Origin of the sequence: Chimaeribacter coloradensis, assembly GCF_002858715.1 — a bacterium.
GTDB lineage: Bacteria > Pseudomonadota > Gammaproteobacteria > Enterobacterales > Enterobacteriaceae > Chimaeribacter > Chimaeribacter coloradensis.
Genome location: NZ_PJZH01000002.1, coordinates 282824 through 458251 on the forward strand (window position 1 = coordinate 282824; position 175428 = coordinate 458251).

General features: G+C 59.7%; 161 protein-coding genes, 11 tRNA genes and 1 riboswitch (1 of these 173 running past the window's edge). Of the genes, 79 read left to right on the plus strand and 93 right to left on the minus strand.

Translation table 11 applies throughout. The annotated features are described in order from the left end of the window. Window positions 1-136, minus strand: the 5' portion of a protein-coding gene (locus CYR32_RS03585) for an efflux RND transporter periplasmic adaptor subunit (RefSeq protein ID WP_101822652.1). It extends 1076 nt beyond the left edge of the window; only the first 136 of its 1212 coding nucleotides appear in the window; it begins with the start codon at window positions 134-136; its stop codon lies off the left edge, out of view. Between the two features lie 142 nt (window positions 137-278). Here CYR32_RS03585 and acrR point away from each other — a divergent pair, with 142 nt between their 5' ends. After that, window positions 279-962 carry a multidrug efflux transporter transcriptional repressor AcrR gene (gene acrR / locus CYR32_RS03590; RefSeq protein ID WP_101822654.1) on the plus strand — a complete coding sequence of 228 codons (684 nt, stop codon included), beginning with the start codon at window positions 279-281 and terminating at the stop codon, window positions 960-962. Between the two features lie 162 nt (window positions 963-1124). Here acrR and rsmS read toward each other — a convergent pair whose 3' ends face one another. The 3 genes from rsmS to priC form a co-directional block, all read right to left on the minus strand. Further along, window positions 1125-1292 carry a pleiotropic regulatory protein RsmS gene (gene rsmS / locus CYR32_RS03595; protein ID WP_101822656.1) on the minus strand — a complete coding sequence of 56 codons (168 nt, stop codon included), beginning with the start codon at window positions 1290-1292 and terminating at the stop codon, window positions 1125-1127. Window positions 1293-1301: 9 nt separating this feature from the next. Beyond that, on the minus strand, window positions 1302-1550 hold the full coding sequence (locus CYR32_RS03600; protein ID WP_101822658.1) for a GlsB/YeaQ/YmgE family stress response membrane protein: 249 nt from the start codon (window positions 1548-1550) through the stop codon (window positions 1302-1304). Window positions 1551-1634: 84 nt separating this feature from the next. Then, complete coding sequence (gene priC, locus CYR32_RS03605; RefSeq protein ID WP_101822660.1) at window positions 1635-2174, minus strand: primosomal replication protein PriC; 540 nt, start codon at window positions 2172-2174, stop codon at window positions 1635-1637. 144 nt (window positions 2175-2318) lie between these two features. Here priC and CYR32_RS03610 point away from each other — a divergent pair, with 144 nt between their 5' ends. The 9 genes from CYR32_RS03610 to CYR32_RS03650 all read left to right on the plus strand — a co-directional run bounded on the left by CYR32_RS03610 (window position 2319) and on the right by CYR32_RS03650 (window position 12066). Next, on the plus strand, window positions 2319-2687 hold the full coding sequence (locus CYR32_RS03610) for a DUF454 family protein (protein WP_101822977.1): 369 nt from the start codon (window positions 2319-2321) through the stop codon (window positions 2685-2687). A 196-nt stretch (window positions 2688-2883) separates the two neighbouring features. Continuing rightward, window positions 2884-3435, plus strand: a complete 552-nt coding sequence (apt, locus tag CYR32_RS03615; protein WP_101822663.1) for an adenine phosphoribosyltransferase — start codon at window positions 2884-2886, stop codon at window positions 3433-3435. Between the two features lie 77 nt (window positions 3436-3512). Further along, window positions 3513-5594 carry a DNA polymerase III subunit gamma/tau gene (dnaX, locus tag CYR32_RS03620; RefSeq protein ID WP_101822665.1) on the plus strand — a complete coding sequence of 694 codons (2082 nt, stop codon included), beginning with the start codon at window positions 3513-3515 and terminating at the stop codon, window positions 5592-5594. A 50-nt stretch (window positions 5595-5644) separates the two neighbouring features. Beyond that, on the plus strand, window positions 5645-5974 hold the full coding sequence (locus CYR32_RS03625; protein WP_101815662.1) for a YbaB/EbfC family nucleoid-associated protein: 330 nt from the start codon (window positions 5645-5647) through the stop codon (window positions 5972-5974). Then, on the plus strand, window positions 5974-6579 hold the full coding sequence (gene recR / locus CYR32_RS03630; protein WP_072926449.1) for a recombination mediator RecR: 606 nt from the start codon (window positions 5974-5976) through the stop codon (window positions 6577-6579). The genes CYR32_RS03625 and recR overlap by 1 nt, the downstream gene beginning before the upstream one ends. Window positions 6580-6744: 165 nt before the next feature. Beyond that, complete coding sequence (htpG, locus tag CYR32_RS03635) at window positions 6745-8625, plus strand: molecular chaperone HtpG (protein WP_175578797.1); 1881 nt, start codon at window positions 6745-6747, stop codon at window positions 8623-8625. A 188-nt stretch (window positions 8626-8813) separates the two neighbouring features. Next, window positions 8814-9458, plus strand: a complete 645-nt coding sequence (gene adk, locus CYR32_RS03640; RefSeq protein WP_101822669.1) for an adenylate kinase — start codon at window positions 8814-8816, stop codon at window positions 9456-9458. A 200-nt stretch (window positions 9459-9658) separates the two neighbouring features. Further along, window positions 9659-10621, plus strand: a complete 963-nt coding sequence (gene hemH / locus CYR32_RS03645) for a ferrochelatase (RefSeq protein WP_101822671.1) — start codon at window positions 9659-9661, stop codon at window positions 10619-10621. Between the two features lie 140 nt (window positions 10622-10761). Continuing rightward, window positions 10762-12066, plus strand: a complete 1305-nt coding sequence (locus CYR32_RS03650) for an inosine/guanosine kinase (RefSeq protein WP_101822673.1) — start codon at window positions 10762-10764, stop codon at window positions 12064-12066. A 73-nt stretch (window positions 12067-12139) separates the two neighbouring features. Here the strand turns inward: CYR32_RS03650 and ybaL are convergent, their stop codons facing one another. Together ybaL and CYR32_RS03660 are read right to left on the minus strand one after the other, a co-directional pair. Further along, window positions 12140-13831 (minus strand): YbaL family putative K(+) efflux transporter, encoded by a 1692-nt coding sequence (gene ybaL / locus CYR32_RS03655; RefSeq protein WP_101822675.1) that lies wholly within the window; start codon window positions 13829-13831, stop codon window positions 12140-12142. Between the two features lie 213 nt (window positions 13832-14044). After that, window positions 14045-15259 (minus strand): MFS transporter, encoded by a 1215-nt coding sequence (locus tag CYR32_RS03660; RefSeq protein ID WP_101822677.1) that lies wholly within the window; start codon window positions 15257-15259, stop codon window positions 14045-14047. 238 nt (window positions 15260-15497) lie between these two features. On the opposite strand from CYR32_RS03660, the gene ushA reads away from it, so the two are divergent. Continuing rightward, window positions 15498-17150 (plus strand): bifunctional UDP-sugar hydrolase/5'-nucleotidase UshA, encoded by a 1653-nt coding sequence (gene ushA, locus CYR32_RS03665; protein WP_101822679.1) that lies wholly within the window; start codon window positions 15498-15500, stop codon window positions 17148-17150. 41 nt (window positions 17151-17191) lie between these two features. Here the strand turns inward: ushA and ybaK are convergent, their stop codons facing one another. The 3 genes from ybaK to copA form a co-directional block, all read right to left on the minus strand. Next, window positions 17192-17674, minus strand: coding sequence for a Cys-tRNA(Pro)/Cys-tRNA(Cys) deacylase YbaK (gene ybaK, locus CYR32_RS03670; RefSeq protein ID WP_101822681.1), 483 nt, complete (start codon window positions 17672-17674; stop codon window positions 17192-17194). 267 nt (window positions 17675-17941) lie between these two features. Continuing rightward, window positions 17942-18757 carry a TraB/GumN family protein gene (locus CYR32_RS03675; protein ID WP_101822683.1) on the minus strand — a complete coding sequence of 272 codons (816 nt, stop codon included), beginning with the start codon at window positions 18755-18757 and terminating at the stop codon, window positions 17942-17944. Window positions 18758-18869: 112 nt separating this feature from the next. After that, complete coding sequence (gene copA / locus CYR32_RS03680; RefSeq protein ID WP_101822685.1) at window positions 18870-21614, minus strand: copper-exporting P-type ATPase CopA; 2745 nt, start codon at window positions 21612-21614, stop codon at window positions 18870-18872. 105 nt (window positions 21615-21719) lie between these two features. Between copA and cueR the strand changes: the two genes are divergently transcribed. After that, window positions 21720-22130: a Cu(I)-responsive transcriptional regulator gene (gene cueR, locus CYR32_RS03685; RefSeq protein WP_101822687.1), complete on the plus strand. Its 411-nt coding sequence runs from the start codon at window positions 21720-21722 to the stop codon at window positions 22128-22130. A gap of 29 nt (window positions 22131-22159) precedes the next feature. Here cueR and CYR32_RS03690 read toward each other — a convergent pair whose 3' ends face one another. From CYR32_RS03690 to tesA, 5 genes are all read right to left on the minus strand, one after another. Next, on the minus strand, window positions 22160-22615 hold the full coding sequence (locus tag CYR32_RS03690) for an NfeD family protein (protein WP_101822689.1): 456 nt from the start codon (window positions 22613-22615) through the stop codon (window positions 22160-22162). A 2-nt stretch (window positions 22616-22617) separates the two neighbouring features. Continuing rightward, window positions 22618-23523 (minus strand): SPFH domain-containing protein, encoded by a 906-nt coding sequence (locus CYR32_RS03695; RefSeq protein WP_101822691.1) that lies wholly within the window; start codon window positions 23521-23523, stop codon window positions 22618-22620. 200 nt (window positions 23524-23723) lie between these two features. Then, a complete protein-coding gene (locus CYR32_RS03700) occupies window positions 23724-24581 on the minus strand; it encodes a co-chaperone YbbN (protein ID WP_101822693.1) in 858 nt (285 codons plus the stop codon). A 72-nt stretch (window positions 24582-24653) separates the two neighbouring features. Continuing rightward, window positions 24654-25433, minus strand: a complete 780-nt coding sequence (locus CYR32_RS03705; protein WP_101822696.1) for an SDR family oxidoreductase — start codon at window positions 25431-25433, stop codon at window positions 24654-24656. A 28-nt stretch (window positions 25434-25461) separates the two neighbouring features. Then, a complete protein-coding gene (gene tesA, locus CYR32_RS03710) occupies window positions 25462-26097 on the minus strand; it encodes a multifunctional acyl-CoA thioesterase I/protease I/lysophospholipase L1 (RefSeq protein ID WP_165698177.1) in 636 nt (211 codons plus the stop codon). Between tesA and ybbA the strand changes: the two genes are divergently transcribed. Both ybbA and ybbP read left to right on the plus strand, forming a co-directional pair. Next, complete coding sequence (gene ybbA, locus CYR32_RS03715; protein ID WP_101822700.1) at window positions 26068-26754, plus strand: putative ABC transporter ATP-binding protein YbbA; 687 nt, start codon at window positions 26068-26070, stop codon at window positions 26752-26754. The two genes, tesA and ybbA, sit on opposite strands and share 30 nt — an antisense overlap. Next, the gene (gene ybbP, locus CYR32_RS03720) at window positions 26751-29183 is read left to right on the plus strand and encodes a putative ABC transporter permease subunit YbbP (protein WP_101822702.1); all 2433 of its coding nucleotides are present in this window, start codon (window positions 26751-26753) and stop codon (window positions 29181-29183) included. The genes ybbA and ybbP overlap by 4 nt, the downstream gene beginning before the upstream one ends. Window positions 29184-29242: 59 nt before the next feature. On the opposite strand, the gene purK is transcribed toward ybbP, so the two are convergent. Both purK and purE read right to left on the minus strand, forming a co-directional pair. After that, complete coding sequence (gene purK, locus CYR32_RS03725) at window positions 29243-30307, minus strand: 5-(carboxyamino)imidazole ribonucleotide synthase (RefSeq protein WP_101822704.1); 1065 nt, start codon at window positions 30305-30307, stop codon at window positions 29243-29245. Further along, entirely contained in the window at window positions 30304-30813 is a 510-nt protein-coding gene (gene purE / locus CYR32_RS03730) for a 5-(carboxyamino)imidazole ribonucleotide mutase (RefSeq protein WP_101822706.1), read from the minus strand. Before purE ends, purK begins: the two co-directional genes overlap by 4 nt. Before the next feature lie 177 nt (window positions 30814-30990). Between purE and CYR32_RS03735 the strand changes: the two genes are divergently transcribed. Then, window positions 30991-31602 (plus strand): MiaE family protein, encoded by a 612-nt coding sequence (locus tag CYR32_RS03735; RefSeq protein WP_101822708.1) that lies wholly within the window; start codon window positions 30991-30993, stop codon window positions 31600-31602. Window position 31603: 1 nt separating this feature from the next. Here CYR32_RS03735 and lpxH read toward each other — a convergent pair whose 3' ends face one another. After that, a complete protein-coding gene (gene lpxH / locus CYR32_RS03740) occupies window positions 31604-32326 on the minus strand; it encodes a UDP-2,3-diacylglucosamine diphosphatase (protein WP_101822710.1) in 723 nt (240 codons plus the stop codon). Window positions 32327-32341: 15 nt separating this feature from the next. Next, window positions 32342-32836, minus strand: a complete 495-nt coding sequence (ppiB, locus tag CYR32_RS03745) for a peptidylprolyl isomerase B (RefSeq protein ID WP_101815686.1) — start codon at window positions 32834-32836, stop codon at window positions 32342-32344. A 254-nt stretch (window positions 32837-33090) separates the two neighbouring features. On the opposite strand from ppiB, the gene cysS reads away from it, so the two are divergent. Continuing rightward, window positions 33091-34476 carry a cysteine--tRNA ligase gene (gene cysS / locus CYR32_RS03750; protein WP_101822712.1) on the plus strand — a complete coding sequence of 462 codons (1386 nt, stop codon included), beginning with the start codon at window positions 33091-33093 and terminating at the stop codon, window positions 34474-34476. Window positions 34477-34556: 80 nt separating this feature from the next. Here the strand turns inward: cysS and ybcJ are convergent, their stop codons facing one another. Beyond that, on the minus strand, window positions 34557-34769 hold the full coding sequence (gene ybcJ, locus CYR32_RS03755; RefSeq protein ID WP_101822714.1) for a ribosome-associated protein YbcJ: 213 nt from the start codon (window positions 34767-34769) through the stop codon (window positions 34557-34559). Between the two features lie 74 nt (window positions 34770-34843). Beyond that, complete coding sequence (gene folD / locus CYR32_RS03760) at window positions 34844-35710, minus strand: bifunctional methylenetetrahydrofolate dehydrogenase/methenyltetrahydrofolate cyclohydrolase FolD (RefSeq protein ID WP_101822716.1); 867 nt, start codon at window positions 35708-35710, stop codon at window positions 34844-34846. A 256-nt stretch (window positions 35711-35966) separates the two neighbouring features. Between folD and CYR32_RS03765 the strand changes: the two genes are divergently transcribed. Continuing rightward, window positions 35967-36043, plus strand: a tRNA-Arg gene (locus CYR32_RS03765). A gap of 233 nt (window positions 36044-36276) precedes the next feature. On the opposite strand, the gene CYR32_RS03770 is transcribed toward CYR32_RS03765, so the two are convergent. Further along, on the minus strand, window positions 36277-37719 hold the full coding sequence (locus tag CYR32_RS03770; RefSeq protein ID WP_101822718.1) for a glucosyltransferase domain-containing protein: 1443 nt from the start codon (window positions 37717-37719) through the stop codon (window positions 36277-36279). 941 nt (window positions 37720-38660) lie between these two features. Here CYR32_RS03770 and CYR32_RS03775 point away from each other — a divergent pair. After that, window positions 38661-39197, plus strand: a complete 537-nt coding sequence (locus CYR32_RS03775; RefSeq protein WP_241523743.1) for a sterol desaturase family protein — start codon at window positions 38661-38663, stop codon at window positions 39195-39197. On the opposite strand, the gene crtB is transcribed toward CYR32_RS03775, so the two are convergent. From crtB to CYR32_RS03805, 6 genes are all read right to left on the minus strand, one after another. Next, window positions 39130-40059: a 15-cis-phytoene synthase CrtB gene (gene crtB / locus CYR32_RS03780; RefSeq protein ID WP_101822720.1), complete on the minus strand. Its 930-nt coding sequence runs from the start codon at window positions 40057-40059 to the stop codon at window positions 39130-39132. The genes CYR32_RS03775 and crtB overlap by 68 nt on opposite strands. After that, a complete protein-coding gene (locus CYR32_RS03785) occupies window positions 40056-41537 on the minus strand; it encodes a phytoene desaturase (RefSeq protein ID WP_101822722.1) in 1482 nt (493 codons plus the stop codon). The genes crtB and CYR32_RS03785 overlap by 4 nt, the downstream gene beginning before the upstream one ends. Then, window positions 41537-42703 (minus strand): lycopene beta-cyclase CrtY, encoded by a 1167-nt coding sequence (gene crtY / locus CYR32_RS03790; protein ID WP_101822724.1) that lies wholly within the window; start codon window positions 42701-42703, stop codon window positions 41537-41539. Before crtY ends, CYR32_RS03785 begins: the two co-directional genes overlap by 1 nt. Next, the gene (locus CYR32_RS03795) at window positions 42700-43977 is read right to left on the minus strand and encodes a glycosyltransferase (RefSeq protein ID WP_101822726.1); all 1278 of its coding nucleotides are present in this window, start codon (window positions 43975-43977) and stop codon (window positions 42700-42702) included. Before CYR32_RS03795 ends, crtY begins: the two co-directional genes overlap by 4 nt. Beyond that, window positions 43974-45017, minus strand: coding sequence for a type 2 isopentenyl-diphosphate Delta-isomerase (gene fni / locus CYR32_RS03800; protein WP_101822728.1), 1044 nt, complete (start codon window positions 45015-45017; stop codon window positions 43974-43976). Before fni ends, CYR32_RS03795 begins: the two co-directional genes overlap by 4 nt. 87 nt (window positions 45018-45104) lie before the next feature. Then, window positions 45105-46010 (minus strand): polyprenyl synthetase family protein, encoded by a 906-nt coding sequence (locus tag CYR32_RS03805; RefSeq protein WP_101822730.1) that lies wholly within the window; start codon window positions 46008-46010, stop codon window positions 45105-45107. A gap of 124 nt (window positions 46011-46134) precedes the next feature. Here CYR32_RS03805 and CYR32_RS21635 point away from each other — a divergent pair, with 124 nt between their 5' ends. Beyond that, window positions 46135-46296, plus strand: coding sequence for a hypothetical protein (locus CYR32_RS21635; protein WP_165698172.1), 162 nt, complete (start codon window positions 46135-46137; stop codon window positions 46294-46296). A gap of 2 nt (window positions 46297-46298) precedes the next feature. Here CYR32_RS21635 and CYR32_RS03810 read toward each other — a convergent pair whose 3' ends face one another. Beyond that, window positions 46299-46862: a YtfJ family protein gene (locus CYR32_RS03810; RefSeq protein WP_101822732.1), complete on the minus strand. Its 564-nt coding sequence runs from the start codon at window positions 46860-46862 to the stop codon at window positions 46299-46301. 307 nt (window positions 46863-47169) lie between these two features. Here CYR32_RS03810 and manD point away from each other — a divergent pair, with 307 nt between their 5' ends. The 3 genes from manD (at window position 47170) to CYR32_RS03825 (ending at window position 50813) form a co-directional block, all read left to right on the plus strand. Then, a complete protein-coding gene (gene manD / locus CYR32_RS03815; protein WP_101822734.1) occupies window positions 47170-48384 on the plus strand; it encodes a D-mannonate dehydratase ManD in 1215 nt (404 codons plus the stop codon). A gap of 14 nt (window positions 48385-48398) precedes the next feature. Next, a complete protein-coding gene (locus CYR32_RS03820; RefSeq protein WP_101822979.1) occupies window positions 48399-49418 on the plus strand; it encodes a Zn-dependent oxidoreductase in 1020 nt (339 codons plus the stop codon). Between the two features lie 108 nt (window positions 49419-49526). Then, complete coding sequence (locus CYR32_RS03825) at window positions 49527-50813, plus strand: MFS transporter (RefSeq protein ID WP_101822736.1); 1287 nt, start codon at window positions 49527-49529, stop codon at window positions 50811-50813. A gap of 94 nt (window positions 50814-50907) precedes the next feature. Here CYR32_RS03825 and CYR32_RS03830 read toward each other — a convergent pair whose 3' ends face one another. The 11 genes from CYR32_RS03830 to gatZ all read right to left on the minus strand — a co-directional run bounded on the left by CYR32_RS03830 (window position 50908) and on the right by gatZ (window position 62102). Then, a complete protein-coding gene (locus CYR32_RS03830; protein ID WP_101822738.1) occupies window positions 50908-52005 on the minus strand; it encodes an NADH:flavin oxidoreductase/NADH oxidase in 1098 nt (365 codons plus the stop codon). A 204-nt stretch (window positions 52006-52209) separates the two neighbouring features. Then, window positions 52210-52362, minus strand: coding sequence for a DUF2474 domain-containing protein (locus tag CYR32_RS03835; RefSeq protein WP_101822740.1), 153 nt, complete (start codon window positions 52360-52362; stop codon window positions 52210-52212). Between the two features lie 35 nt (window positions 52363-52397). Next, window positions 52398-53405 carry a cytochrome d ubiquinol oxidase subunit II gene (gene cydB, locus CYR32_RS03840; protein WP_101822742.1) on the minus strand — a complete coding sequence of 336 codons (1008 nt, stop codon included), beginning with the start codon at window positions 53403-53405 and terminating at the stop codon, window positions 52398-52400. Between the two features lies 1 nt (window position 53406). Beyond that, window positions 53407-54831 (minus strand): cytochrome ubiquinol oxidase subunit I, encoded by a 1425-nt coding sequence (locus CYR32_RS03845; RefSeq protein WP_101822744.1) that lies wholly within the window; start codon window positions 54829-54831, stop codon window positions 53407-53409. A 417-nt stretch (window positions 54832-55248) separates the two neighbouring features. Then, window positions 55249-56127, minus strand: a complete 879-nt coding sequence (locus CYR32_RS03850) for a LysR family transcriptional regulator (RefSeq protein WP_101822746.1) — start codon at window positions 56125-56127, stop codon at window positions 55249-55251. Window positions 56128-56647: 520 nt separating this feature from the next. Next, window positions 56648-57502, minus strand: a complete 855-nt coding sequence (locus CYR32_RS03855; protein WP_101822748.1) for a tagatose bisphosphate family class II aldolase — start codon at window positions 57500-57502, stop codon at window positions 56648-56650. Between the two features lie 61 nt (window positions 57503-57563). Then, on the minus strand, window positions 57564-58613 hold the full coding sequence (gene gatD / locus CYR32_RS03860; RefSeq protein ID WP_101822751.1) for a galactitol-1-phosphate 5-dehydrogenase: 1050 nt from the start codon (window positions 58611-58613) through the stop codon (window positions 57564-57566). A 37-nt stretch (window positions 58614-58650) separates the two neighbouring features. Then, a complete protein-coding gene (locus CYR32_RS03865) occupies window positions 58651-60027 on the minus strand; it encodes a PTS galactitol transporter subunit IIC (protein WP_101822753.1) in 1377 nt (458 codons plus the stop codon). A 5-nt stretch (window positions 60028-60032) separates the two neighbouring features. Beyond that, window positions 60033-60317 carry a PTS galactitol transporter subunit IIB gene (gene gatB, locus CYR32_RS03870; RefSeq protein ID WP_101822755.1) on the minus strand — a complete coding sequence of 95 codons (285 nt, stop codon included), beginning with the start codon at window positions 60315-60317 and terminating at the stop codon, window positions 60033-60035. Next, the gene (gene gatA, locus CYR32_RS03875) at window positions 60314-60814 is read right to left on the minus strand and encodes a PTS galactitol transporter subunit IIA (protein WP_101822757.1); all 501 of its coding nucleotides are present in this window, start codon (window positions 60812-60814) and stop codon (window positions 60314-60316) included. Before gatA ends, gatB begins: the two co-directional genes overlap by 4 nt. Beyond that, on the minus strand, window positions 60801-62102 hold the full coding sequence (gene gatZ / locus CYR32_RS03880) for a tagatose-bisphosphate aldolase subunit GatZ (protein ID WP_101822759.1): 1302 nt from the start codon (window positions 62100-62102) through the stop codon (window positions 60801-60803). Before gatZ ends, gatA begins: the two co-directional genes overlap by 14 nt. A gap of 372 nt (window positions 62103-62474) precedes the next feature. Between gatZ and CYR32_RS03885 the strand changes: the two genes are divergently transcribed. Beyond that, the gene (locus tag CYR32_RS03885) at window positions 62475-63266 is read left to right on the plus strand and encodes a DeoR/GlpR family DNA-binding transcription regulator (protein ID WP_101822761.1); all 792 of its coding nucleotides are present in this window, start codon (window positions 62475-62477) and stop codon (window positions 63264-63266) included. A 39-nt stretch (window positions 63267-63305) separates the two neighbouring features. On the opposite strand, the gene CYR32_RS03890 is transcribed toward CYR32_RS03885, so the two are convergent. After that, on the minus strand, window positions 63306-63644 hold the full coding sequence (locus CYR32_RS03890; protein ID WP_101822763.1) for a hypothetical protein: 339 nt from the start codon (window positions 63642-63644) through the stop codon (window positions 63306-63308). 250 nt (window positions 63645-63894) lie between these two features. Between CYR32_RS03890 and CYR32_RS03895 the strand changes: the two genes are divergently transcribed. After that, window positions 63895-64236 (plus strand): hypothetical protein, encoded by a 342-nt coding sequence (locus CYR32_RS03895; RefSeq protein ID WP_101822765.1) that lies wholly within the window; start codon window positions 63895-63897, stop codon window positions 64234-64236. A gap of 765 nt (window positions 64237-65001) precedes the next feature. Further along, complete coding sequence (gene cspE / locus CYR32_RS03900) at window positions 65002-65211, plus strand: transcription antiterminator/RNA stability regulator CspE (protein WP_139300255.1); 210 nt, start codon at window positions 65002-65004, stop codon at window positions 65209-65211. Window positions 65212-65276: 65 nt separating this feature from the next. On the opposite strand, the gene CYR32_RS03905 is transcribed toward cspE, so the two are convergent. The 3 genes from CYR32_RS03905 to crcB form a co-directional block, all read right to left on the minus strand. Then, window positions 65277-66467: a multidrug effflux MFS transporter gene (locus CYR32_RS03905; RefSeq protein WP_101822766.1), complete on the minus strand. Its 1191-nt coding sequence runs from the start codon at window positions 66465-66467 to the stop codon at window positions 65277-65279. Beyond that, window positions 66464-67066, minus strand: coding sequence for a TetR/AcrR family transcriptional regulator (locus tag CYR32_RS03910; RefSeq protein ID WP_101822768.1), 603 nt, complete (start codon window positions 67064-67066; stop codon window positions 66464-66466). The genes CYR32_RS03905 and CYR32_RS03910 overlap by 4 nt, the downstream gene beginning before the upstream one ends. A gap of 394 nt (window positions 67067-67460) precedes the next feature. Then, window positions 67461-67844: a fluoride efflux transporter CrcB gene (gene crcB / locus CYR32_RS03915; RefSeq protein ID WP_101822770.1), complete on the minus strand. Its 384-nt coding sequence runs from the start codon at window positions 67842-67844 to the stop codon at window positions 67461-67463. A gap of 64 nt (window positions 67845-67908) precedes the next feature. Next, a riboswitch (Fluoride riboswitch) is annotated at window positions 67909-67970 on the minus strand. A 207-nt stretch (window positions 67971-68177) separates the two neighbouring features. Here crcB and CYR32_RS03920 point away from each other — a divergent pair. Continuing rightward, entirely contained in the window at window positions 68178-68981 is an 804-nt protein-coding gene (locus CYR32_RS03920) for a deaminated glutathione amidase (RefSeq protein WP_101822772.1), read from the plus strand. Window positions 68982-69096: 115 nt separating this feature from the next. Then, a complete protein-coding gene (gene tatE / locus CYR32_RS03925) occupies window positions 69097-69300 on the plus strand; it encodes a twin-arginine translocase subunit TatE (protein WP_101822774.1) in 204 nt (67 codons plus the stop codon). Between the two features lie 133 nt (window positions 69301-69433). On the opposite strand, the gene lipA is transcribed toward tatE, so the two are convergent. The 14 genes from lipA to leuS form a co-directional block, all read right to left on the minus strand. Continuing rightward, window positions 69434-70399, minus strand: coding sequence for a lipoyl synthase (lipA, locus tag CYR32_RS03930; protein WP_101822776.1), 966 nt, complete (start codon window positions 70397-70399; stop codon window positions 69434-69436). Between the two features lie 333 nt (window positions 70400-70732). Further along, a complete protein-coding gene (locus tag CYR32_RS03935) occupies window positions 70733-71692 on the minus strand; it encodes a YbeF family transcriptional regulator (protein WP_101822778.1) in 960 nt (319 codons plus the stop codon). 183 nt (window positions 71693-71875) lie between these two features. Further along, window positions 71876-72544: a lipoyl(octanoyl) transferase LipB gene (lipB, locus tag CYR32_RS03940; protein WP_165698178.1), complete on the minus strand. Its 669-nt coding sequence runs from the start codon at window positions 72542-72544 to the stop codon at window positions 71876-71878. A gap of 83 nt (window positions 72545-72627) precedes the next feature. Beyond that, window positions 72628-72891, minus strand: a complete 264-nt coding sequence (gene ybeD / locus CYR32_RS03945; protein WP_072926340.1) for a DUF493 family protein YbeD — start codon at window positions 72889-72891, stop codon at window positions 72628-72630. A 104-nt stretch (window positions 72892-72995) separates the two neighbouring features. Then, window positions 72996-74207, minus strand: coding sequence for a D-alanyl-D-alanine carboxypeptidase DacA (dacA, locus tag CYR32_RS03950; RefSeq protein ID WP_101822780.1), 1212 nt, complete (start codon window positions 74205-74207; stop codon window positions 72996-72998). 164 nt (window positions 74208-74371) lie between these two features. Next, window positions 74372-75475, minus strand: coding sequence for an endolytic peptidoglycan transglycosylase RlpA (gene rlpA, locus CYR32_RS03955; protein ID WP_101822783.1), 1104 nt, complete (start codon window positions 75473-75475; stop codon window positions 74372-74374). A gap of 10 nt (window positions 75476-75485) precedes the next feature. Beyond that, window positions 75486-76598 carry a peptidoglycan glycosyltransferase MrdB gene (gene mrdB / locus CYR32_RS03960; protein WP_101822785.1) on the minus strand — a complete coding sequence of 371 codons (1113 nt, stop codon included), beginning with the start codon at window positions 76596-76598 and terminating at the stop codon, window positions 75486-75488. An 8-nt stretch (window positions 76599-76606) separates the two neighbouring features. Beyond that, window positions 76607-78511: a peptidoglycan DD-transpeptidase MrdA gene (gene mrdA, locus CYR32_RS03965; RefSeq protein WP_101822787.1), complete on the minus strand. Its 1905-nt coding sequence runs from the start codon at window positions 78509-78511 to the stop codon at window positions 76607-76609. Between the two features lie 41 nt (window positions 78512-78552). Further along, the gene (rlmH, locus tag CYR32_RS03970) at window positions 78553-79023 is read right to left on the minus strand and encodes a 23S rRNA (pseudouridine(1915)-N(3))-methyltransferase RlmH (protein ID WP_101822789.1); all 471 of its coding nucleotides are present in this window, start codon (window positions 79021-79023) and stop codon (window positions 78553-78555) included. A 3-nt stretch (window positions 79024-79026) separates the two neighbouring features. Beyond that, on the minus strand, window positions 79027-79344 hold the full coding sequence (gene rsfS, locus CYR32_RS03975) for a ribosome silencing factor (RefSeq protein ID WP_101822791.1): 318 nt from the start codon (window positions 79342-79344) through the stop codon (window positions 79027-79029). A 207-nt stretch (window positions 79345-79551) separates the two neighbouring features. Next, entirely contained in the window at window positions 79552-80223 is a 672-nt protein-coding gene (gene nadD, locus CYR32_RS03980) for a nicotinate-nucleotide adenylyltransferase (RefSeq protein WP_175578799.1), read from the minus strand. A 43-nt stretch (window positions 80224-80266) separates the two neighbouring features. Next, window positions 80267-81292, minus strand: a complete 1026-nt coding sequence (gene holA / locus CYR32_RS03985) for a DNA polymerase III subunit delta (RefSeq protein WP_101822795.1) — start codon at window positions 81290-81292, stop codon at window positions 80267-80269. Beyond that, window positions 81289-81891 carry an LPS assembly lipoprotein LptE gene (gene lptE / locus CYR32_RS03990; protein ID WP_101822797.1) on the minus strand — a complete coding sequence of 201 codons (603 nt, stop codon included), beginning with the start codon at window positions 81889-81891 and terminating at the stop codon, window positions 81289-81291. Before lptE ends, holA begins: the two co-directional genes overlap by 4 nt. Before the next feature lie 14 nt (window positions 81892-81905). Beyond that, window positions 81906-84488, minus strand: coding sequence for a leucine--tRNA ligase (gene leuS, locus CYR32_RS03995; RefSeq protein WP_101822799.1), 2583 nt, complete (start codon window positions 84486-84488; stop codon window positions 81906-81908). 302 nt (window positions 84489-84790) lie between these two features. On the opposite strand from leuS, the gene CYR32_RS04000 reads away from it, so the two are divergent. Beyond that, window positions 84791-85270 (plus strand): zinc ribbon-containing protein, encoded by a 480-nt coding sequence (locus CYR32_RS04000; RefSeq protein WP_101822801.1) that lies wholly within the window; start codon window positions 84791-84793, stop codon window positions 85268-85270. A gap of 41 nt (window positions 85271-85311) precedes the next feature. Here the strand turns inward: CYR32_RS04000 and CYR32_RS04005 are convergent, their stop codons facing one another. The 9 genes from CYR32_RS04005 to miaB all read right to left on the minus strand — a co-directional run bounded on the left by CYR32_RS04005 (window position 85312) and on the right by miaB (window position 94703). Beyond that, a complete protein-coding gene (locus CYR32_RS04005; RefSeq protein ID WP_101822804.1) occupies window positions 85312-86037 on the minus strand; it encodes an amino acid ABC transporter ATP-binding protein in 726 nt (241 codons plus the stop codon). Then, window positions 86034-86711, minus strand: a complete 678-nt coding sequence (gene gltK, locus CYR32_RS04010) for a glutamate/aspartate ABC transporter permease GltK (protein ID WP_101822806.1) — start codon at window positions 86709-86711, stop codon at window positions 86034-86036. Before gltK ends, CYR32_RS04005 begins: the two co-directional genes overlap by 4 nt. Continuing rightward, a complete protein-coding gene (locus CYR32_RS04015) occupies window positions 86711-87451 on the minus strand; it encodes an amino acid ABC transporter permease (protein ID WP_101822808.1) in 741 nt (246 codons plus the stop codon). The genes gltK and CYR32_RS04015 overlap by 1 nt, the downstream gene beginning before the upstream one ends. 147 nt (window positions 87452-87598) lie before the next feature. Next, window positions 87599-88519 carry an amino acid ABC transporter substrate-binding protein gene (locus CYR32_RS04020; protein ID WP_101822810.1) on the minus strand — a complete coding sequence of 307 codons (921 nt, stop codon included), beginning with the start codon at window positions 88517-88519 and terminating at the stop codon, window positions 87599-87601. Between the two features lie 356 nt (window positions 88520-88875). Continuing rightward, on the minus strand, window positions 88876-90414 hold the full coding sequence (lnt, locus tag CYR32_RS04025; protein WP_101822812.1) for an apolipoprotein N-acyltransferase: 1539 nt from the start codon (window positions 90412-90414) through the stop codon (window positions 88876-88878). A gap of 7 nt (window positions 90415-90421) precedes the next feature. Further along, a complete protein-coding gene (gene corC / locus CYR32_RS04030; RefSeq protein WP_101822814.1) occupies window positions 90422-91306 on the minus strand; it encodes a CNNM family magnesium/cobalt transport protein CorC in 885 nt (294 codons plus the stop codon). 122 nt (window positions 91307-91428) lie between these two features. Beyond that, a complete protein-coding gene (gene ybeY / locus CYR32_RS04035; RefSeq protein ID WP_101822816.1) occupies window positions 91429-91902 on the minus strand; it encodes an rRNA maturation RNase YbeY in 474 nt (157 codons plus the stop codon). Further along, window positions 91899-92981 carry a PhoH family protein gene (locus CYR32_RS04040; RefSeq protein ID WP_175578802.1) on the minus strand — a complete coding sequence of 361 codons (1083 nt, stop codon included), beginning with the start codon at window positions 92979-92981 and terminating at the stop codon, window positions 91899-91901. Before CYR32_RS04040 ends, ybeY begins: the two co-directional genes overlap by 4 nt. 297 nt (window positions 92982-93278) lie before the next feature. Further along, a complete protein-coding gene (miaB, locus tag CYR32_RS04045) occupies window positions 93279-94703 on the minus strand; it encodes a tRNA (N6-isopentenyl adenosine(37)-C2)-methylthiotransferase MiaB (protein ID WP_101822819.1) in 1425 nt (474 codons plus the stop codon). A 180-nt stretch (window positions 94704-94883) separates the two neighbouring features. Between miaB and ubiF the strand changes: the two genes are divergently transcribed. Further along, window positions 94884-96065, plus strand: a complete 1182-nt coding sequence (gene ubiF / locus CYR32_RS04050; RefSeq protein WP_101822821.1) for a 3-demethoxyubiquinol 3-hydroxylase — start codon at window positions 94884-94886, stop codon at window positions 96063-96065. A 129-nt stretch (window positions 96066-96194) separates the two neighbouring features. Here the strand turns inward: ubiF and CYR32_RS04055 are convergent. The 11 genes from CYR32_RS04055 to nagB all read right to left on the minus strand — a co-directional run bounded on the left by CYR32_RS04055 (window position 96195) and on the right by nagB (window position 103215). Then, window positions 96195-96269 (minus strand) — tRNA-Gln (locus CYR32_RS04055). 6 nt (window positions 96270-96275) lie between these two features. Next, window positions 96276-96352, minus strand: a tRNA-Met gene (locus CYR32_RS04060). A gap of 123 nt (window positions 96353-96475) precedes the next feature. Continuing rightward, a tRNA-Gln gene (locus CYR32_RS04065) sits at window positions 96476-96550 on the minus strand. A gap of 81 nt (window positions 96551-96631) precedes the next feature. Next, window positions 96632-96706 (minus strand) — tRNA-Gln (locus CYR32_RS04070). A 24-nt stretch (window positions 96707-96730) separates the two neighbouring features. Beyond that, window positions 96731-96815 (minus strand) — tRNA-Leu (locus CYR32_RS04075). A gap of 8 nt (window positions 96816-96823) precedes the next feature. Then, window positions 96824-96900: transfer RNA gene (locus tag CYR32_RS04080), tRNA-Met, on the minus strand. A 227-nt stretch (window positions 96901-97127) separates the two neighbouring features. Continuing rightward, complete coding sequence (asnB, locus tag CYR32_RS04085) at window positions 97128-98789, minus strand: asparagine synthase B (RefSeq protein ID WP_101822823.1); 1662 nt, start codon at window positions 98787-98789, stop codon at window positions 97128-97130. Window positions 98790-99095: 306 nt separating this feature from the next. After that, window positions 99096-99848 (minus strand): HAD-IIA family hydrolase, encoded by a 753-nt coding sequence (locus tag CYR32_RS04090; protein WP_101822825.1) that lies wholly within the window; start codon window positions 99846-99848, stop codon window positions 99096-99098. 102 nt (window positions 99849-99950) lie between these two features. Next, window positions 99951-101171: a DNA-binding transcriptional regulator NagC gene (gene nagC / locus CYR32_RS04095; protein WP_101822827.1), complete on the minus strand. Its 1221-nt coding sequence runs from the start codon at window positions 101169-101171 to the stop codon at window positions 99951-99953. A 21-nt stretch (window positions 101172-101192) separates the two neighbouring features. Beyond that, the gene (nagA, locus tag CYR32_RS04100; RefSeq protein ID WP_101822829.1) at window positions 101193-102332 is read right to left on the minus strand and encodes an N-acetylglucosamine-6-phosphate deacetylase; all 1140 of its coding nucleotides are present in this window, start codon (window positions 102330-102332) and stop codon (window positions 101193-101195) included. 82 nt (window positions 102333-102414) lie between these two features. Further along, the gene (nagB, locus tag CYR32_RS04105; RefSeq protein ID WP_101822831.1) at window positions 102415-103215 is read right to left on the minus strand and encodes a glucosamine-6-phosphate deaminase; all 801 of its coding nucleotides are present in this window, start codon (window positions 103213-103215) and stop codon (window positions 102415-102417) included. A gap of 324 nt (window positions 103216-103539) precedes the next feature. Here nagB and nagE point away from each other — a divergent pair, with 324 nt between their 5' ends. The 4 genes from nagE to CYR32_RS04125 all read left to right on the plus strand — a co-directional run bounded on the left by nagE (window position 103540) and on the right by CYR32_RS04125 (window position 111901). Then, on the plus strand, window positions 103540-105495 hold the full coding sequence (gene nagE, locus CYR32_RS04110; protein ID WP_101822985.1) for a PTS N-acetyl glucosamine transporter subunit IIABC: 1956 nt from the start codon (window positions 103540-103542) through the stop codon (window positions 105493-105495). A gap of 168 nt (window positions 105496-105663) precedes the next feature. After that, window positions 105664-107334, plus strand: a complete 1671-nt coding sequence (gene glnS, locus CYR32_RS04115; protein WP_101822833.1) for a glutamine--tRNA ligase — start codon at window positions 105664-105666, stop codon at window positions 107332-107334. A gap of 390 nt (window positions 107335-107724) precedes the next feature. Continuing rightward, on the plus strand, window positions 107725-109170 hold the full coding sequence (chiP, locus tag CYR32_RS04120; protein ID WP_101822835.1) for a chitoporin ChiP: 1446 nt from the start codon (window positions 107725-107727) through the stop codon (window positions 109168-109170). A gap of 64 nt (window positions 109171-109234) precedes the next feature. Then, window positions 109235-111901: a beta-N-acetylhexosaminidase gene (locus CYR32_RS04125; RefSeq protein ID WP_101822837.1), complete on the plus strand. Its 2667-nt coding sequence runs from the start codon at window positions 109235-109237 to the stop codon at window positions 111899-111901. Between the two features lie 184 nt (window positions 111902-112085). Here CYR32_RS04125 and fur read toward each other — a convergent pair whose 3' ends face one another. Next, window positions 112086-112529 carry a ferric iron uptake transcriptional regulator gene (gene fur / locus CYR32_RS04130; RefSeq protein ID WP_072926289.1) on the minus strand — a complete coding sequence of 148 codons (444 nt, stop codon included), beginning with the start codon at window positions 112527-112529 and terminating at the stop codon, window positions 112086-112088. A gap of 308 nt (window positions 112530-112837) precedes the next feature. Further along, window positions 112838-113365, minus strand: coding sequence for a flavodoxin FldA (fldA, locus tag CYR32_RS04135; protein ID WP_101822839.1), 528 nt, complete (start codon window positions 113363-113365; stop codon window positions 112838-112840). A 453-nt stretch (window positions 113366-113818) separates the two neighbouring features. Here fldA and CYR32_RS04140 point away from each other — a divergent pair, with 453 nt between their 5' ends. Continuing rightward, window positions 113819-115471, plus strand: coding sequence for a methyl-accepting chemotaxis protein (locus CYR32_RS04140; RefSeq protein WP_101822841.1), 1653 nt, complete (start codon window positions 113819-113821; stop codon window positions 115469-115471). A 91-nt stretch (window positions 115472-115562) separates the two neighbouring features. Here the strand turns inward: CYR32_RS04140 and ybfE are convergent, their stop codons facing one another. Beyond that, window positions 115563-115850: a LexA regulated protein gene (gene ybfE / locus CYR32_RS04145; protein ID WP_072926284.1), complete on the minus strand. Its 288-nt coding sequence runs from the start codon at window positions 115848-115850 to the stop codon at window positions 115563-115565. Window positions 115851-116211: 361 nt separating this feature from the next. On the opposite strand from ybfE, the gene CYR32_RS04150 reads away from it, so the two are divergent. Continuing rightward, window positions 116212-116763 carry a lipid-binding SYLF domain-containing protein gene (locus tag CYR32_RS04150; protein ID WP_146000665.1) on the plus strand — a complete coding sequence of 184 codons (552 nt, stop codon included), beginning with the start codon at window positions 116212-116214 and terminating at the stop codon, window positions 116761-116763. Window positions 116764-116766: 3 nt separating this feature from the next. Here the strand turns inward: CYR32_RS04150 and ybfF are convergent, their stop codons facing one another. After that, window positions 116767-117546 (minus strand): esterase, encoded by a 780-nt coding sequence (ybfF, locus tag CYR32_RS04155; protein WP_101822845.1) that lies wholly within the window; start codon window positions 117544-117546, stop codon window positions 116767-116769. 203 nt (window positions 117547-117749) lie between these two features. Here ybfF and seqA point away from each other — a divergent pair, with 203 nt between their 5' ends. The 4 genes from seqA to CYR32_RS04175 all read left to right on the plus strand — a co-directional run bounded on the left by seqA (window position 117750) and on the right by CYR32_RS04175 (window position 121251). Continuing rightward, entirely contained in the window at window positions 117750-118334 is a 585-nt protein-coding gene (seqA, locus tag CYR32_RS04160) for a replication initiation negative regulator SeqA (RefSeq protein ID WP_101822847.1), read from the plus strand. A gap of 23 nt (window positions 118335-118357) precedes the next feature. Continuing rightward, window positions 118358-120001 (plus strand): phosphoglucomutase (alpha-D-glucose-1,6-bisphosphate-dependent), encoded by a 1644-nt coding sequence (gene pgm, locus CYR32_RS04165; protein ID WP_101822988.1) that lies wholly within the window; start codon window positions 118358-118360, stop codon window positions 119999-120001. Between the two features lie 172 nt (window positions 120002-120173). Next, on the plus strand, window positions 120174-120794 hold the full coding sequence (locus CYR32_RS04170) for a PadR family transcriptional regulator (protein ID WP_165698173.1): 621 nt from the start codon (window positions 120174-120176) through the stop codon (window positions 120792-120794). A gap of 250 nt (window positions 120795-121044) precedes the next feature. Further along, window positions 121045-121251 (plus strand): DUF2517 family protein, encoded by a 207-nt coding sequence (locus tag CYR32_RS04175; RefSeq protein WP_101822849.1) that lies wholly within the window; start codon window positions 121045-121047, stop codon window positions 121249-121251. Between the two features lie 21 nt (window positions 121252-121272). On the opposite strand, the gene kdpE is transcribed toward CYR32_RS04175, so the two are convergent. From kdpE to kdpF, 6 genes are read right to left on the minus strand one after another with little or no spacing between them, the layout of a single operon-like run. Continuing rightward, window positions 121273-121980 (minus strand): two-component system response regulator KdpE, encoded by a 708-nt coding sequence (gene kdpE / locus CYR32_RS04180; protein WP_101822851.1) that lies wholly within the window; start codon window positions 121978-121980, stop codon window positions 121273-121275. Next, window positions 121925-124642, minus strand: coding sequence for a two-component system sensor histidine kinase KdpD (gene kdpD, locus CYR32_RS04185; protein WP_101822853.1), 2718 nt, complete (start codon window positions 124640-124642; stop codon window positions 121925-121927). The genes kdpE and kdpD overlap by 56 nt, the downstream gene beginning before the upstream one ends. Before the next feature lie 3 nt (window positions 124643-124645). Further along, complete coding sequence (gene kdpC / locus CYR32_RS04190) at window positions 124646-125221, minus strand: potassium-transporting ATPase subunit KdpC (RefSeq protein WP_101822855.1); 576 nt, start codon at window positions 125219-125221, stop codon at window positions 124646-124648. A gap of 16 nt (window positions 125222-125237) precedes the next feature. Continuing rightward, entirely contained in the window at window positions 125238-127316 is a 2079-nt protein-coding gene (gene kdpB, locus CYR32_RS04195) for a potassium-transporting ATPase subunit KdpB (protein WP_101822857.1), read from the minus strand. 17 nt (window positions 127317-127333) lie between these two features. Beyond that, the gene (gene kdpA / locus CYR32_RS04200) at window positions 127334-129043 is read right to left on the minus strand and encodes a potassium-transporting ATPase subunit KdpA (RefSeq protein WP_101822859.1); all 1710 of its coding nucleotides are present in this window, start codon (window positions 129041-129043) and stop codon (window positions 127334-127336) included. Then, the gene (gene kdpF, locus CYR32_RS04205; RefSeq protein ID WP_101822861.1) at window positions 129043-129132 is read right to left on the minus strand and encodes a K(+)-transporting ATPase subunit F; all 90 of its coding nucleotides are present in this window, start codon (window positions 129130-129132) and stop codon (window positions 129043-129045) included. Before kdpF ends, kdpA begins: the two co-directional genes overlap by 1 nt. Before the next feature lie 387 nt (window positions 129133-129519). Here kdpF and CYR32_RS04210 point away from each other — a divergent pair, with 387 nt between their 5' ends. From CYR32_RS04210 to CYR32_RS04260, 11 genes are all read left to right on the plus strand, one after another. After that, window positions 129520-130113, plus strand: coding sequence for a fimbrial protein (locus tag CYR32_RS04210; RefSeq protein WP_101822863.1), 594 nt, complete (start codon window positions 129520-129522; stop codon window positions 130111-130113). 66 nt (window positions 130114-130179) lie between these two features. After that, on the plus strand, window positions 130180-130914 hold the full coding sequence (locus tag CYR32_RS04215) for a fimbrial chaperone (protein WP_101822865.1): 735 nt from the start codon (window positions 130180-130182) through the stop codon (window positions 130912-130914). A 45-nt stretch (window positions 130915-130959) separates the two neighbouring features. Next, the gene (locus CYR32_RS04220) at window positions 130960-133566 is read left to right on the plus strand and encodes an outer membrane usher protein (protein WP_241523744.1); all 2607 of its coding nucleotides are present in this window, start codon (window positions 130960-130962) and stop codon (window positions 133564-133566) included. Between the two features lie 50 nt (window positions 133567-133616). Then, window positions 133617-134195, plus strand: coding sequence for a fimbrial protein (locus CYR32_RS04225; protein ID WP_241523745.1), 579 nt, complete (start codon window positions 133617-133619; stop codon window positions 134193-134195). A gap of 16 nt (window positions 134196-134211) precedes the next feature. Further along, window positions 134212-134757 (plus strand): fimbrial protein, encoded by a 546-nt coding sequence (locus CYR32_RS04230; RefSeq protein ID WP_101822869.1) that lies wholly within the window; start codon window positions 134212-134214, stop codon window positions 134755-134757. A 30-nt stretch (window positions 134758-134787) separates the two neighbouring features. Beyond that, complete coding sequence (locus CYR32_RS04235; protein WP_165698174.1) at window positions 134788-135369, plus strand: fimbrial-like protein; 582 nt, start codon at window positions 134788-134790, stop codon at window positions 135367-135369. Between the two features lie 13 nt (window positions 135370-135382). Further along, the gene (locus CYR32_RS04240) at window positions 135383-136441 is read left to right on the plus strand and encodes a fimbrial protein (RefSeq protein WP_165698175.1); all 1059 of its coding nucleotides are present in this window, start codon (window positions 135383-135385) and stop codon (window positions 136439-136441) included. Between the two features lie 168 nt (window positions 136442-136609). Then, the gene (locus tag CYR32_RS04245) at window positions 136610-137563 is read left to right on the plus strand and encodes a YbgA family protein (RefSeq protein ID WP_101822875.1); all 954 of its coding nucleotides are present in this window, start codon (window positions 136610-136612) and stop codon (window positions 137561-137563) included. Window positions 137564-137615: 52 nt separating this feature from the next. Further along, window positions 137616-139070, plus strand: a complete 1455-nt coding sequence (gene phrB, locus CYR32_RS04250) for a deoxyribodipyrimidine photo-lyase (protein WP_101822878.1) — start codon at window positions 137616-137618, stop codon at window positions 139068-139070. A gap of 18 nt (window positions 139071-139088) precedes the next feature. Next, complete coding sequence (locus tag CYR32_RS04255; protein ID WP_101822880.1) at window positions 139089-140072, plus strand: MBL fold metallo-hydrolase; 984 nt, start codon at window positions 139089-139091, stop codon at window positions 140070-140072. Window positions 140073-140104: 32 nt separating this feature from the next. Continuing rightward, window positions 140105-140848 carry a type 2 GTP cyclohydrolase I gene (locus CYR32_RS04260; protein WP_101822882.1) on the plus strand — a complete coding sequence of 248 codons (744 nt, stop codon included), beginning with the start codon at window positions 140105-140107 and terminating at the stop codon, window positions 140846-140848. Between the two features lie 45 nt (window positions 140849-140893). Here the strand turns inward: CYR32_RS04260 and CYR32_RS04265 are convergent, their stop codons facing one another. The 3 genes from CYR32_RS04265 to tssD are packed head-to-tail and all read right to left on the minus strand — an operon-like array spanning window position 140894 to window position 142255. After that, entirely contained in the window at window positions 140894-141385 is a 492-nt protein-coding gene (locus CYR32_RS04265; RefSeq protein WP_146000666.1) for a hypothetical protein, read from the minus strand. Next, a complete protein-coding gene (locus CYR32_RS04270; protein WP_101822886.1) occupies window positions 141382-141753 on the minus strand; it encodes a tlde1 domain-containing protein in 372 nt (123 codons plus the stop codon). The genes CYR32_RS04265 and CYR32_RS04270 overlap by 4 nt, the downstream gene beginning before the upstream one ends. Before the next feature lie 10 nt (window positions 141754-141763). Further along, on the minus strand, window positions 141764-142255 hold the full coding sequence (gene tssD, locus CYR32_RS04275; protein WP_101822889.1) for a type VI secretion system tube protein TssD: 492 nt from the start codon (window positions 142253-142255) through the stop codon (window positions 141764-141766). A gap of 251 nt (window positions 142256-142506) precedes the next feature. On the opposite strand from tssD, the gene pxpB reads away from it, so the two are divergent. The 7 genes from pxpB to nei all read left to right on the plus strand — a co-directional run bounded on the left by pxpB (window position 142507) and on the right by nei (window position 148240). After that, complete coding sequence (gene pxpB / locus CYR32_RS04280) at window positions 142507-143163, plus strand: 5-oxoprolinase subunit PxpB (RefSeq protein ID WP_101822890.1); 657 nt, start codon at window positions 142507-142509, stop codon at window positions 143161-143163. After that, window positions 143157-144086 carry a 5-oxoprolinase subunit PxpC gene (gene pxpC / locus CYR32_RS04285; protein WP_101822893.1) on the plus strand — a complete coding sequence of 310 codons (930 nt, stop codon included), beginning with the start codon at window positions 143157-143159 and terminating at the stop codon, window positions 144084-144086. Before pxpB ends, pxpC begins: the two co-directional genes overlap by 7 nt. Next, a complete protein-coding gene (gene pxpA, locus CYR32_RS04290; RefSeq protein WP_101822895.1) occupies window positions 144076-144813 on the plus strand; it encodes a 5-oxoprolinase subunit PxpA in 738 nt (245 codons plus the stop codon). Before pxpC ends, pxpA begins: the two co-directional genes overlap by 11 nt. Before the next feature lie 80 nt (window positions 144814-144893). Beyond that, window positions 144894-145622, plus strand: coding sequence for a DUF969 domain-containing protein (locus tag CYR32_RS04295; RefSeq protein WP_101822897.1), 729 nt, complete (start codon window positions 144894-144896; stop codon window positions 145620-145622). Next, window positions 145619-146632: a DUF979 domain-containing protein gene (locus tag CYR32_RS04300; protein WP_101822899.1), complete on the plus strand. Its 1014-nt coding sequence runs from the start codon at window positions 145619-145621 to the stop codon at window positions 146630-146632. Before CYR32_RS04295 ends, CYR32_RS04300 begins: the two co-directional genes overlap by 4 nt. A 44-nt stretch (window positions 146633-146676) precedes the next feature. Next, window positions 146677-147327 (plus strand): pyroglutamyl-peptidase I, encoded by a 651-nt coding sequence (gene pcp / locus CYR32_RS04305; protein WP_101822901.1) that lies wholly within the window; start codon window positions 146677-146679, stop codon window positions 147325-147327. Between the two features lie 121 nt (window positions 147328-147448). Continuing rightward, complete coding sequence (gene nei, locus CYR32_RS04310; RefSeq protein WP_101822904.1) at window positions 147449-148240, plus strand: endonuclease VIII; 792 nt, start codon at window positions 147449-147451, stop codon at window positions 148238-148240. Between the two features lie 15 nt (window positions 148241-148255). Here nei and CYR32_RS04315 read toward each other — a convergent pair whose 3' ends face one another. Together CYR32_RS04315 and CYR32_RS04320 are read right to left on the minus strand one after the other, a co-directional pair. Then, window positions 148256-151222, minus strand: coding sequence for an autotransporter family protein (locus tag CYR32_RS04315; RefSeq protein ID WP_101822906.1), 2967 nt, complete (start codon window positions 151220-151222; stop codon window positions 148256-148258). Window positions 151223-151541: 319 nt separating this feature from the next. Continuing rightward, the gene (locus CYR32_RS04320) at window positions 151542-152825 is read right to left on the minus strand and encodes a citrate synthase (RefSeq protein ID WP_101822908.1); all 1284 of its coding nucleotides are present in this window, start codon (window positions 152823-152825) and stop codon (window positions 151542-151544) included. Window positions 152826-153606: 781 nt separating this feature from the next. Here CYR32_RS04320 and sdhC point away from each other — a divergent pair. From sdhC to sucD, 8 genes are all read left to right on the plus strand, one after another. Further along, window positions 153607-153984 (plus strand): succinate dehydrogenase cytochrome b556 subunit, encoded by a 378-nt coding sequence (gene sdhC / locus CYR32_RS04325; RefSeq protein ID WP_072926221.1) that lies wholly within the window; start codon window positions 153607-153609, stop codon window positions 153982-153984. Further along, window positions 153978-154325 (plus strand): succinate dehydrogenase membrane anchor subunit, encoded by a 348-nt coding sequence (gene sdhD / locus CYR32_RS04330; RefSeq protein WP_101822910.1) that lies wholly within the window; start codon window positions 153978-153980, stop codon window positions 154323-154325. Before sdhC ends, sdhD begins: the two co-directional genes overlap by 7 nt. Continuing rightward, window positions 154326-156092 (plus strand): succinate dehydrogenase flavoprotein subunit, encoded by a 1767-nt coding sequence (gene sdhA, locus CYR32_RS04335; protein ID WP_101822912.1) that lies wholly within the window; start codon window positions 154326-154328, stop codon window positions 156090-156092. A 28-nt stretch (window positions 156093-156120) separates the two neighbouring features. Further along, the gene (locus CYR32_RS04340; RefSeq protein WP_101822914.1) at window positions 156121-156837 is read left to right on the plus strand and encodes a succinate dehydrogenase iron-sulfur subunit; all 717 of its coding nucleotides are present in this window, start codon (window positions 156121-156123) and stop codon (window positions 156835-156837) included. 229 nt (window positions 156838-157066) lie between these two features. Next, complete coding sequence (gene sucA, locus CYR32_RS04345) at window positions 157067-159874, plus strand: 2-oxoglutarate dehydrogenase E1 component (RefSeq protein WP_101822916.1); 2808 nt, start codon at window positions 157067-157069, stop codon at window positions 159872-159874. 16 nt (window positions 159875-159890) lie between these two features. Continuing rightward, window positions 159891-161120 (plus strand): 2-oxoglutarate dehydrogenase complex dihydrolipoyllysine-residue succinyltransferase, encoded by a 1230-nt coding sequence (gene odhB / locus CYR32_RS04350; protein ID WP_101822918.1) that lies wholly within the window; start codon window positions 159891-159893, stop codon window positions 161118-161120. A gap of 128 nt (window positions 161121-161248) precedes the next feature. After that, window positions 161249-162415, plus strand: coding sequence for an ADP-forming succinate--CoA ligase subunit beta (gene sucC / locus CYR32_RS04355; RefSeq protein WP_101822920.1), 1167 nt, complete (start codon window positions 161249-161251; stop codon window positions 162413-162415). Further along, window positions 162415-163287 carry a succinate--CoA ligase subunit alpha gene (gene sucD, locus CYR32_RS04360; RefSeq protein WP_101818046.1) on the plus strand — a complete coding sequence of 291 codons (873 nt, stop codon included), beginning with the start codon at window positions 162415-162417 and terminating at the stop codon, window positions 163285-163287. The genes sucC and sucD overlap by 1 nt, the downstream gene beginning before the upstream one ends. Before the next feature lie 162 nt (window positions 163288-163449). Here the strand turns inward: sucD and CYR32_RS04365 are convergent, their stop codons facing one another. After that, window positions 163450-165087 (minus strand): phosphatidylinositol-specific phospholipase C domain-containing protein, encoded by a 1638-nt coding sequence (locus CYR32_RS04365; RefSeq protein ID WP_101822922.1) that lies wholly within the window; start codon window positions 165085-165087, stop codon window positions 163450-163452. A 718-nt stretch (window positions 165088-165805) separates the two neighbouring features. Here CYR32_RS04365 and cydA point away from each other — a divergent pair. From cydA to CYR32_RS04435, 14 genes are all read left to right on the plus strand, one after another. Continuing rightward, the gene (gene cydA / locus CYR32_RS04370; RefSeq protein WP_101822924.1) at window positions 165806-167401 is read left to right on the plus strand and encodes a cytochrome ubiquinol oxidase subunit I; all 1596 of its coding nucleotides are present in this window, start codon (window positions 165806-165808) and stop codon (window positions 167399-167401) included. A 12-nt stretch (window positions 167402-167413) separates the two neighbouring features. After that, a complete protein-coding gene (gene cydB, locus CYR32_RS04375) occupies window positions 167414-168553 on the plus strand; it encodes a cytochrome d ubiquinol oxidase subunit II (RefSeq protein WP_101822926.1) in 1140 nt (379 codons plus the stop codon). A gap of 11 nt (window positions 168554-168564) precedes the next feature. Beyond that, entirely contained in the window at window positions 168565-168678 is a 114-nt protein-coding gene (gene cydX / locus CYR32_RS04380) for a cytochrome bd-I oxidase subunit CydX (protein WP_101822928.1), read from the plus strand. Between the two features lie 225 nt (window positions 168679-168903). After that, window positions 168904-169308 (plus strand): tol-pal system-associated acyl-CoA thioesterase, encoded by a 405-nt coding sequence (ybgC, locus tag CYR32_RS04385; RefSeq protein ID WP_101822930.1) that lies wholly within the window; start codon window positions 168904-168906, stop codon window positions 169306-169308. Then, on the plus strand, window positions 169305-169991 hold the full coding sequence (gene tolQ / locus CYR32_RS04390) for a Tol-Pal system protein TolQ (RefSeq protein WP_101822932.1): 687 nt from the start codon (window positions 169305-169307) through the stop codon (window positions 169989-169991). The genes ybgC and tolQ overlap by 4 nt, the downstream gene beginning before the upstream one ends. 14 nt (window positions 169992-170005) lie before the next feature. After that, the gene (tolR, locus tag CYR32_RS04395; protein ID WP_101818040.1) at window positions 170006-170431 is read left to right on the plus strand and encodes a colicin uptake protein TolR; all 426 of its coding nucleotides are present in this window, start codon (window positions 170006-170008) and stop codon (window positions 170429-170431) included. Window positions 170432-170537: 106 nt separating this feature from the next. After that, window positions 170538-171899 carry a cell envelope integrity protein TolA gene (tolA, locus tag CYR32_RS04400; protein WP_101822994.1) on the plus strand — a complete coding sequence of 454 codons (1362 nt, stop codon included), beginning with the start codon at window positions 170538-170540 and terminating at the stop codon, window positions 171897-171899. Between the two features lie 129 nt (window positions 171900-172028). After that, on the plus strand, window positions 172029-173321 hold the full coding sequence (tolB, locus tag CYR32_RS04405; protein WP_101822933.1) for a Tol-Pal system beta propeller repeat protein TolB: 1293 nt from the start codon (window positions 172029-172031) through the stop codon (window positions 173319-173321). A gap of 44 nt (window positions 173322-173365) precedes the next feature. Further along, window positions 173366-173890 carry a peptidoglycan-associated lipoprotein Pal gene (pal, locus tag CYR32_RS04410; protein ID WP_101822934.1) on the plus strand — a complete coding sequence of 175 codons (525 nt, stop codon included), beginning with the start codon at window positions 173366-173368 and terminating at the stop codon, window positions 173888-173890. 9 nt (window positions 173891-173899) lie between these two features. Then, a complete protein-coding gene (gene cpoB / locus CYR32_RS04415) occupies window positions 173900-174688 on the plus strand; it encodes a cell division protein CpoB (RefSeq protein ID WP_101822936.1) in 789 nt (262 codons plus the stop codon). Between the two features lie 171 nt (window positions 174689-174859). Further along, window positions 174860-174935, plus strand: a tRNA-Lys gene (locus tag CYR32_RS04420). Between the two features lie 153 nt (window positions 174936-175088). After that, window positions 175089-175164 (plus strand) — tRNA-Lys (locus CYR32_RS04425). Window positions 175165-175235: 71 nt separating this feature from the next. Beyond that, window positions 175236-175311 (plus strand) — tRNA-Lys (locus CYR32_RS04430). Window positions 175312-175354: 43 nt separating this feature from the next. Further along, window positions 175355-175427 (plus strand) — tRNA-Lys (locus CYR32_RS04435). The last annotated feature ends 1 nt before the right edge of the window (window position 175428 follow it).

Genomic DNA, 175428 nt, shown 5'->3' on the forward strand with positions numbered 1-175428 from the left:
TCACGATGCCCACTTCCGGTGCCTGCTGTTGCTGGGCTCCCTGTGAGGACTCCTTATCATTACATCCTGCGAGAACTAAGCTGCCTGAAAGCATCAGAACGGCCGCCAGAGGCGTTAACCCTCTGTTTTTGTTCATAGATAAACCTCAAGTGTCCGATTTCAAATTGATCAATGGATCACAAGCCATAAAACCCATTGCTGCATTTTAGATATGTGCGTACCATCGTACATACATACGCGAATGTATGTAAGACATCTCTTTGTGAAAACCAATTGCCATGGCACGAAAAACCAAACAACAAGCACTTGAAACCCGCCAACAAATTCTGGACGCCGCGGTGAGGGAATTTTCAGAACGTGGAGTGTCTGCGACGTCACTGACGGATATTGCCACCGCGGCCGGCGTAACGCGGGGTGCTATCTATTGGCACTTCAAAAACAAGGTAGACCTGTTTAACGAAGTCTGGGCCATCTCTGAGTCAAAAATAGACGATCTCGAAATAGAGTATCAGGCAAAGTACCCCAATAATCCACTGCGCGTCCTGCGTGAAATCCTTATCTATGTGCTCTGCGCCACGGTAGACGATCCACGCCGCCGTGCCTTGATGGAGATCATTTTTCATAAGTGTGAGTTTGTGGGGGAGCTGATGTCCCTGCAGCAGGCGCACAAGATTCTGTATCTGGAAAGTTACGAGAAAATAGAAACTGTTTTAAAAAACTGTGTCGATCGCAAGTTATTGCCTGCCGACCTCCATACCCGCCGCGCCGCCGTGGTGCTGCGCTCTTATATCAGCGGGCTGATGGAGAACTGGCTGTTTATGCCGGAAGGGTTTGATCTCAAAGGGCAGGCGGCGAATTACGCCGATATTTATATCGATATGTTAACCCTCAGCCCGCATTTGCGGCGGGAGGGCGCGGCACCGGAAGGGGAAAGCCAGGGGCCACTCCCGGGGAAGAACTGACCTCATCTCTGCGCGATGCCGCTTGTCAGGCGCCTGTCCCGCTAACGGCACCGGCCCGTATAACAGCCGGCCCGGTACAATAGCCGACCCGAAAAACAGCCGACCCGGAAAACAGCGGGGCTGGCTGAACGGCCCCGCTGTTTTCCGGGCGATAACGCCTTCTCAGGCGCTGAGCGGGTTGTCTCCCCCCAGCCGCAACTTTTCCCGGTAGTCACGCGCGACAATCTCCAGGGCCGCCAGCGCGATATCCGGCGCAATTTCATTGCATTCCAGCAGGTAGATCAGATCGACCGCCAACTGCAGTTCCGGTGAGGCATTTTCAACTGACATAAGGCCAACTCAATAGGTGCGTTTGCGATAAACAAACAGAATCAGGATTGCGCCCGTCAGTGCGATAAGCAAGCTTCTGAAACTGAACCCGGCGAGCGAACCTGACTCCAGATAGGTGCTGATATACCCGCCCACCAGCGCGCCGCTGATGGCCAGCACTACCCATAAAATCACGCTGCCGCCTTCTTTGCCCGGCAAGAACACTTTTGCCAGCAGCCCGACTGCCAGCCCCAGAATGATCCATGAAATCAGGCCCATAATGTTCTCCCGCCAGGACATCCCTATAGTATAGATAATTGTTAATGCTGTAAGGCCGGCGCTTTAAAAAATTGTGATAAACATTCAAAAACCGTTTTCTTTTCGCTCCACCGCCCGTTCAATCCGCGCCAGGGCCTGGCGGCAACGTTGCAGCCGCCCCTCCAGTGCCGCCAGCTCCTGCTGGATTTTGCGCTGCTGCGCCAGCGACTCCTGACGGCCAAGCAGGCTTTCGCGATCGCGGATCATGGCGATAAGCCGGCGCTCGAAATCCTGGTGCTGGGCCAGCCGGTGGTAAATATCCTCTTTGCTCTCACCCTGTGGGCGGGAATGCTGTTTGCGCAGCGCCTGGGTCGCCAGCTCCCGCTGTAACGCACCAATCTGCATCACCAGCCGGTCAGCCACAAAGGCGACCTGCACCGTGCGCCGCTCCGCCACCACCAGCCGGAGCTGCGCCAGGTTCTGCCGCACTTCGGCCAGGTAATCACGCAGCCGGGTACCGTGGGTATGGAACAGCCCGGCGTCAAAACGCGCCTGTTGCGCCGGCACATGGCCGATTGGCTCGATCTCGGCGGCCAGCGCATTAATCTGCTGCTCCAGCGTCTGTAAAACTTTTTGCGTTGTCACATTGTCTCTCCGGCGGGTCTCCCCGGTAGCTTGCCGCTGAAACGCCGGGCTGACAAGCCGGTTTCATTGTGTCAGACCGGGATTGAAGGCTACTATGGCGCCCTGGCAGGGCGGAGAGAGGAGCAGGGAAGAATGAAAAGCGCGCTGTGGCGCTGGGTACTGATCGTGATGGGCTGGCTCTCTGTGGTGCTGGCGGCACTGGGCGCGGTGCTGCCGCTGCTGCCGACCACCCCGTTCCTGTTGCTGGCCGCCTGGTGTTTCTCCCAATCTTCGCCGCGTTTCCACCACTGGCTGCTCCACCGCTCCTGGTTTGGCAGTTACCTGCGCCACTGGCAGGCGCACCGGGCGCTGCCGCCGAACACCAAATGGAAAGCGATGCTGTTTATCGTGTTTTCCCTCAGCATCTCGCTCTTTTTTATCAAGATTTTATGGCTGAGGGTGATGCTGTTTATCCTGATGCTGGTGCTGCTCGCCATCATGTGGCGTCTGCCGGTCGTTGACCGGACGCAATAAAATAGGCCCCAGCGGCGGGCTTCGGTTGCAATTTCACTGGAGTTTGCATAAATTTGGGCGTTTTCGTGCGTGGGTCATCTCCTCTTTCCCCTTATCGTCCTTCTCCTAAAGGCATATGCACGTCACTGCGGTGGCGGGGCAGGGGTATCAGACGGCCTGCGTTTAAGTCAGAACACCGCTTTTTCAGGCACACATTATGATCGCTACTGCACAGCAGCTTCAGTTAATTAAAGACAGTATCAAGACCATCCCCGACTACCCGAAGCCGGGCATACTGTTCCGTGACGTCACCAGCCTGCTGGAAGATCCGAAAGCCTATGCCGCCAGTATTGAGATGCTGGCCAGCCGCTACCGTGATAAAGGCGTTACCAAAGTGGTCGGGACTGAAGCCCGAGGTTTCCTGTTTGGCGCACCGGTTGCGCTGGTGCTGGGCGTGGGCTTTGTGCCGGTGCGCAAGCCCGGCAAACTGCCGCGTGCCACCCTCAGCGAAAGCTACGAGCTGGAATACGGCACCGACAAACTCGAAATCCACACCGATGCCATCCAGCCGGGTGACAAAGTGCTGGTGATCGATGACCTGCTGGCCACCGGCGGCACCATTGAAGCCACGGTGAAGCTGATCCGCGCCCTGGGCGGCGAGGTCAGCGATGCGGCCTTCATCATCGATCTGCCGGAGCTGGGCGGCGAACAGCGCCTGACCCGCCAGGGCATCAACTGCTTCAGCCTGGTCTCTTTCGGCGGCCACTGACAGCAGCATTCAGCCTCGCCGCTCTGGCGAGGCTGTGTTAGCATTACCCTCCAGATTTCCCAACTTCTCCGGTATTAATGAGCTATCAGGTTCTTGCCCGTAAGTGGCGCCCGCAAACCTTCGCTGATGTTGTCGGCCAGGAACATGTCCTGACCGCGCTGGCCAATGGCCTCTCACTGGGGCGGATTCACCATGCCTACCTGTTTTCCGGTACGCGCGGCGTGGGGAAAACCACCATTGCCCGCCTGCTGGCGAAAGGGCTGAACTGCGAAACCGGGATCACCGCCACCCCGTGCGGCAAGTGCGACAACTGCCGGGAGATTGAGCAGGGGCGCTTTGTCGATCTGATCGAGATTGACGCCGCCTCGCGCACCAAAGTGGAAGACACGCGTGAACTGCTGGACAACGTCCAATACGCCCCGGCGCGCGGCCGCTTCAAGGTCTACCTGATCGACGAAGTGCACATGCTCTCCCGCCACAGCTTCAATGCCCTGCTGAAAACGCTGGAGGAGCCGCCGTCGCATGTGAAATTCCTGCTGGCGACCACCGATCCGCAGAAATTGCCGGTCACGATTCTGTCGCGCTGCCTGCAATTCCACCTGAAAGCGCTTGACCCTGAGCAGATCCGCCAGCAACTGGAAACGGTGCTCCACGCCGAGCAGATTGCGGCAGAGCCGCGGGCGTTGCAGCTGCTGGCCCGCGCCGCGGACGGCAGTATGCGTGATGCCCTGAGCCTGGCCGATCAGGCGATCGCCATGGGGCAGGGGGAGGTCGGCACTGACACCGTGAGCCGGATGCTCGGCACGCTGGATGATGAACAGCCCCTGGCAATCATTGAAGCGCTGGTGAGCGCCGACGGTGAGCGGGTGATGGCCCAGGTAGAACAGGCTGCGTCCCGCGGCGTGGACTGGGAAGCGCTGCTGGTGGAGACCCTGACGCTGCTGCACCGCATCGCGATGCTGCAACTGCTGCCGGGCGCGCTGGATGACCACTACGCGGTGGTGGAACAGCGCTTGCGCGAACTGGCGCGGGCTGTGCCGCCCACCGACGTGCAGCTTTATTACCAGACGCTGCTGATTGGCCGCAAAGAGCTGGCGTTCGCGCCCGATCGCCGCATGGGCGTGGAGATGACGCTGCTGCGCGCGCTGGCTTTCCACCCGAAAGCGGTGATTGCCGAGCCGGTTATGCCGACCCAGCAGGTGGCTCCGGTTCAGCCTCAGCCTCAGGTTCAGGCCGCGCCGCCGCGTATGCCGTCTCACGCGCCGGCCATGGCGGCTGCGCCGCAACCGCAACCCGCCGCCCCTGTGCAGCCGCAGCCCGTAGCCCCTGTGCAGCCGCAGCCCGCTGCGCCTGCGCGGCCGCAATCTGCCATGCCGCAGGCCGCGCCGCCCCAGGCGCCGGCACCCCAGCCGGAACCGGCCGCCGCGGCACCGGGCGGCATTTCCGATACCGCGAAACTCCTCCAGGCACGTACCCAGCTGCTGCGGCAACAGGGGAACCACAGCCCAAAAAAAGCTGAGCCGGCGGCGCCTGGTGCGCGGCCGGCCACCTCAGCGCTGGAGCGGCTCGCTTCAGTGACCGAGCGTACCCAGCAGCGGCTGGCCGCGCGCCCGGCGGTGCCGGAAGCCCCGGCCAAACCGGAGGCGTACCGCTGGAAAGCGCAAACCCAGCCGGATGCCGCCGAACAGGCCCCGCTGGCGACGCCAAAAGCGCTGCGTTCGGCGCTGGAACATGAGAAAACCCCGGAATTGTCAGCTAAGCTGGCTGAAGAGGCGCTGGAACGTGATGACTGGGCTGCCTATGTGCAGCAGTTGCCGCTGCCGAAGCTGGTGCAGCAGCTGGCACTGAACGCCTTCCGTGAAGTGGTGGGGCCGTCAGAGCTGCGGCTGCACCTGCGCCCGGCGCAGCGCCACCTGAATTCACCGTCAGCCCAGAAGGCGCTGGCCGAGGCGATCTCCGCCTGTGAAGGGCATCCGGTTGAATTGACAGTGATTGAAGACGATAATCCGGCGGTGCGAACGCCGCTGGAGTGGCGTCAGGCAATTTATGAAGAAAAACTGGCGCAGGCGCGTCAGTCGATTGTCGCGGATAATAATATCCAGACCCTGCGCCGCTTCTTCGACGCGGATCTGGATGAAGACAGTATCCGCCCCCTTTAACTGCCGCGGTGCATAATGCAAAACGCGGCCCAGCGCAAAGAGAGATGACTATGTTTGGTAAAGGCGGTCTGGGTAACTTGATGAAACAAGCCCAGCAGATGCAAGAAAAGATGCAGCAGATGCAGGAAGAAGTCGCCAAGATGGAAGTAACCGGCGAATCCGGCGCTGGCCTGGTTAAAGTCACCATCAACGGCGCGCACAACTGCCGCCGTATCGAGATCGATCCGAGCCTGATGGAAGATGACAAGGACATGCTGGAAGATCTGGTCGCGGCTGCGTTCAACGATGCGGCCCGCCGTATTGACGAAGCGTCCAAAGAGAAAATGTCCTCGGTTTCCAGCGGCATGCAACTGCCGCCGGGCTTTAAGATGCCGTTCTGATGCAGACCAGTCCGCTTCTCGAAACCCTGATGGAGGCGCTGCGCTGCCTGCCGGGCGTTGGCCCGAAATCGGCCCAGCGCATGGCATTCCAGCTGCTGCAGCGTGACCGCAGCGGCGGGATGCGTCTGGCGCAGGCGCTGACCCGCGCCATGTCTGAAATCGGCCACTGTGCCGATTGCCGCACCTTTACCGAGCAGGAGATCTGCACCATCTGCGCGAACCCGCGTCGCCGCCAGAATGGCCAGATCTGCGTGGTGGAGAGCCCGGCGGACATTCATGCCATTGAACAGACCGGGCAGTTCTCCGGCCGTTACTTTGTGCTGATGGGCCACCTCTCGCCGCTGGACGGTATCGGGCCGGACGACATCGGCCTCGACCGTCTCGAGGAGCGGCTGGCCTCAGAGACGATCCAGGAGCTGATCCTGGCGACCAACCCCACGGTAGAGGGGGAGGCGACCGCCAACTACATCGGTGCCATGTGCGGGCAGTATGGCGTAGCCGCCAGCCGCATCGCGCACGGTGTACCGGTGGGCGGCGAGCTGGAGATGGTGGACGGCACCACGCTGTCCCACTCTCTGGCCGGGCGGCACCCGATCAAGTTCTGAGACCAAAAGGCGCGGGCAACCGCGCCTTTGTTCGTTTTAACGCCACTCGTGCATTTTTCCTGTTGAATTTTTCCTGCCCTGTCCCCATCTCCTCACCATTGCCGGGTTCATCCCGCCCCATTCAGCCCAAACACTGTTTTTTTAGGATTGAGGTAGAACATGAGTATGAAAGGTCAAGAAACCCGCGGGTTCCAGTCTGAAGTGAAACAACTGCTTCACCTGATGATCCACTCGCTCTATTCGAATAAGGAAATTTTCCTGCGTGAGCTGATCTCCAACGCCTCCGATGCCGCCGACAAGCTGCGCTTCCGCGCCCTGTCTGCCCCGGAGCTGTATGAGGGCGACGGCGAACTGCGCGTGCGCCTCTCCAGCGACAAAGAGAAGCGCACCTTGACCCTCAGCGATAACGGCATCGGTATGCGCCGCGACGAGGTGATTGATAACCTCGGCACCATCGCCAAATCCGGCACCAAATCTTTCCTGGAGTCCCTGGGTTCTGACCAGGCCAAAGACAGCCAGCTGATCGGCCAGTTCGGCGTCGGCTTCTACTCCGCGTTCATCGTGGCGGACAAAGTCACCGTACGCACCCGCGCGGCCGGCGCTTCCGCCGACGAAGGCGTATTCTGGGAGTCCGCTGGTGAAGGCGACTACACCATCGCGGACATTACCAAAGCGGAGCGCGGCACCGAAATTACCCTGCATCTGCGCGAAGGCGAAGATGAGTTCCTCGACGACTGGCGTCTGCGTTCGATCATCGGCAAATACTCCGACCATATCGCGCTGCCGGTTGAGATCCTGAGCCGCACCGAAGGGGAAGGCGACGAAGGCAGCACCGAGAGCTGGGAGAAGATCAACAAGGCGCAGGCCCTGTGGACCCGCAGCAAATCCGAGGTGACCGAGGACGAGTATAAAGCGTTCTACAAACACATCGCCCATGACTTCACCGACCCGCTGACCTGGAGCCACAACCGCGTTGAGGGCAAGCAGGAGTACACCAGCCTGCTCTACATCCCGGCACAGGCACCGTGGGACATGTGGAACCGCGATCACAAGCACGGCCTGAAGCTCTATGTGCAGCGCGTCTTCATCATGGACGACGCCGAGCAGTTCATGCCGAACTACCTGCGCTTCGTGCGCGGCCTGATCGACTCCAACGACCTGCCGCTGAACGTTTCCCGTGAGATCCTGCAGGACAGCCGCATCACCCAGAACCTGCGCGGCGCGCTGACCAAGCGTGTGCTGCAGATGCTGGAGAAACTGGCGAAAGATGACGCCGAGGCCTACCAGACATTCTGGCAGCAGTTCGGCCTGGTGCTGAAAGAGGGCCCGGCGGAAGACAGCGCGAACAAAGAGAGCATCGCCAAACTGCTGCGCTTCGCCACCACCCAGAGCGACAGCGCCGCCCAGACGGTCTCGCTGGAAGAGTACGTCAGCCGCATGGTGGAAGGGCAGGAGAAGATCTACTACATCACCGCTGACAGCTACGCCGCCGCGAAGAGCAGCCCACACCTGGAGCTGTTCCGCAAAAAAGGCATCGAAGTGCTGCTGCTCTCCGACCGTATCGACGAGTGGATGATGAGCTACCTGACCGAGTTTGACGGCAAGCCGCTGCAATCCGTCAGCAAAGCAGATGAAGCGCTGGACAAGCTGGCCGACGAAGAGAACGAACAGCAGAAAGAGGCCGAAAAGGCGCTGGAGCCGTTCGTGGATCGCGTCAAAACCCTGCTGGGTGACCGCGTGAAAGAAGTCCGCCTGACCCACCGCCTCACCGACACCCCGGCGATTGTCACCACCGGTGCCGATGAGATGACCACCCAGATGGCGAAACTGTTCGCCGCGGCCGGCCAGCAGGCACCGGAAGTGAAATACATCTTCGAGCTGAACCCGGATCACTCTCTGGTCAAACGCGCCTCCGCCGTGAGCGAAGACGAACATTTTGCCGAGTGGGTCGAGTTGCTGCTTGATCAGGCCTTGCTGGCCGAGCGCGGTACGCTGGAAGATCCGAACCAGTTTATCCGCCGCATGAACCAGCTGCTGCTGGCCTGATTGCCGCACTGACCTTAAAAGCCTGTATTGCCTGTGCAATACAGGCTTTTTTATGGATAAAAGCGCCGCCGCCCCGGCTGGGCAAAAGTCTGCTATTGCCGCCGCTTCCTTGAGCCGCGGGGCCTGCGATGGTATGGTTGAGCGTTTTCGCCATTTTATAAAAACTACATAGCAAGGGGATTTACGCAATGCGTATCATTCTGCTGGGCGCTCCGGGCGCTGGTAAAGGTACTCAGGCTCAATTCATCATGGAGAAGTACGGGATTCCGCAAATTTCCACGGGTGACATGTTGCGCGCCGCTGTCAAAGCGGGCTCAGAGCTGGGCAAAAAAGCCAAAGAGATTATGGACGCCGGCAAGCTGGTCACCGATGAGCTGGTGATCGCGCTGGTGAAGGAGCGCATTGCGCAGGAAGACTGCCGCAACGGTTTCCTGCTGGACGGCTTCCCACGCACCATTCCGCAGGCTGACGCCATGAAAGAGGCGGGCATCAAGGTGGATTGCGTACTGGAGTTTGACGTGCCGGACGAGCTGATCGTTGACCGCATCGTCGGCCGCCGCGTGCACCCGGGCTCCGGCCGCGTCTACCACGTCAAATTCAACCCGCCGCAGCAGGAAGACAAAGACGACGTGACCGGCGAAGCGCTGATCACCCGTAAAGACGATCAGGAAGAGACCGTGCGCAAGCGCCTGGTCGAGTACCATACCCTGACCGAGCCGCTGATCGCTTATTACCGTAACGAAGCGGACGCGGGCAACACCCAGTACCACAAAATCGACGGCACCCGCAGCGTGGCGGAAGTGCGTCAGGAGCTGGCTTCCCTGCTCGGGTAAGCGCGCTGCTGAATGTCAGGCCGGGCATCTGCCCGGCTTTTTTTTACCCTTATTCTCCCTGGCGGTATGCGTAGCCGCTGCCTGTTGCTGCTATCGGTGCCGGGACGTCCCATTTTGGTTACAATACTCAGCAAATTTTTAACCTGTTCCCCTGACGCTATCGCGGCATCACAGGGGCGGTTTTACAGAAGGAAAGGTTCATGGGGCAAGAAAAAGTAGGGGTTCTGATGGTGAACCTCGGTACGCCTGAGGCACCGACCCCGCAGGCGGTGAAACGTTATCTGGCCGAGTTCCTCGGTGACCGCCGGGTGGTGGACACCGCGCGCTGGCTCTGGTGGCCGATCCTTAACGGGGCGATCCTGCCGTTCCGTTCGCCGCGCGTGGCCAAACTCTACCAGTCCGTCTGGATGGAAGAGGGCTCGCCGCTGATGGTCTTCAGCCGCCGCCAGGAAAAAGCGCTGGCCGCCCGCCTGCCGGGGGTGCCGGTAGAGCTGGGCATGAGCTACGGCAAGCCGAGCCTGCCGGACGCCATTGAGAAACTGCTGGCGCAGGGCGTGACCCGGCTGGTGCTGCTGCCGCTCTACCCGCAGTACTCCTGCTCCACCAGCGCCGCGGTGTTTGACGCCGTGGCCCGTCACCTGACGCAATACCGCCGCCTGCCGTCGCTGCACTTTATCCGCGACTACGCGGAGCATCCGCAATATATCGCGGCGCTGAAACAGACGGTGGAGCGCTCCTTTGCCCTGCACGGCATGCCGGACCGGCTGCTGCTGTCGTTCCACGGCATCCCGCAGCGCTACGCCGACCAGGGCGACGACTACCGCATACGCTGTGAAGATACCGCCCGCGCGCTGTTTGCCGCGCTGGATCTGCCGCCGGGCGTCGGCATGATGACCTTCCAGTCCCGCTTTGGCCGGGAGCCGTGGCTGACCCCATACACCGACGAAACCATGAAAGGGTTGCCGTCGCAGGGCGTGAAGCATGTGCAGCTGATCTGCCCCGGCTTTGCCGCGGACTGCCTCGAAACCCTGGAAGAGATCAAAGAGCAGAACCGGGAAATCTTCATGGAGGCGGGCGGTGAGAAGTTCGAATACATCGACTGCCTGAATGATGAACCGGCCCATATTGACCTGCTCGAGCAACTGGTGAAAACCTACGCCTGATCCCGCGCCGTTTCCGGCCGCCGCCCGGTGGCCGGATGCCAACGCGGCGGTAGGCGGCGGCAAGATGTTACGCAGAAAGTTTTTCAGCGTGAAAGTTATGCTACTATCGCCCGCCTGTTTCCCAAGCTGTGCCAATCCCGATGAAATTCCCAGGCAAACGTAAATCCAAACACTATTTTCCCGTCAATGCGCGTGACCCGCTGCTGCAACCGGCGCAAACCGAAAGTGAAACTGCCCGTTCCTACGTGGTAGGCATCGATCAGACGCTGGTGGACATTGAAGCTAAAGTGGATGATGACTTTATCCAGCGTTATGGGCTGAGCGTCGGCCACTCGCTGGTGATTGAGGATGATGTCGCGGATGCGATGTATCAGGAGCTGATGAGCGGCAACCTGATTACCCACCAGTTTGCCGGCGGCACCATCGGCAATACCCTGCATAACTACTCGGTGCTGGCGGATGACCGCTCCGTGCTGCTGGGCGTGATGTGCAACAACGTGCAGATCGGTGGCTACGCCTACCGCTACCTCTGCAACACCTCCAGCCGTACCGACCTTAACTATTTGCAGGGCGTGGACGGCGCGATTGGCCGCTGCTTCACCCTGATCGGCGAGCATGGCGAGCGTACCTTTGCCATCAGCCCGGGCCAGATGAATCAGCTCCGCCCGGAGAGCATCCCGGAAGCGGTGATCGCCGGGGCCTCCGCGCTGGTGCTGACCGCCTACCTGGTGCGCTGCAAGCCGGGCGAGCCGATGCCGGACGCCACCATGCAGGCGATCGCCTACGCCAAAAAGCATGAAGTGCCGGTGGTGCTGACGCTCGGTACCAAGTATGTGATTGCCGACAACCCGGAAGGGTGGCGCGAGTTCCTGCGTGACCATGTCTCAATTCTGGCGATGAACGAAGAAGAGGCTGAAGCGCTGACGGGCCTGAGCGATCCGCTGCTCGCCTCCGACATGGCTCTGGAGTGGGTCGATCTGGTGCTCTGCACCGCCGGGCCGAACGGCCTCTACATGGCGGGCTACACCGAAGAGTCCAGCCGCCGCCAGACCCAGCACCCGCTGCTGCCGGGGGCGATTGCCGAATTCAACCTCTATGAGTTCAGCCGGGCGATGCGCCGCCAGCACTGCGAGACGCCGTTCCGCATCTACTCCCACATCGCGCCGTACATGGGCGGGCCGGAGAAGATCATGAACACCAACGGAGCGGGTGACGGCGCGCTCTCCGCCGTGCTGCATGACATTGCGGCCAACGGTTACCACCGCAACAACGTGCCGAACTCCAGCAAACATGCGCGCAGCTTCCTGACCTACTCCTCACTGGCGCAGGTGTGCAAATATGCCAACCGCGTCAGCTATCAGGTGCTGAACCAGCACTCGCCGCGCCTGACGCGTGGCCTGCCGGAGCGGGAAGACAGCCTGGAAGAGGCGTACTGGGAGCGGTAATCCGCAGCCGCTGACAGCAGAAGGGCACCCTGAAGGGTGCCCTTTTTTTACCCGGCGAAGCCCGCCGCGCAGGTCAGCGCAGGGGGGCAGCCAGCGGTTCGTCCTCTGCGGCGGCCGGGGTTTCCAGCATCGTCATCATGTTGTTGGCGATCTCCCGTTCCCCCATCACCACCTGGTTGGCCCCACGGTCAAGGATGTAGCTCACTTCGTCGTCATAGTGGGCGCGGGCGATGATGATCATGTCCGGGCGGCGCGCCCGGGCAGCCGCCACAATCTCCCCGGCCTCATAGCCGTTCGGGATGGTCAGCAGCAGCCAGCGGGCGCAGTCCAGCCGCGCCAGGTCGAGAATCTCCGGGTTGGCGGCGTTGCCGAGAATGGCGCTGATCCCCTGTTCGCGCAGCGCCTCCACCCGCGGGCGGGCATTCTCAATCACCACCATCGGCACCCCGGCGGCCTGCAACTTGCCGCCCAGCAGGCTGCCGACCCGGCCATAGCCCACCAGCAGCGCATGGTTGCACATCTCCAGCCGTAACTGGGACGCCTCTTCCGGCGGCGTCTCCCGGTTTTGCTCGTCCTGGGTTTCGGTGCGTGCCAGGAATTTCTCCAGCAGGCTGAACAGCAGCGGGTTAATCATGATGGAGAGGATCGCCCCGGCCAGCACCAGATTGCGCCCATGCTCCGACAGCAGCCCCAGCGAAATGCCCAGCCCGGCGAGGATAAAGGCAAACTCGCCGATCTGCGCCAGGCTCGCTGAGATCGTCAGGGCCGTGCGCGTAGAGTGGCCAAAAAGTTTCACCAGCAGGAACGCGGCCGCCGATTTGCCGAACAGGATGATCGCCACCGTCGCCAGCACCGTCAGCGGCTCATTCAGCAGGATCATCGGGTCAAACAGCATCCCTACCGACACAAAGAACAGCACCGCAAAGGCGTCGCGCAGCGGCAGGGTGTCATGGGCGGCGCGCTGGCTCAGCTCCGACTCATTCAGCACCATTCCGGCGAAGAACGCGCCCAGTGCAAAGGAGACGTCAAACAGCTTCACCGCGCCATAGGCGATGCCCAGCGCCAGCGCCAGCACCGCCAGGGTAAACAGCTCGCGTGACCCGGTGCTGGCGGTTTTCGCCAGGATCCACGGCACCAGGCGGCGGCCGACCACAATCATCAGGGTGATAAAGGCGATCACCTTGCCGAGGGTCACCGCCAGCTCAATCGCCAGCTCCTGAAAACTGGCGTGGTGGTTATCGATCATATTGCTGAACGCCGGCAGCAGCACCAGCGTCAGCACCATCGCCAGATCTTCAACAATCAGCCAGCCAATCGCGATCTGCCCGCGCTGGCTCTCAATCAGTTGCCGCTCCTCCAGCGCCCGCAGCAGCACCACGGTACTGGCGGTCGAGAGGCAGAGGCCGAACACCAGCCCGGCTTCCAGATCCCACCCCAACAGCTGGGACAGCCCGATGCCCAGCAGCGTCGCCACCGCGATTTGCGCCACCGCGCCGGGAATGGCGATTGACTTCACCGCCAGCAGATCTTTCAGCGAAAAGTGCAGCCCGACGCCAAACATCAGCAGAATGACGCCGATCTCCGCCAGCTCCGGGGCCAGCGAGGTATCCGCCACAAACCCGGGGGTAAAGGGGCCGGCCAGCACCCCGGCGGTCAGGTAGCCGACCAGCGGGGAGATGCGCAGGCGGTTAGCCAGCATCCCTAACAGAAAGGCCAGAACCAGGCCTCCCACAAGGGTGGTAATCAGCGGCGTAGAATGATGCATCCAGGCTCCTTCTTGTCTGCACTGGGGAAAAAGGGCACGTATCAGGGATAAGTATGGTCGATGAATTAATAAAATATATTCAGTAACAAAATAACACGTTTAGGCACAAGATGATCCCTGCCGCGAATTTATTACATAATTTTAAGAAAGGCATTGGTACAGAAGGGAAAAACGCGGCCGGGAACCGGGTTCCGGCCGCAGGTAAGCGGGGTTTTAGCGCGACTTAAGATCGGTATTCGGTAAAAACAGCGTCAGGATGCCGAGCAACGGCAGGAAGGCGCAGAGTTGGTAGACCAGCTCAATGCTGGTGTGATCCGCCACGTAGCCCAGCACCGCCGCGCCCAGGCCGCCCATGCCGAACGCCAGCCCAAAGAACAGCCCGGAAACCATTCCGACCTTGCCGGGGATCAGCTCCTGGGCATAGACCAGGATTGCCGAGAAGGCCGAGGCCAGAATCAGGCCGATAATCACCGTCAGGATGCCGGTCCATTGCAGGTTGGCGTAGGGCAGTACCAGCGTAAAGGGGGCCACGCCGAGGATTGAGGCCCAGATAACCCGCTTGCGGCCAATCCGGTCACCCACCGGCCCGCCGATAATGGTCCCGGCCGCCACGGCCAGCAGAAACGCGAACAGGTGGTACTGGGCATTCTGCACCGACAGCCCGAACTTATGCATCAGGTAGAAGGTGTAATAGCTGCTCAGGCTGGTGAGGTAGAAATACTTGGAGAACACCAGCACCATCAGGATCAGCATGGCAAAGGCCACGGTGCGCCCCGGCAGCCGCGTAGCGGCCGGAGCCGGGCGCGCCTTGCTGACGCGGTGCTGCTGCTGATACCAGCGGCTGATCTGCAACAGCACCACTATCGCCAGCAGCGCCGCCAGCGAGAACCAGGCCACATGCCCTTTGCCGTAAGGCGCGATCACCAGCGCGGCCAGCAACGGCCCCAGCGAGCTGCCGAAATTCCCGCCGACCTGAAACAGCGACTGCGCCAGCCCGTGCCGCCCGCCGGAGGCCATGCGCGCCACCCGCGAGGACTCCGGGTGGAACACCGAGGAACCGGTGCCCACCAGCGCGGCCGCCAGCAACACCATGCCGAAACTGTGCGCCGCCGCCATCAGCAGCAGCCCGCACAGGGTAAAGCCCATGCCGATCGGCAGGGACCACGGCTGCGGGTGCTTGTCGGTATAGAGGCCGATCACCGGCTGTAACAAGGAGGCGGTAAGCTGGTAGGTGAGGGTAATCAGCCCAATCTGGGTGAAGCTGAGGGCGAACTCATGTTGCAGCAGCGGGTAGATCGCCAGAATCAGCGACTGAATCATGTCATTCAGCAGGTGCGACACGCTGATCGCCGCGAGAATCGAAAATGCGGTGCGCTTGATAGCGTCGCCGGTGGGTGCCTTGCCTGTCACCCCGGTTTGCTCGGTCATGCTGGGTCATCCTTATTTTTGTTATTCCGGGCGGTGCAGGGGCCGCCCGGCTGATGGAAAAATCACCGTTATCTTAATCAGTGCCTTGCATGAATACTACATCGGACATATTTTGACGTGATTGGCAATCTCCGGACATCAGCAGTGCTACCCTCGCCCCGGTAAACGGCGAGGCAGAAAAGGGGCGTGCAACGTGCCCCTGAGACAGTTCCATTCACTTATCATCAGGGAGTTGTTCATGCGTTCATTGACTATTACGGCGGCCGCAGTCATGGCGGCGACGCTGGCGGGCCAGCCTGCCATCAGTTATGCCTGGGAAAAAGACAAAACCTACGACATCACCATCCTGCATACCAACGATCACCACGGCCACTTCTGGCAGAACCAGTACGGCGAATATGGGCTGTCGGCGCAGAAAACCCTGGTGGATGCGATCCGCAAAGAGGTGGCAGAGCAGGGCGGCAGCGTGCTGCTGCTCTCCGGCGGCGACATCAACACCGGGGTGCCGGAGTCTGACCTTCAGGACGCCGAGCCCGATTTCCGCGGCATGAAGATGATCGGCTATGACGCGATGGCCATCGGCAACCATGAGTTCGACAACCCGCTGAGCGTGCTGCGCCAGCAGCAGAAGTGGGCCGGGTTCCCGCTGCTCTCTGCCAACATCTACCAGAAAAGCACCAACACCCGGCTGTTCCAGCCCTATGCGATTTTCCAGCCGCAGGGGCTGAAGATTGCGGTGATCGGCCTGACCACCGATGACACCGCCAAAATCGGCAACCCGGAAAACTTCACCGATATCGTGTTCCACAAACCGGCTGACGAGGCCAAAGTGGTGGTGGAGGAGCTGCGCAAAACCGAAAAGCCGGACGTGATCATCGCCGCCACCCACATGGGCCATTACGACAACGGCAACCACGGCTCCAACGCGCCGGGTGATGTGGAGATGGCGCGCAGCCTGCCGCCCGGCTATCTCGACATGATTGTCGGCGGCCACTCGCAGGACCCGGTCTGCATGGCGGGCGAAAACAAAAAACAGGTCGATTATGTGCCCGGCACCCCCTGCGCGCCCGACCGGCAGAACGGCACCTGGATTGTGCAGGCGCATGAGTGGGGCAAATATGTCGGCCGGGCCGATTTCACCTTCCGCAACGGCGAATTTACCCTTAAGCATTATCAGCTGATCCCGGTCAACCTGAAGAAAAAGGTCGAGAAAGCGGACGGCAGCAGTGAGCGCGTCTACTACACCCAGGAGATCGCAGAGAACAGCGATATGCTCAAGCTGCTGACGCCGTTTGAAAACCAGGGCAAGGCACAGCTGGAGGTGAAAGTCGGCAGCGTCAACGGCCACCTCGAGGGCGACCGCAGCAAGGTGCGCTTTGTGCAGACCAACCTGGCGCACCTGCTGCTGGCAGCGCAGAAAGAGCGGGCCGGGGCGGACTTCGCGGTGATGAGCGGCGGCGGCGTCCGTGACTCGATTGAGGCCGGGGACATCACCTACAAAGATGTGCTGAAAGTACAGCCTTTCGGCAATACGCTGGTGTATGTCGATCTCAAAGGCAGCGAGGTCGAGCGCTATCTGGCGGCCGTCGCCAATATGAAAGTCGATTCCGGGGCCTATGCGCAGTTTTATGACGTCGGTCTGACGGCGGACGGCACCGGTGTGAGTGATGTCACCATCAACGGCCAGCCGTTACAGACGGACAAAACCTACCGCATGGCCACCCTCAGCTTTAACGCCACCGGCGGTGACGGCTACCCGAAAATCAGCGATCACCCCAGCTACGTCAACACCGGCTTTGTGGATGCGGAAGTGCTGAAACAGTACATCCAGACCCACTCACCGCTGGATGCCGCCGCCTACCAGCCGAAAGGCGACATTCTCTATAAATAAGCTGCCCGGCCTGCGCAGGCAGGCCGGTTTATCAGGGCGGGTCAGGAGGCGACCCGGGCGATGTCGGCGAACACGCCGTCCAAAAGCCGCTGGAGATCCTGCGGGGCCAGCTCGATGTCCAGCCCGCGTTTGCCGCCGGAGACATAGATGGTGGCAAACTGCTGCGCCGGGCTGTCGATCACCGTCGGCAGCCGCTTTTTCTGCCCCAGCGGGCTGATGCCGCCCAGCAGGTAGCCGGTGGTACGCTGCGCCAGCTCCGGGTCAGCCATTTCCGCTTTTTTCGCCCCCAGCGCTTTCGCCACTTTCTTTAAATCGAGCTGGCCGGCCACCGGCGTCACCGCCACCGCCAGCGCTTTGGCCTCGCCATTCAGCGCCACAAGCAGCGTTTTATAGACCTGCCGGGCATCCAGCCCCAGTTTGCGCACCGCTTCATCACCAAAATTCGTGTCGTTGCTGTCATGCTCATAGGGGTGAAGCGTAAATTTAACTTTTTGTTTCTCAAGAAATTTAATGGCTGGTGTCATGTTCGCCGCCTGAAGGGTTGCCGTGGCCGCACAGGATGCGCAGCCCGGTACAGGTTACAAAAAAGTGCCCGGCGTAATGGGTTGATTCGCTGCCGGAAATCGTTATTTCAGCTGCGGCCGCGCCGCAAAGCACCGGATGGCGGTTGCCAACCTGTTCATCAGGTTGGTACCCTAGCGCCGCCGGTACCGCCCTCAGGGCGGGCTGAAGCTCATAATCAATAAAATAGTCATTCCTCTTTGACGGCCAATAGCGATATTGGCCTTTTTTTATTGCGCGCCGCTGCCTGCTCTCAGCAAGTCCGGCAAATTCCCCTCGCCATAGAGGTGCAGCGCCCCCACCGCCACCACATAGCGGCCGGGCGGTAACACCGCCAATTGCTGCTGCCAGCGCTGGTTCCGCTGATGCATCAGCACGTCATAGAGATCGTTGCTGAAGGTCGAGGGCAGCGCTTTCTTCAGCGCTTTTGGGGAGTTATCCATCCACCAGCCCATCATGGTCTGCAATAGGCGGGCATTGGTGTGCCAGTGGGTCAGGGTGTCTTCCAGCAGCATCAGGCCATCCTGCGGCAGTTGCAGCAGCAGCTCAACCTGCTGCTGTGGCCCCTCCAGCTCAATGATCCGTTTCTGCTGCGTGTGCGCCGCGGCGATTAACTGGTAGTCGATGCCGTACTCAGGCCGCAGGCCCAGCTGCTGCGCCTGCCGCGCCTGCAGCATCAGCGCCACCTGCCAGGCGGGCAGCGGCTCCAGCTGCGCCTCATTGGCGGAGAGGGTGTCACACAGGGCGAGAAAGCGCTGGTACTGCGCAGGGGGCAAACGCTCCGCCAGCGGCGGTTGCGGCGGCGGCTCGCCAAACGGCGACTCATTGCCGCTGATGTCCGCCTCCACAATCAGCGCATCCGCCCCGGCCAGCCGCGCGAGCAGCGTCTCCGGCAGCGGGGCCATATCCATGGTGCCCATATGGATGCTGCCCACCAGATGCAGATGGCGGTCGCCCGGCAGACTGAGGTCAATGGCCGGGTAGGCGTAAGCCACCGGCGAAATCAGGCCAAGAAAGGTGGCGAGGCGGTGCAGCACGGTTCGCATACGACAAAACTCCCAATAAACAAGGGTTCCATGCTACCCGCTCGCGCCGCGCAGGTGTAGGGGGAATAGACTGAATTCACAGGCCGGCCGGGCAGAGCGCCCGGCCGGTGTCTTAGCGTGGGGTGTGCGTTTCCGGGGTAAAGCGCAGCAGCCGGTTGGCGTTGGCAACCACGGTGATGGAGGAGAGCGCCATCGCTGCCCCAGCGATCACCGGGCTGAGCAGCGAACCGGTGAACGGGTAGAGCACCCCGGCCGCCACCGGAATCCCGAGGCTGTTATAGATAAAGGCCCCAAGCAGGTTCTGCTTCATATTGCGCAGTGTGGCGCGCGACAACGCAATCGCGTCCGCGACGCCTTCCAGTGACGGGCGCATCAGGGTCATGGCGGCGGTCTCTATCGCCACGTCACTGCCGCCGCCCATCGCAATGCCGACCTCTGCCTGGGCCAGCGCCGGGGCGTCGTTGATGCCGTCCCCGATCATCGCCACCCGGTGCCCCGCCTGTTGCAGGCGTGAAATGGCCGCGGCTTTGCCGTCCGGCAGCACCCCGGCGATCACCTGATCGATCCCCGCTTCGTGCGCAATGGCGGCGGCGGTGTGCGGGTTATCCCCGGTCAGCATCACCAGTTGGTAGCCCTGCTGATGGAGGCGTTGCAGGGCGCGTTGGCTATCGGCGCGCAGCGGGTCACGCAGGGCAAACAGCGCCACCGCCCGGCCATCCACCGCCAGCAGCACCGGGGTGGCCCCCTGCGTTGTGTACTGTTGCAGCGCCGGCTCCAGCGCGGCGATGTCCACCTGGTGCTGCGCCATCAGCGCCGGGTTGCCGAGCAGCAGCGCCCGGCCTTCTACCGAGCCCTGCAACCCGAGGCCGCCCAGCGTGCGGAAACCGGTGGCTTCCGGCAGCGTTTGTTCCCCGGCGCGCGCCACGATGGCCTGCGCCAGCGGGTGGTGCGAACCCTGCTCCAGCGCTGCCGCCCAGCGCAGCGCCTGCGGCGCGTCCACGCCCGCCACCGTCTCAATCTCCGTGATCACCGGCTGCCCCTGCGTCAGGGTGCCGGTCTTGTCAAACACCAGCGTATCAAGGGTGCTGGCTTTCTGCAGGGCGTCCGCATCGCGGATCAGAACTCCCAGTTCCGCCGCACGGCCCACCCCGGCGATGATCGACATCGGCGTCGCCAGCCCCAGCGCACAGGGGCAGGCGATGATCAGCACCGTGGTGGCGACCACCAGCGTATAGATGCCCTGCGGCGCAGGGCCGAACAGGTACCAGATGAGTGCGCTGAACAGGGCGATCAGCACCACCACCGGCACAAACACCGCCGAGATCTTGTCTGCCAGTTGCCCAATGGCCGGTTTGCTGCTCTGCGCCTGCCGCACCAGCTGGATAATGCGCGCCAGCATGGTCTGGTTGCCGATGGCGTCCGCGCGGAACACCACACTGCCGTCGGTGACCTGCGTCCCGGCGTGCAGCCGGCTACCGGGGGCTTTGTGTTGCGCCACCGGTTCCCCGGTGAGCATCGCCTCATCCACCCAGGCTTCGCCGCGCAGGATCTCGCCGTCCACCGGCACCCGGTCGCCGGGGGTAAGCCGCAGCGCCATGCCGGGCTGCACCTCCGCCAACGGCAGCGTGCGCTCGCCCTGCTCATCCACCACGCGGGCGGTGGGTGGGGTCAGGTCCAGCAGCCGTTCCAGCGCCTGGGACGAGCGCTGGCGCGCGCGCTGCTCCAGCGCATGGCCGAGGTTAATCAGGCCGATGATCATCACGCTGGCTTCGTAATAGAGGTGGCGCGCCTGCGGCGGGAAGTGCTGCGGCCAGAGGTTGACGATAATCGAGTAGATCCAGGCCGCGCCGGTGCCCAGTGCGATCAGCGTATCCATGGTGGCGCTGCGGTGGGTCAGGCTCACCCAGGCGTTGCGGTAGAAGTGCCCACCGGCGACGACCATTACCAGCAGCGTCGCGAGGCCAACGCCCAGCCAGGCACCCTGGGTCTGGGCGGTCACCATCATGCTGCCGCCGAACAGCCCCCAGGCAATCAGCGGGATACCCAGCGCCAGGGCCAGCGCTGCCTGCCAGCTGAAACGCCGGAAGGCGGCGCGGCCGGTCTGTTGCTGGCGTTCGCGCCGTTCGGCCTCGTTTTCAATCATCTCCGCGCCGTACCCTGCCGCCGAGACCGCCGCGACCAGCGCCGCCGCGTCTGCCTCACCGGTGACCAGCGCGCTGCGATCGGCGAGGTTCACCCGCGCCTGATCCACGCCGGGCACCTGTTGCAGCGCCTTCTGCACCTTGCTGACGCAGCTGGCACAGCTCATGCCCTCAATCAGCAGCTGTTGGCTGTGACGTTCCCGGCCTTGCTGCGCCTCCGCGCGGGGAAGGGCCGGGGCCGGAACATCATTCTGAGCCGCCGCCGCAGGTTCCGGCAGAGGGTGGTCAGCATCGCGCAGCGGCTCAGTTTTTGGGTGACCAGCCTCCGCGGCCTGATAACCCGCTTCCGTCACGGCGGCGATCAGCACGGCCGGGTCAGCTTTGCCGAACACCCGCGCGCGTTCCAGCGTCACGTCAGCCATCTCCACGCCCGGCACTGCCGACAGCGCTTTCTGGACGGCGTTAATACAGTGGCCGCAGCTCAGGTCGCTGAGCGTCAGCTCGGTGTCGGGGTGGTCAGCCAGCGTGGCCTGGTAGCCCGCCTGTTCGATGCTCTGAATCAGTTGCTCCGCCGGGGCGGTGCCGCTGACGCGGGCATAATGCAGCCCGACGTCGGCCTTGGTGACCTCCGGCAGCGCATCCAGTGTGCCCTGCACCCGCTTCACGCAGTGCTGGCAGCTCAGCCCGTTCAGGGCGAGCAGGGTAGTGGTTGACATCATCTCCTCCTCTCACCGGCCGGGGGCCGGTATGATAAGTGTACGGGTATTCCGACGTGTGACAGAATAAACCTTCCAGTAACAGGAAGGTCAAGGGGCAGCAGAATGAACATCAGTGACGTGGCGAAAAAAACCGGCCTGACCAGCAAGGCGATCCGGTTCTACGAAGAGAAAGGGCTGGTGACCCTGCCGGCGCGCAGTGAGAACGGCTACCGCAGTTACAGTGTAAAACATATCGAGGAATTGACGCTGCTGCGCCAGGCGCGGCAGGTGGGCTTTACGCTGGACGAGTGCCGCGAGCTGCTGGCGCTGTTCCATAACCCGGATCGCCACAGTGCGGATGTCAAAGCCAAAACGCTGGAGAAAGCCGCCGAGATTGGGCGGCACATTGAGGCATTGCAGGAGATGCAGACAAGGCTGCTGGATCTGGCGGCGCAATGCCCGGGGGACGCGGGGGCGAACTGCCCGATCATCGATAACCTGACCGGCTGTTGCCACCCAGCACCCCGGGCGTGATGCGCCGCGCAGCGGCACCTACAGAGTGGTCAGCGCGGCATGACCGGGCGCACCTCGAGCGTGATGCCCTCCACTGCCACCACTTCGACCTCATCGCCCGGCTGCAACGGCTGGGCGCAATGCATCCGCCAGCTGCTGTCACCGATGCGGATACGGCCATAGCCGTCCTGCAAAGGCGCATGCAGGGTGGCGCGGGTGCCGATCAGCTGCTCACCGCGCCGGTTAAGCCGCCGGGCCGGGTAGCCCGCCGGGCGGCGCGAAAGCCAGTACCACCAGCCGCCGGCCGCCAGCAGGGTCAGCAGGGCGAAGAGCAGCGCCTGTGACTCCCAGCCCAGCGGCAGCAGCCACACCAGCAGCCCGGTCAGCATCGCGGCCATGCCGCTCCAGAGCAGGTAACCGCCCGCTCCGAGCATCTCCGCCACCAGCAGCAGGCCGCCCAGCGACAGCCAGACCCAATGGGGGTGAATCACCAGCGTCTGCCACATGGTTATTTTCCTTTGGTTTCGCCCAGTAACTCCGCGATGCCGCCAATTGAGCCCATCAGGCTGGTGGCATCCACCGGCATCATGATCACTTTGCTGTTCGGCGCTGAGCCAATCTGTTGCAGCGCATCGGTGTATTTCTGTGCCACGAAGTAATTCACCGCCTGAATATTCCCGGCGGCGATGGCGTCAGAGACCAGCTGGGTCGCCTGCGCTTCCGCCAGCGCCGCACGTTCACGCGCTTCCGCCTGTAAGAAGGCGGACTGGCGCTCCCCTTCGGCTTTCAGGATCTGGGACTGCTTGTCCCCTTCAGCACGCAGGATCGCCGCCTGCCGCACCCCTTCCGCCTCCAGAATATAGGCGCGTTTGGTGCGTTCCGCCTTCATCTGCGCGTTCATGGAGTCGATCAGCTCCGCCGGTGGGCGCACGTCGCGGATTTCGATACGGGTGATCTTGATGCCCCACGGGTTGGTGGCCTCATCCACAATCTGCAACAGGCGGGTGTTGATGTTGTCACGCTGGGAGAGCATTTCGTCCAGCTCCATCGAGCCGAGCACGGTGCGGATGTTGGTCATCGTCAGGTTCACAATCGCCAGCTCCAGGTTGCTCACCTCATAGGCGGCACGCGCCGGGTCGATCACCTGAATAAAGCAGACGGCGTCAATCGAGACGTTGGCGTTGTCGCGCGAAATGATCTCCTGCGAAGGAATGTCCAGCACCTGTTCCATCATGTTGATCTTACGGCCGATGCGGTCCATAAACGGCACCACCAGGTTCAGGCCGGGCATCAGCGTTTTGGTGTAGCGGCCAAACCGCTCCACCGTCCACTGGTAGCCCTGCGGCACGGTTTTCACCCCGGCAAACACAATCACCAGCGCCAGCACCACAATAATCGGAATCACGGTAAACATAATTAACTCCTGTACGTCAGTCCTGAGAATCGAAGGCGAACCCCTTTCGCCTTAACCGGCGGATCATGAACCTGATAGGAATAAGGGGCAAGAAACCCGCAGGGGGAGGTGGAAAAAGCAGAAAAAGTGCATAAGAAAAGGGAAGGAAAGGGGGGAGCCGGCCAGAACAGCCGGCTCCGGGATAATAGACCGGGGCAGAATCAGTAAAGCAGTGAATAGAGCTGGCGGCGGTATTTGGCAGCCAGCGCGTCACCGGTGCCCAGCGCCGCAAGGATGTCCATCAGCGTTTTGCGTGCGCCGCCGTTGGCCGCCGCCAGATCTTTCTTCAGGAAGCCCATCAGCAGCTCCAGCGCCTCTTCATTGCGCCCGACCTGATGCAGTTGCAGCGCCAGTTTCAGCGCCAGGTCGGCGTCGTCCGGGGTGTCGGCCATCTGCTGTTGCAGCAGCTGGATCTCCGGGGTGTCCGCGGCCTGTTTCAGCAGCTCAATCTGCGCCACCAGCCCCTGGTAACGGGTGTCGCGGTCCTGCAACGGCACCACCGCCAGCACCGCTTCCGCCTCATCACTGCGGTTCAGCTGTAACTGGGTTTCCGCCAGCAGGAAGCCGATCTCGCTGTTCTGGTTGCTGAGCTGCCACGCCTCTTTCAGCAGCGGCAGCGCCTCGTTGTAACGGCCCTCCTGCATCAGCTCCGCCGCTTCGGCGGCCTTCAGCTCTTCCGGCTTCGGCAGCACTTTTTCCAGCAGCGCGCGCACCGCCTCTTCCGGCTGCGGCCCCTGGAAGCCGTCTACCGGCTGGCCCTCTTTGAACAGATAGACCGTCGGGATGGAGCGCAGGCCAAACTGCGAAGCGACCATCTGTTGCGCATCACAGTCCACTTTTGCCAGCACAAACTGCCCGGCGTACTCGGCGGCCAGCCGGTCGAGCAGCGGGGTAAGTTGCTGGCAGTGCTGGCTGCGTTCAGACCAGAAATAGAACAGCACCGGGACAGACATCGACTGTTCCAGCGTCTGGTGCAGGTTGGCTTCGGTAATCTCTACAACTGTGGCTTGTGCTAGCATGGCATTCTCTCTCATCCGTTTTAACGGTAGATGGGGGCGGCCTGTGGCACTTCAACCCCCCGGTCCGGTGATTTAGCCGCCGCTGCCGCGCAGCAGCACATCCAGCATCCGCCCCGGCAGCACCCGGCGCAGGACGCCGAGCGCATACGCCACCAGGGTCACCGGGTAGCGCAGGCGGGCTGACGGGCTCTCTAAAGCATGGCGCAATTTGGGCAATACCGCCTCCGGCGGCAGGGTGAAACGTGCGGCAATGCCCGGATTTTTGACCGGCTTATCGTGTTGCGACTGGTTGACGTTCTGGGTGAAGCGGGTGCTCAGCGGGCCGGGCTCAATCAGGCTGACCTGAATGCCGGTGCCGTGCAGCTCCATGCGTAAAGTGTCAGACCACGCCTCCAGGGCATATTTGCTGGCGGCATAGGCCCCGCGCCCCGGGGTGCTGACCAGCCCCATCACTGAACTGGTCTGGATGATGCGCCCCTCGCCGTGCGGCAGCATCGCCGGCAGCAGGCGCATGGTAAGCTGGTGGACGCCAAACAGGTTGCTGGCAAACTGCCCCTCGAGCTGGCGGCGGCTCAGGGTATTCAGCGGGCCGTAGACGCCGAACCCGGCGTTGTTGAACAGGCCGTAGAGCCGGTTGCCGGTCAGCGCAATCACCTCATCAGCAGCGTGGTCCACACTCGCCGGGTCATCCAGATCCAGCGCCAGGCTCTCAAAACCGAGCTGGCGCAGGTTGCCGACATCCTCCTCTTTCCGGCAGGCCGCCAGCACCCGGTAGCCGCGGTTGCGTAACTCCTGGGCTGCAATCAGGCCGATGCCGCTGGAGCAGCCGGTAATCAAAACCGCTTTTTGCATAACTTTACCTGTCAAAAGGCCCTATTTCTCAAGACGCATGATTTACTAAAGGATTCAGGCGTTCAGCCATCCAACCGGCGATAAAGGGTTGGGCATCCCGGTTCGGGTGGAGGCCGTCCTCCTGCATCCATTGCGGCTTGATCGCGACCTGTTCCATGAAAAACGGCAGCAGCGGCACTTTGTATTGCGCCGCCAGCGCCGGGTAGATCGCGTAAAACGCATCGCCATAACGACGCCCATAGTTGGGGGGCAGGCGGATCTGCATCAGCAACGGCTGGGCATCCGCCTGTTTCACCAGGGTAATGATTTTGCTCAGGGTCTGCTGAATATCCTGCGGGGCAAAGCCGCGCAGGCCATCATTTGCGCCCAGCTCAATCAACACCCAGCGCGGCCGGTGCTGTTTCAGCAGGGCAGGCAGGCGCGCCAGCCCCTGGGCGGCGGTGTCGCCGCTGATGCTGCCGTTCACCACGTCCGGCGCGCCAGGAGAGGCGCGCCACTGGTCAGCCAGCAGCGACGGCCAGGCGCGCTCCAGCGGAATGCGGTAACCGGCGCTTAAACTATCGCCTAAAATCAACAGGGTATCGGCAGCGGCTGCCCGTACACTGAATACGCCCAACAGCAAAAGGAAGGGAAGATGCCAGCGGAAAACGTTCTTGAAGTTCATCATCTTAGTAAACACGTCGGTCAGGGTGAGCACAGGCTTTCCATCCTTACCGGAGTTGACCTGCTTGTCAAACCCGCGCAGACCCTGGCACTGATCGGCGAGTCCGGCTCCGGCAAGTCAACGCTGCTCGGCATCCTGGCCGGGCTGGATGACGGCAGCGAGGGAGATGTGCGGCTGCTGGGCCACTCCCTCTCCTCGCTGGGGGAGGAGGGGCGGGCCGCGCTGCGGGCGCAGAATGTCGGCTTTGTGTTCCAGTCCTTTATGCTGGTGCCGACGCTGAATGCGCTGGAGAACGTGCAACTTCCGGCGCTGTTACGCGGTGACAGCGAGGCAAAAAGCCGCGAACAGGCGGTGCAATTGCTGGAGCAACTGGGACTGGGGCAGCGGCTGACCCACCTGCCGGCGCAGCTCTCCGGCGGCGAGCAGCAGCGGGTGGCGCTGGCGCGTGCCTTTATCGGCCACCCGAAAGTGCTGTTTGCCGATGAGCCGACCGGCAACCTCGACCGCCAGACCGGCGACCGCATCGCCGATCTGCTCTTCTCCCTGAACCGCGACTACGCCACCACGCTGATTCTGGTGACCCATGACGCCCAGCTGGCGGCACGCTGCCAGCGGCGGTTACGGCTGCGTGACGGCAAATTGCAGGAGGAAGCATGATCTGGCGCTGGTTCTGGCGCGAATGGCGCTCCCCCTCGCTGCTGATCGTCTGGCTGGCACTGACGCTGGCGGTGGCCTGTGTGCTGTCGCTCGGCACCCTCAGCGACCGGATGGAGAAAGGGCTCAGCCAGCAGAGCCGTGATTTCCTGGCGGCTGACCGGGTGCTGCGCAGCGCCCACCCGGTGCCGGAGGGCTGGCTGCTGGAAGCGCGCCAGCAGGGGCTGACCCTCAGCCAGCAGATGACCTTTATGACCATGACCTACGCCGGTGACCGGCCGCAGCTGGCCTCGGTGAAGGCCACTGACGGCGCTTACCCGCTCTACGGCACCCTCCAGACTGACCCGCCGGGGCTGCGGGTGACGCCCGGGTCGGTGCTGGTCGCGCCGCGGCTGCTGGCGCTGCTGGATAAGAAAGTCGGGGATGCGCTGGACGTGGGGGATGCCACCCTGCGCATCGCCGGGGTGATTGTGCAGGAGCCGGACGCGGGCTTTAACCCGTTCCAGATGGCACCAAGGCTTATCATGGACATCAGCGACGTGGCGAAAACCGGCGCGATCCAGCCCGGCAGCCGCCTGACCTACCGTTACCTGTTCGCCGGAAGCCCGCCTGATTTAGAACGCTACGGCGACGCCCTGAAGCCGCAGCTCAAGCCGGACCAGCGCTGGTACGGGCTGGAGGAGTCGGAGGGGGCGCTGAGCAAATCCCTGCAACGCTCCCAGCAATTCCTGCTGCTGTCAGCCCTGCTGACGCTGCTGCTCTCAGTGGCGGCGGTGGCGGTGGCGATGGGCCACTATTGCCGCAGCCGCTATGACCTGATCGCGGTGCTGAAAACCCTGGGGGCGGGGCGGCGCGCGCTGCAAAAACTGATCGTCGGGCAGTGGGTCTCGGTGCTGCTGCTGGCGGCGCTGGCGGGCAGTGCCATCGGCAAGCTGTTTGAGCTGGGGCTGCTGCGGGCGCTGGCCCCCGTGCTGCCGGCGCAACTCCCGGCGGCGGGCGGCTGGCCGTGGCTCTGGGCGCTGGGCGCGCTGGTGATGATCTCCCTGTTGATCGGCCTGCGGCCCTACCGGCAACTGCTGGCGACCCAGCCGCTGCGGGTGCTGCGGCGGGATGCGGTCTCCAACGTCTGGCCGCTGAAATATTATCTCCCGGCGGTGCTGGCGGTGGTGGTGGGCCTGCTGGCGCTGTTGGTCGGCGGCAGCCGCCTGCTCTGGTCGCTGCTGGCGGGCATCCTGGTGCTGGCGCTGCTGCTGGGCGTGATTGGCTGGGGCGGGCTGCTGCTGCTTAAGCGCCTCACGGTGCGGCAACTGGCGCTGCGGCTGGCGGTGAACCGCCTGCTGCGCCAGCCGTGGGTGACGCTGAGCCAGCTCGCCGCCTTTTCGATGTCCTTTATGCTGCTGGCGCTGCTGCTGGTGATGCGCGGCGATCTGCTGGATCGCTGGCAACAGCAACTGCCGCCGGAAAGCCCCAACTTCTTCCTGCTGAACATGACGCAGGATCAGCTCCCCCCGGTCACCGCCTTCCTGCAACAGCATCAGGTGCAGCCCTCCACCTTCTACCCGGTGGTACGGGTGCGGCTGACCAAAATCAACGACGAGGTGGCGACGGAGCGGGTGAAAGAGAGCGACCCGGGCGGCGAGGCGGTGAGCCGCGAGCTGAACCTCACCTGGCAGAAAGATCTGCCGGCGCATAATCCGCTGGTGGCCGGGCAGTGGCCGCCGAAAGCGGATGAAGTCTCGATTGAGCAGGGCGTGGCTGACCGGCTCGGGCTGACGCTGGGCGACCGCGTCACCTTCAGCGGCGACACCCAGGACTTCTCCGCCACCATCAGCAGCATCCGCAAAGTGGACTGGGAGAGCCTGCGCCCCAATTTCTACTTTATCTTCCCGCCGGGCGCGCTGGATGCGCAGCCGCAGACCTGGCTGACCAGCTTCCGCTACCACGGCGACAGCCGGATGCTGACCCAGCTTAACCGCCAGTTCCCGACCCTGAGCCTGCTGGACATCGGCGCGATCCTCAAGCAGGTCGGGCAGGTGCTCTCCCAGGTGAGCCGGGCGCTGGAGGTGATGGTGGTGCTGGTGATGGTGTGCGGCACCTTGCTGCTGCTGGCGCAGATTCAGGTCGGGATGCGCCAGCGGCGGCAGGAGCTGGTGGTCTACCGCACATTAGGCGCGGGCAAACGGCTGCTGCGCGGCACGCTCTGGTGCGAGTTCGCGGTGCTGGGGCTGGTGGCGGGCGTGGCGGCGGCGGTCGGCGCGGAAGCGGCCCTGTGGCTGTTGCAGACGCAGGTGTTCGACTTCCCGTGGGAGCCGGATGTCATGCTCTGGTGGCTGTTGCCGCTGCTCGGTGCGCTGCTGCTGTCACTGTGCGGGGGCTGGCTGGGCGTGCGGCTGCTGCGGGGCAGGGCGCTGTTCCGGCGCTATGAGGGGTAAACCGTAAGGAAATGGCGCGCCCCGGCTTCCGCATCACAGGGAAGCCGGGGCGCGGCCCGTCATAGTTTGGCCTGCGCCCACGCAATGCCGCTGTGGTACTCTTCCGGCAGCAGCGGGATCAGGTCAGCCAGCGTCTGCGCGATCAGCGCCGGGTCTGGATCGCTGAGGTTGAGGTGGCCAACTTTACGCGCCGGGCGTACCTCTTTCTCATACCAGTGCAGGTTGACCAGCGGCAGGCTGAGCCAGTGCGTGTTCAGTTCCGTGCCGATCAGGTTCACCATGACCGACGGCGTGCTCACCACCGGCACCGGCAGCGGCAGGCCGAGGATGGCCCGCAGGTGCAGCTCAAACTGGCTGATCGACGCGCCGTTCTGCGTCCAGTGGCCGCTGTTGTGGACGCGTGGCGCGAGTTCGTTGATCAGCAACCCGTCTTCCACCACAAAGCACTCCATCGCCATCACGCCGACATACCCCAGCTCCTGCATGATCGCCGAGAGCATCGCCTCGGCCTGCTGTTGCCGGGCGGCATCCGGCACCGGCAGCGCCACGCTGGTACGCAGGATGCCCTCCTGATGCAGGTTATGCGTCAGCGGGTAGAACACCATGCGGCCGTCATGGCCGCGTGCGCCCACCAGTGACACCTCACCTGAGAAGTTGATCCCCTGCTCGACGATGCACTCGCCGTAGCATTCGTCCGGCAGGGTATGCGCCTCGTCGGCACGCAACCGCCACTGGCCGCGGCCGTCATAGCCGCCGACGCGGCGTTTGACGATCGCCAGCTCACCCAAGGTCGCAAACACCTGCGGCCACTCCTCTGCGGCGGCCAGCAGCTGCCACGGCGCAGTGGCCAGGCCGAGCTGGTCCAGCAGCTGCTTCTGCGTCAGCCGGTCGGCAAGGCGCGGGAAGATGTCGCGGTTAACAAACGCCGGGTGCCCGGCCAGTTCACGGGTCAGTGCCGTCTCCGGCCAGCGCTCAATTTCGGCGGTGATCACGCTCTGGCGGAACGGCACTGCTTCCGGCTCGGCGTCCAGCCCCACCGGGTAAACCGCAATGCCCAGCGGCTCCCCGGCCTGGCGCAGCATCCGGCCCAGCTGGCCGTTGCCCAATACACAAACCGGCTTCATGCCTCCTCCCGCGGGTCAGGGTTGTTCAGCACGTCGTCGGTCTGCGCCTGACGCCACGCCGCCAGGCGCGCCGCCAGTTCCGCATCATGCAGCGCCAGGATCTGCGCCGCCAGCAGGGCGGCATTAGCGGCCCCGGCCTTGCCGATCGCCAGCGTGCCGACCGGGATGCCGCGCGGCATCTGCACAATGGAGTAGAGGCTGTCTACGCCGCTCAGCGCCGCGCTCTGCACCGGCACACCCAGCACCGGCACCAGCGTTTTCGCCGCCAGCATCCCCGGCAGGTGCGCCGCGCCGCCCGCGCCGGCGATGATCACGTCAAACCCGTTGGCGGCCGCCTGCTCTGCAAAGCTGAACAGCTTGTCCGGTGTGCGGTGGGCCGAGACCACTTCAACGTGAAACGCGACATTCAACGTGGTGAGGATTTCAGCGGCAAACTGCATGGTAGCCCAGTCACTCTTGGACCCCATGACGAGGGCGATTTTTGCCGGGGAAAGGTTGGATGACATGCCTGTAATGCTCCTGTGAATATGCTGGCGTCGCCAGAGCGGTTGTATCTGGCGGAGAGGGCGCAAATAATAGCATGGCAAACCCGCAAGGAAAACGGTTGCGTCGGTGCCGGATGCGGGGAAAACCGCGGGGAACAGGTATACTCGCCCCAAAACCCTTACGCAGGACACGACGTTATGTATGAGAACCTTCTGGCCCCGATCCACGCCTTTTTACACTGCACCACCCCGGCGCGCTGGATCGACGTGGCGCTGACCCAGCAGGATATTTTGCTGATTGACCACGCCAACTGCGAAAAGAAAGCCGCCGCTTCCGCCATGGCGCTGATGACCCGCTACCTCGACCGCACCGAGCTGCTGATCTGCGCCGCCCGGCTGGCGCGTGAGGAGCTGCACCACTTCGAGCAGGTGGTGGAGATCATGACCCGGCGCAATGTGGCCTATACGGTGCTGTCGCCGTCGCGCTACGCCAACGGGCTGCTGAAACATGTGCGCCATCAGGATGAGCGCGGGCTGCTGGTGGACAGGCTGATCATCGGGGCCTATATCGAAGCGCGCTCCTGCGAGCGTTTCGCCGCGATCGCCCCGCATCTGGATGAGGAGCTGCGGCGTTTCTACCTCTCGCTGCTGCGATCAGAAGCGCGCCACTATCAGGATTACCTGTCACTGGCGCAACAGTATGCCGGGGAGGCGATTACGGAGCGGGTCGAGGAGCTGGGGCGGATTGAAGCGGAGCTGATTATGGCGCCGGATGAGCAGTTCCGCTTCCACAGCGGCGTACCGGCCTGAGTCAGAACGGGAAGGTGATGAGATCCACCCCGTGGGCGTTGACGGCCACCATCGATCCTTCCTGATGCCAGGCTCCCAGCACCGCGCGGTGCGCGTCGCCGCCCAACAGGGCGAGGGTGTGGATCGCCGGGCGGTGGGTGTGGCCGTGGATCAGCCAGCGCACCTGATGGCGGCGCATCGTGTCCGACACGGCCAGCGGGTTGACGTCCATGATCGCCAGCGATTTCTGCTGGTTCGCCTGTTGGCTGTCGGCGCGCATTTTCCCGGCAATCTTCAGCCGCAGGCGCAGCGGTAACGCCAGGAAGATTTTCTGTATCAGCGGGTTGCGCACTTTTTTGCGGAAACGCTGGTAGCCTTCGTCATCGGTGCAAAGGGTGTCGCCGTGCATAATCAGCACCCGGCGGCCGTACAGGTCCAGCACCTGCTCTTCGGGCAGCAGCGTCATGCCGCTGGCGCGGGCAAAACGGCGGCCAAGCAGGAAATCGCGGTTGCCGTGAATGAAGTAGCAGGGCACGCCGCTCGCTGACAGCGCCTTCAGCGCGGCGGCGATCTCCGCGTGCAGCGGTTGCGGGTCGTCGTCCCCGATCCAGGCCTCAAACAGGTCGCCCAGAATGTAGAGGGCGTCGGCCCGGCGCGCTTCACCGGCCAGAAAACGCAGAAAACCGGCAGTAATTGCCGGTTCCTGTTCGCTCAGATGTAAATCAGCGATAAAGAGGGTGGTCATGCCGCAGGGCTAACCTTACTCGCTGACGGTAACGCTGGTGATCACCACATCTTCTTTCGGCACATCCTGGTGCATGCCGCTGCGGCCGGTCGGTACTGCTTTGATCTTGTCAACCACGTCCAGACCTTCCACCACTTCAGCGAACACACAGTAGCCCCAGCCCTGCGCGTTTTCACCGCGGAAGTTCAGGAAGTCGTTGTCCACAACGTTGATGAAGAACTGGGCAGTGGCGGAGTGCGGGTCGTTGGTACGGGCCATCGCCAGGGTGCCGCGGGTGTTTTTCAGGCCGTTGTTGGCTTCGTTATTGATCGGCGCATCGGTCGCTTTCTGCTTCATGCCCGGCTCAAAGCCGCCGCCCTGAACCATAAAGCCGTTAATGACGCGGTGGAAGATGGTGTTGTCGTAAAACCCTTTACGGCAGTAGTTCAGGAAGTTTTCAACGGTAGCCGGCGCTTTGTCTGCGAAGGTGTTGATGACGATGTCACCGTGATTAGTGTGAAAAGTAACCATAATAATCCATCCTGCTTAATGAGAGGTGTGCGCCGCGAGGCGGCCCGCACAATAGAGGGCTTTTATAACATAAACCGGCGGCGGGCGTCAGCAGCGGGAGGTTAAGCAGGTTTGCTGATATGCTTATGCAAGGGAGACCGGCCGGTTGTTGCAAACACCCGGCGTTCAGGGTTCAATACGCCTTTCGGTGAGGATCCGCGGGATTTTCTCACCCTTTGTTTACCAACCACACATGTAAACCATGGAATGACCTGATGCTGAAGATATATAACACCCTGAGTCGCCAAAAAGAGGAATTCAAGCCTATTCATGCCGGAACCGTCGGCATGTACGTGTGTGGTATTACCGTTTACGACCTCTGTCACATCGGCCATGGCCGGACGTTCGTTGCCTTTGACGTGGTGGCGCGCTACCTGCGTTACAGCGGCTACCGCCTGAAGTATGTGCGTAACGTCACGGACATTGATGACAAGATCATCAAACGCGCGAATGAGAACGGCGAAACCAGCGACGCCCTGACCACCCGGATGATCGCCGAAATGCACGCCGATTTCGACGCGCTGAACATTCTGCGCCCGGACGAAGAGCCGCGCGCCACCCGCCATATCGCGGAGATTATTGAGCTGGTGGCACAGCTGATCGCGCGTGACCACGCCTATGTCGCCGCCAACGGCGATGTGATGTTTGCCGTCGACAGCGACCCGGATTACGGCCTGCTGTCACGCCAGGATCTGGAGCAGTTGCAGGCCGGCGCGCGCGTGGAAGTCGCTGATGTCAAGCGCAACCCGATGGACTTTGTGCTGTGGAAGATGTCCAAGCCGGGCGAGCCGAGCTGGCCGTCGCCGTGGGGTGAGGGGCGCCCGGGCTGGCACATTGAGTGCTCGGCGATGAACAGCAAACAGCTCGGCCACCACTTTGACATCCACGGCGGCGGCTCCGATCTGATGTTCCCGCACCATGAGAATGAGATCGCCCAGTCCACCTGCGCCCATGACGGCCCCTACGTCAATTACTGGATGCACTCCGGCATGGTGATGGTAGACCGCGAAAAGATGTCCAAATCACTGGGCAACTTCTTCACCGTGCGCGACGTGCTGGCCTATTACGACGCCGAAACCGTGCGCTACTTCCTGATGTCCGGCCACTACCGCAGCCAGCTCAACTACAGCGAAGAGAACCTGAAACAGGCACGCACTTCGCTGGAGCGCCTCTACACCGCGCTGCGCGGCACCGATGCCTCCGCCGCACCGGCCGGGGGCGAGGCGTTTGTCGCCCGTTTCCGCGAGGCGATGGATGATGACTTCAACACGCCGGAAGCCTATTCCGTGCTGTTTGATATGGCGCGTGAAGTGAACCGTCTGAAAGCGGAAGAGATGGCGGCGGCCAATGGGCTGGCGGCAGAGCTGCGCCACCTGGCGGGCGTGCTGGGCCTGCTGGCGCAGGAGCCGGAGCAGTTCCTGCAGGGCGGGGCGCAGGCGGGGGATGATGACGTGGCGCAGATCGAAGCGCTGATCAAACAGCGTAATGACGCGCGTGCGGCGAAGGACTGGGCAATGGCGGACTCCGCCCGCGACCAGCTCAACGCCCTCGGCATCATTCTGGAAGATGGCCCGCAGGGCACCAGCTGGCGCCGTAAGTAACACTTATTGTGACCGGCAAAAAACCGGCACAAAAAAAGGCGACGCAGAAGCGTCGCCTTTTTTATGGCAGAAGCCACGGGTCAGGGTTTGACCACCACAGTCGCGCCGTCAAACTCAACCTGCTGATCCGCCAGGATTTTGCAGCGTTTGCGGGTTTCTACCCGGCCATCTACTTTCACCAGCCCGTCGGCGATCACCGCTTTTGCCGCGGCGCCGCTTTCGCACCAGCCCTGGAATTTCAGCAGATCGCACAGTTCAACGTGCGGGTGGTTGTCGAGATTAAAAATGTCCATCGTGTTCCTGACTTAACGCGCCTGGCGCGTAAAAAATACATGGGTGCGCCGCCCTGTGGGCGGCCGCATAAGGCTTAACCGACGTTATTGTCGTGGTATTCCTCGCAGGCCTGCAAGGTATTTTGGATCAGGGTAGCGACCGTCATCGGGCCAACGCCGCCCGGCACCGGCGTAATAAAGGCCGCGCGCTCAAAAGCGGCCTCATAATCGACGTCGCCGACCACTTTGCCGCTCTCCAGCCGGTTGATGCCGACATCGATCACGATGGCGCCCGGTTTGATCCAGTCACCCGGAATGAAATTCGGCTTGCCGACTGCCACGACCAGCAGGTCGGCGTTCTCCACATGGTGGCGCAGGTTTTTGGTAAAACGGTGGGTCACGGTGGTGGTGCAGCCTGCCAGCAGCAGTTCCATGCTCATCGGGCGGCCGACGATATTGGATGCGCCGATCACCACGGCATTCAGGCCGAAGGTATCGATATTATAGCGCTCCAGCAGCGTCACGATGCCGCGCGGGGTGCAGGGGCGCAGCTTCGGCGCACGCTGGCAGAGGCGGCCGACGTTATAAGGGTGGAAGCCGTCGACGTCTTTGTCCGGGTGGATGCGCTCCAGCACTTTCACATTATCGATGCCGGCCGGCAGCGGTAACTGCACCAGAATGCCGTCGATGTCGCCGTCGTTATTCAGCGTATCGATCAGCGTTAACAGCTCTGCCTCGGAGGTGCTGGCCGGCAGATCGTAGGAGCGGGAGAGGAACCCCACCTCCTCGCAGGCGCGGCGCTTGCTGCCGACATAAATTTGCGAGGCGGGGTTCTCACCCACCAGGACAACTGCCAGCCCCGGCGCACGTTTGCCGTCCGCCAGACGCTGTTTCACACGCGCTGCAACTTCGCTTCGAACCTGCTGCGCAATCGTTTTACCATCAATAATTGTTGCTGCCATCAGTGGGAGAGTCCATCAAAAGTAATTATGCAGGGGAATGGTGCTATTTTGTCAGAAGCGGGGCGCGCTGTCAGGCGCTGTGTCGAGATAAAATCGCCGCAAGCCACGGAGGCCGCGCCGCAAAAGGTGCCATATCCCATTGAGTTGTACATGGATTCAGCGCCCGGCGGGATAACGGTGTGATTTCGTTGACTCACCGGGGAGGGTGCGTATAATTCGAGCCCACTGCCGCGCACCGGCAGCCGCATCCCCCAATGCGCCCTTAGCTCAGTTGGATAGAGCAACGGCCTTCTAAGCCGTAGGTCACAGGTTCGAGCCCTGTAGGGCGTGCCATTCAGTATCAGGCGATTACTATTCCTTATCCTATTCATCCTTTTTTGAAAAAATAAAATATTTTGATGTATAAAGCTGCAAGCTGATGAAGAAAACATTCATGTTTGTGCGTTTTGTTAATTTCAAATCATCTGGTAGTAATATATAAAGGCAGCATTCTTTAGTGAGAGCAGCAGATTAAAATGGGTATAATAAATGTGGTTAAATTAATTAAGCCCCTTATGGGGCTTAATTTAATCTGAAAGTTTAACTAAAATAGTTCCTGATACATCTTTTATTGACCCCGTCGCAGGCCAAGAGGGCATAGATGTAAGTTCTCTCTTGTGCTTGCTGCTAATACTATGTTTACTTACTTGAATAATGTTCGCTATTCCAGTATTTCTTATATAGTTACCAATCCTATCTGACTCCCCACGCTCATAAAAGGAAATGCCAAACTCATCAGCTCTATTTTGGCGCCAAGGGTTATTAACCTTAATTTTCCCATAAAAATAAATAGGTATATCACTTTGGGTTTTTTCTGGATATGTATGGTATATATCAAAAATTATTTGCTGAGATAAAAATTTAGTTTGGTCTTCAGCTATCTTATCTGAGTAGAATAAGATGTTTATATAAGCACAGGATGAGAGTGCGATATATAATATTATGGCGATTTTTACAGGTTTTAATTTAATTTTCATTAATCCAGCAGATACAGTTAGGGCAAAAACCATTGGCATTTGACTTAGCGTCCTGGCCGGGGTTCCTGACCCGATTAATATATTCAATATGAAGGGTGACAGTATGACAATAAAAGAAATAAATAGTGAAATTAATAGGGCGCGAGCACCGAACTTAATAGAAGTAGTTGTGACTAATAAAACAGAGCCTAATGTTAAAAAATAAAATTCGAAGCCATACCATGTGACCGTATAGCAGTTGTAAAGAATAAATTTAAAGACGGAAATAATAGCGTCTGCTACTCCCATCTTGTTCCAAGCAATAAGCTGAGAAAAATAGCTCACGTCGGTAATCTGATAATGAGATTTCAACTGCTTTGATATAACAAAATAGATAATCACCGAGATTATAGTTAATAATGAAATCATAACTGATTCTTTGAACCAGCCACCTAGTTTAAACTCGCCCTCTGATATTCTCTTGAACGAGTAAAGAGATACGAGAGTTACAGGTAAAAATACTAAAGACTGATATATAGATATAACAAAGACGTTAATTAAAACAAATAATAATTTTCCAACCAATCCATTTTTATGAAAAAATATCATGCTATACATACAGAAGAGAAGTGCTAATCCTACAGTTTCAGCTTGATTGCTGAATTGTAGCTGATAAGCCATTTGCGGAAAAGTAACGAATAGTATTGAAAAAACAATTGATTCTTCCAGGTTTAGTTTTAAATAGATACTTGCAACTAAACTTGATGCGGAGACAGTCATAAGCGAAAATGCAATAGAAAAAAAAGGAACCCATGGCTCATGGAATATATACTTTTTGAGTAATGCATGTCCCCATCTTCCCAAATCTATGGTGTGAAGATAATTATCAATTACATCGACATCAATGGATATGGTATGGTTTGCTAGCTCAAATCCGTATGCAATAATACAGCTTGTTAATGCAAATAAAAAAGGTATTGCATAGTTGGTTTTATTAATGTTAATGTTATTCATTATCTTGCCTTTTTTATTTTATAAACATATCGAATGATGATTCTTTCCGATATATGCCTTGTCAATATATAAGTCGAGAACATTAACGCCAGTTATCTGTATGCTGCTGAAGAGACTGTGGATAAGAGGAGATGGAGCAAATAAGTTGCCCAATTACATCTTTTTATACTACTCAGTAGTCATACAGGAAAACCAGTTTGGCGATAAACAACCCCATATAAGTTCATATGTGAAATAAAAACGTAAAGAAGAAAAATATTCTTTTTATGTTCCCACATTTCTTAACGATTAACTTAATAATGTTGGTTATTTTCTCGGCACGAATTTAGTTAACTATTTTTAATCTTTTTATTAATCTAATTAATAACCTGCTTTCTCAAGTAAATAACACCTCCTTAACATTTTTTCGAGGTTTTTATAAAAAATAAAATAAGATATCTGAATGTTACTTTCTACTTTAATAAAGGTGATTTTCTTTAGGGTTACAGTAAGCTTCATTATGTTTACCGCATTTCCCATACAATACGTTAGCTCTGTAAATATTTCTAGCTCTAGTCGATCTTTTGCATGAATAAAATAATATCCATAGCACTTTATCTGAAGGTGAATTATCAAATCATTCACCTAATCATTATGCTTTCTTTTGTTTTTAGAGAAAATTATTCATTCCATTTATTATTGCATAATAAAGTTACGTAAAAAAGCCGATAAGAATTAAAATGGTTAGCATCTTCTAAGCCGTAGGTCACAGGTTCGAGCCCTGTAGGGCGTACCATTTTGTGCCCCCTGAATCACTTCCCCTGCATTATCGTTGTTTCATATACGTTCCGTTCTGAGTGCCTTATCCGCCCCATCTCCCCCATCACTGCTATACTTTCCTGCGCCAATCTTGTTGGAAGGGCAGGAGATTTTCCGGCGGCCGGGAACACCCAGGAGAGAGTATGCTTGTGCTTTGGAATAGCGGAATTGTGTTGTTAACGGTGGTGGCGATGGAGATCATCGCGGCGTTGTCTCATAAGTACATCATGCATGGCTGGGGGTGGGGGTGGCACCATTCGCACCATGCGCCGCATACGTCCTGGTTTGAACTGAATGATCTTTATGCGGTGCTGTTTGCGGTGCTGGCGATTGTGCTGATCGCACTGGGGACGGCCGGGTATTGGCCGTTGCAGTGGATAGGGGCGGGCATGACGCTGTACGGGTTGCTCTATTTCATCGTGCATGACGGGCTGGTGCACCAGCGCTGGCCGTTCCGTTACATCCCGCGGCGCGGCTACCTGAAACGCTTGTATCTGGCGCACCGGCTGCACCATGCGGTGCGTGGGCGGGAGGGCTGCGTCTCCTTTGGCTTCCTGTATGCGCCGCCGGTCGCCAAATTACAGGCGATCCTGCGCGAGCAAAAAAACCAGGCTAACGTGGACGTTGCCAAAGGCCGGAAGGACGGGCGGCCGGGGGCGGGGCGAGCCGGGAACGAATAGCCAGCCCGGCACCGGTGACCAGCAGGCCGAGTTTCTCCAGCTTGCTGGTGCCTTGCCGCCGGTCCCAGGCGCGCTCCCCGGCGCGATCGACCTTAATCCCAATCTCCCGGTAAACCCCGCGTGCAGTAGCAATCGCCCAGGCTGAGCGCAGCGGCAGGCCCGCCAGGCCCGCCCGCGCAGAGGCGTAATAGGGCTCGGCTTCCGCCACCAGCCGCGCGGCAAGCGGCACCAGGGCAGCACGGTGGGCCGGGTCTGCGACCTCGGCCGGGGGAATGCCCGCCGCGGCCAGCCACTCGGCAGGCAGATAGCAGCGCCCCACCTGCGCATCCTCGACAATGTCCCGCGCGATGTTGGTGAGCTGGAACGCCAGCCCAAGATCGCAGGCACGGTCCAGCACTGCCTCGTCCCGCACCCCCATGACCCGCGCCATCATCAGCCCGACTACCCCCGCCACGTGGTAGCAGTAACGCAGCGTGTCGCCAAAGGTCTCGTAACGCTCACCGCGCACGTCCATCGCGAACCCTTCAAGATGGTCAAACGCCTGCTGCTGCGGGATCGCATGGGCCAGCGCCACTTCCTGAAACGCGGCGAATGCCGGGTCTTCCATCGGCATGCCGGCATAGGCGCGGCGCGTCAGGGCCTTCAGCAGCGTCAGCCGCTGTTCAGGGCTGTCAGGCTGGTGGCCGGGCGAGGCAAAGCCCAGCGTCTGGTCATCAATCACGTCGTCACAGTGGCGGCACCAGGCGTAGAGCATCAGCGCGCTGCGCCGGGTGCCGGCATCAAACAGTTTAGAGGCGGTGGCGAAACTTTTGGAGCCAACCGCCATGGTCTGGGTAGCGTGGTTCAGCAGGGGCTGGTTCATGGGGCGAGATCCTCCAGCATCAGGCCCGCCGTGGCTTTGGCCGAGCCGATGACCCCCGGCACCCCGGCGCCGGGGTGGGTGCCCGCGCCCACCAGGTAGAGGTTCGGGATACGGTCGTCGCGGTTGTGCGGCCGGAACCAGGCGCTCTGGGTCAGCAGCGGTTCGATAGAGAACGCCGAGCCGAGGTGCGCGCCCAGCTCGTCCCGGAAATCAAACGGCGTGAACATCCGGTGCGTCACCAGCTGGTCGCGCAGCCCCGGCATATAGTGCTGCTCCAGATAGGCGAAAATACGGTCGCGCAGGCGCGGCCCCTCGACCGCCCAGTCCAGATCGGCCGTGCCGAGGTGCGGCACCGGGGCCAGCACGTAATAGCTGCCGCACCCCGGCGGCGCGAGGGACGGGTCGGTGACGCACGGGGCGTGCAGGTAGAGGGAGAAATCCTCGGAGAGGGTGTCGCGGTTGAAAATATCCTCAATCAGCTCTCGGTAGCGCGGGCCGAAACAGACGGTGTGGTGCGCAAGCTGGGTATGCTGTTTGTTCAGCCCGAAATAGAGCACAAACAGCGAGTTGCTCATCCGCTTGCGTTTCAGCGCCCCGGCCCGCGCCGCGCCCGCCGGGTGGTGGCCGAGCAGCTTTTCATAGGTGTGCACCACGTCGGCATTCGAGGCCACTGCCGGGGTGTCGAAGCGGCGGCCATCGGCCAGCTCCACGCGGCTGATGCGCGAGCCGGTGGTCTCCATGCGGCTGACTTTCGCATTCAGTTCCAGCTCGCCGCCGAGATCCTGGAACAGCCGTACCAGCCCCTGCACCAGCGCGCCGGTGCCGCCGCGCGCAAACCAGACGCCCCATTCGCGCTCCAGCGCATGGATCAGCGTATAGATAGACGAGGTGGCAAACGGGTTGCCGCCCACCAGCAGCGAGTGGAACGAGAACGCCTGCCGCAGGTAATCATCTTCAATAAAGCGCGACACCACGCCATAGACGCTGCGCCACGCCTGCAACCGTGCCAGCTGCGGCCCGGCGCGCAGCATATCGCGGAAAGAGAGGAACGGCACCGCGCCGAGCTTCAGGTAGCCCTCTTTAAACACCGCACGCGAGTAGTCGAGGAAACGCCGGTAACCCTCGACATCCCGCGGGTTAAACTGCTGGATCTGGCGCTCAAGGGCCGCCTGATCGTTGTCATAATCGAAGACCCGGCCGGACTCCCAGCAGAGGCGGTAGAAGGGGGTTACCGGCATCAGGTCGACATAATCGGCCATGCGTTTACCCGCCAGCGTGAACAGCTCCTCAATGGCGCTCGGGTCGGTAATGACCGTCGGCCCGGCATCAAAGGTAAACCCCTGATCCTCATAGACATAAGCGCGGCCGCCTGGCTTATCGCGCTGTTCCAGCAGCAGGGTGGGGATGCCCGCCGCCTGCAGGCGGATAGCGAGGGCCAGGCCACCGAAACCGGCACCAATTACAATCGTTCGTTTCATTAAAAAGCTCGCAGCCGGGGAGTATGTTTGAGCACGGCTTTCAGGGCTTCCCCCACCGGCACCGGTGGTTTGCCCGTCAGGATCCGTGCCATGTCGGCCGGGGTCAGGCGGCCGGCATAAAACCGGGCAATCAGACCTTCCCCTAAACCGTAAAAACGTTGCATAACCTGCCAGCGCTGCGCCGGGTGACCGGCCAGAAATAACATGCGGTTAAGCAGGCGGAAAAAGCGTTGCCGCCGCCACTGCCGGGCGGCATAACAATGAATCAGGGTAAACAGCGCGTCGTGCGCCGGGGCGGGCTGGGCTGCAATCAGCTCAGCCAGCGCCACCGCCTGCGGCAGGGAATAGCCGGTGGTGGGGTGGAACAGCCCGGCGCGCAGCCCGGCGCAGGGCTGGCCTTGCCGCTGCTGCCAGAAGGCGGCGGGGTGGCCGGCCAGCGTAATCGGCAGGTTGCCCTGTTCTTCACGCAGCAGGGTATGCAAGGCCCAGCCCTGGGCGGCGGCGTAGGCGGCGATGTTCTGCCGCGCCCGGTCGGGCTCCAGCGCAGCATGATCGATGTAGTGGGTATCCTCGATCAGCAGCGTGTCCGCGGAGAGCGGCAGGGTATAGACGAAGCGGTAACCTGCCTGCTGGTCAACGGTGGCATCCATCAGGATCGGGCGCGTCAGCCCATGCGGGCGGGACAACTGCCACTGCTGGCCGAGAAAAGCCTGGAAGCCTACCGCCAGATGCGGGCCGGGCTGGTAGCCGCAGCCGTCAATCACCGCGGCGGCGGTCAGGGTCCGGCCGTCGGCCAGCTGCACCTGTGTGGGCGTCACGGCAGTCACGGGGGTGTGGGTCAGCAGGCGGTCGCCCAGCGCCTGCGTGACCACCGCCGCAAAGTGCTCCGCCGTGACGCTCAGGTAGCCGCCGGGCAGGGTACGGGTGAGGTGCGGGAAGCGGACGTCATACCCCTGCCAGCGGTGCGCCACCAGCGGGGCGACCCACTGGTGCTGGGCGTCGGTCAGGTCATCCTGATGGAACGACCAGGTGTGGTTACCGCCGGGGTGCGGCGCGGCCTCGATCATCAACAGATTGAGATCCGGCTGACACTGGCGCAGCCGCAGGGCGATAAGCCCGTTCGCCAGCCCGCCGCCCACCAGAATCAGGTCATAAGCGTGGTTCACAATACCGCCTCCGCCGGCCAGCGGGCATAGAGCGCGCGCTCCACAATCTCGGCCGCGCGCGCTGCGCCCCCGGCCTGCTGAAGCTGGGCGCTCAGCGGGGCCATACGCTGCCGGTAGCGATCATCCTCCAGCAACCGGCGCAGGTTTCGCGCCAGGGTGCGGCGGCAGGCAAAGCGGGAGACCCGGCGGCCGATGCCCTGATAAGCGACACGGGCGGCCACGCCCGGCTGGTCGAAGGCGATGGGGATAGCGAGGATCGGCGTGCCGCTGCTGACGGCATCCATCACGGTATTCAGCCCGCCGTGGGTGATCACCGCCTGCGCCTGATGCAGCGCGGCGGGTTGGTCGGTGAAATCCGTGACATAGCTGGCGCCGCAGGCGTAGAGGCTCTCTGCCTGCCGGGCGGTGAGGCCGCCGCAGTGGGCCACCAGCAGTTGCGCGTCCAGGCTCTGACAGGCCCGGGCCAGCGTGCGGAACAGGCCGTAACGGTGCCCCTGTAATGTCCCCAGGGAGGCATAGACCAGCGGCCGTGACGGATCGACCGACCAGCCCGGCGGGGCGTGTTCAGCCGGGGCGGGCGCACGCAGCGGCCCCACGGCGTGGAAATGTGCAGGCAGCGCCCGGCGCGGAAAGTCCAGCCCCGGCAGGGTCTGGCTGATCTGCGCCCGCGGCGAGAGGCACTCATGCAGCGACTGGCGCGGCGGCAGGCCGAACCGCCGGGCATGGCGGGCAATCACCCGGCCGTGACGGCGCATCATCCAGTCATATACCCGCTGGCTGGAGGCGTAGAGGGTCTGCGCGCGCTCATCGGTGGCGTAATCAAACGGCATCACCGGCAGCGGCAGGCCCGGTTCGCGGTTCAGCGGCAAGGCACAGGCCACCGAGACAAACGGCAGCCCCAGTGCCTCCGCCACCAGCCCTCCGGCCGGTTCCATCTGATCGGCGATGACGCCATCCACCGCCAGCTGGTTGAACGCCGCAGGCAACTCGCGGCAGAGCATATCCGTGGTAGCCGCCATGTCCCCGATCAGGCGGAGGATTGCCAGCCCGGCCGGGTTGGCCGCCAGCTGCAGAGTATGGGCGAGGCGGCCCGGCGGGTGGCTGTCGGCCCCCACCGGGTGGAAAGCGATGCGGGTGTCGGTGAGCAGCCCGGCTGCGTCCGGCTGCTGGATAAAGGTGATGCGGTGGCCGCGCGCAATCAGCGCCTGCGACAGCGCCTGCAACGCCTGAACGTGGCTGTAGAGCGGCGGGGCCACCACGGCATAGTGGCTCATGCCCCGGCCTCAGCGCTCAGTAAAGGGGCGGCTTTCAGCCGGGTGAGGTTAGCGCTGCCGGTACAGAAACAGACGACGCGCAGCTGGTCGATCACCGTCTGGAAATGGGCAGCCACCGCCTCGGTGGAGGTGGTGGCGCTGCCGAGCACCGCAGCCGCCTGGCCGACCAGATCGGCCCCGAGGCGCAGCGCTTTGGCGGCGTCAATGCCGTCACGGATGCCGCCGGAGGCGATCAGCGGCATCGCCGGCAGCTGTTTCCGCAACCCGCGCAGCGCCTCGGCGGTCGGGATGCCCCAATCCGCGAACGCCATCGCCACGGCGCGCGCCTGCGGCGTGGCGGCGCGCTCGCCTTCCACCGCCGCCCAGCTGGTGCCGCCCGCCCCGGCGACATCCAGCATCGTGACGCCCGCCTCCGCCAGCCGTTGCGCCACCGCCGGGGAGAGCCCGGCACCAACTTCTTTGACCACCACCGGCACCGGCAACGCCGTGACCACCTGCTCAATGGCCGCCAGCACGCCGCGCCAGTCGCGGTCACCGCCGGTTTGCAGTGCTTCCTGCAACGGGTTGAGGTGGACGATCAGCGCGTCCGCGTCAATCATCTCTACCGCGCGGCGCGCAAAATCCACGCCGGGCTGGCCGATAATCTGCGCCGCCCCCAGGTTCGCCAGCAGCGGCACATCCGGGGCGAGGTCACGCAGTTCGCGCGTCAGCCCAAAGTTATGGCTGCTCTCCAGCGCCACCCGCTGGGAGCCGACGCCCATCGCCAGCCCCAGCGCCTGGGCGGCTTCTGCCAGGTGGCGGTTAATGTCGCAGGCACGGCTGGCCCCGCCGGTCATGGAGCTGATCAGCAGCGGGGCGTTCAGGGGGCGGCCAAAGAGGGAGGTGCGCAGGTCAACGCTGTCGAGGTCCAGTTCCGGCAGGGCGCAGTGCTCGAAGCGAAAGCGTTCAAAGCCGGTGGTGACGCGGCTTACGGCCTGCGCCGGGTGCAGCACAATGTCCAGATGGTCGTTCTTACGTTTGATGAGCTCCGCGTCCTTCATTGACACTCCGGTAAGTAAAGCTGTCGGGAAACATCCGTTGTCAGGGGCATCCGGCCCGCGGCAGGTCACGCCGCATGGGCCGGGCAGTCAGCTGATCAGGGCCAGTTTCTGGCCGAACCAGGCGTGCATAAAGCGCCGGGTTGCCATGCCCTGATCGCAGGCGCAGGCCAGATGTTCATCAGCGCGGCGGAGGTGGTGGTGCAGGCGCTGGTGGACCGCCTCGCTGCCGAGCATCGCCACCAGCGTGGATTTCCCCTCATCCTTGTGCCGGTCTTTGCCGGTACCGGCCAGGCCATCGACCAGATCGTCGAGCAGCTGGAACGCCTGCCCGAGATCCAGCGCAAAGCAGCGCAATTTCTGGCGGACGTCTGCCGGTGCCCCGGCCGCAATGGCCGCCATTTGCAGGGTGGCACCGAACAGCATGCTGGTTTTAAGCTCATTGGTGGTAAAGATGGCATCGGCGCTGCGGGCGTCGTTGCCTTCGGTGAGATCCTGGTATTGCCCCTGTACCAGCCCCTGCAACCCCACGGCGCTGGAGAGCTCCGCCACCGCCTGCGTGCGGGCGTGGCTCGGCAGATCCTGCGCGGCGGCCACCACCCCGAACGCTTTGCTGAGCAGCGCGACGGCGGCCAGAATCGCCACGTTTTCGCCGAACTGGCGGTGAATAGTGGGGCGGCCGCGCCGCAGCAGCGCGTTGTCCATACAGGGGATGTCATCGAGCATCAGTGAGGCAGCGTGGATCATCTCCACGGCGCAGGCGAGATCGAGCAGACCGGCCTGGGCTGTGTCGCAGCCCAGATCCTGGGCGGCCAGCATCAGCAGCAGGGGGCGGATGCGCTTCCCCGGTGCCAGCGTGCCTTCGCGCATCGCGACGTTGACCCGGTCGCGCTCGCTGCTCTCCGGCAGCAGCTGATCGAGGCGGGTTTCGAGCGCGGCGATCAGCGCCGGCAGCTCACTGTCCAGGCTTAAGGGTTTATCGGCGTAGGCTGTCATGATAGCTGTCCCTGTTTGCCTGCAATGGCCGGCGTGATGGTCGGTCACCAAAAAACACGGCGGTTGCCGTCATCGGGCGTCGGGCACTGCTGTACGGCGACGCCGGCCTGAAAAGGCGTTTCTGGTGAATCATACGATTGATTGTTCTATCAAATCTGGCGAAAAATCCCTTTTGATCATGATAGTTTATTATTTAAAAAATGCCTGCGGGCAGGGCGAACAATCGCATTTTTCCCCGGCTTTCCCGCCTGCCCGCGGGCGGTTATCAACCGGTAAACGGCAATAAAATCAGGCAGTTTTTAACAGGTGGTGCAGCAGCGCCATCACCTGCTGCACTTCAGACGGCGTCAGCGCGCCGTCTTTGGCAAAGCGCACTGTGCCGGTGGGGTCAAGCACCACCACGGCGGAGCCGCCATCCTTGAGCTGCCAGGCACGTTTTGCCGCGCCCCGGCTGTCGATAATAAATTGCGCCTGCGGGAACGCTTTTTTACTCGCCTCAATACTGTGCCGGACAAAGGGCGCGCTGCCGATCACCGCATCATCGGTGTTAATCAGGGTGGTGGTCTGGTAGCGATCGGCCGGTAAACCGGCGCGGCTTATCGCCTCCGTCAGCGCGGCATTCTGCTCTTTGGCCGACAGGCGGCCGGCGATGTGCAGCATTACCCGCACTTTCCCGGTCAGGCGGGCGCTGTTCCACGGCTGGTAGCGGCTCTCCTCCTGCTGCCGGACCACCTCGCCCCGGTCAGCGATGCCTACCGGCGGCACCCGCTGCCCCTCAACAAAATCATGCGCGGCCGCAAACAGGGGCAGCACTAGCCCCACGGCGCACCCAATCCCTGACTTTATGCTCATTCTCTTCTCCACATTTTGCAGCCGGATGACGGTGCCGGGGCAAGGCACCGGGTAAAACCTGGGTGCGGCGCACCGGCAGGCCTGTTCCTGTTGTATAGCATAGGTTGTGTCTCCTATAGGTTGCTGAATTGTTATGCAAAGGAGGCAGATCGTCACAAAGCAGCGGTAAAGGTGTTAATTCCGGCCCACACAGATTCCGTGATCAACCGTCCACTTTTTGAACGTCATACTTGTATGGTAGTTATGTCAGATTTAGAGTCACGGCATGATGTGCGCTGACAGAGCGCGGGCTGATAAGGAAGCGATGATGAAAATTGTAAAGGCGGAAGTGTTCGTAACGTGCCCAGGGCGGAATTTCGTGACCCTGAAACTCACCACGGATGAGGGGCTGACCGGCCTGGGCGATGCCACGCTGAATGGCCGGGAACTGTCGGTGGCCTCCTATCTTCAGGATCATCTCTGCCCGCAGCTGGTGGGGCGCGATGCGCACCGCATCGAAGACATCTGGCAGTTCTTCTACAAAGGGGCCTACTGGCGGCGCGGGCCGGTGACGATGTCGGCCATTTCCGCCATCGATATGGCGCTGTGGGACATCAAAGCCAAGGCAGCCAATATGCCGCTCTATCAGCTGCTGGGCGGCGCCTCGCGGGATGCGGTGATGGTTTACTGCCATACCACCGGCCATTCGATTGATGAAGTGCTGGACGACTACGCGAAACACAAAGAGATGGGCTTCAAGGCGATCCGCGTGCAGTGCGGCGTGCCGGGCATGAAAACCACCTACGGCATGTCAAAGGGCAAAGGGCTGGCGTATGAACCGGCCACCAAGGGCAACTGGCCGGAGGAGCAGCTCTGGTCAACGGAAAAATACCTCGATTTCACGCCGAAACTGTTCGACGCAGTGCGCAGCAAATTTGGCTTTGACGAACACCTGCTGCATGACATGCACCACCGCCTGACGCCGATTGAAGCCGCGCGCTTCGGCAAAAGCGTTGAGCAGCACCGCCTGTTCTGGATGGAAGACCCGACCCCTGCGGAAAACCAGGCCTGCTTCCGCCTGATCCGCCAGCATACGGTGACGCCGATCGCGGTGGGTGAGGTGTTCAACAGCATCTGGGACTGTAAACAGCTGATTGAAGAGCAGCTGATCGACTACATCCGCACCACGCTGACCCACGCGGGCGGCATCACCGGTATGCGCCGCATTGCCGATTTCGCCGCGCTCTACCAGGTGCGTACCGGCTCACACGGCCCGTCCGACCTGTCACCCATCTGCATGGCGGCGGCGCTTCACTTTGACCTCTGGGTGCCGAACTTCGGCGTGCAGGAGTATATGGGCTACTCCGAACAGATGCTGGAAGTCTTCCCCCATCACTGGACGTTCGATCGCGGCATGATGCACCCGGGTGATAAACCGGGTATCGGCATCGAATTTGATGAGAAACTGGCGGCAAAATACCCGTTTGAGCCGGCTAACCTGCCGGTTGCCCGCCTGGAAGACGGCACCCTGTGGAACTGGTAACCGAGGATACGATCATGAAAAGTGTTGTCATCCAACAGCCGGAACAGCTGGTGATTGAGGAACGCCCACAGCCGCAGCCGCAGGCGGGCGAGGTGCGGATGCGGGTGGTGAGCGCCGGTATCTGCGGCTCTGACGTGCATATCTTCCGCGGCCATAACCCCTTTGCGAAATACCCGCGCGTCATCGGCCATGAGTTTTTCGGCCGGATTGATGCGGTGGGTGAGGGCGTGGACCCGGCGCGCCTGGGCGAGCGGGTGGTGGTTGACCCGGTGGTGAGCTGCGGCCACTGCTACCCCTGTTCAGTGGGCCGCCCCAATGTCTGCACCTCGTTGCAGGTGATTGGCGTGCACCGCGACGGCGGCTTCAGTGAGTACGCCTGCGCCCCGGCCGGTAATGCCTACCGGGTGCCGGAGGGCATCCCGGATCGCGAGGCGACGATGATTGAGCCGTTCAGCATTGCGGCCAACATCTGCGCGCAACTGCAACCCACGCCGCAGGATGTGGCGCTGATTTACGGTGCCGGGCCGATGGGGCTGACGGTCATCCAGGTGCTGCGCGGCGTGTATGGCGTGAAGCAGATTATCGTCACCGATCGCATCCCGGAGCGGCTGGCGATGGCGCAGGAAAACGGCGCGGACCGCGTTATCCATAACGGGGAACAGGATCTCGCCGCAGCCCTTCAGGCAGAGGCCCTCCGCCCGACGCTGATTGTCGATGCCGCCTGCCACCCGGCGATTCTGCCGGAGGCGATTACGCTGGCCTCCCCGGCGGCGCGCATCGGCATCATGGGTTTTTCTGCGGAACCCTGCACGATCAGCCAGCAGGCGATCACCGGCAAAGAGCTGTCGATCTTCAGTTCACGCCTTAACAGCGTGCGCTTCCCGCAGGTGATCAGCTGGATGGAGGAACAGCGCATCCGGCCGGAGAAGCTGATTACCCATCACTTCCCGCTTGACCACGTTACCGACGCCCTGACGCTGTTTGAACAGAACCAGAAAACCTGCTGCAAAGTGCTGCTGACGTTCGGCGAGTAGCGCCTGCCTGACACCGGCATAAAACACACGTTGACATAAACAACCGGCGGCCACGCTTCCCGGCCGCCGGTGCACCCCGTTACCCTACAAAGAGTGCATGGAGTACGTATGGTTAAGAACTTGCGTTGGACAATCGTCTTCTTGCTGTTCCTGGTCTATATGATTAACTACCTCGACCGGGTGGCGTTGTCGATCACCCTGCCGATGATTGAACAGGATCTCACCCTGAACGCCGAACAGTTCGGCATCATTTTCGGCAGCTTCTTCTTCGGCTATGCGCTGTTTAACTTCGTAGGCGGGCTGGCAGTAGACCGGTTCGGCCCGATGATGGTGCTCGGCGTGGCGGTGGGGCTGTGGTCAATTTTCTGCGGCATGACGGCGCTGGCCACCGGCTTCTACTCGATGCTGATCCTGCGCGTGCTGTTCGGCATGGCGGAGGGGCCGATCTGCTCCTCGGCCAACAAGATGATTAACGGCTGGTTCCCGCGTAAACAGGCAGCGACCGCCATGGGCCTGTTGAGTGCCGGTTCCCCGTTGGGCGGCGCGGTGGCCGGGCCGATTGTCGGTTACCTGGCGCTGGCGTTTGGCTGGCGGCCCGCCTTTATGATCATCTGTGCGGTGGGCATCGTCTGGATGCTGGTCTGGTTCTTTGTGGTGGCGGATTCGCCGGAGAAGAGCCGCCGCGCCAGTGATGCAGAGCGCACGCTGATCCGCGAGCTGAAAGCCGCCGATCAGGGCAGCGACGAAGCCAACCAGCAGCCGGGCCATTCGCTGATGTTCTACCTGCGCCAGCCGATTATCCTGGTCACGGCGTTCGCCTTCTTCTGCTACAACTACATCCTGTTCTTCTTCCTGAGCTGGTTCCCCTCCTACCTGGTGCAGGCGCATGGGCTGAACATCAAAGAGATGAGCATTACCACCATGATCCCGTGGATTGTCGGCTTCGTCGGCCTGGCGCTGGGCGGCATCATCTCCGATGCGATCTTCCGCCTCACCGGCAAGCTGCTGCTGTCCCGTAAGATTGTGCTGGTGGTCTGTTTGCTGGCGGCGGCAGCCTGTGTGGCGCTGGCAGGTACGGTCAGCCAGGTGGTGCCGGCGGTGCTGCTGATGTCGGTGTCGATCTTCTTCCTCTATGTCACCGGCTCCATCTACTGGGCGATCATCCAGGATGTGGTGCATACCTCCCGCATCGGCGGTGCCAGCGGCTTTATCCACCTGATTGGCAGCGTCTCCGGCATTATCGGCCCGGTGGTCACCGGTTATATCGTGCAGAACACCGGCAAGTTTGACAGCGCCTTTATCCTGGCCGGGGCAGTGGCCGCGCTGGGGGCGGTGCTGGTGCTGTTTGTGGTGCGCCCGTCACGGGCAACCACCACACCGGCCGCCAGCCACTAAGGCGCGCCGGCATTAAAAACGTGCTGACGTAAAAAGAGATGAAAAAAACAGCGTGCCGTTCTGCGGCACGCTGTGCATTTACAGCGCGGGAATTTTATTCGCCGCGGTAGCGCTCCAGCCAGTGGGCGTAGGGCGGCGGCATCACCCAGGAGGGGTTTTCAATGCCGAGGCGGCGGGCCGCCATGTAAGGCCAGTGCGGGTCAGCCAGCATCGGGCGCGCCAGCATCACCATGTCCAGTTGGCCGTTACGGATCATCGCATCCGCCTCTTCCGGCTTGCTGATGTTCCAGCTGGTGGCGCAGGGCAGGCCGGTTTCCGTACGCACCCGGGCGGTGAGATCCGCCAGCATATTCGCCCCCCACGGGATGTTAGCCTCCGGCGTGGAGAAGCCCATGCTGACGTCAATGAAGTCCAGCCCTGTCTCCTTGAATTTTTTAATCAGCGCGATGGCGTCGGCGGTGGTCTGCTCGTCGCGCCCGTCAAACTCAATCACCCCGAAGCGGGCAGTCAGCGGCAGGTGCGACGGCCAGACCTGGCGCACCGCTTCCAGCGTCTCCAGCAGGAAGCGCCCGCGCTTTTCGGCACTGCCGCCATACTCATCATCACGCTGGTTGGAGTGCTCAGAGAAGAAGCTCTGGCCTAAATAGCCGTGGGCAAAGTGCAGCACCAGCCACTCAAAGCCGGCATCCCGGGCGCGGGCGGCGGCGCTGACGAAATCCGCTTTTATCCGGCCGATCTCCTCCGGCGTGACGGCATGCGGCACCTTCGTCAGGTTGGCACCAAACGGCAGCGCCGACGGGGCGAGGGTCTCCCAGCCGCGCGGGTCGCCGTCCGGGATGTGGTCATCCCCCTCCCAGGGGCGGTTGGCGCTGGCCTTGCGCCCGGCATGGGCGATCTGGATGCCGGCCACCGCCCCGGCGGCTTTGATGTCGCGCACAATCGGCACCAGCCGGTTGGCCTGTTCATCGTTCCAGATGCCGAGGTCAGCCGGGGTGATGCGCCCCTCCGGCGACACCGCGGTGGCTTCCACCACCACCAGCGCCGCGCCGCCGCGTGCCAGCGAGGCGTAGTGCGGGCCGTGCCAGTCGGTGACCAGCCCATCTTCAGCCATGTACTGGCACATCGGTGAGACGGCGATGCGGTTGCGCAGCGTCAGCCCTTTCAGGGACAACGGCGAAAAGAGTGAACTCATGGGGTCTCCTTGTTGCAGGAAAAACGGTGACGGTAAGGGAAACGCGCCCGGTGGGCAGAGAGATCAGTGTAACGGCTAACCGTAAGCTTTGCGTAAGGGGAGGGGGCAATAAAAAAGCCATCTCCGGGGAGATGGCTTGATGGTGTCAGCGTAAACGTATCCGCTCTGGGTAAGGCGCGCCGCAGGTCGGGCGCCCGGGTGAGATTAGTGGGAGCGCATACCGGCTGCGGTCATCATCAGCCGGAATACCGTCGCTACGCAGCCCAGGGCCAGCACGCTGCCCGCGTAAATCGCCACCAGCCACAGCACGCGTTTCCACAGCGGGGAAGGTGCCTGAGTTTGGGTCGTCTCAATCATCTTTTCTTCCTCAGTTATGCCAACAAGGGGGATTATCAGTGGTAGCCTTCATCCGGGCTGATCTTCCCGCGGAACACGTAGTAGCTCCAGAAGGTGTAGACCAGAATGATCGGAATGATCAGCAGGCCGCCTACCAGCATGAAGCCCTGGCTCTGCGGCGGGGAGGCCGCGTCCCAGATGCTGATGGCAGGTGGGATAATGTTCGGCCAGATGCTGATGCCGAGGCCGGTGAAGCCCAGGAACACCAGTGCCAGCGTCAGCAGGAACGGCGAGTAGTGCGCATGGCGTTTCACGCTGCGCAGCAGGCCCCAGGCCGCTGCCACCACCAGTACCGGAACCGGCAGGAAGTAGAACAGGTTCGGCAGGGTGAACCAGCGGGACGCAATGGCTGCGTGTTGCAGCGGAGTCCAGATACTCAGCACCACGATAGCAACCAGCAGCAGCACCACCAGCGGCTTCGCCAGCGCAGACATTTTGCGGTGCAGCGCGTGGTCGGTTTTCATGATAAGCCAGGTACAGCCCAGCAGCGCGTAAGCGATCATCAGGCCAAAGCCGCAGAACACGGTGAACGGCGTCAGCCAGTCCATCGGGCCGCCGGCGAAGGTGCGGCCTTCAACCGGGAAGCCGTTGATGAAGGCACCCACCACCATACCCTGGCTGAAGGTCGCGACCAGAGAACCGGCGATGAAGGACTTGTCCCAGAAGGCGCGGTGCCCTTCGGTTGCCTTGAAGCGGAACTCAAACGCCACGCCACGGAAAATCAGGCCAATCAGCATGATGGTCAGCGGAATCGCCAGCGCGTCAGCGATGACGGCGTAGGCCAGCGGGAACGCGCCGTACAGCGCCGCGCCGCCCAGCACCAGCCAGGTTTCGTTGCCGTCCCAGACCGGGGCAACGGTGTTAACCATCATGTCACGCTCAACGGCATCTTTGTTGAACGGGAACAGGAGGCCGATCCCCAGGTCAAAGCCGTCCATCACGATATACATCAGCGTGGAGAAGACGATGATGGTGAACCAGATAATAGAGAGATCGATACCCACGTTATTTACCCTCTTCCGAATGGTTTAACGGTTCTTTTACCGCGGAGAGCGGACGGGCAGGGGTGTGTTTGGTCCCCGGGCCGCCTTCTGGCGTATGGTCGCCTTCACCCATCTGCGGGCCTTTCTTGATCAGGTGGAACAGGTAGGTGTAACCCACACCGAACACCGAGCTGTACACCACGATAAAGGCGATCAGGCTGATGCTCATCTGCAGGTCACCGTGTGCCGATACGGCATCTTTGGTGCGCAGCAGGCCATAGACCACCCACGGCTGGCGGCCAATCTCCGTGGTGAACCAGCCTGCGAGAATGGCGATCAGGCCGGACGGGCCCATCAGCAGGGTGAACCACAGGAAGGCGCGCGAGCTGTAGAGGCGATCTTTAAACCGCAGCCACAGACTGATAACCCCCATCAGCACCATCAGCATGCCGAGGCCGGCCATGATGCGGAACGACCAGAACACGATGGTGGAGTTCGGGCGATCTTCTTTCGGGAACGACTTCAGCGCCGGGACCTGGTCATGCAGGCTGTGCGTCAGGATCAGGCTGCCGAGATACGGGATCTCCAGGGCGTATTTGGTCTTCTCCTGCTCCATGTCCGGGATACCGAACAGGATCAGCGGGGTCGGCTCATTCGGCGGGTTTTCCCAGTGCCCTTCAATCGCGGCGATTTTCGCCGGCTGATGGTGCAGGGTGTTCAGGCCGTGCATGTCACCCAGCATCGCCTGGATCGGCGACACAATCAGCGCCATCCACAGTGCCATAGAGAACATCTTGCGGATTGCCGGGGTGTCATTTTTGCGCAGCAGGTGCCAGGCCGCAGACGCACCGACAAAGAAGGCGCTCGCCAGGAAGGCGGCAGTGGCCATGTGCATCAGGCGGAACGGGAAGGACGGGTTAAAGACGATCGCCATCCAGTCAACCGGGATCACCATGCCGTCTTTCAGCTCAAAGCCCTGCGGGGTCTGCATCCAGCTGTTGGACGCCAGGATCCAGAAGGTGGAGATGATGGTGCCGAGTGCGACCATGCAGGTGGCGAAGAAGTGCAGGCCACGGCCCACGCGGTTCCAGCCAAACAGCATAACGCCGAGGAAGCCGGCTTCGAGGAAGAAGGCGGTCAGCACTTCATAAGTCAGCAGCGGGCCGGTGATGCTGCCGGCAAACTGGGAGAAACCGCTCCAGTTGGTACCGAACTGATAGGCCATCACCAGGCCGGACACCACGCCCATACCGAAGTTTACGGCAAAGATTTTCGACCAGAAGTGGTAAAGATCGCGGTAAACCTCGTTCTTTGACTTCAGCCACAGCCCTTCCAGCACGGCCAGGAAACTGGCCAGCCCGATGGTGATAGCCGGGAAAATAATATGGAAGGAGACAGTAAAGGCGAACTGTATCCTGGCGAGATGAAAGGCGTCTAATCCAAACATTGCTTACCTCGATCTAGCATAGCATCCTCGTTTATTTTTTATTTACCAGCAATTAACAGGTGAGCTACATTTTCGTGCGGTTCAGATAATTAACTGCGGATTTCTTTCCTTCTTCGATCGCAAAACCGAAGCGGGTGAAAGGGCAAGCACAATAATATTGATCTGCATCATGGCGGTTACGATTATTGATATGAATTGTTTCTGATGCAGGTTATTTAGACTTTGTTTCAATGTTGCGTGTTTATCGGGTAATGATAATAAGATGTGAAAATAGTGTATTTTATGTGGCTATGTTGAAATAGAAATTAAAAAGCCGAACCAGAATGATCGGCTGCTGATTTGCCTTAATGCAACGGTAAATATCGCCCTAATCCCTTAGGGCGGGGGGCAGGTCAGCAGGAAAAGAGGGGGCGCGTCTCAGGAGGCAAACAGGTCACGGGTAAAATCGATAAAGTTAAGCACCGTGGGCGAGCGCTCCCATTTCCGGTAGATAATGTTAATTTCAGAGGGGATCGCCGGGGCAGCCAGCGGGCGATAGACCACTTCCGGCAGGAAAACCGTGTTGGATAACACATCCGGCACCACCGCGACGCCCTCATTAAACGAGACGCGGGAAAGGACATCCACCAGGCTGCCGGGGCTTTCACTCCGTTTCACCTTAAAACCGCCCCGGCGTGCTACCTCTACGGTGCCGTGCGGTTGCTCCGGAAGAATAAATTTCTCATTACGCAGCTCAAACGGCTCTACCGGCTGCTCGCGCCCCGCCAGAGGGTGGGCCGCAGGCAGGGCGACACAGAATATATCTTGCTGAATATGCAGGCTTTTTATGTCATCCGGCAGGCGTATCGGGCTGCGGATAAAGGCAATATCCAGCTTTCCTTCGCTGACCATAACCGGCAGTTCATTCATCGGGTATTCGCGCGGGGTGATAGTGACGTTAAGGTTCTGCTTCCTGAACTGGGACAATAACTTACTCAAAATTCCTGACCACAGCGCCGAGCTGACATAGCCTAACCCCAGGTGCCCCACCTCTCCGCGGCTGGCTAAACGGCCAATCTCCCTGGCCCGCTCTGCCTGTGCCAGGGTGGCGTTGGCCTCTATCAGGAACAGGGCACCGGCCTGAGTCAGGCTGACGCTGCGCTTGGTGCGGGTAAATAACTCAACGCCAATGGACTCTTCCAGCTGCTTGATCTGTACGGAAAGGGTAGGGGCGGCGATGCCTAATTTCTCAGCTGCCGCACTAAAATGCAGCTTTTCCGCCAGTACCACGAAGTAATGAAGATGCCTGAGTTCCATGTGTTACCTATAATTAGCTTTTTCCTAATAGTAACTAAAAAATTTCCTAAGAGCAGCAACTAACATTGTTCACAGCGTGAAAGATATTGTTACATTCATGCTTAAAATATGAACTGTGCGTTTGCGCCGGGTGATAAACCGGGTAAATCACGCCATAGAAATAAAACAGTACCCAACGCAGAGAAACAGAGAGAGGCTGCGCCCTGTTATTCCCTTACGATGTTAAAAACAGCCAGGTTATAAAATTTTTATTGGCACGTTGTTATCTGCGCTATTTGTAACAGCGCAGACTGTTCGTTAATAACAATAGTTCTCATTTGGCAATAAAGGAAATAACGCTGCTTCTTTCTTGCGCACTTTTTAATTAAGCCAGGTCAGCAGAATTATTTGGGCGAGGTAGCAACCCTATAATGCGCATATGTTGTTTAGTTACAACCTACTTCTTATCAGCACAATTTTGCCGCCTGGCTTATCCGCCATCGTACATGGCCGCGAGGCGTCTGCACGATGGCGATAAACCTCAAAGCTTATCTGCACTGCCGCACATCAGAATTTTCTCCTCAACCACCTTACGCATCGCCTCTTTGCCGGGAAGGATGTAATGGCGCGGATCGTTGGCTTCCGGGTGTTGGTTAAAATAGCCTTTTACTGCATCGGCAAATGCAATCTTCAATTCTGTGGCGACGTTGACCTTACAGATGCCGGAGACGATCGCCCGTTTCACCATCGCTTCCGGCAGCCCGGATGCGCCGTGCAGCACCAGCGGGATCTCTGTGCGGCCGCGAATCTGCACCAGCCGCGCAAAATCAAGCTGGGGTTCTCCCTCATACAGCCCATGCGCTGAGCCAATCGCCACTGCCAGCGAGTCGATCCCGGTCCGGTTGATAAAGGCCGCGACGCTGAGCGGGTCGGTGAAGAACTGCTCTTTTTCCGACACGACCCGATCATCTTCCTGGCCGCCTAACCGGCCCAGCTCCGCTTCGACGCTGGCATCATAACGGTGGCAGAATTGCACCACCCCGGCCACTTTCTCAATATTCTGCTCAAAAGGGGCGAGGGAAGCATCAATCATCACTGAACGGACGCCGGCGCACACTTTATGCGCGATGTCGGCAGCGTCGTCGTGGTGGTCAAGGTGTAAGGCCAGCGGCCGCTGGGTGGCGCGTGCGGCCTCGCGGCAAATGGCGACCAGATAATCCACCCCGGCGTAGTGAAATGTGCCGGGCGTGCCCGCCAGAATGACCGGCGACCCCATGCGGGCCGCGGTCTCCGCCACGACCTGCACGGTTTCCAGGTTATGGATGTTAAATGCGGGCACAGCGTAGCCTTCACGCTGGGCTTTACGCAGCATTTCCCGTGTTGATATCAGATACATTCTCTTTTCTCTGCATGATCGCAGCCGCCCGGCGTTGATGGCCCGGCGGCTGCCGGAAAGGTTAGTGGGCTGCAAAATTAAGCAGCAATTTGCCCTGCATCGGCTGCCCTTTCAGGGCGCTCACTGCTGCGGCAAACTGCGGGGCATCACCAATCTGAGCTATCAAGGGTGCCAGGGTAATGGCCCCTTGACTGAACAGGGCCTCTGCCTGCTGCCACTCCACGCCCGGCCAGCTGTCGGAGTAGTTCATCCAACTGCCCAGCAGCGTGAGTTCTTTGCGTAATATCTGGCTGAATACCGGCGCGGTCAGGGTCAGATCGTTATGCAGGGTACCGATCAACGCCAGTTGCGCACGCGGCCCGGCAATCTCAATCGCCAGGGCGATAGTTTGCGGTGTGCCAGCGGTTTCAAGGATGAGCTGGTCAAAACGCTGATCGTGCAACTGGGCCGCGATCTCTTGCGCACTCAATGCCGCACTGTTAAAGACCCGGGTTGCGCCGGTTTGCTGAGCCAGCGTCAGCCGTTCGGCGTTAATGTCCAGTGCGGTCACAGAGGCTGCACCCAGTGCGCGGGCGCATTGAATCACCAGTTGGCCAATCGTGCCCGCGCCAATCACCACCACATGTTTGTTCGTGCAGCCGCCTGCCAGATGCAGTGCATGGAGGCCCACGGTGACCGGCTCAAAGAAGGCACCCTGTAATAGGGAGGCGTCTGCCGGAAGTTTGAACAGGGCAGTACGCCTGACCACGATATACTCCGCATGGCCGCCCCCGGAGCGTGAGCCGATAAACTGGTAGCGCTTACATTGCGAATAGAGCTGCCGCCGGCACTCCTCACAGGTAAAGCAGGGCTGCAACGGCACACAGGCCACGCGATCGCCTGCGGCCAGATCCGTGATGCCGTCACCACAGGCCACGACCTCGCCACTGAATTCGTGGCCCAGGGTGATAGGGTAGTAGTGGGCGCCCTTGGCAAAAATACGCGGGATGTCCGAACCGCATAGCCCTGAATAGGCGATGCGCACCAGCACCTCATCCGGTTGAGTCACCGAGGGGCGCGGCCGCTCTTCCACCGCCACCTCGCCGTTTGCGTGTATAACAACAGATTTCATAACCAGCTCCTGAAAGGGGGCCTGCGCCCCCGTGAAATTAGAGGGCTTCAGATTTATTCAGCGCCGCAGCCTCTGCTTGTGCCCGGATAAAGCCGCGGGCGCGCCGCCAGGTCAGGAACACACCGAGGGCATAGATCACCCCAATCACCAGCAGGCCGGTCACGTTCTGCCAGGTCAGCAGTTCAATCAGCAGGTAGGTAACAGGGGAGCCGCCCTGATCCAGTGAGGCCACCAGCCCACCGCTCTGTTTCAGCGTACCGGCGTTGGCCGCCAGTTGGGTATGCAGGCCGATGGTCTGGGTCGCTATCCACAGGGTGATACTCATGATGAGGGTGCCGGAGATCAGGGTGCGGAACAGGTTGCCCTGATGCACGGCCACCGCAATCGCCACAAAGAAACCGATGGTAGCCAGATCGCCGAACGGCAGAACCTGGTTGCCCGGTACGAGGACAGCAATCAGGATAGTCAGCGGGATAAAGATCAGGCTGGCGGAGACCACCGAGGTGTGCCCCAGCAGCAGGGCCGGATCGAGGCCAATCAGGAACTCCTGGCCGCCAAACTTCGCTTGCAGCTTCGTACGGGCATGGCGCGCTATCGGCGTCAGGCCATCCATAATCGGCTTGATCACCCTGGGCATCAGCAGCATCACCGCAGCCGTTTTGACCGCCAGTTGCAGGACGCTTTTAGCGTCATAACCGGCCAGGTAGCCAATCAGCAAACCCATGATAAAACCTACGGTCACCGGCTCGCCAAAGGGGCCGAAACGCCGCTGGACATCGTCCGCGCTGAAATGAATCTTATTGAGGCCGGGGATTTTCCCGATGACGGTATCAACCAGCACCGCAATTGGCCCCAGATAGGCGGAAGAGCCGTGTGGGATCGCGATCCCTTCCAGGCCAAAATAGTCACGCGTGTCTTTGGCAAACCAGTCCCCCAGTTTGTAGATAAAGGCGGCGTGCACCACCACGCCCAGGATCGCCAGCCAGTAGGAGCCGGTCGCAATATGCACCAGCGCACCGGTAAAGGTCATGTGCCAGATATTCCAGATATCGACGTTGACGACCCGCGTCATACGGGTGACCAGCATCAGAATATTGACCAGAATCGCCACCGGGATCGCGACCAGCGCAATCTGTGAGGCCCAGGTCATCGGGGAGGAGCCGGGCCAGCCGATGTCCACCACCTGGAGGTTAATTTCAAAGTGCTCGGCCATGGCTTTCGCCGCCGGGCCGATGGAGTCGAGCATGAGGCCGATCACCAGCCCGATGCCCACAAACCCGATACCAATATGGATGCCGGATTTGAACGCCTCGCCCAGCTTCATGCCCAGCAGCAGGGAGAAAATGATGATCACAATAGGCAGCATCACGGTCGGGCCGAGATCGAGGATGTAGCGCATGATGTCCGTAAACATGGCGATTACTCCTGCAGCAGCATCAAGATCTTCTGTTTCAGTGCGTCAATACCGACACCTGACACAAAGGGCATACCGTGTACCACCGGAATGGTACCGAACTGACGATCTACTTTGGCGGTGGTACAGATCAGATCGGCCCCGTCCATATAGGTTTCGATCTCCGTTACCCGGCACTGCACCAGATCAAGCTGAATATGGTGCGCTGCGCATAACTCTTTGATCTCTTCAGCGGCCAGCGTCGATGTCGCTACCGCGCCGCCACAGGCCACAATAATTTTTCTTTTCATGAAGGAACTCCTTGCTGTTGTTGATGTGAAGAAGCTGGTGAGGCGGGCTGTGAAAACAGCCGCTGGCGGAACAGCTCGCCCAGTGCCTCATCCGGGGCGGCTAATAACGCATCCAGAAAATCGGGGTCCTGTAACTGGCCAAACAGCGTGCGCAGCAAAACCAGCTGCTGCTGAGGGTCTGTCACAATCAGCGCGATAATCAGGGAGACGGCGAGGGAACCTTCGTCATCCGCCTGCTGGAACGGCACCGGCTGTGCCGGGCGAATCAGGTAAAGGGCCGGGCGGCAGGCATGTTCTGCGCCGCAGTGCGGAATGGCGACGGCGTGTTTGTCTAATGCAATGCCGGTCGGGAACTGGGCTTCACGCGCCAGCAACGCAGCGGGGTAACCCGCATTGACCACGCCGCGGGCGAGCATTTCCTGCCCGATATGCTCCAGCGCCTGGGTGGCATCAGCAAAATGAAGGCCGGACTTTACGAAGAGGTCAAACGGCTGCATGACGGCTCTCCTCATTCAGGGCGCTGCCCGGCGCACAGCCAAAACGGTAGGCGCGGAGGACGTCCTGGATTTTGTCAATAATCAGGGCATGGGGGGCGGCGGTGAGATCGCCGGACAATACGCGCTGGAACTGCACCGGCAGGTACTGGCTGAGCAGGCCAAGTGGGATCTCGGTCTGCTCCAGGTTGGTAAGCAGCGTCTCCAGTGCGGCCTGAATACGCGGATGGGTCCAGTAGTAACGGATGCGGTCTGACAGGCTGAAATGCAGGTCAACCAGCGCCCGGCTGAAAGTTGGGTGATAGTATTTTTTCCAATAATGCGGTTCATCCAGCATGACGCCGTCAACCACCGCCAGAATCTGGCTGCGTGATTCCGCGGCAACCAGGGTCTGCTCCATGGCGGCCAGCGCAAATACCGCCTCACGCAGGGTAAACGTCAGTGCCGGGCCTACTTTCAGGATGGCGTAATGATCCTGAACCAACTGCCGGTAGGCGTGCGGCGTCTGGTAATCGGTGGAGTGCGCCTCGTAGACCAGGGGGGTAGTGGTAATAAAATGCGTCAGCGCCCGGGCTGCCTCAGGCTGGTAATGCACTACCCGGGTGTGATCGAATTCCACGCCCGGTTGCACCACCAGGGCGATGATGCGGGGAAGCGCCGCCTGAAGGCCGGCCCGTTCAAATGCCTGATAGTGCAGCCGCAGGGTGTCGGCGGCATCTTCCGGGGTTGTGATATGCACCTGTTCAATGGCGGTGGCTTCACCTCCCGGCACCGGCACTTCCGTGCCGATGACATAGGTCAGCGCCTGTTGCTGTGCCGGGGTTGCTGCGGCTTCGGCTGCACGACAGAGCCGGGCCGCGCGTTCCGCCACCACGGCAGGAGGTAAGGGGACCGGATCATCCGCGCAGGACATGGAGGCATCGAGATGGATCTTGCTGAACCCGGCACTCACATAGGCGGCTATCAGCGCTTCCGCTTTCTGCATCGCTGTTTCGGCAGGTTCATGCTGCCAGCAGTTCGGGCCAAGGTGATCACCACCGAGAATCAGCCGTGATGCCGGAAAACCGATCTGCCGGGCCTGCGTCAGCACCGCATCACGGAACGCCCCGGGCGTCATGCCGGTGTAGCCGCCGAACTGGTTAACCTGATTAGAGGTGGCTTCGATCAGCACTTTACGATGGCTGGTAAGATCAAAACGCAGCGCGGCTTCAATAACCCACGGGTGTGCAGAGCAGACGGAACAGATCCCGACTGCGTCGCCCTGCTTGTGTTGCTGGATAATATCTTTCATTGTTATTCTCCGTTTGTTTTCGAATAACAATCGGTTTATTTCGTATTCTCCGCAATCCTGCCCTGTTTGATTCGTGATGAGGATCGTATTTATTTTTGCGTTTTCTTTCTTTTACACGGGCTATTTTCGAACTGCTCCGCATGATACCCCTTGGAGAGCCGGGTTAAATCAAAAGGCTGATGAATAAATGCTTTACTCATATCACTCAGGTTTATGTTTTGATTTTAAAGAAAATAGAAGTGGATTTTTCGACGGTGAGGTTTTGGTAAAAGGGGGATGAAGAGCGCAGTAACAGGGGCGTAAAAATTTTTCTCCCCTTTCATATGCTGTTTGTTTACACTAGCGGGACTATGGAAAATCAGGCTGGATATTATGAATTCTTATGAAAGACGCCATAAAATAGTTGACCTGGTCAATCAGCAGGGCACCGTGCTGGTCGCTGAGCTTTCAGACGCTTTCGATGTGTCAGAGGTGACGATCCGCTCGGATCTTCGCTTGCTGGAGGAGCGGGGCATGGTGCTGCGTTTTCACGGTGGCGCAGCCAGACCGGGGGATGCCGTGGACAACCTGCTGAATGAGGCAGGCAAGGAGGCCGTTGAGGTGGTGCTTGAAGATCGTTACCGGCTGGCGAAGGACCCTAAAAAGCGCATTGCCCAGGCTGCCGCCGCGATGGTCAGGGCGGGGGATACGGTCATTCTCGACAGCGGCAGCACCACGATGCTGATTGCTGAAGAGCTGGTAAACCGGGAAGACATCACCATTATTACCAACAACCTGCCTGCGGCGTTTGTGCTGTCGGAAAACAAGGATATTACGCTGGTGATCTGTGGCGGAACGCTGCGGCATAAAACCCGGTCAATGCACGGTACCGTGGCGGAGTCAGCATTACAGGGGATTTCAGCAAACCTGATGTTTGTGGGCGCGGATGGCCTGGATGCCGTGAATGGTATTACGACCTTCAACGAGGGTTACTCTATCAGCGGCGTGATGGCAAAAGCGGCCGCGCGGGTCATTGCGGTAACGGATGCCTCAAAATTTGGCCGGCGCGGGTTTAACCAGGTACTGCCTCTGGCGCAGATCGATACCGTGATTACAGACAGCGGCATCGGCAGTGACGATCACCAGGCATTAGCCCAGCGCGGTATGCATGTGGTTATCGTATAGGGCAGGATAAAAGTAAAAAGCCCCTTGCGGGGCTTGAGATCAATGTGCAGCGGCCGGCGCGGGGGCAGGGGGCAGTTCAACCACGGCGACCCGGACTTCATAATGGCCGCCGCTTTTTTGCGGCATGGCCGAGAGCAATTTATTCAGGCCTTCTGCCGGGTTGTCTGTTTGCATCGACGCCTGATAAAGCGGGATCATCGGGGGCGGCATCGCACCAGGGGGCAAACTACCTGGGAAACCGCCCCGCGGCCCTTTTCCTTCCATCACAGAGGGCGGCGCATCATGCGCATTTTCTGTGGGGGCGGCCTGGGCAGAGAGGCTGGATGCAGAAAGAGCCAGTGCCAGCAGGCCGGCAGCCGTTAAACAGATCTTTTTCATAATAACCTCCATAACCGCGCAACATCGCCCGGCCCCCTTATCAAACGCGTTCTCACAGAAGCGCTCAAGGCGCTTTACGCAACCTTTTCTCTGCTAACGCAAATCTGAATATTGAGACACATTTCGGCTAAATACAGGCCCGCCCTTGTATTAATTTTTATAATACAAAGGGTTATATCTTAACAGTGTTGTCACGACGGACTGCGGGAGGAGAAGAGAGATTCTACCGGGAAAAACATCAAACCCAGTAATGCTCCTGTTACTGCTGCGGCTGAAGGCGGCACAAAGAGGCGTGGTGGCCAGGGCTCAGCATAAGCAGGCTGTTTTTCATTTCCCCAGGCAAAGGTGCATCACCTTTCAGGGCAGGCTAAAGAAAACGGAGCAGCCTGAACGACACGTCTGCGCTGACGTGTCAGAAAATCTGGCAGAACAGGGCAATCACTGCGACCCAGAACAGTGCACACCCACCCAGGATCAATTTCCAGGCGACAGGGCGGCTGACAGAGTCGACGTTGAAAACGGGCTGCTGCTGCTGTTGCTTGATAACGTGCTGATGGCTATTCATGATGCTCAGTCTCGCAATGAAAATTAGGATTAATCGTACACGATGGCGTAACGGAGCGTGAATATAAACTATACAAACTGATAATGCATTCTAAAAAATGAGATTAAAGAATGTAATTTCTTCTAAGAATAGTCCTATCCATCAATAATAGTGGTTTAGCAACCAGTAGTTTTGGAGGTTACTCGTGGATTATTTGGTAATGAATTGATTTATAATCAATTTATGCGGCGTATATTTAAGGCTGGCGGAGAGGTGACGGGGATCACATATCGGATTCCCTCAGAGAAAGGCTGTTTTTTGCAAAAAAATGCACAGAGAGAGGCGCTCAAGGAATGTAAAAATTGGTCAATAAAAGTGATAGATGTAGTCGATTAAAGAAATGTGTGAAAAAAGCTTTTCTGAAAAAAGAAATATATAGAATTTAAATGATTAGCTTGTTATGTATTTGCATGCTCAACAATTGACAGTGATTAATACAGGCAATAAAAGGGGGGTGAAAAGGCAGAATGCATAGCAATAAAATAATAACTCAGCTATTACAAAGAGTTAACTGCAGAAAATAACGTAAAAAAACAAGTGTTTTGCGCCAGAAGAGGAATATAGCCTGTTTATAAAAAGCGCCAATAGAGAAGCACTACCGTCCAGCGTTTTTTGTATTAAAAAAGGGCTAAAGTAGAAATTTGCGACATTTATCGCTTTATCCACTTCTGCCGCTGGACAAACCTCCGCCTAATTGCTGTACTGTTACCCGACACACGTTTTGTGTCTTTCATTCACGTAAAGGTAAGTTTGATGTCTAAGATTAAAGGTAACGTTAAGTGGTTCAATGAGTCCAAAGGCTTTGGTTTCATTACTCCTGAAGATGGCAGTAAAGATGTATTCGTACACTTCTCCGCTATCTCCAGCAATGGTTTCAAAACCCTCGCTGAAGGTCAGCGTGTAGAGTTCGAAATCACTAACGGTGCCAAAGGCCCGTCAGCCGCTAACGTTGTTGCGATCTAATCGCCCCAATTCTGAAAAAACCCGCCTCGGCGGGTTTTTTTATGTCTGTAAGTTCGCGCTGGCCGTCATGCGGCGGGTTTGCGCACCAACAGCGTAAAACAGAGGATCGCCAGCAGGTAACAGCCGAATATGGTGTACGCCATTGAAAAGGCTGACGTTCCGTTTAACCCGGTGAGCGGCACGCTGATCGCGCCCAGGGTAAACATCGTCATGCCAATTAACGCAGAGGCACTGCCGGCGCTTTTACCCTGCGACTGCATCGCCAGAGATGAGGCGTTCGGCCCGACTACCCCAATGGTAAATACGGAGAAGAACAGGGGCACCAGCAACATAAATAACGGTGCGTGAAGGTAACCGGCAATCATCAACAACAGGGAAGAGGTGGCTGCAATTGTCAGGCCCAGTTTCACGACCTTCAGTTCACCCCAGACCAGGCTCAGGCGGGTAGATAGCTGGGCGGCAATGACCAGCCCAATGCCGTTAAGCGCAAAGCAAAAACTGAACATCTGTGGCGTGAGGTGGTAGATCTCTTGCAGGACAAAAGGAGACGCACCGATATAGGCAAACATGCCCGCAGTCACACACCCTTGCGTCAGGCAGAGGCCCATAAACTGGCGCTGACACAGCAACTGGCCCAGGTTCCTCAGCAGGGAGCCCACCCCACCCTGGGCACGGCGCTCTGCCGGCAGCGTTTCATGCAATCGCCAGCGTGCAACAATCATCAGAGCCGCGGCCACCGCTGCCAGTACCACAAAGATCCCGCGCCAGTCCATGATGCTCATCAGCCCGCCGCCCAGCACCGGTGCCAGAATGGGGGCGAGCCCATTCACCAGCATAAGCAGTGCAAAGAAACGGGTGAGCTCATGCCCGGCATAGAGATCGCGGGCGATGGCCCGGGAGAGCACCGCCCCCCCGGCCCCTGCCAGCCCCTGCAACAGGCGGGCGGCAATCAGCTGGTGGATGTCCGGCGCGAGGGCGCACCAGACTGATGCACAAAGCAACAATAGCAGAGAGAACAGCAGTGGCCGCATCCGGCCCAGGGTGTCACTCAGGGGGCCGAAGATCAGCTGCCCCAGCCCCAGCCCAAACAGGCCTGCGGTCAGGCTCAGCTGGGTCAGCGCGGTGGCACTGTGCAGTTCAACGGAGAGTTGCGGCAGGGCTGGCAGGTAAAGATCGGTACACAGAGGGCCGAGGGCGGCCAGGGATCCTAAAGCCAGCGCATAACCTAAGCGCTGGCGGGCGATGTGTTTACTCATGAGTCTTCCGAAGCAGGTAAATGTGTAGTAAATAGCGCCAGATAAAACGTATTAAGTAACGAAGGATTGGCTTTCTGATGGTTCAGCCTGCGAAACGCCGTGCCTTCACACATCACCGCCATAAATTCAACCCACACGGCGAGCTGCGCCTGGTTCAGGTCAGGCCGTATTCCGGTCAGCATATCCATTGCTTCACCAAAGAGTTTGTCATCTGCCTCCCGCAGGATGCGGGCGACCGTGGGATTGCGGGTGGCTTCTGCGGCCACTTCCAGCATCAGTGCGTGGTCAATTTCCTGTTCCTGTGGGTCACCTGCCATTAACCGGTGTGACAGCATGGCCGCCGTCTCCTGTAGATCGCCTTTTTTAAACTGCATATGGTTCACTTTCGTTTCCACAATGCGGCGGACGATCTCTTCGATAATGGCATCTTTATTGGTGAAATAACGGTAGATTTGCCCCACGCTCAGGGCTGACATCTGAGCGATCTCCGCCATGCCCGCCCCATGAAAACCATGATTGCGAAAGCAAATGCGTGCAGCAGTAATAATTTGATCGCGCCGTAAACGGGCACGCTCTTCTTTATTAAGCGGCTGATTCATCACATGTTCCGGGTCAAAAGTGGCAAGGTACTCTCATGCCGGGGCAACATTTGCAGGCAAATGAGAACGAACGTTCACAGTGAATTGTATGCCATTAAATTACACAGGGAAATAACAAATTACCGGTTATACACGGGCGGGGGCGGGCAGGGGAGGCAGGAAGCGCCGTGCCGGCACACCGGAAAAGCGGTGCCGCCGGCAAGTGCACAGGGGCAGTTAATAGAGGTATTGATAGAGAAAGCCGGCGACCACTGCCAGACAAAACATCAGGGTCAGGCATTCAACGGGATTTTTTGGCAGGGTGAACATCATCAGCGTCTCCATAAGAACGTATGCAGGCTGATTATCCTCAACCAAGATGAAGGAAACATTAAGGCTCTTCTCCTTCCGCCGGTCAGCGCGCGCTGTACCCGCTGACGATCAGAAAGGCCAGGCTGGTCATCAGCAGCGAACCGGCCAGATTAAGCAGCAGGTTCAGGCCGGCGGCGGCCAGCCTGCCCTCTTGCAGCTGATAGACCACTTCCAGCGAGAAGGTTGAGAAGGTGGTCAAGCCGCCGCAAAAACCGGTGGTAATTAACATTTTCCATACCGGGTCAATGTGCGTCAGCCGGGCAAAGGCCGCGATGCCCAACCCGATGATAAACGCCCCCACCAGATTCACGGTCAAGGTACCGAGCGGCAGCACGGCAGAGAGGGGGTTCATTTTCATACTGACGTACCAGCGTGTGACACTGCCAAGGCCACCACCAATAAATACGGCAAGAAGTGTTGCGAACATAAGAAACCTGTCTGAATAAAAGAAAAAGGGGCGTAGCAGGCGTGATCCCACGCACCGGCTAAGCCGTGGCGCAGGCATCATCAGCCCTGGGGGCGGTTAAGGAGGAATGCCATCTCCACACTGCGGCAAAGCGTGCAGCAAGTCGTACGGTCGATCGTGCGCAAGCGTAGCCTATTTTCATCCGGCCCGTCATCTTACTGCATAAAAAAGCGCGTACTTTGCAGGGGCCCCAGGATCTGTTCTTATACTTAAGCGCCCGTGTGAGGCAATGTGGCGTAGCGGGTAAGCGCATCAGTACGCTGCCATCCTGTCCGTTCCAGAAAGGAGTAAAACATGAAGGTTGCCCTGGGTCAGTTCGTCATCTCTCCTCAATGGCAGAACAATGCCGAAACCTGCCAGATCCTGATGGCCCGGTCAGTGCAGGCCGGGGCCGCGTTACTGGTGTTACCGGAGGCCTGCATGGCCCAGGACGGCAGCCAGGCTGACGCCGTGCTGCGTCTTGCCCAGCCGCTGGATGGCCCCTTTGTTAACCGGCTGTTGTCGGCCAGCCGCGGCACAACGCTGACTACCGTTGCCGGCATGCATATTCCCAGCGGCGATGGGCTGGTCTACAACGTGCTGGTGGTGATACGCGATGGCGAGCTGGTTGCGCATTATCATAAGCTCCACCTGTACGATGCCTGGGAAATGAAAGAGTCGAAAAATGTTAAGCCGGGCAATGAGGTGCCTCCGTTGCTGGACGTGGCAGGGTTTAAGGTGGGGCTGATGACCTGCTACGACTTACGGTTTCCCGATATGGCGCGCCGGCTGGTGATGGATGGCGCAGAGGTGCTGGTGGCCCCGTCAGCCTGGGTCAAAGGCCCGTTGAAAGAGAAACATTGGGAAATGCTGACCACCACGCGGGCGCTGGAAAATACCTGTTATCTGATCGGGGTCAGCGCCTGCGGCGGGCGTAATATCGGCAACAGCCTGGTGGTTGACCCCATGGGCATGGCGATAGCCCACGCGGCGGAGGAGCCGGCCCTGATCTTTGCCGAGCTGGACAGGGCACGGCTGGCGCAGGTACGCCAGATCCTGCCGGTGCTGGAGAATCAACGTTTCGTCCGGCCGCTGTTGGTGGATGAGTGGAAAGTCTGAGAAAATCTTAATCTGTTACATATTGTCATTGAGTTGCCGCCCGGAATGACAGTAAATGGGCCATCGCTGTTTTCTGCTGATTCACGCAGCATGTTAGATAAATGAGAAGGTGTGTATGGAAGGTATCAGTATTACGAAATTGTTGGTGGTGGGCGTTCTTATTGTGCTGCTGTTCGGCACCAGTAAACTGCGTACTTTGGGTGGCGATTTAGGTGCAGCGTTGAAAGGCTTCAAAAAAGCCATGAGTGACGACACTGCGCCGGCAAAAGCGACCGCTGAAGAGAGCACCGCCGCACCGCGTGTAGAAAGCAAAGAGTAACGTTGCCTGCCGCAGCCACCGGCGTGCGGCGACAGGTACGTAAAAAAACGGATGCTCGTGAGAACATCCGTTTTTCGTGTGTCCAGCGATAATTAAGTAACAAAGTGTTTCTTTTCCCCTGCGGGAAAAGCGGTTACTTCACTTCGATACCTTTTGCCTGCAAGTCCGCATGATAAGAAGAGCGGACGAACGGCCCGCAAGCGGCGTGGGTAAAGCCCATCGCCAGCGCTTCTTCTTTCATCTCATCAAATTCGGCCGGGCTGACGTAACGCTGTACCGGTAAATGGTGGCGGCTTGGCTGCAGATATTGGCCGAGCGTCAGCATCGTAACCCCGTGGCGACGCAAATCACGCATCACTTCAACGATTTCCGCGTTGGTTTCACCCAGGCCCACCATCAGCCCCGATTTGGTCGGGATCTCCGGGTGGAGCGCTTTGAACTGCTCCAGCAGTTTAAGTGACCACTCATAGTTCGCACCCGGGCGTACCTGGCGGTAGACGCGCGGCACGTTTTCGAGGTTATGGTTGAACACATCCGGCGGGGTCGCGTTCAGGATCTCCAGTGCGCGATCCATCCGGCCGCGGAAGTCCGGCACCAATGTCTCAATTTTAATGGTCGGGTTTTTCTCACGGATCGCGCTGATACAGTCCGCAAAATGCTGAGCGCCGCCGTCACGCAGGTCGTCACGGTCTACCGACGTGATGACCACATAGCGCAAGCCCATGTCGGCAATGGTCTGGGCCAGTTTCGCCGGTTCATTGGCATCCGGCGTCAAGGGGCGGCCGTGGGCCACGTCACAGAACGGGCAGCGGCGGGTACAGATGGCACCCAGGATCATAAAGGTCGCCGTGCCGTGGTTGAAGCATTCTGACAGGTTCGGGCAGGACGCCTCCTCACACACGGAGTGCAGGCCATTTTTACGCATGGCGGCTTTAATGCCCTGTATCCGGCTGGAATCCGCAGGAAGTTTGATTTTCATCCACTCGGGTTTGCGCAACAGCTCCTGGCGTTCGGTGACCACTGTTTTCACCGGAATCAGGGCCATCTTGTCCGCATCACGGTATTTGACACCGCGTTCCATCTGAATTGGTTTACTCATAGTCGTGCAGGTTCCAGTTTTGACGCTTTCCAGGCAGGAAGGCCAGTGAATTCAACGAACTACATTTTTAATCAAATAAATTTGAAAATTATTCCAAAATTATATCACTTTTACCTTAAGGCATTCAGCCCTTGAATCGTTTTTGAGAGGCTGGGTTGGTGGATTTTTAGGCATTTTAATAGAGTTTTGGAAAGGAAAACAGAAAGATTGGCTTGTTTATCATGTTAAATCAGATGGATAGCGGCATGGGCGAGGCGGAAAATTGTGTTGTAAAAATGTTATTTATTCGTGCTTTGCCCACTCGCCCACGCTATCGGCAAAAAAAAGCCCCACTTACAGGGTGGCTTCTGACGGCGGCTCAAGGTAGGTGATGTTGTCACCGCTGAATGACGTGATGATGGTGTTGATGAGCTGCATCAGCGTCTTATCTTTTTTCGAGGCCCGGTTGTAGTAAAGGTAAATATCCAGATTGCCGAACGTAAATTCACTCTGTACTTTTTTAACAGGGTAGGCGCGTTTATACATCTCATACAGGCTTTCAGGAACAAAGCCAACCAGCTCGCTGCCGGCCACGATGTTAAGAATGTTCAGAGAGCTGTAAGTAGTAAATGCAAAATTACGGTTAAATTCGTTCATGTCGAGAGACTGCTTCTGCTGCCGGAGTAAAAGATCGTTAATCTCCAGGAAAGTAAATTTCTCCTGAACAGCATTTTCTAATGATAAATAGTCTGTGATGCGCGGATGGTGGCGATGGCAGATACAAACAATTTTCTCCGAGAATATTTTAACGCCAACAATAGATTTGCTATATATCGCTTTGGCATCAATCACAATATCCGCATTGAACTGGTTTAACGCGTCGTAATTATCCTGCATATCCTGATGTTTGAGGACGTAATTAGGGTTGGCCTTGACCAGCTCCTGATAAATGCGCGGGAGCACTTCACAGCCGATATGCGGGCGGCAGCTGACCGTGATAAAGCGTGTTTTATGGATGTCCTGACTGAAATCCAGCCCGGTGATGATTGCGCCCAGCCCCTCGCTGATGTGGTTATGCAGGTTCTTCGCGTAGGCGGTAGGGGTTATCCCTTTGCCGGAGCGGATAAACAAAGGGTCAGGAAAGGTATTACGAAGCTTCTGGATAGATTGGCTAATCGAAGACGGGGTGAGATTTAACGCCTTGGCGGCATTAACAATACCTTTATGTAAATAAACCGCCTCAAAAACTGTTAACAAGTTGAGGTCAATGTTTCTTAATTTATTAAGGCTGGCAGATATATTGTTTTCATCCATAAAATCATCTCACTATTAAGTGTTAAGTGCTGTTTTGTCTCACCGGTGCTATTCCTTGTAGGCGTACCCCGTAAGCACGCTTACAGGGTTAACTATAACTTAATTTAGTATAAAGTGGCGATTTAATTCGTGATCGCCATTTTATATTGACAGGTGTTATATATTTTTTCTTTTTATTGATATTTAAAGGTAATTATTAGCATCCCACTGCTGTTGATCCAGCGTGTTATATCCGGTGAGATCGGCAAAGCGGCGTAACAATACCGGCTGTACATCGGCTACGGTCACACCCGGGCGAAGCGCGCTGAGTTGGGTCATCTGCATACCGGCATACCCACAGGGGTTAATACGCAGGAACGGCGCAAGATCCATCGCAATATTCAGCGCCAGGCCATGAAAAGAGCACCCTTTACGGATTCTCAAACCCAGTGAACAGATCTTCTGCTCACCGACATAGACCCCAGGTGCATCAGGCCGGGCATGGGCTGCCACATCAAAATGCGCCAGCGTCTGAACAACGGTCTCTTCAAGGGCCGTGACCAGCTGGCGCACGCCCATTTTATTGCGCTTGATATCCAGCAGCACATACATCACCTGCTGGCCCGGCCCGTGGTAGGTCACCTGGCCGCCGCGATCGCTCTGGATGACCGGAATGTCGCCCGGCATCAGCACATGTTCCGCCTTACCGGCCTGCCCCTGAGTAAAAACCGGGGGGTGTTCCACCAGCCAGACTTCATCCGCGCTGCCGTCATCGCGGCGATTCGTAAACGTATGCATGGCTTCTGAGACCAGCGGGTAGGGTTGCAGGCCGAGCTGCCGTACGATCAGGTTATTGTGTTGCAAATCAGTCATCACAAAGTAAAGAAATTATTGCAGTAGTATAACCAGCGGCCTGCGCACCTGCCAGCCATGCTGATTCCATTCTGTGGCGGGGGTTACAGCACCATCCGGACAATCTCGATATTGCCCAGCTCTTCATACAGCGTTTCCACCTGGTCAATGTGGGTCGCGGTAATGGTGATAGAGACGGAGTGGTAGTTACCTTTGCTGCTCGGCTTCACCTGCGGTGAATAGTCGCCCGGAGCATGGCGTTGCACCACTTCAATCACCTGGTCAACCAGCTCGGGTTGCGCCAGGCCCATCACTTTGTAGGTGAATGAGCAGGGGAATTCGAGCAGTTCGTTCAGTTTGGTTTTCATGTGTGCTCCAGAAAAATCGGAAGGGAGTAGAAAGTATAACTCCCGCCGCGGCGGGAGTTAACGATTGAACATAATATGGGGGCAAGAGGCCCGCTTGCAAGGGCTTAGCCGAACCAGTGATGGAACATCAGCTTGATGTAATCGATCAGGCGGCCGACGAACCCGCCTTCTTTCACTTCATTCAGTACCACCAGCGGGCGCTGGTCGATGGTTTTGCCGTCAAGCTGGAAATTGATGCTGCCCACGACCTGGTTTTTCGCCAGCGGCGCATGGATTTCCGGGGTAGTCAGCACATAGCTGGCTTTCAGATCTTTCATGCGGCCACGGGGAATGGTCAGGTAGAGATCTTTGTCTACGCCCAGCTCTACGCGGTCGGTATCACCGAACCAGACCGGTTCTGACGCAAACTCTTTGCCCGCTTTCAGAGGCGAGACGGTCTCGAAGAAGCGGAAGCCCCAGGTCAGCAGTTTTTTACTTTCGGTTTCACGGCCTTTATAGGTATGGCCGCCCAGCACGGCGGAGATCAGGCGCATCTGGCCTTCCGTCGCGGAAGCCACCAGGTTATAGCCTGCGGCGTCGGTGTGGCCGGTTTTAATGCCGTCCACATTCAGGCTGGTGTCCCACAGCAGGCCATTACGGTTAACCTGGCGGATTTTGTTAAAGGTGAACTCTTTTTCGTGATAGGTCGCGTATTCGTCCGGCACGTCACGGATCAGGGCCTGGCCAATCAGCGCCATGTCACGCGCAGAGCTGAACTGGCCGTCAGCGTCCAGGCCGTGTACGGTCTTGAACTGGGTATTTTGCAGGCCGAGCGCCTTCACGTAGTTGTTCATCAGGCCGACGAAGGCGTCCTGGCTGCCGGCTACGTAATCCGCCATCGCCACACAGGCGTCATTGCCGGATTGCAGAATAATGCCGCGGTTCAGCTCGGACACCGGCACGCGGTCGCCCGGCTTCAGGAACATCAGGGAGGAGCCTTTGAACTCCGGGTTACCGGTAGCCCAGGCATCTTTGCCGATGGTGACCACATCGGTCGGCGTAATTTTGCCTGCCTTGATCGCCTGGCCGATGACATAACTGGTCATCATTTTGGTCAGGCTGGCCGGGTTGCGGCGGGCATCGGCGTTCATTTCCGCCAGCACTTTCCCGGAGTTGTAGTCGATCAGGACGTAGGCTTCCGCATCAATCTGCGGCACGCCAGGGATCATCGTCTTGAGATTAACGTCGTCGGCTTTGGCGACGGAGGTCACGCCAAGTGCCAGGACGGTGCCGAGAGTAATGCTCTTCAGTAAACGCGAGGTAGTTACAGGTTTCATGATCGGGACTACAACATCCGTGAAAGTAAGTTAAAAAACGTGCCACACTATAGCAGATGCAAGATCTTCAGGCATCAGCCAATCAAGAGGGTGACCGGCGTTTACATAGATTTACCTTATAGATAAAGCCAGGTTAATCCTGATTAAACGCCGGGCCGCAGAGGCTATTGCCCGGCGGGCAACGCAGTAATAAACGACTGTTGTTGCGCTTCACTCGCCAGCCGCTGTTGGATCATACCGGCCTGCTGGCGGCTGCTGAAGGGGCCGAGCTGCACCCGGTAAACCCCGCTGCCGGGGCTGACTTTGCCCGGCACGCCGAAGCGCTGACTCAGGCTCTGCTGGAAACTCTGCGCCCGTGCGGCGTCGCTCAGCGCCCCTACCTGTACCATATAACCGCCGCCTTGCGTAGCGGGGGCGGAGACTGCCGCCGGCGCGCTGACCACCGCCGGGGCACTGACCGCAGCGGCCACCGGCACTGCCGGTTCATCACTCTCCAGAATCCCTTGCGGCACCGGGCCCGGTGCGTTCAGGAACCCCCCGCGGGCGTTGCCCGGGGAGCTGGTGCCGCCGGCCATATTACCGTCACTCAGGGCGCTGTTGTCGATCGCCCGCACCGGGGCGTCGACCGGGGCCGTGGTGCCTTGCACCGGCGTACCAAGGCCGCTGGTGCCGAGGTCAGGGCGCGTCGGCAGGGCGTAGCTCTGTTTGGCGATGGTGGTGCCGATAGTGCCCGGCCCAGACAGCGTGCCGTCCTGCGCGACGTTGATGAAGTCGACTTTCACTTTGGTGTTGTTGGAGATGTTCAGACGTTCCGCGGCTGCCCTGGAGAGGCCGATCACCCGGCCCTGCTGGAACGGGCCGCGATCGTTGATGCGCACGACGATGCGCCGCCCGTTGCTGAGGTTAGTCACCCGCACATAACTTGGGATCGGCAGGGTAGGGTGGGCCGCGCTCAGCGCGTTCGGGTCAAAGGTTTCCCCGGTGGCCGTGGTATTGCCGTTCGCTTCGGCGTCATAGGCGATGGCCAGCCCGGTCTGGCTGAAGTTTTGCGGATTGCGCTCAATGGCGTAGTTTTTGCCGTTGACGTTGTAATCCTGATTGGCGGTGGCGCTGTACGGTTCATACTGCGGCTCCGCCCCGCCGATCTCTTCGACCGGGCCGGAATAGGCCGGCTGTTGCTGCGGCACCGCCTGCTGTTGGGGGGCTTCCAGCGTACAGGCGCTTAACAGCGCCCCCGTGATGCCTACCCATAGCCACTGTTTACGCATTGCTCACCTCTTATAAATTTTTAGACAACATTTTGCGATGAGTATGTATCGACATCACGATACCAAACCCGGCCATCAGAACAATTAGCGCCGACCCGCCATAACTCACCAGCGGCAACGGCACGCCGACCACCGGCAGAATACCACTCACCATGCCGATATTAACGAATACATAGACAAACAGAATCAGCATCAGCCCGCCGGCCATGACCCGGCCAAAGGTGGTCTGCGCTTTGGCGGCAATCACCAGCCCGCGCATGATCAGGCAGAGGTAGAGGGCCAGCAGCACCAGCACGCCCACCAGCCCCAGCTCCTCGGCCAGCACGGCAAAAATAAAGTCGGTGTGGCGCTCCGGCAGAAACTCAAGCTGCGACTGGGTGCCGTGCAGCCAGCCTTTCCCTGATAACCCGCCCGAGCCGATGGCGATTTTTGACTGGATGATATGGTACCCGGCCCCAAGCGGGTCGGATTCCGGGTCAAGCAGCATCATGACGCGGTCACGCTGGTAGTCGTGCATCAGGAAGAACCAGAGCACCGGGATAAAGGCCGCCACCAGCACCGCTGCCACACCAATCAGTTTCCAGCTCATGCCGGAGAGGAACAGCACAAACAGGCCGGATGCCGCGATCAGGATCGCGGTGCCCAGGTCTGGCTGGGCCGCCACCAGCAGCGTCGGCAGGAAGATCAGCACCAGCGCAATGCCGGTATTTTTCAGAGAGGGCGGGCAGACATCACGGTTAATAAAGCGGGCCACCATCAGCGGCACGGCGATTTTGGCGATCTCCGAGGGCTGGAAACGTATCACCCCCAGGTCGAGCCAGCGCTGTGCGCCTTTACTGATCTGGCCGAAGGCATCCACCATCACCAGCAAAATCACACAGACAAAATAGAGGTAGGGGGCCCAGCTTTCGTACACGCGCGGCGGAATCTGCGCCATGACCAGCATGATGACCAGGCCCATGGCAATCTGGCCGATTTTTCGCTCCATCATGCCCATGTCCTGGCCGCTGGCGCTCCAGATCACGAACGCGCTGTAGGCCAGCAGCGCCATGATCACCAGCAGCAGCGGCATGTCGATGTGGAACTTCGTCCACCAGGCGCCTTTTTGTTGGCTCTCAGTCATGGTTTACCTTATTCACCTTCTGTGCCGGGCGGCAGCGGGGCGGCATCCGGCAACTCTGTATTGTTATCACCCAGCAGGATGTGGTCGAGGATCTGGCGGGTAATGGTCCCCACGGCCGGCCCGGCCCCGCCGTTCTCCAGAATGACGATCACCGCGACCGTCGGCTTGTCATACGGGGCAAACGCGGTCATCAGCTTATGGTCACGCAGCCGCTCGGCAATTTTATGGGCGTTATAGGTCTCGTTTTCGCGCAGGCCGAACACCTGTGCCGTACCGGACTTGGCCGCCGCCCGGTAAGGGGCGTCCGCGAAGCTTTTACGCGCCGTGCCGTTTGGCCGGTTGGCGACGCCGTACATACCGTCTTTGGCAATTTCCCAGTAGCCGGAGTGAATGTCACCAATATGGCCGTTCTCTTCCTGCACATAAGGCACCTGCTTGCCGTCCACCTGGGTGCTTTGCAGCAGGTGCGGGGTTTTGATGGTACCGTCGTTAATCAGGATCATCATCGCTTTGATCATCTGCACCGGGGTGGCGGTCCAGTAGCCCTGGCCGATGCCGACCGGGATGGTATCGCCCTGATACCACGGTTTTTTAAAGCGTTTAAACTTCCATTCACGGTTCGGCATGTTACCGGCACGCTCTTCGGAGAGGTCGATGCCGCTGTAGTGGCCGTAACCGAATTTGGTCATCCACTCGGAGAGACGGTCGATGCCCATATCGTACGCGACCTGGTAGAAGAAGGTGTCCGCGGACTCCTCCAGCGAGCGGGTCACATTCAGGCGGCCGTGGCCCCACTTTTTCCAGTCACGGAAGCGTTTTTCTGAACCGGGCAGTTGCCACCAGCCGGGGTCAAACAGGCTGGTATTGCGGGTAATCACGCCTGCCGTCAGGGCCGACACGGCAATATAGGGTTTAACCGTTGACGCCGGGGGGTAAACGCCCTGCGTGGCACGGTTGATCAGCGGTTTGTTCGGGTCTTCCAGCAGGGCTTTGTAATCTTTGCTGGAGATGCCGTCGACAAACAGGTTCGGGTCGTAGCTGGGGTTGGAGACCAGCGCGCGGATGCCGCCGTCACGCGGGTCGGTCACCACCACGGCGGCACGGCTGCCGGCCAGCAGCTTTTCGATATAGGTTTGCAGGCTCAGATCCAGCGTCAGGTAGATGTCTTTACCCGCCTGCGGTGCCTGTTCATGTAACTGGCGGATCACCCGGCCGCGGTTGTTGACCTCAACCTCTTCATAGCCGGTTTTACCGTGCAGCACATCTTCATAATAGCGTTCAATGCCGAGTTTACCGATGTCATGCGTGGCGGCGTAGTTCGGCAAAATGCCGGCTTTATCCAGCCGTTCAACGTCACGATCGTTAATTTTCGACACATAGCCGATGACATGGGTCAGGGCAGAATTATAGGGGTAGTAGCGGCGCTGGTAGCCTTTGACTTCCACGCCCGGGAAACGGAACTGGTTCACGGCAAAGCGGGCCACCTGCACCTCGGTCAGCGCCGGTTTAACGGCGATGGAGGTGAAGCGGCGCGAGCGCTTGCGCTCTTTCTGGAAGTTGGCGATGTCCTCATCCGTGAGATCCACCACCGGGCGGAGCTGTTCCAGCACCGCCTGCAAATCATCCACCTTTTCCGGCACCAGCTCCAGCTGGTAGATGGTGCGGTTCAGGGCCAGCGGTACGCCGTTGCGGTCATAAATAATGCCGCGGCTGGGCGCAATCGGCACCAGCTTGATACGGTTTTCGTTGGATCGGGTACGGTAATCTTCAAACCGCATGATTTGCAGATTATAGAGGTTGGCGACCAGAATGCCGCTGAGGAGCAGAATGCCTGCGAATGCCACCAATGCGCGGCGGACAAACAGAGCTGATTCAGCCGAATAGTCGCGAAAAGGGTTACGGTCTATTTTCATCCCACTACTTATGGTTCATTCTGCTGACATTCACCGACCGTTTACTCGCGGTGGTAAGGATGATTGGTGGTAATGCTCCAGGCGCGGTAGAGGCTCTCCGCCACCAGCACCCTGACCAGCGGGTGCGGCAACGTCAGCGGTGAGAGCGACCAGCTCTGTTCCGCCGCCGCCTTGCAGGCGGGTGCCAGCCCCTCCGGGCCGCCGATCAGCAGGCTGACATCGCGGCCATCCTGCTTCCAGCGCTCCAGCTGCTGCGCCAGGTGCGGGGTTTCCCACGGCGTGCCGGGGATATCCAGGGTCACCACACGGTTGCCTTTGCCGACGGCCGCCAGCATCTGCTCGCCCTCTTTTTCCAGAATGCGCTTGATGTCGGCGTTTTTCCCGCGTTTTCCCGCCGGGATCTCCACCAGTTCAAACGGCATATCTTTCGGGAAACGGCGCAGGTAATCCATAAACCCGGTCTGCACCCAGTCCGGCATTTTTGTGCCGACCGCTACCAGTTGCAGCTTCACCCTTTAGCCCCAGAGCTTTTCGAGTTCGTACAGCGCGCGGCTCTCTTCCTGCATGATATGGACAATCACTTCACCCAGGTCAACCACCACCCAGTCAGCATCGTTAACGCCTTTGACGCCCAGAGTGTGCAGGCCGGCAGCTTTGACTTCTTCGACCACGTGGCCGGCAATCGACATCACATGGCGGCTGGAGGTGCCGGTACAGATGATCATACAGTCAGTGATGCTGGACTTGCCGGTGACATCCAGGGCGATAATGTCCTGGCCTTTCAAATCATCAATTTTATCAATAACAAAATCTTGGAGCGCTTTACCTTGCAAAGGTTCCCCCTCGGGTATGGTTGGTTTGGGACAGGGTTCACATCGCGGCAGCCTGAAGGCGGCGGCTGATGGTTTCCCCCGTGCCGTGACAGTGTTTGGCCGGGCGTTGGCAGGCAAAAAATATCCCTGGAATCAACAGCTTGATTAAAAAGACAGGCTGGCTGAGCGGACACCCGAAATTAAGCGGCGCAGTATAACATGGGTGTTCTACTCGCGATATAAACCCTGTGAATCGATATAACGTTGTACGGCCACCGGCAGCAGATGATCGCAATCCAGTCCGGCATGGCGGCGCGCCCGGATCTCGGTGGCAGAGACATTGACCAGCGGGGTATCAGCCAGATAGATAAAGCCCGCCGGCTTTTCGCCCAGCCGCGCGGCGCGGGTCACCACATGTTCCTCAAACCAGGCCTGAAGTTGCGGGGTATCCAGTTGCCGGCGATAACCGGGCCGGGCGCAGACCAGCAGATGGCAGACAGACAGCAGCGACTCCCAGCGGTGCCACTTATAAAGATTAAGTAATGAATCTTGACCAATGATAAACGCCAATGATGCATGAGCGCCACGTTCTTTACGCAACGTTTCAAGAGTCTCGATGGTGTAGGAGGGCGTCTCGCGCTGAAGCTCCCGGTCATCGACCCGGAAAAGCGGATTATCCGCAATCGCCAGTTGCACCATCGCCAGCCGCTGCTGTGCTGTTGCCTCTGGTTGCGGGCGGTGAGGCGGAACATTATTGGGCAGCAGCGTGACGCTGCCCAGCCCAACCTGTTGCGCCAGCGCCTCCACAGGTTTCAGGTGCCCGTAGTGCACCGGGTCAAAAGTACCGCCAAAAAAAGCATCGACAGAGGTAAGGTGGCGTGCAGCGAGTGTGTCCGGCATAGGGAACCCGTCTCCAGGCGAAAAAGCAGTCAGTAAAAGATAGTTAATAAAAGATAGCAGGCAGGGCTTTACCGCACAGCAGCAGAGAGAGACTTTCCAGCTCCGGCCACACTGACTGGCCATAATCCTGCTTCAGCGTCAGCTCGGCGCGGGTCAGTAACTGAACCGCCTGATGAAGCTGGGGCAGGGAGAGGCGTTGCAGGGCCTGGGTCAGCAGCGGGCGACGGTTCTGCCAGACTTTATGCTGATCAAACAGCGTGCGCAGCGGTTGCGAGGCACCGGCCCGTTTCAGGGTCAGCAGCAACAGCAATTCCCGTTGTACCGTACGTAGCAGGATCACCGGTTCGCTCTCTTCAAGCCGCAACTGGTGGAGAATATGCAAGGCACGTTTGCTCTTACCGGCCAGCAGGGCATCCAGCCAGTGGTAAGGCGTAAAGTGGGCCGCATCGTTCACGGCCTGTTCCACACGCGGCAGGGTGAGTTTGCCGTCCGGGAAGAGCAGCGAAAGCCGTTCAAGCGCCTGTGCCAGCGCCAGCAGGTTACCCTCATAGCAGTAGCAGAGCAGCTGATTGGCCGGCTCATCCAGCGTCAGTTTCAGGGACGCCGCCCGTTGTGCCACCCAGCGCGGCAGGTGCGCCTGCTCAGGTGTCTGGCAGGTGACCCAGACGCCGGTTTTGCTCAGCGCTTTGAACCAGGCGGCGTTTTCCTGCCCCTTGGTCAGACGCTGGGCGCGCAGAATCAGCAGAATATCGGGGTGAAGCAGGCTGGTCAGTTTCAGCAGTTGCTCACTGATGGCGGCGTTGGGGCCGTTATCAGGCAGAATCAGCATCAGCGTCTGACGGCTGGCAAACAGGCTCAGCGCCTGGCAAATACTGAAGATGGCGTCCCATTCGGTGTGGTTGTCCAGCGTAAAACTGTAGTGCTCGCTGAACCCCGCCTGCTGGGCCGCCGCACGGATATGATCCTGACTCTCCTGCAGCAGCAGGGGATCATTGCCGCATAATAAATAACAAGCGCGCAGCCCCTCACGGAGCTGCGCGGCAAGTTGTTCAGGATAGAGACGAATCATTGTGCGTTGACGCTGGCCGGCTGGATTGCACCGGTGGTGGTCAGCGGCGGGGTACTTTCCGCGCCGTCATCACTCAGGCTCACCTGCGGCTTTTTGCCCTCTTCAGAGGCATGAACCGTCAGCAGTTTGCGCACCAGCTGTTGGGCAGCCTGCTCACGCATCTCCTGTACAATGATGTCCTGCTCAGCATCTTTGGCCAACGCCGTCAGCGGGTTGTCAAAGAAAGAGCGGAACACTTTAGCCTGCACCGGGTAGAGGTCATGGCCCGGCAACAGCACCTGGGCATTGACTACCATCACCAGCTGATACTCTGCGGTTTTACCGTCCTGGAAGATCGAGACAGTATCCTGACCCTGGGTCGCGCTGACAATGCGCAGTGAAGGCAGATCCTTGCGGGCTGACTTCTCTACCACGTTCACATTGTTCAACCGCAACTGCTGACGTACTGCCCGCGTCAGCGGGCCGTAGGGATCGTAGCTGTCCAGCATCATGGTTTTCAGTTCTTCCGGCACCTGAGTGGTGCCGCGAAGGTGAAAGCCGCATCCCGAGGTCACCATCACGGCGACCCCCAGCAGCAGCATCATCAAACGATGTCGCACAACGCCTCCTTGTCTCAACCCACTACCAGGTTAAGCAGTTTTCCGGGCACATAGATCACTTTACGGATGGTGACGCCATCCAGGTATTTGGCAACCAGATACTCCTGACCGGCGCGCTCGCGCACCTGCTCTTCAGTCGCATCGGCCGGCACAGTGATTTTACCGCGCACTTTGCCGTTTACCTGTACCACCACCAGTTTAGACTCTTCCACCATTGCGGCTTCATCCGCCACCGGCCACGGCGCGGTGTCGATGTCACCTTCGCCGCCCAGGGCCTGCCACAGGGCAAAGCAGACGTGCGGGGTGAACGGGTAGAGCATCCGCACCACGGCCAGCAGGGCTTCCTGCAGCAGCGCGCGATCCTGTTCCGTCTCCTGTGGGGCACGGGCCAGTTTGTTCATCAGCTCCATCACGGCGGCAATCGCGGTGTTGAAGGTCTGGCGGCGGCCGATATCATCAGTAACTTTGGCGATGGTTTTGTGCAGGTCGCGGCGCAGCTCTTTTTGCGCGTCATTCAGCGCGCTGATGTCCAGCGGCTGGGCAGCCCCTTTCTCACGGTGCTCGAAGGCCAGTTTCCAGACGCGTTTCAGGAAGCGGTTCGCGCCCTCTACGCCGGACTCCTGCCACTCCAGCGTCATCTCTGCCGGTGAAGCGAACATCATGAACAGGCGCACGGTGTCCGCGCCATATTTCTCAACCATGACCTGCGGGTCGATGCCGTTGTTTTTCGACTTCGACATCTTGCTCATGCCGGCATAGACCAGCTCGCGGCCCTGCGGGTCGGTGGCTTTGGTAATACGGCCTTTTTCATCACGCTCAACGGTCACGTCAACCGGGGAGACCCAGTTACGTTCGCCGTTCGCGCCGCTGTAGTAGAAGGCGTCAGCCAGCACCATGCCCTGGCACAGCAGGCGTTTGGCCGGTTCATCAGAGTTGACCAGGCCCGCATCACGCATCAGTTTGTGGAAGAAGCGGAAATACATCAGGTGCATGATGGCGTGTTCAATACCGCCAACATACTGGTCCACCGGCAGCCAGTAGTTGGCTGCGGCCGGGTCCAGCATCCCCTGGTCATACTGCGGGCAGGTGTAGCGCGCATAGTACCAGGAGGACTCCATAAAGGTGTCGAAGGTGTCGGTTTCGCGCAGCGCCGGCTGGCCGTTGACGGTGGTTTTGGCCCACTCCGGGTCAGCCTTGATCGGGCTGGTGATGCCGTCCATCACGACATCTTCCGGCAGGACAACCGGCAGCTGGTCTTCCGGCGTCGGGATAACGGTGCCGTCTTCCAGGGTAACCATCGGGATCGGGGCACCCCAGTAGCGCTGGCGCGAGACACCCCAGTCGCGCAGACGGTAGTTCACTTTGCGCTGGCCGCGGCCGAGGGCCACCAGTTTGTCCGCAATGGCGTTAAAGCCCGCCTGGAAATCGAGGCCGTCGAACTCGCCGGAGTTGAACAGCACGCCTTTTTCCGTCATCGCCTGGGCGCTGAGATCCGGCTCGGTGCCGTCAGCGTTCAGGATCACCGGCTGGATCGGCAGGTTATATTTGGTGGCGAACTCCCAGTCGCGCTGGTCGTGCCCCGGCACGGCCATCACCGCACCGGTGCCGTACTCCATCAGCACAAAGTTGGCGACCCAGACCGGCACGCTTTCCCCGGTCAGCGGGTGAACCGCTACCAGGCCGGTGTCCATGCCTTTTTTCTCCATGGTGGCCATGTCCGCTTCGGCCACTTTGGTGTTACGGCATTCGGCGATGAAATCCGCCAGCGCCGGGTTGCCGGCCGCGGCCTGCAACGACAGCGGGTGACCGGCGGCAACGGCCACATAAGTCACGCCCATAAAGGTGTCCGGGCGGGTGGTGTAGACCGTCAGCGTCTCTTCGCTCTCTTTGACGTCAAAGGTGATTTCCACCCCTTCAGAGCGGCCGATCCAGTTACGCTGCATGGTTTTGACCTGCTCAGGCCAGCTCTCCAGCGTGTCCAGATCGTTCAGCAGCTGGTCAGCATACGCGGTGATTTTGATAAACCACTGCGGAATCTCTTTGCGTTCAACTTTGGTGTCACAGCGCCAGCAGCAGCCTTCAATAACCTGCTCGTTGGCCAGCACCGTCTGGTCATGCGGGCACCAGTTCACTGCGGAGGTCTTCTTATAAACCAGGCCTTTTTCATACAGCTTGGTGAAGAACCACTGCTCCCAGCGGTAGTAGTCAGGGTCACAGGTCGCGATTTCGCGATCCCAGTCATAGCCGAAGCCCAGCAGTTTCAGCTGGTTCTTCATGTATTCAATATTTTCGTAGGTCCAGGGCGCGGGCGCGGTATTGTTTTTTACCGCGGCACCTTCAGCCGGCAGGCCAAACGCATCCCAGCCGATAGGCTGCAGCACATTTTTGCCCAGCATACGCTGGTAGCGGGAGATCACATCGCCGATGGTGTAGTTGCGCACGTGGCCCATATGGAGGCGGCCTGACGGGTAAGGCAGCATGGAAAGGCAGTAGTACTTCTCCTTGCCGGCATCTTCAGTCACCTTGAAAGTTTGCTTCTCTTGCCAGTGAAGCTGGACGTTTGACTCTATATCTTCTGGGCGGTATTGCTCTTGCATGGCGGCCGGTGGTCCTATAGTGAAAAACAGCTACGCCTGTAGCCTTTTCTGATTCATATAAAGAGATCCGCATAGCATAGCTGATAAGCGCCTGAGGCAACAACACCCAGCGCCCGCAGCGGGCGTATTTCTCCGGGCTGCGGGGTGAATTTTGCGTAAGGTTACGCAAAGCCGGACTATTCCCTAAATCACATCAGTGATTTAGGGCTAAACTCAAAGGGACAGCCTGAAAAAATGGAGCGCCGTAACGGCAGTGCCGGGCGGCAGGCCGTATGACCACATCAGCGCATTGCGAGGATTGTATGAGTAACGTTGCAGACTATTACCGTGAGCTGGTTGCCACCCTGACCGAACGCATCCGGGCCGGCGATCACGACATTGACGCGCTGGTGCGCAGCGCCCAGGCGCGGCTGAAAACTGCCGGTGACCTGACGGATGCGGAAATCCGGCAGGTGACAGTAGCGGTGCGGCGCGATCTGGAAGAGTTCGCCCGCAGCTACCAGGAGCAGGATGACATCACCGACAGCGTGTTTATGCGGGTGATCAAAGAGAGTTTGTGGCAGGAGCTGGCGGATATTACCGACAAAACCCAGCTTGAGTGGCGGGAAGTGTTCAAGGATGTGACGCACCACGGGGTCTACCACAGCGGCGAGGTAGTGGGGCTGGGCAACCTGATCTGCGAAAAATGCCATGCGCCGATGGCGGTCTACACGCCGGAAATTCTGCCGCTCTGCCCGAAATGCGGGCATGACCAGTTTAACCGCCAGCCTTTCCAGCCCTGAGTGCTGACGCAGTGCGCCGCCCACCGGGCGGCGCAGCCCTGTCAGTGCAGGATTTTTGCCAGGAAGTCGCGCGCGCGCTCAGATTGCGGGTTGTTGAAAAACGCGTCTTTCTCACGGTCTTCCACAATTTTCCCCTCATCCATAAAGATGACACGGTTCGCCACTTTGCGGGCAAAGCCCATCTCGTGGGTCACCACCATCATCGTCATCCCTTCCTGGGCCAGTTCTACCATCACATCCAGCACTTCGTTGATCATTTCCGGGTCCAGCGCGGAGGTCGGCTCGTCAAACAGCATCGCGACCGGGTCCATGCACAGGGCGCGGGCAATGGCGACGCGCTGCTGCTGCCCACCGGAGAGCTGGCCGGGGAATTTGTTGGCATGGGCAGACAAGCCCACGCGCTCCAGCAGTTTCAGCCCCTTTTCCCGCGCAGCGGCCTTGTCACGCTTCAGCACTTTAATCTGGGCCAGCGTCAGGTTATCGACGATGGAGAGGTGCGGGAACAGTTCGAAATGCTGGAACACCATGCCCACTTTGGCGCGCAGCTGGGCCAGGTTGGTTTTCCGGTCATTCACCGGGATGCCGTTGACGATAATCTGGCCTTTCTGGATCGGCTCCAGGCCGTTAACGGTTTTAATCAGGGTGGATTTGCCGGAGCCGGAGGGGCCGCATACCACCACAACTTCCCCTTTTTTCACTTCAGTGCTGCACTCCGTTAACACCTGGAAATGCCCATACCACTTGGAAATACTCTTCAGGGAGATCATGAAACGGTCCTTTTCTTCAATACGCTGACCACTAACGAGGCCGCGATGCTAATGACAAAATAAACCAGCCCGGCAAACAGCACCATTTCAACCTGGGTGCCGTCGCGCTCACCAATGGTGGTGGCGGTGCGGAAAAAGTCCGCCAGGCTCAGGACATAGACCAATGAGGTGTCCTGGAACAGCACAATGCCCTGGGTCAGCAGCAGCGGGATCATCGCCCGGAATGCCTGCGGCAGGATCACCAGTTTCATCGACTGCCACGGCGTCATGCCCAGCGCCAGCGCTGCCGCGCCCTGGCCGCGGGCCACGCTGAGGATGCCGGCACGGATAATTTCCGAGTAGTAGGCCGCTTCAAACAGCGAAAACGCCACCATCGCGGAGATCAGGCGGATGTCGGTGTGCGGGGAGAGGCCCAGCCCTTTTTGCAACAGGCCCGGCACCACCAGGTAGAACCACAGCAGCACCATGACCAGCGGCACCGAGCGGAACAGGTTGACATACAGCGTGGCAAACCAGCTGATCACCTTGACGCTCGACAAGCGCATCACCGCCAGCAGCGTGCCCCACAGGATGCCGAACACAATTGCCGTCAGGGTAATTTTGAGCGTGATCGCCAGGCCGTCCAGCAGGTAGGGGAAGCTGGGCGGAATGGAACTCCAGTCAAATTCGTACATTATTTACCTCCCGAATGGCCGGGCAGCCGGACCCTGGCTTCCACCAGACGCATGATCGCCATAATCACCGCATTAATCAGAATGTAAGCCAGTGTAATGGCGGTGAAAGACTCATAGGCGTGGGCTGAGTAGTCGAGCAATTTGCCCGCCTGCGCGGCCATGTCCACCAGTCCGATGGTGGAGGCAATCGCTGAGTTTTTCACCAGGTTCAGCATCTCTGAGGTCATCGGCGGCACAATCACCCGGTAGGCATTCGGCAGCAGCACATAGCGGTAGGTTTGCGGCAGCGTCAGCCCCATCGCCAGCCCGGCCGCCTTCTGGCCGCGCGGCAGGGATTGAATTGCGGCCCGCACCTGCTCACAGACGCGGGCCGCGGTAAACAGCCCGAGGCAGATCATGGAGGAGAGGAAGAACTGGATGTTCGGGTCCAGCTCGGACTTAAACCACATACCGAGATCTTCCGGCAGCAGCTCCGGCACCACCAGATACCAGATGAAAAACTGGACGATCAGCGGCACATTGCGGAACAGCTCAACGTAACAGGTGCCGATGCCGGCGAGCCAGCGGTTCGGCACCGTGCGCAGAATACCGAACAGGGAGCCCACACAAAACGCGATAATCCAGGCACAAAATGAGAGGGCGACCGTGACCTGAAAACCGGACCAGATCCAGCCAAGGTAGGTGGTGTTACCAAACGGGGCCTCTTGCAGAAAAATGCCCCAGTTCCAGTTTATTGACATAAACAACTCCATACAACGGGTGGCGCAGACCCGGGAGAAAGCGCCCGCAGGCGCGGCACACCATGAAAAAAGCGGGGTGGGGAACGGCCACCCCGCTTCCTGTCTGTCCTGGCGTGTTGCCGTTATCCGGGCAGGGATGCCCGGCGATTACGGCTTATCGTTAGGTGCCTTGAACAGGGCTTTCATGTCATCTGACAATGCAAAATTCATGTTGAGGTTTTTCGGCGGAATCGGCTTCTGGAACCAGTTCTCATACCATTTCGCGGCTTCACCGGAGGTCTGGGCCTGGGCGATGGTGTCATCCATCAGCTTCTTAAAGGCCGCGTCGCCTCTCGGCAACATGCAGCCGTAAGCCTCGTGGGACTGCGGCGTGCCGACAATCTCCCACTGATCCGGTTTTTTCGCCTTGGCGCGTTCGCCGGCCAGCAGGGCATCATCCATCATAAAGGCCACGGCACGGCCGCTCTCCAGGGTACGGAAGGAGTCCCCGTGATCCTTGGCGCTGATGATACGCATCTCCATCTTCTTCTCTTCATTGAGCTTGTTCAGCAGCACTTCAGAGGTGGTACCCGAGGTCACGACCACAGTCTTGCCTTTCAGGTCCGGGAAGTCTTTGACCGGTGAGCCTTTTTTCACCAGCAGGCGGGTGCCGACCACAAAGATGCTGTTGGAGAACGCCGCCTGTTGCTGGCGCTCCGCATTATTGGTGGTGGAGCCGCATTCGAAATCAAAGGTGCCGTTTTGCAGCAGGGGAATACGGTTCTGCGAGGTGATCGGCAGCAGTTTTACCTTCAGGTCCGGGGCGTTCAGCTGTTTCTTGATCGCCTCGACAATCAGGTTGGAGTAGTCCTGCGAGTAACCCACGACTTTCTGGGTGTTGTCGTAATAGGAGAACGGCACCGAAGATTCACGGTGGCCCACCACGATCACGCCGTTTTGTTTGATTTTTTGCAACGTGTCCGGGGTGGTCTGGCTGCCTGCCGCAGCCGCGGTGGGCTGGGCCGCGTGGGCGGCCCCGGTGGCAATGCCGGCGAGCAGCAGCGATAACGCCAGTTTGCGCATTTGCATGGTCCTACTCCTTGCTGTTGTTGTGATTCTGACGCGAAACGCCGAAATCAAAAAGAGACCGCACCAGGATGCGGAAAGAGGCCCGGAGGCCTGTCTGAACATAGCTGAATGTAAATATATTGATACCAGAACGTTTCTTTTTTGCGACCAACGCCGCACCAAATAAAGGCAAAAAATGTGCCCTGCACGTTTGTTGTGCATTGGATGCGCAAAGGCGGTGCGGTTTATCGCGAAATGCCCGGGTGGGTTACGTTTTCAGCTAAATCCCAGCAATATCAAGCAAGAGCTGTGCCAGAAAATGCATAAAAAGAAAAAGCCGGGAGAGATCTCCCAGCTTTAAAGAAGGGTGGAGCGGATCAGGCTGCGCGCGGACGGCGCAGAGAGACGATAAGGGCAATGCCTCCGGTCAGCAGCGTAATAATCCACAGCGGCAGGGAGCCGAGGCGGGCATAAGGCGTCAGCCCGGTAGTCGGCGTTACCTGCACATCCAGCACCTGACGGGTGAACTGCGGGATCTGCTTAATCACGTCACCTTTGGCATCCACCGCTGCGGTGATGCCGTTATTGGTGCTGCGCAGCAGCGGGCGGCCCAGCTCCAGAGCGCGCATACGGGCCATCTGGAAATGCTGCCACGGGCCGATAGAGTGGCCGAACCAGGCGTCATTAGAGATGGTCAGCAAGAAGTCAGTATCCGGCCGGAGGTTCGCCCGCACCTGTTCACCCAGCACAATCTCATAGCAGATGGCCGCTGTAAGATTAAGCCCGGCGGCATGCAGCGGCGGCTGCACATAGCCGCCGCGGCTAAATGAGGACATCGGCAGATCGAAGAACGGGGCCAGCGGGCGCAACAGGCTTTCCAGCGGCACAAATTCGCCGAACGGCACCAGATGGTGCTTGTTATAGCGGTCCTGGTTCAGGTAGTGGTAGGGGGCCTGTTCACCCAGCACAATCACGCTGTTGTAGTAGTCATACCCCTGCTGGGTCTGGCGTGCGTCCACAATGCCGGTGATCAGGCTGCTGTGGTGCGCGCGCATCAGGTCATCCATCATGCCGAGGAAAGGTTGCTGATCGCGCTCAATGTCCGGAATCGCAGACTCAGGCCAGATGATCAGCGAGGCTTTACCGGCATAAGGGCGGCTCTCGTCCAGGTAGATTTGCAGCGTCTGTTCCAGGACTTTTGGATCCCATTTCATCGACTGCGGAATATTGCCCTGAACCATCGCCACATTGACGGCGTTTTGCGGCTGCGGCGTAAACCAGGTGAGCTGGCGCAGCGGCCACGGCAGCAGCAACATCGCCAGGGCAACCAGGGCCGGCACCACCTTGCGCTGCCGCAGCGCATAGACCAGCAGCCCGCTCAGTGACATCAGGATAAAGGTAATGGTGTCAACGCCCAGCAGCGGCGCGATACCCTTCAGCGGGCCGTCAATCTGGCTGTAACCGAATTGCAGCCACGGGAAGCCGGTCAGCACCCAGCCGCGCAGGAACTCGGTGACCTGCCAGAGCGCCGGGGCCGCCAGCGCTACCCGCCACAGGGAGAGGCGCGGCCAGAGCCGCGTCAGTACCCCGGCGAACAGCATGGTGTAGAGCGAAAGGTAGGCCGCCAGCAGCACCACCAGGAACAGGTTCACCGGCTCCGGCATGCCGCCAAACTGGGCGATACTGACATAAACCCAGTTGACCCCGCTGCCGAACAGCCCCAGCCCCCAGAAGAAGCCCACCCAGGCAGACTGGCCGGCAGTGCGGTTAAGCGTCAGCGCCTGAAGGCCGCATAACGACACAATCGCCGCAGGCCAGAAGTCATAAGGGGAGAACGCCAGGGTGCCGCAGGCACCCAACAAGAGCGCCAGCGGCAGGCGTAGCCGCTGGCGTTGCAGAAGCAGGGCAGGGGTCATGGATCGTTTATTCTTCCAGTTCCAGTGTAGGTTGCGGTGCGTCATCCGGAATTTTGACATGGACCTGGATAATACGTCGGCTATCTGCCATCGCAACTTTAAATACGTAACCGTCAATTTCGATGGTTTCACCCCGGGCCGGCAGGTGACCAAACGCCTGCATCACCAGGCCGCCGATGGTGTCGACCTCTTCATCACTGTAATGGGTCTGGAACACCTCATTGAAGTCTTCAATCGGCGTCAGCGCCCGCACGGTATAGGTGTGGCGGCTGAGCTGGCGGACGTCACGATCTTCTTCATCGTCATACTCGTCCTCGATTTCACCCACAATCAGCTCCAGAATATCCTCGATGGTAACCAGGCCGGACACGCCGCCAAACTCATCAATGACAATCGCCATGTGGTAGCGCTGGGAGCGGAACTCCTTCAGCATCCGGTCGACCCGTTTGCTTTCCGGCACCACCACCGCAGGGCGCAGCACTTTGTCGATGCTGAACGGCTCAGACGTGGTGCGCATAAACGGCAGCAGGTCTTTGGCCATCAGGATGCCTTCAATATGATCCTTGTCTTCGCTGATCACCGGGAAGCGGGAGTGGGCGGATTCGATAATCACATCCAGGCACTCTTCCAGCGGCTGGTTCCGCTTCAGCGTCACCATCTGCGAGCGCGGGATCATGATGTCACGCACACGCTGATCGGCGATATCCATCACGCCTTCCAGCATGTCACGGGTATCGGGATCAATCAGGTCATTCTGTTCGGAGTCGCGGATCAGCTCGACCAGATCGCCACGGTTTTTAGGCTCACCGTGGAACAGTTGGCTGAGGATAAGGGAGAAAAAGCCCTTCTTGGGACTGGGGCTGTCATTACTTTGTGAATGGTCGTCGCTCATGGCGGTCTGGTTAAAATTACTCGTATTGGGAGGAATGGATAGTATCAGTGATGCTGCGGCATTTGTCGCGGCCTTCCCTTCGGGCAAGGCCACAGAAAATTACCGCAGATCATCAGCTAACGTCAGAGGTCATCTTTCTCAGAAAGATAAGGGTCAGGATAACCCATCCCCTGCATGATGTCTGTTTCCAAAGATTCCATCTCTTCGGCTTCTTCGTCAACAATATGATCGTACCCTAGCAGATGGAGGCTGCCGTGAACAACCATATGTGCCCAGTGGGCCATCAGGGGTTTGCCTTGTTCACCGGCTTCGCGCTCCACCACCTGACGGCAGATGATCAAATCACCCAGCAGCGGCATCTCCATGCCCGGCGGGGCTTCAAACGGGAACGACAGCACGTTGGTCGGCTTGTCCATGCCGCGGTAAGTGAGATTCAGATCATGGCTTTCGGCTTCGTCCACCAGACGGATCGTCACTTCTGACTCTTCCTGGAACTGCGGCAGTACATGATCCAGCCAGCGCTGGAAGTCCGCCTCGGACGGCAGCCCGGACGGCGCTTCACAGGCGATCTGCAAATCAAGGATCACGTTACTCACGGTGCCTCCTGTGGGGCAGAGGCGGCCTGTTGCAGGGCCTCGCGTTTACGTTGCTCTGCCACGGCGTCTTTGCGCTTCTGCTCTTCCGCTTCCCAGGCCTCATAGGCCACGACGATGCGGGCCACCACCGGGTGACGCACCACGTCTTCACTGTGGAAGAAGTTAAAGCTGATCTCGTCGACGCCCGACAGCACTTCAATGGCGTGGCGCAGGCCGGATTTCTGGTTACGCGGCAGGTCAATCTGCGTGACGTCACCGGTAATCACCGCCTTGGAGTTGAAGCCGATACGGGTCAGGAACATCTTCATCTGCTCGATGGTGGTGTTCTGGCTCTCATCCAGGATGATAAACGCGTCATTCAGGGTGCGGCCGCGCATGTAGGCCAGCGGGGCCACCTCAATCACGTTGCGTTCAATCAGCTTCTCTACCCGCTCAAAGCCCAGCATTTCAAACAGCGCGTCATACAGCGGGCGCAGGTATGGGTCAACTTTCTGGCTGAGGTCACCCGGCAGGAAGCCGAGCTTCTCACCCGCTTCCACCGCCGGGCGGGTCAGCATAATGCGGCGGACTTCCTGGCGCTCCAGGGCATCTACCGCGGTCGCGACGGCCAGGTAGGTCTTCCCGGTACCGGCCGGGCCGATGCCGAAGGTGATGTCATGGTCAAGAATATTGGCGATGTACTGCGCCTGGTTAGGCGTGCGGGGCTTGACCGTGCCGCGCTTGGTGCGGATGGTGACTGCCTTGCCATAGTCGGGCACGCTTTCGGCCGACTGTTCGAGCACGTGGCTCTCTTTAATGGCTAAATGGATCTGTTCCGGATCGATATCGGCGATCTCACCGCGAAGCGGCGCCGTGTCTACATAGAGATGGCGCAGAATGTCGGCGGCAGCCTTTACAATCAGGCTCTTGCCGACCAGCTTAAAGTGGTTGTCGCGGCGGTTAATCTCAATACCTAACCGGCGTTCAAGGTGTTTGATATTGTCATCAAACGGCCCGCACAGGCTCAGTAAGCGCTGGTTGTCGGCGGGTTCTAGCAGGATTTCGTGAGTCTCGACGTTCAAACTGTTCCTCTGGGTCACATAGGGCCTGTTGAGAGCGATAAGATAGACGTTGTCGTCATCAAACGTTGACGTAACGGTGCTGTTCGTCATGGCACCTGGCCGTAAAAGGGCGGCATACCGTAAGCATACATGCGATTGTCCGCTTCTTCCTCTTTATGGCAAGCGCTGCAGCGTACCCGGAATAGGAATATGCGGCCCAAATCGAAAAATTAAATGGCCGTATGCAAGATAGTTTCATCGCTGGGGAAGAGGCATCAGCTAACGGTTTAAAAACAAAGGGCGCCTCAGCGCCCTGTAGAGTAAAAAAGCAGCGGATCAGGGCTGGTAGAGGCCGACACCCAGTGCATTTTCCTTGCGGGTGCGGGCAATGACCGCTGATGGGGATTCGTGGGTACGCAGGTCCATCTGTGCTTCGGTGCGTACCACCACGCCGCGCAGTGAGTTGGCATAGACATCGACAATCTCGACGTCAACGAATTTACCGATCATATCCGGGGTGCCTTCAAAGTTAACGACCCGGTTATTCTCTGTGCGGCCGGTCAGCTCCATAATGCTTTTGCGCGACGTGCCCTCGACCAGAATACGCTGCACGGTGCCGACCATCTGGCGGCTGAACTGCATCACCTGTTGGTTGATGCGATCCTGCAAAATGTAGAGGCGCTGCTTTTTCTCTTCGTCGCTGACGTCATCCACCATATCTGCCGCCGGGGTGCCGGGGCGGGCGGAGTAGATAAAGCTGTAGCTCATATCAAAATTGATTTCAGCAATCAGCTTCATGGTCTGCTCAAAGTCAGCCTGCGTCTCACCCGGGAAACCAACGATAAAGTCGGAACTGAGGTGGATGTCCGGCCGCGCCTGGCGCAGTTTGCGGATGGTTGCTTTATATTCCAGGACGGTGTGCGCGCGCTTCATCATCATCAGCACCCGGTCAGAGCCGCTCTGTACCGGCAGATGCAGGAAGCTGGCCAGCTCCGGGGTGTCACGGTAGACCTCAATGATGTCATCGGTGAATTCGATCGGGTGGCTGGTGGTAAAACGCAGCCGGTCGATGCCGTCAATTGCGGCGACCAGGCGCAGTAATTCAGCAAAGCTGCAGACGGAGCCGTCATAATTCAGCCCGCGGTAGGCATTGACGTTCTGCCCCAGCAGGTTGACCTCACGCACGCCCTGGGCCGCCAGCTGGGCCACTTCGAACAGCACGTCGTCACTCGGGCGGCTCACCTCTTCGCCACGGGTGTAAGGCACCACACAGAAGCTGCAATATTTGTTGCACCCTTCCATGATGGAGACAAACGCGGTGGGGCCGTCGGCACGCGGTTCCGGCAGGCGGTCAAATTTTTCAATTTCCGGGAAGCTGATGTCCACGATCGGGCTGCGGGTGCTGCTCACATGGTTAATCATCTCCGGCAGGCGGTGCAGGGTCTGCGGGCCGAAAACGATGTCAACGCAGCGCGCACGCTGGCGGAGCAGTTCCCCCTCCTGCGAGGCCACGCAGCCGCCCACGCCGATAATCAGGTCTGGATTGGCTTCTTTCAGCAATTTCCAGCGGCCGAGAAGGTTGAAGACTTTTTCCTGCGCCTTTTCACGGATGGAACAGGTATTCAGCAGCAGAAGATCGGCCTCTTCGGCGTTCTCTGTCAGCTCATAACCATGAGTGCTTCCCAACAGGTCAGCCATCTTGGATGAATCGTACTCATTCATCTGACAGCCCCAGGTTTTTATATGCAGTTTTTTTGTCATTGACGTGCCATTACTCAATGCAGAAGAAAAAGCTTCAAAATAAGCTCGGTGTGCAGGGCGCATAGTGTAAACGCTCGCTGCGGTGGTGACCAGTGGGGGAAAACCGCCTTGCGCCTGATGCTAACAGAAAATTCCGGTACACTTCGTCCAGACGCGATCACAAACGGGTAGTTGGCCTTTATGAATAATTCAGATAAGCATTCAGACATTGCGGTTGTCGGCGGCGGCATGGTCGGCGCGGCAGCCGCGCTCGGGCTGGCAGGGCAAGGTTTTACCGTGGCCCTGCTGGAGCACGCCGCACCGCCTGAGTTTGACCCGCAACGCGCGCCCGATCTGCGAATCTCTGCGCTGGGCTGCACCTCTGTTGAGCTGCTGACCCGGCTCGGTGCCTGGCAGGGGGTTGAACAGATGCGCCGCGCCCCGTACCGCCGGTTAGAGACCTGGGAGATGCCCGGCTCGGAAGTGATGTTTGATGCGGCGGCGCTCGGCCTGCCGGAGCTGGGCTATATGGTGGAAAACCCGGTGCTGCAACGGGCGCTCTGGCAGCAGGTTGAGCAGCAGCCGGCTATCCGGTTGCATTGCCCGGCGGTGCTGAAAAATATGACGCACACGCCGCAGGGCTGGAGCCTGACGCTTCAGGATGGGCAGACGCTGACAACGCAACTGGTCATCGGGGCTGATGGTGCCAATTCACAGGTACGTCAACTGGCGGGGATCGGTATTAATGGCTGGCAGTACCGCCAGTCCTGCATGTTGATCAGTGTGAAAACTGACACGCCGGATCAGGACGTCACCTGGCAGCAATTTTTCCCCAGCGGCCCGCGTGCCTTTCTGCCGCTGTTCGGCCACTACGCGTCGCTGGTCTGGTATGACAGCCCGGCCCGCATCCGTTATTTACAGTCATTGCCGATGGCCCAGCTCAGCCGCGAGATTGAACAGGCATTCCCGGCCCGGGTGGGGCCCGTCACTGCGCTGGCGGCCGGTGCCTTCCCGCTGGTACGCCGCCATGCGCAGCACTATGTCCGGCCCGGTGTGGCATTAATTGGCGATGCAGCGCACACCATTAACCCGCTGGCCGGGCAGGGCGTCAATCTGGGTTACCGGGATGTGGACGCCCTGATTGAGGTGCTGGCCGCCGCCCGTGAGCGCGGGGAGGCGTGGGCAAGCCAGGAGGTGTTGATGCGTTATCAGCGCCGCCGCAAACCCGATAACCTGATGATGCAGAGCGGTATGGATCTGTTCTATACCGCGTTCAGTAACGACCTGGCACCGGTACGGATGCTGCGCAATGCTGCGCTGATGGTGGCGCAGCGTGGCGGCAACCTGAAAGTGCGTGCGTTACGTTATGCATTAGGGCTGTAAGTAGGGCAGGCCGGGCAGACCACCCGGCCTGGATTCCGGCGGCCGGGCCATGTGCGGATACAGAGGTTGCTGATAAGGCCAAACGGCAGAAAAGCAAAAAGCCCGCCTGAGCGAGCTTTTTACTTTTTTTGGCTGGGGTACCAGGATTCGAACCTGGGAATGCCGGAATCAGAATCCGGTGCCTTACCGCTTGGCGATACCCCAATAATTTGGTGGCTACGACGGGAATCGAACCTGTGACCCCAGCATTATGAGTGCTGTGCTCTAACCAGCTGAGCTACGTAGCCAAATTGTATTGCGATGTTTCGTTCTGCGTTGATAGTGCCTGACAGGTAACAGTGATTAACAACTACCTATTAGATAACAACGACTTAATATTGCATAACTGCGTGTCGATTGCAAGTGTTGTTTGGCTGGGGTACCTGGATTCGAACCAGGGAATGCCGGTATCAAAAACCGGTGCCTTACCGCTTGGCGATACCCCAACGGGAATCAACAACACAAACTCTCTTTCTTAACACCAACACGTTCTTCTTTCGAAGAGCTGTTCTTTCCGCAGAAAAAACTGGCTGGGGTACCTGGATTCGAACCAGGGAATGCCGGTATCAAAAACCGGTGCCTTACCGCTTGGCGATACCCCATCCGTTACAACGCCTGGATAGAAATGGTGCGGGAGGCGAGACTTGAACTCGCACACCTTGCGGCGCCAGAACCTAAATCTGGTGCGTCTACCAATTTCGCCACTCCCGCAAAAAAGATGGTGGCTACGACGGGATTCGAACCTGTGACCCCAGCATTATGAGTGCTGTGCTCTAACCAGCTGAGCTACGTAGCCATCTTTTTTCGCGTTACCTTCGTCGGCGTTGCGGGGCGCATTATGCGGATATGACCGAAGTGCGTCAACAAGTTTTTTACCGAAAAAAGGGCCCTCTGTGACTGTTTGTCTGGCTTATGAACAGTCTGCGGAGAAAATCGGCAAAAAGTGTCATTTATCACGCAATTGTGCCATAAAAAACGGGCCGCGCGCGGCCCGTTATCGGGAAAACCTGCCTCAGTGAGACCTTAATAGGCGGACTGGTGCACGCCCACGGCACGGCCGGAAGGATCATCCATCTTTTTGAAGGATTCATCCCATTCAATCGCCTTGGCTGACGAACAGGCCACTGACGGGCCGCCCGGCACACACTCCGCGGCGCTCGGCACCGGGAACAGCTCTTCAAAGATCGTGCGGTACAGGTACGCCTCTTTGGAAACCGGCGTGTTGTACGGGAAGCGGAAGCGGGCGGTTTCCAGCTGTTGATCGGTGACCTGTTGCGCCGCCACCTCTTTCAGTGTGTCGATCCAGCTGTAACCGACGCCGTCCGAGAACTGCTCTTTCTGCCGCCAGGCCACGCTCTCCGGCAGGTAAGATTCGAAACACTCACGCAGAATGTGCTTCTCCATCTTGCCGTTGCCGCACATCTTGTCTTTCGGGTTGATACGCATGGCCACGTCCAGGAATTTTTTGTCCAGGAACGGTACACGCGCTTCGACACCCCAGGCGGACATCGCCTTGTTGGCACGGGCGCAGTCATACATATGCAGGGCCAGCAGTTTGCGCACGGTCTCTTCGTGGAACTCTTTGGCGTTCGGCGCTTTATGGAAGTAGAGATAGCCGCCGAACACTTCATCCGCCCCTTCACCCGAGAGCACCATTTTGATGCCCATCGCCTTGATCTTGCGTGACATCAGGTACATCGGCGTGGACGCGCGGATGGTAGTGACGTCATAAGTTTCAATGTGATAAATCACATCCCGGATCGCATCCAGCCCTTCCTGCACGGTGAAGTGGATCTCGTGGTGAACCGTGCCCAGGTGGCCGGCCACCTCTTTGGCGGCGCGCAGATCCGGCGAGCCTTCCAGGCCCACGGCGAAGGAGTGCAACTGCGGCCACCAGGCTTCGCTGCGGTTATCATCTTCCACCCGGCGGCCGGCGAATTTCTTGGTGATGGCCGAGATGATGGAGGAGTCCAGGCCGCCGGAGAGCAGCACGCCGTACGGCACGTCAGACATCAGGTGGCTTTTTACCGACTCTTCCAGCGCGTTGCGCAGGGCCGCGGCATCCGTTGCGTTGTCTTTAACGTTGTCATAGTCGAACCAGTCACGGCGATAGTACTCCTGCACCTTGCCGTTCTGGCTCCACAGGTAGCTGCCGGCCGGGAATTCCTGAATGGTTTTGCAGACCGGCACCAGGGATTTCATCTCTGACGCGACAAACAGGTTGCCGTGCTCGTCATGGCCCATATAGAGCGGGATGATGCCCAGGTGATCGCGGCCGACCAGGTAGGCGTCTTTCTCTGTGTCATACAGGATAAAGGCGAACATGCCCTGGAGTTCATCCAGGAAGTCCGGCCCCTTTTCCTGATACAGCGCCAGGATGACTTCACAGTCAGAACCGGTCTGGAACGCGTAACGGTCGCCCAGCTCCTGACGCAGTGCCTGATGGTTATAGATCTCGCCGTTAACGGCCAGAACATGGGTATGTGCCGCGTTATAGAGAGGTTGTGCGCCGGTGTTGACGTCCACAATCGAGAGACGCTCATGCGCCAGAATGGCTTTCTCACCCGCATACACGCCGGACCAGTCCGGGCCGCGGTGGCGCATCAGACGGGACAGCTCCAGCGCTTTTTTACGCAGTTCAGCCGCGTCTGTCTTGATATCGAGCACACCAAAAATAGAACACATATAACTCTCCCTAACGCATTTCTCGGACGGTAACAATGGGGTGACGCAGCGGGTAAAGCAGGGGAGGCGGCGTGGCCATCACCCTGGCTGCGGGTCTGATAAAGAACATGCGCCAAAAGCCGCAGGTGATGCAAGAGGTTTAACGCCGCCGGGAAAAATAGTTCATCGGCCACCCTGAATTTTTAGCGGATCACTATTTTTAAGGCAGATAAATTATCGATTATGCAATTTTTAACGGGTTGGCCGGGGAAGCCATAAAAACGCAGCGGGATAAAAAAAGGGCCTGGCGGACGCCAGACCCTGCTGTCAAATCACATCAATTTCGGCGACCGACGGGTAAATCCAGGTCGGCCGGAACGGCATCGCATCGATATCGCTCAAGGTAGAGACGCCGGAGAGCACCAGAATCGTCTCCAGCCCGGCCTGAAAACCGGCCAGAATATCGGTACGCAGGTTATCGCCGACGATCACCGTCTCCTCGGAGTGCGCCTGCATCTTGTTCAGGGCGGAGCGGATAATCCACGGGCTGGGTTTCCCCACGTAAAAAGGCTGACGGCCGGTGATTTTTTCAATCGGCGCGCAGAGTGCGCCGCAGGCCGGGAAAAAACCGCGCCCGTGGGTATCGGGGTTGGTGGCGATGAAGCGTGCGCCCTGGGAGACGAAATAGGCGGCCTTGTGGATCATGTCGAAATTATAGGAGCGCGTTTCACCGACAATCACAAAATCGGGATTGATGTCAGTAATGGTGAAGCCTGCTTTATAGAGCTCATGAATCAGGGCCCCTTCGCCAATCACAAAGGCTTTTTTGCCCTCCTGACGGCGCAGGAAATCGGCCGTTGCCATCGCAGAGGTGAAGAAGGCGCTCTCAGGCACCTCGATACCAGCGGCCAGAAAACGGTTCGCCAGGTCCTGGGCGGTCTGCGACGGGTAGTTCGTCAGGATCACCAGCGGCATGCCCTGCTCTTGTACGCGCGCCAGGAAGAGGTCGGCACCGGGGACGGCGGTGTTGTCGTGCATCAACACGCCGTCAATATCACAAATCACGTTTTTTATCGTCATTGGCTTGCATACTCACGTTGGGTTGAAAGCAAAGCGGCCCATACACGGCGGGTCAGCCGTGCCGGAGGTCAACAGTATAGGCCAGCGTTGCGTCCGGGAGGGTCAGGATTCCAGCAGGCGCTGCAGCAACACGCCATTCAGCATGGCGCGTTTTGCCAGCGCGAACGCACCGATCGAGGAGCGATGATTCAGTTCAGAGGTCACTACCGGTAAATTTTTGCGGAAATCTTTCAGCACCTGGGTGGTGATACAGGCCTGAATCGCCGGCAGCAACACCTTTTGGGCCTCGGTAATTTCCCCGGCAATCACCACTTTTTGTGGATTGAAGAGATTGATGGCAATGGCGATCGCTTTGCCCAGATAGCGGCCCACATTCTCAATCACTTCGGTGGCCAGCGGGTCGCCGCGGTTGGCGGCTTTGCAGATAGCGCTGATGCTGTAATCGTCCAGCGTCAGCTTGCTGGGGTAACCCTGGGTCAGGAGATGGCGCACCCGGTTCTCAATCGCGGCGTTGGCCGCAATGGTCTCCAGGCAGCCAAAGTTGCCGCAATGGCAGCGTTCGCCGAGCGGGTCAACCTGAATATGGCCGATTTCGCCCACGTTACCGTTACTGCCGAGAAAGATCTGGCCGTTCACCAGAATGCCTGCGCCGGTACCGCGATGCAAACGAACCAGAATAGAGTCATCGCAGTCGCGCGTTGCACCAAAGTAGTGCTCAGCCAGCGCCAGGCTGCGAATATCATGGCCCACAAAGCTGGTGACGTTAAACCGCTGTTGCAGCGTGTCCACCAGCCGCCAGTTATCGACGCTGATGTGCGGCATATAGCGCACCACGCCCTTATCCGGGTCAACCAGGCCGGGCAGGATCACCGCGATGGCGATCAGCTCGCGCATTTTACGCTGGTAACGTTCAATAAAGGCGGCGATGGCCTCACACAGGGCGTTTTCCAGCGTTTCCTGGGTGCGCTGGGGCAGGGGAGAGTGCTCCTCACCCAGCGCCTTGCCGCTCATGTCATACAGGGTCAGGGTGGCATCGTGGCGGCCCAGCCGCACAGCCAGGGTATGGAAGTGGCGGGTTTCGGTAATGATGGAGATGGCGCGGCGGCCGCCGGTGGAGGCTTGCTGATCCACTTCGCGGATCAGCCCGCGCTCCAGCAGCTGGCGGGTAATTTTCGTGACGCTGGCCGGGGCCAGCTGGCTCAGTTCCGCAATCTGGATGCGTGAAATCGGCCCTTGCTGGTCGATCAGGCGGTAGACCGCGGCGCCATTCAACTGCTTAACCAGATCAACATTCCCGATTTGTGTCTGTCCGCCGGTGGTCATCTACACATTACCCGCTCATGGTTACACTTCGTTGCCGTTGACGAAAGTGTTGGTGATATGGAAATCACGGTCAAAGGCTGTCAGGTTGGCGACCTTGCCGACCTCCAGCGAGCCCAGCGCAGACGCCATGCCAATAGCCCGTGCCGGATAGAGGGTTGCCATACGCAACGCTTCATCCAGGGGGATACCCACATGTTCGACGCTGTTCTGTACCGCTTCGATCATGGTCAGTGCCGATCCGCTCAGCGTACCGTTGTCATCCACGCACAGCCCATCGCGATAGTATATTGTTTTACCGGCAAAAATGAACTGATCAATGTTGCCGCCCGCCGGGGCGGTGGCGTCGGTGACCAGCACCAGTTTGTCACCTTTCAGGCGTTTGGCATTGCGGATGCTGGCCCACGCCACATGCAGCCCGTCAGCGATAATGCCGCTGTAGACCTCCGGCGTGTCGAAAATCGCCCCCATCAGGCCCGGCTCGCGGCCGGTCAGGTACGGCATCGCGTTGTAGAGGTGGGTCGAGAAGCTGACGCCCGCGGCAAAGCCCCGGCGCGCCTCGTCATAGGTGGCGTTGGAGTGCCCGGCGGAAACCACAATGCCGGCGGCAGTCAGGCGGCGGATCACGGCGTCATCGACCCGTTCCGGGGCCAGGGTGACTTTGGTGATCACGTCGGCGTTGTCACACAGGTAATCGATCATGGCGTCATCCGGGGTGCGGATGAAGTCCGGGTTGTGCGTACCTTTTTTCAGCGGGTTAAGGTACGGCCCTTCCAGATGCAGGCCCAGCGCCTGATTCTGGTGGGTTTGCAGGTAAGCGCGCATCACGGCGATACCGTGCTTCATATAGTCATCACTGCAGGTGATGAGGGTCGGCAGGAAGCTGGTGCAGCCCGAGCGCTCATTGGCTTTCTGCATAATCTCCAGCGTCTTTTCGGAGATGGCGTCCAGCGAGTCATTGAATTGCACACCGCCGCAGCCGTTGAGCTGCAGGTCAATAAACCCGGGAGCCAGGTTCGCGCCGCCCAGATCGTGGGTCTTAATGCCTGCCGGCAGCTCCGCTTCCGGGCAGATTTTGCTGATCAGCCCGTTTTCAACCACGACGGCATGGCCATCAAGAACATCGTGGCCGGTATAAAGCCGCCCGTGAATTAACGCGTACATCTGTGCCCCCTGATTACATTCTCTTTACTGATTAACATCTGCTCAGCCACAGGCAGGAATGGCCCGCCGGGCGCCGCAGAGATTACAGGTCTTTCATGTTTTCCGCTTCCAGCTCGCGGAAATATTTCACGGTTTTCACTTTGAGTTCCATGGTGGACGGCTCATCACACACCATGACCGCTTTCGGGTGCAGCTGCAGGCAGCTGATGGTCCACATATGGTTGATGTTGCCTTCAACGGCGGCCTGAAGCGCCTGGGCTTTCAGGTGGCCGGTCACCAGAATCATCACCTCTTCCGCATCCAGCAGGGTACCGACGCCCACGGTCAGGGCATATTTCGGCACCTGGCTGACATCGCCGCCAAAGAAACGGGAGTTGGCGATACGCGTCTCTTCCGTCAGGGTTTTGATGCGGGTGCGCGACGCCAGTGACGAAGCCGGTTCATTAAAGGCAATATGGCCGTCATTGCCGACGCCGCCCATAAACAGGTTAATTTTGCCGTAGGACTTAATTTTCGCTTCGTAATTGCGGCACTCGGCATCCACGTCGTCTGCATTGCCGTTGAGCAGGTTGATGTTTTCGTGCGGGATGTCAACGTGGTCAAAGAAGTTGCGGTACATAAAGGTGTGGTAGCTTTCCGGGTGTTCCTGCGGCAGCCCGACGTACTCATCCATGTTAAAGGTCACCACGTGCTTAAAGCTGACCTGGCCTGCTTTATGCATGGCGATAAGGTGTTTGTAGGCTTCGAGGGGCGTGCCGCCGGTAGGCAGGCCGAGAATGAAAGGACGATCGGCGGTCGGCTTGAACGCGTTAATGCGGTTAACAATATGCCGTGCCGCCCATTTGCCCACGTCAGCGGTTGATTTTAGTGGGATTAATCTCATCATTCACCTCTTAAATGCTTGAAATAAAGATATACTACCGCGGGCGACGGCAAGGGGAATACCCTGGTTCCGGCCCCGCAGTACCGGCACAGCCTCGGGCTGCAGTCATTTTTTTAATAATAAAATAAGTTTTCAGACATGACCAGCAATTTGCCTGCCGTAGTGTGATTTTTGGTGATTTTTATCACAGAATCTCCGCTTTTAATTTGCGATACGAATTAATTTTTTTACACTCCGCGTAGCAGTTGCGTTAATAGAGTAAGAGTAGTCGTTGTGTGCTGACACTGCTTGCATCGTCCGGCAGCGGACATATAGGGGGAAATGGTGAATATTCTTGGATTTTTTCAGCGGTTAGGCAGGTCATTACAGTTACCTATCGCCGTGTTGCCGGTCGCCGCGCTGTTACTGCGGTTCGGTCAGCCGGACTTACTCAACATGCCCTTTATCGCCCAGGCGGGCGGGGCAATTTTCGATAACCTGGCGCTGATTTTCGCCATCGGGGTGGCGTCCACCTGGTCTAAAGACAATGCCGGCTCTGCGGCGCTGGCCGGTGCGGTCGGTTATTTTGTCTTGACCAAGGCGATGGTGACCATCAACCCGGCCGTGAATATGGGGGTGCTCTCCGGGATCATCACTGGGCTGGTGGGCGGGATGGTCTACAACCGCTGGGCTGACATTAAACTGCCGGACTTCCTCAGCTTCTTCGGCGGTAAACGCTTTGTGCCGATTGCTACCGGCTTCTTCTGCCTGATTCTGGCAGCGATTTTCGGTTACGTCTGGCCGCCGGTGCAGGATGCCATCCGCGCAGGCGGGGAGTGGATCGTGTCGGCTGGTGCGCTGGGTGCCGGTATCTTCGGCTTCGTTAACCGCCTGCTGATCCCGACCGGGTTGCACCAGGTGCTGAACACCATTGCCTGGTTCCAGATTGGTGACTTCACCAACGCGGCCGGTACGGTGTTCCACGGTGACATCAACCGCTTCTATGCCGGTGACGCCACCGCCGGGATGTTTATGTCCGGCTTCTTCCCGATCATGATGTTCGGCCTGCCGGGCGCGGCGCTGGCGATGTACCTGGCGGCCCCTAAAGCGCGCCGCCCGATGGTGGGCGGGATGCTGCTGTCCGTTGCCGTGACCGCCTTCCTGACCGGGGTGACGGAGCCGCTGGAATTCCTGTTCATGTTCCTGGCCCCGCTGCTCTATCTGCTCCATGCGCTGCTGACCGGCATCAGTTTGTTTGTGGCGACCATGCTGGGCATTCACGCCGGGTTCTCCTTCTCTGCCGGGGCCATCGACTACGCGCTGATGTACAACCTGCCGGCAGCCAGCAGCAACGTCTGGATGCTGCTGGTGATGGGCGCGGTGGCATTTGTGGTCTACTTCGCGGTGTTCAGCGCGGTGATCCGCATGTTCAACCTGAAAACGCCGGGGCGTGAAGACGCCTCCACCGTGGCCCGCCCGGAGGCCAACAGCAATACGGAAGAGGGGCTGACAGAGTTGTCCCGCAACTATATCAGCGCCATTGGCGGCTCAGATAACCTGAAAGGTATTGACGCCTGTATCACCCGCCTGCGCCTGAGCGTGAAAGATGCGGGCCGGGTCAATGACGCGGAATGTAAGCGCCTGGGTGCCTCCGGCGTGGTGAAACTCAACAAGCAAAGCATTCAGGTGATTGTGGGCGCGAAAGCGGAATCGATCGCAGACAGCATGAAACGCCTGGTGGCGGCCGGCCCGGTGCCTGCCTCCGCAGGCGGGGCGACAGGTAACGCGCCGGTGGTGAACGTGGTGAAACAGCCGCAGGCGGCCCCGAATCTCAAAGCCGTTGTCGAGAGCCTGGTCTCACCGATTACCGGCGAGGTGGTGACGTTATCCGATGTGCCGGATGAGGCCTTTGCCAGCGGCGCCGTCGGTGAGGGGGTGGCTATCCGCCCGACTGCCGGCACGGTGGTCTCACCGGCCGCCGGGACGGTGGTGAAAATCTTCAACACCAACCATGCGTTCTGCCTTGAAACCCCGGCCGGTGCGGAAATTGTGGTGCATATGGGCATCGACACCGTGACGCTGGGCGGTAAAGGCTTTACCCGCCTGGTGGAAGAGGGGACGGAAGTCACCGCCGGGCAGCCGGTGCTGGAGATGGATCTGGCCTACCTGAATGCCAATGCGCGTTCCATGATAAGCCCGGTGGTGATCAGCAATGCGGATGAGTTCTCCGCCGTGGTCACGCTGGCAGAAGGCCAGGTCGTGGCAGGCCAGACGAAACTGATTGATCTGCAAGGTAACTAAATACCCGGTTTTTCAACCGCGTGAAAACGGGAGGGGATCGATCCCCTCCCGTTTTTTTTGCCTGTGGCCATGCCTGCCGGATTTTCTGCAACAAACGGTTGTGTCCCAGCGTGGCTTGTTGGAACATAAGCGGTTATCAGTAGTGCTTTCGCATAGAGGAATAGAGAGATGAGTGAGGCTGAAGCCCGCCCAACAAATTTTATTCGTCAGATTATTGACGAAGATCTGGCATCCGGTAAACACAACAGTGTGCATACCCGTTTTCCGCCTGAGCCGAACGGCTACCTGCATATCGGCCACGCCAAGTCGATCTGCCTGAACTTTGGCATTGCGAAAGATTATCAGGGCGAGTGCAACCTGCGTTTTGATGACACCAACCCGGTCAAAGAAGACATCGAGTTTGTGGAGTCGATCAAGCGTGACGTGCAGTGGCTGGGCTTTGAGTGGAGCGGCGCGGTGCGTTACTCCTCCGACTATTTCGACCAGCTGCACGCTTATGCGGTAGAGCTGATCGGCAAAGGGCTGGCCTATGTGGACGAGCTCTCGCCGGATGAGATCCGTGAATACCGCGGCACGCTGACGTCGCCGGGCAAAAACAGCCCTTACCGCGACCGCAGCGTCGAAGAGAACATGGCGCTGTTTGAAAAAATGCGCAACGGTGGTTTTGCCGAAGGGAAAGCCTGCCTGCGTGCCAAAATCGACATGGCGTCCCCGTTCATCGTGATGCGTGACCCGGTGCTGTACCGTATTAAATTTGCCGAACACCACCAGACCGGCAAAAAGTGGTGCATCTACCCGATGTATGACTTTACCCACTGCATTTCCGATGCGCTGGAAGGGATTACGCACTCGCTGTGTACCCTGGAATTCCAGGACAACCGCCGCCTGTATGACTGGGTGCTGGACAACATCACCATTCCTTGCCACCCGCGCCAGTATGAGTTCTCACGTCTCAACCTTGAGTACGCCATCATGTCCAAGCGCAAGCTGAACCTGCTGGTGACTGAGAACATCGTGGAAGGGTGGGATGACCCGCGTATGCCGACTATCTCCGGCCTGCGCCGCCGTGGTTACACCGCAGCGGCCGTGCGTGAATTCTGCCGCCGTATCGGCGTCACCAAGCAGACCAACAACGTCGAGATGATGGCGCTGGAGTCCTGCATCCGTGACGAGCTGAACGAAGATGCGCCGCGCGCGATGGCGGTTATCAACCCGGTTAAAGTGATCATTGAGAACTTTGACGCGGGCGCAGAACTGCCTGTCACCATGCCGAACCATCCGAACAAACCGGAAATGGGCAGCCGTGACGTGCCGTTCAGCCGTGAAATCTACATCGATCAGGCTGACTTCCGCGAAGAAGCCAACAAACAGTACAAGCGTCTGGTACTGGGCAAGGAAGTGCGCCTGCGCAATGCTTACGTGATTAAAGCGGAACGCATTGAGAAAGATGCAGAAGGTAACGTCACCACCATTTTCTGCAGCTATGACCCGGAAACCCTGAGCAAGGACCCGGCAGACGGCCGCAAAGTGAAAGGCGTGATCCACTGGGTCTCTGCGGCACACGCGGTACCGGCGGAATTCCGCCTCTACGACCGCCTGTTCAACGAGCCGAACCCGGGCCTGGCAGAGGACTTCCTCTCCACCATTAACCCGGAATCGCTGGTGATTACCCACGGGTTTGTCGAGCCGTCACTGGCCACGGCGCAACCGGAAGTGGCGTATCAGTTCGAGCGCGAAGGCTACTTCTGTGCCGACAGCCGCTACTCCAGCGCGGAACACCTGGTGTTTAACCGCACCGTAGGCCTGCGGGATACCTGGGCGGCAAAAGCCACAGCCTGACCGTCGTAACCTGCAAAAAAGCGTGGCTCAGGCCGCGCTTTTTTTTCGCCTGACATTATTCTCGTCGAAAATTAAGATAGGGAAAATGCCCGTTTCCCTGTGAGATCACATTTTCCTCTCTATGATTGCCCGCTTAGTCATTTCCACGCTTTATAGTTCTTAAGCCATTCATATAGTTGAATAGTGTGCACTGCACCGGAAAGCGGCGTGATCTCCCCGTTTTTGTGTCATCTGTCATAAACCTCTACATTCCCACACAATCTGTATTGATAATTCGCGTTGCGAAAAATAGATTACGGCATGTCTGAGCCCTTTCAGACACGCCGTATCGCTGCTTGTTTACCGGCTGGGTTTCGCCGGATGTCTATTTTTCGTCAAAGAGGAATTGCTATGGTTACGCCAACCAGAAAGCGTAACGGGCCGGCAATGCTGATTGCCGGTCTGATTGCGGGAAGTGCAGGGGGACACTCCCCGGGGGTGCGCGCAGAGGGGTTTATTGAGGATTCCACGCTGTCCGGCGGCCTCTATTACTGGCAGCGTGAACGTGACCGCAAAGATCTCAGCCCAACCAAAACCGCCACCCAGCCGGACGGCAGCGTCACCACCATCACTAACCCTGACTACGATCGCTACGCCACCAACCTGTCACACGCCACGGCCAACCTTAACCTCGATTTCAGCTCCGGCTACGCCTGGGATATGTTCGGCTTGGATCTGGCCGCCTTTACCGCGATTAGGCTGGCGGAAAGCAGTGACAGCGGCCACCCAAACGAAATCGCGTTCTCGGACAACAACCGCGCCTATGAAGAGGACTACCGCGGCGACAAAAGCGGCGTCAGCCTCTACCGGGCCGCCGCCAAGTTCAAATCCCACGGTGTCTGGGCGCAGGCCGGTTATATCCAGCCGAAAGGGCAGACGCTGCTGGCCCCACACTGGAGCTTTATGCCGGGCACCTATCGCGGCCTCGAAGCGGGCTACCGCCACGATTTTCAGCAGGCCGGTGAATTAAGCGTCTCCTATATGTGGGCGGATGAATACAAAGCCCCGTGGCATCTGGAAACGGACGGCTTCCGGCAGGCTGACCAGAAGACCGCCGTGGATTACCTGCACTCCATCGGCGCGAAATATGATTTCAAAAATGATTTCATCCTGGAAGCGGCCTACGGGCAGGCGGAAGGCTATGTCGATCAATACTTCCTGAAAGGATCTTACAAGATCGAAGTGGCCGGCAGCCCGCTGACGGCCAGCTACCAGTTTTACGGTGCGGAAGATCGTATCAGCGATAAAAACGATCCAAACAGCCTCTATGACGGGCTGGCCTGGTTGCAGGGGCTGACGTTCGGCTATGAAACCGGCCCGGCGACCTGGCGGCTGGAAGGCACCTGGGTGAAAGCAGAGGGGAATCAGGGCTACTTCCTGCAACGTATGACACCCACCTACGCGACCTCAAACGGCCGGTTAGACATCTGGTGGGATAACCGTTCCGACTTCAACGCCAACGGGGAGAAGGCGCTGTATGCGGGAGTCATGGTTGACCTGAAAAAATGGCAACTGCCGGGGCTGTCGGTGGGCGGCTCTTATGTCTACGCCTGGGATGCCCGGCCCAGCACCAACGCCATGTATGACCAGAGCCAGCGGCTGAAAGAGAGCGCCTGGAGCCTGGATGCGGTCTACACCGTACAGGAGGGCCGCGCAAAAGATACCCAAATCAAACTGCATTACACCCAGTACAACAACCATTCAGACCTGCCGAGCTGGAGCGGCGGCTACGGCAACATTTTCCAGGATGAAAAAGATATCAAATTTATGGTGATTGCACCGTTCACCGTATTTTAACCGTGCGGCTGTGGCGCATCGCCCTGCCGGGCGGGATGCCTGCCGCCAATGGATGAGGTTCAGCATGAAAACACGTTTCCTGCGTACTACCCTGGCCGCCAGCGTGGCCTCCCTGATGCTCGCCGCACCGTCACAGGCGAGCCAGCAGACGGTGGATGAGATCAGCCGTTTCACCCTGAATTACCAAATCAATGACAACCAGGCCAACGGCCACGGCATCGACTGCCGCGCGCTCGGCGCGGACTGGGCCTCCTGCAACAGCGTGACCCTGACGCTGACCAACCCCGGCGCGGCCGTCAACGCCCGTGACTGGGCGATCTATTTCAGCAGCATCCGCCCGGTGCTGCAGGTTAACGATCCGCGTTTTACCGTCACGCGCCTGACCGGCGATCTCCACCGGCTGGCGCCGACGGCTGCTTTCCAGGGCTTTTCGGCCAACAGCCGCACGGCGATCCCGCTGGTGCTGGAGTACTGGCAGGTCGCCAACAGCGACATTATGCCGCGCTGGTATGTAACGGCCGGGGGCGCGGAGCCGAAAATCATCAGCAACACCGACACCGAGGACGTCGCGCAGTTTATGGCGGAGATCACCCCGGCGAACCTGAAGCGCGCGCCGGACGATAACAACATTGCGATGACCCCCACCACCCGCTTTGTGAAAAACCGTGACGTTACGCTGTTGCCCGCCTCTGCATTACGCGGGCAGATTATGCCGACGCCATTGCAGGTGAAGGTACACCCCAATGATGTGGTACTCGACAAGGGGCTGAAGGCCGATCTCACGGCACTGCCGGTGGCGTCCCAGCAGGCGGTGCGGGCGCGCATGGCGCTGCTGGGCCTGCCTGAGCAGCCCGGCGGCTACCCGCTCACCACCCGGATCGACCACACGGCCTTCAGCGGCACGCTGGCGGTTAACGGCGCTTACCGGCTGACCATCGGGGAGCGCGGGGCGGAGGTTGTGGGTTATGACCACAGCGGCGTTTTCTACGGCGTGCAGTCGATGCTGTCGCTGTTGCCGGTCAAAGGCGAAAAACGTATCGCCCGGCTGACCGCCGAAGATGCGCCGCGCTTCCTCTACCGCGGCATGCACATGGATGTCGGCCGCAATTTTCACAGTAAAGCAGCCGTATTGCGGCTGCTGGATGAGATGGCCGCCTATAAGCTCAATACCTTCCAGTTCCACCTGAGCGATGACGAAGGCTGGCGGCTTGAGATCCCCGGCCTGCCGGAGCTGACAGAGATTGGCAGCAAGCGCTGCCATGACCTGGCCGAGACGCGTTGCCTGCTGCCGCAACTGGGTTCCGGCCCCTTCAGCAACAATAACGGCAGCGGCTATTTCAGCCGGGCGGACTACATCGAGATAGTGAAGTATGCCCAGGCGCGGCAGATTACCGTGATCCCGGAAATTGATATGCCGGCCCACGCCAGGGCGGCGGTGGTTTCGATGGAGGCGCGTTACCAGCGGCTGCAACAGGCCGGGAAACCGGAGGCCGCCGATGAGTACCGGCTGCTCGACCCGACAGACACCTCAAACACCACCTCAGTGCAGTATTACGACCGCCGCAGTTACCTCAACCCCTGTATGCCGTCGTCGCTGCGCTTTGTCGACAAGGTGATTGGCGAGATTGCCGCCATGCACCGTGAGGCGGGGCAGCCGCTCACCACCTGGCACTTCGGCGGTGATGAGGCGAAAAATATCCGCCTCGGGCCGGGCTACCAGGATCTCAACGCACCGGCAGACCCGACAAAAGGGGCGATTGACCTGAGCAAAGAGGATCTGCCCTGGTCAAAATCTAAAGCCTGTCAGGCGCTGGTGAAAGCGGGTGGGGCAACGGCCTTCGATCATCTCTCCAGCTATTTTGCTGTGGAGGTGAGCAAGAAAGTGAAGGCGCACGGCATCGACAGGATGCAGGCGTGGCAGGATGGCCTGAAGGATGCGAAAGATGCCCGCGCCTTTGCGACCCCGCGCGTGGGGGTCAACTTCTGGGACACCCTCTACTGGGGCGGCGCGCAGAGCGCCGGGGAGTGGGCAGCCAAGGGCTATGAGATCACGCTCTCCAACCCCGATTACCTCTACTTTGATAAACCCTATGAGGTCAGCGCACGCGAGCCGGGCTACTACTGGGCCACGCGGTTCAGTGACGAGGCCAAGATCTTCAGCTTCGCGCCGGACAATTTGCCGCAGAATGCCGAAACCTCCGTTGACCGTGACGGCAACGCCTTCACCGCCCGCGGCGATCTCCCCTGGCCGGGCGCGCACGGGATCTCCGGGCAGGCGTGGAGCGAAACCATCCGCACCGACAGCGATCTGGAGTACCGCATCTATCCGCGCCTGATGGTGCTGGCGGAGCGCGCCTGGCACCGCGCGGGCTGGGAGTTGCCTTACCAGCCCGGCCGCGAATACCAGGGCGGCAAAACCACCTTTGTTGACCGCGCCGCGCTGGCCGCAGACTGGCAGCGCTTCGCCAACCTGATGGGGCAGCGTGAAATCGCCAGGCTTGACCGGCAGGGCGTGGCGTATCGCCTGCCGGTGCCGGGCGCGCGGATTGTCAACGGCCGGCTGGAGGCGAACGTGGCGCTGCCCGGCCTCACCATCCAGTACTCGCAGGATGGCGTAACCTGGCAAAACTATCAGGCAGAGGCCAAACCGAACGTTGAAAAAGGGGTCTGGGTACGCACCCTCAGCCCGGACGGCAAACGCAGCAGCCGCAGCGAGCAGGTCAGCCTGTAACGGCCGGCCGTCGTATCGCATCCCTTCAGCCCAGCCCCGGTAAGTCGGGGCTTTTTTATCGCCGCGCCTTTTTGTCACGGCTCGTCGGGGCAGGGGAAAGGGGCCGGAAAACAGGCGAAAAAAAACCGCATCAATGCGGTTTTATGGTCAGCGGTCAGGAGCGCACCCGGCGCCCCGTGCAACCTTACTTCTCGTGCAATCCTTCGTTTTCGCGGCAGTCACCGGCTTCACAATGGCCATAGAGGTAGAGGCTATGGTTGGTGAGCTTAATACCGTGTTTCTTGGCAATCTCACGCTGACGGATCTCAATGGATTCATCGCTGAATTCGATCACTTTTCCGCAATCCAGGCAGATCAGGTGATCGTGGTGGTGCTGCTGAGTCAGTTCGAAAACAGACTTGCCGCCTTCAAAGTTGTGGCGGGTGACAATGCCGGCATCATCAAATTGGTTCAGCACGCGGTAAACCGTGGCCAGGCCAATCTCTTCGCCCATGTCGATCAGCTTCTTATAAAGGTCTTCCGCACTGACGTGGTGGCAGGTCGGATCTTGTAACACTTCCAGGATCTTGAGTCGCGGAAGCGTGACTTTCAGGCCGGCCTTTTTTAATGCGGTGTTATTGTCAGTCATGCGGATTCTGTCCTGTTACTATGCTATTCACGTTAAGGCATACAGCCTATGACATCGGTCGGCGCAAAGGTTTTAGTTGCGTCTCATTATAGAACTGAGCCGCTCAAAATGAAAACGCCGCCTGCTTACCCTGCTTGCGTTGTGGTCGTTGCGGGCTACTTTTGCAACACGTTGATGGATAGGAAATACGCGGTGCCCAGTGTACCCCGATACTGGATAAAGTTACAAACTTGTAGCCAATATTTCGGTGCCGGGCAGGGGGAAACGGGCCCTTTTGGTTGAAAATCAACCGCCGGGGCCGGGGGGCATTAACCGATGATTTCCGCCAGGCTCAGCTCCTGGGTAATCTGCTTCACCCACGCATCAACGCGTTCGTTGGTGAGTTCCGGTTGGCGGTCTTCATCAATCGCCAGGCCGATGAAGTGGGACTCATCTGCCAGCCCTTTGGAGGCTTCAAAGTGGTAGCCTTCGGTTGGCCAGTGGCCGACCAGCACCGCGCCGCGCGGTTCGATGATGTCACGCACGGTACCCATCGCATCACAGAAATACTCGGCGTAATCTTCCTGGTCGCCGCAGCCAAACAGCGCCACCAGTTTGCCCTCGAAATCGATCTCTTCCAGCGTCGGGAAGAAGTCATCCCAGTCACATTGCGCTTCGCCGTAGTACCAGGTCGGGATGCCCAGCAGCAGGATGTCGAACTTTTCCAGATCTTCCTTGCTGCTTTTGGCGATGTCGTGCACCTCGGCAACATCGTTGCCCAGTTGCTTCTGGATCATTTTGGCGATGTTTTCCGTGTTTCCGGTATCGGACCCGAAGAAGATTCCCACTACGGCCATATGCTTCTCTAACCTCTTGTTCTTAATTGATAAACCTGCCGCTGACAGGCACTGATGCCGTTGATGATAGCAAAGTCACCGCCGGGTGAACATCATCACGCCGCCCGGCCCGCGTTCCGGGGGCCCGGTGAACCTGTGCAACAGCCAGAATGGGGAAATATTCTATCGGCCAAATAGCGCAGGTGTTATCGCCTTTGTGTGCTGACGGTTATTTCCCTGGGTTATCAAACGGCTGATTTCTGCCCCGGTTAACAGGTAATTTCCCTGCGTGAATATTTGCCACAAAGGCTAAACGTTACCCGTGCCATGCCGATACCAGAAAAGTAGTGGGGGAAGCGTCCTTCACCTTATCCGGCAGGAACCCCCGTTTCTGTCTTATCAACCTTGGATCAGGGAGCACCTGCCCGGATCCATGTTGTTCAGCCTGAAACGCTCTGTTTCAAGAGAGGAAATGTGCAGTTTTTAAAAAACATCACCATCCGTACCGCCCTGTTGTGGGTACTGGGTACATTTTGCGTCCTGTGGGGCGGGGTGGCGGCCTATACCGTCATCTCTCTGAATAAACTCACTGACACCACCGAGGCCAGCGCGTTACTGGTACAGAACATTGATCTGATTAACCATGGCAACGATCAATATTTCCGTACTGTCACCCGCCTGGCGCGCGCAGTGGACAGCGTGGCCGCCAATGAGCCAAACCCCGATTTTGAGCCCGCCGCCAAGGCGCTGGCCAATTTGCAGGGTGCCTACAGCGACTTCAAAAAAATCGGCAATGCCGGCATTGATGCTGACGTGGTCAGGCAGGTCACCGAGGATTGGGAAGCGCTGATCGAGCAGGGCGTCCGCCCGCTCTATCAGGCGGCGAAAAGCGGCGACATGGCGGGCTACCGCCAGCTGGCCAAAGTCACTGTCCCGGTACTGAGCCGCCAGTTCTCGGTCTCCAACACCCGTTATACCAAACAGGCCTCTGCGAAGATCGATGCCTCCAAAGTGGATTTCCACAACATCGCCTCGACCAGCAAAGTGATCCTGATTACGGCGCTGACCTTCGGCATCCTGCTGCTGCTTGCCACTGACCGCTATCTGGCGATGGCGCTGGTGAAACCGCTGGGCATCCTGCAGGCACAGTTTGCCGCGATTGCCAACGGCAACCTGGGCAAGGAGCTGCACGATTTCGGCAACAACTGCGTCGGTAAACTGATCCCGCCGCTGCGCGACATGCAGAACAGCCTGGCCACCACCGTGACAACGATCCGCACCTGTTCCGACAACATCTATCAGGGTGCGTCTGAAATCTCTGCGGGCAACAACGATCTCTCCTCACGCACCGAAGAGCAGGCCTCGGCGCTGGAAGAGACCGCCGCCAGCATGGAACAGCTCACCGCCACGGTGAAACACAACGCCGACAACGCGCACCACGCCAGCCAGCTGGCCAGCACCGCCTCTGTCACCGCCCAGAAAGGCGGGCAGATTGTGGCTGACGTCGTCCGCACCATGCAGGAGATCTCCGGCAGCTCGAAGAAGATCGCTGAAATCACCACCGTGATTAACAGCATCGCCTTCCAGACCAACATCCTGGCACTGAACGCCGCGGTAGAGGCTGCCCGTGCCGGTGAGCAGGGGCGTGGGTTTGCCGTGGTCGCCAGCGAAGTGCGCAACCTGGCGCAGCGCAGTGCCCAGGCGGCGAAAGAGATTGAAAACCTGATCAGCGAATCGGTCACCCGGGTGGACAGCGGCTCCAGACTGGTGGAGAGCGCCGGCCAGACGATGGGGGACATCGTCCAGTCCATTACCCACGTCACGAACATTATGGGGGAGATCGCCTCCGCGTCTGACGAGCAAAGCAAAGGCATCAGCCAGGTCGCGCTGGCGGTCACGGAGATGGACAGCGTCACCCAGCAGAACGCCGCGCTGGTGGAGCAGGCCTCTCAGGCTGCCCTGTCCCTGGAGGAGCAGGCCGCGGTGCTGAACCAGACCGTCGCCACCTTTACCCTGCGTGACGGCGTGGTGCGCGCCCCGGCGGCGGTCGCTGCGCCGGTGAAAAGCGTGGCCGCGGTCAGCGCCCGCACCCCGGCGTCCGCTCAGGATAACTGGGAAACCTTTTAATCGCCGCTGACACCGGCCTTCCAAAACAAAACCGGTGGTGAACAGGGTTCACCACCGGTTTTGGGAGGGGCAGGGCGCAAACAACAGGCCGTCAGGATTCAGCCTGTTGTTTGCGCAACTGTTCCAGCAACATCTGCTCAATCAGTTCGCTGCGGCTGATGTTCTGCTGCTCAGCGAGCTTATTGAGCGCATCCACCGCGTCCGCATTGATTTTCAACTCCACCCGCCGCAAGCCGCGAACTTTATCGCGCCGTAATTGATTCCGCTTATTAATTCTCAGCTGTTCATCACGGGAGAGCGGGTTGGTTTTGGGGCGGCCCGGGCGACGGTCATCTGCGAACAGATCCAGCGTGGTGCGATCCGTTTGTTCTTTTGCCATATAGGTAGCGGTACAACTAAGGGATAAACATCTGCCTGCGCCAGCGCAGCCGGATGGCTCGGTGAATATACGTTCAGGTTAATCAACCTTAAACCCACATTACCCCGTTGCGCAGCAGGGCGCGGACGGCGGCAAAACAATAGCGCGCCATAATACCCCAGCCCGCGCCGCCGGAACAATGGCTAACTGCCTGTCCCGGCTCATCTGTTGGCGTTTTACTCCCCTTTTTCATTTTGTGCGGCAGGCCGCGGCTTGCGGCGCATTCCACCCGAAAACCTGACAAAATGCGCGGTTTCTCACTCGGGGTTATAGATAAATGTTTGATATAGTTAAATTTAAATCATTAATCTGGATTATTTTTATGCTGATGGTGGCCGGGTGCGGGGCCAAAGGCGATAACCCGGCCGAACAGCGCCGGTCTATCCACACCCTGCAAAAAACCACGCTGGACGAGGTGCGCGCCCGCTATCCGGAGGCGGGCAAGGCGCTGCAACGCGCGGCCGGTTACGGCGTCTTTGCCCTGCAAAGCAATAAAATCATGGTGGTGGGGGTCGGCAACGGCTATGGCGTGGTGCATGACAACCAGAGCGGCAAAGAGACCTACATGAAAGTGGCTCAGGCAGGCACCGGGGTGGGGCTGGGCATCAATCAGGTTCGTTTTCTGCTGGTGTTCCCGACGGCGAAAAGCCTGAGCGACTTCACCGAACATGGCCTGATGCTGAGCGCGGACACCCACGCCTCAGCCAAGTATAAAGACAAGGGCGGCGCGACCCCCAGCCGCACGCTGGACGCCGCGCCCGCCGGGGACAACGCCCTCTCCGGCGTTCGTATCTATCAGCTCACCGACAACGGCCTCTCCGCCCAGGCGATGATCTACGGCTACAAATACTGGCCGGATGACGCCCTGAATTAAGGGTTACGCCTCGCCAAGGAAACGGTTAATGGCGCGCAGCACCGCTTCAGGCTTCTCGGCGTGTACCCAGTGGCCGGTGCCGGCCACCACATGGGCGCGCGCCTGCGGGAACTGGCGCGCGATCGCCTCCCGGTACTGCTCCTGCACATAGGGTGACAGCCCGCCGCGGATAAACAGCGCCGGGTGCGGCCAGGGCGGCACCGGCTCCCAGCCGGTGATGTGGGCGTACTGGTCCCATAACACCGGCACGTTGAAGCGCCACTCGCCTTCATGGAAGGATTTCAGCAGGAACTGGATCACCCCTTCCTCGTCCAGGTAATCACGCATGATCGCGGCAGCGGCGCTGCGTGCCGTTGCCCCGGCTTCGGTCACGGCGCGGATCGCGGCGAAAATCTCATCGTGGCGGCGGGTCTGGTAGTCCACCGGCGCGACATCAATCACCACCAGTTTGTCGATCTTCTCCCCGGCTACCGCCGTCAGCGCCATCGCCGCTTTGCCGCCCATCGAATGGCCGATAACAATCGCCCGCTCAATCGCCAGATCGTCCAGCAACTGCTTCAGATCCGCCGCCATCTCCGGGTACGTCATGCCCGGCGCGCGCGGCGACAGCCCGTGGTTGCGCATATCCACCTGCACCACCGGATGGCGTTCGCGCAGGTCACGCGCCAGCACACCGAGGTTGTCCAGGCTGCCGAACAGCCCGTGAATCAACACCACCGGCAGCGCACCGGCCGGTGAGTGGTCGGTTTGTAAGCGATAATTTAATTTCATGGCAAAGTTCATACTGAGAGACAATCTCCTTAGGTTATCATGAGATATAAATCTGGATCTTCCCGTGATTGAAAGATGACGAAGCCCCCGCCGGGCGGCGCGATTAGGTAATAGTCTGCATTTTTGGCTGAGGCCGCAGGAACCTGTTCGCGAAACCGGATTAGCTTGTATACTCTTTTCGATTGAATTAAGTAGAAAAACAGTACTGGATAAAGATGAAAACTATTGAGGTTGACGAAGAGCTCTATCGTTATATCGCGAGCCACACCCAGCATATTGGTGAGAGCGCGTCCGACATTCTGCGTCGCATGCTGAAGTTTACGCCGGGCCAGCAGGCCGTGCGCGCGGCCCCGGCCGCGGTTGCCCAGTCGATGCAGGCCCGCGCCGAGCCGCAGCAGGCCGTGCCGGTTGCACCTTCCGTGACCGCCCCGGCCGCTGCGCAACAGCCGCGTGACAAAGTCCGGGCGATGCGTGAGCTGCTGCTGTCGGATGAGTACGCCGAGCAGAACAAAGCGGTGAACCGCTTCATGCTGGTGTTGTCGACCTTATATAGTCTGGCGCCGCAGGAGTTCGCGGCGGCAACGGAAACCTTGCACGGCCGCACGCGCACCTACTTTGCCGGCGACGAGCAAACCCTGCTCCAGGGCGGTAACCACACCAAGCCCAAACCTGTTCCGGGCACACCGTACTGGGTCATCACCAACACCAATACCGGCCGTAAACGCAGCATGATCGAAACCATCATGCAGGCGATGCAGTTCCCGGTGGAACTGACTGACAAAGTTTGCGGCACCATTTAATTTAGCGAAAGGGAGAAGTGCCGGTGGCTAATCATCCACGTGCAGGGCAACCTGCTCAGCAGAGCGATTTGATTAATGTGGCACAGTTGACGTCGCAATATTACGTTTTGCGGCCGGAGCCGGGCAATGCGGCCCATGCGGTGAAGTTCGGGACGTCCGGGCACCGCGGCAGCGCCGGGCGTCACAGCTTTAATGAAGCGCACATCCTGGCCATCGCCCAGGCGATTGCGGAAGTGCGTAAACAGCAGGGCACAACCGGCCCATGCTACGTGGGTAAGGATACGCACGCGCTCTCAGAGCCGGCCTTCATCTCTGTGCTGGAAGTGCTGACCGCCAACGGCGTGGACGTGATCGTCCAGCAGGATAACGGCTTCACCCCGACCCCGGCTGTCTCCAATGCCATTCTGGTGCACAACCAGAACGGCGGCGCGCAGGCGGACGGCATCGTGATTACGCCGTCCCACAACCCGCCGGAAGATGGCGGCATCAAATACAACCCGCCAAACGGCGGCCCGGCCGACACCAACCTGACGTCAGTGATCGAAAAGCGCGCCAATGCGCTGCTGGCCGACGGCCTGAACGGTGTACAGCGCCAGTCGCTGGACAAAGCCTGGCAGAGCGGCCACCTGCATGAGAAAGATCTGGTTCAGCCGTACATTGAAGGCCTGACCTCGATCATCGACATGCCGGCCATTCAGCGTGCGGGCCTGAAGCTGGGCGTTGACCCGCTCGGCGGCTCCGGCATCGCTTACTGGCAGCGCATCGCCGAGCATTACAAGCTCGACCTGACGCTGGTGAATGACGAAGTCGACCAGACCTTCCGCTTTATGCACCTGGACCACGACGGCATCATCCGCATGGACTGCTCCTCTGAGTCGGCGATGGCCGGTTTGCTGGCGCTGCGTGACAAGTTCGACCTGGCCTTTGCCAACGACCCGGACTACGACCGCCACGGCATCGTCACCCCGAAAGGGCTGATGAATCCGAACCATTACCTGGCGGTGGCGATCCAGTACCTGTTCCAGCACCGCCCGCAGTGGGGCCAGGATGTGGCCGTGGGCAAAACGCTGGTCTCCAGCGCGATGATCGACCGCGTGGTGGCTGACCTGGGCCGCAAGCTGGTGGAAGTGCCGGTGGGCTTCAAATGGTTCGTGGATGGCCTCTATGATGGCAGCTTCGGTTTCGGTGGTGAAGAGAGCGCCGGGGCCTCGTTCCTGCGCTTCGACGGCACGCCGTGGTCCACCGACAAAGACGGCATCATCATGTGCCTGCTGGCCGCGGAGATCACCGCCGTGACCGGCAAAAACCCGCAGGCGCATTACGATGAGCTGGCGCAGCGTTTCGGCGCGCCGAGCTACAACCGCATCCAGGCCCCGGCCAGCCATGCGCAGAAAGCGGCGCTCTCCAAACTCTCCCCGGAGCAGGTGCAGGCTGACCAGCTGGCCGGTGACAAGATCACCGCCCGCCTGACGGCGGCACCGGGCAACGGGGCGTCCATCGGCGGCCTGAAAGTGATGACCGACAACGGCTGGTTTGCGGCGCGTCCGTCCGGCACGGAAGAGGCGTACAAAATCTACTGCGAGAGCTTCCTGGGTGCTGAGCACCGCGAGAAGATCGAGAAAGAAGCGGTCGACATCGTCAGTGAAGTGCTGGCCAACGCCAAATAACGGCCTTTCCCTTCCGGGTTCTGCTGAAAAAGCGCTGTGAAAACAGCGCTTTTTTTATGTCTGAAAAATAGATATATCGGATTGCTAAAAAGCGCTTGCACAAAATCTGATCGCTCTCTATTTTAGATATATCGAAACCAAATCGATATATCTAAACCTAATGGAGAGATCTATGATTCATGACCACATGACCCCGCGTAAACATGGCGGCCGCCGCCGTGACAAAGTCTATAACCTGATCCGCCGCGGCGGGCACCATGAGCATCACCACGGTGAACGCGGCGGGCGTCGCGGCGGCCGCGGCGAAAAACTGCACCGCCTGTTTGAACATGGTGACCTGAAGCGCGTCCTGCTGGCGCTGGTGGCGAAAAAACCGAGCCACGGCTACGAGCTGATCAAAGCGATTGAAGAGGCCTCCTCCGGCCTGTACGTGCCCAGCCCGGGCGTGATCTACCCGACGCTGACGCTGCTGGAAGAGCAGGAGCTGCTGGAGGCGGTGCCGACCGGCAACGGCCGCAAAAGCTACCGCCTGACGCAAGCGGGTGAAGCGGAACTGGCACAGCACCAGGTGGCGGTGGACGGCATCTTTGCCCGGCTGGCGCAGGTGACGCAGAACCGCGAAGGCAACCTGGCGGAAGGGATCAGTGACACCATGAAAGCGCTGAAACATACCCTGCGCAGCAACATGATGCGCACTGACCTTACCCCCGCACAGATCGCTGAAGTGAATCAGGCGCTGCAAACAGCGGTCGCGGCGATTGAGCAGACCCTGGCGAAAGGTGAAAGTGCGTAACGGTGACGGCCGGGCAGGGCGCCCGGTGCATAGACACCATGGAGTGAATAGCCTTAAATTAACCAATGTTTAGTTAATTTTTAACACCGCTGTAACCTAATTACAGAAATAGGGTAAACTCGGGCAAAAAAGGCAAAAAATAGTGGTCGGATGAGTGGTAAAGTTTCATAACGCAGAGTAATATTTGTACTAACTTACATAAACAGCGTGACTGTTTACCTGCGTAATTTTACTGCTGAGGAAGATAGCCATGTCCATCTATACCGCGTTTCCCCGCTACCAGATTCTCTTACGCCGCCTGGCGGTGGTCGTCGTCGGCGTGCTGGCGCTGCCGGTGATGCTGCTGCGCCGCGATCGCGCGCGTTTTTACAGCTACCTGTACCGCGTCTGGCAAAAAACCAGCAACAAACCGGTGTGGCTCGCCCAGTCGGAACTGGCCGTTCAGGATTTCTACTGAGGCACAATGCGCCCCGCGTAATTAACTGACAAAACGGTAGCCGACGCCGGTCTCGGTCAGCAGATGTTGCGGCCGGGCGGGGTCGGCTTCCAGTTTCTGGCGCAGGTGGCCCATGTAGATGCGCAGATAGTGGTTATGCTCCACCGCATTTGGCCCCCACACCCGGCTCAGCAACTGGCGCTGGGTCAGCACTTTCCCCCGGTTCGCCAGCAACTCCGCCAGCAGCCTGAACTCGATCGGCGTCAGGTGCACCGGCTCCCCCTGCCGCGTGACCTGCCGGTTCAGCAGATCCACCGTCACCTCTGAAAAACTCACCAGCGGGCTTTCGCCGCCGCCGTTGCTGCCGTGGCGGCGCAGCGAGGCGCGCACCCGGGCCAGTAACTCCCCGACGCCAAACGGCTTGCTGAGGTAATCATCCGCCCCGGCGTCCAGCGCGGCGATCTTGTCCTCTTCCTCACTGCGGGCAGACAGCACGATCACCGGGATCGCGCTCCAGTGGCGCAGATCCCGGATGAAATCCAGCCCGTCGCCGTCCGGCAGGCCGAGATCCAGCACGATCAGATCCGGCTTGCGGGTGGCCGCCTCGATCAGCCCGCGCTGCAGCGTGGCGGCGTCATGCACGCGCCACCCTTCCGCTTCCAGGGCGGTACGCACAAAGCGGCGGATCTCTTTCTCATCTTCCACTATCAGAATCTGCACCGGGTTCAGGGGCGTTCTCCTCGTCGGCATCCATCTCAAGTTGCGGCGGTGGGGTGAGGGGCAGCCGGAAACAGAATGCCGCGCCGCCTTCAGGGCGGTTCATCGCCTGAATATCACCGTCATGGAGCGTCATAATGGCACGACAAATCGCCAGACCCAAGCCGACGCCTGGAATTGCTGACTCTTTATGCCCGCGGGCGAATTTATCAAAGATCAGCTGTTCCGTGCCGGGCGGGATGCCGGGGCCGTCATCCCAGACCGTGACCGCCAGCATCCCCGGCTGCACCACGGCATCAATGCCGAGGGTGGCGGACGGCCCGGCATATTTGTGGGCGTTCTCCAGCAGGTTGACCAGCACCCGCTCAATCAGCCCGGCATCGCATTCAACCAGCACCAGATCCGGCGGCAGGTTCAGCAGCAGCCTGTGGCCGTCCAGCGTCGGCTCCAGCGAGCGCCAGGCGCTGCCGATCAGCTCCTCCAGCGCCTGCCACTCTTTACGCAACTGGAAGCCGCCGGACTGGATGCGCGCCATATCCAGCAGGTTATTCACCAGCCGGGTGGTGCTCAGCACCTGCTGGCGGATCTGGCTGGCCTGCGGCGCGTGGGGGGAGTGCGCCGCGGCGAGATCCAGCGTCAGGATCTCCGCCTGCCCGAACAGCACCGTCAGCGGGGTGCGCAGGTCGTGGGAGAGGGCGGCCAGCAGGGAATTGCGCAGCTGCTCGCGCTCGGCGTCGACCCGTGCCCGCTCGGCCTGCGCCGCCAGGTAGAGCCGCTCCAGCGCATTCGCCAGCAGCACGGTAAAGGTCTGCAACAGCCGCTGCTGCTCCGGCACCATCAGCTGGCGGGCGCTGGCGGGTTCCACCGCCAGCAGGCCGAAGATCCGGCGCGCGGTGGTCAGCGGCAATAACTGATAGGGCACGCCGGGCAGGGTATCGGTGCCCGCCCCGGCCGGGGCGCGGGTATCAAAACTCCAGCGGACAATCGCCGGGTCGATCGGGCCGGGCGCGGCCCCCTCTTCACTGAACGGCTGCAACGCGCCCTGATCGTCCGGCAGAAACACGCTGACCCGCGCCGGGAAGCCGCTGGCCACCACGCGGCAGCCGGTGCGCGCCACCTCTTCCGGCGTCAGCGCCTGGCTAAGTGCGGTGGAGATCTCATAGAGATGGCGGGTGCGCTGCTCACGGTAGCGCGCCACCCGCGCCTGATACCGCACCCCGGCGGTGAGGTTGCCAATCACCAGCCCCACCGTCAGCATCACTGCAAACGTTACCAGATACTGCATGTCCGTCACGGCCAGCGAGCCGCGCGGCTGCACGAAAAACAGGTCAAAGCTCACCACATTCAGCAGCGCCGCCAGCGCCGACGGCCAGCGGCCGAAGAACAGCGCCACCACCACCACGCCGAGCAGGTAGAGCATCACCAGGTTAGAGGGGTCGAAACCGGGCAACAGCCACTGGGCCACCAGCGTAATCAGCGCGCAGAGCGCCACCGCCAGCCCGCACCCCTGCCACTGCCGCCGCCAGCGCCCGGTGGCCGGCTCCGGGGCCGCAGGCGGGAAGGGCACATCCGCCAGCGGCACCAGCAGCAGGTCTGCCTCCGGGGCCAGCCGCGCCAGCCGTTCACCGAAGCTGCGCCGCCAGCGCCGGGGCTGCGGCGGCCGCCCGGCGACAATTTTGCCCAGGCTGTGCTGGCGCGCATAGCGCAGCAACGCCTGCTCCGGCTGGGGATCGGCCAGGGTGGCCGTCTCTGCGCCCAGCGCCTGCGCCAGCTTCAGCGCCTGCAAAATCGCCCGCCGCCGCGCCTCGGGCAGCCGGTGCAGGCGCGGCGTCTCGGCGTAGACCGCGTGCCAGTCGCAGCCGAGGCGCGCCGCCAGCCGTGCGGCCACCCGCACCAGCTTCTCCTGCCCGCCACCGGGGCCGATGCAGACCAGCAGCGCATCCCGCGCATGGCGCGGTGCCTCGCTCTCCGGCCCCTGCCGCAGTTCCCGCATCTGGCCGTCGACCCGGTCAGCGGTGCGGCGCAGCGCCAGTTCCCGCAGCGCAATCAGGTTGCCCTTGCGGAAAAAATGCTCAATCGCCCGCTCCGCCTGGCCGGGCAGGTAGACTTTGCCCTCTTTCAGCCGCCGCCGCAGGTCGTCCGGCGGCAGATCCACCAGCACCACTTCCGTGGCCTGATCGAAGATCTGATCCGGCACCGTTTCCCGCACGCGGATGCCGGTCACCCCACCGACCACGTCATTGAGGCTCTCCAGATGCTGCACATTGACCGTGGTCAGCACGTCGATCCCGGCGTTCAGCAGCTCGTCAACATCCTGCCAGCGTTTGGGGTGGCGGGAACCGCTGACGTTGCTGTGCGCCAGCTCATCCATCAGGATCAACGCCGGGCGGCGCGCCAGCGCGGCATCCAGGTCAAACTCCGGCAGCGGGCGGCCGCGGTGGCTGATACGCCGCAGCGGCAGCCGCGGAATGCCCTCCAGCAGCGCTTCCGTTTCCCGGCGGCCGTGGGTCTCCACCACGCCGATCAGCACATCCAGCCCGGCGGCATGCAGCCGTTGCGCCTCCTGCAACATGGCGTAAGTTTTCCCCACCCCGGCGCAGGCACCGAAGAAGATCTTCAACTGCCCGCGCGGGCGGGCATTGGCCAGGGCCAGCAGGGCATCGGGGTCGGGGCGCGCAGGCACCTCATTCACCATGCATTATCCTTGGTTGAGCGCATCCAGGGCGCGGTTCAGTTGCAGCACGTTCACCCCCGGCTCACCGATAAAGGCCGGGAAAGGCGTGCGGGTATGCGCGGCGATCAGCGTCTCCAGCGTCTGGGCGGAGAGGTGCCGCGCGCGGGCAATACGCGGGATCTGCCAGCGCGCCGCCACCGGTGAGATCTCCGGGTCCAGCCCGCTGCCGGAGGCGGTCACCAGCTCCACCGGCACCCGGGGCGGGCTTTCCGGGTTGGCGGTGCGTAACGCGGCGATGCGGGCCGCCACCGCCTGATCCAGCGCCGGGTTACTCCCGGCCAGGTTGCTGCCCGCCGAGGCCAGCGTAGCATAAGGCGTCGGCGAGGTGGCGGAGGGGCGGCCCCAGAAATAGGTGTCGCGGGTAAAATTCTGGCCGATAAGCGCCGAGCCGACCGCCTGTTGGTCACGATAAAGCAGCGAGCCGTTGGCCTGTGCGCTGAACAGCCAGCCGGACAGCGCCGTGGTCAGCAGCGGGTAGGCGATGCCGGTCAACAGGCTGAGCAGCAGTAGTACGACAATCATCGGGCGTAACAGTAACATCATCACTCTCCTTTATTTACGCCATGCCCAGCAGGGTCAGCAGCAGGTCAATCAGCTTGATACCGACGAACGGCACCAACAGCCCGCCCAGCCCGTAGATCCAGAGGTTGCGCCGCAGCAGTGCCGCCGCGCCCATCGCGCTGTAGCGCACGCCTTTCAGCGCCAGCGGGATCAGAAACACAATCACCAGCGCGTTGAAGATCACCGCCGACATAATGGCGGAGGCGGGCGAGTGCAGGTGCATCACGTTCAGCGCGTCGAGCTGCGGATAGGTCGCCGCAAAGGCCGCCGGGATAATGGCGAAATACTTGGCGACGTCATTGGCGATGCTGAACGTAGTCAGCGAACCGCGCGTCATCAGCATCTGTTTACCGATATGCACCACCTCGATCAGCTTGGTGGGGTTGGAGTCGAGGTCTACCATGTTGCCCGCCTCTTTCGCCGCCTGGGTGCCGGAGTTCATCGCCACGGCCACATCCGCCTGCGCCAGTGCCGGGGCGTCGTTGGTGCCGTCACCGGTCATTGCCACCAGCCGCCCCTCCGCCTGGTACTGGCGGATCAGCGCCAGCTTGGCTTCCGGCGTCGCCTCGGAGAGAAAGTCATCCACCCCGGCCTCGGCGGCGATGGCCGCGGCGGTCAGCGGGTTGTCGCCGGTGATCATCACGGTCTTGATGCCCATTTTGCGCAACTGGGCGAACCGCTCGCGGATGCCGCCTTTCACGATGTCCTTCAGCGCCACCACACCCAGCACCCGGTTGTCGTCTGCCACCACCAGCGGCGTGCCGCCCTGGCGCGCCACGCCCTCCACCAGCGTGGTGACCGCCGCCGGGAAGCTGCCGCCGTTGGCCTCAATATGGCGGCGGATGGCGTCCACCGCGCCTTTGCGCACCGACCGCCCGCCGATATTCACCCCGCTCATCCTTGTCTGGGCGGAGAAGGGCACAAAGCTGGCGTTCAGCGCCGCCAGGGAGCGTTCGCGCAGGTTAAAGCGCTGTTTCGCCAGCACCACGATGCTGCGCCCCTCCGGCGTCTCATCCGCCAGCGAGGCGAGTTGCGCCGCGTCTGCCAGATCCTGTTCGCTGACGCCCGGCGCAGGCAGGAAATCGGACGCCTGCCGGTTGCCGAGGGTGATGGTGCCGGTTTTGTCGAGCAGCAGCACATCCACATCCCCGGCGGCTTCCACCGCCCGGCCGCTGGTGGCGATCACGTTCGCCCCCAGCATCCGGCTCATCCCGGCCACGCCAATCGCCGACAGCAGCCCGCCGATGGTGGTCGGGATCAAACAGACCAGCAGCGCCACCAGCACTGTGACGGTGATAGGCAGGCCGCCTTGCCCGGCCATCACGCTGAACAGCGAGAAAGGGTAGAGGGTGGCTGTCGCCAGCAGGAACACAATCGTCAGCGCAATCAGCAGGATGGTCAGGGCGATCTCGTTCGGCGTCTTGCGCCGTTTCGCGCCCTCGACCATCGCGATCATCCGGTCGAGGAAGGTGTCGCCGGGGTTAACGCTGCATTCGATCACCAGCCAGTCTGACAGCAGCCGCGTACCGCCGGTCACGGAGGCGAAATCCCCGCCTGACTCGCGGATCACCGGCGCAGACTCGCCGGTAATGGCGCTCTCATCCACCGAGGCGCCGCCCTCCAGCACTTCGCCGTCGCAGGGGATGGTCTCACCGGCGTCCACCCGCACCCAGTCACCTTTGCGCAGGCTCTCGGCAGAGACCTTCTCCTGCGCGGCGTCCGGGTGCGGGGCGGACAATTTCTTCGCCCAGTTGCTTTTCTTCACCCCTTTCAGGCTGGCGGCCTGCGCCTTGCTGCGCCCTTCGGCCAGCGCCTCCGCCAGGTTGGCGAACAGCACGGTAAACCAGAGCCACAGGGCGATGCTGCCGGTAAAGGCGCTGCCGCCGCGCTGGTTCACCAGCTGTTCCAGCCAGATGAGCGTGGTCAGCACACTGCCGAGCCACACCACGAACATCACCGGGTTACGCCACTGGGTGCGCGGGTCGAGCTTTTTCAGGGCGTCCGGCAGGGCGGTGCGCAGCAGCGCCCCGTTGAGCAACGCGGTGGTGCGCGGTGCTGAATGTTTATCGGTCATGGATCGGGTCTCCGCCGTTATCCGTGGGCCGCCGCGTTCAGCGGGGCCGTGATCATATGCAGGTGTTCCGCCACCGGGCCAAGCGCCAGGGCAGGGATAAAGGTCAGTGCGCCGACCAGCAGCACGGTGCCGACCAGCAGGCCGACAAACAGCGGCCCGGTGGTGGGCAGGGTGCCCGGCCCGGCCGGCTGGCGTTTTTTCGCCGCCAGCGACCCGGCAATCGCCATCACCGGCAGGATCACGCCGAAGCGGCCGAAGAACATCGCCACCGACAGCAGCAGGTTATAGAACGGCGTGTTGACGCTCAGCCCGGCAAAGGCGCTGCCGTTGTTATTGGCGGCCGAGGAGAGGGCGTAGAGCACTTCGCTGAAGCCGTGCGCACCGGGGTTCAGGATGCCCGCCCGGCCGCTCTCAGTGACCAGCGCCAGCGCGGTGCCGAGCAGCACCAGCGCAGGGGTGACCAGAATCGCCAGCGCCGTCATCTTCATCTCACGCACGTCGATCTTCTTGCCGAGGTACTCCGGCGTGCGGCCAATCATCAGCCCGGCGATAAACACCGTCAGCAGCACAAACAGCAGCATGCCGTAGAGGCCGGAGCCGACGCCGCCGAACACCACCTCGCCAATCTGCATCAGCCACAGCGGCACCAGCCCGCCGAGCGCGGTAAAGGAGTCATGCATCGCATTGACCGCGCCGCAGGAGGCGGCGGTGGTCACCACCGCAAACAGCGAGGAGGCGAGAATACCGAAGCGCGTCTCTTTACCTTCCATGTTGGCGGTGCTGTCTGCGCCCAGCGCCGTGAAGTGCGGGTTACCGGCGAGTTCGGCGTACATCACCACCACCACGCAGACCACGAAAATCAGCGACATCGCCCAGACCAGCGCATTGCCCTGGCGGCGGTCGCCCACCGCCTCGCCAAAGGCGAAGCAGAGCGCGCACGGGATCAGGAAAATCGCCAGCATCTGCACCAGGTTGCTCAGGGCGGACGGGTTCTCAAACGGGTGGGCGGAGTTCGCCCCAAAGAAGCCGCCGCCGTTGGTGCCGAGCATTTTGATCGCTTCCTGCGAGGCCACCGGCCCCATCGGCAGCAGTTGCGCGCCGCCCTCCAGCGTGGCGACATGCTGGTAAGGCGCGAGGTTCTGCAACACCCCCTGGCTCACCAGGAACAGCGCCATCAGCAGGGAGAGCGGCAGCAGCACATAAAGGGTGATGCGCGTGAGATCCACCCAGGCGTTGCCGAGCGTGGCCGTTGCGGGGCGGGCAAAGGCGCGGATCAGCGCAAACGCCACCGCGATGCCGGTGGCCGCGGAGAGGAAGTTCTGCACCCCCAGCCCGGCCATCTGGCTGAAGTAGCTCAGGGTGCTTTCACCGCTGTAGGCCTGCCAGTTGGTGTTGGTGACAAAGCTCACGGCGGTGTTCAGCGCCAGATCCCACGGCAGCCCCGGCAACTGCTGCGGGTTGAGCGGCAACGCCCCCTGCCCAAGCAGCAGCGCCAGCAGCAGCACCAGCCCCAGCAGGTTAAAGCCGATCAGCGCCAGCAGATACTGCACCCAATTCATGCCGTCCGGCGTGATGCCCGCCAGCCGCCAGACGCCGTTTTCCAGCCGCCGCAGCCCCGGCCGCGGCGTTCCCTCAATCAGTTGCGCCAGCCCGCTGCCCAAGGGCCGCGCCAGCAACAACAGCACCAGCATAAAACCGGCGATCAATCCTGCGCCCTGGGCCGCCATCAGAAGGCCTCCGCCCGGATCAGGGCATAGATCAGGTAAACCAACAGCAGCAGCACCACTACCGCACCCGCGATTACGCCGAGACTCATGTTTCTCTCCTGTAAAAAAGGGAATTTTTTTCCAATGTGGGACAGACGCAGCGTAAAGAGCGCGGGGCAAAGAAGCTGAAAAAAGCGCGGGGCAGGGTGTAAAAAAAGCGTAAAAACAACCGCCGCCGGGCGGGGGGCGGGCAGTGACAGGGCGGCAGGCCGCGGGATATTCCCGGCAGGCGATAAATAAAACGGCGATGGCGTCAAGGCCATTTCACTGTGCTTTTTAGCACAGTAATCATTTGATAATTAAGTATAAATTAATTAATCATTCAGCACTAATTGATTGCTCTGCTCTCTATCAAAACCATAATAACCCCCGGAAATTGGGATTAATTCCTAAGGTTTTTCCCAAATTCATTAGCCTCCCTTTTTTTAAAAACGGACATGAAAATGAAAAAAAATATCTTTGCAGTTTCTGCACTGGCATTGGCGCTCGGCTCCTCTGCCGCTTACGCAGGCGATACCGATTTAGGATTGATCACCTTTGACGGTGCCGTAACCGATACCACCTGCAAAATCACCACCAATAACGGCGTTGAAGCGAACAACATCACCATCAGCCTGCCGGTGGTGAAAAAAGCCGATGTGGAAGCCGCCACGATCGCGACCCGCGGCGTGGGTGCCAAAGAGTTTGAGCTGAAACTCACCGGCTGCCCGGATACCTATGACAGTGCCAAAGCTACCTTCACTTCCCAGCAATTTGCGGAGCTGTCCAACGGCACGCTGAAAGCAGACCCAACGGTGGCGGGTGCGGCGCAGAACGTCAGCCTGGCGTTGTTCAATAACACCTCCGGCGATCAATCACAGATCAAAATCGGTGACATGAACGCTACCCAGGTTGCTGATATCACGACGGGTGAAGGCATGCTGGCCTTTATGGTCTCCTATGTGCCGAGTGCAGACTGGGGCTTAGGCACCAACGATATCGTCGCCGGTAAGGTGAACACCAACACCACCTTTACCATGAGTTATGAATAAGCCTTAACCGGTTGGCCCCGCTGCCGGTGGTGGCGGGGCTGTTCGTTATTCACTGACGGGATGCCTATGTTTTCTTTTACTTCTACGCCGGCCGCACGCTCTCTGCTGTTTGCCGCCACCCTGACGGCGAGCTACAGCGCGCAGGCCGATATTGTGCTCTCCAGCACCCGGGTCGTGTATGCCCAGTCGGCTAAAAATGTCACGGTCAATTTGACCAATAAAGGCAACAACCCCCTGCTGGCGCAGGTCTGGCTGGATGACGGCCGCGAAGACGCCAACCCGCAGACGCTGAAACTGCCGTTTGTGGTCACGCCGCCGGTGTCACGCCTTGACCCGGGCAAAGGGCAGACGGTGCGCATCACCTACCTGGGGCAGCCGGTCGCGCAGGACAGGGAAACGCTCTACTGGTTCAACGTGCTGGAAGTGCCGCCCAAACCCAGCGCCGATGACAAACAGAGCCTGCTGCAACTGGCCTTCCGCACCCGCATCAAACTCTTCTTCCGCCCTGAGGGGCTGAAAGGCTCCGCCGCCTCGGCCGCGCAGGGCCTTAAATGGTCGCTGGAAAACAGCAACGGCAAGGTGAAGGCGACTATCCGCAACGACTCCCCCTATTACGTGGTGCTGCACAGCGGCGATGTGGTGCAGAACGGTAAAACATACCCGCTGGATCTGGCGCAGGTCGCGCCGTTCTCCAGCATCAGCGCCGACGTAAAAGGGCTGACGGCCCCCGGCAAAGGGGTGGTGAAATTCAACACGATCAATGACTTCGGCGGGTTGAATCAGTACGAAAGCCCACTGTAACGCCCTGCACGCCAGGGGAACATTCAGGCAAGGACGGGTGCCACTGTGTCAGCAAAACAATTCTCTCGCCTCTTATCTGCCGGTGTCTGGGTGGCTTGCCTGATGGGCGTCAGGCAGGGGTATGCCGCGGCCGACGTGGAGTTCAATGAGCAGTTTCTTTACAACACCGGCGCACCGGTAGAACTGGACCGTTTCGCCCGCGGCAATCCGGTACTGCCCGGCACTTACCCGGTGACGATCCAGCTCAACGCTGTGCCTAAACTCAACGGCGACGTCACCTTTCTGGATAACGGCACGCCGGTCGCCACCCCCTGCCTGACCCTGCGCCAGCTGATGCAGCTCGGTGTCAAAACCGATGAGCTGCTGCCGGCGCTGGAGGCGGAAAAAAGTGACCCGCCGCTGGAGCAGCGCTGCCTCGACCTCAGCCGCTACTACAGCAACGCGCAATTGCATTATGACCCCTCCTCGCAGGTGCTGGACGTCAGCCTGCCGCAAATCTACGTGCTGCAAAAACCCGCAGGCTACGTGGACCCGGCGCTGTGGGATTACGGCATCCCGGCGGCGATGCTCTCTTACGATCTGAACGCCTACCAGAGCGTGAATGATCATGACCGCAGTGAATCGGCCTATGCCGGGCTGCGTTACGGCGTCAACCTCGGGGCGTGGCGCTTTCGCGCGCGCGGCAACCTGGACTGGGACAGCGACAGCGGCACCGACTACGACAGCCACGACATCTACCTGCAACGGGACATCCCCAGCCTGAAAGCGCAACTGCTGCTGGGGGATGCCTACACCCGCGGCGACACCTTTGACCCGGTGAACCTGCGCGGCGTGCGGCTCTACAACGATGAGCGTATGCAGCCCAGCGGCCTCTCCACCTTTACCCCGGTGGTGCGCGGCGTCGCGCGCACCAACGCCAAAGTGATTGTCACGCAGGACGGCAACAAGGTGTATGAAACCACCGTGCCGCCCGGCGCGTTTGAGATTACCGACCTCTCCACCGTGAGTTACGGGCAGGATCTGGACGTCACCGTGGAAGAGGCGGACGGCAGCAAAAACAGCTTCTCGATCCCCTATGCGTCAGTGACCCAGATGCTGCGGCCGGGCACCTCGCGCTGGGATCTCGGCCTCGGCCAGTACAACGAAGGCGATCTCTCTGAGCGCCCCTGGGTGATGGTGGCCAACGGCTACTACGGCTTTAACAACACCTTTACCGGCTATGCCGGGGTGGAATATCTGGACATCGGCTACGTCTCCAGCCTGCTGGGGGTGGCGATGAACACCCGCCTCGGGGCGATCGCCTTTGACATTACCCACTCTTACCTGGATGACCCGGAAGTGGCCGATGAGGCGTTGCAGGGGCAGAGCTACCGCCTCTCCTACAACAAAACGATCAGCGGCACCGACACCTCGTTTAACTTCGCTGCCTACCGCTTCTCCACCGAACACTATATGACCCTGGCGGACGCCGCCTCGCTGCACAGCGGCACCGGGGAGGACGGCGATTTCAACCTCTACCAGCGGATGAAAAACCAGGTTCAGCTCAACATCAGCCAGCCGGTGCGCGTTAACGGCACGGACTACGGCTCGCTCTATCTCACGGGCAGCTGGCAGGATTACTGGGGCGCGAAAGATGAACCCACCTCGCAATTCTCCGCCGGCTACAGCAACAGCTTCCGCTGGGGCAGTTACAGCATCTCCGTACAGCGCACCTACGATGAGCTGGGCGTCAAAGATGACAGCATCTACTTCAACCTGTCGCTGCCGCTGGAGAACTTTACCTCAAGCGGCAAGGCACCGGGCGGCTTCTCCACCCTGAACATGGGCATGAACCTCAACCGTGACGGCAGCAGCAACACCAACGTGTCGGCCAACGGCAACAGCGAGGACAACCGCTTCAGCTACAGCGTCAGCACCAGTTACAACCACGATGATCAGCAGTCACTGGCCGACCTCAGCGGGTACGGCACTTACAACAGCGCCTATGGGCCGCTGAGCGCCTCGGTGTCGGTGTCGGATGAGGCGGATCGCCAGTACTCCCTGAGCTACAGCGGCGGCATGGTGCTGCACGGCGGCGGCCTCACGCTGGCCCCGAACAGCATCAGTGACAACGAAACCCTGGCGCTGGTCTATGCCCACGGCGCAGAGGGGGCCGGGGTGGCCTCGATGGGCCGCATCAACGGCGACGGTTACGCCATCAACACCGGGCTGACCGCTTACCGTGAAAACACCGTGGCGCTGGACATCTCCACCCTGTCACGGGATGTGGAGGTCAAAAACACCAGCACCCTGGCCATCCCGGCGGGCGGCGCGGTGGTGAAAGTGAATTTTGAAACCGACAGCGAGCGCTCGGTGCTGCTGGCCCTGACGCGCACCGATCAGGGCTTTATTCCGCTGGCGGCGGATGTCCTGCTGGACGGCCGCTCCGTGGGTGTGGTCGGGCAGGCGGGGCAGGCGTTTGTGCGCGGCATTCCGGACAGCGGCGTGTTGCAGGTGGCCTGGGGCAGCGGTGCCGATCAGCGCTGCCGCGTGAGCTACCGCCTCGCCGCCGGTGCGCCGGTGGTGGCGGGCAGCCTCTACCTCGACAACCAGCCCTGTGTGATGGAAGCAAGCGGGGTGGCAGAAACCGGCGCGGCTGCGGCCGTGAAATAACCCTCTGGATGAACACCGTAACTGAAACAGATCAGCAAACAGGAAGGATGATGATGACGAAACGACGCATGGCGTGCCGGGCGGCACCGCTGGTGCTGCTGGTATCCGGCGGCCTGGCGCAGGCCCAGAATGTGGATATAACCTTCAAGGCCAATATTGTAGAGACCACCTGTACCATGAAGCTCACCGGCGGCAGCGGCGATGGTCTGAATAACACCCTGCAAATCGGCCCGGGCGGCAAAGTGGGGCTGGATAAACTGCTCGCGGGCGATCAGAGCGCCACGGCCACCTTCTCGCTGGACGTTGTGGAGTGCCCCAGCAGCCTGGATAGCCTGAAAACCACCGTAAACGGTTCCAACAGCAACATCGTACCCTCTGCCATTAAAAACGGCGTCGCGAAAGCGGACGGCGGCGCAGACTATGTCGGTGTCACCATCGCCCGCAGCAGCGATCTGGATAATCCGTTCAAAATCAATTCATTGAATGACAATGAACGCCTGGTCTGGACGGCCTCAGAAATCCAGGCCAAAAAAGTTAACCTCACGGCCCGCCTGGTGGAAACGGATGCCAGCCGGGTGACCCCCGGCCAGTTCCGCGCGACGGCGACCTTCGCGTTTACTTATGAATAACGTTACGAGAGCCACTATGAAAAACATCAGTCTATTTGCCGGTGCCTGGATGGTAAGCATGGGAATTGCCGCGCCCGCCCTGGCAGGCACTGACAGCGTCAAAATGACCTTTGAGTCGGTTATCGAAGCCGGTACCTGCACCGCGCAGATCCAGAGCAACGCGGGGGCCGCCATCAGCGAGCTTGATTTCGGCACGGTCTATAAATCCGATCTGTCGGCCAAAAGCCGGGTAGAGCCGTTCAAGCTGGTCTTCAGCAGTTGCAGCGGGGTGGCGAAAGCGAAATACACCGCCAAACCGAGCAGCGGTTCCAGCTGTTCCGGCCCCTCCTTTGCCGGTACCGGTACGGCACAAGCGGTGGCGGTCGAGCTGTGGAAAGGGCAGCAGGACAGCGGCATCGCACTGGCCTGTAACACGTCGCCGGAGCAGGACATTGATGTCAAAAGCGGTGGCGGGTCAGTGGACATGAACGCCCGCATGGTGGTTGCCCCTGATCGCAACATCAGCGATGTCACCACGGGCGATACCAGCATTCCCGTCACCTTTGCCGTGACGTATGAATAACTTACGTTAACCCGCATAGTGAGCCATGACGTGAAACGACCTCTCTTTTCGGTATGCCGACTGCTGCTGCTTGCCACCCTGAACGCGCCCGGTGCCTTTGCCGGTGCCGGGAGCAGCCCGGATCTGACCTTCAGCGCCCAGATCCGGGATAACACCTGCACTATCCGCCTGGACAACGACGGCTATATGCGGCTGCCGGTCATCCACCGCAACGAGCTGGTGGACGGCGACGGCAACCCGCGGGTCAGCCCCACGGAGAATACCGGTGGGGAGGCGTTTCGCATCACGGTCACTGACTGCATGGGAAACAGCGGGGGCGGGGCGCAGGCGCTGCATTTCGCCTTCAGCCCCTACGCGTTGCCGGTACAGAACCAGGTATTCCCCAATGAAACCGCCGCCGCTGACGGCGGCGCGCAGGGCGTCGGGATCGTGATCTTCTCCCGCCAGCACGGCACCAATGTGCTGAATGCGGACGGCAGTTCCGACGTGGTGTTCCCTGCCGGCGCAAATATGTTCAAGGATTATCTGTTCACGGCGCGTTACCAGGGGCTGGGGCCGGTCACCAGCGGCCTGCTCACCAGCCGGGTGCGGGTGGACGTGATCTATGACTAAGAGGAAGCGTGCAATGACCAACCGTTTTACCTGCCGGGCCTGCTTGCTGGCGCTGCTGCCGCTGCTGGCCCCGGCGGCCTTTGCCGCACGGGAGTGCAATTTCAAAAAAGCGGCAAGCGTCATCCTGAACGCCGGAACCATTAACCCGCTGCCGGTAACCGGCACCGTCAGCGAACCTAAGTTGCTGCTAAAAGATCTCGTGGCGTATGACGGAACCGACATTCAATCCGGGTGCAGTAACGGGCCGGATGGGCAGAACCTGCATGCGCGCACTAACCAACAGGACGTCAAAGGGCTGCCCGGTGTTGATGGTGTCCAGTTTAAGACCAATATTCCCGGCATTATCTACAACGTGCATATCAAACCCGTCACGACGTCAGAAGTGGACGGCTATTTGCCGCCCAGCGGCGACTGGCAACAGGTTGTTGCCATGTCAGGCAATATGGATAGCGAGGGCGGACCGCTGGATGGGACAAAGTGGCGTGTCTATATCGATATCTACCAGGATGCCGACTACCGGGGCAATAACGGAAACACGCTGGTTCATCCCCTGTACAGTACCAAACTAGGGGATTACCGCCTTGGGGGAGCCGGGCCACTCATTACCATTAATTCTTCTACAGGCAGTTTTGGCATACCGATCAACACCCCAACCTGCACCAGCGCGGTCACGAGTGTCAGTAATAACACGGTTGATTTTGGTGACATCAACATCGGGGATGCCGCAGGCGGCCGGGTGCCGGAAAAACCGTTCAGTATTACGCTAAGCGGCTGCTCGCTGCTGAACGGCGTCACCACCCGGCTCACGACAGCGCTGGTCAACGGCGGGGGAAACATGATAGCGAATAGCCTGACCGGGCAGAACGTTGCCGCCGGTGTGGGTGTGCAAATCCGCGATAATTACAGCAATACCTTGCGCCCCAATGACGCGAACTCCACCGCGAAAATGACTAACCTGGCGATGCCGGGCACCGTTAAGCTCGACTTCACTGCGCAATTGCGGGAAGACGGCAGCCCCGTCAAACCAGGGGCATTCGAAGCTACCGGGACGTTCAATATCACCTATCAATAACGGCGGCCGCCCCGGCGGCGGCCCGTGCCGGACCCCTTTATCTGATAATTTTTTGCACGCTAACCTGTACAAATTACTTTGTTTGTATAAATTGTTCCTCCCTGGGTACGCGATATGGGTGCCTCTCTTCTACACTTAACTCATCCCCTACCTCATCCAGGAGTTGCCGTGAGTGATAAAATTCCTATTGGAATCAGCGCCTGCCTGTTAGGTGAGAATGTCCGTTTTGATGGCGGGCACAAACGTTTTGGCTTTGCGGTTGATCAGCTCGCCCCCTATGTGCGCTTTGAGCCGATCTGCCCGGAAATGGCGATTGGCCTGCCGACCCCGCGCCCGGCGCTGCGGCTGGTCAAAGCCGGGGAGGGCACCGCGATGCGTTACAGCAATGATGCGTCCGTTGACGTCACCGACGCCATGCAGCGCTGGTCGGCGGAGCGTGTCGCCTCCCTCGGCCACCTCTGCGGCTACATCGTCTGCGCCAAGTCGCCGAGCTGCGGCATGGAGCGGGTGCGGGTCTACAGCCCCACCGGCAAAGACGCGCGCAAAAGCGGCGTCGGCCTCTATACCGCCGAACTGATGAAACGCTACCCGTGGCTGCCCGTCGAAGAAGATGGGCGGCTGCATGACCCGATGCTGCGCGAAAACTTCGTCGAGCGGGTATTTGCCCTCTATGAACTCAACGCCTTGTGGAAACAGGGGCTGACGCGCGGCGGGCTGATGGCCTTCCACAGCCGCTACAAGCTCTCGCTGCTGGCGCACTCCCAGCCGGAGTACCGCGAGCTGGGGCGTTTTGTCGCTGCGATGGACCAGTGGGAGTCGCTGGAGGCGTTCGCCGTGGAATACCGCAGCCGCCTGATGAGCCTGATGACGCACCGCGCCACGCGCCGCAACCACACCAATGTGCTGATGCATGTGCAGGGCTATTTCCGCAAGCAGCTCAACCCGGCGCAGCGCCAGGAGCTGACCCAGCTGATTGACCGCTACCGGCAGGGCGTGCAGCCGCTGCTGGCCCCGATCACGCTGCTCAAACACTACATGGCGGAGTTCCCCGACGCCTATCTGGCGCAACAACGCTATTTCGAACCGTACCCCGAAGCGCTCTGCCTGCGTTACGGGCACTGAGCCGGGCGGCCATCGCGCCGCCCTTTGACGTTTTCCCATCACAGGATTTTTTATGGCCACCCATCTGGTCTGGTTCAGGAATGACCTGCGTACCTTTGATAACCGGGCGCTGCACGCCGCCTGCGAAGATCCGTCGGCCAGGGTGCTGGCCCTGTTCATCGCCACGCCCGGCCAGTGGCGGGCGCATAGCCTTGCGCCGCGCCAGGCCACCTTTATCCACCAGACGCTGCACCACCTTCAGGCGGCGCTGGCGGCCAAAGGCATTGAACTCCACTACCACCAGTGTGACGACTTCGCCGCCGGGAATGCCTGGCTGGTGGACTTCTGCCGTGAGCAGCAGGCAGACCAGCTGTTCTATAACCGCCAGTATGAGCTGAATGAGCAGCGGCGTGACGCGGCGCTGGAGCAGGCGCTGGCCGGGCAGGTTCACTGCCGGGCATTTGATGACAGCCTGCTCCTGCCGCCGGGCAGCGTCACCACCGGCCACGGCGAGATGTACAAGGTCTACACGCCGTTCCGTAACGCCTTTCTGCGCCGCCTGACCGCCACTGACACCCGCTCCCTGCCTGCGCCCCGGCCGCGCAGTCAGGGCAGGGTGGTGCACCACCCGCTAACGCCGTTCGACTACCCGCAACAGCCGGTGGATGAGGCGCTGTTCCCGGCGGGCGAAGAGGCGGCGCTGGCGCGGCTGCGCACCTTCTGCCGCGAGCAGGCAGCGGACTACGTCCGGCAGCGCGACCAGCCGGCCATTCAGGGCACCAGCCAGCTCTCGCCCTATCTGGCCATCGGCGTGCTCTCCCCGCGCCAGTGTTTCAACCGGTTGCAGGCGGAGTGCCCCATGATGCTGGAGCAGCGTGACGGCGGCGCGTTCGGCTGGCTCAATGAGCTGATCTGGCGCGACTTCTACCGCCACCTGCTGGTGACCTGGCCGATGCTCTGCAAACACCAGCCGTTTATCCGCTGGACGGCCTTTGTGCCGTGGCGCGAGCCGGGTGAGGCGTTCGAGGCGTGGAAACAGGGGCGCACCGGCTACCCGATTGTAGATGCGGCGATGCGCCAGATGAACCAGACCGGCTGGATGCACAACCGGCTGCGGATGATCACCGCCAGCTATCTGGTCAAGGATCTGCGCATCGACTGGCGCGAGGGCGAGCGCTACTTTATGTCGCAGCTGATTGACGGCGACTATGCCGCCAACAACGGCGGCTGGCAGTGGGCCGCCTCCACCGGCACCGACGCCACCCCCTATTTCCGCATCTTCAACCCCACCACCCAGGGCGAACGCTACGACAAACAGGGTGACTTCATCCGCCGCTGGGTGCCGGAGCTGGCAGAGGTGCCGGGCAGCGCCATCCATCAGCCGCATCGCTGGGCCGGACAGCAGCAGCGCGTGCTAGACTATCCGGCACCACAGGTTGACCACGCCACCGCACGGCGCGAGACGCTGGAGGCGTTCGAGGATGCCCGGCGTCATGCCCATGCCACGGAGGCTGACAACCCATACTGATCGGCATGGAGCAACGATATGAGAGGCATACGGGCAGTGGCGGCCGCGCTGGCGCTCTGGTCAGCGGCAGCCGCCGCAGAGTTTGAGGTGGTGGCGCTGGGCGTGCGCGGCGGGCTGGAGGAGGGCAACCTCAGCAGTTATCTGATCCGCAACGGTGATAATAGCCGCTACCTGGCGCTGGACGCGGGCACGCTGTTGCCGGGCATTGCGCAGGCGCTGGCAAAAGGGAGCTTCCCCCAGGTCACGCCGGAAAAAGCCGCGCCGCTGACGCCGCAGGGCTATGTGCTGCGGGAGCTGATCGGTGCCTATTTCCTCAGCCACGGCCACCTCGACCACCTCGCCGGGCTGCTGCTGGCCGCGCCGGACGACAGCCGCAAACCGATCTACACCACCACCGACACCGCCAACACCCTGCGCACCCACTACTTCAACTGGAAAAGCTGGCCCAATTTCAGTGACAGCGGCAACGGTACCCGGCTCGGCACCTACCGCATCAACACGCCGCCCCTGGGGCAGCGCGTCACCCTCGGCGACACCGGCCTCAGCGGCGTGATCCTCCCGCTGAGCCATGACAACAGCGCCTCGTCGATGCTGCTGGTAACGCGCGGCGAGGAGGCGTTCGCCTATTTCGGCGATACCGGCAGCGATGCCAATGAGAAATCGAAACACCTGCGCGCCGCCTGGCAGTTGCTCGCGCCGCTGGTGCAGGCGCACCGGCTGAAGGGCATCCTGATCGAAACCTCCTACGCCAACGACCAGCCCACTGACCGGCTCTACGGCCACCTGACCCCGGCGCTGCTGCTCAGCGAGCTGGAGAACCTCGCCGCCCTGAGCGGCGGCGAAGGGGCGCTGCGCGGGCTGCCGGTACTGATCAGCCACATTAAGCCCTCATTGCAGGCGGGCAGGGACGCCCCGGCAGAGATCAGGCAGCAACTTGAGGCAGGAAACCGCCCCGGTGTTAACTTCATCTTTATGCAGCAGGGCGATCGCATTACCCTGTGACGCGTTATTTCCCCGATTAAGAGAACCAGACCATGCGCAATACCGAGCTTGAACGCCTGATTAACCAGAAACTGAGCGTCAACGACTTCAAAGACTACGCCCCCAACGGGCTACAGGTCGAAGGGCGTGAGGCGGTGCAGCGCATCGTTACCGGCGTCACCGCCAGCCAGGCGCTGCTGGATGCGGCGGTGGAACACCAGGCCGATGCGATAGTGGTGCACCACGGCTACTTCTGGAAAAACGAGCCGGTGGCGGTGCGCGGCATGAAGCGCAACCGGCTGAAAACCCTGCTGACTAATGACATCAACCTCTACGGTTACCACCTGCCGCTGGACGCCCACCCGCAGCTGGGCAACAACGCGCAACTGGCGCTGGCATTTGGCATTGAGGTACAGGGCGAGGTGATGCCGCTGGTGCCGTACGGCGAGCTGGCGACGCCGCTCACCGGCGCGGAATTGCGCCTGCGCATTGAGCAGCAGCTCGGCCGCAGCGTGCTGCACAGCGACATCGGCGCACCGGAGACCATCAAACGTGTGGCCTGGTGCAGCGGCGGCGGCCAGGGCTTTATCCAGCAGGCGGCCGACTTCGGCGTGGATGCCTTTATCAGCGGTGAAGTCTCGGAGCAGACCATCCACATCGCCCGTGAAATGGGCCTGCACTTCTTCGCCGCCGGCCACCACGCCACCGAACGCGGCGGCGTCCGCGCTCTCGGCGACTGGCTCGCCGCCGAACACGGCCTGGATGTCACCTTTATCGATATTGATAATCCGGCATGATGTGAAAAGGGGCGATTGCCCCTTTTTAATGAGAACGGATGAGGATCATGGCGAGGAGAGAGTGACTGCCTGCTGCTTTGCCTGTTCCAACACAAGAAGGCATCGCTTGCCCTTTTCACCGGTTGCCAGCAGAGCACGGCGGGCAGCGTGATAATAATTGGTATAAAACGCCTGCTGTTCTTCAAAAAACGGCATCCCGCAGACGGTTGACGTGCCCATCATCGGTGCATATTTTCCCTCATCAATAATGGCTAACACGGCGTACGCATTACGCGGCAGGGCGCTTGCTAATGACACCCCTAACCAGGTTGCCCATCCGCCGTCCAGACCGGGTGCCAGCACAGGGGCTAGCCTGATCCAGTCAGGATCGCCCCTCGCGATACCGTCAAAAACCGGCTGTGCCTGCTCATCGGTCATTCGCTGTATGACGGTATCGACGCCCCGCGTCTGAATATCTGCCAGTAACGCTGACGGGGTAATGGGTGCTGCTGCAGAGAGGGAAGGTATTAGCATCAGCATTGCAGTCAGCCCTTTCATTCAACCACAACAAGCTGACGCTCGCCGCCTCGAATAGAGTTGACGAGCCGGTGGCGGATTGTGGCGTTCACCACAATACAGCCCTCTGATGCCCAGCCAAAAGGTGGGTTTCTGCGTTCAGCATGAACATAAAAATGGCTGCGCCCATACATGGTGTTGGTGGCATCCGGGACAAGCTGAACAGTCATGGGGCCAAACTTCCGGGAAATCTGGCCGAAGTGATAGGTACCGCGCGGTAATGGCCCTAATCCTCTTACGTGTTGGCGGTCAGGATTATTTTTGTTCGTCATGCGCCCGGCATAACCTGTGCCGATAAATTCGCCATTAAGATATAAATCGCCACTTCGTTGATGATATATCCATGTCATAGCATGTTCCTTACGCTATTGTACGTTCATTCCAGCTATCTGAGTGAATAATATTGCCGTCTAAATATTTCCAGGTAATACGTTGATAGCGTAACTCGACATATTCCAGGTGGGGGCGTTTTTCGCCATAAGCCATTTTAATATCGTACATAATAGGGGTAACCCCTAATACGGTCACTCCTTCCAGAAAGACATTAAAGTATTCTTCTTCCCAACCATTATGGTTAATGCGATACCATTTAAATTCAGCCGAATTAAGCATTTTCCCGCTGCTGGCTGCCTGGTAAAGCCAGGGGCTGGAAGCGTCAATTTGCTTATCAAAGCAGAACGCACCATGTATCCGCGTGCCGGTGAGTTTGCCGGAATGCTCATCCGTGGGGATAGAAACATCATGGTTAAGACCGGTAACTTCAATACTCCTTTCTCTGCCCTTTATATTGACGTCGCCTTTGATATCCACGCCGCCATCATCTTTAAGCCATAAATAGAGAGGTATGGACATGATCACTCCTTTTAATCAGACGCATTATTTTATGGCTGATTTTTGGAGGCAACTGTGATCCCGTCCGGAAATAACAGGCGCAGCCCTGAGCAGAGTTTTGAGTTCCAAGGGGCGCAGGATGGGCCGCCTTATGCTATTGATACTAGCAGGTGCGGCGTCAGGGCGGGGGCGGCAGGTTGACAGCGCCCCCCGCTTTACTGCATAACAATGCGTGTTAAATTGATAATTATTCTTTATCTAAGGGGCGGGAAGTGCAGCGAGCACGTTGTTATCTGTTAGGGGAACGCGCAGTCGTTCTCGAGCTGGAGCCGCCGGTGACGTTACAGAGCCAACAGCGGATCTGGGGGCTGGCGGAGCGGTTGCGCGGCCGGGCGGATGTCCGGGAGGCGGTGCCGGGGATGAATAACCTCACCATTTTCCTGGCGGAACCGCAGGCGGTGGCGCTGGACGCCATCGAGCGGCTGCAACGCTGGTGGGAAGAGAGCGAGGCGCTGGTACCGGAGGCGCGGGACATCGACATCCCGGTGATCTACGGCGGCACCCACGGCCCTGACCTGGAGGTCGTCGCGCGCCATACCGGGCTGACGCCGCAACAGGTGGTGGAGGCCCACGCCTCCGCCCAGTATGTGGTCTACTTCCTCGGCTTCCTGCCGGGCTTCTCCTATTTCGGCGGTATGCCGGAGCAACTGGCGACCCCACGCCGCGGCGAGCCGCGCCTGCTGGTGCCGGCCGGTTCCGTCGGCATCGCCGGGGCGCAGACCGGCATCTACCCGCTGGCGTCGCCCGGCGGCTGGCAGCTGATCGGCCAGACGCCGCAGGCGCTGTTTATGCCTGACCAGATGCCGCCGACCCTGCTGCACCCCGGTGACAACGTGCGCTTTGTGCCGCAACAGGAGGGCGTATGCTGAAAATTATCCGCCCCGGTATGTACGCCGCCGTACAGGACTTAGGCCGCCACGGCTTCCGCGCGCTGGGCATCAGCCAGACCGGCGCCCTCGACCAGCCGGCGCTGCAACTGGCGAATATGCTGGTAGGCAACGCGCCGGGTGCCGCCGGGATAGAGATTACCCTCGGCCAGTTCACGGCTGAATTTTTACGCGACGGCTGGATCGCGCTGACCGGTGCCGGGTGTGATGCCGAGCTGGACGGCCAGAAGCTCTGGACCGGCTGGCGCTACCCGGTGCAGCCGGGGCAGCGGCTGGTGCTCGGGATGCCGAAACGCGGGATGCGCAGCTACCTGGCGCTCTCCGGCGGCATCAACGTGCCGGAGGTGCTCGGCTCACGCAGCACCGACCTGAAAGCGGGCATTGGCGGCTTCCACGGCCGGCGCTTGCAGGAAGGGGACCTGCTGCCGCTGGGCGAGCCGGTGAACCTGCCGCAGCGCGCCACCGGCATTAAACAGTTGCTGTTCAATAACCGCATCCGCGCCTTGCCGGGGCCGGAGTACCAGGAGTTCAGCCCCGAGGCGCAGGCGTCGTTCTGGCGCACGGCGTGGCAGCTCAGCCCGCAGAGTAACCGCATGGGCTACCGGCTGCATGGCCACGCGCTGGAGCGCACTACCGACCGCGAGATGCTGTCGCACGGCCTGCTGCCGGGGGTGGTGCAGGTGCCGGGCAACGGCCAGCCGATTGTGCTGCTGGCCGACGCGCAAACCACCGGCGGCTACCCGCGCATCGCCTGCGTGATTGAGGCAGATCTCTACCACCTGGCGCAAATCCGGCTTGGTGAGCCGATCCACTTTATTAAATGCACACTGGAAGAGGCCCATCAGGCCAAGGCGGAGCAGGCGCGTTTCCTGCAACAGGTTGAGCGGGGGTTAGATGGGCGTTGATTTAAATGCGGATCTGGGCGAAGGCTGTGCCAACGATCGTGAACTGCTGCAACTGGTGAGCTCGGCCAATATCGCCTGCGGCTTCCACGCCGGGGACGCGCAAACTATGGTGCAGTCGGTGCGCTGGGCGCTGGAATTCGGCGTCGCCATCGGCGCGCACCCCAGCTTCCCGGACCGGGAGAACTTCGGCCGCACGGCGATGCAGCTCCCGCCGGAGACGGTCTACGCCCAGGTGCTTTATCAGGTCGGGGCGCTGGCGGCGATTGCCCGCGCCGAGGGCGGCACGCTGGTGCATGTGAAGCCCCACGGCATGCTTTACAACCAGGCGGCGAAAGACCCCGCGCTGGCGGATGCCATTGCCCGCGCGGTGCAGGCGGTGGATGGCTCGCTGCGGCTGGTGGGGCTGGCGGGCAGTGAGCTGATCCGCGCCGGCCAGCGCCTTGGCCTGCAAACCCGGCAGGAGGTGTTCGCTGACCGCCGCTACCGGGAGGACGGCACCCTGGTGCCGCGCAACGAGCCGGACGCGCTGATCGAGAGCGACGAGCAGGCGCTGGCGCAAACCTTGCATATGGTGGAGCGGGGGGAGGTGATCAGCCGCCACGGGCAGGCGGTGCCGGTTCAGGCGGACAGCGTCTGTCTGCACGGTGACGGTGCCCATGCGCTGGCGTTTGCCCGCCTGCTGCGCCGCAACTTTGAGCAACGGCAGATTGCCGTTCGCGCCGCCTGACCTTCCCCACGTTTTCGCCCGTGCGGGCATTTTGTACACCGGGTTCTGCCCGGTGTCTGACCTCTTAGGGAGCTGGAACTATGCAACAGGCTGTGAACTTGTGGCCACTGGTCGGCATCGCTGCGATCGTGATTGGCTTTTTACTGCGGTTTAACGCGGTGCTGGTGGTGATTGTCGCCGGCATCATTACCGGGCTGGCCGCGCAGATGCCGGTGGCGGCCATTCTGGAGAAGCTCGGTGCCGGCTTTATGAGCACCCGTACCCTGCCGCTGATCCTGCTGCTGCCGCTGGCGGTGATCGGCCTGCTGGAGCGCCACGGGCTGAAAGAGCGGGCGCAGGCGTTTATTGCCACCATCCACAGCGCCACCGCCGGGCGGCTGCTGACGGTCTACCTGCTGGCGCGGGAGCTGACGGCGGCGCTGGGGCTGACCAGCCTCGGCGGCCACCCGCAGATGGTGCGGCCGATGCTCGCGCCGATGACCGAAGGGGCGGCCACCGCCCGGCATGGTGAACTGCCGGAAGCGACCCGCCACCGCCTGCGGGCGATGGCCGCGGCCACCGATAACATCGGGCTGTTTTTTGGCGAGGATATTTTTGTCGCGTTCGGGGCCATTATCTTTATGCATAACTTTATGCTGGAGTCCGCCGGGGTGCAGACCGAGCCGCTGCATATCGCGCTGTGGGGCATTCCCACGGCGGTGTGTGCCTTCCTGATCCACGCGTTCCGCCTGAACCGGCTCGACCGGCAGCTCAAGCGTGAACTCTCAGCGCTCAACAGCACGGCGTTGTCCCGCAAAGGAGGCCGCTGATGTTCCAGCAACACTATCTCTATGTTCTGGCCGGGGTGTTACTGCTGATCGTCAGCGTGATGTCCCTGCGTGACCGCGCCAACCCGCGCCGCCTGTTTACCGGCCTGTTCTGGGGGCTGTATGGGCTGATCTTCCTGCTGGGCGACTGGGCGGGCCACTGGGCCGCTGCCTATGGCGGGGCGGAAGGGACGCGCACCCTGAATATTGCGGTGGGCGTGCTGGTGGTGCTGATGGCGCTGATCGCCGGGTTCGGCGGCGTGCGCCTCGGCAGTTACCACCAGCGCAGTGAAAAGGCGCGTACCGAGAGCGCCCTCCGGCTCGGCAACCGGCTGTTCCTGCCGGCGCTGGCGATCCCGGTGGTGACGGTGCTGGGGGTGCTGGCGTTCAACCATATTCCCGGCCTGGCCTCGACGGTGTTTGGTGCCGGCAGCCCGCCGACGCTCAACACGCTCTTCTCCATGCTGGTCGGCTGCGTGATTGGCCTGCTGATGGCGCTGCAGATGACGCGGGATTCGGCGCTGCAATCGGTGCAGGAGACGCGCCGCCTGCTCGACTCCATCGGCTGGGCGTTTATCCTGCCGCAGATCCTGGCGACGCTGGGGCTGCTGTTCACCTCCGCCGGGGTCGGCACCGCCATTTCCCACCTGACGCAGGAATACCTGGCGGTAGACCACCGGCTGGTGGCGGTGGCGGCGTACGCCATCGGCATGGCGCTGCTGACGATGGTGATGGGCAACGCCTTCGCCGCCTTCCCGATTGTCACCGCCGGGATCGGCATCCCGATTCTGGTGATGCAGCAGGGCGGCAACCCGGCCGTAATGGCAGCGATCGGGATGTTCTCCGGCTACTGCGGCACGCTGATGACGCCGATGGCCGCCAACTTCAACATCGTGCCCGCCGCACTGCTGGAGTTGCCGGACCGCAACGCCGTGATCAAAGCGCAAATCCCCACCGGGGTGGCGCTGCTGGTAGTGAACATTTTCCTGCTCTACTTTTTGATGTTTTTATAGCCCACTGACTATGCTGAAAGCAGGGCCAGTGGGGAGGAACAACGATGCAGACTGTATTGATAACCGGGTTTGAACCCTTTGACGGTGAGCGCATTAACCCCTCCTGGGAGGTGGTGAAGCGGCTGCACGATATGGAGCTGGGCCGCGTGCACATTGTGGCGCGCCAGTTGCCCTGCGTGTTCCACCATGCGCTGGAAACGCTGGAGGCGGCAATTGCCGAGACGCAGCCCCGGCTGATTCTGGCGGTAGGGCAGGCGGGCGGCCGGGCGGAGATCAGCCTGGAACGGGTGGCGATTAACGTCGATGATGCGCGCATCCCCGACAACCAGGGGCAGCAGCCGATTGATGAGCCGATTGTGCCGGGCGGCCCGGCGGCCTACTTTTCACTGTTGCCGATCAAGGCGATTGTCGAGGGGTTGCGCGATGCGGGCATCCCGGCGGCGGTGTCCCAGACGGCCGGCACCTTTGTCTGTAACCATGTGATGTACGGGCTGCTGCACCACCTGCAGCAGAAAGGCAACCCGCGTATCCGGGGCGGGTTTATCCATATCCCGTACCTGCCGGAGCAGGCGGCGCGCCACCCCGGCAGCCCCAGCATGGCCGCCGACACCGTGCTGACGGCGCTGGAGCTGGCGATCGCCATCGCGCTCAATACCGAGCGGGATCTGCAGGTGGGCGGCGGCGCAACCCACTGATTTCACGCTTTTGGGCTATACTTCAAGGCAAAAAGAGGCACGGTTCGCCGTGCCTCTGTGTTGATAGGACGGGCAGGCGTGCGCGCCTGTTCTCTGTTGAGATAGCTAAGGAGCAGTACCCATGCCTGAAGGCCCGGAGATCCGGCGCGCGGCCGATAAGCTTGAAAAAGCGGTGGGCGGCAAACCCCTGACCTACGTCTGGTTCGCGTTTCCCCAGTTACAACCCTACCAGTCTGACCTGATCGGCTGCCGCGTGACCCGGTTTGAAACCCGCGGCAAAGCGCTGCTGACCCACTTTTCCAACGGCATGACGCTCTACAGCCACAACCAGTTGTATGGCGTCTGGCGGGTGGTCAAACCCGGCGAAGAACCGGCGGGCAAGCGCTCGCCGCGCGTGCGGCTGGAGACGGCGGAGAAGGCGGTGGTGCTGCTGAGTGCTTCCGACATCTCGTTATGGGTCACTGATGAGATCGAAACCCACCCGTTCCTGGCGCGCATCGGGCCGGACGTGCTGGACATGACCCTGACGCCCGACATGGTGCGCGAGCGGCTGATGTCCCCGGCGTTCCGCCGCCGCCAACTGGCGGGCACGCTGCTGGATCAGGCGTTTATCGCCGGGCTGGGCAACTATTTGCGGGCGGAGATCCTCTGGCAGGCGCAGCTGGCCCCGCACCACAAACCGCAGGATCTCAGCGAAGAACAGCGTGATGCGCTGGCCGACGCGGTGCTCAGCATCGCGCGCCTCTCTTACGCCACGCGCGGCAAAGCCAAAGAGAGCAAACACCACGGCGCGCTGTTCCGCTTCCGGGTGTTCCACCGCGCCGGGAAGCCGTGCGAACGCTGCGGCGGCATCATCGAGAAAACCACGCTCTCCTCCCGGCCGTTCTACTGGTGCCCGGCCTGCCAGCGATAGGCAGCCCGGCAGGCATCAGAAGGCGATTTTCACCCCAATCATCCCGGCATAGCCGTCGCTCTGTTGGTCAAACGCCTGCTGGTAACGGAACTCCCCGTAGGCGCTGGCGCTGTCACTGAGGGTGGCCGCCACGCCCAGCCCGGTTTGCCAATAACTGTTGCTGAACCCGGTCTGGATCTGCTGTGAGCCGACGCGCACCACCGGTTCATCACCGATAAAGGTGGTGGCGTCCAGCGTCAGGTAGGGCTGCCAGTTGCCCATCTCACGGAAGAGGCGCAGCCCGGCGCGCGCTTCGCCGCTGCTCTGCGCCACGCCGGAGACGGCGCTGATCTCATCCCGGAAGCCGTCCAGGTGCAGATACTGGTATTTCAGTTGCAACTGCGGCTCCAGTTTTACCCGGTTGCCGAGGTCAAACGGCTTCCCGGCTTCAACCGAGGCCGCGACCCCCATCCCATGCTGGGCGCTGTGCCCGGCGCTGAAGTAGTCATTATGGATCGTGCTGAGCTGGCCAATGATGTCGACATAGCCGCCATCGTCAGCCTGTACGCTGTAGTAGCCGCCAAGGCTGTAAATCTCACTCTCAATGCGGCCGGTGGCCACCGAGAGTGCCGGGTTCAGCGCGCGGCGGCGGTCTTCGGCGTCAGTGCGCTGGCTGCCGAGCGTCAGCACCCACCCGGCGCGGGTGGTGGCCGAGCCGCTGCGGTCTTCATAGAGATCGTTGCCCAGCTGCACATAGCGGGTTTCGCTGTCATAACTGAAGCGGCCCGCGTCGAAATCCTGCTGCTGGTCAAACAGGCGCAGCCAGCTGCCGTCCAGGCGCGCCACATCACCGCCGGTGCGCTGGTGGTAGGTGCCGAGCGCATCGAACAGGTAGCGCTGGTTGAGTACCGGTGCCGCCAGGTAGCCCGGCACCTCTTCACGCCAGGGCACGTCGTCGGGGCCGGGTTGCGGGGCAGGGAGCGGGTCGTCTGCGGGTGTATCATCCGGCGGCACATCGTCCGGCGTCACCGGTTCCGCAGTAAACGTAGAGCGCAGATACCAGTCGTCAGCGTCCTGCCCGCCACCCTGATAGAGGAAATAGTCGTAGGCGTCCACCGCCACCCGCTGCCCCAGCGCGACGGTGGCGTTGCTGCTGCCGTCCACCTGAATCACGTTGATGCCGTCGCCGGTGGTCAGCCCGCCGGAACCGCCGCGGTTATTGATGAACAGCCGGTAGTCGCCGCGCATCTCCCCGGTGACCACCAGCCGGTCGGTGGCGGTCTCGTTACCGGCCAGTGCCGCATTCAGCACCAGATTGCCGCCGCCGCTCAGGTCATGGGCGCGCAGGGTCGTATAACGATCGCCGCGGTGCTGCATGGCGATCGTGCCGCCGTTCAGCGCAAGCTGGTTGACGCGGCTGCTGTCTGTGACCGCCCACTGGCTGGTGGCGTCCAGGGTGAGCTGGTCAAGCGCCGGGGCAGCGCCCAGCCACTCTGACCCGTGGGTAAGACGCAGGGCGACATTGTTCTGTGCCGCCAGGGGATCAACCCGCACATCGCCGGTCAGGCGCGAATGGCCGTCCGCGTTAAGCGTGACCTCATCATGCACAAGATCGCCCGCCGCATTTTGGGCAACGTACGTCTCCAGCAAGATGCCGTTGCCGCCGGTAAGCCGGCTGCTGTTGGCGAGGTTGACGGTGATACCGCCGCCCAGGGCGAAGAGGGCCGATGCCTGGGCGCTCTGAAGGCGGCTGTTATCCAGCGTGACGGCAGTGGTAGCGGCGCGCAGGGCAGAATCATTGAGCATGGTGATGCCGTGGGCGTCGGCACCTTCGGCGGTAAGCTGGCTGTCGGTGAGGGTGATGGCGGCGTTGGCGTAGGTTTTTATCGCGTCAGCCTGGTTACCGGAAGCGCTGCCGGTCAGGGCGGTTGCCGTGATGCGGCTGTCGCCAAAGTTAAGCAGCAGGTTGCTGTTTTCGCCGGAGGTAGCGGCCGCCGCCCCATTTATTACCACGTCGCCGCCGCGTGCTGCGGCAATGGCGGCGCTGCGTTTACCGGCGGTGCTCAGCCGCAGATCGCGCGCCTCAGTGGTCGCTTCCGTGTAGAGCGCGTGTGAACTGCTCCCCAGCGTGGTGATGCGGCTGTTCTCTATCCTGAGCTGACCGCGGTTATCGATGGCGTGCCCGCCGCTGCCTTCGGTGGTCAGCGTCATGTCGGTGGCATCCATCTGTACGCTGTCATCCACCAGCCAGACGCCGTAACCGTTACCGGCGCGGATGCGGTAGTCACCGCCGTTGACCGTGACCCGGCTGTTGCCGCTGGCGTTGATCAGGTAGCTGGGCTGGCCGTCGGCCGCGCCGTTGACCTCGGCGGTCAAATCGTTCAGCGTGAGCTGCCCCTGCTGGCTGTCAGTGCCCGAGACGTTAAACAGATCCACCGTACCCAGTGTATCGACCCGCAGCGTGCCGCCGTTGAACTGCGCCTGGGTGCCGACCACATCCACCACTTCCATCGTCGGGGCGCTGCCGCGCGCGCTGTTGTCCACCGTGATGTGCAGGTTGTCGGCGCTCAGGGACGCACCCCGCTTTATTTGCAGTGCCGAAGTGCCGTCACGCATCGAAATAAGCGAGCCGGTGAGCGCCGCCGTGACATTCCCGGCAAGTTCAATGCCTTTGGCTAATTCCGCATTGATATTGATGGTGATATTTTCTGCCGTCAGCAGGGTAGGCGGCAGGTTATTTTCCCCGTCGGCGGCGATGCCTTTCCCTATTTTTCCGTCTACCGTCAGGGTGCTGTCGGTGAGGGTGAGTTGGCTGCCGTTACTCAGGGTGACGGCATTACCGCTGTCGCTATAAATATCCGCGCCTTTCAGGGTATGGGGTGCGCCGTCATTAATGATGCGCGGGCTGCGATCCTCCGCCCAGGCAGCGGCCAGCGGGGGCAGGCTGCAGAGCAGCCCGGCAATGACGGTTTTACGAAACAGGGGGCGGGGTCGGTTACGCATTTTTCTTCCTGAAAGCCGGCGTGAATAAAAAACACCCCACCGCAAAGGGGCGACGGGCAGGGTGCGTAAAAGGCGGGAAAATAGAGGGGCGGGAAGGGGTTTTCAACCCTTTTCTTATTCCCTGACGTAACGTCAGGCTTAGGTATTGAATAAGAAATGGTTAAGAAAAATATGGATTTCGCGAATAGTTAAATTCTATTCACAATATAAATAATGCAAAGGAAAAGAGGAGCTGAAAATAATTAATTTCCGCTGCCCAGACGAAAAAAAAACCGGGATGCCCAAGCATCCCGGTTGAGGTAGTACGCCGTGCAGGCGGTTATTTTTTCAGCTGGCTTTTGAAGTCGCGCTGATCGTAACCGGTGTAGAGCTGGCGCGGACGGGCGATTTTGATGCCGTCCTGGTGCATTTCGTTCCAGTGCGCAATCCAGCCGATGGTACGTGCCATCGCGAAGATCACGGTGAACATCGAGGACGGGATTTTCATCGCTTTCAGGATGATGCCGGAGTAGAAATCGACGTTCGGGTAGAGTTTGCGCTCGATGAAGTACGGGTCGTTCAGCGCGATGTGCTCCAGCTCCATGGCGACTTCCAGCAGGTCGTCTTTCATGTTCAGCTCGTTGAGCACTTCATGGCAGGTTTCACGCATCACGGTGGCACGCGGGTCGTAGTTCTTGTAGACGCGGTGGCCGAAGCCCATCAGGCGGAACGAGTCGTTTTTGTCTTTCGCGCGGCGCACGAATTCCGGGATGTGCTCCACGGTGTTGATCTCTTCCAGCATCTTCAGGCAGGCTTCGTTCGCGCCGCCGTGGGCAGGCCCCCACAGCGAGGCGATGCCCGCCGCGATACAGGCGAACGGGTTCGCGCCGCTGGAACCGGCGGTACGCACGGTAGAGGTGGAGGCGTTCTGCTCATGGTCTGCGTGCAGGATCAGGATGCGGTCCATGGCGCGTTCCAGCACCGGGTTCACCTTGTACTCTTCGCACGGGGTGGCGAACATCATGTGCAGGAAGTTACCGGCGTAGGAGAGGTCGTTACGCGGGTACACAAACGGCTGGCCGATGGAGTATTTGTAGCACATCGCGGCCACGGTCGGCATTTTCGACAGCAGGCGGAAGGCCGCAATCTCACGGTGGCGCTCATTTTCCACGTCGATGGAGTCGTGGTAGAAGGCTGCCAGCGCACCGGTCACGCCGCACAGCACCGCCATCGGGTGCGAGTCACGGCGGAAGCCGTGGAACAGGCGGGTGATCTGCTCATGCACCATGGTATGGCGGGTCACGGTGGTACGGAATTCGTCAAACTGCGCTTTGGTCGGCGCTTCGCCGTACAGCAGGATATAGCTCACTTCCAGATAGTTGGACTCTTGCGCCAGCTGGTCAATCGGGAAGCCGCGGTGCAGCAGAACACCCTCATCGCCGTCGATGTAGGTGATTTTGGATTCACAGGATGCGGTGGAGGTGAAACCAGGATCGAAGGTAAACAGCCCCTGGGAACCCAGCTTGCGGATATCAATCTCCTCCTGACCCAGGGTGCCGGAAAGCACGTCCAGTTCAATCGGGTCACTGCCCTCCAGGGTCAGTGTCGCTTTCTTATCAGCCATTTTACTGTCTCCTTAGCGCCTTATTATTAAAATCTGTCACAACCGGGCTGTCAGCGCCGGCAGATGCCGGCCACGTGCCGCAACGGAGCATGAGCGGCTGTAAAAGAGGAGGGTACAGCGTTCATGACGAGCAGCTTACGGTGTTACGCCTGGGGGGCGGCCCTTTGTTAAAGACCAGTAAAAGGACAGACCAATAAAAGGCGGACAAGCTGCATTCCGGGTTGTTAACGACTCGGTAGATCTTGGGTAACCGGATTCATCACCCTACGGCATCACCTTATGACCTATCGCGCCGCCTGCCGTTAAATCAAGTGCAGCCGCTACAGGTTTTTCACATAACAAGCGAATTTTCGCAAAGTCTACCCGCTTTTTGCAAAGTACACTGTTGCATATCTTATGCTCCCAGGGAAGTACCGATCTGAGAAGCCTGATGTCGTCGGGGAGTGGGCATGCCTATTTGTAATAGAAATGTTGATCTATTGTCAAACTAGATAATTAATTTTGTATCTTTTGTGAATTTTGTGGCGCAGATCACTGTTTTGGGGAAATGTGACCAAAGGGTTTGTGTGGCAATTGTAATGAGAATGTGAACGACCTATACTGCCGCCAGGTCTCCGGAACACCCTGAAGTAGGAGCACCCAGCGTTAATAAGACCGCGCCGTTTAAGCACAGTGGATGTTGATGTTTGAGCGCGTGACGTGAAGGGCCAAGGCTCTTAACGCTGTCTGATCCCACCCAGGCCGGAGGAAGGAAAATAATAAGAGCTGTGTGGGCTAATCCGTGAAAAAACAAAGACCTGTCAACCTGGATCTGCAAACGATCCGGTTCCCCGTTACTGCGATAGCGTCAATTTTACACCGAGTCTCTGGCGTAATCACCTTCGTTGCGGTGGGTATCCTCCTCTGGCTTCTGGGCATTTCCCTCTCCTCTGAGGAAGGGTTTATGCAGGCAGCGGCCATTATGAATAGCGGGTTCGTTAAATTCATATTTTGGGGAATCCTGACTGCGCTTGCCTATCACATCTGCGGTGGCATCCGTCACTTGTTAATGGATTTTGGCATGATCGAAGAGAGTTTGGCCGCCGGTACCCGCTCAGCCTACGTGGCGATAGGGCTGACCGTCGTGCTGTCAATTCTGGCTGGAGTTTTGGTATGGTAAGCAATGTCTCAGCATTAGGGCGCAACGGCGTGCACGACTGGCTTCTGATTCGTGCCTCAGCCATCATTATCACCCTGTATATCATCTACCTGTTGGGCTTCGTGCTCATCGCCCCCCCGATTACGTTTGCCGTCTGGCACGATTTCTTCGCCTCCCCGGTCACGAAAGTATTCACCCTGCTGGCGCTGTTTTCGACCCTGGTTCACGCCTGGATCGGCATGTGGCAGGTATTAACGGACTATATGAAACCCTTCGCCTACCGACTGATGGTGCATTTCGCCGTGGTCGTGGCGCTGCTGGCTTACTTAATTTATGGATCTATCGTGGTGTGGGGAGTGTAAATGAATCTGCCGGTCAGAACGTTTGATGCAGTGGTGGTAGGCGCCGGCGGTGCCGGTATGCGCGCCGCCCTGCAAATTTCACAAATGGGCCTCTCCTGTGCCCTGGTTTCCAAAGTCTTCCCAACCCGCTCCCACACGGTATCTGCACAGGGCGGCATTACTGTCGCGCTGGGCAACAGCCATGAGGACAACTGGGAATGGCACATGTATGACACCGTCAAAGGCTCCGACTACATCGGTGACCAGGACGCCATCGAATATATGTGCAAAACCGGCCCGGAAGCGATTCTGGAGCTGGAACACATGGGCCTGCCGTTCTCCCGCCTGGATGACGGCCGCGTCTACCAGCGCCCGTTCGGCGGCCAGTCCAAGAATTTCGGCGGTGAGCAGGCGGCGCGTACCGCGGCGGCCGCTGACCGTACCGGCCATGCGCTGCTGCATACCCTTTATCAGCAGAACCTGAAAAACGGCACCACCATCTTCTCCGAGTGGTATGCGCTGGATCTGGTGAAAAACCAGGACGGCGACGTGCTGGGCTGTACCGCCATCTGCATCGAATCCGGTGAAGTGGTCTACTTCAAGGCGAAAGCCACGGTGCTGGCCACCGGCGGCGCGGGCCGTATCTACCAGTCCACCACCAACGCCCACATCAACACCGGTGACGGCGTCGGCATGGCGCTGCGCGCCGGGGTGCCGGTGCAGGACATGGAGATGTGGCAGTTCCACCCGACCGGCATCGCCGGGGCCGGGGTACTGGTCACCGAAGGGTGCCGCGGCGAAGGCGGTTACCTGCTGAATAAAGATGGCGAGCGCTTTATGGAGCGTTACGCGCCGAATGCCAAAGACCTGGCCGGCCGTGACGTGGTGGCGCGTTCCATCATGATTGAAATCCGCGAAGGCCGCGGCTGTGACGGCCCGTGGGGCCCGCACGCCAAGCTGAAGCTCGACCACCTCGGCAAAGATGTGCTGGAGTCCCGCCTGCCGGGCATCCTGGAGCTTTCCCGCACCTTCGCCCACGTTGACCCGGTGAAAGAGCCGATTCCGGTGATCCCGACCTGCCACTACATGATGGGCGGTATCCCGACTAAGGTCACCGGCCAGGCGCTGCGCCTGAATGCCAAGGGTGAAGATGAGGTGATCCCGGGGCTGTTCGCGGTGGGCGAAATCGCCTGCGTCTCGGTACACGGTGCCAACCGCCTCGGCGGCAACTCACTGCTCGACCTGGTGGTGTTCGGCCGTGCGGCCGGGATGCACCTCCAGGAGTCACTGATGGAGCAGGGCACGCTGCGCGATGCCACCAACGACGACATCGACGTCGCCCTTGAGCGCCTCAACCGCTGGAACACCACCCGTTCCGGTGAAGACCCGGTGGAGATCCGCAAGGCGCTGCAGGCCTGTATGCAGAATAACTTCTCGGTGTTCCGTGAAGGTGACGCGATGGCGAAAGGGCTGGAAGAGCTGCGGGGTATCCGCGAGCGGCTGAAAAATGCGCGCCTCGACGACACCTCCAGCGAATTCAACACCCAGCGCATCGAGTGCCTGGAGCTGGATAACCTGATGGAGACCGCGTTCTCCACTGCCGTGTCCGCCAATTTCCGTACCGAGAGCCGCGGCGCGCACAGCCGCTTCGACTTCCCGGACCGTGATGATGAGAACTGGTTGTGCCACACGCTCTATGAGCCGCAAACCGAGAGCATGACCCGTCGTCAAGTGAACATGCAGCCGACACTGCGCCCGGCCTTCCCGCCGAAAGCGCGTACTTACTAGTCAGCAGCATGTTGCGCAGGAGCCAGAGATGAAACTTGAATTTTCGATTTACCGCTACAACCCGGACGTCGATGCCGCGCCCCACATGAAAGACTACGTGCTCGAGGCCGAAGAGGGCCGCGACATGATGCTGCTGGACGCGCTGATCCAGCTCAAGGAGCAGGACCCGTCCCTGACGTTCCGCCGCTCCTGCCGTGAGGGGGTCTGCGGCTCTGACGGCCTCAACATGAACGGCAAAAACGGCCTGGCCTGTATCACGCCGATCTCCGCGCTGCGCAACGGCAGCAAGAAGATTGTGATCCGCCCTTTGCCCGGCCTGCCGGTGATCCGCGATCTGGTCGTGGACATGGGACAATTCTATAAGCAGTATGAGAGAATTAAGCCTTACCTGTTGAATGATGGGCAGAATCCGCCGGCGCGTGAGTACCTGCAAACGCCGGACCAGCGGGAAAAACTCGATGGCCTCTACGAGTGCATCCTGTGCGCCTGCTGCTCGACCTCCTGCCCGTCGTTCTGGTGGAACCCGGACAAGTTCGTCGGCCCGGCCGGTCTGCTGGCGGCTTACCGCTTCCTGATCGACAGCCGCGACACCGAGACCCAGGCGCGCCTGGACGACCTGGACGACGCCTTCAGCGTGTTCCGCTGCCACAGCATCATGAACTGTGTCAGTGTTTGTCCGAAAGGGCTGAACCCGACCAAGGCGATCGGGCATATCAAGTCTATGCTGTTACAACGCGGCGCGTAAGCACCGCGATGCCGGGGGCCTGCGGGTTCCCGGCGGTTTTACCGCACCGGGCCGCGCCCGGCAGAGGCGGCAGAAACCTTTGAAAGCGGCCGCGCAGACCGTTTTCAAAGGTTCCTTTACGGGCCATCCGCTCGTACCGCATGAACCGTAATCCGGCACACCGTTATACGGCACAACGATGTATGTTAACCACGGCGAAAACTAAAGCTACAAAGCTTAAGGGATCATGATGCAGAACGGCGCAATGAAGGCCTGGCTGGATTCCTCCTATCTGGCGGGCGCGAACCAGTCTTACATAGAGCAGCTCTATGAAGACTTCTTAACCGATCCGGGCTCCGTAGAAGATAGCTGGCGTTCTATTTTCCAACAGCTACCCACCGCGGGTGTCAAACCCGATCAGCTCCACTCAAAAACCCGGGATTACTTCCGCCGTCTGGCGAAGGATGCCTCCCGTTACTCCGCGGCGATCAACGATCCCGACACCGACGCCAAACAGGTGAAAGTGTTGCAGCTGATCAACGCCTTCCGCTTCCGCGGGCATCAGCAGGCTGATCTCGACCCCCTCGGGCTGTGGACGCGGGAAGAGGTGCCGGATCTTGACCCGGCCTACCACAACCTGACCGAAGCGGATTTCCAGGAGACGTTCAACGTCGGTTCCTTTGCCATCGGCAAAGAGACCATGCAGCTCGGCGAGCTGTACCAGGCGCTGAAACAGACCTATTGCGGCCCGATCGGCGCCGAATATATGCACATCACCAACACGGAAGAGAAACGCTGGATCCAGCAGCGCATCGAATCCGCGGTGGGCCGCGCCTCCTTCAGCAGCGATGAGAAAAAGCGCTTCCTGAAAGAGCTGACGGCAGCAGAAGGGCTGGAACGCTACCTGGGCGCGAAATTCCCGGGCGCGAAACGCTTCTCGCTGGAAGGCGGCGACGCGCTGGTGCCGATGCTCAAAGAGATGATCCGCCACGCCGGTAAAAACGGCACCCGTGAAGTGGTGCTGGGCATGGCGCACCGCGGCCGCCTGAACGTGCTGATTAACGTGCTGGGCAAAAAGACCGAAGAGCTGTTTGACGAGTTCGCCGGTAAGCACAAAGAGCACCTCGGCACCGGTGACGTGAAATACCACATGGGCTTCTCCTCCGACGTGGAAACCGAAGGCGGCATGGTGCACCTCGCCCTGGCCTTCAACCCGTCGCACCTGGAGATTGTCAGCCCGGTGGTGATGGGCTCTGTGCGCGCCCGCCGCGACCGCCTCGACGAAGGCCGCAGCAACATGGTCTTGCCGATCACCATCCACGGTGACGCCGCCATCGCCGGGCAGGGCGTGGTTCAGGAAACCCTGAACATGTCCCAGGCGCGCGGCTACGAAGTGGGCGGCACGGTACGCATCGTGATCAACAACCAGGTGGGCTTCACCACCTCGAACCCACAAGATGCGCGCTCCACCGAATACTGTACTGACATCGCGAAAATGGTGCAGGCACCGATTTTCCACGTGAATGCGGATGACCCGGAAGCGGTGGCCTTTGTCACCCGCCTGGCGTTGGATTTCCGTAACACCTTCAAGCGTGACGTGATGATCGATCTGGTGTGCTACCGCCGCCACGGCCATAACGAAGCGGATGAGCCGAGCGCGACCCAGCCGCTGATGTACGCCAAGATCAAGAAGCACCCGACGCCGCGCAAACTCTATGCGGATCGCCTGAGCGAGACGCAGGTTGCCAGCCTGGAAGATGCCACGGAAATGATCAACCTCTACCGTGACGCGCTGGACCGCGGCGACTGTGTGGTGGAAGAGTGGCGTCCGATGAACATGCACTCCTTTACCTGGTCGCCGTACCTCAACCACGAGTGGGATGAACCCTACCCGAGCACCGTTGAGATGAAGCGCCTGCAGGAGCTGGCCCGCCGCATCAGCACCATCCCGGAAGGGATTGAGGTGCAGTCGCGCGTCGCCAAAATCTACAACGACCGCAAAGAGATGGCCGAAGGCAACAAAGCTTTTGACTGGGGCGGCGCGGAGAACCTGGCTTACGCCACGCTGGTGGACGAAGGGGTGCCGGTGCGCCTGTCGGGTGAAGACAGCGGCCGCGGCACCTTCTTCCACCGCCATGCGGTAGTGCACAACCAGAAAAACGGCGCCGTCTATGTGCCGCTGGCCAACATCCACAACAGCCAGGGCGAATTCCGCGTCTGGGACTCCGTGCTGTCGGAAGAGGCCGTGCTGGCGTTTGAATATGGCTACGCTACCGCAGAGCCGCGCACCCTGACCATCTGGGAAGCGCAGTTCGGTGACTTCGCCAACGGCGCGCAGGTGGTGATCGACCAGTTCATCAGCTCCGGCGAGCAGAAATGGGGCCGGATGTGCGGCCTGGTGATGCTGCTGCCGCACGGCTACGAAGGGCAGGGGCCGGAGCACTCCTCCGCACGCCTCGAGCGCTACCTCCAGCTCTGCGCTGAGCAGAATATGCAGGTGTGCGTGCCGTCAACCCCGGCACAGGTTTACCACATGCTGCGTCGCCAGGCGCTGCGCGGGATGCGCCGCCCGCTGATCGTGATGTCGCCGAAATCCCTGCTGCGCCACCCGCTGGCGGTCTCCAGCCTGGATGAGCTGGCGAACGGCACCTTCGAACCGGCCATCGGTGAAGTGGATGCGCTCGACCCGAAACAGGTTAAACGTGTGGTGATGTGCTCCGGGAAGGTCTACTACGACCTGCTGGAACAGCGCCGCAAAAACGAGCAGACCGATGTGGCGATTATCCGCATCGAGCAGCTCTATCCGTTCCCGCATCAGGCAGTGCAGGCGGTACTGGCGCAGTATGCCCACGTACACGACTTCGTCTGGTGCCAGGAAGAGCCGCTGAACCAGGGTGCCTGGTACTGCAGCCAGCACAACTTCCGTGAGGTGATTCCTTTCGGGGCTTCTTTACGTTACGCCGGGCGTGCGGCTTCTGCTTCGCCGGCCGTGGGCTATATGTCCGTTCACCAGAAGCAGCAACAAGATCTGGTTAATGACGCGCTGAACGTTGATTAATACATAAGGATAGATAATGAGTAGCGTAGATATTCTGGTTCCTGACCTCCCTGAATCGGTCGCGGATGCTACCGTGGCCACCTGGCACAAAAAACCGGGTGATACCGTCGCGCGCGATGAAGTGCTGGTAGAAATCGAAACCGATAAAGTGGTGCTGGAAGTGCCGGCCTCTGAGGCGGGCATTCTGGACAGCGTACTGGAAGATGAAGGCGCCACCGTGACCTCGCGTCAGATCCTGGCGCGCCTGCGCCCGGGCAACAGCAGCGGCAAGCCGAGCGAAGAGAAGAGCCAGGCCAAGGAGCCGACCCCGGCCCAGCGCCAGACGGCAAGCCTGGAAGAGGAGAGCAACGACGCCCTCAGCCCGGCCATCCGCCGCCTGATCGCCGAACATAACCTCGATGCCTCCGCCATTAAAGGCAGCGGCGTCGGTGGCCGTCTGACCCGTGAAGACGTTGAGCAGTTCCTGGCGAAAGCCCGCGCTGACCAGCCGGCCGCCAAAGCGCCGGAAAGCGCCCCGGCCGCCAGCCCGGCCCCGGCCCTGGGCGGCCGCAGTGAAAAACGCGTCCCGATGACCCGCCTGCGCAAACGCGTGGCCGAGCGTCTGCTGGAGGCGAAAAACAGCACTGCGATGCTGACCACCTTCAACGAAATCAACATGAAGCCGATCATGGATCTGCGCAAGCAGTACGGCGAAGCGTTTGAAAAACGCCACGGCGTGCGCCTGGGCTTCATGTCCTTCTACCTGAAAGCGGTCGTGGAAGCGCTGAAACGCTTCCCGGAAGTCAACGCCTCGATCGACGGCGAAGATGTGGTTTACCACAACTACTTCGACATCAGTATTGCCGTCTCCACGCCGCGCGGCCTGGTCACCCCGGTACTGCGTGATGTGGATACGCTGGGCATGGCAGACATCGAGAAGAGCATCAAAGAGCTGGCGGTGAAAGGGCGTGACGGCAAGCTGAAAGTGGAAGAGCTGACCGGCGGTAACTTCACCATCACCAACGGCGGGGTCTTCGGGTCACTGATGTCTACGCCGATCATCAACCCGCCGCAGAGCGCCATCCTGGGGATGCACGCCATCAAAGATCGCCCGATGGCGGTCAATGGCCAGGTGGTTATCCTGCCGATGATGTATCTGGCGCTCTCTTACGATCACCGCCTGATCGACGGCCGCGAGTCCGTGGGCTTCCTGGTGACGATCAAAGAGATGCTGGAAGATCCGTCCCGCCTGCTGCTGGACGTCTAAGCCATTGCCGGGCACCGTGCGCGGTGCCCGATAACGTACACATGGTCGTGCCATGGCCCGGTACGCGGAATGTCCGCGGTGGGTCAGGGGGGCGGCTGAGTCTTTCAGACCTGAATGGATAGAACATCATGAACTTACACGAGTATCAGGCAAAACAACTTTTTGCACGGTATGGCCTGCCTGCGCCGACCGGTTATGCCTGCACGACCCCGCGTGAAGCGGAAGAGGCGGCCTCCAAAATTGGTGCCGGCCCGTGGGTGGTAAAGTGCCAGGTACATGCCGGCGGCCGCGGTAAAGCGGGCGGCGTTAAAGTCGTGAAAAGCAAGGAAGAGATCCGCGCTTTCGCTGAGCAGTGGCTGGGCAAAAAACTGGTGACCTACCAGACAGATGCCAACGGCCAGCCGGTTCACCAGATCCTGGTGGAAGCGGCAACCGACATCGAAAAAGAGCTGTACCTGGGTGCCGTGGTTGACCGCAGCTCCCGCCGCGTGGTGTTCATGGCGTCAACTGAAGGCGGCGTGGAAATTGAGAAAGTGGCGGAAGAGACCCCGCACCTGATCCACAAAATGGCCCTCGACCCGCTGACCGGCCCGCAGCCGTACCAGGGCCGCGAGCTGGCCTTCAAACTCGGCCTGACCGGCAAACAGGTTCAGCAGTTCACCAAGATCTTTATGGGTCTGGCGAATATCTTCCTGGAGCGCGACCTGGCGCTGATCGAGATCAACCCGCTGGTGATCACCAAGCAGGGCGACCTGATCTGCCTCGACGGCAAACTGGGCGCGGACGGCAATGCCCTGTTCCGCCAGCCGGAACTGCGTGAAATGCAGGACCCGAGCCAGGAAGATGCCCGTGAAGCCCATGCAGCCCAGTGGGAGCTGAACTACGTGGCGCTGGACGGTAACATCGGCTGTATGGTGAACGGCGCCGGTCTGGCGATGGGCACCATGGACATCGTGAAACTGCACGGCGGTGACCCGGCCAACTTCCTCGACGTCGGCGGCGGCGCGACCAAAGAGCGCGTGACCGAAGCGTTCAAAATCATCCTCTCTGACGAAAAAGTGAAAGCGGTCTTCGTCAACATCTTCGGCGGCATCGTGCGTTGCGACCTGATCGCAGACGGCATCATCGGTGCGGTTTCTGAAGTGGGTGTCAGCGTGCCGGTAGTGGTGCGTCTGGAAGGGAACAATGCCGAACTGGGTGCCCAGAAACTGGCAGAAAGCGGCCTGAATATTATTGCAGCGACCAGCCTGACGGATGCGGCGCAGCGCGTTGTTGCGGCAGTGGAGGGGAAATAATGTCCATTTTAATCAATAAAGAGACCAAAGTAATCTGTCAGGGCTTCACCGGCAGCCAGGGCACGTTCCACTCCGAGCAGGCGATCGCCTACGGAACCAAAATGGTCGGCGGCGTCACGCCGGGCAAAGGCGGCACCGAGCACCTCGGCCTGCCGGTGTTCAACACCGTGCGTGAAGCGGTTGAGCAGACCGGTGCCACCGCGTCTGTTATCTACGTACCGGCCCCGTTCTGTAAAGACTCTATCCTGGAAGCGCTGGATGCCGGCATTAAGCTGATCATCTGCATCACCGAAGGCATCCCGACGCTGGATATGCTGGTGGTGAAAGCCAAGCTGGAGCAGACTGACGCGCGCATGATCGGCCCGAACTGCCCGGGTGTGATCACCCCGGGTGAGTGCAAAATCGGCATCATGCCGGGCCACATCCACAAGCCGGGCAAAGTGGGCATCGTCTCCCGCTCCGGTACCCTGACCTATGAAGCGGTGAAACAGACCACGGATTACGGTTTCGGCCAGTCAAGCTGCGTCGGTATCGGCGGCGACCCGATCCCGGGCTCCAACTTCATCGACATTCTGAAGCTGTTCCAGGAAGACCCGCAGACCGAAGTGATCGTCATGATCGGTGAAATCGGCGGTAACGCGGAAGAAGAAGCGGCGGCGTACATCAAAGAGCACGTCACCAAGCCGGTGGTCGGCTACATCGCCGGTGTGACCGCGCCGAAAGGCAAACGCATGGGCCATGCCGGTGCGATCATCGCCGGCGGCAAAGGCACGGCGGATGACAAATTCGCCGCGCTGGAAGCAGCCGGTGTGAAAACCGTGCGCAGCCTGGCAGACATCGGCGAAGCGGTGAAATCCCTGCTGCCGAACTGAGCCGCACCCGCGCATAACCCATCAGGATAACCCGTTATCCCGATACAGAGGCCACCGTAAGGTGGCCTTTTTTATGGCAGAAAAAGCGGGATAAAGGGATAAGCGCCGCCGCAGGCCTGCCCCCGGGTGGGGGCAGGGGTACGGGCAGACGTCACGGGCAGGTCAATAAGCGGCGAGATTGCCATGGCCGGAGGCGCTGCTGTTGCTGTCCATGCTGGTCGATTGCTTGGTCACCGGCTGGAAATCGACCACCATGTTAAAGTGAGAGAGGTAGTTGCCCGGGATCGACTGGGCAGCGCTGATAATCTCTTCAGGTGCATCCGTCAATGCCGGCATGACAGGGGTGTCACCGTCACTCTGGCCGGAGGCCGTGGCCGCCGCACCGCTGGCTTTCTCCAGCGCAAAAGTCTGGTCAGCGCCTGGGGCATAGCAGGTGCGCAGAGACAGGCTGAGTTTATCGTCACTTAACGTCAGGCAACGCTGGGTGCCGGACAACCAGCTGCGCAGCCGGCCGCGATCGCCGCTCCATTTCTGATTGTTGCTCCCGCTGCAAGGCCAGAAAATGATCGACGCATTCTCTTTATTCTTACCGTCTTTAACGTCCAGGCATTGGTTGCCAAGTTTCAGCTGGTCATGTTCAAGGTGAATGCGCTGTTTCTCCGGCACCGGGCTGCCGCACCGTTCAACTATCGCTTTTGCCCCTTTCACATTCGGCGTGCTCCCTTGCGTGGCTACGCACTGGCCGGTGGATTTCAGCAACAATTGATGATGGGTAAAGTTATCCCGGTTTTTACTGATGATTGACTGAATCAGCCCTTTGCCGGGGAAGTCTGCGGCAATAATCCCGGTATCGGTAATATTATCGTTATTATTAAGGTAGTTTTTTGTTAACGTATTGGTGCCTTCAAAAGCGATGGTACAAATACCGATAAAACAGGAGACGCGGGGGAAGTCCGGGTAGCGATGTTTCCAGCCCGGCGTGGTCAGGCCGGTGGCGAGGCGACCCGCTGAGGTGCCGGCGCTGGAGTGGCCGCTGGCGACAAAATAGGGGAAGGAGCCGCCGGAGCCGCTCAGGTGGTTAATGGTAATGTTACTGTTCGTATTACTGCTGTTAATAAAGTCCTTTATCTTTTCCCATTTACTGTATTGAGACCAGTTGGTTTTCATCTGGTAATCATCTTGTTTAGCGATATCGCTAAAATTATACCCCTGCGCATTCCCGGATAAACCATCATAAATGACCACGATTTTTCCGCGCATCTCTCCCAGGGTTGGCTGTTTATTTCCCATAAAAGTCCGGGGGAATTTAAAGGCCTTATTGTATTTTTGGAAATAGGCATCCAGGGTTTCATTTATCGTGCGGGTATTATCAGCCGGCTTATGCTCCTCTTTAATCCGCATAAATACGGTTTCACTAGGGTTAGCCGCGAGGAATGCCGTGGTTTGCGAGAGCACATCATCAAAATTCAGATGCTGATAGACGGAGCCGTGGTGGATGGCAAAGTGGTTATCGATGTGGCGCACGCGGATATCCAGGTAGCGAATACCGGCGTTCAGCTGCTGGCTGATGGTCATCACCTGGTTAGCGATGGCGGCACCGCCATACCGGGAGCCGGAATCATGGGTGCCGGGAATGCTTAACCGGCCCAGCGGCGTGCTGTCTTCAATATCACTCATCCAGCGGGTGCGGGAATAGTCCATATAACTTGAGTCATGGCTATAACCGTCATCCTTATGGGCCTGTGCTGTTCCGCAAAGCATGGCCAGCAGCGGAATAGCCAGCAATGTAAATTTATTCATAAAACGTTATACCTTTAATTAACAGGGAGCGGGGGGAATATAAACGGGCGCGATTCTAAAAGCCCCCGATAATAGCGTCAATAAATAGCCGGTAAATACGCCGGGTTGGGATATTTTCCGCGTGATAATTGGGAACTCTTCCCTGAACTATTTATTATCTTATGGGTGAATAGCGGTTTTATTGACCATCTCATGCGGGATATAGTTGTTATCATTGTGTTTCGGTTTTTAACAATTCTAACAAGTAAAACCAAATTCAAGCGTTAAGAATGAAACTGGCAACAAAACTGATACAACGCAATTTTTTGTGTGGCACAAAAGTAAATGAATTGATTTTAATTGATTTAGATCAAGTTTCGTTATGCGCCTTATTTGCGAGAATTTGATCAGCTCAGAAAAAGTAAACAATCCTCAAAAAGGCCTATTTATTGTGAGGGTATAGCGGCGTACTATATCCGCGCTTAAAAGCCGCTGAGAAAAAACAGCACAGCGCTGTTAATAAAGCAGGAGAGTTAAAAAAGCAGGAGAGTTAAAAACGGTAAGTTTTTAATGACCCTGAATATCGTCTTTGTTGCCCGAAAGTCCTCCGCTTCCCGCGCCGGCAGGGGAGGGCGTTCCGGCAGCATTTTTTTGGGTACACACTGCGGGTTAACCGGTTTCGCTGCGGTGGCCTGCGCACCATGGGTTGAAGTCTTCCTGCGAGAGGCAAGGAGTCATTATGTTGGATGTTGTCGAGCTGTCACGTTTACAGTTTGCCCTCACAGCCATGTACCATTTCCTGTTTGTCCCGCTGACGCTCGGTATGGCGTTTCTGCTGGCGATCATGGAAACGGTGTATGTGCTGTCGGGCAAACAGATCTACAAAGATATGACCAAATTCTGGGGCAAGCTGTTTGCGGTCAACTTCGCCCTGGGGGTCGCAACCGGCCTGACCATGGAGTTCCAGTTCGGGACGAACTGGTCCTACTTTTCCCACTACGTCGGCGACATCTTTGGCGCGCCGCTGGCCATTGAAGGGCTGATGGCCTTTTTCCTGGAGTCCACACTGGTGGGCCTGTTCTTCTTTGGCTGGGATCGCCTGAGTAAAGTGCAGCACATGACGGTGACCTGGCTGGTGGCGCTCGGCTCCAACCTCTCGGCGCTCTGGATCCTGGTCGCCAATGGCTGGATGCAGAACCCGATCGCCTCGGAGTTCAACTACGAAACCATGCGTATGGAGATGGTCAGCTTCGCCGACCTGGTGTTCAACCCGGTAGCGCAGGTGAAGTTCGTGCATACCGTGGCGGCCGGTTACTGCACCGGCGCGATGTTCATCATGGGCATCAGCTCCTATTACCTGCTGAAAGGGCGCGATCTGGCGTTTGCCAAACGTTCCTTCGCCATTGCCGCCAGTTTCGGCATGGCGGCGGTGCTCTCGGTGATTGTGCTGGGGGATGAGTCCGGCTATGAGATGGGCGATGTGCAGAAGGTCAAACTGGCGGCGATTGAAGCGGAGTGGGAGACGCAGCCCGCGCCGGCTAATTTCACGCTGATCGGCCTGCCGGATCAGGACAATATGGAGAACCACTACAGCCTCCAGATCCCGTACCTGCTGGGCATCATTGCCACCCGCTCTGTGGATCAGCAGGTCACCGGCCTGCGTGAGCTGATGGGCCAGCATGAGCTGCGCATCCGTAACGGGATGAAAGCCTATTCGCTGCTGGAAGCGCTGCGCGCCGGTAACACCGACCCGGCAGTGCGCGAGGCGTTCAACCGCAGCAAGCAGGATCTCGGCTACGGCATGTTGCTCAAACGCTATACCGACACCATCACCGACGCCACCGACGAGCAGATTGCGCAGGCCACCAAAGACTCTATCCCACGGGTGGCTCCGCTTTACTTCTCGTTCCGCATTATGGTGGCCTGCGGCGTGATGATGCTGCTGGTGATCGGCGTCTCCTTTATTACCGTGCTGCGCGGGCGCATCGGCCGGATGCGCTGGCTGCACCGCGCCGCGCTCTACGCCATCCCGCTGCCGTGGATCGCCATCGAGTCCGGCTGGTTTGTGGCAGAGTATGGCCGCCAGCCCTGGGCGATTGGTGAGGTGCTGCCGACCGCGGTGGCGAACTCCTCCCTGACCGCCGGTGACATTCTTTTCTCGATGCTGTTGATCTGCGGCCTTTACACCCTGTTCCTGGTGATTGAAATGTACCTGATGTTCAAATTTGCCCGCCTGGGGCCGAGCAGCCTGAAGACCGGCCGCTACCACTTTGAACAGCCGGCGGTCGCCGAGCCGGTTCCCACCCTTATTGCCACCCAGCCGCAGGTTCAGTAAAGGAGCGCCACAATGTTTGATTACGAGGTATTGCGTGTTGTCTGGTGGGGGTTGATCGGTGTGCTGCTGATCGGCTTCGCCGTGACGGACGGGTTTGACATGGGGGTCGGGGTGCTGCTGCGCATCCTGGGCCGCACAGACACCGAGCGCCGGGTGATGATTAACGCCATCGCCCCGCACTGGGACGGCAACCAGGTGTGGCTGATCACCGCCGGCGGCGCGCTGTTCGCCGCCTGGCCGATGGTCTACGCCGCGGCGTTCTCCGGTTTCTACATCGCGATGATCCTGGTGCTCGCCGCGCTGTTTTTCCGCCCGCTCGGCTTTGACTACCGCGCCAAAGTGGATGACCGCCGCTGGCGCAACCTGTGGGACTGGGGCATCTTTATCGGCAGTTTTGTGCCGGCGCTGGTGTTCGGCGTGGCCTTCGGCAACCTGTTGCAGGGCGTACCCTTCCATGTGGATGCCTACCTGCGGCTCTTCTATACCGGCAACTTCTTCCAGCTGCTCAACCCCTTCGGCCTGCTGGCGGGCGTCGTCAGCCTGACGATGCTGGTGACGCAGGGCGCGGCCTACCTGCAGATGCGCACCACCGGCGAACTGCACCTGCGCGCACGGGCGGCAACGCAGCTCTCTGCGCTGGTGATGATGGTGGCCTTCCTGCTGGCGGGGATCTGGCTGGTCAACGGCATTGACGGCTATGTGGTGACCTCGGTGCTGGAGCACGGGGCGGAGTCTAACCCGCTGCGCAAAGAGGTCGCCCACCAGGCGGGGGCCTGGCTGGCGAACTTCAGCCAGCATCCGGGGCTGTGGGCGCTGCCGCTGCTGGGGGTGCTGCTGCCGCTGGTGACCATCCGGATGGCGCAACTGAACCGCAGCGCCTGGGCGTTTGTCAGTAACTCCCTGACCATCGCCTGCGTGATCCTCACCACCGGTGTCACGATGTTCCCGTTTGTGATGCCGTCCGTGACCGATCCAAACGCCAGCCTGACAATGTGGGATGCCACCTCCAGCCTGCTGACGCTGCGGGTCATGACAGTGGTGGCGATCATTTTTGTGCCCATCGTGCTGGGGTACACCAGCTGGGCTTACTACAAGATGTTTGGCCGGCTCGACAACGCCTACATCGACAACAACACCCATTCCCTCTATTAAGGAGTCTGCTGATGTGGTATTTCGCCTGGATTCTCGGCACCTTGCTGGCATGCGCCTTCGGCATCATCACCGCCCTGGCGCTGGAGCACCACGAGGCAGTGGACGCGGCCAAAAACAGCCGCTGACGCGGTGAGTGATGAAGTAAAAAAAGGGGCCGTTTATGGCCCCGTTTTGCTTTTGGGCGGCGTTTAAAACCGGCCGGGTAATAAACTTTTTTTGCTAATAATTTACATTAATTTATAGCGCCCTGACTGGACCCATAATTATTTCTCTGTAACTCTGGCAACCCATTCCCAACCTGAATCCCATTGCGTATAGTAAGCGCGTTTAATTGCATTACGGGATGTAGAGTGAGTAATTCGTTGTTCCGATGGCCGGTTCGTGTCTACTACGAAGATACAGATGCGGGTGGCGTGGTCTATCACGCTCGCTACGTTGCCTTTTATGAAAGAGCGCGCACAGAAATGCTGCGCCAACACCATTTTCATCAACAGCAATTGTTGGCTGAACATGTCGCGTTCGCCGTCCGCCGTATGACGGTGGAATACATTGCGCCTGCACGTCTGGATGATTTGCTGGAAGTGCAGAGTGAAATCATCGCGCTGCGCGGCGCCTCGCTCACGTTTGCTCAAAAAATCTTCGATGCGCAGGGGGCGCTTCTGAGCAGTGCAGAAGTCCTGATCGCCTGCATCGACCCACACCAAATGAAGCCGATAGCGCTTCCCAAGTCTATTGTCGCGGAGTTTAAGCAGTGACTGACATGAACATTCTTGATCTCTTTTTGAAAGCCAGCCTGTTGGTTAAGCTTATCATGCTGATTTTGATAGGCTTTTCGGTGGTTTCCTGGGCTATCATCATCCAGCGCACGCGCATCCTGAATGCGGCCACCCGCGATGCGGAAGCGTTTGAAGATAAATTCTGGTCCGGGATTGAGCTTTCCCGCCTGTACCAGGAGAGCCAGACGCGCCGTGACGCCCTGACCGGCTCTGAGCAGATTTTCTACGCAGGTTTTAAAGAGTTTGCCCGGCTGCACCGCGCCAATAACCACGCACCGGAAGCGGTGATCGAGGGGGCCTCGCGTGCGATGCGCATCTCCATGAACCGCGAGCTGGAGACGCTGGAAACCCATATCCCGTTCCTCGGCACGGTTGGCTCTATCAGCCCTTATATCGGCCTGTTCGGCACCGTTTGGGGCATCATGCACGCCTTTATCGCGCTTGGCGCAGTCAAACAGGCCACCCTGCAGATGGTCGCCCCGGGGATCGCGGAAGCACTGATCGCGACCGCTATCGGCCTGTTCGCCGCGATTCCGGCCGTCATGGCCTACAACCGGCTCAACCAGCGCGTGAACAAACTGGAACAGAACTACGACAACTTCACGGAAGAGTTCACCGCTATTCTGCACCGTCAGGCATTCTCCAGCGAAAACAGCAAATAAGGTAGGGGGAGAGCATGGCACGTGGTCGTCGCGGTCGCCGCGAACTGAAATCGGAAATCAACATTGTTCCCCTGCTCGACGTGTTGCTGGTGCTGTTGCTGATCTTTATGGCGACGGCACCCATCATCACCCAGAGCGTGGAAGTTGATCTGCCGGACGCAACAGATTCCAAAGCCGTCTCCAGCAATGACAATCCGCCGGTTATCGTGGAAGTCTCCGGGGTCGGCCAATATACCATCGTGGTCGATCACCAGCGGATGGAGCAACTGCCGGAGCAGCAGGTCATTGCTGAGGCAGCCGATCGGATGAAGACCAACCCTAAGACGGTATTCCTGATCGGGGGCGCAAAAGATGTGCCGTATGATGAAATTATTAAGGCATTGAATATGCTGCACCAGGCGGGTGTCACCTCGGTCGGTTTAATGACCCAGCCTATTTAACACCAGGCCGGCCCCGGTGCCGGCCCTTATTATCCGGGTTTTCAACGCGCAGGGAGAGGGCGGTTGAAAACCTTGTTTTTTGGTAATCCTGTTTTGGGAATCTATTGTGGTAAAGGCAACTGAGCAAAACGATAAGCTAAAACGCGCCGTTATTGTTTCGGTGGTGCTGCACATCATATTGATTGGCCTGCTGATCTGGGGCTCGCTCACCGAGGATATGTCCATGAGCGGCGGTGGCGGCGGTGAAGATGGCGGCAGCGCAATTGATGCCGTCATGGTCGATCCGGGTGCCGTGGTTCAGCAATATAACCGCCAGCAGCAGCAGCAAACCGATGCCCAGCGTGCGGCCCAGTTACGCCAGAAAAAGGCCGAACAGCAGGCGGAAGAGTTGCAACAGAAGCAGGCTGCTGAGCAGCAGCGCCTGAAAGCGCTGGAGAAAGAGCGCCTTGCCGCTCAGGAAGCCCAGCAGAAAGAAGCCCAGGCCCTGGCGGAGCAGCAGAAGCAGGCGCAAGCGGCTGCGGCTAAAGCGCAGGCCCAGCAGAAACAGGCCGAAGCTGCCGCTGCACAAGCGAAAGCAGAGGCGGAAGCGGCCGCCGCGCAGGCCAAAGCCGAGGCAAAAGCCCAGGCCGATGCCGCGAAACAGGCGGCTGAGCAGGCGAAGAAAGAGGCCGCCGCGGCGGCTGCCGCGGCTAAAAAGCAGGCAGCAGACGAGGCGAAGAAAGCCGCTGCGGAAGCGAAGAAACAGGCTGAGGCCGAGGCGAAGCAACAGGCCGCAGAAGAGGCGAAGAAAGCCGCCGCAGAAGCGAAAAAACAGGCAGAAGCTGAGGCCAAAAAAGCCGCGGAAGCCGAAGCGAAGAAAGCCGCAGAGGCCGAAGCGAAGAAAGCGGCGGCGGCCGAAGCCAAAAAACAAGCGGCGGAAGAGGCCAAACAGGCCGCAGCTGAAAAAGCAGCCGCCGAAAAAGCGGCGGCAGAGAAAGCGGCGGCTGCTGAAAAAGCCGCTGCCGCGAAGAAAGCCGCAGCCGATGCCAAGAAAAAGGCCGCCGCGGAAGCTGCCAAGCAGAGTGATGATGTGGACGACCTGTTCGGCGGGCTGGCCTCATCGAAAAATGCCCCGAAATCGGGTGGGGCTGCCAGCGGTAACGCGGCGGGTGCTGCCGGGGCGGCAGGGCAGGGCAAGAACAAGAACAGCGGGGCCTCGGGGGCGGACATCGCCAGCTACGGCAGCCAGATTCAGGCCGCGATCCAGAGTAAGTTTTATGATGCCCAGCTGTACAAAGGCCGTACCTGTACGCTGCGCATCAAGCTGGCCCCGGATGGCCTGTTGATTGACGTTAAACCGGAAGGGGGCGACCCGGCACTCTGCCAGGCGGCCGTGGCTGCCGCCAAGCAGGCGCGCATTCCGAAGCCGCCGAGCAAGGATGTATACGAAGTATTTAAGAATGCGCCGTTGGACTTCAAGCCACGTTAAGCGCATAACGCAGCAAGTTTTAAGACTTTTACTATAGTTTCACGGGTAATGTTCTAGTTTTGTGTGCGTTGGTTAGTTAAAATTCTGCTAAATTATCGCGGGCAGAACCGTCCAGATAAGGGAGAGACAATGAAGCAGGCATTTCGAGTAGCGATGGGCCTTTTGATGTTGTGGGCCACCGTTCTCCATGCGGAAGTCCGCATTGAGATTACCCAGGGTGTGGATTCTGCGCGCCCGATTGGCGTCGTGCCGTTTAAATGGGCCGGTCCGGGCAGTGCGCCGGAAGAGATCGGGGCGATTGTTGGGGCGGATCTGCGCAACAGCGGCAAATTCAACCCGATTGATGCGTCACGTATGCCGCAACAGCCTTCCAGCGCGGCGGAAGTTACGCCGGCATCCTGGACAGCGCTTGGTATTGACGCCGTGGTCGTAGGGCAGATTCAGCCCGATGCAGGCGGCAACTACCTGGTCTCTTACCAGCTGGTCGACACCTCCGGTGCGCCGGGTACGGTGCTGGCCCAGAACCAGTATAAAGTCACCAAGCAGTGGCTGCGCTATGCGGCGCACACCGCCAGTGATGAAGTCTTTGAGAAGCTGACCGGCATCAAGGGCGCGTTCCGCACCCGTATCGCCTACGTCGTGCAGACCAACGGCGGCCAGTTCCCGTATGAGCTGCGCGTCGCGGACTACGACGGTTACAACCAGTTCGTGGTTCACCGTTCGCCGCAGCCGCTGATGTCCCCGGCCTGGTCGCCGGACGGCACCCGCCTGGCGTACGTGACCTTTGAAAGCGGCCGTTCTGCGCTGGTGGTCCAGACCTTGTCTAACGGTGCCATCAAACAGATCGCGTCGTTCCCGCGCCACAACGGTGCGCCGGCCTTCTCGCCGGACGGCAGCAAGCTGGCGTTTGCGCTCTCCAAGAGCGGCAGCCTGAATCTTTATGTGATGAACCTCGGTTCCGGCCAGATCAGCCAGGTGACCGACGGGCGTAACAACAACACGGAGCCGACCTGGTTCCCGGACAGCCAGAGCCTGGCCTTTACCTCTGACCAGGGCGGCCGTCCGCAGCTGTATAAAGTAAGTATTAATGGCGGTGCGCCGCAACGCCTGACCTGGGAAGGTTCTCAGAATCAGGATGCTGACGTCAGCAGTGACGGCAAATTCCTGGCAATGGTGAGTTCCAATGGTGGCGCGCAACACATCGCTAAACAAGATCTGGAAACGGGAGCCGTCCAAACGTTGACGGACACGTTCCTGGATGAGACGCCTAGTATCGCACCGAATGGCACCATGGTGATTTACAGCTCCACGCAAGGGCTGGGTTCCGTGTTACAGCTGGTCTCGACTGATGGGCGTTTCAAAGCGCGTCTTCCGGCAACCGATGGACAGGTCAAATTCCCTGCCTGGTCGCCGTATCTGTGATGCATGTGTAAATATGTATGGCAAACAATAAAAGGATCAAAGAGATGCAACTGAATAAAGTGCTGAAAGGGCTGATGCTGGCATTACCGGTTATCGCTATCGCTGCATGTAGCTCTAACAAAAGCGCAAACAATGACCAATCTGGCATGGGCGCCGGCGGCACTGGTATGATGGAAAACGGCAGCGCGGGCGCAGGCAACATGTCGTCTGACGAGCAAGCGCGTCTCCAGATGCAAGAGCTGCAGCGGAACAACATCGTTTACTTCGACCTGGACAAGTACGACATCCGTTCTGACTTCGCTCAAATGCTGGATGCACACGCAGCCTTCCTGCGCAGTAACCCGTCTTACAAAGTGACCATCGAAGGTCACGCGGACGAACGTGGTACGCCGGAATACAACATCTCCCTGGGTGAGCGTCGTGCTAACTCTGTGAAAATGTACCTGCAAGGCAAAGGCGTGTCTGAAGACCAGATCGCCATCGTCTCTTACGGTAAAGAGAAACCTGCTGTACTGGGCCATGACGAGTCGGCTTACGCCAAAAACCGTCGTGCCGTACTGGTATACTAAGAGAATCGCATGAGCAGTAACTTCAGACATTCTTTATTAAGTCTGGCGTTACTGGTTGGCGTAGCGGCCCCCTGGGCCGCTACTGCCCAGGCGCCAATCAGTAATGTCGGCTCTGGCTCGGTGGAAGACCGCGTCACGCAGCTTGAGCGTATCTCCAACGCTCACAGTCAACTTTTAACCCAGCTCCAGCAACAGCTTGCTGATTCCCAACGTGATGTGGACTCCCTGCGTGGCCAGATCCAGGAGAACCAGTACCAGCTTAATCAGATTGTCGAACGGCAAAAGCAGATCTACCAGCAGATGGACAGCCTGAGCAGTCAGGGTGCCGCAGCAGCGCCTGCACCGGCTGCTGATGCAGGTGCGGCGGCGACTGCCCCGTCATCCTCTGCGGCAGATACGGCGTCTGCGCCGGCCAGCAGTGGGGATGCCAACACCGATTACAACAATGCGGTGTCACTGGCGCTGGAGAAGAAACAGTACGATCAGGCGATCAGCGCCTTCCAGGCGTTTATCAAGCAGTACCCCGATTCCACTTACCTGCCGAATGCCAACTACTGGCTGGGGCAGTTGTATTACAACAAAGGTAAGAAGGATGATGCGGCCTACTATTACGCCGTTGTGGTAAAAAACTTCCCTAAATCCCCAAAAAGTGCTGATGCGATGTTTAAGGTCGGCGTGATCATGCAGGATAAAGGGCAGAAAGATAAAGCCAAAGCGGTGTACCAACAGGTGCAGAAACAGTACCCGAATACGGATGCTGCCAAGCAATCGCAAAAGCGTCTTTCCACGCTCGGCTAGCGCTTTGCGCCCAGAAATTGGTCATTTCGCATGGTTTCTGGGCGTGAACGCGCGAAGAACAAGCAGTTAACCCTTTTATTCAGAAATAGGGGTTGCACTGCCAAGATAAATTAGTAATATATGCCGCCGTTGCCAAGACAACTGTAAAACGTTAAGGCAGCAAGGAATTATGGGTCGTTAGCTCAGTTGGTAGAGCAGTTGACTTTTAATCAATTGGTCGCAGGTTCGAATCCTGCACGACCCACCATCATTCAAAGAAGATGTTGGATGTAAGGAAGTGAAGGATAACAACGCGCAAGCGTTGGCCCGAAGGGCGAGGCCAGAGGCCGAGTCATCCTGCACGACCCACCATCATTTTGTCATTGATGTTGGGCACATGATTCCGGTAGTACCGCTCAGCGGGTCGTTAGCTCAGTTGGTAGAGCAGTTGACTTTTAATCAATTGGTCGCAGGTTCGAATCCTGCACGACCCACCATATTTTAAAGATGGCGGTAATGTAGAAGTAAGTAGAAGTAAGTAGAAGTAAAGAAATACGCAGTATCTGATGGGTCGTTAGCTCAGTTGGTAGAGCAGTTGACTTTTAATCAATTGGTCGCAGGTTCGAATCCTGCACGACCCACCATCAGAACGTACCGTAGTAAAAGAGAAAATCCGCAGTACCCGATGGGTCGTTAGCTCAGTTGGTAGAGCAGTTGACTTTTAATCAATTGGTCGCAGGTTCGAATCCTGCACGACCCAC

Coding starts and splice junctions, on each gene's coding strand:
- CYR32_RS03850 (WP_101822746.1), bottom strand. CDS start 56,127: ATGGAACTCAGGCATCTTCATTACTTCGTGGTACTGGCGGAAAAGCTG.
- CYR32_RS03845 (WP_101822744.1), bottom strand. CDS start 54,831: ATGTTTGGATTAGACGCCTTTCATCTCGCCAGGATACAGTTCGCCTTT.
- cydB (WP_101822926.1), top strand. CDS start 167,414: ATGTTTGATTACGAGGTATTGCGTGTTGTCTGGTGGGGGTTGATCGGT.
- cspE (WP_139300255.1), top strand. CDS start 65,002: ATGTCTAAGATTAAAGGTAACGTTAAGTGGTTCAATGAGTCCAAAGGC.
- mrdA (WP_101822787.1), bottom strand. CDS start 78,511: ATGAAAATAGACCGTAACCCTTTTCGCGACTATTCGGCTGAATCAGCT.
- CYR32_RS04210 (WP_101822863.1), top strand. CDS start 129,520: ATGAAAATGAAAAAAAATATCTTTGCAGTTTCTGCACTGGCATTGGCG.
- CYR32_RS03825 (WP_101822736.1), top strand. CDS start 49,527: ATGGTTAAGAACTTGCGTTGGACAATCGTCTTCTTGCTGTTCCTGGTC.
- CYR32_RS04175 (WP_101822849.1), top strand. CDS start 121,045: ATGTCCATCTATACCGCGTTTCCCCGCTACCAGATTCTCTTACGCCGC.
- nagA (WP_101822829.1), bottom strand. CDS start 102,332: ATGTACGCGTTAATTCACGGGCGGCTTTATACCGGCCACGATGTTCTT.
- CYR32_RS03770 (WP_101822718.1), bottom strand. CDS start 37,719: ATGAATAACATTAACATTAATAAAACCAACTATGCAATACCTTTTTTA.
- CYR32_RS03650 (WP_101822673.1), top strand. CDS start 10,762: ATGAAATTCCCAGGCAAACGTAAATCCAAACACTATTTTCCCGTCAAT.
- sucD (WP_101818046.1), top strand. CDS start 162,415: ATGTCCATTTTAATCAATAAAGAGACCAAAGTAATCTGTCAGGGCTTC.
- pcp (WP_101822901.1), top strand. CDS start 146,677: ATGCAGACTGTATTGATAACCGGGTTTGAACCCTTTGACGGTGAGCGC.
- ybaL (WP_101822675.1), bottom strand. CDS start 13,831: ATGCATCATTCTACGCCGCTGATTACCACCCTTGTGGGAGGCCTGGTT.
- cydX (WP_101822928.1), top strand. CDS start 168,565: ATGTGGTATTTCGCCTGGATTCTCGGCACCTTGCTGGCATGCGCCTTC.
- ushA (WP_101822679.1), top strand. CDS start 15,498: ATGCGTTCATTGACTATTACGGCGGCCGCAGTCATGGCGGCGACGCTG.
- ybcJ (WP_101822714.1), bottom strand. CDS start 34,769: ATGGACATTTTTAATCTCGACAACCACCCGCACGTTGAACTGTGCGAT.
- ybfE (WP_072926284.1), bottom strand. CDS start 115,850: ATGGCAAAAGAACAAACGGATCGCACCACGCTGGATCTGTTCGCAGAT.
- CYR32_RS04150 (WP_146000665.1), top strand. CDS start 116,212: ATGCTGATGGTGGCCGGGTGCGGGGCCAAAGGCGATAACCCGGCCGAA.
- rlpA (WP_101822783.1), bottom strand. CDS start 75,475: ATGCGTAAACAGTGGCTATGGGTAGGCATCACGGGGGCGCTGTTAAGC.
- sdhD (WP_101822910.1), top strand. CDS start 153,978: ATGGTAAGCAATGTCTCAGCATTAGGGCGCAACGGCGTGCACGACTGG.
- CYR32_RS03775 (WP_241523743.1), top strand. CDS start 38,661: ATGCTTGTGCTTTGGAATAGCGGAATTGTGTTGTTAACGGTGGTGGCG.
- CYR32_RS04255 (WP_101822880.1), top strand. CDS start 139,089: ATGAGAGGCATACGGGCAGTGGCGGCCGCGCTGGCGCTCTGGTCAGCG.
- CYR32_RS03885 (WP_101822761.1), top strand. CDS start 62,475: ATGAATTCTTATGAAAGACGCCATAAAATAGTTGACCTGGTCAATCAG.
- CYR32_RS03660 (WP_101822677.1), bottom strand. CDS start 15,259: ATGACCGAGCAAACCGGGGTGACAGGCAAGGCACCCACCGGCGACGCT.
- sdhA (WP_101822912.1), top strand. CDS start 154,326: ATGAATCTGCCGGTCAGAACGTTTGATGCAGTGGTGGTAGGCGCCGGC.
- CYR32_RS03935 (WP_101822778.1), bottom strand. CDS start 71,692: ATGGATGAAAACAATATATCTGCCAGCCTTAATAAATTAAGAAACATT.
- kdpB (WP_101822857.1), bottom strand. CDS start 127,316: ATGACCGATAAACATTCAGCACCGCGCACCACCGCGTTGCTCAACGGG.
- pal (WP_101822934.1), top strand. CDS start 173,366: ATGCAACTGAATAAAGTGCTGAAAGGGCTGATGCTGGCATTACCGGTT.
- nadD (WP_175578799.1), bottom strand. CDS start 80,223: ATGCCGGACACACTCGCTGCACGCCACCTTACCTCTGTCGATGCTTTT.
- fni (WP_101822728.1), bottom strand. CDS start 45,017: ATGAAGGACGCGGAGCTCATCAAACGTAAGAACGACCATCTGGACATT.
- CYR32_RS03830 (WP_101822738.1), bottom strand. CDS start 52,005: ATGAGTTCACTCTTTTCGCCGTTGTCCCTGAAAGGGCTGACGCTGCGC.
- CYR32_RS04260 (WP_101822882.1), top strand. CDS start 140,105: ATGCGCAATACCGAGCTTGAACGCCTGATTAACCAGAAACTGAGCGTC.
- odhB (WP_101822918.1), top strand. CDS start 159,891: ATGAGTAGCGTAGATATTCTGGTTCCTGACCTCCCTGAATCGGTCGCG.
- lnt (WP_101822812.1), bottom strand. CDS start 90,414: ATGACCCCTGCCCTGCTTCTGCAACGCCAGCGGCTACGCCTGCCGCTG.
- dacA (WP_101822780.1), bottom strand. CDS start 74,207: ATGAAACCTGTAACTACCTCGCGTTTACTGAAGAGCATTACTCTCGGC.
- nei (WP_101822904.1), top strand. CDS start 147,449: ATGCCTGAAGGCCCGGAGATCCGGCGCGCGGCCGATAAGCTTGAAAAA.
- dnaX (WP_101822665.1), top strand. CDS start 3,513: ATGAGCTATCAGGTTCTTGCCCGTAAGTGGCGCCCGCAAACCTTCGCT.
- seqA (WP_101822847.1), top strand. CDS start 117,750: ATGAAAACTATTGAGGTTGACGAAGAGCTCTATCGTTATATCGCGAGC.
- CYR32_RS03905 (WP_101822766.1), bottom strand. CDS start 66,467: ATGAGTAAACACATCGCCCGCCAGCGCTTAGGTTATGCGCTGGCTTTA.
- ybbP (WP_101822702.1), top strand. CDS start 26,751: ATGATCTGGCGCTGGTTCTGGCGCGAATGGCGCTCCCCCTCGCTGCTG.
- crcB (WP_101822770.1), bottom strand. CDS start 67,844: ATGTTCGCAACACTTCTTGCCGTATTTATTGGTGGTGGCCTTGGCAGT.
- CYR32_RS04315 (WP_101822906.1), bottom strand. CDS start 151,222: ATGCGTAACCGACCCCGCCCCCTGTTTCGTAAAACCGTCATTGCCGGG.
- phrB (WP_101822878.1), top strand. CDS start 137,616: ATGGCCACCCATCTGGTCTGGTTCAGGAATGACCTGCGTACCTTTGAT.
- CYR32_RS03690 (WP_101822689.1), bottom strand. CDS start 22,615: ATGTGGCAGACGCTGGTGATTCACCCCCATTGGGTCTGGCTGTCGCTG.
- rsmS (WP_101822656.1), bottom strand. CDS start 1,292: ATGTCAGTTGAAAATGCCTCACCGGAACTGCAGTTGGCGGTCGATCTG.
- acrR (WP_101822654.1), top strand. CDS start 279: ATGGCACGAAAAACCAAACAACAAGCACTTGAAACCCGCCAACAAATT.
- kdpF (WP_101822861.1), bottom strand. CDS start 129,132: ATGAGTCTCGGCGTAATCGCGGGTGCGGTAGTGGTGCTGCTGCTGTTG.
- gatD (WP_101822751.1), bottom strand. CDS start 58,613: ATGAAATCTGTTGTTATACACGCAAACGGCGAGGTGGCGGTGGAAGAG.
- gltK (WP_101822806.1), bottom strand. CDS start 86,711: ATGTACGAATTTGACTGGAGTTCCATTCCGCCCAGCTTCCCCTACCTG.
- lipA (WP_101822776.1), bottom strand. CDS start 70,399: ATGAGTAAACCAATTCAGATGGAACGCGGTGTCAAATACCGTGATGCG.
- CYR32_RS03890 (WP_101822763.1), bottom strand. CDS start 63,644: ATGAAAAAGATCTGTTTAACGGCTGCCGGCCTGCTGGCACTGGCTCTT.
- CYR32_RS04125 (WP_101822837.1), top strand. CDS start 109,235: ATGAAAACACGTTTCCTGCGTACTACCCTGGCCGCCAGCGTGGCCTCC.
- adk (WP_101822669.1), top strand. CDS start 8,814: ATGCGTATCATTCTGCTGGGCGCTCCGGGCGCTGGTAAAGGTACTCAG.
- holA (WP_101822795.1), bottom strand. CDS start 81,292: ATGATTCGTCTCTATCCTGAACAACTTGCCGCGCAGCTCCGTGAGGGG.
- glnS (WP_101822833.1), top strand. CDS start 105,664: ATGAGTGAGGCTGAAGCCCGCCCAACAAATTTTATTCGTCAGATTATT.
- CYR32_RS03795 (WP_101822726.1), bottom strand. CDS start 43,977: ATGAGCCACTATGCCGTGGTGGCCCCGCCGCTCTACAGCCACGTTCAG.
- cydA (WP_101822924.1), top strand. CDS start 165,806: ATGTTGGATGTTGTCGAGCTGTCACGTTTACAGTTTGCCCTCACAGCC.
- ybbA (WP_101822700.1), top strand. CDS start 26,068: ATGCCAGCGGAAAACGTTCTTGAAGTTCATCATCTTAGTAAACACGTC.
- purE (WP_101822706.1), bottom strand. CDS start 30,813: ATGTCATCCAACCTTTCCCCGGCAAAAATCGCCCTCGTCATGGGGTCC.
- cueR (WP_101822687.1), top strand. CDS start 21,720: ATGAACATCAGTGACGTGGCGAAAAAAACCGGCCTGACCAGCAAGGCG.
- ybaK (WP_101822681.1), bottom strand. CDS start 17,674: ATGACACCAGCCATTAAATTTCTTGAGAAACAAAAAGTTAAATTTACG.
- fur (WP_072926289.1), bottom strand. CDS start 112,529: ATGACTGACAATAACACCGCATTAAAAAAGGCCGGCCTGAAAGTCACG.
- tatE (WP_101822774.1), top strand. CDS start 69,097: ATGGAAGGTATCAGTATTACGAAATTGTTGGTGGTGGGCGTTCTTATT.
- tesA (WP_165698177.1), bottom strand. CDS start 26,097: ATGAACTTCAAGAACGTTTTCCGCTGGCATCTTCCCTTCCTTTTGCTG.
- CYR32_RS04215 (WP_101822865.1), top strand. CDS start 130,180: ATGTTTTCTTTTACTTCTACGCCGGCCGCACGCTCTCTGCTGTTTGCC.
- tssD (WP_101822889.1), bottom strand. CDS start 142,255: ATGTCCATACCTCTCTATTTATGGCTTAAAGATGATGGCGGCGTGGAT.
- tolB (WP_101822933.1), top strand. CDS start 172,029: ATGAAGCAGGCATTTCGAGTAGCGATGGGCCTTTTGATGTTGTGGGCC.
- CYR32_RS03600 (WP_101822658.1), bottom strand. CDS start 1,550: ATGGGCCTGATTTCATGGATCATTCTGGGGCTGGCAGTCGGGCTGCTG.
- kdpC (WP_101822855.1), bottom strand. CDS start 125,221: ATGTTACTGTTACGCCCGATGATTGTCGTACTACTGCTGCTCAGCCTG.
- mrdB (WP_101822785.1), bottom strand. CDS start 76,598: ATGACTGAGAGCCAACAAAAAGGCGCCTGGTGGACGAAGTTCCACATC.
- CYR32_RS04295 (WP_101822897.1), top strand. CDS start 144,894: ATGCAACAGGCTGTGAACTTGTGGCCACTGGTCGGCATCGCTGCGATC.
- tolR (WP_101818040.1), top strand. CDS start 170,006: ATGGCACGTGGTCGTCGCGGTCGCCGCGAACTGAAATCGGAAATCAAC.
- CYR32_RS04170 (WP_165698173.1), top strand. CDS start 120,174: ATGATTCATGACCACATGACCCCGCGTAAACATGGCGGCCGCCGCCGT.
- recR (WP_072926449.1), top strand. CDS start 5,974: ATGCAGACCAGTCCGCTTCTCGAAACCCTGATGGAGGCGCTGCGCTGC.
- gatZ (WP_101822759.1), bottom strand. CDS start 62,102: ATGAAAGATATTATCCAGCAACACAAGCAGGGCGACGCAGTCGGGATC.
- crtB (WP_101822720.1), bottom strand. CDS start 40,059: ATGAACCAGCCCCTGCTGAACCACGCTACCCAGACCATGGCGGTTGGC.
- CYR32_RS03920 (WP_101822772.1), top strand. CDS start 68,178: ATGAAGGTTGCCCTGGGTCAGTTCGTCATCTCTCCTCAATGGCAGAAC.
- leuS (WP_101822799.1), bottom strand. CDS start 84,488: ATGCAAGAGCAATACCGCCCAGAAGATATAGAGTCAAACGTCCAGCTT.
- CYR32_RS04365 (WP_101822922.1), bottom strand. CDS start 165,087: ATGAATAAATTTACATTGCTGGCTATTCCGCTGCTGGCCATGCTTTGC.
- CYR32_RS03735 (WP_101822708.1), top strand. CDS start 30,991: ATGTATGAGAACCTTCTGGCCCCGATCCACGCCTTTTTACACTGCACC.
- CYR32_RS03785 (WP_101822722.1), bottom strand. CDS start 41,537: ATGAAACGAACGATTGTAATTGGTGCCGGTTTCGGTGGCCTGGCCCTC.
- htpG (WP_175578797.1), top strand. CDS start 6,745: ATGAAAGGTCAAGAAACCCGCGGGTTCCAGTCTGAAGTGAAACAACTG.
- pxpC (WP_101822893.1), top strand. CDS start 143,157: ATGCTGAAAATTATCCGCCCCGGTATGTACGCCGCCGTACAGGACTTA.
- CYR32_RS04240 (WP_165698175.1), top strand. CDS start 135,383: ATGACCAACCGTTTTACCTGCCGGGCCTGCTTGCTGGCGCTGCTGCCG.
- fldA (WP_101822839.1), bottom strand. CDS start 113,365: ATGGCCGTAGTGGGAATCTTCTTCGGGTCCGATACCGGAAACACGGAA.
- purK (WP_101822704.1), bottom strand. CDS start 30,307: ATGAAGCCGGTTTGTGTATTGGGCAACGGCCAGCTGGGCCGGATGCTG.
- chiP (WP_101822835.1), top strand. CDS start 107,725: ATGGTTACGCCAACCAGAAAGCGTAACGGGCCGGCAATGCTGATTGCC.
- ybeD (WP_072926340.1), bottom strand. CDS start 72,891: ATGAAAACCAAACTGAACGAACTGCTCGAATTCCCCTGCTCATTCACC.
- CYR32_RS04270 (WP_101822886.1), bottom strand. CDS start 141,753: ATGACATGGATATATCATCAACGAAGTGGCGATTTATATCTTAATGGC.
- gatA (WP_101822757.1), bottom strand. CDS start 60,814: ATGCAGCCGTTTGACCTCTTCGTAAAGTCCGGCCTTCATTTTGCTGAT.
- CYR32_RS03805 (WP_101822730.1), bottom strand. CDS start 46,010: ATGACAGCCTACGCCGATAAACCCTTAAGCCTGGACAGTGAGCTGCCG.
- CYR32_RS03700 (WP_101822693.1), bottom strand. CDS start 24,581: ATGCTAGCACAAGCCACAGTTGTAGAGATTACCGAAGCCAACCTGCAC.
- apt (WP_101822663.1), top strand. CDS start 2,884: ATGATCGCTACTGCACAGCAGCTTCAGTTAATTAAAGACAGTATCAAG.
- CYR32_RS03695 (WP_101822691.1), bottom strand. CDS start 23,523: ATGTTTACCGTGATTCCGATTATTGTGGTGCTGGCGCTGGTGATTGTG.
- ybfF (WP_101822845.1), bottom strand. CDS start 117,546: ATGAACTTTGCCATGAAATTAAATTATCGCTTACAAACCGACCACTCA.
- manD (WP_101822734.1), top strand. CDS start 47,170: ATGAAAATTGTAAAGGCGGAAGTGTTCGTAACGTGCCCAGGGCGGAAT.
- miaB (WP_101822819.1), bottom strand. CDS start 94,703: ATGACAAAAAAACTGCATATAAAAACCTGGGGCTGTCAGATGAATGAG.
- cysS (WP_101822712.1), top strand. CDS start 33,091: ATGCTGAAGATATATAACACCCTGAGTCGCCAAAAAGAGGAATTCAAG.
- CYR32_RS04265 (WP_146000666.1), bottom strand. CDS start 141,385: ATGAAAGGGCTGACTGCAATGCTGATGCTAATACCTTCCCTCTCTGCA.
- lipB (WP_165698178.1), bottom strand. CDS start 72,544: ATGACTGATTTGCAACACAATAACCTGATCGTACGGCAGCTCGGCCTG.
- CYR32_RS04005 (WP_101822804.1), bottom strand. CDS start 86,037: ATGATCTCCCTGAAGAGTATTTCCAAGTGGTATGGGCATTTCCAGGTG.
- cpoB (WP_101822936.1), top strand. CDS start 173,900: ATGAGCAGTAACTTCAGACATTCTTTATTAAGTCTGGCGTTACTGGTT.
- CYR32_RS04015 (WP_101822808.1), bottom strand. CDS start 87,451: ATGTCAATAAACTGGAACTGGGGCATTTTTCTGCAAGAGGCCCCGTTT.
- sucC (WP_101822920.1), top strand. CDS start 161,249: ATGAACTTACACGAGTATCAGGCAAAACAACTTTTTGCACGGTATGGC.
- CYR32_RS03705 (WP_101822696.1), bottom strand. CDS start 25,433: ATGCAAAAAGCGGTTTTGATTACCGGCTGCTCCAGCGGCATCGGCCTG.
- nagC (WP_101822827.1), bottom strand. CDS start 101,171: ATGACCACCGGCGGACAGACACAAATCGGGAATGTTGATCTGGTTAAG.
- CYR32_RS03810 (WP_101822732.1), bottom strand. CDS start 46,862: ATGAGCATAAAGTCAGGGATTGGGTGCGCCGTGGGGCTAGTGCTGCCC.
- kdpE (WP_101822851.1), bottom strand. CDS start 121,980: ATGCCGACGAGGAGAACGCCCCTGAACCCGGTGCAGATTCTGATAGTG.
- folD (WP_101822716.1), bottom strand. CDS start 35,710: ATGGCAGCAACAATTATTGATGGTAAAACGATTGCGCAGCAGGTTCGA.
- asnB (WP_101822823.1), bottom strand. CDS start 98,789: ATGTGTTCTATTTTTGGTGTGCTCGATATCAAGACAGACGCGGCTGAA.
- CYR32_RS04340 (WP_101822914.1), top strand. CDS start 156,121: ATGAAACTTGAATTTTCGATTTACCGCTACAACCCGGACGTCGATGCC.
- pxpA (WP_101822895.1), top strand. CDS start 144,076: ATGGGCGTTGATTTAAATGCGGATCTGGGCGAAGGCTGTGCCAACGAT.
- ubiF (WP_101822821.1), top strand. CDS start 94,884: ATGAATAATTCAGATAAGCATTCAGACATTGCGGTTGTCGGCGGCGGC.
- CYR32_RS03910 (WP_101822768.1), bottom strand. CDS start 67,066: ATGAATCAGCCGCTTAATAAAGAAGAGCGTGCCCGTTTACGGCGCGAT.
- CYR32_RS03820 (WP_101822979.1), top strand. CDS start 48,399: ATGAAAAGTGTTGTCATCCAACAGCCGGAACAGCTGGTGATTGAGGAA.
- CYR32_RS04020 (WP_101822810.1), bottom strand. CDS start 88,519: ATGCAAATGCGCAAACTGGCGTTATCGCTGCTGCTCGCCGGCATTGCC.
- CYR32_RS03835 (WP_101822740.1), bottom strand. CDS start 52,362: ATGATTGAGACGACCCAAACTCAGGCACCTTCCCCGCTGTGGAAACGC.
- CYR32_RS03625 (WP_101815662.1), top strand. CDS start 5,645: ATGTTTGGTAAAGGCGGTCTGGGTAACTTGATGAAACAAGCCCAGCAG.
- lpxH (WP_101822710.1), bottom strand. CDS start 32,326: ATGACCACCCTCTTTATCGCTGATTTACATCTGAGCGAACAGGAACCG.
- CYR32_RS03865 (WP_101822753.1), bottom strand. CDS start 60,027: ATGTTTACGGACATCATGCGCTACATCCTCGATCTCGGCCCGACCGTG.
- nagB (WP_101822831.1), bottom strand. CDS start 103,215: ATGAGATTAATCCCACTAAAATCAACCGCTGACGTGGGCAAATGGGCG.
- CYR32_RS03675 (WP_101822683.1), bottom strand. CDS start 18,757: ATGCGAACCGTGCTGCACCGCCTCGCCACCTTTCTTGGCCTGATTTCG.
- CYR32_RS04225 (WP_241523745.1), top strand. CDS start 133,617: ATGATGACGAAACGACGCATGGCGTGCCGGGCGGCACCGCTGGTGCTG.
- CYR32_RS04000 (WP_101822801.1), top strand. CDS start 84,791: ATGAGTAACGTTGCAGACTATTACCGTGAGCTGGTTGCCACCCTGACC.
- CYR32_RS04090 (WP_101822825.1), bottom strand. CDS start 99,848: ATGACGATAAAAAACGTGATTTGTGATATTGACGGCGTGTTGATGCAC.
- CYR32_RS04320 (WP_101822908.1), bottom strand. CDS start 152,825: ATGGCTGATAAGAAAGCGACACTGACCCTGGAGGGCAGTGACCCGATT.
- CYR32_RS03895 (WP_101822765.1), top strand. CDS start 63,895: ATGCTCCTGTTACTGCTGCGGCTGAAGGCGGCACAAAGAGGCGTGGTG.
- sucA (WP_101822916.1), top strand. CDS start 157,067: ATGCAGAACGGCGCAATGAAGGCCTGGCTGGATTCCTCCTATCTGGCG.
- CYR32_RS03855 (WP_101822748.1), bottom strand. CDS start 57,502: ATGTATCTGATATCAACACGGGAAATGCTGCGTAAAGCCCAGCGTGAA.
- gatB (WP_101822755.1), bottom strand. CDS start 60,317: ATGAAAAGAAAAATTATTGTGGCCTGTGGCGGCGCGGTAGCGACATCG.
- hemH (WP_101822671.1), top strand. CDS start 9,659: ATGGGGCAAGAAAAAGTAGGGGTTCTGATGGTGAACCTCGGTACGCCT.
- kdpD (WP_101822853.1), bottom strand. CDS start 124,642: ATGGTGAATGAGGTGCCTGCGCGCCCCGACCCCGATGCCCTGCTGGCC.
- corC (WP_101822814.1), bottom strand. CDS start 91,306: ATGAGCGACGACCATTCACAAAGTAATGACAGCCCCAGTCCCAAGAAG.
- copA (WP_101822685.1), bottom strand. CDS start 21,614: ATGTCAACCACTACCCTGCTCGCCCTGAACGGGCTGAGCTGCCAGCAC.
- ppiB (WP_101815686.1), bottom strand. CDS start 32,836: ATGGTTACTTTTCACACTAATCACGGTGACATCGTCATCAACACCTTC.
- kdpA (WP_101822859.1), bottom strand. CDS start 129,043: ATGGCGGCCCAGGGCGCAGGATTGATCGCCGGTTTTATGCTGGTGCTG.
- CYR32_RS04230 (WP_101822869.1), top strand. CDS start 134,212: ATGAAAAACATCAGTCTATTTGCCGGTGCCTGGATGGTAAGCATGGGA.